Here is a 230,686-nt window from a genome sequence, read left to right on the forward strand (position 1 = left end):
AACAATGAGAATAATGAAGAAATATAGTAGAAATATGTGTTTCCAAAACCGATATATAATTATATATTTAGGTATAACGCTTTCCTCATATTTAATAAATGATTGAAAAAGAAAGAGAGAGTGATCCCCACTCATGAACAAAAAAGTACGTATGTCTATCCGTACGAAATTAATTCTTACATATCTGCTCGTATTGCTTGTACCCAGCTTCATCATCGGCACCCAGACGTATCAATCGGCCAGCAATGAAATGGAAGAGCAGTTACTGAACAGTGCTACCGAAAGTGTGGTAGCTGTTAACGAAATTATAGACTCCAACGTTTCTTCCAAAATAAATGATATTAACTATTTTGCTGCGCAGCTGTCATCCGATGCTGTTAACAGTGAGGTTAATGGGGAGACTTCGGCGGGTGTACTGACGAGATTGAGGGAATATGCGGCGCTGCATCCCGATGTGCTGGATATCTATGTGGGGACCGGAAGAGGGAAGTCTATTCATGCAACGGATCAAAAGCTACCGGACGGGTACGACCCTCGAAAGGATAATTCCTATGTAAATGCACTTAAGCATGGGAAAGGGATTGTTATATCACCAGCTTTTACAACCATCAATAATGAGACAGCTATTGCCATATCAGCAGTGTTGGAAGGCGGAAACGGAGTCATCGCTCTGAATCTTAATTTGAAAGAGCTGGCAAGTTTGACCAACCTTAAGGTAGGTAAGGATGGTTACATATTTATCGTTGACAACAGTAAAAAATTCTTGGTTCATCCTACCGAAGCTATCGGCAAGGAATCGACTTTGGACTTCGTAAAGAAAATGTTCGAGAACGAAGCGGCATTATTTGATTATTCCTTCAAGGATACGAATAAGAAAATGACTTATGTGACGAATGAGCTTACCGGCTGGAGAGTTGCCGGTACGATCAGCAAGGATGAGATCACAGCTGCAACAAAGGATATACGAACAAGAGCAATTATTGTTATCGCCATCTCTGTTTTACTGGCTTTGGTGCTTATTTATTTCAACGTCCGTTCCATTCTTGCACCGCTGCTCCGTCTACGGAAAGCGACAGAGGTGATAAGCCGAGGGGATCTAACCATAGACATTGGTTCCTTCCGGCGTGATGAGATTGGGATGTTGGCTGAGAACTTCGGAATTATGGTGCTCAATCTGCGTGAGATGATTACAAGTGTGCAGGAGATGACCGACAACGTATCCTCCTCGGCGGAGGAACTGATGGCTGGTGCTGAGCAAACCACCAAGGCGATCGAGCATGTCACCATTGCCATACAAGAGGTGGCAGTAGGCAGTGAGCAGCAGGTTAAAAGTGTGCAAAAAGGTATGGAGAGTACCGCGGCAACAACCAGTGAAGTAGCCAATATTGCTGAATATATGGTGCAGGTATCAGAAATGATGGGCAAAACCTCGCACTCTGCCGCAGAAGGTAATGATTCCGTTATCAGTGTTGTAGATAAGATTAATAGTATTCAAATCACGGTGGAGGAGCTTGGCGGTGTAATCGATAAGCTCAACGACCGTACCGGGCAAATTATCGGGATCGTCGGCGTCATTACCGGCATCGCACGTCAGACGAACCTGCTGGCGCTTAACGCTTCTATTGAAGCAGCCAGAGCCGGTGAGCAGGGACGCGGCTTCGCTGTTGTGGCTTCGGAAGTTCGCAAGCTGGCGGAGGAATCCGAGAAATCAGCACGCCTGATCTCCGATCAGATCAGTTCGATTTACGGTGAGATGAAATTAGCAGCAGAAACGATGGAGCAAGCCAAAGAACGGGTAACTGAAGGTATCATGGCTGTAGATACTACCGGACGTTCATTCTCCCGGATTCGCAGAGCCGTTAAGGGAGCTGCGGAGAAGATTGAGGCAATGAACGAAGCGGTACGTAAGCTTTCTATAGAAGCGGGCAGTATGGAGCAAGCGATTGGAGATATCAAGGGTATCTCTGAGGAAGCTGCTGGAAATACAGAAACAATCTCAGCTGCTGCACAGGAGCAGTTGGCCTCCGTGGAGGAAATTGCTTCCTCGTCCGCAGATCTCAGTCATTTGGCAGAGGAGCTGCAAAAGCTTGTCGGGCGCTTCAAATTGCAATAGTAATATATACTTTCCCTTTGCCTTCCTTTGCAAGTATACTGATAAACAACAATAACGGTATACAAAGGAGAGAGTCACCATGGCAGAGCAATTGAAAGGCATCATCGTCGCATTGGCCGGTCCGCGCAAGTCGGAGGAGATGGCCAAGCTGGTGCACAATATGGGCGGTACTGCATTTCACCGGCCTGCACAGGGTACCGTATTTCTCGATGATGAAGGGCTACGCAAAGGGCTGGATTCATGGATACAGAATCCCCCGGATTGGGCGATTCTGACGACAGGTATGGGTCTGGATGCCTTGTTTGAGAAGGCAGAGGGAGCAGGGGACGCTGAGCGTTTTCTGGAGGTATTATCTCGTTCCCAAATTGCGGCACGCGGCTATAAGACCGTAAATGCTCTAAAGAAACGAGGACTAGTCCCTGTGGTTCGTGACGATGACGGCAGTACAACTGGACTTATTCGCGGTCTGCAGTCTTTTGATCTGAAGGGTAAAGAGGTTGTTCTTCAGCTGCATGGTGATCCCTCTCCTCGATTGGTCTCTTGGCTGGATGAAGTAGGGGCTGCCACACGACAGATTCTTCCCTACCGACATACGCCTCCACAGCCCGGGGAGCTGGAAAGATTGCTTACAGAAATTCTGGAGGGCAGTATAGATGTAGTAGCCTTCACCAGCGCACCGCAGTTCCGTTTTTTGGTTGAGTATGCACGGAGTCAAGGGAATTTAGCGGAGATGCTGGAGGCTTTTGAAGAAAAAGTTATCGCGCTTTCTGTAGGCCGTATTACTTCTCAGGCTCTGAAGGAAGAAGGAATTCAGCGGATTGTTACACCGGAGCATGAGCGGATGGGCAGCATGTTTGTGGAGCTGGGCCGCTATTTAGCTGCCAAAGAGTAAAGAAAGAGCTGCAAGAACGATATTCAGGGGACTAATAGAAGCATTCCCGCAGCGTTATGGGCGGGAATGCTTTTTTCGTTGAATATATCCGCTATATAAGCTGATCAAAAAAATAACAAAAGCGAAAAGGAACGAAGTTTGGAACTGTAGGAGCGATAGCGACCGCCCGAAAGCTGTCCGTAGGAAAGCTCGCTTCGAAAGCATAAGCTGTATCCGGATTTCAACCGCTAAAAGCGGGTTAAATCAAAGAAATCTGGATACAACAGCGGCCGGAAGTCCAAATCTTCACGGTAGTGACGCCTGAGCCTTAAGTTAATATCTTAGGTTCATCTTATATAAGGTCGATAACCCGTTTCTTCTTGCATGAATGGACAATAGGGGTAGTTTTCCTTAAAATATAGGCAACATGTAACTTAAATTAACAAAGTTATACGAAGGAGGATCTTATGGACAAGAGAAAATGCTTATTACTGGGTGATTATACTCATCCCCGGTTTCATCCTTTACAGGGTGTAGACAAACAAATCAGTGTGATCTTGAATGATCTGATGACCGTACAGTGCTCGGAGAATAAAAAGCTGCTCCTAGGGGAGCATTTGAGCGGATATGATCTATGTATTGCATATAATGAACTATGGAACGAGACCGTTTCTCCACAGCAGACTGCAGGCTTGCTATCTTATGTAAGCGGCGGTGGAGGCCTCATTGTACTTCATACGGGAGTTTCGCTTGCCAAGCGTTATGAATTGGCTCAATTAATTGGCGGTAGATTTACAGGTCATCCTCCATATGGCCCGTTGAATTTTCGAATTCTTGAGCATGATATAACAGAGGGAATACAAAACTTTCAGTTGGATGAGGAGCCATATCGGTTCGAATTCGATCCATTTACTGAAAAAAAGCTGCTGCTTGAATATGAAGTGGATGGAGAATGGCTTCCGGCGGCATGGTGCCACAGTTACGGCCTTGGAAGAGTTGTCTATCTAATGCCGGGGCATCACGAACCTTCGTTTCATAACGAAGCCGTACGCGAGTTGATTTATAAGTCAGCCAAGTGGGCTGCCCGAATTCCGAGATAAGAAGCTGATTGGCTAAAAGAGTGACAGGATTTTGGAAATTTTCAGCTAGTGGGGTATACTTTAACCATTAACTCCGGTTCTCATCTAACGGAATCTTTGGGAGGAAAAGTGCCATGAGTGATTTGTTTAAAAAAGCGATCTCTTTAGGAGTGGGCCTCACCATTGTCAGCAAGGAAAAAGTGGAAAAAGCCGTGGAAGATCTGGTTAAGCGCGGAGAACTTGCTCCGTCAGAGTCGAAAGCACTGATTGCCCGTTTGGTTGAGCGCGGAGATGAAGAACGAGGGATGTTCAAATCGGCCGTTCAAGAGCAGGTTCAGCGTGTGCTTAAGGAATTAAAAGTTCCGGTTCAAAGTGATATGGCAGCACTTGAATTACGTATTGCCGTATTGGAGAGCCGTTTGGCCGAACTGGAGGGAGTTTCCCAATCGGAGGGAACACTGCCGGAAACGCGTACCGACTAAATGGCGGTCCGTATAAGATATGCCGGACGTTACCGGACCATTGCCATGGCGCTTATGCGTCATGGCTTCGGCTATATGGTGGAGGAGCTTGGTTTGAATCACCTTTTATCGCTTCCGCGCCGTTTGGTGACGCAGGAGGCCTATGAAGGAGTAACGCTCGGAGAGCGGATTCGCAGGGTGTTGGAGGATTTGGGGCCGACGTTTATCAAGTTAGGTCAGCTTGCCAGTACCCGCTCAGACATGCTTCCCGATTCCATCATTCATGAACTAGTAAAACTTCAGGATAATGTGCCTCCCTTTTCAGCGGGCACCGTACGCGATATTGTGGAACAGGAGCTTGACCTGCCCCTGGATGAAATATTTCATTCCTTTGAGAATGTACCTCTTGCAGCCGCCTCAATCGGTCAGGTACATCGTGCTGTACTGTTAAACGGACAAACCGTGGCTGTGAAGGTCCAACGTCCGGGTGTTTTACGGATGATGAGCCGTGATTTGGAGATTCTTAAGGATCTAACCGCTCTTGCGGAGAGAAGGTTAGACTGGGCGAAGCAATACGGGCTATCCCGAATGACAGAAGAGTTCTCCAGATCGCTAATCGCGGAGCTGGATTACAGCCACGAAGGACGGAATGCAGAGAAGATCGCGCTGCAACTGGCAGACCATCCAGACGTTTATATACCGGAAATACATTGGGATTATACCTCCGCCCGTGTTCTGACGATGGAGTATGTAGAGGGAATTACGCTTAACCGTCGCCAGGAAATGATGGATAAGGGAGTGAATCTGCAGAAGCTTGCGGAGCAGCTAGTGGAGATTATGCTGAAGCAAATCTTTATAGACGGGTTCTTTCATGCGGATCCCCATCCGGGTAATGTGATGTTAATGGAAGACAGCAGATTGGCCTTAATTGACTTTGGTATGGTCGGAAGACTTAGCGAAGAGATGAAGGATCATCTGGCCGGGCTGATTATCGCGCTCATGCGAAAGAATACGGATGCTATGGTAAGATCTATTATGCGCCTGGGGATACTGGACGAGGAAGCAGACCGGGTGGCCCTTCATGACGATATGGATATGCTCCGGGAGGAGTATTATGATGTTCCCTTCAGCAGGGTAAGCATCGGTAAAGTGCTGAATGATCTGTTCAGAATTGCGCGCAGGCACCATCTGGTCATTCCCCCGGATTTGGCAATGCTGGGTAAAACCATGCTGACGCTGGAAGGTGTGGTCAGCAATCTCGACCCTTCCTTCAGCATTATCCAGATGGCGGAGCCGTTTGGAAGGCAACTCTTGAAGCAGCGCTTCAGCAGCCATCGTTTGCAGCGCAAGCTGTGGGGAGGGGTGGCAGAGCTGGCTGAGAGTCTGGTGGAGTTACCCGGACAGGCCAGACAGCTTACTTCGCTGATCAGTAAAGGCAAGCTGAAAGTAGAGGTAGGCATGCCGGAGCTGCAAAGTTTGCAGCGCAAGTTTGACCGAATCGGCAACCGCTTGTCCTTCAGTATAGTATTGCTTGCTTTCAGCATTATCATGGTGGGTCTGATTATCGGCTCATCACTGCGGGGAGAGCCCTCCCTGCTGTGGGATTTCCCTACTGTAGAAATCGGCTCGGTCGTGGCACTGCTGATGTTTGTTTGGCTGCTGTTCTCCATTTTTAAATCGGGGAGATTTTAGAAGGCGGCGGCAGTGTGATAAATATTCTTTCAGGCGATGCACACAAAAGGCGTTCTATAAAGTACAATGGAAGTGATGCTTTCAGAGGAACGGCCTTTACTTCTTATTGATCAATTGCACTTGTATGTGCGAATTCTCCGTACAGGGATAAAATGGGACGGAAGAACTCGGTGGTGAGTTTCTTCCGCTTTTGTTTGAATATAAGGTATGCCATTGTTCTTGGAATGAGCCTTTTCTAAAGGGCTGAAAGTGTAGGAATAGATTTAAAACCAATTTTCAGGAAAAAAGTGAGGTGGAGAAATTGCCGAGTTTTAAAGAATTAGGAGTTTCGGAAGTATTAAATACACTGCTGCAGGGTCAAGGGATTGTGAAACCTACGCCTGTACAGGAAGAAGCGATTCCGCCATTGGTTCAGGGCCTCGATGTTATTGCCCGGGCGAAGACTGGAACAGGGAAGACGCTGGCTTTTTTGCTCCCGATTATGGACAAGATCCAGGTCGAACGTGCATTTCCACAAGCATTGATCTTGGCCCCGACACGCGAGCTGGCACTTCAGATTACTGAAGAAGCACGCAAGCTAGCCCGTCATACGGGTGTTAAAATCTTGGCTGTTTACGGTGGACAAGATGTCGAGAAGCAGCTGCGTAAGCTGGAAGGCGGCCGACATCTTATTATTGGAACGCCGGGACGTCTGCTAGATCATATGCGTCGCGGCACACTCGATTTGAACGGTGTCAAAATGCTCGTTCTGGATGAGGCAGATCAAATGCTGCATATGGGTTTCCTTGAGGATGTAGAGACAATTATTACGGCGGTTCCATATCGCCGGCAGACGATGCTGTTCTCTGCTACGATGCCTGATCCGGTCAAACGTCTGGCTGCCAACTATATGAAGGAACCACTGGATATCGTTATTAAGAGCGGTTCCCCGATTCCGCTTGATAATATCCGTCAGCAGGTCGTGGAATGCTCGGATCGTAATAAGGAAGAAGCATTGAAGCAGTTAATTGAACGGGATCGACCGTACTTGGCTATTATTTTTTGCCGGACGAAGCGCCGGGTATCCAAGCTGAACGAAGCCATGCAAGCTGCGGGCTATGACTGTGATGAGCTGCACGGTGATTTATCGCAAGGTAAGCGCGAAGCCGTAATGAAGCGATTCCGGGATGCGAAGCTCCAATTGCTCGTAGCAACGGATGTAGCTGCGCGTGGTCTTGACGTAGAAGGCATAACACATATATTTAACTACGATATGCCGCTTGACGGAGATAGCTACATTCACCGTATTGGCCGGACAGGCCGTGCGGGAGGCAAAGGACTTGCAATTACCTTTGCTTCACCGCGTGAAAGTCAAGGTCTGGAGATGATTGAACATGCCATTTCGCAGCGTCTGGATCGTCGACGTTACGAGAAGGATGAATTCGGCATAGGTGAATTCACGGCTATCCAGACGGGCGGACGCCAGCTCGGTAAACGTCAAGGCGGAACTCCTGAAGCGGCACGGACAGGTCATGGGCCTAAGACGGGCGGACGCGGTCAAGGGCGCAGCGGCGGAGCTCCGCGGGCGGAAGGTTCATCCCGCCGTGAAAGCGGCGGCCGGGGTCGCGGCAGAGAAGCAGACGCAGGTAGAGGCAGCGCCCGCAGCGGATATAGCGCAGGTCCTTCCAAAGGCAGAAGCGAAGAAAGTGCACCAGCCAAGACAAGAGTTGGCGGCGGTTATGGAACTTTTGCAAGAGGAGAAAACCAACCTCCGGCAAGCAGTTCAGCCGGAGCAAGAGGCGGCAGTCCTCGTGGTGACTTCCGAGGCGCTTCCAAGGGTAATCCGAGCAGCGGCTATAGCACTAATGTAGCTAGAGGCGGAGAAAGCGGTTATAGTGTAGGCGCATCAAAGGGCAGCGGTTCAGGGAGCGGTTATAATCCCGGAGGATCTAAAGGCAGCCCTAAATATAGAGCAAACTTGCCTCGCGGTGAAGCTGACGGCTACAGCGCCGGTGCTTCAAAAGGCGGAAGTCCAAGAAGCGGCGGCTATAGCACGGGTAGATCTAACTCAGGAGGATCCGCTTCTGGAGGATCCAGAGGGGGTCAAGGCGGCTTCGGTTCAGGAAGTCGCAGTGGCGGATTTGGCTCTGGTAGCCGCAGCGGCGGTAGCGGCGGCGGTGCTCCATCACGCGGTGGACGCGGCAATGGTCCTGGCCGTACAGGCGGCCGGGGTAAGTAAAGGCGTAACCAATTTATAGAGGTATCTTATTACCATAGGCATTCGTTAGCATTTTGCTAATAGCCTATGGTAATAATTGTTTTATGGGAAAGTGAAACCTTTAGGAGCAAAAGCTTGTCTAGTAGATAAATAGAGCTTTGATATGTAAGAGGAGTGTGGCCAGTTATGTCCAAAAAATTGTGGATTATTATCCTATTTATAGTTGTAATTGTTGCAGGTTGGGGTATTGGGAAGTATACAACCCCGTCCCCGTCTGCTTCTCAGACAGATGGAACTGAGATCTCCCAGCAGCCTGATCTTCAGGGGCAGCCCGCTGAATCTGAGCCATCAGCAGTTGTAGGGGATGCTGACAATAGCCCAGATCCAACCGAAGGTTCTGCCTCAGGAAATACCAATGTGGACGGTGAAAATGCGGCATCACCCTCTCCGTCACCAACTGTTGAGAATGAGGACGAGGATGTAGCACCGGAGCCGACGGATACTCCCGTCACTTCCCGGCCTACAACCAAACCGACGGATACTCCCGCCACTTCCCGGCCCACGGCCAAACCGACAGATGCCGCAGAGGGAGGGACGTCCGGCAGTGACAATTCTATAGAAACTGCTGCAGAGCCGGAAAGTCTTGCTGTGCTTGTGAATAAACAGTACAAGCTGCCTAATAATTACAAGCCGAATGATCTTGTATATCCGGATGTTCCTTTTCTGTTCAGTGATAAGATTGAGAAACGGATGATGCGCAAGACTGCAGCTGCGGCGCTAGAGGAGTTATTTGCCGCTGCCCGGAAGGATGGTGTGCATTTGGCCGGTGTGTCTGCATACCGCTCCCAATCCACGCAGACCCGATTGTTCAACAATTACGTGGCGCGTGACGGTGAAGCGAAAGCACGCACATACAGTGCTGTACCGGGGCATAGCGAGCATCAGACCGGACTGGCCATTGATGTCTCTGGAAGTAACGGGAAGTGTGCAGCAGAGAGCTGTTTTGCCGGAACCAAGGAAGCAAACTGGCTGGATAAACATGCAGCAGAGTACGGATATATTATTCGCTTCCCCGAAGGCAAACAATCGATTACCGGCTATAAGTATGAGCCTTGGCACATACGGTATGTAGGGACAGATATCGCCCGTTCGGTTGCGAAGAGGGATATCACACTTGAGGAATACTATGATGCCGTTCCGGTGTCCCGATAGCATATAGTTTAGCAGTCCTGATCCTTGGGGCTGCTTTTTTTAAATATCAGAAAGTATAAGTTTTCAGTATACTTTGCTTATATTTCTACGAGAAACGGATACCGTCCCATTAAGGACGGCAAAGCCGTTTCTTCTTGGCGCTGTCATAGGTTGATTCACTCTTTGCCATCCCGGTTAAGTAGAAGACAACACTAGGGATTCTATAAGGAGGCGACAGATGTGTCTGAACATAATCATGTGGTCAGTAAAGACGGAAGCGTAGCTATGCAGAGGGTGGATGAAGCGTTGGACCGGATTGGCCCGGGGCAGAAAGAAGCGATTCTGGAGCATTTTCATTCCTTTCAGACCTATTTAGGTAAGCGCATACAACTAGCGCAAAAGATTGGACTGAGCGAGGAGCAATTAGCGCTTGCAGCAGAGAAGGTAGCTGATTATCTGGCGAAGCATGAGGAACCTCGAAATAGTGAGGAAAAGCTGCTCCTGGAATTATGGCGGGTCGGCAGCAAGGAAGAACGGCATCAGCTGGCGCATATGTTGGTAAAACTGGCTCAAGAGCTGAAATAATAGGTTGGTAAGGTGAAAATGCCTTCTCTGATTAGCGGAGAGGGCATTTTGTTGTGTATACTAAAGGGATTAAATGGCAAACGCCATACCCTTTCTAATTGGAGAGCTGAGTATGATAAAAAAACTTAGTGTGCTGGATCAATCCCCAGTGTCAGAAGGAAGTACTCCTGCCGAGGCTTTGGTTCAGACCGTCTTATTGGCACAGGAAGCTGAACGTCTGGGTTATCACCGTTTTTGGGTATCTGAGCATCATGCAGCACCTGGTCTGGCCGGGTCTAGTCCTGAGATTCTAATTGCTCATCTTGCAGCAGTCACATCATCCATACGTATCGGCTCCGGCGGGGTACTGCTGACTCATTATAGTGCTTATAAAGTAGCTGAGAATTTCCGGGTTTTGGAGGGGCTCAGTCCCGGGCGGATTGATCTTGGAATCGGCCGTGCTCCAGGCGGAGCCGCACTGGCCACACGTGCACTGCAGGAGAATCAGCTTCGTGATTTAGATCGTTATGAGGAACAAATTCAGGATCTGATTTCCTATTTGTATAACCGGTTCGATCCCGCCCACCGCTTTGCGGGACTCCACGTTACACCTGCTGTACCTACCGCTCCGGAAATTTGGTTGCTTGGTTCAAGCATAGGCAGCTCCTCACTCTCAGCCAAGCTGGGTACAGGCTTTGCCTTTGCTCAATTCATTAATGGTGACGGTGGCAGTGCGGCCGTTAAGGAATATAAGAAAAATTTCCGATCCTCTGAGGTAATAGGAAGTCCGCGCTGTATTGTAGCTGTATTTGTGGTTTGCGCCGAGACCTCGGAGGAAGCGGACAGGCTGGCGTCCAGCATGGATCTTTCCCTTATTTTATTGGAGAAGGGGCATGTATCTACGGGGACACCCACTGTGGAACAGGCGTTGGCTTATAAATACACTCCTTATGACATGTTCCGCATACACGATAACCGCAAGAGGATGGTAGTGGGCTCACCGGAGAGCGTGAGGGAACAGCTTGAAGCGCTCGCAGAGCTGTATCAATGTGAGGAGATCATGATTGCGAATCTGATACATAGCTTTCCAGACAAATTGAAATCACTCCAATTAGTGGCTAAGGCTTGTGGTTTACAATCGTCCGTTAATTTGCTTTCCGATGGGGATAGGTTAAGATAATAAAGTCGTGGACGAATTAAACTCAAGGTGAAAGGAAGGGGGATTATTCATGTCGATTTACAGTTTTGCCGGAGTTACTCCTGCGGGAAAAGAAGTACCGTTTACGGAGTATGAGGGTAAGGTTCTGCTGATTGCCAATACAGCGAGTAAATGTGGACTTACACCACAGTACGGAGATCTTCAGAAGTTGTACGAGCAGTATGAAGACCAGGGACTTGTAGTACTGGGTTTCCCTTGCAATCAGTTTGCCGGTCAAGAGCCGGGTACAAGTGAGGAAGCCGAGGAATTCTGCCAAATTAATTATGGAGTTACGTTTCCCATATTCGCCAAAGTGGATGTGAATGGCCCGGAAGCCAGTCTCCTTTTCGGATATTTGAAGGGCCAGCAACCGGGCTCTGCGGACAGCAGTGATATTCAGTGGAATTTCACCAAGTTCCTTGTGGACCGCGGCGGAAATGTAGTGGCCCGTTTTGAGCCGAAAGAAGCCCCGGAAACGATGAAAGAACGTATTGAGTCTTTGCTGTAGTCACCATTTTGGTTGCTGTAATATAAGTTTGGACCATCCTTTCTTGCAGGCGATAGACCGCTGCTTGAAGGGATGTTTTTGTTTTATAAAATATGAAAGTATAAGTTTCCAGTATGTTAATATTTCTACGAGAAACGGGTGCCATCCCTTAAAGGATGGCGTAGCCGGTTCTTCTTGCTTGAAAATAATGCTTGACGGTTTTCAAAGAACTTGTATCCTTTGAATAGGAAACATTGCATATAGCATTACTGCATAATGTACGGAATGGTCAGGATAATAACGGCAGGAGGTTTTTATACAAGCATGAAGTTAATTACAGAGGTAGCATCGGAAGCGGGTATTGACGAGAGACATCTAGAGCTTTACGGCAAGTATAAAAGTAAGCTCTCACCATCCCTTTGGGAGGATATTAAGGCTAAGCCGGATGGCAAGTTAGTACTGGTTACCGCTATTAACCCTACCCCGGCAGGTGAAGGGAAAACCTTAACGACAATCGGCCTGGCGCAGGCGCTGAATGCTGCCGGAGTTCGAACGGTAGCCGCTTTGCGGGAGCCCTCATTAGGTCCCTGTCTGGGGATGAAGGGCGGAGCTACGGGCGGAGGAAAGTCTCAGATCGTTCCGGCAGATGATATTAATCTGCACTTTACAGGCGATATTCATGCGGTTACGTCCGCACATAATTTATTGTCCGCGATGATCGACAATCATATATTTCAAGGGAATGAATTAGATCTGAATCCGCAGCGAATCGTCTGGAAACGGGTTATGGATATGAATGACCGCAGCCTGCGCAGCATTGTGACAGGACTGGGTGACGGGAACGGCCCCGTCCGCGAGAGCGGCTTCCAGATTACAACGGCTTCCGAGATTATGGCTGTACTGTGTTTATGCAGTGATTTATCCGACTTGAAGAAACGCCTCGGTCGTATGCTTATAGGCTATGACCAACAAGGTCAGCCTGTAACTGCAAAAGCACTGGGAGCGGTAGAAGCGATGACAGCGCTCCTTAAGGAAGCGGTCAAACCCAACCTTGTTCAGACTCTGGAAGGAACACCGGTTATTGTCCACGGTGGGCCATTTGCTAATATTGCTCACGGCTGCAGCAGTATCATCGGTACCCGTTATGCCCTGAAGCTGGGTGAAGTTGTAGTCACTGAGGCTGGATTTGGAGCTGATCTCGGTGCTGAGAAATTCATGGATATCAAATGCCGTCAGGCGGGACTTGCACCTTCAGCAGCGGTGCTTGTCGTCACGGTGAAGTCATTGAAATATAATGGCGGAGTCCCTAAGGAAGAGCTCTATAACGGAAACAGGGTAGCACTTCTCTCGGGATTGTCGAACATGGAGCGGCATATTGAGAACCTCGGTAAATTTGGCGTACCTGTGCTTGTAGCCATTAATCACTTTGAAGGTGACAGTTCTTCGGAAATTAATGAAGTGGTGGTAGCTTGCCGCCGCTTGAATGTGCCTACTGCAGTTTCCAAGGTGTGGGCCGAGGGCGGAGCCGGAGGTCTTGAATTGGCTGAGGAGCTGATAAAACTGCTGAACCGCGAAGATCAACCGAAATTTGCGCCTTTATATGAGGCAAGCTTGGATATTCCAGCCAAAATCAGTAAAATTGTACGCGAAATTTATCATGGAGCGGATGTAGCCTTTTCTCCTGCCGCCAAACGGAGCTTAGCGGTTATCGATCGTCTGGGTCTGCATCATCTTCAGGTATGCATGGCCAAAACACCGTATTCCTTCTCCGACCAACCACGTTTACTTGGGGCGCCGGAGGGCTTTACGATGGGAGTTCGTGACATTACCTTATCGTTGGGTGCCGGATTTGCTGTGGTGATTACCGGTAATATTGTGACCATGCCCGGACTTCCTGCAAGACCGGCCGCAGAGCAGCTTCGGATTGACGATGAGGGCCAGCTTCAGGGACTCGTGTAATTATAATTTCGGTTTAGGGCTTTGCCGTGTTGTATGACGGTAAAGCCCTTTTTGCTATGGATGGATTCTCCAAATGCCTGCTGCTGTATTCAGACATAATGTGCTAACCGCATGGAAAAGATAATAGAGGACTCTTTTAGGGATACTTAAAATTGTGAACAATTTGGGAATATCGAGAAAAAGGCTTGCAATGTGATAAATATCACAATGTAATTTAGTTACAAAGTGAAATTAATCACATACAAATCGAAAAACGTAAATAAAGAGCTTTTCAACTTGGAGGAGGAAGAAATCATGAAAGTAGCAGTCATTGGATGTACCCATGCCGGAACCGCCGCAATTGTTAACACCGCCCAGCTTTACCCAGATGCAGAAATAACCGTATATGAGCGGAACGATAATATATCCTTTCTGTCGTGTGGTATTGCCTTGTACGTAGGCGGAGTTATCAAAGATCCCCAAGGCCTCTTTTATTCTTCACCCGATAAGCTTAGAGAACTTGGTGCAAATGTGAAAATGCGCCATGAGGTCACTGCAGTGGATACGAATCGCAAAACCTTGCGGGCCCGTAATCTAGACAATGGTCAGGAATTTGACGAATCGTATGACAAGCTAATCATGACCACCGGTTCTTGGCCGATTATACCAAAGCTCGAGGGAATGGATTTAGAAGGTATCTTGCTCTCCAAGAACTATTCTCACTCCAACACCATTATTGAAAAAGCTCAGCAGGTGGACAGAATTACCGTTGTAGGTGCCGGATATATCGGTGTCGAGCTGGTAGAAGCTTTTCAAATGAACGGGAAACAGGTAACTTTGATTGATGGAGAAGATCGCATCCTCAGCAAATATCTGGACGAGGAATTTACCGATCCTATTCAAAAGTCACTGGAGAATCACGGAATCAAACTGGCATTAGGTGAAAAGGTTAGCTCTTTTGTGGGGGAAGGCGGAAAGGTAACCAAGGTTGTAACCAGTAAAGGAGAGCATGAGACCGATCTCGTCATTCTCTGCATCGGCTTCCGTCCTAACACAGAGCTCCTAAAGGGTCAGGTGGATATGCTTCCTAATGGTGCAATTATAGTAAATGACTATATGCAGACAAGTATTTCGGATGTTTTTGCGGCCGGTGACAGCTGTGCGATCCACTATAATCCAACAGGCAAGAACGCATATATCCCATTAGCTACGAACGCTGTAAGGATGGGAACATTAGTAGCCCGTAACCTCGTATCCAATCTGATTCCATATATGGGCACGCAGGGAACATCAGGTATCAAAATATACGAGGACAACATTGCAGGCACCGGACTTACCGAAGATGCTGCCAAGGCCGAAGGAATGGATATCGAGAGCGTGATTATTACAGATAACTACCGCCCAGAGTTCATGCCTACTTTCGAGCAGGTTCAGGTAAAAGTGGTATTTGACCGTGAAACCCGCCGGATTCTAGGGGCTCAGATCATGTCGAAAATGGATCTTACCCAATCGATCAACACGGTGTCGGTATGCATTCAGAATAAAATGACCATTGATCAGCTTGCCTTTATCGACTTCTTCTTCCAGCCTCACTATAATAAGCCTTGGAATTTCCTGAATACCGCAGGACTTCAAGCGCTTCCCAAAACAATCGAACGTAAAGAGCCAGTGACTGTTTAATAAAAAAAGGGCTGGTGAACTAACAAACGGCAAACGGCAAGTCTCCTAAGGATTGGGGGCTTGCCGTTTGGCGTTTACACGGATTGAATCAGTAGCGAAGAACCCGCTGTTCTCTAGGATAGCTGTATTTGAGAAGACCCATGCGATTTGACGCATGGGTCTTCTTAAGCTAACATCAAATTTGACATGTCAGTGAAAATTTTCACTTACCTTTTCCAGTAGTGATAATTATCACGTTAATGTGTTTTGACTCGCGTTACAATGGCATAAAGGAACAAATTTAAAGTAAATAGATACAAAAGGAGATAGGAATCATGGCTTATAATAAACCGCAGCAAATTGCTGAAGTCACGGTGGAGAATGGAATTAAAAAAGCGCATAATCCACTGAGCACTGTGCTTATCCTAGGTTTTCTTGGAGGGGCGTTCATCTCGCTCGGATTTCTGCTTGATATTCGTGTAATTGCCAGCGCACCGGCGGCATGGGGATCTTTTGCCGGATTTATCGGCGCCTCGATTTTCCCCTTGGGACTGATCCTAGTATTGCTCGCAGGCGGCGAACTGTTGACAGGAAATATGATGGCTGTGCCTTTAGCATTCATCGCTAGAAAAATTACATTGTGGGAAACTATAAAAAATCTTATTCTAATAACCATTAGCAACTTGGCCGGTGCTCTCTTTGTCGCTTATTTCTTCGGTCATATCGTTGGATTAACCGCTGACGGTGTGTATCTGGACAAATTGGTTGCCATAGCAGAACACAAGCTGGACGATACCTTCCTTCAAGCCTTTATTTCAGGTATCGGCTGTAACTGGCTCGTAGCCCTTGCCGTATGGCTTTCTTACGGAGCAGATAATTTCAGCGGTAAAGTTCTGGGTATTTGGTTTCCGACCATGGCCTTCGTAGCCATCGGCTTCCAGCACGTTGTAGCTAATATGTTCCTTATTCCTGCCGCTATCTTTGAAGGCCACTTTACTTGGTCCCAGTACATGATGAACTTCATTCCGGTTTGGCTAGGCAATCTCGTGGGTGGTGCAGTATTTGTAGGTGCAGCTTATTGGGCAGCGTACCTGCGCAAAGAGCCGTCTGCTGCTCAAACGATGGAGAACAGAGTGGCTGCCGGGGTTAAAAAACACGCATAACAACTATTACAGTCCGATTTTATAAAACATGTAAATAATACAGAAGAGCAGCGATTCACCAGCAGTAACGGGTGAATCGCTGCTCTTCGTTTTTAGTCATTAACTTCAGGAAATTTTCATGACTTTCCATTTACGTCACTGTGCTGGGAACGACTTCGATCTAACTTTGCTTGATGGTTCACCGGGTTTGGGGGCATCTACCCCTTACAGGTAGCCGAATACAGGTTACGAACCAGTCTTTCGGTGAATTAGAGGGAAAAATGCCCTCTATTACTGACCAAAACGCCATAAATTTGAGATTAAAGGGAAAATATCCTCATAATTTTAACCCATACCGCCCCAAGAAGGTATATCCTCAAAATTAGTAGGCGAAATTGCCTCTAATTGCCCAAACGGGGTGTTGGGTGAGGAAATAGAGGGAGAAAACCCCTCTATCACCAGCGTCCATGCTAACCAGCTCCACACAAAGGAGTGTCCCATAAAGCCATGCAATGGCTTATTGGGACACTCCTTTTACGTATGAACACAATAAAATTCGCCGTGTAATGCCGACTCGGGGGAACGAAATCGGATTCACGGCGAACAAAGTAGGGAGTGTTTCATATGATCTATTACCCGGGCATTGAGGGAACGAATCAGTTTTTTCAGGTACTTCTTTACGGAGTTCTCCAGCAACTATAAAATATAATACAGGAATAGATAACTGGGGGGAATGCGGTCATGAATGATAGTGGGGAAGGTATATTCCCGGCGGTGTGTCCGCTGGATTGCCCGGATACATGCGGACTTTTAGTCCACAAGAAGAACGGTAAGATTGTAAAAGTAGAAGGGGACCCGGAACATCCCGTTACCCGTGGAGCGATTTGCAATAAAGTAAGGCATATGGCAGAGCGGCTGCACCATCCGGAGCGGCTGATGCAGCCGCTGAGACGGGTGGGCCGTAAAGGGGAAGGGAAGTTTGAAGAGATAAGCTGGGAGGAAGCAATCGGCGAAATCACCGATAAGTATAGAGAATTGACTGCGGAATACGGCTCGGAGAGTATCCTACCCTACAGCTTTTATGGGAATATGGGTGTACTAAGCGTAGAGGGGATGGATAGACGATTCTTTAATGCCCTTGGTTCAAGTCTCCTGGATCAGACAATTTGCAACTCTGCGGGCACTACCGGCTGGAGGGCTACTATGGGCTTCAATGGTGGGACAAGTCCTGAGGACACGGTGAATGCGGATGTAATCATCGTTTGGGGCGGTAACATCGTTAGTACAAATATGCATCAGGTCGTACTGGCAGAACAAGCTCGCAAGCGTGGAGCACAGGTAATCGTCATTGATGTGCACCGGAATCGAACCGCACAATGGGCGGATTGGTTTCTACCGCTGTATCCCGGGACGGATGCGGCGCTGGCGCTGGGTATGATGCATATACTTTTCCGGGATGGGCTTACCGATACGAATTTCATGGACAAGTATACAGTTGGTTACGATGAATTACGTCAGCAAGCAGCCTCCTATACGCCTGAGCTGGTATCTTCTATTACGGGTATTTCTGCAGGGGATATAGAGAAGCTTGCCAAGCTGTACGGCGAGGCCCATACCTCATACATTCATATTGGCAACGGACTTCAGCATCATGATAACGGCGGTATGAATGTGCGAAGCATCACTTGCCTTCCGGCTCTGACGGGACAGTGGCTAAAGACTGGAGGCGGTGCGTCTAGATCTAACGGCGGCTATGCCGCTATGAATTCACGGGCCTTGGAGCGCCCGGATTTGCGTCCCAATCCGCGGGCTCGCCGGATTAATATGAACCGAATCGGAGAAGCACTGGAAATGACCGAACAGCCGATCAAAAGTCTGTTCGTCTATTGCAGCAATCCGCTTGTCGTAGCCCCTGATGCGGAACGGGTCCGTGCAGGCTTCGAACGCGAGGATTTATTTACGGTTGTACATGACCTATTCATGACCGATACGGCTCGTTATGCCGATATTATACTGCCTGCTACCGCAACCTTAGAGAATACGGACCTGTACAGCTCCTACTGGCATCATTACATTGCACTGCAGGAGCCTATACTGTCTGCACCGGGACAATGCAAGAGTAATGTAGAGGTGTTCTCGTTGCTCGGACAAGCGATGGAATTTGATGTTGAGGCATTCAGTCAGACGGAGGAGGATATGATTCGGGAAGCTCTGAATTACCCCCGTAATCCTTATCTGAACGGCGTTTCACTGGAACGCCTTCAGCAGGAACGGTATGTGAAGCTGGATATGACGCCTAAGCAGGCGTTTCTCGACTCTCTGCCTACGCCGTCAGGTAAAATCGAACTGTATTCCAAATCCATGGAATTAGCCGGTTTGCCGCCACTGCCAACCTATACTCCATTGATAGAGGGGTATGACGGGATTCGGCGGCCGGAGCCCGCAGATGCGTATCCGCTGATGTTCATATCTCCACCGAATCACAACTTCCTTAACTCCACATTCTCAAATGTTGAGAAACATCAAGGCTTGGAAAAGGAGCCTGTACTGCAGATTCACCCCGATGATGCTGCCGTACGCGGAATTACGGACGGAGACGATGTAACGGTATTCAACGGACGCGGGAGAGTAGAGATCAGAGCTAAGGTAGTGGATAAAATGCTGCCTGGCACCGTGATCAGTCAGGGATTATGGTGGGAAGGCAAAGACCGGCCTCAACGAAGCAATGTTTTGACACCGGACCGCCTGAGTGATATGGGCAACGGCGCCACCTTTTTCTCGTCTACAGTAGAGGTTAAGCGGCGATAAGTGTACTGTAGGTATTTTTTTTGTGAATAAAAAAGGAATTAACAATATGTTATGGTGCTGCGATAAAGCGTTAGCGTGAATGCTTGCTCTAACCCCTGTTTTAGGATGATACTGGATGGAATAATGACACATATATTACAGGGGATGTATATTAATCATGAGGTTTTTAGACGCTTATCCTAAGGAAGTAAAAGTATTTTTAATCGCCAGTCTCATAAATGCAACGGGTAGTGCCCTGATGTGGCCGCTGGTTACGATGTATGTCTTTGATGAACTGGGACGCAGTTTGCAGGATGCAGGGCTAGTGATTCTCGTTCAGTCGCTCGGCGGAATTTTCGGACAAATACTGGGCGGATCGCTCTATCATAAGGTGGGTGTTAACCGGCTTATAGTCGGGGCACTGGTGATGAATGCTTTGGCCTTGTTTGCTTTACCGGCGGCAAGTCATAGCTGGATGCTATTTATGGTGACGATGGGACTGGTGGGATTGTTTAACTCCCTATCTCTGCCGGCTATACAGGCATTTATCGGTTTCCGATTCGCGAAGCAGCGCGGTGAGCTGTTTAATGTTATCTATGTCGCCAATAATATTGGAGTAGCACTCGGTACATCCCTGAGTGGTTACCTGGCTGATTTATCTTATATGCTGAGTTTTGTATTGAACGGTGTGACCTCGGCTGTATTTGCTGTTTTTTTCTTTCTCTATCTTAAAAAGGTGGGCGAGAGCCCGCAAGATGAAGCAATTAATTATAAAAAGATGCCGCCGCGCCACGCTTCGAATTGGAAGCTGATGGGCAATACGCGGATCTATCTGTATATGGCTATCGGCTCTATGTTTCTACTCATCGGTAACTCTATATGGAATACAGGCGTGTCGCCCTTTGTTTTCTCGGAGGGGTGGGGGAATAAATTCTACGGCTTTCTCTGGACGCTGAACGGGATTCTAATATTTGTAGCTCAGCCCTTAGTAAGCTTGATTAAACGTTGGTTCGCAAGAACGTCAACCGCCCAAATGACTGCCAGCGCCGTCTTTTATCTGAGCGGTTATGCCGTAATTCTGCTGCTTCCAAGTTACCCGGGTCTGCTGTTTGCGATGGTGCTGGCTACACTCGGGGAGATGCTGATTTCACCGGCAATACCATCATTTATATCTGATCATGCGGAACGCAGCGCCCCTTTTTATCTTGGACTCAGCGGAGGTATCGGAGCGGTCGGCAGGCTGATTGGACCCTTTTGCATTGGGAGCTTATATGATAGCGGAGGGCTACTGCCTACGGCCTGGCTGGCTTGCGGCATGGCGCTGCTGTCGATTGGATTCTTTGGGATTCATGCGTATATTAATCGTCAGGGAGTCCTTAAGAAAAGGTCTGAGGCTTTGATTCTTGTGGATGGAAAAGTGGTATGATAGAGGCTCGATAATGAAGGGTAAGGGAGGCCTAAGGTTATGCGGCATATTAAAGGAGATCAGCTTGTGATCCGTCTGTCGGAGATTCGTGATGCCCGCGAATTAATTATTCTGGACAACATGATCTGGACCGAAGATACCACTCCGGGCCGTCTAACCTGGTGCTCACGTGAGGATTATCTACTGCATGCCCCCCCCGGCTCACAGCTGGTAGCTGTGGAAGAAGGTCTTTTATGCGGATATGTGGGCTTTGGCCACCCTACGGGTATGGAGAGCAATCGTCATGTCCTCGAGATTAATATCGCTGTGCATCCGCGCTGCCAACGCTCAGGTATAGGGCATAGACTTATGGAGACCATGAAGAAGATGGCAGCGGATAAGGGAATCCGTAAGCTTCGGTTACGGGTGTTATCCTGCAACCAAGCCGCGCTCTCTTTCTATACCAAGTGTGGCTTTCAGGAGGAGGGACGGTTGAGAGATGAATTTTATCTAGGCGGCCGATATGTAGATGAGGTATTCATGAGCTTCCTGCTAACCCGGAACAACCCTAATGACGAGCGGAGGGTAAATCAATGAAAGTTGAGTCGCTTAATATAGGCAGACCTATTACGGTTGACTATCACGGCAAGCCGTTGGAGACAGGGATATATAAACGTCCTGCCGGAGGGCCGGTGCATCTGTCGGTTAACGGTCTGGAAGGGGATGGACAAGCTGATCTAGTAAATCACGGAGGTCCGGACAAGGCCCTGTGTGTTTATCCGCTTGAGCATTATGCTTATTGGGAAGAACAGCTTGATAAGAAACTGGAGTATGCTGCATTTGGAGAAAATATAACGACTACCGGCTTGTTGGAGACAGAGGTATGCATCGGTGATATCTATGAAATCGGAACCGCACTTCTTCAGGTTAGCCAGCCGCGTTACCCCTGCTTCAAGCTCTCACACAAGCATGGGGAGTCTGATATGTCCGTAAAGTTGTTGACTAGCGGATATAGCGGTTTTTATCTCCGGGTTCTGCGTGAAGGTGAAATTTCAGCGGACGACATCATTGTTAAAAAGCAGAGCGGATCGGGTGCTGTGCCTGTGTCCAAAGTTCTGCATTTGATGGAGGTCGGACGTAAAGACAAGACAGGTCTGGCGGATGTAATTGAGCTGGACAGCCTTGCAGAAGGAATCCGCAGTAGGTTCCGGGATTGGCTGGGTTCCTCTGAAGATTGATTTAAGATATTAACTTAAGGCTCAGGCGTCACTACCGTGAAGATTTGGACTTCCGGCCGCTGTTGTATCCAGATTTCTTTGATTTAACTCGCTTTTAGCGGTTGAAATCCGGATACAGCTTATGCTTTCGAAGCGAGCTTTCCTACGGAAAGCTTTCGGGCGGTCGCTATAGCTCCTTACAGTTCCAAATTTCGTTCCTTTTCGCTTTTTGTTATTTTTTTTGTTCAGCTTATATAGACCGCTTATGATTAAAAAAGGAAGCTGAAGGCACCGGGCCTTCAGCTTCCTTTTTTTTTGAAATATAAGAATTTATATGTGCCACAATATAAATTATCCATCCTTCTATTTTTAGCGTACCTGGCGGGTTTAGCTAAGCAGTCGCCATTCACTGCGCAATAAACCGTACACGGCATGGTTGACGTAACCGGAGGGCAGCTTTTCGACTTGCCGAATCACACCTTCGAGTACAAATCCAAGCCGCTCTGGAATTCCCCTGCTGGGTGTATTCCCTGTGGCACAGCGGATTTCAACCCGTTCAAGCTCCATTTCAAGCAGGGCATAATCAACGAAGACCCGGCAGGCGCTGGTCATGTAGCCTTTACCTTCAAAGCCCTGACCCAGCCAATAGCCAATGCCCACAGAACGGTTGCGCCAGTCAATCTCGTGGTATCCGATGATGCCGGCAAGCTCTCCGCGAACCCATAAGCCGGCGGTAAAACCGCCATTATCCGTGGCTTGCTTGATGGCATTTTTGACAAAACTGACGATGTGATCCTGTTCGGTAACGGCATCCACCCAAGGCAGCCAATGTCGCAATCGTTCACGGGAACGTTCTACTAACAAGTATAAAGGGCGTGAGTGCTCTGGTGCCAGCGGCTTCAGCATCAGCTCATCGTCGATGACATAGTTGAACATGCGGTCCCTCTCCTCCCGTACATAGCTGTATTAATCCAATGCTACTCTATCGCCGGGAAGGAAGTCAAAAGGTTCTAAGCATTTCCTGAGTGTTTTGCGGTATGCCTGCTTTTATTGAACAATCCACGGTTAACGGGTATATTAGTAGGAAACATATTTGTGCCCATGAAGTGGTACTAATACAGAATGAAAGGTTGATATCTGTGGAGAACCGTAGCACCCCCTCCAATTTCATTAAGAATATTATTACCGAAGATATCCGTTCGGGCAAAGTAAAGGAAGTCATTACCCGCTTTCCGCCGGAACCTAACGGTTATTTACATATCGGGCATGCGAAAGCGATCTGGATTAACTTTACCTTGGCGGATGAGTTTGGCGGCAAAACCAACCTTCGCTTCGATGACACAAATCCGGTTAAAGAGGATACGGAATATGTGCAATCGATCCAAGAAGATGTGAAATGGCTCGGCTATGAATGGGATAATCTTCGATTTGCCTCTGATTACTTTGATGAAATGTACGCACGGGCTGAACTTTTAATTACCAAGGGTAAAGCGTATGTGGATGATCTCAGTGCTGATCAAATCCGTGAACTTCGCGGTACATTGACGCAGCCGGGACAGAACAGCCCATACCGTGAGCGGAGTATAGACGAAAGCTTGGATCTTTTCCGGCGGATGCGTGCTGGAGAATTCAAGGACGGCGAGAAGGTGCTGCGCGCCAAAATCGACATGACTTCACCTAACATTAACCTGCGTGATCCGGTTATTTATCGTATTTCCCATTCCCACCACCATAATACAGGCGATAAATGGTGCATTTACCCGATGTATACCTTCGCTCATCCACTGGAAGATGCGATTGAGGGCATTACGCATTCTCTCTGTTCCTTAGAATTCGAGGACCAACGTCCATTCTATGACTGGTTGATTACGGAAGCGGAAATGCCATCTGTACCTCATCAATATGAGTTCGGCCGTCTCAATGTGGCTCAGACGATGACCAGCAAGCGCAAGCTGAAGCTGCTCGTGGATGAAGGCCATGTCGATGGCTGGGATGATCCGCGTATGCCTACGATTTCTGGACTCCGTCGCCGCGGGTATACACCGGAAGCGATTCGCAGCTTTGTATACGAAGCGGGGATTTCGAAGAGCCAAGGTCTGGTGGAACTGCAGATGCTGGAGCATTTCATCCGCGAGGATCTCAAGCTGAAGGTTGCTCGTACGATGGCTGTTCTGCGTCCGCTTAAGGTTGTAATCACTAATTACCCTGAAGGCCAAACGGAATGGTTAGAAGCCGAGAATAATACCGAGAATGAGGAAATGGGCAACCGTCAAATTCCATTTTCCCGTGAGATATATATTGAACGTGATGACTTTATGGAGAACCCGCCGAATAAATATTTCCGCCTCTTCCCTGGGAATGAAGTACGCCTTAAGAACGCTTATTTCATTAAGTGCAATGACTTCATTAAGGACGAGAACGGTGAAGTGGTTGAATTGCATTGTACCTATGATGTTGAAACCAAGAGTGGCAGCGGCTTTACCGGCCGTAAGGTTAAAGGAACTATTCACTGGATTGAAGCCAGCCAAGCGGTTCCGGCAGAATTCCGTCTGCTCGAGCCACTGATCTCTGCTGAAGAGCCTGAGTCTGACCCAGAGGTAGAAGGACTAGAAGTCTCCACGGATAAGCCTGAACCAAGTTTTCTGGATCATCTTAACCCGAAATCTATTGAAATCCTGCATGGATTTGTGGAACCCGGCCTTAAGGACGTGGTAGCACAGGATAAATTCCAATTCTTCCGTCATGGATACTTTAATGTAGACAGCAAATACTCTACGCCGGGTCATCCGGTATTCAATCTCATCGTTTCATTGAAGAGTTCCTTTCAGCCGCCTAAACAAGGGTAATGAGCCTTCTGGCGTTACTCAAACCTCAAGGTAAGGACAGGTGTATTCGATGAATGAACGGCAGCGAAAAGTGTTACTCCGTTGTCTAAAGCAGGAGACCGGCCCCTTGTCCGCCGGGGTTATAGCAGGAGAGCTGGAGGTCTCGGAGAAGACGATTCGTAATGATTTCAAGGTAATAGATCAATGGTTGTCCCGGAACGGCTTCGGACAGATTGTCCGCAAGCCGAACCAGGGCATCGTAGTTATGATGAGTGATGAGCAAAGAAGTGATATTGCGGAGATGCTGAACGATCCCGGCACGGGATTATCTGAAGCAGAGCGCCGTTTGTTGGAGGCGCTGAAACTGCTTATCCTCGATGCCCGAAAGGTAACGGTAGAGGAGCTCAGGGATCGGCTCTATACGAACAAAAATGTTATTTATGATGATATGGAAGCGTTGCAAAAACGGTTGGATGTCTTCGGCTTGAAGCTTGAAAACTCGCGTAAGGACGGTATTCAAATCCTTGGCGATGAAGAGAAGCTGCGGGACTTTTTCCTGACAACCGTTATGGGCATGCATTCCAACTGGATACCCGGACCCATTCTTAAAGAGCTGTTCCCGCATACGGATGCGGATAAAGCAAGGCATATCGTGAGACTGGCCGAACATAAGTTAGGTGTGGAATTCTCCGGTGAAGCTTTTCACTACTTGACCTATGCGCTGCTGCTGGGGACGTCTCGCGTTAAACTTAAGTATATTCTTGGAGTAAAGCTTGCAGTACCGAGTTCTAAGTACCGTGATGCTGCAGAGGAAATGGCTAAAGAAATCGAACGATCCTTCGTGCTTCGGCTTCCCGAAGCAGAGAAGGATTATTTGGCCTGGCTTGTTGGCGGGGCTAAGCGCCATGTCAGCTTCTCTCGGTTAGGGAGCACGGACATTTCGGAGGATGCTTCCCGTATGGGGCAACAGTTAATTGCCCTTGTATCCCGCCGGACCGGCCTGCCCTTTGATAACGATATAGAATTGGAGCGCGGCCTTACCTTTCATTTCGAGGCTTGTCTAAGTCGATTAGCCGGGGGGATATCTTATCCGAATCCTTTGCTTAAGGATATTAAGCGAAGTTATTATTATATTTTTGATACGGTGGCGGAGGTTGTGCATGGAGATAGTGTTCTTGCGGCCTATCTGTTCACCGATGATGAAATTTCTTACACAGCTCTCCATTTTCAGGCTGCTTTTGAGCGGCTGTCCAGACATGACGGCGCAGGAAACCGTGTCCTAATTGTATGCTCTATGGGTGTCGGGATCAGTATGCTCCTAAAGACAAAGATCTCACGCAAGTTCGTCTCCCTTACCGTTGTAGACGTGATCAGCGAGGAAAACTTACGGAGTGCCCATCAGGAAACACTGAAAGATATTGATTTTCTAATAAGCGTTATTCCTCTTAAAGGAGCGCCGTTGCCTGTAATAGTGGTATCCCCCTTATTCTCTTCAGGTGATGAGGAAAGGGTGGACAGCTTTATCGAACGCCATATGCGCAGACGATCCTATCCTTTGTTAGCCAGTCTGCTGAATCCGGAACGGGTGATTCTCGATCTACCCATTGACCATCCGTTTGAGGCCATGATTGATCTTTGCAAGCTGCTTGAGACGGAGGGAAGCGTGAGCAGTGACTACGCCGACACGGTTATGATCCGGGAAAAGCGATCGCCCACAACGGTAGGCGGCGGTCTGCTCCTGCCGCACGGGGAGTTATCACACATTAACCGTTCCTCTGCCGCATTAGCCCGTCTGAAGACTCCTGTCCAATGGGGAGACAGCTCCATTGAATGGATATTGCTTCTGGCTTATATTCCTTCGTCCAGAGATGAGCATCAGGCATTGTTTCGTGAGATTGCTGATATTATTGAGGACAATAATCTGCTTAACCGCCTGAAACTTGCTACTCCAGAAGAGATCGTACCGTTGCTGGCTGGAGAGGTCAGGGAGTAGCAGTTGTCTTTTTACCGGAAGTTGCGGAACTATTTCTGCCTCAAAGTGGCTTCCTTGCAGTTATGATATCTACATAACCCGTTCATGCTAAGTAATGAAGGAATGTAGATAAGATACACAAGGAGGAGAAAGCAATGAAGTTATTGGGAGTAACAGCGTGTCCTACCGGCATAGCCCATACGTATATCGCTGCTGAGAAGTTAAGCAAGGCCGCCAAGGAACTTGGCGTTGAAATGAAGGTGGAGACACAGGGCTCCGTAGGTACGGAGAATGAGCTTACGGCTCAGGAAATCGCTGAAGCAGACGGCATTATTATCGCTGCGGATAAGGGTGTAGATTTATCCCGATTTGCCGGCAAGCCTGTTTACGAATGCGGAACTAAGGATGCGGTCAAAGACCCTAAACGACTAATACAGCTATTTGTGGATGGAAAGATTGCTGTACCGGTAGGAAACAAGAAATTAAAATCGGTGGATGAAGCTAAGGCTGAAATTCGCGGGAAGCAAAATCCAATCTATCGTCACTTGATGAACGGTGTTTCCTACATGATTCCGTTTGTGGTGGTTGGCGGCTTGCTGATTGCCTTGGCATTAGCCCTTGGCGGTGAGCCGACTGCTAACGGACTGGCTATTCCAGAGGGTTCCTTCTGGACGAAAATCAGTGCCATCGGCGGAGCGGCCTTTACATTCATGGTACCGATTCTCGCCGGATTTATTGCTTACAGTATTGCGGACCGACCAGGTCTGGCACCAGGTATGGTCGCGGGTTTCATTGCTGCGAACGGCAGCTTTTATGACAGCAGCGCGGGCGCAGGTTTTATCGGGGGGATCGTTGCAGGTTTTATCGCAGGGTATCTGGCCCTTTGGATCAAGAAGTGGAAAGTACACCGTATGATTCAGCCTATTATGCCGATCCTCGTAATTCCGATTATTGCATCCGTTGTTACAGGCGCTGTATTCATATTCGTTATTGGTAAGCCTATAGCGTCCCTGATGACTGGATTGACAGACTTCTTGAACGGGATGCAGGGAAGCAGCTCTATCCTGCTTGCTCTAATACTAGGAGCCATGATTGCCTTTGATATGGGCGGACCTGTGAACAAGGTAGCATTTCTGTTCGGTTCCTCGATGATCGGTGAAGGTAATATCTTCATTATGGGCGCAATTGCCGCAGCTATTTGTACACCGCCGCTAGGTATGGGTCTGGCTACACTGTTCCGCAAGAACTTGTATAACAAAGAAGAGAAGGAAGCCGGTAAAGCGGCTTTGGCGATGGGACTTTGCGGTATAACCGAAGGTGCAATTCCTTTTGCAGCAGGTGATCCACTCCGTGTTATTCCAAGCTTAATGATCGGTGGTATGTCTGGTGCGGTTATCGCCATGTTAGCCGGAGTGGGAGACAGTGTTCCCCACGGAGGACCTATCGTAGCACTGCTTGGAGCTATAGATCATGTATTCATGTTCATCATCGCGATTATTGTCGGCTCTCTAGTAACAGCGTTATGTGTTAACTTCCTAAAGGGCATGAAAGTGCGCAAGTCGGAGACTATCGCTAACGATCATAAGCAGGCCGCAGGACAATAAATAAAAATACAGATAAAAGAAGAGAGTGAGCCGTCCAAGATGCCTAGAACCGGCGGAAGGACGGCTTCATCCTCTATCTGGATAAGGAGTGTAAGACAAATGCTGATTACAGAACTATTGGATAAGAATTATATCGAATTAAACCTGAAGGGAAGTACTAAGCAGGCGGTTATTTCTGAACTGGGGGATCTCTTAATGAACGGCGGTGCTCTAACCGATCAGGCTAAGTATGAGAATGCTGTTCTGGCCCGCGAGGAAGAGGCATCCACAGGTATCGGCTTTGGGATTGCTATTCCACACGGCAAATCCGAAGGTGTTGCCAAACCAGCCATTGCCCTTGGCATTAAGCGTGAAGGTCTGGATTGGGAAAGTATCGATGATGAGGATGCTACGATTATCTTCATGCTCGCTATTCCCCAGCACCAAGCCGGTAATGAGCATCTGAAGGTGCTTCAACAACTATCCCGCAAATTGGTTGACGACGATTTCCGTGCTGCTCTTGCAGCTGCCGCTGATAAGGACGAGATCTATTCCTTACTCTCGCAGATCGCGGTTTAACATCGATCTAAGTAGTTATAAAGACACACCAACGGACGGTTGGAACGTGCAACTGAGGCTGAATGAAGTGTAGAAATACACTTGATTAGGTGAAAACGAGCTACTGAGGCTGAATGAAGTGTACAAGTACAACTGATTTCGGAGAACAATAATAAAAAAGCAGGCTTGGCCCTCCTTACGGATGCCAAGCCTGCTTTTTTACATAAAATCATAATAGTTCTATATCGAAAAACTCCTCTTCAACATCTACAACTGGCCGATAGCCGCCCCTGAAAACAAAAAACCACATAAAGGCGAAGCCTAAAGAACCGATCAGAGCCAAAAACAGACCGAATTGGTACATGCTCTGGGCACCGAGATACTGGAATAGAAAGCCGCCCAATATTCCCCCGATAATACCTGATAAACCGCTCCAGGTTAATGTATACAGAGCTTGTCCGGCTGATCGGTATGGACGGGGAACAAGAAGCATAGTTAGTTGTGTACCGACATAGAAATAACCGCCAAAGGTTACACTGTGCAGAATCTGGATAAAAGCCACCTCAAGCGGAGAAGTAGCACCGGCCATCAGCCACCAACGCAATGCAAACAATGCGCTTACTAGTGCCAGCCATCCCAGAAGGATAGAAATGTTACGCTTCAAAAATCGTTCGCAAAGGACGAAAACCACGATTTCCAGAATAGAGGACAGAAATACGGCGAGGCCCACCATCCCCTTGGAGCCGCCCATGTCTGTAATATACAATGACATAAACGTATTATTCATCGTATTAGGTATCGACACCAGAATACCGAAGAAAATAAAACATAGAAAAAACGGATTGTGAAACAGTCTACCAAACCCTTTAAAAGGCAGCGGGGCAATCCCGATGGAATGGTTGGTCTTCGGCAAAGCAACTAATGCGAGCATTGATGCCCCTATTAAGGCTGCGAATAGATAGGACAATACCGAGATGCCCATCCACTGGATAATCGGTCCGGCTAAAATAGCGGTCAGCGCCCACCCAAGTGAGCCCCAAAGTCTGAAAGAGCCGAAACGGCGATTGGTACCGTCAATATAGCTTAAAATCATAGTATTACTCTGAGCGAACAGTGGAGTCTGAAAGAAATAGAACAAGATCATGGAAATATAGACCATCTCATATGTATTTGCCTGAAAAGCTAGCTGGGACAGGACCAGTGTTCCCGTCAGCATTAGAAGGACGATCCGCCGTATATTTTGATAACGGTCCGTCCATATTCCCCAAAACGGATTGGCAAAGATCGAGACGAACGGACCCAGCGACATAAGGGCTCCGATCTCCAGCTTGTTCATTCCGACATCTTGCAGGTATAGTTGAAAGAAGCTGGTGAACAGCACCATAGTTCCGTATAGAAAAAAGTTGAACCACTTCAAAGACGTGAAAGAAGGTTGCTTGTCAAAGTTCTCCCGCAAATTGGGCACTCCTTTCCCGCAAAATGCCTTGCATTTCATGAGCGGCAATCAAGACCGCTTCTACCACTGTAACATGTGTTGAAAGGGGATACAAGATAAGAGCGCTTACAAAGTTGTGTATAGGAAATGGAGTGGATAATGTGGAAATTAGTGGAATACTCTTAGCGGGCGGCGCTTCTCGGCGTATGGGGGTCAATAAAGCATTACTGGAGATTGGCGGAGTTCCCCTAATTTCGAACATCTCCTCTGAACTGTCGGCTGTGGCGCATACGGTTATGATTTCTTGCAGCGAAAAAGACAAGGACAGCGATACCTACCGCTTTCTTGGTTTGCCTATTATAACCGACACATATGCAGGTCTGGGCCCTCTGGGAGGTTTGCATGCTGGCTTAAGCCACTCTCAAACGGAATGGAATGCCGTGGTAGCTTGTGATCTCCCTTTTGTGACAAAAGAGCTATTGCAGCACATATTTAATCGGGCCGGCAACGCCGAGTCAAATGTCCAAGCTATCGTTCCGGTTGCCGCCAACGGTAAAGTTCAGCCTCTGCTTGCAATGTATCACATCAATGTTCTACCCAGTCTGGAAGCAGCGCTGGAAAATCGGCATTCAAGGGTAATGGAGTGGCTCCAAGGGCTGAATGTACTCTACATTCCAGAGGATGAATTCCCGGACAGCTTCATGAATCAACGTGATGTACTCCTCAATATGAATACACCGGACGACTATCAAACGGTTGTGCAGCAAGCATCTGCCAAGCAGGACGGGAACTCTGAGACCTAATCTATAGCATCTAGGGATTCGTTTAACTTCAGTTTACACAGAAGAGTTATTGTAGTCTTATTGAAGAAAGGGGGGAGCATTCATGAATATGAATCTTTCCAAACGTCAGCGAAATACGACAATCAAGCCGTTCCTGACTCTGCTTAAAGAAACCAAACCTTCTTACGGATTATTGGCTCTGGCGATTTCCCTTAGTATGATATCGACGTTGGTAGGATTGGTTATTCCCATGTTCACCAAAAGTCTGGTGGACGGCTTCTCGATCGCTTCTATAAGTGGCATACAAATTGCTGAGATTGCCGGTGCTTTTATCGCCCAGACTATTGCCGGTGGGATCTCCATCTATTTACTGAACTATGTAGGTCAAAAAATGGTTGCAGGACTGCGTGATCGGCTCTGGCGCAAGTTTTTGGTTCTGCCGGTGTCGTACTATAATGATAACCGCACAGGTGAGAGTGTCAGCCGCATGACGAACGATACCGGTGTCTTAAAGTCATTGGTGTCAGAGCATATTGCCAGCCTTTTTACCGGAGTGATTTCTATAATAGGTTCTATTTCGGTACTGCTGTATCTGAATTGGAAAATGACACTGGTGCTCTTCACGGTGCTTCCACTTTCTGCACTGATTCTGGTGCCGCTGGGGCGCCAGATGTACAAAATATCTAAGGGAATGCAGGATGAAACGGCATCCTTTACAGCAACACTGAGCGGAGTGCTGTCGGAAATAAGACTCGTGAAGTCTTCCGGAGCAGAAGAAAGCGAATATGAAGCCGGAAAATCCGGGATTATGAATTTATTGTCCTTCGGAATCCGCGAGGGCAAAATTAATGCGATGATCAGTCCGCTTGTTTCGTTTGTATTTATGATGCTGTTGGTTGTTATTATCGGCTATGGCGGCATGCAGGTATCGGCGGGGGTTTTAACGGCTGGGGAATTGGTTGCTTTCATTCTCTACCTGATCAATATTGTGATGCCGCTAACCCAGCTAACGACATTCTTTACTCAGTTGCAAAAGGCAAAGGGGGCTTCGGAACGTATTATTGAAACCCTGGCAGCTGAAGAGGAAAAGTATGAAGGAGAAGACAAGGTAGACGGCATAGAGAATGCTATAAGTGTAGAGGGAGTCACCTTCGGATATAAGAACGGTGAGAATGTTCTGATCGATGTGAGCTTTAAAATGCTGCCTGGTGGAGTTACTGCGATCGTAGGTCCCAGCGGAGGCGGTAAAACTACGTTATTCTCTCTGCTCGAACGGTTCTATGAGCCGGTATCCGGTGAGATTAAATTGGGGGAACACCCGATCTCAACCCTCTCCCTGAAATCCTGGCGCAGGCAAATCGGTTATGTATCGCAGGAAAGTCCGCTGCTTGCAGGTACCATCGCAGAGAACTTGGGATACGGGCTTGAACGGGAAGTCAGCCGGGATGAAATACGCAATGCTGCAAAGATGGCCTATGCGGATGGCTTTATTGAGGAGCTCCCGGAAGGCTACAATACCGATGTGGGCGAACGTGGAGTGAAGCTGTCTGGTGGTCAGCGGCAGCGCATTGCCATTGCCAGAGCACTGCTGCGCAATCCTGCTATTCTAATGCTGGATGAAGCTACCTCTAGTCTGGACAGCCAGTCCGAGGCCGTTGTGCAAAAGGCGCTTTCCAATCTGATGGAGGGACGGACGACAGTGGTTATCGCCCATCGGCTGTCTACTGTGGTCAATGCCGACCAGATTATTTTTATGGAAAAGGGTCGGATTACTGGGATGGGCAGGCATGAGGAGCTGCTAGAGAGTCATGAGCTTTATCGTAAGTTTGCAACCCAGCAGTTGCAGATGTCAGCACCGGAGGTGAATAGCAGTTCCGAAGGAGAGGGGGATAGAAAGGTTTATGACAACAATACTGGTGGTGGACGACGACCCGCATATCCGCGAATTGGTGGAAGTGTTCCTGAAAGCTGAGGGTATTGATGAAATATATGGGGCTTCCGATGGACAGGAGGCCCTTCTTTTCCTTGAAAATCAAGCTGTAGATATGGTCATTCTTGATGTGATGATGCCGAATATGGATGGCTGGGAGCTGTGCCTTGAACTCAGGAAGCTGTATGACATTCCGCTCCTAATGCTGACGGCCAAGGGCGAAACCGCGCAAATTGTAAAGGGCTTTGAGCTCGGTACGGATGATTATATTGTAAAACCTTTTGAACCGCTTGTACTGGTCGCACGGGTTAAAGCACTGTTGAAGCGGTATCAGATTTCCGCTGCTCAGAGTGTGACCATTGGCCGCCTCCGCATGAACCGCAAGACCTATGAGGTCATTTCGGGAGACGAAGAATTTAATCTTCCGTTGAAGGAATATGAGCTCTTGTTCAAGTTGGGCAGTTATCTAGGGCAGACGTTGACAAGAGACCGATTGATTGAAGAAATATGGGGCTATGATTTTGAAGGGAATGAACGAACGCTTGATGTCCATATCAACCGACTGCGGGAACGTTTTGGGGGGGATAAGTACGGGTTCTTTATTCGTACGATCCGGGGGCTTGGTTACCGACTGGAGGTACAGGTAGGATGACGCGGGTCAAAGAGGTTGGTTTCTTTCTATTGAACATAGTTTTATTTTGTGTGGCCCTTGTTGCGGCAATGACGGGTGGATTTTTCTTATCCGGACTGATTTACGATCACTTTGGGACACCGTCTTCGGTCTATGTTGCAGAGATTCTAAGAATGGTGATTAGTTTAATCATTCTATTTCTCTTGATGGCGATCATAGGTTACGCTACTCGTGGACAAGAGAGGAACTTCTATAATCCGATTATTAACGCCATCCGACAAATTACTAAAGGTGACTTCAAGGTGGTGTTGGAGAACAACAAACATTTTGGACAGTTTGGAGTCATTGTCGAGGGAATTAATGAAATGGCCGTTGAACTGAACCGGATGGAGAGTATGAGGCAGGATTTCATCTCTAATGTATCCCATGAAATTCAATCGCCTTTAACCTCTATTCGCGGTTTTGCTAAAGCCCTGCGTGATGAGAACATCAGCGCTGCCAGCCGCAAGCATTACCTAGATATCATTGAAGCGGAGAGCAGCAGGCTGTCGGGCCTAAGTGACAATCTGCTGAAGCTGTCGGCACTTGAAGAAGGAAGCTTCCCCTTTGAGCGCAAATCGTATCGACTAGATAAGCAGCTACGGGACATGATAGTGGCCTGTGAACCGCAGTGGCTAGAGAAAGAGCTGGAAGTAGAGGCTGATCTGGAAGAGGTTACAGTAACCGCCTCCCAGGATTTAATGAGCCAGGTGTGGAGTAATCTGCTGCACAACAGCATCAAATTTACTCCTGCGGGTGGAAGTATAAAGGTAGAGTTAAAGGCTAGTGGGCAAGAGGTGGAAGTCGAAATCAGAGATAGCGGAATGGGGATTGCGGATCATCACCTGTCGCGCGTCTTTGAGCGGTTTTTCAAGGCAGACCAAGCCAGAAGCAGTAATGTTGGCGGGAGTGGATTGGGGCTGTCCTTAGTTAAAAAAATCGTCGATATTCACGGCGGTACTATAAGCGTAACAAGCCGTCCCGGTGAAGGGACGGCCTTTACAATCGTTTTAAACTGCCAAACCCTGTTCAATCAACAACCATAGATTATTAAAATCTTCCAGGGTGCGGGGGGGTTGCCACTCATAGGCATGGGCGGGATGATGAAACCGAGCGGTAGCCTGTAGGATCGAGCGGGCCATCGTTTCCGGTTCACTGATTCTTCGAATGTTCTTCACGTCTAGGCCTCTAGAAATAATTAGGGCCATGTGCTTCACAATACGCTCAATATGCGTTTCGATGAGATCCACAGCATCGGCAGTGACCGAGGCATACATCTTGAACATCTCACGATCCTCTTCGGCGTAGCTTTGTTTAAGTTCAATCAGCTTTAATATATATTGACGGACCTGTTGAAGAGGCATTTCCGATTCGGATTCGTTGCTTGCAATTACTATGAGAGGAGCAATAATCTTCTCCTCCAGCCATCTTTCAGTGACGGCTTCTCTTAGAGCTGCCTTGCTTGGAAAGTGTCGGTAAAGGGTGCCATGACTCACGCCTAGAAGCTTGGCTACGTCGGTTACGGAAGTCTTATCAGGCCCAAAACGCCGTAAGGTTTGTTCCGCAGCATCCAGAATTTCAGTCTTGCTTAAGAATGAGCTTTGTTTATTCATGGGCAACAACGGTGACGTTGTTTTTTCACCTCCTGTAAGAAAAGTATATCAGAGCAAATACCAAGTGACAAATTATATCATTTGTCACTTGGTATTTTTAGAATGAGGATACAAGCTCAGCCAGCCGTTTAATTCCGATCTCCAGCTCTGTAAGGGACGCATAAGCATAGGACAGTCGAAGATGTCTGGCATCACTGCGGTTATATAAATCCCCGGTATTAAGCAGCAACCCTACTTCCAGTGCAGCTTTGAACAGCTTCGTCAGCGGCAACGGCTTATTAAGGGATAACCAAATATAGAAACCTCCTGTCGGTCTGTTCCAAGAGGCTAGATGTCCAAAGTGTGTACTGAGCATATCCAACACGGCGTCACGCCTTCGTCTTAGCTCCATACGCAGAACCTCGCAATGCCGGGCATGATAACCCTCCTCCAACCATTTGGCGGCTAGAAGTTGTGACAATGAGCTTGAGCCGTAGTCACTCTGCATCTTGATGTCGGCTAACCTTCTGATCACCGGTTCAGGCCCCACGGCCCAGCCGATCCGCAGACCCGGACTAACCGTCTTGGATAAAGTGCCGAGATGAAGCACCCTTCCTTCTCGATCCATTGCTTTCAGTGAAGGAGGCGGAGGATTGTCCAGCCACAGATCTTGATAAGCGCCATCTTCCAGAATAGGCAACCCTAGTGCCCTTGTAGTATTCATTAATAAATGGCGTCTTTCCTCAGTCATTAGAATGCCTGTTGGGTTATGGTAGGTAGGGATCGTATAGAGCAGAGATGCTTTCGTGCGGTGAACCTCAGCTTCTATCCCCTGGGTCATCAAACCTTCGGAATCCATAGGCAACCCGTACAATTTTACACCCACTGACTGGAACGAATGGATGGAATATAGATAAGAGGGCTTCTCCAGCAGAAGGGTTGAGCCGCGCGGAAGAAGCCCTTGACCGATAAGTTGAAGACCTTGAAGTGCACCGGACAGGATCAGAATAGAGGATGGAGCTGCGTGTATCCCTATGTTGGACAATTCCTTACTAATGGCGGTCCGAAGTTGAAGACTGCCAAGCGGTTCCTCATAGGATAAAGGCAGAGATTGCCGAGAGAGGTCGGCAAGGATAGACTTCATGGTCTCATTGGGTAGCAGTTCCGGGGAGAGCTCACCCGTACCCAGACGAATAAGTCCCTTTGTAAATTCCAATCGGTTAATGGCTTGTATCGTCGGCAGATTCGGATAATGAATACCCTCCTCTACGTAATCGTTCCAATTTCCTGCCCGGTTGGAGTGGGCGTCATTGGACAGAGCAACCCTCGTTCCGCCGCCCCGGCGTCCTTCAATTAATCCAAGTGCTGTTAATTGTCCCAACGCAGAAACAAGCGTGCTGCGATTCACACCCAGCTGCCGCGCTAAATCCCGTTGCGCAGCCAGACGCATGCCTGCAGGCCAGGCACCGCTTCTAATCTTTGCCTGAATATAATTGGAGATTTGTATATGTAAGGGCAGTGCCAATGAAGAGTCGGGTTTCCATCCATCTGTAACGAGTTCCTGAATGGAAGCCACATGATTTGCTGGGTTAGACTTCATGCAACAAGCTCCTTTTTGCCTAAGAGTATATCATGTATTGAATGTCCCATTACATTTGGTTGGGTACTGCAGATGAGATTTGGATGGTTACGAATCGGATCTGTAGAGATAAGCTTGTGTAAGGGGGAATGAACAGATGTGGGAAGCTATTATCCATGGCATTATTATAGCGTTTGGACTTATTTTGCCGCTGGGGGTCCAGAATATATTCGTATTTAATCAGGGGGCGCTCCATCCCAAGCTTCGCCATGCGCTTCCGGTTATTATTACCGCCTCTGTATGTGACACGCTGCTCATTGCTGCTGCAGTAGGCGGTGTCTCGATGATTGTAACGTCGATAGAGTGGATGACACCTGTGTTATATGGAGCCGGTGCGTTTTTTTTAGCATTTATGGGCTGGAAAACATGGACGGGGATTCCGGAGGCTGGAGAAATCAAGGTGCTTTCAATGAAAGGGCAGATCGGGTATGCACTATCGGTATCCCTACTGAATCCTCATGCAATCATGGATACTATAGGGGTTATCGGTACGAATTCCCTGCAATACGACAGCGGGGAACGCTGGGCGTTCGCCGCTGCCACAGCAGGCGTCTCGTGGTTGTGGTTTATTGGACTTGCCGGTGCCGGCAGATGGCTGGGCAGAGTAGATTCCTCAGGTAAAATCATACGGCTGATGAACATCATCTCTGCACTGCTTATATGGGGAATGGCCATTTACATGGGCATTCAGCTAACCGCCAATCTGTGACATGCGCCGAACTGTAGGCGTATGACTTTGGGCTTTCTGTTCCAGAGCAAGCGCCATTTCATGGTTAGCCGGCTTATTGCCAAGGGCCTTGCGGAATAAGGCCTGCATGGCTTCAGGATCCCCTGTCAGCGGACGCACGTGATATTCATCCGACCAGTAAAGACAGGCCTTAATGTGCCCATCTGCAGTGAGGCGGAGACGATTGCAATTATCGCAGAAATGATCACTAACCGGATGAATCAACCCAAAGGTTCCTTGAGCCCCGATAACACGGCGGTTCTGGGAGGGACCGTTGCCTGCAATCATATGCGCTTCCTCCGTCTCCCATCCGGCTTCATGGCAGGCTTCTAACACCGTCTCTAGCGGTAGGTAGGATTTACGCCAGCTGTCACTAGCACTGCCAATCGGCATATATTCAATAAAGCGCACATTAAGCGGGCTGTTAAGGGTAAGGGAGATGAAATCCTTGATCTCATCGTCATTAATACCCTTCATCAGAACTACATTCAGCTTGATTGGATGCAGTCCGGCAGCATCGGCTGCTTCAATCCCTTGTAGTACTTTATGGACATCGCCACCGCGTGTAATCATGGAGAAGCGTTCCTGTCGTAAAGAATCGAGACTGATGTTCACCCGAGATAATCCGGCTTCTTTCAGGAGCTGGGCTTTAGCGGGCAGCATCAGTCCGTTTGTCGTTAACGCGATATCGTCAATGCCGGGGATAGCGGCCAGCATGGCAACCAGCTTCTCTAAATCCTTCCGGACGAGAGGTTCTCCGCCCGTTAAGCGGATCTTTCGCAGTCCAAGCGGCGCAAGAGCTTTGACCACCGCGGTAATTTCCTCATAACTCATAATCTCATCCTGAGGCTGGAATTGCATTCCCTCGGCAGGCATACAATAAATACAGCGCAGGTTGCAGCGATCTGTAACCGAGATGCGGAGGTAATCATGAATTCGTCCAAATGGATCCGTTAACGGCTGCATGGCGTTGCTCCCTTCATCAGTAAATGTTTTATTTTAAATTTTAAAGACTATGCTGTTCTGCGTCAATGTGTGAAGTTATAAAGATTCATTATACATCAATAATTAAGCAGAGGATGATAGCAGTTTTCAATCCCGATGATAGACACACTTTATTGTGAGTGTGACTGCACAAGTATCATAAATTTGACAGTAATACGACAATTGCGGGGAAACGACATAAAATGCTCACGAAAAGCGTTTTCAATGTCCGATATAATCTATGTACAGAGTTATTCACTTTTGCGAAAACAACCATGTACATCGGATCCTAATGGCGGTGAATGCAAACGTCAGGGGAGACCGGGTAAACCTATTAGAGGAGGATTTGCAAAATGACTTTACAAACTGTTCCATCCCTTAACGTGCCGGAAGCTTTTAGCCGCTGGTTAGAGAGCCGTGGACTAATATATCAGTTGTTAACAGACTTTTTTGGAAGAAAACCTGCGCTTTCACTTGTAGCACAATGGAGCCGCAATGCACAGATTGGTGTTGCAGCTGAGATGACAGAGGGCGGCCGTGAGCTCAAGCGCTACCTGTGCAGTCAGGAACCGAAGGAGCTTCCGTCCATTTGCGAGCAGGAGAACAAAGAGTACAAGCGTCTGATGACTGAAGGGGCTATGAATACTTTTGTACCGCGTGAAGCTGCACATATCGGCCGTACGAAAGAGTTCTGCAACGTAATTTCCGATGTGTATGCTTCTGCAGGTATTGTATTCAACAAGTGCAATGGAGAAGCCGACGATCATATCGCCATTGAACTGGAGTTTATGGCAGTGCTGCATGAAAGAATGCTGTACAACAGCTTTTCCGTTCGTAGCGCAATGGAGCTCTTGGACATTCAGGTTGCCTTTCTGGAGGAACATTTGCTGCGTTGGACACCTCAATTCTGCCACAAACTAAATGCTGCGACCAATAGTCCGCTCTATCTTGGACTTAGCCACATGCTTGAAGAGTTTCTGCCAAAGGACCTGGAAATGCTTCGCGGCTGGAAAGCAACATTGGAAAATGGCGCAACCGCGGTAATATAATTTGTATTTGCAAGTTTAAGGCCCGGATTAGGGCCTTTTTTGTTTGCCTTTTGAATCAAGCAAAAAGGAGGCCTCCCTTTGTCGGGAAGGCCTCCTTTTAGAATCTGAATAGGGTTATTCGTACACCCGTTTGCTGCGGAATTTCATCAAGAATTCATATACGACGGGTACTACCACTAGAGTCAGCAGCGTAGAACTAATTAAGCCGCCGATAACAGTTACGCCTAATCCCTTTGAGATGATCCCCGCACTGTTTTCTAGTCCGGAGACAAGTGGGAGCAAAGCACCAATCGTAGCCAGTGCCGTCATAAGGATCGGACGAAGACGGGTACCCCCAGCTTCAAGCAGAGCTTGGCGGGTGGACAGTCCTTCCTTTTCTTTATGAATAACACGGTCAATTAGCACGATCGCATTGGTAACTACAATTCCGATCAGCATGAGTGCACCCATTAGTACGGATACGTTCAGCGTTTCACCTGCAATCAGGAGAGCAATCAGAGCTCCGATTACGGTAAAGGGAAGCGAGAACAGGATGGCGAAAGGTGCAAGACCGCCGCCAAAAGTAACTACAAGCACGAAGTATACAATGGCTATAGCAGCTGCCATTGCAATTCCCAACTGGCTAAAGGTTTCATTGATTTGCTCCGTAACACCTCCGAAGGTAATGGTTACACCATCCGGCAGATCCAAAGCATCAATCTTTTCCTTTACGGCGTTGGAAGCACTGTTAACGTCATTCGAGATAATCTCGGCGGTAACATCCACTTTCATTTTGCCATCCATACGGGTAATGGAGTCTGGTGAGGAACCCTTTTTAATGCTGGCAACATCGCTAACGGGTACAGTAATACCTAACGGCGAAGTAAGTGTAGCATCCAGCATTTCATTTATACTGCCGTACGTATCTTTATCTGTCTCGATATAAACATTATAATTATTTCCATCCAGCTCGACTTCAGTAAGAACAGGCCGTGCACTTACCGGGCTTAGCTTCATTGCAATTTGTCCGGCTGTTAGGCCGAGTGCGCTGAGCTTCTCCTGATTCGCAATGATCGTGTACTGTTCATAGGACTCCGATAGACTAGTCTCTCCATCCATGAAGTTAGCCGTGTCTGCTTGAACGATCCCTGCAATTTGATCTGCCAACGGTTTGAGCTGCTTCAGAGTATCCCCGAATATATTCACGGTCAAAGTACTGCCGCCCAGTCCACCGCCAGCCATCCCGGATAGATCACCCCAAACACCATTCGGAATTTCTTTGGTGAGTCCTTCAATCAGCTGTCCCTTAACTTTATCAAAGTCAGGAGTGTCGCTGTTGTAAGCGACGTAGAACAACCCGGACTTTCCACCTGCACCTAATCCGAACGGGCTGCTGCCTCCGATGGAATACTGCATTTTATCAACATGCTTCTGAGCTAAGATATACTTCTCTGCTTTCAGTGCTTGTTCCTTTATATCTTCTAGGCGTTGGCCGGCACCCGGTGAGAAGGTTAAGGTAATATTCTTCTCTTCCTGAGAGGGCAGGAAGCTAACACCTATAGGTTTGATAAGGAATAGACTTCCTATCAACAAGGCTACCGCTACTCCGAAAGTAATCAACTTATGAGATAGGCACCAGTTCAGAATTTTCTGATAACCAGCGGCCATTCGATCCGGTTTGTCTTCATGGTTATGTTTCTTCTTCAGGCCATTACGGAACAACGTATGTGCCAATGCGGGAACTAGAGTAATAGCCACCAGCAGGGAAGCGAGCAGTGCGAATACCATGGTAAGTGCGAACGGCAGGAAGAGCTCACCCACCATCCCGCTGACAAAAGCGAGCGGAAGGAATACCGCAATCGTTACAATTGTAGAAGACATGATAGGTACGAACATTTCCCGGGTGGCTGCACTAATCAATTCACGGCCCCGCAGCTTTTCCCCGGACAGCGATAGTCGTCTGAATATATTCTCGATAACAACAATCGAGTCATCCACAACCCGTCCTATCGCTACCGTCATTGCTCCTAACGTCATCATATTGAGTGTGATGTCCATCTGGCGCAGACAAAGAACCGCAATCAGCAATGACAATGGAATGGAGATAATAGAGATAATGGTTGAGCGGATATTCCGCAGGAAAATCAGGATGATAAAGACGGCGAACAAGGCACCAAATGCAGCCTTGGAGAGCATCGTGTTGACGGAATCCTCTATAGGCTTTCCTTGATCCAGAAGAACCGTCAGTTCGAGTCCTTTATACTGCTTCTTAAGGTCCTCGATCTTATCCTTGACGTTGTTTACCACATCAACGGTATTGGCATCATTGGCTTTAACGATTTGGATCCCGATGGATTCTTTACCATTGGTACGTGAGATGGAATCTGACTTGCCGATAACCTCAATGGCTGCAAGCTCTCCCAATTGGACGGTCGGAAGTCCGAAGCTGCCTGTAACACCACCTGGTTGTGCCAAAACAGCTCCGGGATCAGCAGTAAGGCCGGTAACAGCCCCGGCATTCGAAGCCTCAGCACCGTTCGAACTCGCAGCGCCTGCGGGAATGATTGGAATGCTAACCTTTTTAAGATCATCTATAGTAGTGATATTCCCATCTACAACGACTGCTTTTTCAGAATTCTCCATTTCGAACAATCCGAGAGGAGCATAAACGGAGGAGCCTAGGACAATAGCTTTTACAGTGTCTTCAGTTAGTCCGTACTGTTGAAGCTTGTCTTGATGGAACTTCAGGGACACCTCTTTCACGTATTGCCCGGCAATCTGTACGGAGGCGACACCTTCTAAATCCTCTAATGCTGGGCGGATATCATTCTCCGCAATAGTCGTCAGACCCTCTAAATCCTGAGTATCGTCACCGGTTAAGCTAAGTGAGATTACCGGAAGCGAACTCAAGCTGAAGCGGGAGATTTTCGGTTTCTGCACCTCGTCCGGCAGAGTCACTTCATTAAGGGCTTCCCGAACTGCGGCCGTCGCATTATCGAGGTTGGTACTATATTCGAACTCAATAGTAATACTGGAGGCATTCTCCAGAGATGTAGAGGTCAGAGTTTTGACACCGTCCACATTACGAAGCCGCTGCTCCAGCGGTTTGCTGACCTCATTCACAACACCCTCCGGTGCAGCGCCGGGATAAATAGTAGTAATACTTAGATAGGGAATACTGATATTAGGCAATGTTTCTTGCTTCATGGTCAGGCCGCTGTAAAGACCGGCAAGCACAACGATGATGGTTAGGAGCCACACGGCAAATTTGTTGCGGAGTGAGAAATTAATTAGACTTTTCATAGGTTACGGTTCGGCTCCTCTCGGTTATATACATGATCCATATTCGGGGGATACAAGTTTCTTTAGATCTCTCAAGTTCTCTGTTAGTTCAGTACATGATTCCAAATTAGACATCATTCCTTGCACGATGGCTCTTCGGGGGTGGGTTACAAGGATTTCCTTCTCTAAAATAATAAGGGACTCCAGAGTGTCCTCCAGCTGCCGTGGATCCATAGTTGTGGTAATACTGAGCTTCTGCTTCATTTCCTTGATGAGCTGCAGCGGATTTTTACGCAGACAACCTTCGCCATCTTCCATCCAACTGGTAATTATAGGATCAGGGATAAGAGGTTGGGGCTTTCCGGCAAGCAGACCGGCTGCAACGATATCCACTAAATTCACGAGATGTTCTGCCATCCGGGTAGTAGATACAGGATTATCCGGTTGAAAAATAACGCGCACATACGAGCTGATCATCCCGTGAACCAGCAGTATTAAATCCCCGGTGTATGGAAGGACTTCTTTGCCGTACAACGTTTCTAGCTTAGCCTGAAACCATTGCATAACAGGAATACTGCTTTTGCGCATCCATTCCGGCACATCTTTTTGACCACTTCCCGCAAAGTCCTGAATTTGCCGCTGCAAGAACTCCCGAAGCTCGTATACATGGTCTAGTAGAATTTCGATTTGTTTCTGCAGTTTCTCCTGAGGGCTTGTGAAAATTTCCTCTTCTGTCTGCAACAGGGGATCGCGGATCATCTGGAAGCAATATATGTAAATGCTGCGCACCAGCTCTTCCTTTGATTTGAACACTAAATACAAGCTGCCTTTGGAAATGCCGCATAGTTCAGCAATCTCTTGCATGGAGGTAGCTATGGATCCTTTGACAGCAAACAGCTGCATAGCCGTTTTAATAATCTTCTCTTTTTTATCAACGCTGATGTCGGCCATTACGTTCTGGACTCCTTTCTGACTTGCTGGTTCTTATTTTGACTACCCAGTCAAAACTGATTATATTATAAAGGCTTATGGATTTCAAATTTCCGAAAAAAGAGGATGCAGTTTTGATATTATTCCTTTTGGGTAGGATTCAGGTAGGAAGAATGAACAACTTCATGTAATATATAATTGTGTCAATTCCGTGATGCTTGTTATAGAAAAGAAGGTAGGTTGTCTATGAGAAGAGGATTACAGACTATAGTCATCATTTTGGCATTATTAGCATTTTATTATTTTGGCTTCGGTATATTCGGTAGTACAGGCGGAACCATCATCAGTATTTTTTCAACATTGACCGTCATTTCCATTAGTTTGGCTATATTCATGGAGAATCGTAATCCATCTACCACGATGGCTTGGATCTTATTGCTTGCGCTTATCCCGGTTGTAGGGTTGGTCTTTTATTTCTTATTCGGACAAAACGTATTTAAGCGTCGTAAATATGATAAAAAAGCTCAGCTTGACCAAATGGCCTATGAGCGAATTGAGAATGACATCTTCCGCATGAATCAGGATTGGTCCATCTTTGACCCTTCCCGCCAGAAACTGCTTGGACTAGCCCAACGTCTGGCTCGAACACCCATATCCTTTGCCTCAGAGACGCGTATTCTGACCAATGGGGAAGAAACGTTCGGGACGCTGCTGTTGGAGCTGCGGCAGGCGGAGCACCATATTCATATGGAGTATTATATTTTTCGCTCCGATCATATCGGCACGCGAATTCAGCAAATCTTGATCAAGAAAGCCCGTGAGGGCGTTATGGTAAGATTTATGTATGATGCGGTAGGCAGCCTTGGATTGTCCAAGTCCTTTGTGAAGGAAATGACGGATGCCGGCGTGCTGGTGGCTGCATACGGGAAGTCTACGTCCTTCTTTTCAAGCCGCGTGAATTACCGGAATCACCGCAAAATCGTCGTTATTGACGGGGACGTGGGTTTTATGGGCGGGCTGAATGTAGGGGATGAATATTTAAGCCGGAACAAGACTTACGGATTTTGGCGGGATACGCACATGTTGATCAGAGGTGAGGCGGTCCGGACGATGCAGATCATCTTCCTTCAGGACTGGATGCATACCACAGGCGAGAAAATCATGGAACAGGATTATCTTTCGCCGAAGCTGCGTTATGTAGCGGGGGATGGAGCTGTGCAGATTATTGCCAGCGGACCGGATAATGAGCGCCGTTCACTCAAAAACATTTTCTTCTCCATGATCACCTCAGCGAAGAAGTCTGTATGGATTGCCAGCCCTTATTTCATACCCGATGAGGATATTCTTACAGCGATCCGGGTAGCAGCCATGTCCGGGCTGGATGTGCGCTTGTTATTTCCGGCCAAACCGGACAAATGGCTGCCGTTCCTGGCTTCGCACTCTTATTTTCCAGCGTTGCTGGATTCGGGAGTGAAAATTTTTGAATATGAAAAAGGATTTATCCATTCCAAGCTCCTGATTGTAGATGGAGAGATTGCCACAATCGGTACTGCTAATATGGACATGAGAAGCTTCCATCTGAATTTCGAAGTGAATGCGCTGCTGCTGCAGACGGACAGCGTCAAACGAATCGTGGCCGATTTTGAACGGGATCTATTGTCTACCCGGCAGATTGTGGAGGAGACCTTTATGGACAAACGCCTGCATGAGCGGCTCTTGGAATCAGCCGCCCGGTTAATGTCCCCGTTGCTGTAAGTCACCCAGTAGCTATATAGACTGAACTAAATAACAACCTCGGGGTGGTAGTAACGAAAGGGAATTTTGGAACTGGAAGAGCGTCAGCGACCGCCTTTGTCTCCGGATTTCATCCGCGGATAGCGGTACAAATCAAAGAAATCTGGAGACAACAGCGGCTGGAAGTCCAAACATTCACTGTAGTAACTACCAAACTCCCAACGAGTAAGTCTTTAGTACAATCTACATCGTCTAAAATGTGGTGAATCCTAATAACTTTTGTGCCTGGAATATAATATATTTCAGCCGAGTAATCTCACCCTGATAGTCATCGAGTGGCAGGCTGAATTCAGCCCCCTCATTATTCCATATCCGGTTGAAATAGCCTTCTAATTCTCCGTAGAGCGGCTGCTCGGAATTCATGGATACCCATAGGTTGTTCTCCAGGTTGTAATTATCCAGATTGCGTGCAGTAAAGTTACTGGAACCGCTAAGTACGGTGGAGTCCCCCTCTTTTTTGGAGATAAAGAGAAGCTTGGGGTGGTATTGTTCCTTGGTGGTGTTGTACCAGCGAATAGCGATCTTGCCATCGGAGCGCCGATTCAAATCCATGGCTACCGGCCGGTTCGGGATGCCGATCTTATCACGGCCAAACGCGTTTTGATTAGGATCAAGCAGCAGCCGCACCTCGGCGCCGCGTTCTGATGCTTCCACTAGCGCCTGGATAATCGAATCATCAGCCAAATAAAACATGCCTAACCATACGGTATCTCCCTGCGCTGCAGCCTTAATATTCTGCAGCGCATATTTGTATACTTTACCTTCAGTCAAATAGCGTACCTGCAGCCCGCCTACGGATTCTGAAGGCTTACGCTCACTCTCTTCTTCGAAACGAGGCTCTTTACTCAACAGCGGGCCGGCGTTCGAAAGATCCGCTGCCGCTTGTTCTGTCCGCAGGATATCGGCAAGAATCGGACCTTGAACCTCTAGGGCGACGTTGGAGTTATAGGCACTGGCATCATGTATATTGCCGGAAGAGATTAGTGCTGACTTTTCGCTAAGGACCACTTTTCGGTGATTTGCTTTCACATTTAGCAGCTTGAGGTATGAGCGGGCCGTAATGTCGGGTCCGTCATTAGCCATCAGATTGGGTATCCAGCCTTTCCCTGACTGTCCAAACCATTGGATAAAGGTACGCCATACAGCTGAATAGGCAGGAGTAGAATCCCGCAGACTATTTACATCAGTTAGAATAACGCGGACTCCCGCTGCCTTCAATTGTTCTAGTAGAGGGTTGGGAGCTGAATTGTAATTGGTGTTAACCTCATCGGTAATAAAGACAATATCCATATCAGGGTAAGCTAGCTTTTGAGCAAGAATCTTATAAGTAAGCGCCTGACTCACAGGTGGGAATTGTTGATCACGATGGGTATAGTCATTAAAAAGGAATAGGTCGATCACAAGAAACTGCCGCGATTCTTCTATAATCTCCAGCATTCGGGGCAATATCTGAGCCTCCTGCTTCCCTAAGGCACTACCATCCGGATAAGTTAAATCCTGCAGGAAGGTGACGTGGTTAACGTTGTACACCGGACTTTCGTAGGAAATCCCCGGCGGCAAGGGTTTGTGAGTCTGGTACACCATTACACCGGTGAGCCAGAATGCTAGAAAAATGGTTGCTCGTAATACCCAGACGCGCAGACGGGAAGGAGCCCTATGATTTTGGCGTACAATGGATTTGGATGAGGCCTGATGGTCTGAGTTCATGGAGTTCCTCCTGTACGAGTTATGGAGTACTGTTACCAGTATCCTACCCACTTATTAACTCCCGGAAGCAAATAGTGAAGCATATCTATTGTGCTGTAACCTAAATTAGAGTTGGATGACATAATACATAAGCTTATGTATAATGAGTGTAAATGATTTGTATAAGGTTTATACATTCAAATATAAGCAGCAGCAACAAGCGAAAGTGAGTGAGGTGAAACGTGTACTCCATTAAACAGGTCGTCGAAATGCTGGATATCCCTTCAGTTACACTGAGAGCCTGGGAGAACAGGTATAAAGCTGTAACTCCTGAACGGACCGAATCGGGCTACAGGCTGTACAGCCAAGATAATATCGAGGATCTGCGCTGGCTGAAAAACCAGACCGAGCAACAGGGAATAAGTATTTCGCACGCCGTTCGATTGTTGAAGGCCCGGAAGGAAAAGGAATTGAAGGAGAGTGTTTCTTCCATTAGCGGAAGTCCTCAAGATGCCTTCGAGAAAATGAAACGTCAAATATACAATACGCTGTATGAATTCCAAGGAGAGCGGGCAAATGCGTTAATCGATTTCGGGTTCTCTTTGTACGGATATGATTCGATGTTTCATCAGGTCCTCATTCCGGTTTTGATCGAGGTAGGGACAGCGTGGGAAGAAGGTACAGCTACTGTAGCGCAGGAGCATTATATGACCCACATGATTTCCAATCGCATCTATCAGTTCTTTCATGTCTTTCCTGTATATTCACAGCTGCCGAAGGTATTGGCTTTTTGTCCGGCGGGCGAGCAACATCAAGTCGGGCTGCTGCTGTTTTCACTTTTTTTGCGCAAGAACGGAGTGGAGGTCGTTTACCTCGGAGCCAATACACCAGAGGAAGGGATTCTGTCGATGCTGGAACAGCAGCACAGTATTCGGGTGATTTGCCTTTCGGTTACTGATAAAGGGCTGATCCCATACTGCGAAGGACTGATTCAGCGGCTGAAAGAGGCTTTTCCTGGAATGGAATGTATTGCGGGGGGCAAGGGCTACGAAGCTTCTCCCGATTCCGCGGGTCCAGACTTTGTCATGAATGAGCCTTCAGAGCATTGGCAGGTCTGGTTCGATAACGTGTTTACGGGCTTAAAAAGCAGAGCCTAAGCGGATAAAGTAAATTAAAAAATGTTACAACATACAACCTTCGTGATCACCTTCGAGTGATGCGGAGGTTTTTTTGTATAAGGTTATTTACATAAACACATAAAAAATGTATGATGTCTGTATCGACCTTGTATAAGGTTTAAAGATTTTTGTATAAGCTGATAGACCGAGGTGAGGTAAGGAGGAATGAACTTGGGTAGTAGAAAAGATGCTGCAAAGGTGGCTGTTGTAGGAGCAGGGCCTGGAGGCCTGGCCGCTGCTATGCTGCTGGCTGCAGAAGGATATGATGTCGAGGTTTATGAGAAGCAGGCGGTTGTCGGAGGACGTTCAGGTCAGCTTGAGCTTGGAAAGTACCGGTTTGACCGGGGAGCTACATTTTTAATGATGCCGCATCTATTAGAGGAGCTGTTTACTTCTGCAGGTCGCTCTTTAGAGGACTATATTACTTTAAAAGAGCTTGATCCACTGTATTCTCTGCATTTTGGTGATACCGTGTTTACCCCTTCGACGGATCAGGATCGCACCGCGGCCGAGATCGAGAAGCTGTTTCCCGGGAACGGAAACGGCTACCGGCGTTTCATGGACGATGAGGCGGCTAAATTTGACAGAGTGATGCCGCTGTTGCAGCGCCCTTTTCAATCCGTAGGGGATTATGTCAAAAAAGATGTGCTGCGTGCGTTGCCCAAGCTGCATGCCACAGATACCGTATACAATAGGCTGTCCAAGTATTTTAATGACGAACGTCTTCGATATGCCTTTACCTTTCAAGCGAAATATTTAGGAATGTCCCCTTGGGAATGTCCGGGTACGTTTACGATTCTCTCCTATTTGGAGCACAGATACGGATTGTATCACCCGATAGGCGGAGTCAACCAGATCTTTCAGGCAATGGCAAAGGTGATCTCTGAGCATGGTGGGGTTGTGCATACCTCTTGTGGTGTGAAGCGAGTCCTAGTCCATAATGGTCATACTACTGGGCTGCTGCTGGAGAACGGTGAAAAGGTTGAGGCCGATTATGTAATTATTGGTGCGGACTTCGGTTCAGTAATGACCCAACTGTTCGAGCCTGATGTGTTGAAACGGTATACGCCGGAAAAAGTCGACCGTAAACGGTACTCCTGCTCAACTGCGATGCTGTATCTGGGCGTAGACGGGGCCGTTGACTTGGCTCATCACTCCGTTCACTTTGCAGAGGATTACCGGCTTAATGTAGATGAAATAACCCGTCTGGGCACGTTGTCGGCAGACGCCTCTATGTATATTCATAATCCTTCTGTCATTGATCCAACGCTTGCCCCTCCGGGGAAATCCTCTATATACATGTTAATGCCTGTTCCCAACCTGAAAGCGGATATCGATTGGGATCAGGTAGGCCCCAGTGTACAGGAAGAAATGTTGGAGCGGCTGCAGCACACAGCGGGAATAGATAATTTAACACAGCGGATAGAGGAGAGCTTGTTCTTCTCCCCATTAGACTGGCGCGATCAGCTGAATGTGTATAACGGCGCAACGTTTAATTTGGCCCACAATTTGGGTCAGATGATGTATCTCCGTCCCCACAACACCTTTCAGGAGGTTAAGGGTATTTGGTTAGTTGGTGGGGGTACGCATCCCGGCAGTGGTTTGCCGACGATATTTGAATCCGCGAAGATCAGCGCCCGACTGCTTACCGAGCATGATCGTGCTGCCCGTTCTCGAATGATCGCAGCCGGAATTACATGGAAAGGAGCGACGCTATGAGCCGGGTTGCCATTGTGGGCAGCGGAATCGGGGGTCTGACGGCTGCGTTGCTACTTAGTAAACAGGGACAAGAGGTTACTGTGTTCGAGCGTGCTTCGCAGGTTGGTGGGCGAGTAGCCTTTGAAGAGAATGGGCCCTATCGGATAGATCGGGGGCCGACCATTGTTCTCCTACCTGAGATGCTGCTGAGTACTCTGGAGGAAGGCGGACTGCCTGCCGGAAGCATAGAGTTGCTCCGCTGTAACCCCCTCTACCGTGTCCATTTCAAGAGCGGACGGACGTTGACTAAAGTAGACGGAGTTCAGGAGCAGGCAGCGGAAATCGAGAAATCTTTCCCCGGTGAGGGTGAGGGATTTATACGATTTATGAAGGATATGTCGGGTTTGTTTCCGCTGGGCAAGGCGGCTTTTCTGGAGCGGGATTTCAAGAACCGTAAAGCGTTCTTCAGCCTAAAGAACCTATCGCTGATGGCTCGCCTGCAAGCCTTTAAAAGTCTGAGATCCGCGGTGGGGCAGTACTTCCATAGTGAGGAATTGAAGGACGCCTATTCACTGCAAAGTCTATACATTGGTGGAGCTCCCTTCCGTACACCAGGCATTTATACCATGCTTCCCTATGCGGAGCAGGCCTTCGGAATCTGGATGCTAAAGGGCGGATATGGAGAGCTCCCAAGATTGATGGTGAAGGAGCTGGAGCGTCGCGGCGTCCGAATTCAGACTCGTACGGAAGTTGAGTCCATACTCGTGAGCGGCGGACGCTGCCGTGGAGTTTTTGTTAAAGGGGAAGAACTTCCGTTTGATGCGGTACTGTATAACGGAGATTTCCCTCACCTGGAAGGCTTACTGCCGCAAGGGGTGCTCAAGAAAGGACTCACCCTGCGGGCCGCTCTGCATCAAAAACCTTCTCCGAGCGGGACTACTCAGAAGGAGGAGAAGAATCAATCTAGAGTGAAATTTAAGCCATCCTCAGGTTGTCTGCTCATCTATATAGGAGCTAATAAAAGATGGGACGACTCGCTTACCCATCAGTTTTTTTTGCCGGATAGTCTGAATGACAGCCTTAAGGATCTGTTTGATCATCACTCCATTCCCGATAAGCCTTCTTATTATGTTTTTAACCCGGTTGCATTGGATGACAGCGCGGCCCCCGCAGGGGAGAGTGTATTGTATTTTCTTATACCTGTTCCTAACAAGGGTTTGATCGACTGGGATGCTGTCGCAAATCCACTTGCTGACAAAGTGCTTGCAGACGCAGAAGCCCGTGGTTTTCCAGGTCTTGCGGGCAGTACAATATGGCGGAAAGTACGCACCCCGGTAGATGCGGAGAGAGAGGGCATGTACGGTGGAGGAAGCTTTGGTATCGCACCGGTGCTATCCCAATCCGGTGTATTCCGACCTCAACCGAAGCCATACAACATTGGTGGGTTATATGCTGCCGGTGCTTCAGTTCATCCAGGTGGCGGAGTACCGATTGTCATGCAGGGAGCAAGGCTGGCAGTTCATGAACTAATGAAGGAGATGCGTACACATGATAGAACAGACGTTGTTGAAATGTGAGGAAATGATCCAAAGAGGATCATCTTCGTTTTATAAGGCATTTGCCGGTCTGCCTAGCCCTCGTCGGGAAGCCGTTCATGTCATTTATGCTTTTTGCCGCATGATCGACGATAGCGTAGATGAACCGGAGGAGTCACCCTACAGTATTTTTGAACTTCGTAGTCATTTTCAGAATTTGGACCACGCGGAAGGACACTTTATATGGCCTGCTCTTCGTTGGTTGTTCGAGAACTTCCCACAATCCAGCAAGGACCAGTTCATGCTGCAAATGCAAGGGCAGGTAAGGGATCTATCCTTTACCCATTACGAAACGATGGACCAGTTGGAGTCCTATTGTTACCTCGTTGCCGGTACTGTCGGAGAGATGCTCCTACCTGTTCTGAGAGACGACAGCAATGAAGAAGCGCAGTCCGCAGGTATAGCCCTAGGGATGGGGATGCAGATTGTGAATATCATTCGGGATGTAGGGGAGGATCTGACAAGGGGGAGGAGATATCTACCGCTTGAGGTTATGGAGAAGCATGGGTATACCCAGCAGGAGCTGGAACGAAACGTAGTTAATGACAGATTCATTGCTGTTTTACAGGAATTAAAGGGGGCTGCACTGGACTGGTTTAAGGAAGGTCTGGATAATGTTCATACCTATCCGCCGGAAAGCGGTATGGCTGTTGAGCTGGCAGCGGCTTTTTATGCAGGAATTCTGGATGATGTGGCTGCCAGCGGCTATGATGTATTCCGCAGACGTGCCTATGTTAGTGATGAAGCGAAACTCCTGATGTTTCGAAGAACGGCTGCTCGCTATCCTTCCCCCTTTGGCGGCAAGGGTGCTGCGGCGGTACATTAATGATCAGGGTCTTGTTCTGGGGATGGTATTTTATAGGCGCACTGTTATTGATCATATTTAGCCTTCCGGAAAGTCTGCAATTTTCCAATGGATTATTTCTTGTATTTTATGCTGTATATGCTATGAAATTGATTAAGGACGGTCTTGAGCTGCATATTATGTCCGACCAGTCAGTCATTATCTCGAGTCACGCCCCCCTGGGGTTGTCTGCTGTCCTAGTATGGACGGGCGGAATGAGCGTTGAATGGATCGGTGTCCATTCCGGAAGACTGTTCGGCGTTTATGAATATTCGGATATATTAGGGCCGCTGCTGTTCGGTGTACCTGTCACGTTGGGTTTTGCTTGGATTGCAGTTGTAAGCAGTGCTGTTCTTATCAGTCGTGAATTTGGCCTTTCTGGACATTTACTGTCTTTAGCTCGGGCACTTCAGGTCGGATTGTGGACGGTGATCATGGATTTGGTGCTCGATCCCGTGGCCCATGCCAAAGGTTACTGGCATTGGAGTGCCGGGGGCGGATTATATGGTGTCCCATGGCAAAATTTCATTGGATGGTTCATCGTAGGAGCGATCCTGTCTTTGTTATTCTGGGGTGTTAAAGTAACCCGGTCTGCCGCACGCCGCGGAACACGATTATATCAGGCGATTCTAATTTTGTTCGGATTGCTGGGTCTGCGCGAGGGATTGCCAATATGTACGGTTATCGCCGCTCTGGGCGCCATATTGGCGGAAGGGAGCCTGCGTAATGCTAGAAGCCACCAAACACAGAAGCTTTGATAAGCTGTTCTATCGCTATAATTCTCTGTATTTGATTCGCAGACATTTCCGGTATTTCGGGGCTGCAGGTGAGTTGAAGCCTAAGTCCGCAGAGGGACGGCCGCTGCTGTACATTATGAACCACAGTTCCTGGTGGGATGGACTGTTGGCATATCACGCAGCGCGCACCCTTACGAATAGTGAACATTATTTCATGATGGAGGAGGAACAGCTTAGTAAGTATATGTTTTTCCGCAAGCTTGGAGTTTATTCGATTAATCGTAGCCGTACGGGAGATATCAGTGCGTCCTTACGTTATACGGCAAGGGTACTGCGTGAGGGCGGAAGCGTATGGATGTATCCCGAAGGTGAAATCCAACCTCTGGAGCATCGTCCTTTGACGCTCAAGCCGGGGGTTGCCCTTGTACTGCGTCTTTGCCCGGAAGCTGTCGTTGTGCCGGTAACACTGTATCACGGCTTGTTCAGGCATTCCAAGCCGGAGGCTACGCTGCTTGCAGGCGATCCGCTTATTCATTCTTGGAAAGAGATGGACCGAGGCAGCATCGCAAAGTTATTGCAATGTGCTCTTGGAGAACAAGTGAATGTTCATCGCGAAATGATGGTTAATAACGGGGGATATATACCGGAGCCTTTTCTTCCATTAATCAAGCAGGGGAAATCTACGAATGAGTGGTTTGATGCTCTGCTGGGGAGGGGAAAACCATAATTTTACTTCTGCAGTTAATTGCCGCAGGTCTCCTTCTTCAACTGCTATTTGTCCTCTGGAATTCAGCCAAACTGCCGAAGCTGGGTGAGGTGCAGACGAATCCGCCGATTCCTGCAAGTTCTGCTAACCAAGGAACAACTCCATATTTGTCAGTGCTGATTCCAGCACGGGATGAGGCCAATAATATTGTCCCATGTCTCTCCTCTGTGCTGGCTTGCAGCAGTGAGGGATGGGACTTCGAGGTTCTGGTTCTGGATGATCGCTCCAATGATCAGACTGGAGAACTTGCATCCGCCACCGGTGATCACCGTGTCCATGTACTGGCTGGCCGAGAGCTGCCGCAGGGCTGGTTGGGGAAGTCCCATGCTTGTGCCCAACTGGCGCAAGCAGCCAAAGGTCAATGGCTACTATTCCTGGATGCCGATATCCGACTTCGGCCGAAGGCACTTGCGGCAGCGTTAATTACTGCTGCTGATCAGCAAAGCGGGTTGGTTACCGGTTTCCCCTGCCAGCAGACTGGAACTTGGCTTGAGAAGCTGATTGTACCTTTAATGAACTTCTCTATTCTCTGTCATTTGCCCATTCCTTTGGTTCGGGATAGCTTGGATTCCCGTTTTGTTGCCGCACACGGAGGGTTTATGCTGATTCATCGGGATAGCTATACCCGCTGCGGAGGCCATGTTGGCATTCGTTCCGAGCTGGTGGATGATATGGCCTTGGCTCGTGCAGTTAAACGTTCGGGAGACCCAGTGTCCCTAGTGAATATAGTGGATCATACAGTAATGAGAATGTATCATAACGCAGGAGAAGTCTGGAATGGCTATCGTAAGAACATTTATGACGGGCTGGGGCGGCGTCCCCTATTGCTGTTATCTTTATTAATTATCTATTCAATGTTATATGTACTTCCCTTGACGCTATTCATTTCCGCCTCTCTTACGGGTCAGGGGACAGCGGCGGCTTGGGCTATGTTTGCTGTCTTAGTTGGCATAGGTATCAAACGTATCAGTGACGCGTCTGGTAAACAGGAGGTCTGGTTATGTGTTCTGATCCCTGCAAGCATAATCTGCCTAATCGCAATAGCCATTAGTTCTTGGTGGGGCAGTCTTCCGGGACAAGGCTATGAATGGAAAGGGAGGCATTACCGATGAAATCAAAGGCTGTTATTATCGGAGCAGGGTTTGGCGGATTGTCTTGTGCAGTTACTCTTGCGTCAAAAGGGTGGGATGTTACGGTGCTGGAACGCCAGCATCACCCTGGGGGTAAGCTTCAACGTATTGTATCCGGCGGTTATTCTTTTGACCGGGGACCCAGTACGATTACCATGCCCCATGTTTTCCGTACACTTTATGAGATGGCCGGTGTCTCTATGGAGGATTATGTCCAGCTTTATGAGCTGGAGCCTCGGACACGTAATATTTTCTCTGACGGCATCCGCGTCGATTTGTCCCGAAACACTGAATTTATGAGAGATCAAATCGCCGCCTACAGCATTTCCGATGCCGCCCGATATACGGACTTCATGACAGAATCCGCTGTACTGTATCGCCTAAGCGAGAAACAATTCCTGAATAGACTTATGCTCTCCTGGCGTGACAAGATTTCACCAACTCTCGTACGTGATCTCCTTCGCGTACGACCATTCCTCAGCCTGCACTCCCTCCTGTCACGTTATTTCAGTCACCCTCACACCCTTGCTATGTTTGGACGTTATGCGACCTATGTGGGATCCTCCCCCTATACTTCTCCTTCTATATTTGCCATGCTTGGCCACTTGGAGAGCGAAGAGGGGGTATATGGTGTTCAAGGCGGTACATACAAACTGGTGGAGGGGCTTGTGACTCTGGCTAAACAACTGGATGTGCAGATTATAACGGACACCCAGGTAAACGAGATCTCCGTTGTGAACGGGTCGGTACAGGGGGTGGATACGGCAAAAGGGTTCTATCCGGCTAAAACGGTTATTGCCGGAGGTGATGTGCTTAGCATTAACCGGATGCTGCTACCCGAACATCTTCGTCCCGGCATGAGCGATCGCCATATTGCCCAATATGAGCCGTCCCTATCCGGTTTTGTTACACTCGCAGGTGTTCCGCAACAGTATGATGCGCTCCTGCATCATACTGTTTTTTTCCCGGAGCAGTATGAAGCTGAATTCACAGATATTTTTGAACGGAAGCGATCTCCGCAGCATCCCGCCATTTACATCTGCCATTCGGGGTACTCGGAGCCCGATATGGCTCCGAAGGGTGGAAGTAACTTATTCATTTTAGCTAACGCGCCGTATATCAATGACAGCTGCGATTGGCGTAAAGAATCCAATTCTTATGGACGCAACATCTCCTCAACACTTGCAGGATATGGAATTACGGGTATAAATAAAGCCGATGTCATGCAGCATTACACGCCGCAGGACATCGCAGAGGATACCCTTTCACATAAGGGAGCTATTTATGGAATTTCCTCGAACTCGGTTAGGCAGACATTTTTCAGACCCGGCAACCGTTCCAAAGATGTAAAAGGGCTTTGGTATGTGGGTGGCACTACACATCCCGGAGGAGGGACGCCTGTCGTATCTCTATCGGGAAGACTTGTAGGAGAGTATATTGCAAGTCATACTTAATAAAGCTTGACAATATCCTCTTATTGTAAATTCGTGCACGGGGATGTGTTATAATGAATAGTATTGTGAAAAGGAACAGTATGCTGAAGGGACAAGGTCTATCAGACATCTGTGAAATAGAGGGACGTGAACGGGAGGAAGACATCATGAATCATACGCCACAGGATGCCGTAACGCAGAAGGACAAGGGAAGGTCTGATGCGGATCGTGGCGGAGAATCGCAGACAGAAGAAGGTTCTAACCCCATGTCCCTGCTTCCGTCATCGAGAACGGGAGAACGGAAAATCGAGCATGTCCGACTGTGCCTGAACGAGGAAGTGGGGGGGAGCGGCATTACGACCGGGTTTGAACACTATCGATTTCGGCATAATGCTCTCCCTGAGCTTAATTTCGAGGACATTTCACTGCGTACTGTTTTTCTGGAACGCCAGTTGCGTACCCCATTCCTGATCAGTTCCATGACGGGAGGAAGTGCAGCTACTGGTGCGATAAATGCCAGACTGGCGGAGGCTGCGGAGCGCCGCGGCTGGGCACTGGGAGTAGGCTCAGTCCGAGCCGCGGTGGAGCGTTCGGAGCTGGCTTTCTCCTTCCATGTTCGTGACAAGGCACCCGGGATTCCGATCATTGCCAATATCGGAGCTGTGCAGTTGTCTTACGGATTCGGGATAGAAGAATGCCGCCGTGCTGTGGAGATTGCCGGAGCGGACTTTTTGGTCCTTCACCTAAACGGACTTCAGGAAGTATTCCAACCGGAAGGTAACACTGGATTTGCTGCTCTGCTGCCGCAGATTGAGAGGGTATGCCGGATGCTTGAAGTCCCTGTCGGCATCAAAGAGGTTGGCTGGGGAATTGACGGTGATACTGCAGCCCGTTTGTATAATGCAGGAGTAGCCTTTATCGATGTGGCGGGAGCGGGCGGAACCTCGTGGAGCCAAGTTGAGAAGTTCCGCAACTCGGACCCTATCCGCCGTGCTGCTGCTGAAGCTTTCGCGGATTGGGGTATCCCTACCGCTGATTGCATCACTGAGGTTAGAACGGCTTTGCCACAGGTTGCTCTCATTGGCAGCGGCGGATTAAAGAACGGCGTTGACGCCGCGAAGGCGTTAGCCCTCGGAGCAGATTTGGCCGGCTTCGGGCGAAGTCTGCTCGGTCCGGCTGTTGAATCGGAAGAGGCACTCGATCGTGCGTTGGCTCAAGTCGAGCTTGAACTGCGGACAGCTATGTTCGGCATCGGGGCTTCTGATTTCAAGGCTTTGCGGGGGACTCCGCGATTGATTCGACGTTAGACGGCAAGACTAGAATACAGAAGTAGGGAAGTGCTAATCATAATGATCAAACTGGTTCATATGGACGAATCAACCTATCAATTCTTTTTAAGTCAATCCATTCGTGATTATGCACAAGATAAGGTAAAGGCCGGAGCATGGGATGCTAAGAACGCCATTAAGCAATCCGAGGAAGAGATGACGCGCTTTCTGCCAAAGGGCCTGCATACGGAAGGTGCTTATTTATATTCAATAGTAGAGGCAGCGAGCGAGACCCAAGCCGGCTATATCTGGTTCAATGTTACCGAGGGCAGAAGCGGATTGGAAGCATTCATCTATGACTTTTATGTATTCGAACCCTTTCAGGGTAAAGGATATGGCAAGCAGGCCATGTTGGCGCTTGATGAAGAGGCTCGGGCGATGAAGATTACGAAGATCGGACTGCATGTCTTCGGACAGAACAACCGTGCTTACGAACTTTACAAAAAGATGGGTTATATTACAACTGACATTACAATGTCTAAGGAGCTGTAATAATCCTGACGTGTGGCCCATGCGATACTCTAGAGCGGCCTTTCTGGACGCTCTTTTTTGGTTTCTTATTGCGTATTCGGCCTTTATCTAGAATGCCAACGTGCTTACAACTCAGCGAGGGGACTGTTACGAACTATCGAACCTGCTGCTATGTGCGGACGCGTTATACTGCATTATTGAATTGTAGTTGTACAATGTGCAACTAAAGCAAAAGAAGCTCCTCTAAATGGCGTTCTAGGTGTACTCAATACAACTAAAACACGGATATATTGCGGGATCAGCGGTTTGGGGCATAAATAAGTGTAAGGAATACAACTAAAGTCACAGAGAGGCCGTTTACGCTTCGAATAGTTGTAAAACCTACAATTAAACTTACAACCGCTTGACATCCGGTGTTGCTGGACCCTAGCTTCTAATATATAATGGGTTAGATCGCGTGGTTTTTCGGATGATCAATTAACTGAAAATAGGAGTTGTCATATAAATGGCTTTGAAAGCTGGTATTGTCGGACTTCCCAACGTAGGGAAATCCACATTGTTTAACGCAATTACGCAAGCGGGAGCAGAAGCTGCGAACTATCCTTTTTGTACTATTGACCCTAACGTAGGTGTTGTAGAAGTTCCGGACGAACGTCTGGACAAATTGACAGAACTGGTACAACCGAACAAAACCGTACCCACTGCTTTTGAATTTGTCGATATTGCCGGGCTTGTGCGCGGTGCTAGTAAAGGCGAAGGTCTGGGAAATAAATTTCTGGCTCACATTCGAGAAGTTGATGCGATTGTACATGTTGTGCGCTGCTTCGAAGACGAGAACGTTACGCATGTTGATGGTAAGGTAAACCCGGTCAGCGATATTCAGACGATTAATCTGGAGCTCATCCTTGCTGATTTGGAAAGCGTAGAGAAACGAATCGATCGATCCCGCAAAAATATCAAGGGCGGCGACAAGAAATACGCCCAAGAGGTAGAATTGCTGGAACGCATCAAGGAATCCCTATACAATGATATGCCTGTGCGCAGTGTGGAGTTGTCTGAGGATGAACGTATTATCGTACGTGATCTTCACTTGCTGACTTTGAAGCCGGTGCTGTACGCGGCCAATGTAGGTGAGGATGAAGTGGCGACTGCGGAAGACAATCCTTATGTACAGCAGGTGCGTAAATTTGCCGCTGAAGAGAATTCCGAAGTGGTGCCGATCAGTGCGAAAGTAGAAGCTGAAATTGCTGAACTAGAAGGCGAAGATAAAGCGATGTTCCTGGAAGAGCTTGGACTGCAGGAATCCGGTCTGAACCGTCTGATCAAAGCGGCTTATAAGCTGCTTGGACTATATACGTATTTTACCGCAGGTGTACAAGAGGTTCGTGCTTGGACCATCCGCCGCGGAACCAAAGCACCTGGAGCAGCCGGTGTCATTCATACGGACTTCGAACGTGGATTCATCCGTGCGGAAGTTGTAGCTTACGCGGATCTGGTTGCCGCAGGTTCCATGAACGGTGCCAAAGAACGGGGTCAGCTTCGTTTGGAAGGTAAAGAATATTTGGTGCAGGACGGCGACGTGATGCATTTCCGTTTCAACGTTTAAGCTGTAATATAGAATCTAAATACATCGGGATCCTCCGCGAAGGTAGACTTATCTACTGAAGGAAGGTCCCGTTTTTGCTTTTCTTATATGGTTAATTTGACAAGATGCGGCGGAAAGTGTAGCCATTTCACTAAGTTGGTGCTATAATATAAAGTCGTGTATCCATGTTAATTGTAATGTGGTTTTGACCCTTTTTTAAAATATTAGAAAGTATAAGTTTTCAGTATACTTTGCTTATATTTCTACGAGAAACAGATACCTGAAAGCGATACAGAGTATCGCTGCTTCGGAAGCGTAGGCTCCCGTAGAGGACGCAAAGCCGTTTCTTCTTGTTAAGTTAAATTGAATCAGGAGAGGTGAATTCCCTTGTTGTTGGACCGATTGCAAGCCCTGGCGGACCGCTATGAGAAACTCAGTGAACTGCTTTGTGACCCGGACGTTGCAAACGACAGTAAGAAATTGAGGGACTATTCTAAAGAACAATCCGATTTGCAGCCCGCCTTCGAGGCGTATGCCGAATATAAAAATGTTATGGAAGAACTCGAAGCTGCGAAAATGATGCAGGGCGAGAAGCTTGACGATGAAATGAAGGAAATGGTCAAGATGGAAATTGACGACCTATCTGGTCGCCAAGTAGAGCTGGAAGAGAGAATTCGTATGCTTCTGCTGCCTAAAGACCCTAATGATGATAAGAATGTAATTGTAGAAATCCGCGGAGCTGCTGGTGGAGATGAAGCAGCATTGTTCGCATCGGATTTGTACCGTATGTACACACGTTATGCAGATACACAAGGCTGGCGAGTGGAACTTATGGATGTGAATGCCAATGACCTAGGCGGATTCAAAGAGGTAATCTTCCTCATTAATGGCCGTGGCGCATATAGCAAAATGAAATTCGAAAGCGGTGCACATCGTGTGCAACGTATTCCTACGACCGAATCAGGCGGACGGATTCATACATCTACTTCAACGGTATCCGTGATGCCGGAAGCGGAAGAATTTGAAATTGAAATTCACGATAGAGATATTCGTGTAGATACATTCTGTTCGAGTGGTGCAGGCGGCCAGTCCGTTAATACGACTAAATCCGCTGTACGCGTAACGCATATACCTACTGGAATCATGGCTACTTGTCAGGATGGTAAATCACAGAACTCCAATAAAGAAAAGGCACTGCAAGTTCTGCGCGCTCGTATCTCGGATCTGAAACGCCAAGAGGAAGAAGCGAAATATGCCGGAGAACGTAAGAGCAAAGTGGGTACGGGTGACCGTAGTGAGCGTATTCGTACGTACAATTTCCCGCAAAGCCGCGTAACCGATCATCGTATTGGTCTAACGCTTCACCGTCTGGAGCAGATTATGAACGGGGATATTACGGAAATCATTTCAGCTTTGTCGATTGCAGAACAAACCGAATTGATGGAAAAAGGAGAATAATGCTTTGAAATATGACGCTTTTGTCATGTCGGAAGTGCAAAGCATCCGGGAAGCCTTTGCGGAGGCTTCTTCTTTTTTGAGCCAGTGCGGATGCAACGAACCGCAGCGCAGCGCCCAATTACTGCTCGAGCATGCGCTTGGCTTGTCCGGGGCGGCTTATTACATGGCATTTGCCGATCCCTTTCCGGCGGAGCTGCGCTCCGCTTGGGAGGAATCGGTTACCCGCCGCGGCACGGGAGAACCCGTGCAGTATATTATAGGGGAACAGGAATTTTACGGGCGGAGCTTTGAAGTGACGCCCGATGTGCTTATTCCCCGGCCCGAAACGGAGCTGCTCGTTGAGGCGGTCTTGAAGTACGGCGCGGAGCTATGGCCGGATGGACGGGCCTGCGGTCAGGCCGCGGATGATACTCCAGCCGCGCGCTCACTGACCGCTGTGGACATCGGCGCCGGCAGCGGCGCGATCTCCGTCACGCTGGCTGCCGAAGCGCCGGCGTGGCGGGTCTCCGCCGGCGACATCTCGCCGGCGGCACTGGCCGTAGCCGCGCGCAATGCCTTGCGCCACGGCGCGGCTGTGGATTTCCGGCTCGGCGACCTGCTCGAGCCGTTTGCGGGTATGGAGACGGATATCCTCGTCTCCAACCCGCCGTACATTCCCGGCGGTGACATCGCCGGGTTGCAGCGCGAGGTGCGCGAGCATGAGCCGCGCACGGCACTGGACGGCGGCGAGGACGGGCTGGACCCGTACCGCCGCATGATGGAGCAGCTCACGCTGCTCCCGGCTCCGCCGCGGCTGGTCGGCTTCGAGCTCGGCCTCGGCCAGGCGGAGCAGGTAGCCGGCCTGCTTGCGGCGGCCGGTCACTGGAGTGAGATCGTTACGATTAACGATCTCGCTGGAATTCCACGGCATGTGCTTGGAATATCACGCTAATTCTTACAGAATCAGTGGAATTGTATTCTTGCTTCCCCTTCCCTTACAATGAAAACAACGGCTTTAGGTACAAATATGTGCCGAAAAGGCCAATACAGAGAGCAAGGAGGCAGAGCATGCTCCAAAAAATTAAAAAAGTAGACGGCGTGATTGTCGTTATTCTCGTATTGTTAATGGCCGTCAGCATCTTTGCCATTTATAGTGTTACTCATGGCAGGGACAAGCTGGACGGCTTCCAGATTCGGATGATCAAGTTTTATGTGCTCGGATTTGTTGCCTTTCTGGGATTGACCTTTGTCGACTACCGCATCCTAGTGAAATACGGCTTATATGCCTATATATCAGGTGTTGCCTTGCTGATCCTTGTCAGCTTTATCGGAACAGAACAAAACGGGGCCCAGGGCTGGATAAAATTCGGTTCCATTGGTCTTCAGCCCGCAGAATTGTTTAAGCTGGTTCTGATTCTTTTCTTGGCGGCGGTCCTTTATCGTAAAAATAAACATAAGTTGTCCTTTTGGGGTGACATAATACCGCTGGGGTTAATCACTCTACTACCCTTTTTGGTGGTCATTTCTCAGAATGACTTGGGTAACGCGTTATCCTACATTGTGATTCTAATTGGGCTACTATGGATTGGGAACATTAAATTTTCGCATGCGCTTATCGGCTTGCTGGTCATGGCGAGTGCGGCTACTGCTGGAATTATGAGCTATATTCATTTTCATGATGACATTAAGACGTTTCTTACAGATATCAACCGATCTCACTGGATAGAGCGCTTTGATCCATGGCTTGTACCGGATAAGGCCACTGCCAAAGCCAGCTATCATACTAAAAATGCTAAACTGGCTATTGCTTCAGGAGGGATGAGCGGGGAAGGTTATATGGAGGGTACTTCCGTGCAAACGGATCGAGTGCCATACACTTACTCTGACTCTATCTTTGTGCAGATTGCCGAAGAGTTCGGCTTTGTCGGATCGGCGGCGGTGCTGCTGCTGTATTTTATATTGATTCACCGAATGATTCTAATTGCCCTTGAATGCAGGGATCGAAGTGGGCCTTTTTTGATCGTCGGCGTTGTCGCGATGATGCTTTATCAAATCTTTGAGAATATCGGCGCATTTATTGGCCTGATGCCGTTAACGGGAATCACTTTACCCTTCATCAGTTACGGAGGGACCTCGCTGCTTATTAATATGGCCAGCATCGGCCTGGTGATGAGCGTCAAGCTTCATGGTCAAGAGGTGGAAGAGGACCTTCCTAAGAAGTCTGTTTACTCGGCTCCAGGCAAGCAGATGTAACTTATGACCCATATTTGAATCTAAAACCGTCAGACAATCCATAGGGTTGCACTGGCGGTTTTTTTTGCACAAATAAGAAACTACTTTCCTTGGCAGGTATTTATTGTATTCCCGTCTTCCAATCATTTACAATAGAACTACAGCTCACCCGTGCGATGATTTGCATGCAAGCTAGTCGAGGTCAAGGAGACACATAACCATGCTTGAGAAGATCAAAAAAGTGGATGGGGTTATCGTGGTAATCCTTGTTTTACTTATGGCAGTGAGTATTACCTCTATTTATAGTGTGACTGCTGGAACGGAGTTAAACGGTTCTCATATTCAAATGTTGAAATATTATGGATTGGGCTTTATCGCTTTTATTGGATTGTCGTTCGTAGATTATAGGCTGCTATTAAAAAATGCATTTTATATCTATATGTTTGGAATAGGATTATTGGTGCTGGTCAGCTTTACCGAAAGTAAAAACGGCGCCAAGGGCTGGTTGGAATTGCCCGTGGTTCATCTGAGTCTTCAACCTGCGGAGCTATTCAAGCTCATATTAATTCTTTTATTAGCCTCACTGCTGATTTGGAAAAACAAAGATAAGCTTACCTTTTGGCGGGATATTGTCCCCCTTACCTTAATTACACTTGTTCCCTTTGGGATCGTAATTTTACAAAATGATCTGGGTAACGCCTTGAGCTATGCTGTTATTTTGATGGGAGTGCTGTGGATCGGCAATATTAAGTTTTCGCATGCCTTAATCGGATTGGTGCTTATCGGAGGTTCTGCTTTTGCGGGAATCACCAGCTATATTCAATATCATGATCAGGCAGTTAGCTTCTTAGAGGATAAGATCGGCCGTGATCATTTGGTGAAACGCTTTGATCCGTGGCTGGTTCCTGAATTGGCCTCAAAGGATGCCAGCTACCATACTAAAAATGCCCAACTGGCTATTGCTTCAGGTGGAATGGTCGGAGAGGGATATATGGAAGGAACGTCCGTACAGGCTGGCAAAGTTCCTTATACATATTCGGATGCTATCTTTGTGCAGATTGCCGAGGAATTTGGGTTTCTGGGTTCTGCGGGAGTGCTGCTACTATTTTTTATCCTAATCCATCGGATGGTTCTAATTGCGCTAGAGTGCAAGCAGCGAGGAGGGCCCTTTATTATTGTGGGGGTTGTGGCTATGCTGCTGTACCAGATCCTTGAAAATATCGGTGCCTTTATCGGTCTGATGCCGCTGACAGGTATTACTTTGCCTTTTATAAGTTTCGGCGGTACGTCTATATTAATCAATATGTCCAGTATGGGTATCGTCATGAGCGTTCATTTGTACGGAGGGGAAGAAGAGGATGATTTACCGGTGTACCCTCGCTATTCACCTCCTCCCAAACTTCTCTAATTTCAAAATTTAATAGATTGCTAGGTTTGCAGTCTCTCTCTCCCGGGCATACTACTCACATGAGAGTGTTGAGGGAGAGGGGTTATTCAGATGAACTTTGAGGAACGTAGTGTAGGGGATTCCCTGCGTGTAACTGTAAAGTATACTGCCATTTTAATTTGTTTTTTTATGATTCTTATGATGGCCTGGGAAGGGCAAAAGACAGATGCTGCCGTTGCGGAGGTTTCGATTCCGCAGGAATCCATCCGGTTGCGTATTTTGGCAAATTCTGACGGTGCACAGGACCAATTAGTTAAACGTCAAATTCGTAATGCTGTTGTAGAACAGATGAATCAATGGGTATCTGAATTGGAGGATCCACAAAGCCTGGAGCAGGCGCGTACTCTAATTAGAGGGCATTTGCCTGAATTAAACGCACTCGTGGGTACGGAGTTGAAATCGCGTGGTATAAATTATTCCTACAACGTTGAGCTTGGAGTGGTTCCTTTTCCAACTAAAATGTACGGTGGCACCGTCTACCCAGCGGGTGATTATGAGGCTGTAAGAGTTACCTTAGGGGCAGGAAAAGGGCAAAATTGGTGGTGCGTGCTGTTTCCGCCGCTATGCTTTATTGATGCCGGTTCAGGAGATGCAGCTGCTGCGAAGGATAGCAAGAAGGTTTCCGCATCGGCCTCTGAAGGGTCGAATGGAAAATCGGTCGCAGGGAAGGTAGTCAAAACGGGAGGGGCGGTCAGTGATGCAGACGCTCAAACGTCTGAGGAGCCTGAGGTGCGCTTCTTCGTCTGGGAGCTGCTGCAAAAAATCGGGAGATGGTTCAGCAGTTTATGGGGATAAATGAATGCCTTATCCTCTGAAAAGGCATGTTGTTTTGACCCTTTCTATGATACTATTTCAGAAGCGGATTAACGCGGCTCCACGTGGTGGGGCCGTTTCTTCTTGTCCAAAACAACGACCTTGCAGAAAGTTAGTGATATTTATGGATAACAATCATGAAGAATCTCTGTTCGCTGTTCAGCGCCGGAGTGGAGATATAAGAACAACAGTCTATTGGGAGCTAAGCTCCACGAAGGATATAGCGGAGACTTCTGCTGATATTCAACGGGTGGATCAAAGGGACATTGCTGAGGCTGCAGCTATGCTTCGTAATGGCGGCACAGTAGCCTTTCCTACGGAGACCGTCTATGGTCTCGGGGCCGATGCCCGGAATACAGGGGCTGTAGAAGCGGTTTTTGCTGCCAAAGGACGTCCATCTGATAATCCTCTTATCGTGCATATTGCGGACCTCGATGCACTGGATGAATTAGTGACAGAGGTGCATCCGGTTGCTGTAGCATTGATGGAAGCATACTGGCCCGGACCGCTGACGCTGGTGCTTCCGCTCCGGCCGGGCGTATTGTCCCCGCTGGTAAGTGCGGGCTTAGATACGGTTGGTGTGCGGATACCCGATCATCCGGTTGCTCGGGCGCTGATCCGTGCATCCGGCTGTCCTGTAGCTGCGCCGAGTGCCAATCGCTCCGGCCGGCCAAGCCCGACTCTTGCATCCCATGTATTGGAAGACCTTTCCGGATATATCGGAGGTGTTCTGGACGGCGGTGCCGCAGGTGTCGGCTTAGAATCGACAGTAGTGCAGGTTCAGCCTGACGGCTCCGTTTCAATTCTTCGCCCCGGCGGGATAACCGCTGAGCAATTGTCTGCGGTCAGCGGTGCAGGCACGGTCGACAATACATCTGCGGAAGCCTTGGACTTCACGCCAAAGTCTGCTGCCCCGGTCTCACCGGGGACAGCAGACTTAAATGCCGCAGACGGGGAGTTCCCGGCCTCCGCTGCTACAGACAAGAACCCGGCGCCGCGCGCGCCGGGCATGAAGTACACGCACTACGCCCCGCGCGGCTGGCTTGGCGTAGTGGACGGCTCTTCGCCGCTTCGCGTAGCGGAAAGAGCCGCAAGCCTGCTGCAGGCTGCGCAGCTGAACGGCGAGATCACGGGCCTGCTCCTCTTCGATGAGCATATCGCCCTGTATCCCGCCGCTCCCGCAGCCTGCGTCACTTCCCTCGGCTCGTTAGACTCGCCGGAGGAAGCTGCCCGCTCCCTATATGCCGCGTTGCGGCGCTTCGATGAAGCGGGAGCGACTTACATTCTGGCCGAGGCCTGTCCGGTTACCGGCCTCGGTGCAGCCATTATGAACCGGCTGATGAAAGCCGCCGGTGGTACCCTAATCGACGCAGGTTGACATCTGCGTCCGCTGCAAATCTACCTTTAGTGTTCCCATAATATTGTCCTCGGCGTTTCCTGAGTTTCCCTTAGTCTTCCACTATCGAAATCAGACATTCATTCCAATCCCACCGAACGACTTTTCCAATCTGGCATGATTGCACCCTTGTCCGCATATCGTGGTTGTACAGGATATATGGGACATGGGGGTATGGGCATGGGTGTGGTGGAAGTATATGCCGGGTCGGGGCAGATCATAACAATTGCTATTATGGCGGTTGCTCTGGGGCTGGACGCTTTTTCGCTGGGCGTTGGTATCGGGATGAAGGGCATCCGTCTTCTGCATGTGCTGCAATTGAGCCTGTTCGTTGCCTTTTTTCACGTATTAATGCCTCTTTTTGGGTTGGTTACGGGGGATTACGTAGGACAATTATTGGGACAGGTAACACAATATGCAGCTGGAGGGCTCTTGCTTTTACTTGGAGGGCATATGATATTTAATTCCTTTCGTCCCGGTGACTCGGGGGGTCTGCAGGCTGTGGATCACCGCTCGCTTTGGGGGATGCTTCTGATTTCACTGAGTGTTAGTGTGGATTCCTTTTCCGTGGGGGTGTCATTGGGGATGTTCGTACAACATATCCTTTTGACAGTGCTGACCTTTGGGGCCTGCGGGGGATTGATGTCTATGGTGGGCTTGCTACTGGGGCGGCGTGTCAGTCGGGGTCTTGGAGATTATGGAGAAGCGATCGGCGGAGCGATCCTGCTGGGGTTTGGTTTGCTGTTCATCTTTTGATACAATAACTACATATTATATAAATCAGGAGGTGGATAAGCATGCTGCATATTTTATTCGTCTGCACCGGGAATACTTGCCGTAGTCCTATGGCTGAAGGCCTGTTGCGCAAACTCGCGCGGGAGCGGGGGGTTGACCTGGAAGTGCGGTCTGCGGGTGTATCCGCCATTACAGGAACCTCCGTTTCCAGACATGCCGCTGCTATATTGCGTGATGAAGGAATTAATGACGTTTCAACGTCTTCGCAGCTCAGCGAAGCTTTGGTCTCATGGGCTGATCTGGTGCTTACGCTTACCGGTGGACATAAACGGCATGTGCTACAGCATTTTCCCGGTACAGTATCCAAGACGCATACATTGAAGGAATATGTTGGAGATGAAGATGTCGTGGGCAAAGACCTACAGGAGCTGGATAGCTTGTATGCTCAAGCTGAACTGGAGATCTCATTGGGCGGTGATCCGGACCCGGTTGATTTACAGCGAATTATTGAAATACGTCAGCGGATACCGAGCTTTGATATCTCGGACCCTTTTGGCGGCTCGCTTGATGATTATGAGATCACTGCTGCTGAGATTCGTACAGCGCTGCATCAGTTGCTCGATAAGCTGGAAGTCCCGCGTTTATAATTGCCATCCGGTAGGTGGTTGCTTTTCACTTAGCTTTGTTTTAAGATAAGATTACAAATATCGGTTCCGATGTAACTGGCGACAACTGTGGATCAAACCACGATGGAGCATCGGAATAAACGGCCGGTCGCCTGGGCAAAAGAGCAAATCCGCAGCTACCTGCGGACTGCTCTTTTTTGTTTAAAATCTATAGATAACTAAGCTTTAACTCGTAAGGAGGAAAGGCGATGAATGAAGTCGTAAGGAAAGAATTGTCACTGTTTGAGGAAACCCTCTCTGTACTTAGAGAGCTAGCAGCTGTTGGGAAATTAGGTCATGGTAAGGTTGTTGTCGTCGGTGTGAGTACCAGTGAGGTCGCAGGTGTCCGTATTGGCACGGGCGGTGCACTCGAGGTGGCGGAGCAGTTGCTTAAGGGTGTGCGTCAGGCTTCGGAGGAATTTGGCTTTCATCCGGTATACCAGTGCTGTGAGCATTTGAACCGCGCACTCGTGATGGAACGTTCCTTGCTTGTCTCGCTCGGATTAAATGAAGTAACAGCCGTTCCCATACCTGGGGCAGGAGGTTCAATGGCTGCAGCAGCTTATAGTTCCATGGATGATCCGGTGCTTGCAGAAACGGTACAAGCCCATGCAGGAGTAGATATCGGTGAGACACTGATCGGTATGCATCTACGCCGAGTGGCAGTGCCCTTTAGACCCTCTTTGCGTTATATAGGAGAGGCGCGAGTGAATGCTGCTTGGAGCAGACCCCCGCTGGTTGGCGGAGAACGGGCTGTTTACCGCATCCCCAATGAAAGTGATTCGCAGCTTTGCGATTGACTGATAGAATTACATCAAACACACACCTAGGGAGGAAATAAGAATCATGGAACAATTGCGTAAGAGTGACCCGGCAGTATTGGAAGCAATGGGATTGGAACTGAAGCGTCAGCGTGCGAACATTGAGCTTATTGCCTCGGAGAATATCGTTAGTGAAGCGGTAATCGAAGCGATGGGATCTGTCCTCACGAACAAATATGCGGAAGGATACCCAGGTAAACGTTACTATGGCGGATGTGAAGATGTAGATATCGTTGAGAATCTTGCTCGTGATCGTGCCAAAGAATTGTTTGGTGCAGAACATGCCAATGTGCAGCCGCACTCCGGTGCGCAGGCGAATATGGCGGTATATCTCGCGGCCCTTAACCCTGGAGATACTGTACTGGGTATGAACCTGGCTCATGGCGGTCATTTAACACATGGCAGCCCTGTGAATGCTTCTGGCTTGCTTTATAACTTCGTAGCTTACGGAGTGCAGGAAGATACATTCCTTATTGATTATAATGAAGTTCGCAAATTAGCCTTCAAGCATCGTCCCCGTATGATTGTTGCTGGAGCAAGTGCATATCCGCGTACGATTGATTTTGAAGCTATGGCGTCTATTGCCAATGATGTTGGGGCGCTACTCTTTGTCGACATGGCGCATATTGCGGGTCTGGTAGCCGCAGGTCTTCATCCGAGTCCGATTCCACATGCTCATTTTGTTACCACAACTACCCACAAAACTCTTCGCGGTCCACGCGGCGGTCTGATTCTGTGCAAGCAAGCATGGGCGGCGGCTATTGATAAAGCCGTATTCCCGGGCTCCCAAGGCGGTCCGTTGATGCATGTTATTGCTTCCAAGGCAGTAGCCTTGGGTGAAGCTTTGCAACCGTCATTCAAAATCTACGCTCAGAATGTGGTGAATAATGCCAAAGTTTTGGCAGACACACTTGTAAATGAAGGTGTAAATATTGTTTCCGGAGGAACGGATAACCACCTAATGCTGCTGGATACTCGTAATCTCAACATTACAGGTAAAGATGCAGAGAAAGTATTAGATTCTATCGGAATTACTGTGAACAAAAACGCGATTCCTTTTGATCCTACAAGTCCGTTTGTAACTAGCGGTATTCGTATCGGTACACCTGCGGTTACTTCCCGAGGTATGGATGAGCAAGCCATGGTTGAAATCGGAGTGATCATTGCCAAAGTTCTGAAGCAACCTAAGGATGAAGCGACTCTGGCCGAAGCGGCTCGTAACGTTGCTAAGATTACTGAGAGATTCCCAATCTATCCTAATCTGCAATATTAAGTTCTGACTCGTAATCTTTTTACCTATAGGCTTCTGTAAGGTCCAGTTTTTCGGACTTTGCAGAAGTTTTTTTAAAATATAAGAATCTAAAATGAAAGTTCATGAAACTTTCAATAAAATGAGTGAAATAAATGTGAAAAGTATGAAAGTGCATGAATTCACACAAACTAATACGAATTTATCCGCTTCAGAGAAGATACATATCTGCCGATGAGTAAGCAAATCTTCCATAGATTAAATCTTCACTCGAAAATCGGTTCCTCGGTAGGTGAAAAGCAGAGCCGAGGGTGATATAATAGACAAGATTTATCTGCAGGAGCATTTCAACTTGCTGTTGTACAACAGACATACAAGTACCGGAGGGACAAGTTAATGGGAAAATTGGTGATTTGCGATCATCCTTTGATTCAGCACAAACTTACATTTATTCGCGATGTGCGAACCAACACGAAGGAGTTTAGGGAGCATGTCGATGAAGTTGCGACACTAATGGCTTATGAGATTACGCGTAATATTCCACTTGAGACGATTACGGTGCAAACACCTGTCGCTGAAACGGAAAGTAAGGTTATTTCAGGCAGAATGCTGGGTCTCATTCCTATTCTGCGCGCTGGATTAGGTATGTTGGAGGGCGTTCTCAAGCTGCTTCCGGCAGCAAAAGTAGGACATGTAGGATTGTTCCGTGATCCGGATACGCTTCAACCGGTAGAATACTACATAAAACTACCTACAGATGTACAAGAACGCGAATTGATTGTTATTGATCCGATGTTGGCTACAGGCGGCTCTGCCATTGCAGCTATTACATCCTTGAAGAACCGCGGCTGTACCCAGATTAAGATGATGAACCTGATTGCTGCGCCTGAAGGAGTTGCGGCTGTACAAGCTGCTCATCCAGATGTGGACATTTATGTAGCTGCCCTTGACGACCACCTGAATGAACACGGTTATATTGTTCCGGGACTAGGTGATGCAGGAGACCGTTTATACGGTACTAAGTAATACCAAAGAAGAGAAGGCTATAATGAGAGGGTAGGGGTTATGACCAAAATTAAAGTGATGACAATTTTCGGCGTGCGCCCCGAGGCGATCAAAATGGCGCCGCTGGTCCTAGAGCTGAACAAGCATTCGGAGCATATAGAGTCAATTGTATGTGTAACAGCGCAGCATAGGGAACTTCTTGATCAAGTATTAGAAGTATTCAAAATTACGCCGGATTACGATCTGGACGTTATGAAGAATCAACAAACCTTGAATGAGATCACCATTCGTGTTCTAGAAGGGCTTGAGCCCGTGCTTCGGGAAGTAAAGCCTGACCTAGTATTAGTACACGGTGATACCCTGACCACATTCCTGGCCAGCTACGCTTCATTTCTTCAACAAATTCAGGTTGGGCATGTGGAAGCAGGTCTTCGGACCTGGAACAAGCTTTCCCCGTATCCAGAGGAAATGAACCGACAATTGACAGGGGTTTTGGCGGATTTACACTTTGCTCCAACCGATTGGTCAGCGGGTAATCTGAGACAAGAGAATAAAAAAGAGTCAAGTATTTATATCACAGGCAATACCGTGACCGATGTGTTTCAATATACCGTACAGTCGGACTACCGACATCCTGTATTGGATTTTGCATCAGGAAAAAGACTTATTTTGATGACGGCGCACCGCAGAGAATCACAAGGCGAACCGCACCGTCATATTTTCCGTGCTGTCAAAAGAATCGCTGATGAATTTGAAGATGTCGCTATCGTATATCCCGTGCATCCGAGTCCTGCAGTGAAGGGACCGGCACATGAGATTTTAGGCGGACATCCGAGAATTAAGCTGATTGATCCATTGGATGTCGTTGACCTGCACAATTTTTATCCGCATACCCACTTAATTCTTACCGATTCCGGCGGTTTGCAAGAAGAAGCGCCATCCTTTGGAGTGCCGGTGCTTGTACTGCGTGATACGACGGAACGCCCGGAAGGAATTGAGGCTGGAACACTCGAGCTAGTGGGAACGGACGAGGAGAAGGTGTATCAACGGACACATGCTCTATTGACTGATAACGATCTATATCAGTCCATGAGTCGGGCCGCCAACCCGTACGGAGATGGAAAAGCTTCGGAAAGAATTGTCAATGCGATTTTACACCATTTTGGTGTGAAAGAAGAGCGTCCAGAGGAATTTCACAGAATGTTCACACAAAATAGCTAAAAAGTTTAAAACTAATATTCTGTAGCGATTGAATTTAACATACAGTGAAACTGTACGGTTTATATGGTTTTGGAACAGTTTGCTGTGATTATTTTCATGTTTTCAGGGCTTTTTGGGTAATGTTCAATGAATTGACAAAGAGTCTAGAAATTCAGTAAAATTAGTTGGGATTGTAGCCTATGAATGAACCGAAAGAGAATGACAGTCTTGTACGCACTGGACTTGTTATTGGCAGTGCAGGCACATTACTCGCCGCTTACATTATTATAGGTTTTTTTGTAGCGAGATGGCTGAAGGATTATCTTGAAGGACCCAGTTACTGGTTGGCTATAGGGACTATAACGGGAATGGTTCTTGGGATTGTTAACGTCGTCATGTTAATCAAAAAATTTTTGGGGGAGCAGAATGGATAATATGACTCCCATGATTAATGTTGTTACCAGAATAACTCTTGTTCTAATGGGGGGCTTGCTGGTGGGCTGGGTGTTTCATTATGATACCCGGACGATTACATTGGGTTTGACATTGGGTTTGATGGCAGGATTGGCTAACTTTCGTTATTTGGCAATGAAGATCCGCCTGGTAACGGAGACAGCAGCAACTAATGAACGTAAGACTTTCAGCCTCGGCTTTGCCACACGGATTTGTTTTGCAATTTTGGTCACGATGTTCTCGATCAAGATGGAGCATTTCTCGTTGGGAGCGACAATTGCCGGTCTGTTCATCCCCCAGCTTCTCGCTCTTCCTGCGGGGATATATCTGAGTATGAAGAATAAGCTTTAAGTCAGATTAATGGGAAAGGGGGGGAAATGATACTATGCATGATATGCCGTTAATTTATCTTGGAGGAATTCCTATAGACTTGTCTGCTGTACTGATGCTGGTGATCAGTTCATTAGTGGTTTTCATTATGGTGATGTTGTCGGTCCGCAATCTATCGGTCGAGAATCCGTCCAAGCTGCAGAATTTTATGGAGTGGGTTGTAGAATTTGTACAAGGTGTTATTGGCAGCGCTATGGACCTTAAGAAAGGGAAGCCTTACATATCTTTAGGGCTGACACTGATTCTGTTCATCTTTGTTTCCAATCTGCTCGGGTTGCCTTTCTCGGTCGTTACTGAAGCACATGAACCAGTTACAGTATTTGGGCACGTAATTGAGGCGACGAGAAACTTGGCCCACGGAGAGCACGTTGAGCTTCTGTGGTACAAGTCACCTACTGCCGACATTAACGTTACAGCAGGACTGGCCATTGTTGTGTTTGTATTAATGAATTATCTGGGCATCAAGCTTAATGGTAAACATTATTTCAAACACTATTTAGAGCCGTTTCCGGTCTTTCTGCCGCTCAATATTATTGAGAATCTGGCAAAACCGGTGGCACTGGCCATTCGTCTATTCGCTAACATTTTTGCAGGTGAAGTACTGATTACCGTTATCTTGAAACTGGGTATATTCAGTATTCCGTTTCTTGCAGTATGGCAGGGCTTCAGTATTTTTGTTGGAGCACTCCAAGCCTTCATCTTTACGATTCTGACGATGGTGTACATCGCACAGATGACGATTCACGAGGAAGACGCAGCACATTAATGAACTGCTGTGAATAAGACGGCATAGCCGCCGACTTACATTCGCAGGAGATATCTTATATCATTAAAATAATATGAACAGAAATTAAAGGAGGATATTTACAAATGGATTATTTAGCAGCAGCAATAGCAGTTGGTTTGGGCGCACTGGGTGCAGGTCTTGGTAACGGTATGATCGTTAGTAGAACAGTAGAATCCATCGCTCGTCAGCCGGAAGCTCGTAACGCTTTGCAGACAACAATGTTTATCGGTGTAGGTATCGTCGAAGTTATTCCTTTGGCAGCAACAGTTATTGCCTTCTTGATCATGTTCGCTTAGTATACAAGAAATTATTTGCAATAAATGATCCTTGTATTTCTCGCAGGAACGGGGTATAACCGTTTCTGCTTGATAAGCCGTATTTGTAGTTTGGCGGGGACGGCAAGGTGCCATCCGCGCCTTACTTTTGTATAGGTCCGCATGTCGCGGTAACGGAAGGGAGTGACCTCAGTGGAAATTGTTTGGACAAATATCATTTTCTCAATTGCAGCATTTGGGATTCTATATTTTGCGCTTAATAAATTTGCGTTCAGTAAGCTGTTTGCGGTAATGGAAACACGCCGTGAGTTAGTTATGCAGCAATTGGACGAAGCCGCAAAGACCAGAGAACAGGCGGTCGCCTACGTAGAGGAGCAGAAAAAGGCTCTGAATAGTGCACGTCAAGAAGCTCAGTCCATAATTCAACAATCCCAGATTACCAGCAATCAGCAGGTAGACCGGATTCTAGAACAGGCCAAAGCGGATGCATCTCGCGTTAAAGATGAAGCCGTACGTGATATTGAGAACGAGAAGACCAAAGCCGTTGAAGCGCTTCGCAGCGAAATCGGCATAGCTTCAGTACGCATTGCATCGAAGCTCCTTCAAAAAGAAGTTAGTGTGAACGCTGAACAAGAGCAGCTTGTGAACCAATACCTCAAAGAGGTGGGAGGCAGATCATGAGCCGGAATACGGTAATTGCCAAACGCTACGCCAAGGCATTGTACTCAGCAGCAGTGGAACAGGGAATTACGCTTGAAGTAGAAGAGCAGCTTAAGGCAATTGTCGAAACGCTGCATCTTGATGCCGAGGTAAAACGGTTCATTATCGCCCCGCGCATATCCCAGTCCGATAAACTGGCTGTGCTGCGAACAGTCCTTCAAGACAAGCTTTCTCCAATGGTGATGAACACAGTGGAGCTTCTTGTAGAGCGGGGCAGAACCGATATTTTTCCAGATCTGCTAGCCACGTATATCAAAATTGAGGGTGACGCTCTCGGCATTGGTGATGCGACAGTATACTCTACCTACGAGCTAAGCGAAACAGAACAAGCGGCAGTAGCTGCAGAATTTGGGCAATTGGTAAACCGTACAATTCGTGTCACGAATGTGGTTGACAAGAGCCTTCTGGGTGGACTAAAAGTCTATATTGGCGACACGCTATATGACGGCAGTCTGTCCGGTAAATTGGAACGTCTCGAGAAATCCTTTAATGATAAGCATAGAAGATAGGGGTGAGGGTATTGGGCATCAGACCTGAAGAGATCAGCACTTTGATCAAAAGTCAAATTGAGCAATATAAAGCCGATATCGAAGTTGCCGAAATCGGCACCGTCATTCAAGTCGGCGACGGTATCGCCCGTGTCTACGGATTGGAAAATGCAATGTCCGGCGAGCTGCTGGAGTTCTCTAATGGCGTAGTGGGTATGGCACTCAACCTGGAAGAAAGCAACGTTGGTGTTGTTATTCTGGGTGAGTACACGGAAATTCGTGAAGGCGACCAAGTGAAGCGCACGGGCAAGATTATGCAGGTTCCAGTGGGTGAGGCCATGCTGGGTCGTGTTGTTAATGCATTGGGACAGCCACTTGACGGCAAAGGTCCAATCGATACCACTGAATTCCGTCCGGTAGAGAGTAATGCACCAGGTGTTATCGACCGTAAATCAGTTCATGAGCCTATGCAAACAGGACTTAAAGCGATCGATGCCATGGTGCCAATCGGACGCGGACAGCGCGAATTGATTATCGGTGACCGTCAAACGGGTAAAACAGCGATTGCTATCGATGCGATCATTAACCAAAAGGGCAACGGCATGAAATGTATCTACGTTGCGATTGGTCAAAAACAATCCACAGTAGCACAGGTTGTAGAAACCCTCCGTCGTCATGGCGCTTTGGAATATACAATTGTTGTCACTGCATCAGCATCCGAGCCGTCTCCACTGTTGTTCCTTGCTCCATACGCAGGCTGCGCAATGGGCGAGTACTTCATGTACAAAGGCGAGCACGTCTTGATCATTTATGATGACCTTTCGAAGCAAGCATCTGCATACCGCGAATTGTCCTTGCTGCTTCGTCGTCCACCGGGTCGTGAAGCGTTCCCTGGTGACGTCTTCTACTTGCACTCCCGTCTTTTGGAGCGTGCCGCTAAGCTTAGTGATGCCCTTGGTGGTGGTTCATTAACCGCTCTACCATTCATCGAAACACAAGCCTCTGACGTATCGGCTTACATTCCAACAAACGTAATCTCGATTACAGATGGACAAATATTCCTTGAATCCGACCTTTTCTACTCCGGTCAACGTCCTGCGATTAACGTAGGTATCTCCGTATCGCGTGTAGGTGGCTCGGCGCAGATTAAAGCTATGAAGAAGGTTGCCGGCTCCCTCCGTTTGGATCTTGCCCAATACCGTGAGCTTCAGGCATTCTCCCAGTTTGGATCTGATCTCGATAAATCTACGCAGGCCCGTCTTAACCGCGGTGCTCGTATGATGGAGATTCTGAAGCAAGGCGTTAACCAACCGTTGTCTGTTGAGCATCAAGTAGTCAGCTTGTACACTGCGGTTAAAGGACATTTGGATGATATCCCTGTGAAAGATGTAAGACGCTTCGAAAAGGAATTTCTGGCGTTTGTTGAAAGCAGCGCATCTGAAGTTTTCCAATCGATCACAGATACAAAGGATTTAACAGCTGATAACGAAACTGCACTGAAAGCCGCCATTGAGAAGTTTAAAAGAGGCTTTGCTACTAGCTAATATAGATAACGTACGAACAAAGCTTTGACTTCGTCAAAGCTTAAGAGAATGCTTACGAAGTTAGCTTTGACTTCGTCAAAGCTCAAGAGAATGCTTACGAAGTTAGCTTTGACTTCGTCAAAGCCCAAGAGAATGCTTACGAAGTTAGCTTTGACTTCGTCAAAGCTTTAAGGTGGTGAAATCATGGCAAGAAGCATGCGTGATATTAAACGTCAAATCAAGAGCGTTCAAAACACCAGACAGATCACAAAAGCGATGGAGATGGTAGCTGCCTCTAAGTTGAGAAAGGCGCAGGAGAAAGCAGAAGCCGCCCGCCCTTACTCATTAAAGCTTAAAGAAGTGGTATCAAATATTGCTGCTGGTTCAGTTGATGGCATCGAGCATCCCATGTTGGTTAGTAGACCTGTGAAAAAGACAGCTTATCTGCTCGTAACCTCGGATAGAGGACTTGCGGGTGGTTACAATGCTAATATTTTACGCAAAGTGACCATGCTTATCGCAGAACGGCACACATCGAAGGATGAGTATGCGTTGTTCGTTATCGGTCGTAAGGGCCGTGACTTTTTACGTCGCCGTGAATACCCGATTGTAGAGGAAATCACCGAGCTTTCCGACACACCAAAGTTTGCTGACATTAAGTCGATTGCCTACTCTGCGGTACAGCAGTTCGAAGAAGGCGTATACGATGAGTTGTACATCTGTTACAACCGCTTCGTTAATGCGATTACCCAAGAGCCGACGGTTGATAGACTATTGCCGATGGACGGAGTTGGAAAAGCGAAGTCACATGAAGCAAATGCAAACTACGAATACGAGCCTTCACCGCAAGGTGTATTGGATGTACTTCTTCCAAAGTACGCCGAAACTTTAATCTACAGTGCAATTCTGGACGGAAAAGCCAGTGAACTGGGTGCGAAGATGACGGCGATGGGTAGTGCAACGAAGAATGCGTCCAAAATGATCGGAGAACTTACACTTACGTATAACCGTGCTCGTCAGGCGGCAATTACGCAGGAAATTACCGAGATCGTGGCCGGAGCTAACGCGCAGTCTTGATGTATAGGCAAGTTAAGCTGATCGCTTAACTTTGCCTGATTATTATAAAGAAACGGGTGTCGTAGAGCGTGTGGTAGTATCGCTCGCCACGGGAGCGTATGTTTCCCATTGGACGGCATAGGCGTTTCTTCTTATGTAACAGCTTTCGAGGAGGGAAACAAAGATGAACAAAGGACGCGTTGTAAGCATTATGGGTGCGATTGTTGATATTGAATTTGAACGCGGTCAGCTGCCCGAGATATTCAACGCTATCAAAATTGAAACCAGCTTGGAAAATGGCCGCAAGATAGATTTAACACTTGAGGTTTCCAATCATCTGGGAGATAACCAGGTGCGTTGTATCGCCATGTCTACCACAGATGGATTGGTTCGTGGATTAGATGCAATTGACCTTGGAGGACCTATTTCGGTTCCTGTTGGGGAAGCTACTCTGGGCCGTATATTTAACGTACTTGGTAACCCTATTGATAACGCTGGTGAAGTAATTGCTACGCAAAGAAACCCAATTCATCGCCTTGCACCAACTTTTGATGAATTGTCCACACAAGCAGAGATTTTGGAAACTGGAATTAAAGTTATCGATTTGCTTGCACCTTACGCTAAAGGCGGTAAAGTTGGATTGTTCGGCGGTGCCGGCGTTGGTAAAACAGTAACTATTCAAGAGTTGATCAATAACATCGCCCAAGAACACGGCGGTATTTCCGTATTCGCAGGTGTGGGTGAGCGGACTCGTGAAGGTAATGACTTGTACCATGAAATGACCGATTCCGGCGTTATCAAGAAAACAGCGATGGTATTCGGACAAATGAATGAGCCGCCGGGTGCACGCTTGCGTGTAGCTCTGACGGGTCTGACCATGGCGGAATATTTCCGTGATGTTGAAGGCCGCGATACGCTGCTCTTTATCGATAACATATTCCGCTTTACCCAAGCGGGTTCTGAAGTATCTGCATTGCTTGGTCGTATGCCTTCTGCGGTAGGTTATCAGCCAACGCTAGCTACTGAAATGGGTCAGCTGCAGGAACGCATTACTTCCACCAAAAAGGGTTCGGTTACTTCTATTCAAGCGATCTACGTACCAGCGGATGACTATACTGACCCCGCTCCAGCAACGGCATTTGCCCACTTGGACGCAACAACCAACTTGGAGCGTAAAATCTCCGAGAAGGGTATCTTCCCGGCCGTAGATCCGCTGGCATCAAGCTCACGCTTGCTGGCTCCGGAAATTGTTGGTGAAGAGCATTACAATGTGGCGCAAGGCGTTAAACAGCTGCTGCAGCGTTATACCGAGCTTCAAGACATCATTGCCATTCTTGGTATGGATGAGCTGAGTGAGGAAGATAAGGTTATTGTAGCCCGCGCCCGTAAGGTGGAACGCTTCTTGTCGCAGCCTTTCCACGTGGCAGAGCAGTTCACCGGATTTAAAGGCAAATATGTGCCGATTAAAGAAACGGTTCGCAGCTTCAAGGAGATTCTGGATGGCAAACATGATGATCTTCCGGAAGTAGCCTTCCTGTTTGTGGGCACGATTGAAGAAGCGGTTGAAAAAGCGAAATCGCTGTAAACCAAGCTTCAGATGATGCTTTCGATGCCAGCTTTACTTCGTAAAGCTTTGAGGAGGAATGGAAGTGAATACCTTTTTATTGGAAATTGTCACGCCGGAACGCCTCGTATATTCCAAGCAGGTTAATAGCTTGACGGTACGTGGTATAGAAGGTGCGCTGGGCATTTTGCCGGGACACATTCCGTTTGTAACTCCGCTTCAGGTTGCTCCGTTATCCGTCAAATCGGACGGTGTTACGATCTCAATAGCCGTTCATGGCGGTTTTGTTGAAGTGCATAAAGATAAAGTTACAGTACTGGCTGAAAGTGCAGAGCTTCCTGTAGATATTGATCTGGAACGTGCCGAAGCAGCTAGAGAGCGGGCTGAGCGTCGTCTTCAGACTCGGAACAAGCAGGAAGATATTGATCTTGGCCGTGCGGAGCTTGCGCTCCAACGTGCGGTTACACGGATTAAGGTGTCCACAGGAAAAGGACAACAATAGTGGTGAAAAGCGGTCAAGCCCATGGCTTGACCGCTTTTTTTAACCAATCTGATCCTTAAGAACTACCTAATTCAGAACTTATGTACGGTATGAAAATTAGAACCTATGAATTTTACAAAAGTACTGGATTCTTTTCCCCTTGACAAGTATGATATAAGAGTCGATTTCCGAGTAAGCTACATACGGAGGTTTAAGATGGATGAAATGTTGTCCGATGCGTTAACTAATGCAGCTGGAACCAGTGGATTAGTGTCAATGATAGTATCTTTACTCTGTGTTGTGTTATCTTGGTGGGCATTGCAGAACCTTAAGCTCGATTTGTTCATAAGATATCCCAAGAGCCCACAAGGGCGTCTACTGCATTTGTTGTTAGCCATAGTCTTAGGTCATTTCGTCGCAGGATTCTTTTTGGACTATCTGAATTGGAGTGGCCAAATCCGCTTTATGTTTTAACAACGGACGGTTCGGTTATAAATGTCATAGGTCTTTCGCGAAAAACCGCAGAATAATAACAATTTATTATGTCAACACTGAAATTTAAGGATTCTTCTCGGTAAACGAGACGAATTGCAATGAAATGACAACTTGTAGCATATGACTTTTTTATTTATTTTAAACAAGAAATAATGGGCGCGGAGGGAACCAAAATGAGTAAATTTATCGTCCGCGGTGGCATCAGATTGACCGGGAGCGTGAAAGTAAGCGGCGCAAAAAATTCCGTACTACCGATCATAGCCGCCTCACTATTGGCAGAAGAAGGAGTAAGCGTGATTGTTGACGCACCTCCACTCGATGATGTTATGACAATTAGCAAGGTCTTGGAATCTCTGGGTGCAGAGGTTACATACAAGAACGATATCATTCAGGTGGATGCCAGAAACTTATCTTCTTGTGAAGCACCTTACGAATGGGTGCGCAAAATGCGGGCTTCATTTTTGGTAATGGGTCCTCTTTTATCTAGATATGGCCGCACAAGAATATCCTTACCGGGTGGTTGTGCGATTGGAACACGTCCCATTGATCAGCATCTAAAAGGTTTTGAGGCACTTGGTGCAGAAATTAGTCTCGGCCAAGGGTACATTGAAGCGAAAAGCAACGGTCGATTACGCGGCGCCAAGATATACTTGGATGTAGCAAGTGTAGGTGCGACCGAAAATATAATGATGGCGGCTACTCTGGCAGAAGGCGTGACCGTTATCGAAAATGCAGCAAAAGAGCCGGAAATTGTCGATTTGGCGAACTACCTGAACGGCATGGGCGGTATTGTGCGCGGTGCTGGAACAGGTGTTATCCGTATTGAAGGCGTTGAACGGCTCCATGGTGTCAAACATCATGTAATTCCAGATCGTATCGAAGCTGGAACATACATGGTAGCAGCAGCAATTACAGGCGGAGACGTGTATGTAGAGGGTGCCATTGCGGATCATCTAGGGCCGGTTATTTCCAAGATGGAAGAAATGGGAGTTACCATTATTCCTGACGAGAACGGGATACGGGTAATCAGCGATAAGCCGTTAAAAGCTGTCGATTTGAAAACTCTGCCGTATCCAGGCTTCCCGACAGATATGCAATCGCAAATGATGGCTTTGCTTCTGCATTCGGAAGGTACGAGTGTCGTAACCGAAACTGTATTTGAGAATCGCTTTATGCATGTTGACGAGTTCCACAATATGAATGCTGAGATCAAGATCGAAGGACGTTCCGCGATTGTTACAGGGAATGCCCGTCTGGTTGGAGCAAAAGTATGTGCTACGGATCTTCGTGCAGGCGCAGCAATGATCCTTGCAGGTCTTGTAGCTGAGGGCACTACAGAAGTAAGCGGCACACATCATATCGACCGCGGCTACGTTCATTTGGCGGAGAAGCTGTCAGGTCTAGGCGCGGATATCTGGCGGATTACGATGGATGAGCCAGCGGTACAGACAGCGAAGGAAGAAGCTGTAAAGGCCGAATCGCACAAAAGCGAAGAGGTCAAGCAACGGTTCCAAATTCAACCTACTTGGGTGTAACATTACCCTATCTAAAAGCCCCCCTGCAGTTTATTGCAGAAGGGGCTTTTTTTGCATTTGGTCGATACCTTAGCTCATCTTTATCTTAAGAAAAGATCGCAATTGATAGGTGCAGAATCATGCACTTTATACAACAATTTGTCGTATGGAGCGCTTGTACCAGTAAATTCCTGCACTCTGTACAACAATTTGGCCTACGTGGTATCTGAAGAGAGTGGATTCCTGCACTTTGTACAACAATCACGCGCATGGAGCGCTTGTACCAGTAGATTCCTGCACTCTGTACAACAATTTGGCCTACGTGGTATCTGAAGAGAGTGGATTCCTGCACTTTGTACAACAATCACGTGCATGGAGCGCTTGTACCAGCAGAATCCTGCACTCTGTGCAATAATTTGGCCTAAGTGGCATCTGAAGAGAGTGCATTCCTGCACTTTGTACAACAATCACGTGCATGGAGCGCTTGTACCAGCAGAATCCTGCACTCTGTGCAATAATTTGGCCTAAGTGGCATCTGAAGAGAGTGCATTCCTGCACTTTGTACAACAATTAGGTGTCTGGCCCTTACTATGACGTTTTTTTCTATTTGCGTATTCTCCCCATCTTTAAGCCCCCCGATTCATCTCTATCCCTATGTGTGTATTTCGATTTGATTTAGAAAGAGCTCATACTGGAAATTAGTTATAAAATCAACTCTGCATCAACTCTCTTTCTCTCATTTGGCGTTCTATCACTTGTCTGATTTTCATATCTATAAGAAATCAGGAGTGACATTGAAAGGAGCCATAGAGATGAAAGATTTCCGTGATTGGCGGCGACGCAAAATGACACCGCGGTGGTTCCGTCCACGGCGCGGCACCTTACGGAGCGGCAACACGCGGCTCCGGCGTCTGGCCCCCGCCGCCTGGCTTGCAGCCCCGCTGCTGGCGGCGCTGCTTCTGCCGCTGGCTGTGATCCCTCTAGAGCGGGATCACACGGCACCCCCGGCCGTGCCGGAGGCTACGGCCCAGCCGGCTGGGCCGGAACTCCCAGTGGCTGCGGTAGATGCCCCGCAGCCGGAGGTCTCCGTCTATTTGTCGCGGAGCGGACAAATCGAAAGCCTGCCGCTGGAGGACTACGTCACCGGCGTCATTGCGGCCGAAATGCCGGCGGACTTTGAGCTTGAAGCGCTCAAAGCCCAGGCCGTCGCGGCCCGCACCTTTATCTTGCGTCGCCTTGTGGCCGGCGACGTCAGCGGTGTGCCCGTTCCGGGCGCGAATGTAACCGATACGGTCAGCCACCAGGCTTACGTATCGAAGGACACGCTGGAACAGCAGTGGGAGCGCGGCGGCAAGAGCGCCGCACTGGCCAAGCTTCGCCGCGCGGTCAAAGAGACGCGCGGCGTGATCATGACCTACAAAGGCAAGCCGATTACGGCGTCCTTTTTCGCCTCCAGCGGAGGATATACTGAGAACTCGGAGGACTACTGGAGTGCGGCTGTTCCTTATCTGCGCAGTGTGGCAAGTCCTTGGGAGAAAGAAATCACACCCAATTATAAAGTTACCTATACGTTCAGCGCTGCAGAACTGCTGTCCAAACTGGGAGTCAACATATCATCTACCAAAGATTCTATTCCGGTATCCGGAGAGTCTTCTGAACGGTTGAAAACACAATCTTTGTCTACTTCCTCCGGTGGATCTCCACTTATAAAAGTAATATCCCGAACTACCGGGCATCATATTAAAGAGATTTCAATCGGTGGCGTAGTATTTACGGGGAGGGAAGTACGAGAGAAGCTTGAATTGAGATCTACCCAGTTTACCTGGAGTATTCATGGCACCCAAATCGAGATAACCACTTACGGTAATGGACATGGTGTCGGCATGAGTCAGTGGGGAGCGAACGGAATGGCGAGAGAAGGAAAGACGGCTACTCAAATTCTCAAACACTACTATAGTGGAGTTTCCTTCAACCAAGTCTCAACTCTTCTGAAAAAATAACTTAGAAGATACGTATAAAACTCAATAGCTCGGTAACACTGGTTATTGAGGTGATAGATTATGAATGAACAAAACAAAAACAAACCAAACCATGAAGAGTCTCTCAAAAAATCACAGGGAGAATCGGGCGCAAAGCCTTCTTCATGGAACAGACTGTTATCTAAACGGTGGGTATTCCCGGCAGTCTACACAGCGGCAGCGGCAATTATACTAACCTTGGTGTGGTTCTATCAGGATGCAGGCCAAAAGCCGCTGACTGGGGACACCGCCGCCGTTGTATCACAACAGGAGGCAGGCACATCTGCTGGCACTAGTGATGCTGTGAGCGGGGGTCCTGAAGCCGTAGAGGTTGTTGCCAATACCGAAGATATGGTCTGGCCGGTTAGTAATCCAACGGAAGTGAAAGTCGTTAAGCCGTTTTATGATGTGAACGGAACGGAACAGAATCACGAAGAGGCCATGGTGCAGTTTAATAACACCTTTGTGCCGAATGTCGGAATCGATATTGCCCGTGAGGATAAACAGGTCTTTGATGTCAAAGCTGCGCTTAGCGGTGAAGTTACAAGAGTAGAGGATGTTCCTGTGATGGGTACAATCATTGAAATCACCCACCCGGGTAATCTCAAGACTGTATATCAAAGCGTGGGAGATACTAAAGTTAAGCAAGGCGACGATGTGAAGCAGGGGGATTTGCTAGCAACAGCAGGCCGTAACGAGATTGAGAAAAGTCTCGGCAATCATGTGCACTTTGAAGTGTACGAAGATGGCGCGGTTATGAATCCTTCGGAAATACTTCCGCAACAATAAATGCGTACTAAAGACAGGGGACAGGGGACTATAGTCCCCTGTCTTTTTTAATTATTTAAAAACTGCAAAATGCTTGTGGTTAGCCCTTTTAAGAGTTGTCCACCAAATAAAATGAGCCCCCCTAAGCTTGTCATGTCCTGAAAGCGCGAATATATAGGCCCGCCCCTCATATAATGTACCAAACTATCCACAGTTGGGAGGCGGGAGCGTGCACGATTACATCAAGGAACGTACGATCAAAATCGGACGCTGCATCGTGGAAACCAGGCACACGGTCCGGACCATAGCCAAGGAATTTGGCGTTTCAAAGAGTACAGTGCATAAAGACTTGACCGAGCGTTTGCCGGAGATTAACCCTGATCTGGCTGATCAAGTGAAGCACATTCTCGAATATCACAAATCGATTCGTCATCTGCGGGGGGGAGAAGCAACAAAAATAAAATATAAAAAAACAACAGGAAAAAAGCGTGAAGTTTCTGTAGCGTCAAAGTCATAACATTTTCGCATTTATAAGGAATAATTCAGTTATAATACATTGTGCCTATCCCCTAAAGTATGGTATTTTTAAATTTAGTACTACCTACCTTTATTTCTGTCGAAAATAACACTTTGGGGGCTCTTTCACTATGTTTAGCAAGGATATCGGAATCGATCTCGGCACGGCCAATGTGCTTATTCATGTCAAAGGGAGGGGAGTCGTTCTGGATGAACCCTCCGTGGTCACGCTTGAATGTGATACGAAGAGAGTTCTTGCGGTGGGAGAGCAGGCACGTCGTATGGTTGGACGCACACCTGGGAATATCGTAACGATCCGTCCACTTCGGGATGGCGTTATCGCTGATTTTGAAATTACTGAAATGATGTTGAAATATTTCATCGATCGAGTAGGTGGCCGGACCTGGTATTCACGTCCCCGCATTCTGATCTGCGCTCCTACGAATATTACATCCGTAGAACAGAAATCTATCCGTGAAGCCGCGGAGCGCAGCGGGGCGAAGGAAGTATTCATGGAGGAAGAGCCCAAAGCCGCTGCTATCGGAGCGGGTATGGATATTTATCAACCTAGCGGGAATATGGTCGTCGATATTGGCGGCGGAACGACGGATGTGGCCGTGCTTTCTATGGGCGACGTCGTTACCGCCTCTTCGATTAAAGTTGCAGGGGACAAGTTCGACGAAGCCATTTTAAAATATATTAAGCAAAAATACAAATTATTGATCGGGGAACGCACGGCAGAGGATGTAAAGCTATCCATTGGTACGGTGCACCCTAGCGGAATGAAAGGTGAGATGGATATTCGCGGCCGCGATATGGTAAGCGGGCTGCCCCGAACCCTCACTATCTCATCCAGTGAAGTAAAAGAAGCGTTATGGGATCCGGTCTCATCCATAGTGGCTGCGGCTAAATCTGTATTGGAAAGAACCCCGCCTGAACTCTCAGCCGATATCATTGATCGGGGTGTTATTTTAACTGGCGGCGGTGCACTGCTGAATGGATTGGACGAGCTGCTAGCCCACGAGTTGCGTGTTCCGGTGTGGGTGGCTGAAGACCCGATGCATTGTGTGGTTAAAGGTACAGGCATAATGCTGGATCATTTGGACAAAGTCATTAAGAAAAAATTCTAAGCGGCCGATATATAAGTTAGAAGCTTAGGAAGGGGACTGCCTTCATGTTAAGAGGACTTTATACAGCAGCTGCAGGAATGATTACGCAGCAGCGCAGACATGATACAGCTACACAAAATATTGCCAATTTAAATACAACAGGCTACAAGCAGGTAGATAGTGTCAGTCATGCTTTTCCGGATGTTCTGATTGCAGCCATGCAGAACGGTACCACCAAGAATATCGGACGTTTAAATACAGGTGTGTTTGCCGAGCAATCGGTATCCCAGTTTCTACAGGGAGATCTTATTGAAAGCGGTAAAACCGTTGATTTTGCATTATCTACGGATTTACAGATCGTGGATCCGGCCACCAATATGCCTATGATTTTTGACGGCTCGGGTAAGCATATCAGTGCTGAAGGGGAAGTTACGTATAAACCGCAGGCCTTTTTTACAGTGCAGGATAATGAGGGTAATAAATTATTTACTCGTAACGGTAAATTTTCAGTAAGTCCGACTGGCGAGGTACTTAGCGTTGGAGGTTTCAAAGTACTTGACGGAAATGGTCAGCCATTGATGCTTAACGGCCCTGAGGATCGACTCAAGGTGGACGGGCAGGGCTATTTAATAGATAATAATACTGGGCAAAGATCGAATAGCAAAATCGGCATCAGTGTCGTTACCAAGCCAATGGATTTGGTTCGTGACGGGAACGGTGTATTCCATGTAGAGGATCCCGAGGCTGCACAGATTCGTTTCACTGATGCCAATGATAATATGCAAGTGCGTCAGGGGTATCTAGAGAATTCCAACGTAGATGCTACTCAGGTAACGGTGGATATGAATGCTGCATTCCGAGCGTATGAAGCTAACCAGAAGGTTATCCAATATTATGACTCAAGCCTGCAGAAGGCTGTAAATGAAGTTGGCAGAGTATAGGAGGTTAACCCATGAACAACTCGACAATCGGCGCATCCGTCTCTTTGTCCAGTCTGCAACAGCGACTGGATATTATTGCCGATAACATCGCCAATCTTAATACCAACGGCTATAAGAGTAAGGAAGGTTCCTTCGAGGATGTACTAACTCGGGTGCAGCAGCAATCCGATGACTACAAATTGCCTGGACGAAGTATGCCCTTGGGTTTTAATATCGGGTTTGGCGTTCGTGTACCTTCGATTACGAATAACTGGGAAGAGGGTACGCTCAAACAAACGGGTATTCCTACGGATTTGTCGCTGCAAGGCAACGGTTTGTTCGGTGTTCAAGTCAATGGCGGTATAGCTTATACACGCCAGGGGGATTTTCATTTTACTCCAGACCCCGCTAACGCTGATAATATGCTTTTGGTTGATAATACCGGAAACACTGTACTGAATACGGACAAAAAACCAGTTACAGTCCCAGTTGGTATGAACGTGGCTATCGATGAGACAGGTCAGATCTTGATGAAGAAAAATGAGAATGATCCTGCTGTATCAGCGGGGAGAATATTGATTGTTGAACCGTCCAGCAGGGATTCCCTGCAAGCGGTAGACGGGAACTTCTATGTGTTGGCGGATGGTGTGACGGAGCAGCAAGCTTTTGTCCAAAGAGCCGCAGGTGAAGCAACCGATGTTGGGGTACGGTCGGGGTGGCTGGAGCAATCAAACGTTGACTTAAGCAAGGAAATGACGGAAATGATGCAGATTCAGCGCACCTATCAGCTGGCAGCCAAGGCGTTATCCTCCAGCGACCAGATGCAAGGCCTGGCTAATAACATGCGCGGGTAGGTGAAGCAATTGAATAAGGAAGAGACCGGCCAAGAAGAACCTAAACAGCCGGTACAGCGCAGGATTCCAGTATGGGGAATCATTCAGGTGTTTCTGATTCCTATACTGCTTATAGCTGCACTTGGTGGCGGATTGGCTGTAGGATACGTAATATTGGGTAAGAAGGAACTGGCAGATGTGTTCGAGTGGAGCACATGGAAGCATGTATATGATCTGGTTTTTGCTCCATAAATATAGTTTTAGGACTCCCTTGTTATACAGGGGAGTTTTCTTTTTTATGCGGAAATATGTATAATAAGGTGGGTCTAACGAATGTAAAAAAAGGGCCCTCTCCGCCATGCTGCACTTAAGCGGTGGAGAAAGCCCCTTATCTGAACCTCCACTTCTGCAGGGGGGTGAAGGATAGATATAGTTTTTGCCGAAGGTGCCTAAATTTATGCATCCCGCCAAAGAATAATTAAGATACTAGCTGATTCCAAGGAGGAGTCTTATCACTATGCTGAATGTTAATCAAATTCAAGAAATTATTCCCCACCGGCCTCCATTTCTGTTGGTGGACAAAATCACTGAGATTGAAATGGGAAAAAGAGCAGTAGGTATTAAGAATGTTACAGTTAATGAACCGTTCTTTGTGGGCCATTTTCCCGGATATCCGGTGATGCCAGGCGTTCTGATTACAGAGGCGCTGGCACAGGTCGGAGCGGTCGCAATTTTGGGACTTGAAGCTAACCGCGGCAAGATAGGTTTTCTGGCAGGACTGGACGGTTTCCGCTTTCGGGGCCAGGTCGTTCCGGGAGATACCTTGCATCTAGAAGTCGAGATTACACGCCTTAAGGGAAGCATCGGAAAAGGTCAGGCTACCGCGTCCGTGGACGGTAAGGTTGTGGCTTCCGGGGAAATTATGTTTGCGCTTAGTTAATTCATAAACACAACATATATGGAGAAGGAGAGATTCATATGACTCAGTTAAGCCCACAAGCCTTAGAAACCTTGGAACGTTGGCTCCAGGACCCTTTAGTCGATGAAGCTACGAAGGGAGAGCTCCGCGCCTTAGAGAACGACCCGAAGGAACTTGAGGAACGCTTTTACAGAGATTTGGAATTTGGTACAGGGGGTCTGCGCGGTGTGATTGGTGCGGGCAGCAACCGGATTAACCGTTATACTGTTGGGAGAGCAACTCAAGGCTTCGCTAAATATATACTAGAACAATATAATGGTGAGGGTAGCCCCTCTGTTGTTATTGCCCATGACTCGCGCCGCTTCTCCCCTGAATTCACACTGGAGGCAGCTCTTGTGCTTGCGGGTAACGGGATTAAGACGCATTTGTTCCCATCCCTGCGTTCTACACCGCAGCTCTCATTCAGTGTTCGCGACTTGAAGGCAACAGGCGGAATTGTTATTACGGCTAGCCACAATCCACCTGAATATAATGGCTACAAAGTGTATAATGCCGATGGTGGACAATTAATTCCGGATGAAGCTGAGAAAGTCATTTCCTACATACAACAGGTTGATTCCTTTGATGCAGTGAAACGCATCTCACGGGAAGAGGCGGAGAGCCAAGGCTTGCTGCATTGGCTTGGTGAGCAGGAGGACGAGGCCTTTACGGATACAGTAGCCAGTGTTAGTGTAGCCCGGGAAGAGATTACATCCTCTCTAGGTCGTAATTTTAAGATCGTATATACTCCTTTGCATGGTACCGGCAATATTCCGGTTCGTTCAGTTCTTTCCAAAATTGGTTTTACTGAGGTATTCGTTGTACCGCAGCAGGAAGAGCCGGATTCCGAATTCTCTACAGTAAAGTCGCCTAACCCTGAAGAGCGGGAAGCTTTTACTTTAGCTATGGAGCTTGGTGAGGAACTGAATGCTGATCTATTGATTGGTACAGACCCGGATGCTGACCGTATGGGTGCAGTGGTGCGGGACAAGGATGGCAAGTTTGTGGTTCTATCCGGCAATCAATCCGGCGCCTTGATGATCCATTATTATTTGAGCCGTTTGCAGGAGCAGGGAAAACTGCCGGCAAATGGAGCAGTGGTGAAGACGATAGTAACCAGTGAGATGGGGGCCGCTGTAGCGAGCCATTATGGAGCAACAGTGTTCAACACCCTTACCGGATTCAAATATATCGGTGAAAAAATGACACAGTTCGAAGCATCCGGTGAATACACGTATCTTTTCGGTTATGAGGAAAGCTACGGCTATCTTGCAGGAACTTATGCCCGTGATAAAGATGCTGTATTAGCGGCTATGTTAATCGCTGAAGCAGGTGCTTATTATAAAGCTCAGGGTAAAACTCTTTATGATGTACTGCAGGAACTGTACGAAAAATTCGGTTATTTCCTGGAGAGCCTAGAATCACGGACACTCAAGGGAAAAGACGGCGTGGCACAGATTCAGGGGATTATGAACGATTGGCGCAGCAACCCTCCGCAGGAAATTGCGGGTACGGCTGTTAGCGAAATTCAGGATTACTCCTTGGGAATTAACGGACTGCCAAAGGAAAACGTATTGAAATATTTGCTCGCTGACGGCTCATGGTTCTGCTTGCGTCCTTCTGGAACAGAACCGAAGATCAAGGTTTATTTTGCAGTACGGGGTGAATCACTGCAGAATGCCAAGGACAAAGTGGCTGCGCTCACTGTGCAGGTCATGGGACGTGTTGACGGTAACAACTAATATAGAATAGAGATTATGTAATTTTTAAAATATCTTTCGAAGAAACGGATGCCTCTGTATATAGGACGGCAAAGCCGTTTCTTCTTGAAATATAAGAAGTTTAAGTTTCAATTTATACTTTTTTTCTTATATTTTTACGAGAAACGGGTACCGTCCCTTTTAGGACGGCAAAGCCGTTTCTTCTTAAAATATAAGGAAGTATAAGTTTTCAGTATACTTTTCTTATATTTCTACGAGAAACGGATACCGCCTCGTTGAGGACGGCAAAGCCGTTTCTTCTCGTGTGAGAAGGGTTGTTAAGTTGAAAGAGGAGGGTACCTGGGGTGCAGCAAAAATGGCAACGTTGGAATATATCTTCCCGGAAGTGGCTTTGGATTATGGTTATAGTTGGACTGGTAGCAGCTCTGGCCGTAGCCTACGATCGCCTGCAGACGGAAAGATCCTCCAAGACAGTTGAGATTGTATTTGATTATCGGGATTTGGTCGATGTAGCCAGTTATAGGGCTAAACCGCAGGATTATATAGCAGAACAGCTTGATCGCTTAAAAGGTGCTGGTGTGCAAAGCATGGCCGTCTCTGAGAGCACGCTTGATGATCTGCGCAAGGCACGGCGTATAATGATCTGGGGCTCTACAGAAGCGGCAGCGCTGACAGAGGGCGTTGTTCAGGAGAATGAGAACTATACGTATGTACTCTTTACCAGTGGTGATAATTATAAGGCACTGGAGCCGAGCATCCGTCAGACTTTTAGTGACACAGGGATTGCTACAAGGAACTGGAGTTTCCGTGGACAGCAGGGTCTCATCATTGAGACACCGCTAGAGGAAGCAACGCTTAAGCCGATGCAGCCTGATCCGCTTACGATCGATATGCTGCATGCCAAGGGCTTCAATATTGTTCCGCGGCTACTGGACTCGTTGAGCTATAATCAGGAATCTGTAGCAAAACTGCTGCAGTATTATGAGAGTGTCAACGTAACACGTATTATCTTTGAAGGGGAATCTGTCAAAGGTTTCAATGATGATGAGGGCTTGAACAGCTTGAACGCCTTCTCAGACCTCCTTAAGGAGCATGGAATGGGGATTGCGGTCATAGAGAACCTGAAGACTCAGCAAAAGGGTTTCAATAAACTTGCGTATAACCTGGATTACAATGTAGCCCGGTTGTATTCACTCAGTGAGACAGATTCAGGTCTTGATCCTGTTGTCATTGCTGACCGTTTCGCATTGGCCACCAAAGACCGCAACATTCGGATGTTGTATCTGAATGCGGCTCCGGCGCGCGACATGACCAAAGCTATGATCACCGACACGCTGGATAACTTGATTACAAGTCTTAGTGATTCAGAGGGTGCTGTTCAAAAAATTCAAAACAACGGCTTTACACTGGGACAGGCTACCGCCGCAGAGGTTGTAGACTCACCTTACCAGCGCTATTTCAAGCTTATTGCGGTGATTGGAGCTGTAGCGCTCGTAGCGCTCATGATATCCTACTTCATTCCATGGTTGACACTCCCCGCCTTGGTCTTTGGTCTGGTAGGTAGTGCAGGACTTTTGGTGCTGAAGCCTGTTCTTTTCGAACAAGCGCTGGCTCTTGCTGTAGCGATCAGTGCTCCAACTCTGGGTATGGTGCTGGCTATCCGTAAAATTAACGTTTTGGGTCCTCCTTTAAGGGACGGTAATAAAGTAACTGCGAATGTTAAGAAGAGTACCACACGCACCGTGTATTCTGTTATGAGTCCGCAGCGCCGGTTTGTTCACAGTCTTGTGTTATATATTAAGACTGCCTTGATCTCTCTAAGTGCAGTGCCTTTTGTGGTGGCTTTGCTTAACAATGTGACTTACAGTCTCGTTCTGGAACAATTCCGTGGAGTTAGTCTCCTGCACATCGCTCCTATCGGTCTGGTTGCGTTGTATGTGCTGTTATATCGCGGAGAGTTTACCTTTATTAAAACCGGGAAACTGCTGCGTATGCCAGTTACAGTGGCTATGGTTATTTTAGCAGGTGTATTGGGTGTCCTAGGTCTGTACTACATTAGCCGTACTGGTAATAGCGGTAGTGTAAGTTCGCTTGAAATGTCTTTCCGTACGTTCCTGGAAAATACGGTCCATGTTCGTCCGCGTAACAAAGAGTTTTTATTGGCTCATCCATTCTTCATTCTAGGAGCATTTCTGGCCTTGAAATATCGGAACGCGGCCTTCCTTATGATTGTGGCTGTCATCGGTCAATTGTCGATGGTAGATACGTTCGCACACATTCATTCACCGCTTCTGATTTCTCTCGTTCGTGGACTGCTGGGACTGGGTCTGGGAGCTATTATCGGTATCGTTGCTGTATTGGCATGGCAAATTGCAGAAAGGTGTTGGAAACGATGGTCGCCGCTCCTCAAAAGATAGTTATTTCCGGGTATTACGGCTTTCGCAACAGCGGAGATGAAGCGGTACTGCAGTCCATCCTTATTGCACTGAAGCGGCAGGCAGATTCCGCCGGAATAGCGATTGAACCCATAGTGTTATCTATAGATCCGGAATGGACAATCGCAACTTATGGTGTGAAATCTGTACACCGAATGAAGCTTGGTGAAGTCCGAAGAGCTCTTTCAGAGAGCTCTGGTCTAATCAGCGGTGGGGGCAGTCTTCTGCAGGATGTAACCAGTAGTAAAAGCATTCCGTACTACTTAGGCATTATCAAGCTTGCTCAATGGATGGGGAAGCCCACCTTTATTTATGCTCAGGGAATCGGACCTCTGAATCGCAAATTGTTCCATCCTTTTATTAAATCGGTATTCCGTAAATGTAAGTATGTATCGGTAAGGGACGAGCAATCTCGCAAACTGCTTCAGAAGATTGGACTTGCGGCTGAGAAAATTGAAGTCGTACCTGATCCTGTTATGGGCTTGTCCTTACCTGAGGGTGAAGCTGAAGCAATCACAGAATCTTCCTCTCTTCCGGTCATTGGTATATCCGTTCGTTTTTGGGAAGCGGACCGACGCGAGCTAAACGCTATTGCTGAAGGTTTAAGGCAAGCTAGTGTTGCTCAGCCGCTGCATCTGCGGTTCTTACCCTTTCATTTACCCTCTGATAATGAAGCCTCACGATATATCATGGAGTTATTGGGTAAAGATATTGAGGGGAATGGCGGGAGGGTCAGCATTTGTGAAAATGCAGTACATCCTCAGCACATGCTTCGTGAGGTGGAACAGTGCGATGTACTAATCGGTATGAGGCTCCATAGCTTGATTTATGCCGCAGGACGGAGAGTTCCTCTGATTGGGATATCCTACGATCCGAAAATTGATCATTTTCTGGATCGAATACAATGTGATCCGGTCGGATCGACAGACGCTTTGGAGAGTAAGAGGCTCGCATCGGAGATCCTTCATTTGTTGCGTGAAGGAGCTACATGGCAGCAGGAGCGGGAATCCTTGATCTCCATGCTCGTTCAAGAGGCGGAAGCGCCTGCGAAGAAAATCGCCCAATATTTAAGCCATAAAGGATGATATAGAGTGAAAGATACGAAAATCCTACCTACGGTGCCCATTTACGGGATTCCGGTGAGCAAGCTAGATATGAAAGAGACTGTTTCTTATTTGGTTCAGGCGGTTTCTGCGCGTGCACCGCATCAGATTATTACAGCGAATCCGATTATGGTAATGAGTGCCTTGGAGAACCCTGAATACATGAACATTATGACTTCTGCCGAGCTGGTTGTACCGGACGGGACAGGTGTTGTTTGGGCGGCTGAACGCTGTGGTAATCCCGTGAAGGAACGTGTGGCAGGCTTTGATTTGCTACATGAATTATTGAAGACTGGTGAAAGCTATCACTGGAGAGTTTACCTCCTTGGCTCTACACAGGAAGTGATTCAGGAGACTGCCAGAAGGTTACAAATGCAGTATCCTGCAATTATCATTGCTGGCTTCCGTGATGGTTACTTTGGACCGGCTGAGGATCAAGAGGTTGTAGCTGAGATTGTGAGTACTAAGCCTGACCTGTTGTTTGTCGCTCGGGGCGCAGATAGCCAGGAGCCTTGGATTGCTAAATACAAGTCACAACTTGCAATTCCGATTATGATGGGTGTCGGTGGAAGCTTTGATGTGATCTCGGGTAAGAGCCGCAGGGCCCCCAAAGCATTCCAAAAACTTCGGTTAGAGTGGTTATACCGACTCCTTAAAGAGCCAACACGTTATCGCAGAATGCTTGCGCTGCCGAAATTCGCATTAAAAGTGCTGCGTGACAAAGAGAAAGTGACAAAAGCTTGAGTATATGACGGTATTCCCCGTAAATATGAAATAAATCGCCCAATTTCAGAATTGGAATTTGTTTTCATAACAGCGTATAATTCAATGCGGTAGAGAAATGGGGGTCGACTGATCAAATGTTAATTATATACATCGCCGGATTTATCGTGTGTATGGGCCTCGCGCTGTGCTTGACACCGTTGGTGAAGAAGTTCGCCATTAAGATTGGTGCCACGGATGTGCCTAATGCCCGTAAAGTGCATACGAAGATTATGCCCCGCCTTGGCGGACTAGGTATTTTTCTGGCGTTTGTGTTAGGCCTGCTTGCCGTATTGCCGATTATTCCTTATGATTTTACTCCGCGTGAGGCCAACTTCATCAAAGCGCTGCTATGTGGCGGCGGACTGATTGTTTTGATTGGCGGTCTTGATGATCGTTTTGAACTGTCAGCCAAGGTGAAGCTGCTGGGCCAAATTGCCGCAGCATGTATCGTCGTATTCGGTTTTGGAATTACTGTGGACTTTGTAAATATTCCTTTTAACAATACGTATTCATCACTAGAAAGCTGGATATCCATTCCACTTACAATCTTCTGGATTGTCGGGGTCACCAATGCTGTTAATCTGATTGACGGTCTGGATGGACTAGCTGCAGGGGTATCGGGGATTGCTATCGCTACAATTGCCGTCATGGCTTTGTTGATGGGCAATGTAATGGTTGCGTTGCTATGTCTGTTGCTGCTTGGCAGTATCGTAGGATTCCTGTTCTTTAACTTTCATCCTGCGAAGATCTTTATGGGTGATACCGGCTCGTTGTTCCTTGGCTTTTGCTTAGCTCTGCTGGCGCTGCTAGGGTTTAAACAAATTGCCGTGGTATCCTTTATTACACCTTTGTTGATTATTGGGGTTCCTCTATCGGATACGTTCTTTGCAATTGTGCGCCGCAAGCTGCAGAAGAAGCCGATTTTTGCACCTGACAAAGGTCATTTGCATCATTGCTTACGCGAGCTTGGCTTTAGCCATCGTCAGACTGTACTCATAATATATGGTATAGCCTCTTTCTTTGGCATACTGGCTATTATCCAATCTTCAGCTGCTTTGAAAGAAGCGAACTGGGTTACCTTCGTAGTCATCTGTGTTATGCTCTTCTTCCTGCAGATTGGCGCTGAGATTACTGGGCTTATCGGTAAAACTAAACGTCCTGTAATTGACCTCATTTTAAGATTACGATTAAAGCTTGATCCAGAAAGAAGCTCCAAATCATAATCTCACAGGTATCATTTTGTAATATATTCCTTAAATAACAAAACTCATCCTATTTAGGATGAGTTTTTTTGTATTTATTCCTAAATATACGGCTTCCCGTAACCGATAGAAAACTAAGAGGGTAACAAGAATATGAATCTAAAGGAGAGATATACAATATGCAACGCATCAAGAGACCTTTCTTGTGGCTGCTAATGGCAGCTATGGTCGTCTCGCTTATTCCAGCGGGCTGGGCCAAGCCCGTTTCGGCTGCTATCACATCGACACAATATTTCAGCCCGGACGACAATGAACTTCGGAATACAATTGCACTTGATCAGAATACTATCACTCGAAATAATGTATATAAAACCAGCAACAGTATGATGACAGTTACAGGGACCTTTTCTCAGGTAACTTCTTCTACGATGAAGGTAACTGTTGAACAGCTCAGCCAGGTTGGCGGCAAGTGGGTAACAGATAATGCACATGTGATTCTTGGTGCAGTGAACGTAGATACAAACAATGGACTTAGCAATCGTTTCTCAACAAGTGGACTAACTTTGTTCTCCGGATATAATAAGATTACCTTTTCGGGTATGCAAGGTCTGTTAGAACGTTCAGAGTCTTTTTATGTCCTGTATGATCAGGTTCCATTCATCCAAACGCTACAGGTCATCGGTGGAGGACCAGCGCCTATAAATCTTAATGAAGGATCACAGGTTGTAGTTCCAAATCAAACAGTGACCTTGAAAGGTGTAGTTGCTAATGCAACAAAAGTGACTGTTTCATTAAACGGTGGTACTGCTCTACAGACAACACTGCTAGAGGATGGAACTTTTTTCACACCTGGTCTATCTTTAATATCGGGAAGTAATAACCTGGATATTGTGGTGAAGAATGCTTCAGACTCTATAACGATTAAGAGATCTTTATATTATTTTGATGTATCAAAGCCTTTTACTGATCTAAAAATTGTCCAGTCAACGGCTACCACCAAGGATGTATACAACCTAATGAATAATACTCCAACGGTGACTCAAAGCACATATAATAGCGCAAGTTATAAAGATTATATAGTAGGACAGGTTTTAGTACCGTATAACGACTTGTCCTTTAAGGATAATGCTGTAGTTAAGATTGATGGTAATGTCGTCTCGAATTTTCAAATTCTGAAATCATACGGTTATGATGATAGTCATGTATGGACTGAGATCGCTGGAGACGCGACCAATGAAATTATAATTCCTAGCTCCGATGGAGTAACTCCAGCGTATCGTCTAGTGTCCTTCCGCGCAGATTATTACGTGAACAATACGAATAAATTTGTACTCAATGTTCAATATGCACCGAGTAATTTTCAAGCCTCAAAACTGGGTAACTATAAATATCTACCTGGCGAAACAGTTATCTCTAATCTGTATTATCTTAAGGATTATAATGGAACCAGTGCAATAACAGCTGCTACTTCTAAAATTCCATTGAACAATGCTCAGGTTGATGTTGGCGATTTTTATATTATGGTAGACAGTAAGAGTAGTCTGGCAACACAACAACTGTTGGCTACCTATTTGCCGATAAGTCCTAATACGGTAACAATGACTTTGGTCTCTGCTACGACTACTGGTACTGCAGCAAATGAACAGGTATACAAAATCACTGGCTTTTCAAGCGGGAAACAGTCTGTTCAGTTTCAATTTAAGAATTCAAAATCCACAACAGATGTAACTATTACTTATGTAACTAAAAGCTATATTTATGTAGATAGTCTTTATGATGGACAGACCTATTCATTCAGTTCCGATGACGATCCATCTATGAAAATTTCCGGCCAATATATCGGATTTGAAAATATCGTAACAGCACAGCTCTTTGTAAATGGTATTTCAGATAGTACGATGTCACTGGGCGTTACAAGCACACAAAAGAATTTTAACTTAAGTTTGAAGATTACACGTTCAGGGCCTCTAGTATATGGTGAGAACATTATTGTATTAACTGGTGTTTCTAAGGATTCCCTCGGGAACAAACGGGAGATTCGTAAGGAATTACGTATCTATGTCATTGATACTAACGGTTCTACATTGAAGTCATTCCATCCTGTACTTAAGAACGGAACCGGGCTTACATCTGCGGACCTTACTTCTTATTCCGCCGATACCTTGGGTAAAATCCTTAATCTGACTACGGATTTTGTTTATAAGAATGAGAAATATGTCACCAACCAACAGGAATATGACCTCGTGCTAAGAGGTGGGGGGGCATCAACACTTAATATTTATGATGGTTCACAGCTCCTATTTAGCACATCAAACAATTCAACTTTACTAACGGATAGTAATGCATTGGTACCTATAGGGATATTTACTTACAATACCAAGAGTTACTCATATGCTTACGCAGGAAGTAATAAAGATTTCATTCTTCGCCTAAGCGGCTTTAAGTTTGACGCTCCAGGTAGCCATGTTTATAATCTGGAATTAATTAATAGTACGGGCGCACGTACTACACAACGGCTTGAGGTACAACGTGAGGTAACTCCTTACCGTATTCTTTCTCCAGCCGCAACAGTTGGTGATCAGATCGTAGTCAACAAAAACTTCGTGCGTTTTGATATCGAGGCCGAAGGTGCAACAAAAGTAATGATCGACAAGTTTGAAGCAACAGAACGTGCAGATATTCCAGACAGATTTGTTTATGACTTTGTAGGGCTTAAGCCAGATAAGGCGACTACTGTTAAAATCCAGATTGTACGAGCTAGCTCTACGCTGAACACTACAGTAACAGTGTATTATGCGAGTGCTATTCAAGTGGATACGCAATACATGGCAGAGAAAGTAGCTTCAAAGTACAGTGTTTTTAATAAGGCACTGGAATTAAGTTTCCCTAAGGGTACTTTGATGAAGGGTTATACTACAACAGGTGCTGCCAAGTATTATCCCGATACGAAGCTGCTATTCGGTATTGCCGATCCAAAAGATGGTGTAGTAGAGCGGAAAAATGATTATGGTAATACAATAAATGTAGACTTAGATGCCAGAACACCTCTCGGAGCAACCGGAATTGACATTCCTGATGAGCTTACCCAGTACTTCACTTCTAACGCCACAACTATTAATTTCTCACGTGTATCTGATATTTACTGGATAAGTGGTGGTTTAGGGGAACGGGGAAACAAAGGGGTTACGGGCTATCTTGCCGGAACAAATGGAATAGCGCCTTATTCTACTCAGGGTTATTACACTCGCTATGACTATGAACGTAAAATTGTTCCTTCTCAACGTGGAGATCTGACACTTTCGTTTGGCTCCAACATTGTGGATGAAGTGGGGTCGACGATAACCGTATTCCGATATACAGATACAGGAACATGGGTGAATATCGGTGGTGAGGTGGATACCAAGAAACACACCGTTACCGTTCCGTTCGATGAATTCGGTTATTATACGGTTATGAAGCTGCGCCGCGGCTATAACGACATCACCAATCATCCTTGGGCCAGAAACATATTGAATGGTTTATATTCCAAAGGAATTATGGAGAATCTCCGTGCGGATCAATTTGGTGCAGACGATACAACTACACGCGGAGAATTTGCTACATTATTGGTCAAAGGACTTAATATTCCTTTGGACTACAATGAAAGTCAACAAACTTTTTTCGATATCGTACCGGAGTCAAGTTCAGCGACCTGGGATTTCGAACATATCGAGACTGCTGCAAGAGCCGGTATTGTTACTGGACTTAGTGACGGATTCTTCGGAGCTACTATACCGTTGACTCGTGAACAAGCTGCAGTGATGATCGCCAGGGCCTTGAAGCTGAAAATGTCTTTAAATAACGATAAGCTATTGACCAGCCTAAGCAAATCCTTCGTAGATACGGGCAGTATGGAGTTCTACTCACGCCCTTCCATTGAAGCTGTATCCAGAGCTAAGATAATGGAAGGTAGCCCGATAACGGTTACTGGACAGAAAAAGCCTGTATATAATTTCAATCCAAAGGGCAAGCTGACAAGAGCAGAAGCTGGTAAAATTGCTGTAGCTCTCCTACAAAAGAGTACAGTGATCTTCCCAAAGAACTTTAACTAACGGGATAACATAAACAGCCGGTCTGCGAGAACCCTTCGTAGACCGGTATTTTTGTAATATAATGTACTTAGTATACACATTAAACTTTGTAATCTGTTCCGGGATACGGTACAATAACGAAGACAATAATATGTTCTGAAAGGTGAAAGCCATCGATGAAACCGATTTTAGCCAAAGCACAACTAGACTACATGCGTGCAAAGAATAAGTTTGAGAATAGAGCTAAAGAGCTAGAGAAAGATATTACTGCTAAGCGAGCGCTCCAGGAAATTACGCAGGAGGTCATGGAAGGCCTTGTACAAGAAACTGGCTTTCATGATGCATATAATGAGCTTATTGTTGCCGAGAATGCATTGATAGATTGGTCTCACTCCACTATTAAGCATGAGAAGAGCTACCGTGACAACCGTGAGGCTATAGATGCTCTATACAACAATGTGAATTCAAGCCCAGAGAAACGTCAGGAGCTAATCCTGCTGTCTATGAAGATTCGTTAGTATATATGTTATAGAAGAAAGCGCCGATCCCGGCGCTTTTTTTAATTGTATGTTTTCGGGGTCCTCGCAAAGTACCTGAGTAAGATTCAAGCCCAGGCCCAACTGTTAAGGGTTGTGTTTTATGTGTGAACGGGTTTTAAGGAAGAAAATTATGGGTATTAACTTAACAGATAATGTATGATGACGCTTTGAATAAGTCATGCTATACTGATTTCCGTAGCCGCCCATTAATAGAAAAAGTTTGAATTACATACACATTTACCTTTCTCTTGGGTGGTACGGAGTCTCCAAAGAAAAAGAACGTAAAATTTATTTTGCAATAAACGCAACTTTTAGAAACCATCTGCGTTTAAGATGTAGAGTCAACGAGAAGCTGATTAACCAATTGGGAAGATTTAGCTTTACGTGACTGAAGGCACATTGTATAATGCTAAGGTGGAATTAGGAATCTAGCATTGTCATGCCTTGAACTCGTTTACCAGTTTCTGTGATACCCGTCACAGACATTATTTATACTTAATATGCTCAACTCGGGAAAGGGGGTGCATCGGCTAATGAGTGACATGAGCTACACAACTAAAGAAAATACTAAGTTCATGATTGTCCAAGGAGGAGAAAAAAAGTTTATGAAGAAAATTTTATCCGTAGCATTATCTACAGCAATGGCATTCTCGATGTTTGCCTCTGTGGCGTTCGCTGATACAGCAACAACTCCAGAAGCACAATTCTCAGCTCTGGCAGCTAAAGGTATCCTTAATGGATTCCCAGACGGTCAAGCACATCTTGAAAAAGACTTGACTCGCGCTGAATTCGCAAAAATCATCGCTAAACTGTTTGACCTTAGCGAAATCACAACTACATTGTCTTACAAAGACAAAAACTACAATGCAAACCACTGGGCACGCGGCTACATTGAAGCTGTAACTAAAGCTGGTTTGATGAATGGTAGAACTGCAACAACTTTCGACCCATCCGGTAAAGTAACTGTTCAAGAAGTTGCTACTGTATTGGCTCGTGCGTTGAAGCTTGGAACACCTACTGTAATCAACAACACAGCATCGGCATGGGCTAAAACTTATGTTCAAGCTGTAATCGACAAAGGTCTGATCGCAAGCTCAACTAACTTCCAAGGTAACGCTAACCGTGCTTTGGTAGTAAGCGCAGCTTACGCTGTTGATGTTATGAGATCCGCTCCAGTTGTTACTTCCGCTGAGGCTACAAGCCCAACAAGCGTAGTAGTAACTTTTGCTGACAAAACTACAGCAACTGTAACTCCAGCTACTGCTTTGGTAGAAGGCGTTGAAACAACTGTAGCATTCAAAAACAATGGCTTCGACTATAGTGTTAAAGTAACATTGGCATCCGCTAAGGTACTTTCTTTCACTCCAGTTAACGCTACTCAAGTAGAAGTTAAGTTCAACAGATCTGTTGACGAAACAGCTGCTAAGACTCTAGCTAACTACAAAATTGGTACTACTAGTCCTACTTCCGTTTCATTGAGTGGAAACACTGCTACATTGACATTTGCACTTGCTGCAGACGTTGAAGTAACTAATGCTGTTGCTGTTGTTGAGCCAATTACTTTGGCTGACAATGCTGACAAGAAAACAGCAAAATTCACAACTGTTCTGACTTATGAAGATACTGTGAAACCTGTAATTAGTTCTGTGTCAGCTAAGACTAATACAACAGCTGCAACAAAACTTACAGTAACAGTTTCTGAGCCAATCCAAAGTGCTACTGCAAAAGTAGATGGTACTTACTATTCAGTAGTATTTGGTGGTACTAACACTGGTACAATCACTGGGTTGAACCTGTCTTCGACTGCTAACCACACACTGGAATTGGTAAACCTTACTGATAAGAGTGGAAATGTTACAGTAACAACTTCCCAAGCTTTCTCCGTAACTGTTGATACTGTTGCTCCAACAGCAACATTGAGCGCTTACAGCGACAGAGCAATCTTGGTTACATTTAGCAAAGATATGGATGAAGCTACTGTAGCTACTGCACTTGCAACATCTAGTGCTGTTAAAGATGAGTTGCTTGCACCAGTACCTTATACTTATTCCAAAATTGACAACAAAAAATACTTGTTGACAGTTAATACAGCACTTTTCGCATCCAAAACATCCCGCACATTGTCTGTTGTAATTGCTGGATCAGTTAAGGATGATCTCGGTAACGCTTATGTTGCTGGTTCCCAAGCAGTAACTTTGTCCAAAGATACTGTTAAACCAGTAGCAACTGGCTTCAAAGTAGTTAAAAATTCCGACGGTAAAGTAACTGATGTCGTTATTACTTTCAGTGAAGCATTGAAAGCTAACGCTACTCCTGCTAAGCCTGTTATCGTTAACATGAATGGCGTTATCGTAACTGGTTCATTGCTTGGTGGTTTCACTGCAGATCCAATCGTTGCAGGCGACAAACAAGTAACTTACTCTGTAGTTACTGCTGCTGCACAAACTGGTAGCTTTGCATTCTCGTTCCCATCCAGTTTGGTAACTGACATGTCTGAAGCTGCTAATACATCTGATGTATTTAACTACACAGTTGATTTCGGTGGAGGTTCTACAACTTTCAGTCTGACATCTGCTGCTGCTTCTGCTAACGTAATCACAGTTAACTTTGGTACTGCTGTAAAAGGTGGAGCTGTAGCAAACTCTGCAACTGACGTTGCAAACTACACATTGGCTGGCAAGCCACTTCCAGCTGGCACAACTATCTACCTTGATGGTGACCAAAAGATTGCTACAATCACTCTTCCTTCTGGAACGATCGCAGCTACTGATCCAACTTCCGTACTTACAGTGGCAAACGTAGCAGCTACTAATGGTGCTACATTGAACACTTACACAGGTACAGTTGCTGTTGTTGATAATATGAAGCCGGTTCTTACTACTGCGGCTCTTACATCTGACAACAAATTGGTTCTTGGATTCGACGAAAAACTTACAGTTGGAACTGCTGTATATCAAGATTTCGTTGTAAAAATCAATGGCAATGAAGTAACTGGATTGTCTGTTGCTACTATTGGAGATGGTTCTGGTTCCGACTCCGGTAAAGTAGTTCTTAATCTTGGCGGTCTGGTTAAATACAATGGAACTGTAACTTATATCGACCTTAACAATGATGGTTCGTTGAATGGTTCTGATATCAAAGTAGCTGATGGTGATATTACTGCCACCTTCACTTACAGCAGTTCTGCATATATCTCCGGTGTAACAGTAACAACTGCTGCTACTACTGCAGGTAAAGATGCTCAAAACAACACAATTAAAACTGGTGTGACTGTAACAGCTAAATAATTTTACTCAACGAAGTAGAATTATCTTTTTGGGAAAGACTCTGCGAAGCTTAAGCTTCGCAGAGTCTTTCTATATTTAGAGCACTTAGCATACAAAGGAGGCAAAAGATGAAACCGATATATAAAGTCACCGCAGCAACGCTTCTCATGTCCATCGGTATTTGGGCTGGATCTATTTTAAATATCACAGCCGACGGAGCTAGTGTAGGTACTCAGCCAGGAACCGCGGACGATCCAGTGGTTACGAAAAGCTATGTTGACCAGCAGATTCAAAAGGCTATACAAGGTGGAGCAATATCTACGCCAACACCTACTGTTACTCCAACTCCTACTCAAGCACCGGGATCGGGCTCAACTACTTCAGATGCGGTCGTCATAGTAGATGTGAAGCCTGGGCAGACGTTAATAGCATCCGCGGGAGCTGAATTTATCGTTCGTGCCGGTAAGGCCATCATTTACTCTAATGATGCAAACGGTGTGGCTGATTTAACAGATGGCAAGGATCTGACGAATGGACAAGTCGCTCCATCGAATCATTTACTATCCTATCCAAGGGATGGCCGTGGAATCTCCGTTCAAAACGGACAAACCTTGGGACTTACCGTGATGGTTCGCGGCGGATATACACTGCAATAAACCCTTCTATATAAATAATGCCCTTATCCGGTCTGAATCATACTTGAGTATTTCTTTTTCCATAGCTCCCAAACATTGATAAGATTGAACAAAGTCCATAGCGCACACAATACTCTTGTATTCTTAATTGATCAGGAGGTGCAGCACATGGCACGTAATAATCGCAAGATCGTACCTGAAAGCCGGACGATGCTGAAACAAATGCAATATGAAATTGCTTCTGAATTCGGGTTGTATGGAGCTGGCTATGGTGGAGGAGCAGACACAGAGTTTGCTTCGGAATTAGGGGCAACAGGCGGGTATTCGCAGACAAGTACTCCTTATTTAGGACAACTTACCTCTCGCGAAAATGGTTCAGTAGGCGGAGAAATTACGAAGAGGCTCGTGAAGCAAGCGGAGCAATCGCTTTTCCGATAAGAAACAGAATTCTGCGAGCTGTGACAGAACGCACAGACTTCAATTGACACCCCTTCTCAAATAAGTTAATATGACTTTTGAGGAAAGCCAACAACCTTTTCCATATGGAGAAGGTTCGTTTTTTTTTTAACAACTTAAATGGGGGGTTGAATTCATGTCGATTAAAGGACGCCATCTGTTTACTTCCGAGTCCGTTACGGAGGGACATCCAGATAAAATTTGTGACCAGATTTCTGATGCAGTACTGGATGCATTTTTGGCTAATGATCCAAATGCTCGTGTTGCTTGCGAGGTAGCTGTGGCTACCGGCTTGGTTTTAGTTATAGGGGAGATTAGCACCAAATCCGAGTATGTGGATATACCTGCTATTGTTCGGAATACCATTAAGGAAATTGGATATACCCGAGCCAAATTTGGCTTTGATTATAATACGTGTGCGGTACTGACATCGCTTAACGAGCAGTCCGCGGATATTGCACAAGGTGTGAATGCTGCACTTGAGGGTCGTGACCCTGCACAGGTTGATGAAGAAACAGCGAATATTGGAGCAGGGGATCAAGGGCTAATGTTTGGTTTTGCTACCAATGAGACACCTGAACTCATGCCTCTTCCGATTGCCTTATCTCACCGTATCGCTCGTCGATTAGCTGAAGTGCGGAAGAATGGTACTTTGGAATATTTACGTCCTGATGGCAAGACACAGGTAACGATTGAATACCTGGATGATAAACCTGTGCGTGTGGACACCATTGTTGTATCTACTCAGCATGCTGAAGAGATCTCTTTGGAGCAGATTCAAGCTGACATTAAAGAGCATGTGATCCTACCTGTTGTGCCTGCTGAACTGTTGGATGGAGAGACTAAATATTTCATCAACCCAACTGGACGTTTTGTTATTGGCGGACCTCAGGGAGATGCAGGATTAACTGGACGGAAAATTATCGTAGATACATACGGTGGATATGCTCGTCACGGCGGGGGAGCCTTCTCCGGTAAGGATCCTACTAAAGTAGACCGTTCCGCTGCCTACGCGGCGCGTTATGTAGCCAAGAACCTCGTAGCTGCAGGACTTGCTGATAAATGCGAAATTCAATTAGCTTACGCCATTGGTGTGGCTAATCCGGTATCGATTAACGTGGATACTTATGGAACGGGGAAAGTCAGTGAAGAGAAGTTGGTCGAACTGATCAGCAATAACTTTGATCTTCGTCCGGCGGGCATTATTGCTATGCTTGATTTGCGCAAACCTATCTATAAACACACCGCTGCTTATGGTCATTTCGGTCGTACAGATATTGATCTTCCTTGGGAACGTTTAGACAAGGCTGATTTATTGAAATCACAAGCTGAATTGTAATCAGAGCGCTATTATTATAAGTGACTCGTGGCTGGACCCTTCAATGGAAGGGTTTTGCTTACGGGTCTTTTTTTATGTGGTGAAGAAGCGTCCGCAGACTCTACTATAATACTTAAAAAGCTGCTAAACTTTGGAAGACCTTTTACCGAAATATAAATATACATATTGATGAGCTTGAGAGGAGTATTTGACCGCATGAAAAGAAAAATTTCAACATGGACAGCGTTCTTTCTAGCCGGAAGCCTGCTAGTAGGAAATGGAATACCTTATTTAGGGATGGATGCAACGGCTGTATACGCTGCGGCTGATTTTACTATGTCTACAACTCCTGCAGCTGGAGCTAATTATGTAAGTGCAACGGCTTCTCTTAGACTAAATTTTGATCGGACGGTTACGCCGCAAACTGGAAATATCACCATTACTAAACAGAGTACGGGTGGAGTTTTTGTAACGGTTCCTTTGGATACAGGCCTTATTGGAAGTTCTACATTTTATGATATTAAATGGGCACCAAGTCTACAGTTCGAGCCTAATACAATGTATACCGTCAGTATTCCTGCCGGATCATTCAAGGATAACACAGGAGCGAGTTCCCTCGTGACCACCTGGTCTTTCACCACTGCACCCGCGGTTAACCCGGCTATTACTGCAGGAAATTTCATTCCGGTTAACAATGCCAGAGTAGATGTTGGAACTGTGAGTGAACTGAGTTTTAAACTGAATAAGGGTAACCTGATCAAAGGCACGGGTTCTATTAACCTGATATCTTCGGCAAATAATTCGGTTGTTTACAGCTATAATGTCGCTACCGATTCCAAAGTACAGGTAGATGTAGCAAGCGATCCGACCGGCACTCTTGTCAAACTGAGCTTAAGCGGAATAACACTATCGGCTGGCAGCAGCTATTATATTCTAATCGATTCGTACGCGTTCAGAGATACAGACAATAAGACTTATAGCGGTATATCGAGCGGGAATGACTGGACCTTTGCTACAAAAGGGGCTGCGGCAATACCAGTAACGGTCTCTCCTATAAATGGAGCAGTAAATATATCACCAACAGGAGCATTGCAGCTGGCTTTTGATCGTCCTATGTATCCTGCAGGTGGTGAGATTACTGTATCGCCAGGGACTATAAATGATCCTAGAGCTAGAAAAATCAATGTAACCTCCACAGCCGTAACGGGTGGGGGAAGTAAAACCATAAACGTGACTCCGGCAACAAGCGCTACTCCGCTGCTTAACAGTACAACCTATACCGTTACGATCCCGCAGGGATCTTTTTATGATCAGGATGGTCATTTGTTCCCGGCTTCAGGCTCCCATACCTGGACGTACTCAACGGCGTCTTCCTTACAGCCACTTGCACCGGCAACGCTATCACCGGCAGATCGCAGTGAATCTGTAGCTATTAGCAGAACCTTCGGTATTACCTTTAATAGAGATGTGATCTATAATGCCTCCATTGTGGATGGAATTGCACTCTATAAAAATAACGGGGGCAAAGTGCCGATTTTGGTGACACCAGGGTCGACCGCTAGAGATTTTGTAATCACGCTGGCACCTTCAACCGTACTCGATAACGCTTCTACCTACTACTTCGATATTGCGGCTGGTGTCTTTACGGATGCTGCTGACTCACTATCCGTGTATAACGGTCTAAGCGGGAAAAACTATTGGAGTTTCACAACATCTGTTTTGGACAGGACTGCCCCAGTTCTAGCGGCTGCGGTGCTCGATAACAATCGAACGATAAGACTTAAGTATAATGAGGCTCTAGATCCGTCCACAGCGCTGCTGTCTTCGAGTTTCCCAGTAACTGTGAATGATGAGTACCGCCGAATAGATAGTGTTACCCTACTAAATGACAGTGTATACATTACCCTTAGTACAGGGGTTGCAGTAGGACAAGTTGTAAAAGTGGGTTATTCCGGTGGGCTTCGTACCATTCATGATTTGAGCGGCAATATTGCTAGTTCATTTTCACTGCGGCAGGTGGATAACAACATTGAATCCTCACTTCCTGTCCCAAAAGAAGGCATACTCACAGGTAATTTGGTGAGTTTGAATTTTAATGATTCGCTTAAAGCGGTGTCCCCCTACGCATATAGTCAGTTCTCAGTAACGTCAGATGGTTCTGCACTTGGAGTAAGCTCAATTACTTCTAGCGGAAGCAACGTATATTTGGTTTTGAATAATGCTCCAACCAATAGCGGGGTCATTCGGGTATCATACTCTGGCAGTTCTTATCCTTTGCAGGATCTGCTTGGGCAGAATATAGCTGCATTTTCTAACTTTTATATTCGAAATAGCAACGATACAACGGTACCTCAGTTCCAAAGCGCTGCAGGGAGCGGGAATAAAATAATACTCACCTACAATGAAGGACTATCTACGAATAATCCTCCTACAAACAGTCAATTTTCCGTATTGGCAGGTGGGATAGCGGTGTATGTAACAGATGTTGCTGTAAGCGGCAATCAGGTCACCTTAACCCTGCAAACCGCCCTGACGGCAAACCAGAGGGTCACAATCTCCTATGTGCCTGGCTCAACAGGTCTAAGCGACTCTAATGGTAACCGTGCGGGATATATCAACTTACAGACTGTGACTGTGTCGACAGCAAGTGCTGTACCTGAGATTGGTTCGGCGGTCGTTACAGGAGATGTGCTTAGTGTTACTTTTAACAAAAGTATGGTCTCTACTTCATCTCTCAATGCAAGTCAATTCGGGGTTAGAGCAGATGGAAGCAATCTAGGCGTACAATCGGTATATGTATCCGGCAACCTTCTAAACATCACCTTGAGCTCTATTGTAAAAGGGGGACAGGTAGTCGATCTGTCTTATATGGCTGGAAATGGATCAATTAAGGATCTGGCCGGCACTACCTTGGCTTCATTTACTGGGCTCAATGTACAGAATTTATCGGGCGCATCCTCAGGGAACAACCCTTCCTATTTGACAACGCTCGCCAGTAATGAATTCGGAGTAGCATTTCCGTTACTGAGAAGTGACTCCGCCAAAATTTCGGATGACTATTCCAAGTACAATCAATCGATCAAAAAATATACGCTTAGCGCAGAACGTTTGACGGGAAGTTACGAGTATTTGGCAAAGGTAGGGACCGCTTCACTTGCATTTGAAGTTCCGCAAACCGAACGTGCCGCCTATGTAAGTGTTCCGCTGGCTCCTCTGGTTGCGGCAGTAAACCGGAATAAAAAGGCGGAGTTTGCAATCCGTTATGGCGAGCATCTATACAATATACCTTTGGATAAGATTGACATGTCTAGCCTTGTTCGTAATTTAAATACAGACAGCGGCAGTATCTCACTTGTCCTCCGTTTGGAAAAAGTTCCAACAGGCACTTACAGCTCCTTGGAGCAGAAGCTTCAGAATAACGGACTGCAGATTGTTACTAGTCTTATAGATGCTCGTATATTAGCAGTGGCTAATGAGAACTCCTCGAAGCAAGTAGAATTAAGTGTGCTTGGAGAATACAGCGTGCGGACTACAGCAACGCTTAACGAGCCTCAAGTCTCCATTGCCAGACTCGAGACCACGTATGGTGATGCAGCTTACCTCCCTACCAGCTTTAATAAGGTAGGCAATTATACGGTGCTGAGAGCGAAGACGGAAGGGAACCAGGCTATGGGTACCTATCTGTCGCTGCGTACTTTTAACGATATGGGTACACATTGGAGTCGTAGTGCTGTCACCGAACTTATGACCAAAAATATTATCGACAGCAGCTATGGTACAAGCTTCAAGCCTGAGCAAAAGATAACTCGTGCGGAATTTGCAGTTATGCTCAGTCGGGGCTTAGGTCTGCAGGGTAATCGTGAAGCGGCCCAGCGCTTCCGCGATGTACAGCCTTCTACACAAACTGGGGATTATATCGGGGCGGCAGCCAAAGCCGGTATTATTACCGGCAACACTGACGCGACCTTCCGTCCAAATGCTTATATTACCCGTGAACAAATGGCTATTATGATGATTCGCGCTATGGAATATACTAACCACCCTATAACTCTAAAGGGAACCTCTGCATCTACCTTGGCAACCTTTAAAGACAAGAACAAAATCCAGAGTGACGAATTCGTAGCAAAGGCAGTCCAGGCTGGAATCGTTCTGGGCGTATCAGCCGGTATATTCCAGCCGCAAGGCAATGCCACCCGAGCCCAAGCTGCAGTTATGCTTCAGCGGATGCTGAATAAGGCGGATTATTTGTAAGTTCGGAACTCAGACTTTTGAATTTAGACTTTTGAACTCACTTAGTTGCACTTTATACAATTAAAAGGTGGTGTTTGCTCCCGAAGGTCACTTTAAGTGTATTTTGTGCAACTATATGATGGGGAATGAGCCGAAATTGGCAATTTCTCGGATTTTAAGTGTATTTTATACACTTATCCGCAGTATGCTGGCAATCTGTGTTGAAATAGTTGTATGAAATGCAATTACATTATGCCACCCATAAAAAGCTCGGACTCCAATGTTGTGGAGTCCGAGCTTTCTTTTTGCCCTGTCCCCCCTAGTGAATAGCTGAGCGGTCACTATAGCCTTGTTTGCTGGTTCATCTACTAATCTCTTATTCCTCGCAACTTTTCTTCTAAAATTCAGTCTATTAAAAGTGTACTGGGAAAATAGATACTAAATTCCAGACTCTGAAGAACACCTCCAGAGGAAAGTAATAGGATGGGAGAGTTACGCTTAAATGAATAAAATTTCCACCAAAAAGATGTCCGGAACCAAGAAGTGGATTGCTGCTTCGTTAGCGGGAGTGCTATGGATCATGCCTGTAGTCGGTAGTGATGGAATACTGCAAATTGGACAAGGCTCCTCATCGATTGCAGAGGCGGCGGATTCTGCTTTTTCAGTGACTAAGCTGGGTGAGGAAGTGATTACTTCCGGTGCCATTATGATGAAATATAAATTCACGGCTGCACGGGCAGGGAAGAATGTTTCCGGTTTGGCGGACGTAATTCGTGTCGATTTAAATAATCCATATGTTTCTTTGGATGTCATGACAGGCAAAGGCGGTACACTGACTACTCGTCAGAGTACGGGCGGGATGGCTAAAGAGACCGGAGCCGTAGCTGCAGTAAATGGGGATTACTTCAATACAAGTGCTGAAGGAGCGCCAATTGGCGGACAAGTATCGTCTGGAATAGTGATGTCCACGCCTTCACAGCTGAACGGAATGTATGCTTTTACTGTGACGAAGGATAGAAAGCCAGTCATTGATGAGTTTTCCTTTGAAGGGATGGCAACGGCTTTGGACGGTGCTCAGTATCCTTTAGCCGGCATCAACAAGAGCGCGTACAATCCGGAGGGCGGAAGTTCTACGTACAGTCATGCCCATGCCTTATACATCTATACAGATGCGTGGACGGCACTTCAACGGCCTAAAAACAGCTCAACTACGCCGACAGAGGTTCTAGTAGAAAACGGTATCATCACACAGATCTCGGCGAACGCAGCACTGCCTATGGCGGTGCCTAAGGGTGCTTATATTTTGCGGGCACACGGGTTGGCTGCGCAGTATGTCATCGCTCATATGGTAGTGGGCCAGGCTCTAGAAACTTCATACTCTTTAGTCTCCAAAACTACACAGCAATCGATAGACCCTGCCAGTCTGCAAATGATGATCGGGGGTCATACTATTCTTGTGAATAATGGCCAAGCCGCTACGTTCTCCCGTTCAATCACAAGCATTGGAGGGTACCGTGCGCGGACGGCATTAGGTTATTCCCAAGACGGACGTTACGTCTATGTTATTGCTGCAGAGAAGAATAGCAACAGCTCAGGGTTATCACTGACTGAACTGCAGTCTTTCATGACGAATATCGGTGTCTGGAAAGGGTTGAATCTGGATGGTGGCGGTTCTACAACAATGGTTGATCGGCCACTTGCAGAAATGTCTACAAGACTTACCTTTAATACGGAGTACGGAACTGAGCAGCGGAGCGTCGTAAATGGCTTAGGGATTTATACGACTGCACCGCAAGGTGAAGTGAAAGGAATTAAAATAAGCGGCAGTTCAGTTCTTCTGATCGGACAACAGGCTGCTTATTCTTTAAAAGGCTATGATACCTACTATAATCCGATAGATGTAGCTGCGGGAAATCCTGCTTGGTCATCGAGCGGGGGAAGCGTAACTGTAAAGGCTGGGCAAGCGACAGCAGTGAAGCCGGGTACAGCCACACTGAAGGCTGTCAGCGGAGCCGCGAGTGCTTCTACTACTGTAACTGTTCTTGGAGGAAATGATATCACCAGCCTGACATTAGGCACAGCTACGGGTCCCTTGACAGTCGGGAGTTCCATTTCTGTTCCGGTTACAGCCGTTACAAAGAGCGGAATCAACATACCTGTACCGAATTCTTCCTTAAAATGGGAGTTTGTTGGGTTTAAAGGAAGCGTGCAGGACGGCAAGCTTACAGTTGACTCTATCAATTCAGGGGTGACGACAGGCTATGCTATTGCCCGTTATGACGGATTTAGCACAGGCGTTGTTCTCTCTACAGGTGCGGCTACTCCTTGGGAGAATTTTGAGAATGTAACCTATCCGCTTGCATTTACAACGAATGCTGCCGGAGTAACAGGTACAGCGGCTGTGACTGCAGGCAGCGCTGAACGTGCAGGCTCCAAGGTATTGAGTCTGAATTATGACATGACAGCAGGCAGTGGGAAAATGTACGCCTACGCTCAGCTTAATGGAACGACAGGCAAAGCGATTCCGGCGGCAGCCACCTCCATGTCGGTAGACGTAATGGGTGACATGAGTTTGAACTGGCTGCGGGCTGAGTTGGTAGATAATACAGGGGCAACAGTTTACGTAGATCTGGCCAAAGTCATTGACTGGAATGGTTGGAAGAAACTAAATATTGATTTATCAGGTTATAACATTAAGTTCCCGGCTTCGCTGAAACGTTTGTACGTAGTGAACGTGGAAGAGGGACAGGATGAACGTGCTAAGACGGGGGTGGTATCCTTTGACAACCTCTCTTTTACAATGCCATCACTTTCTAGTGACGCAGGGCTTCCTACAGCATCGGTTTCTATGACCATCGGACAAAAATCTATAATGGTGAGCGGCACGAAGAAAGCAATTGAAGTGGCTCCTATCATGATGAATGGCACTACTTACGTACCTATAAAATATGTGTTGGATGCCTTTGGTGGAAGTGCTTCCTGGGATGCTGTCACCAAGAAAATAATGATTCTGCGTGGTTCCAAGGTGCTTGATCTAACTTTGGGCAAGAAAGATTTCCTGCTAAACGGCATGCGGAAAAGTGCTGAAGTAGCACCTTTATTAATGCAAGGTAGGACTTTAGTGCCACTTCGATTAGTCTCGGAACAGCTAGGATTGAACGTAAAATGGGAACAAAAAACTAAGACCGTAACTATCGAATCATGATATGTTAATATAAAGGCAAGCCTTTAATTAGATTGGATAGAAATGAGGCAATCATCCGTGGAATTTCAAGCTGATGCGATTGATCGCGTCATAAAAAACACCATAGAGGTAATGGAGAGCAGCAAATATCAGATTTTTGAAATTTTGCAGGTCGCTCGTGATGAGCTTGCTGCGCTTACCAGGGAACTGAAGCGGGTGATGGAAGAAACGGAAGAAACATTGAAAAAGGTAGACAAACTGGAGCTTAATTATCATCGCTCCCGGATTCGGCTGACGGAAGTTAGCCGTGATTTTGTCCGCTATTCCGAAAAGGATATTCGAATTGCTTATGAAAAAGCGACAGAACTTCAACTGGAGTTGATGATGACCCGAGAGAGGGAAGCGTATCTCCGTAGTCGGCGGGATGAACTGCAAATGCGTGTACGCAGTGTGGAAAACTCCGTGGAGCGTGCAGAATCTATAGGGTCACAAATGAGTGTAGTCGTGGAATATTTGTCTGGAGAATTGGGACAAGTGACCCGTATTGTCGAATCCGCAAAGAACAGACAGATGATTGGACTAAAAATTATTCTGGCTCAGGAAGAGGAACGTAAGCGAATCGCCCGGGAAATTCACGATGGTCCCGCCCAAATGCTCGCAAATCTAGTCCTTAGGACGGAAATTGTGGAAAGAATGCTGTTAAAGCAGGAATTTGGACTAGTGCAGCACGAAATAGTAGATTTGAAGGGTCAGGTTCGTTTCAGCCTCGAAGAAATGCGCAAGGTTATTTTTAATTTGCGTCCAATGGCTCTCGACGACTTGGGACTAATTCCGACATTGCGAAAGTATGTGCATGACTATGAAGACAAGACAAAGATTCGGACCGCTTTTGAGACAAGAGGTAAGGAGCATCGGCTCTCATCAGCGATGGAGGCTGCCGTATTCCGCCTAGTCCAAGAAGCATTGTCTAACGCAGCGAAACATGCGTACCCTAGTTATGTGTTAGTAGAGATTACATTTCAAGCACAGTTAATCAAAATCGTTGTCAAGGATAATGGTTTGGGCTTTAATGTACAGAAAGTCAAAACAGAACAAAGCAGCCGTGAAAGCTTCGGTCTGGTAGGGATGCGCGAGCGCGTAGAACTTCTAGAAGGAAGAATGGAAATCGAATCAGCAGAGAATCAAGGCACATCAGTTGTAATCCATATTCCAACGAATGTGGATAAGGGAAAGGAGTAATGTAATGGAGAATCAAAGCTCTGGAAAGACATTCATTAAAGTACTTTTAGCGGATGATCATCAGCTTTTTCGTGAAGGACTTAAACGCATTTTGAATATGGAGGACGATATTGAGGTCATCGGTGAATGCGGAGATGGCATTCAGGTTCTTGAGTTCTGTAATGTAACTAAACCGGACATTGTTCTTATGGATATCAATATGCCGATCGAGAACGGCGTGGAAGCCACGCAAAAGCTCCGGGAAATGTTCCCGGACATCAAGGTTATTATTCTATCGATTCATGATGATGAGAGTTATGTATTTGAGACACTGCGTAAAGGGGCCAACGGATATTTGCTGAAAGATATGGAAGCCGAGTCGCTCATTAATGCGATCCGTTCCGTTTGCCAAGGACATGCCTTTATTCATCCCAAAGTAACAGGGAAGCTGATTAACCAGCTTCGCAGAATGACCTATCTGAATGAGACTGGCGCTATGGCCGAGACCGTTGTGAAAGAAGCCGGTGTGAAGTTTGTCGCTGGTGACAATAACCCTCTTACACGGCGGGAAGCAGAAGTCCTTCGGTTAATGGCTGAGGGTAAAAGTAACAAGATGATTGGTGAATATCTGTTCATCAGTGAAAAAACGGTCAAAAACCATGTGAGCAGCATTCTGCAAAAAATGGAAGTAGATGATCGTACACAAGCCGTAATCAACTCCATAAAGTTTGGTTGGGTAACGTTGTAAAACACAACTAGAAACTGTACATATACTGAGGGTTCTTTCAAGCCGAAGGACTGGGCAGTCACCGACCTTTTGTCACCGGCATATATTGTCGGTATACAAGGAGGTGCATCTCCATGGCAGCCCAGTTAATATGGATTATAGTCGTGTATGCTTCAGCGGTCGTTTTTGTAAACCTACTGCACATCCGGGAGAAAATGCGTCAATCCCCAAGATCCGGGGAGTGGATTCATTATATTCTCATTACCCGGAACCATGAGACTGTAATTGAATGGTACGTTCGTGCACTCACTTTGCATTCCTTCCTTACAGGAAAGCGGTTGCGTGTGACCTGTATGGATGATAACTCCGATGACGATACACTACTTCTTGTCATGAAAATGAAGCAGAGTGGATGCTCCCTTGAAGTAGAGGCGCTCGAACACTTGGAAGAGCGGAGTACAGCACAGAGGGACGGTAACCTTGGGTTAGAGCAAGAGATTATTATTGATTTGCGACTATTCGAGGGGCTGTTCCCGCTGCCATTTATTCAGGATCTGGGAAGTAGGGGATACGGATCAAAGCCTGGTGGAATGTAAAAACATATGTAAGCAACGGGTGAAGCACACTCTCCAGTGAAGGAGAAGTGTGCTTTTTTGCGTTGTCGGAAGGTTAGCGGGAAATAGTTCATTAATTTAAAAACAGGCGACGGTTGCCGACTTTACTATACTCGCGTGGGATTAAAATGTTTAGCTAAGGCACTAACCCGCTGATGAATAGTGTATTTTTTACAACATTGTAACAGGAAAGAGTGAAATTCAGTGGCATTGTTGCACTAAATGCAGGAATTTATCCAGATATTACAGTAACACGGACTAAAAGCTGCATTCTGTACAGTAAAGATTGGTTTTAGCGTGGTAACGGTGAATAAAGCTGTATTTTATACAATATTGCTCGAAGCTTCAGCGATCAAATGATTTGAGTAAGTTTGTATTCAAGAAGGAGGACAAGCATGAAAGCAGCTGTGTATGCAGTAAACCCTAAGGGAGTTTGGAGTGTACGTATCTCGCTGGATTTACAGGTAGACATCGAGTGGTGGAACGGGAAGCACAACCAAGGTAAAGAAGATGAGGTTTCCAAAACTGGAGAAATGGTTATTCTGTCAACCTCCATGCCGCTAGGATGGGCGGTAAAGCTGCGCGATAGCTGGGTGCATCCTAACGAAATGCAGCATTGGGGGACTGATTTTTGGGACCGGTATGTAAATGAAATACTTAAAGAAGAACGGGACTTGGAAGGGGAGACGAGGCATGAAAAAACGGTAGTAGCTCCAATAGGGATAAAAAATAATCTTAACGAAATTAACGTAAGGAAGAAAGATCCACTCGGAGTGAATAACGAAGTTTACTTCGAGAGAGGTTCGGCAGATGTTGGAACTGGAGCTTATGAATTATTCGGTTGGGCTAGAGGAGAGGAGTTGGAATATGAGGCTGATATGCTGACAGAGTTGGTAACTGGACGTTCCTTACTGGAAACGGAATGGATGGCACTGCTGAGCGAGCATTATCCGTTGCTGACAAAGCATTGGCGCAGCGCGGTCCAGCTCGCGCATTTGAAGGGGCGGCTGAAGCTAGAAGCCGCCGTTATCACGGAGCCGCCGCGCCCTCAAGCAGCGGCGGCCCGCCGGGGAGACCGCCAGCTGCGTTTCGCTGCTGGCGGTCTGGTGTGGGCAAGCGCCGCGGCCCGGCGCTTGGGCTGGCGCGGCGCTGCTCGCCGCCGCGCGCTCCCGCGCTGCCAGCGCTGCGGCAGCGCCGTAACCGCCCGCACGGCCTGCGCCGCGTGCGGGCTTTCGGCTTGCGCCTATTGCGAGGCCTGCCTCGCACTCGGGCGCAGCCGTGCTTGTGCGCTGCTGCTGCGCAGCGCAGCGCTTCCATCGGCCCTGCTGCGCGGGGCCGTAGCCGACCCCACCGCGGCGGCACGCCGGTGGGGACTTAGCGCGGCGCAGGCGGAGGCCGCCGGCGCTGCGCTGGGCTTCATGGCGGAGCCGCGCAAGCGCTCCGCCGACCCTTGCCCAGAGCGGTTCCTGCTCTGGGCGGTGACGGGAGCCGGGAAGACGGAAATAGTCTTCCCGCTCCTAGAGGCAGTGCTCGCCGCCGGAGGCCGCGCTCTGGTAGCGACACCGCGGCGCGATGTCGTACTGGAGCTGGCGCCGAGGCTCGCAAAGGCTTTCCCGGCGGAGACTCTCGCCGTGTTGTATGGGGGCAGCCCCGACCGGTGGACCGGGGGGCGGCTGGCCTTGGCAACCACACATCAGCTGGTTCGTTTCTATCAGAGTTTCGATCTCGTGATTATTGATGAGCTGGATGCTTACCCGTACCATAATGATCCCATGCTGGCACATGCCGCTGAGCAAGCTTGTAAAAGGGACGGAACCTTCATCTTCCTCTCGGCGACACCACCGAAGGATCTGCAGCAACAAGTAAGAAAAAACCAATTAGCCCACGCCAAAGTTCCTGTCCGCTTCCATGGGCATCCCCTGCCCGTGCCGATACATCTTACTATTCCTTCCCTACTTGACTGCCTAAAGCAGCGTGTTTTACCAAAAAGGCTGCTTCAGGCGCTAAGGAGATCACTGGCGAGGGGTGCACAGGTTTTTATGTTTGTATGTAGAATTGCCCACATCGAGCCGTTGCTCTCTATTCTTCGCCGGAATCTCCCCGGTATTATAATTGCAGGGACATCCTCGCAAGACCCTGCAAGGGCTGATAAAGTGAGCGCCTTCCGCAACCGGGAGATTACATTATTAGTGACTACAACGATTCTGGAACGGGGGGTTACCATTCCGCGAAGTGATGTTTTTATTATGGATGCAGACAGCAGCCTTTTTGATGAGGCTTCTTTGGTTCAGATGGCGGGCCGGGCCGGGCGTTCAAAGGATGACCCTGCGGGTATAGTCATATTTGCGTCTCCCCACTGGAGTCGTCCCCAACGCGGTGCGATTTCCCAGATAAGCTCCATGAATAGAATGGCTAAGCGGAAAGGATACCTGAGGAAGGAGCCTACCCAATGACTTCAACACCTGAATGGCTTAAATTCGTTCTTTCGCTGTTATCTTCCTCTTCTTCAGAGTGCCTAGCCTGCGGGAATCAAGGGAAGGGGTCATCACTTTCACCTGCATTATGTGTGAAGTGTGCGGTGCTCATTCCATGGATTAAGTCTCCACGCTGTCCAAAATGCGGAAGACATGTGGGCTGTCCAGACTGTTCTCGTGGAGGAGAACCTTCACCCCTCCTATGTAACAGGAGCGCAGTGGCTTACAACAGTGTGATGCGTGAATGGTTGGGTCAGTATAAATACCGCGGTAATGAGCGATATGCTCCCATATTAGGGTTAATGCTTGAAAAAGCGTACCAAATGCTAAAAGTACAACATGAAGACGTTGTATATCAAAATACATTCATTCGTCCGCGTTCAGCCTTTCCTTTTCGCCGATCTCCATCCATTGTTTCATGGAAAGCAGACCTGCTAGTTCCTGTTCCGGTAAGTGAGCCGCGTTTGATTGAAAGGGGGTTCAATCAGGCCGAACGGCTTGCAGCCGAGCTGTCTTGGCGGACGGGAATTCCGCTTCTCCCTCTGCTGGTACGTACACATCACACCGATAAGCAAAGCTTCAAGGGCCGTGCGGAGCGCCTAACCAATATGAAGCATGCCTTTGGGCCAAACTCTTCAATATCTGAGGATTATTTCAACTGGTTAATGGGAATTACAGCTTTTCACGATACCAACTACCCACGTCCTGTACGTATTATCATTGTGGATGATATTTATACCACTGGGAGTACGATCAGAGCCTGTGCTGAATCGGTTCGACAGATGACTGAGGCTTGCGGTTTTAGATCTGATATATATAGCCTGACTTGGGCACGTTCCTAAGCGGAAAATATAGTCCCATAGACGAATACTCGACAATCATGTAATCTAGGAGCATAAGATGTCTATTCGCTGTACAATATGTTATGGAAGGAGCGGCTGCTTAAAATGAATCTAGACAATTGTCCAAGGTGCGGCCGGTTGTATCTGAAAAATATTATGGATATGTGCCAGGTCTGTGTTAAGGATCTGGAGCATCAGTATGAAATTTGCGTAAAATATCTCCGTGAGAACAAAGGAACCAACATACAGGAACTGTCTGATGCTACGGATATATCCATAAAGGAAATCACCCGTTTTATTAGAGAAGGGCGGATTTCTATTGCAGGTGCACCGAATATGATGTATCCATGTGAAGTGTGCGGAACTCTCATTAGAGACGGGCATATGTGTGAAAACTGCCGAACTCGATTACGCAAGGATTTCTCAACGGCCATTAAGGAAAGTGCATCCGCTAAAGAGGTTAAAAAGGATAATGCAGGCGCTTATAGAGCTATAGATAAGCTTAGGGACTGATAAATTCTGCAAAAAAACACTTGCAGCTATAAAGAATGTTTCAACACACGCCGATAAACTTAGTAATGATTATCGGCTTTTTTATATTAAAAGGAAGGTGGAAGTTATGAAAATTAACGAGACCGGACGTATTAACGCGATTAATCCTTATCAACGCAACGCGGAATCGCAAAGGCAGGAACAAATGAAGAAGAGTACACGTAAGGATGAGGTTTCGATCTCTACAGAAGCCATGAAGCTTCTCGAGGCACAGAACAGCGGTAAGGTTGATGCTGAACGTGCACTCAAGATTGAGAACTTGAAGCAGCAGGTTTCTGCCGGCACTTACCAAGTTGACGCATCCAAGCTCGCAGAGAAACTCGCCCCTTATTTTAAGCAATCCTCCGAGAATTAGGTGAATCCATCTATGGCACTGACAAAATTGATTGAACTATTGGAGCGGCTGGACGAGGCCCATCAACAAATGCTGGATCTGGCCGCTACCAAGAAAGAAGCTATTATGGATAATAAAGTTGAGGGGATCATAGAAATCCTTAACCGTGAATCCAAGCTTATGAAGCTGACTCGACAACTCGAGGAGCAGCGTGCAGAGGCGGCTTATGCCTTTCTGCAAGGAGTTGGTATTCGTTCCAACCTCAACCTGAACCTCACCGAGTTGTCCAGGCTTGTATTTGACCCAGATGACAAGTCGCGACTTCTGCATGTTCAGCTTAAGCTTTCAGACACTTTGAAAAGTCTGAAGCAAGCTAACGAGCTTAATCAGAAACTGATTGAGCAGTCGCTTACCTTTATAGATTATACCTTGGACTTATTAGTTGGCAGACCCAATCAGGACATTACTTATCATCATCCATCTGACAAGGGTGCCGCAGTTAACCGGTCGGGACTTTTTGACGCTCGGGGATAGAACATAACTTTATAGGATAGTTTGCATTAGCCATACGCAAAGCTTTTAAGGGGGAGCAAGAAGCATGACATCTACTTTTCACTCGATCGAGACGGCGAGACGCAGTTTGTTCACACAGACGGCAGCTTTAAATACAACCGGACATAATATCGCCAATGCCAATACAGAGGGTTACAGCCGTCAGACCGTTAAGATGACTGCCTCCCGTCCCATTGAAGCTTATGGACTTACCAAATCTACGGTTCCAGGTCAGTTAGGCACAGGCGTAGAATTCGGATCTATTGAACGTGTCCGAGAGTCCTTTTTGGATAATCAATTCCGTGATGAGAACTCAGCTCTCGGCAACTGGACTATCCAGTCGAATACACTAGACAAGCTGGAAGCTATCTTTCAAGAGCCTTCCGATACCGGAATCAGTACCGTGATGAATAACTTTTGGAAGTCCTGGTCTGACCTCAGTAAGAATCCTGCAGACAGTACAGCTCGTAAGATTGTAGTTCAAACTACACAATCCATGACGGACGCTATGAACTATTTGAGCAGACAGCTTGATAATCTGAACACGGATTTAGCATCCAATATTGCTGTTAAAGGCACCGAAATACAGACGTATCTTTCTTCAGTAGCTGAACTTAACAAATCTATCTTCAGAATTGAGAGCTTGGGTGACAAAGCAAATGACCTGCGTGATCAACGTGATCTATTCGTAGACAAGCTTTCAAAGATTATTAATATCAATGTAGTTGAAACGGAGAGTGGGTTTAACGTTTCATTAGGAAGTCAACCGCTGGTTCAAGGTTTCGCGGTTTCAGCTACTACCGATAGTGCTTTTTTGAACTCAGCTTATGGCGATGGTTTATCGGGTGATATGAAATCTGGCGAGGTCTATGGAATGATTGCTTCCAGCAAGAACTATGTGGCTGATTACAAGAAACAGCTCGATAATATAGCTAATACCATTGCTACTGGTGATATAGTAGTAACTCTTCCTAAAGGCTCTGTACTTCCAGAAGGAACTATCCTTACCAATGATGTCACTGTAACCAAGGCGGATGGATCTACTGCTACTATTACCGCGGGATCGCTGTTTCCTATAGGTGCTACCTTGAATTCAGATGTAAAAACAACGGTTCAAGGGCTAAACGGGCTTCATCAACTAGGTTATACAATGGATGGTACTCTCAATCCAGGCAAACCTCTGTTCACAATTACAGGTGATGGAACGGCCATTACGGCCGGGAATATTACCCTTAACGCTGAAATTGCTGCGGACAGCAACCTCTTGGCAACCTCCCTTCGAACTACTGGAACGGGAACTGCCGAAGCAGTAGTAAAAGGCAATAATACATTAGCACTCTTGTTAGCTACTCAGCAGACGGGTTCTTTTAAATCTCCATCATCGGGGATTACAGCAACAGCAGACACCTTTTACAAATCACTGGTAGGACAACTTGGTATTCAATCACAGGAAGCTACACGCCAAACCGAAAACTCCAATTATCTGGTGGAGCAAGTAAATGCGCGTCGTCAATCCGTCAGTGGAGTTTCCCTGGACGAGGAAATGGCCAACATGCTAGTGTTTCAACACGCTTACAGCGCGGCGGCACGGTTCATGACCACTTATGATCAATTACTAGATAAATTAATTAATTCTACCGGCGTCGTAGGCAGATAAGATAGGGAGGAGGATAACACCATGTTAAGAGTTACCTCGAATATGATGAATTCACAGCTGTTGCTTAACTTGAACCGCAATGCTCGTACTATGAATGATACACAACTTCAGTTAGCAACAGGCCGTAAGCTTAATAAACCTTCGGATGATCCGGTCGGAATTACTTATTCCCTCCGTTATCGTGCGGAGCTTTCATCGAATGAACAGTACCAGAAAAATGTAGATAGCGCGATATCTTGGCTTGATTACAATGATACTGTAATGACTCAAGCAGGGGATGTAATTCAACGGTTGCGGGAGATTTCTGTGCAAGGTTCTAATGGTACTAATCCACAAACAGCTTTGGACAGTATTAATGCTGAGGTAAAACAACTTAAAGCACAACTGGTTGATATAGCAAACAGCCAATTAAATGGGAAATATATTTTCAATGGCCAACAATATGATGCGAAACCTTTCGACTTCCCTACTGGAGCAGATGGGATGCCTGATACTTCAGGAGCCGCACTTATTACAACGGATAGTGGGAATGTCAATTATTCGGTAGGTGAAAGTGTACAGCTTCCTATTAATGTAACAGGCAGCGAAGTTTTTGGAGGAGTAGAAATTGATAATATTTTCTCCATAATAGATAGGATCTCTAACGCATTGGCCTCGGGAAACATAACTGGTGTATCAGCTGAGTTGAATAATATAGATACACGTAACAATAAAATGTTATCTTTGCAGGCTGATATAGGTGCAAAGACCAACCGGATCGAATTAATGCAGAGCCGATTGAGTGATTTAGAAGTTAACCTTACCGACCTTCAATCAAAGACAGAGGATGGAGACTATGCAGAATTGCTGATGAAATCCAAGGTTCAGGAGAATATCTATAATGCCTCCCTGTCAGTTGGTTCCAAGATCATTCAATCAACCCTAGTTGATTTTATTAGATAGAGGGAGGTGTGACCCTTGCTTCAATCAATACTGCAAATCCGCCAAACCCCTGCTTTAATTGGTATTGATGCTGATCCAGGAACATACTCCATATCTCAACCCAAAGCTGATGTTAACATAACGACTACTCCGGGAGAGTGGGATATCCAACAGTTTAAGCCTGAGTTGACCATTGATCAATCTCGTGCATGGGCAGCCTATAATGGCGGAAATATGCTAGAAATGAACAAGCGTATTTATTCCGGTATTCAACAGTTGTATCTTCAGGGTATCGCGAAGAGGGTAGAGCAGGGTAACCGTATGATGGAGTTTTTTAAGCCTGGTAACACAATTGCGGAGATCTACGGAACAGATACTGAGCCGAATTCATTCCCGGAGATGCGTGGACCAGCCTCATATGACAATGTAGATATTCATTTTGAGACACGATCGCCTACGATAAATTTTCGACCCGCTGAGGTTAATATTCAAGTGGAGAGACATCGTCCTGAAATTGAATATACCCGTGGCAAGTTAGATATATATATGCAGCAGTATGCTTCTGTGCAGTTTATTCCACCAGAATTGAATGTTTAACATAGCCTCTAGCTATAGAAGTGCCAGAATGCACCTCTGTAGCTTTTCTGCTATATATGTGGAGTTACAAAATTTCTAATGAGGAGTGAATCACTTGATTATAGAGACACTATCATGGGGTAAACTTGAACTGAAGGATGAACAAATGTATCATTTCGCTAAAGGAATACCTGGTTTTGAGGAAGAAACTGATTTTGCACTGTTAATAATGGAGACGGCCCCCTTTTGGTATCTGCAGTCTATTAAGGATATGGAACTGTCCTTTGTGCTTGTTGATCCTTTTTTATTCTACCCATCATATGAGTTTGAACTGCCAGATGAAGAGGCTGAAGAATTAGGTATTAGTGCTGATGTGGTTATTCGCTGCATTATTACATTAAAAGAGCAGGTTGAGCATTCAACTATTAACTTGCTAGCTCCTATTGTTTTTAATCCTAATGAACATACAGGTAAACAAATCGTTCTGCACAGATCACCCTATCATACGAAGCATAAATTGATTAATGAACAGTCGACTATAGATGGAAAGGATGGTGGGTGATATGCTCGTTCTTTCACGCAAAAAAGGAGAATCTATCGTGATTGGGGACCAGATTGAAGTGGTAGTCCTTAGTGTGGAGGGGGATACGATAAAATTAGGTATTTCGGCACCGAAGCATGTTGATATATTCCGTAAAGAAGTATATCTATCTATACAGGAAACCAACCGTGAATCTGCTGCCCCGCTACAGGTGGACCTTCATATGCTAATAGATAGGCTTCGAGAACATAATTGACTATATCTGGTGCTTTAAATCGTATACAAAGACTACTGAACCCGAGAATTCTGCATTTGCAGACTCGGGTTTTTTGATATTAAGCAAATATATTTAAGATTTATTAAAAAAAGTTCAAAATGCTCTAATCAGTTGGGGACATGCTGTCGATATATGTATTAGACGCTGATCCGGCAGGGCGGCCGACCTTAATGGTTTGGCGTTTACCACATGGATGTGGAACTAACTTAATTTCAGGGAGGAAATATCAAATGATTATCAACCACAATATTACTGCTCTTAACACACACCGTCAACTGGCAACTAACACGCAAGCAACTAGTAAAAATATCGAAAAATTGTCTTCTGGTCTTCGTATCAACCGTGCAGGTGACGACGCCGCAGGCTTGGCAATTTCCGAAAAAATGCGTGGTCAAATTCGCGGATTAGATCAAGCTTCACGTAACTCCCAAGATGCAATTTCGATGATTCAGACTGCTGAAGGCGCATTGAATGAAACTCACTCCATCCTGCAACGTATGCGTGAACTTGGAGTTCAATCTGCCAATGATACAAATACTTCCGCTGACCGTACTAACGTTCAGGATGAAATGGATCAATTAGGTAAAGAAATTGACCGTATCCGTAGTACTACTCAGTTCAATACCAAAAATCTATTGGATGGTTCAATGGAAAAAGGTGTTGCTGCAGCTGTAGCTAACATTAACACCAACACAGCTGTGAAAACAGCTACTGTGAGTGTTGCTACTGATGCACTGACAACTTTGACCGATGCTAATGGCAACAACTTGGGAATTACTGCAACAGATAAAATCGAAGTTTCTTACGTGAAAGACGGTACGACAGTTACTAACTCTTTCACTGTAGGCGCTTTGACAACTGCGGCTCTTGGAACAACTAATGGTGCTGCGGACGATACAGATACTGCTTTGACTGTAGATGCTACTGGCAATTTGTTGATGACTGCTTCTAACACTGGCTTTGGTGGTGCTGTTAACGGTCTGACTGTAACAGTTAAGGATTCCAATGGTAATGTACGTACAGGAGCAACAAATGCTTTGTCTAGCTTCACAGAAACAACAGCTGCTGCTAACATTCAAACTGACGGTCAAGCAACATTCCAAATCGGTGCCAACACTGGTCAAAACATCCAATTGGCAATCAAAGATATGGGTACTGCTGCACTTGGAGTTAAAGACCTTAAAGTTGGTAACCAAGGTCAAGCTAACGTTGCTATCAAAGTTATTGACAGCGCAATGTCAAAAGTTTCAACAGAGCGCTCTAAACTTGGTGCTACACAAAACCGTTTGGAACACACAATTAACAACTTGAACACATCTTCTGAAAACCTGACTGCTGCTGAATCCCGTATTCGTGACGTAGATATGGCGAAAGAAATGATGAGCCAAACTAAGAACAGCATCCTTGCACAAGCTGCACAAGCTATGTTGGCTCAAGCTAACCAACAACCACAAGGCGTTCTGCAATTGCTTCGTTAATATTAAAGTAACGCTTCAACGTTTTACACAGAAAGGCCTTGGAATTATTCAAGGCCTTTTCTTTATAATATGCCTCCAAATAGCTAAGAAGGGAGGGCGAACATGAGAATTAACCATAACGTAGCTGCTCTTAATACGAGCAGACAGCTAGCTACCAATACGTTTGAGACTAACAAATCAATTGAAAAGCTATCTTCTGGATTACGGATTAACCGGGCTGGCGACGATGCCGCAGGGTTGTCCATTTCCGAGAAAATGCGTGGACAAATCAGAGGGTTGGCACAAGCACAGCGTAATATCCAAGATGGGATTTCCCTTATCCAGACTAGTGAAGGTGCACTGACTGAAGTACACAGTATTCTCCAACGCAGCAGAGAATTAGCAGTTCAAGCTGGGAATGACACAAACACCAATGAGGATAAACAAAATATCCAGAATGAGATCGATCAACTGCGGAATGAAGTTGACAAGATTGCTAACTATACTGAATTTAACACCATCAAGCTGTTAAATAAGCCAGCATCCACGGGAACTGCAATTCTGGACAACCTGCAAAAGGGATGGCTTGCAGCCAGTGAGAAGCTTGTGCAGGATACGTTTGGTATCGGGGGTAAAAATTCAAACTTTTCCATTATTCTCGATACTACGATTGATGGTCCAGGAAATACTTTGGCTATGGTTCAATATAGTTTTACACCTGGGGTGCCGGGACCTGGAGGCAATCTGCAGCTTCATTTGGATATGGCAGACTTTACAAATAGTACTTATCCAAATGGCGGCGGCTTCATTGCTAATGACCGGATCATTGCCCACGAGATGACCCATGCAGCTATGGCTGCTTCAATTAATATTTCCACGGGTATGCATTCTTGGTTTATGGAAGGTACCGCTGAAGCTGTGCAAGGGGCTGATGAAAGGCTTTCATTCTCAATGGGAGGCATGACGTCTCAGCAATTGGCAGATCGAATTGGAACAGGGTCTTCGGCTTGGGGTGGTACGAGTGATGACTATTCTATGGGTTACGCTGCAGTTCGGTATTTAGATTACTTAATTTCCAATAATGGTGGGAGTGGAGTCAAGGATATCATCACTAATATGGCTTCCAATACAACATTAGAGCTTGAAGATGCGATTAACGCAAATGTTCAATTAAACGGTTTGGGGATTAACACACTCGCAGATTTTGCGACCCAATTTAGATCGGCAGCAGCTGGCGGCGGTGTTCATTATATTAATACTGTCCTGATCCCGGCTTTAGCCAATTCTGATACTGGGTCTATCCTCGGTTCAGATCGGGCTTCTTCTATAGGCGGCGGAGCTGCCGTGAAAAATAATTCAGATGTTGTAGATGAATCGGGCTATGGAACAATTACCAGCGACCCCTTGACCAGTTATGTTGAGATATGGCCGTCTAACACTACTGCGGACAGTATTCATATTCAAGTAGGGGCAAACTCTGATCAACATATGGATATTCAATCAACAGATGTTCGTTCATCTAGCTTAGGCATTTCTGCAGCAGATGTTATCACAAATGCAGGTGCGGCAATAACAATCTTTGATAGTGCAATTAAAAACGTTTCAATGTTCCGTTCAAGCTTGGGAGCTCTTCAAAACCGCTTAGAGCATTCGCTTTTAATTGCCCATAACAGTGAAGAGAATCTAACTGCCGCAGAATCCCGCATCCGAGACGTTGATATGGCTAAAGAAATGATGTCACAAACCAAGAGTAATATTCTTGCCCAAGCTGCCCAAGCAATGTTGGCTCAAGCCAACCAGCAACCGCAAGGAGTATTGCAATTACTCCGTTAAATTTCTTTCCTTTTCAGATGCCCCGGAGAATTCCGGGGCATCTTCTATTTTATATTAGAGAAGTCCTAAATTATCCCTGAAACTAACCGATATATAATATAAAATGAGCGTTGGTGGAGGTCGGGGTTTATGAATTTACAGTTTTCAATTTCTGCTAATCCTATTACGGGACAGAGCAGAACTGAAGTAGCGACTAGTGACAGAGCGGCAGCACCTGATAAGGAAGTGGCTTCTATCCGCAATGCCAAGGATATGAGTCTGAAGGAGAAACAGGGCGTTAACGTATCTGTTGCTGAAGAGCAGCTTATCCGAACTATAGAGCGGGCCGTAAAGTCTCTACAGGGACCCCAGACCACGCTGGATATCAGCATCCATGAGAAAACGCATGATATTATGGTAAAGGTTATTAATAAAGATACGGGTGAACTTATCCGTGAAGTCCCAGCAGAGAAAACTCTAGATTTATTAGCTAATATGATGGAAATTGCAGGTATATTGGTCGATGAGAAAATATAAGATTGTGAGGTGAGTGATGTATGGTAACAAGAATTAATGGCTTTTCTGGAATGGATGTCGATTCAATGGTTAAGAACTTGATGACTGCGAAGCGTATTCCAATGGATAAATTATCCCAGCAGAAGCAAACCATGCAATGGACAAGAGATAGCTACCGTGAAATGAATAGTAAGTTTGTTGATTTCCAAACAAATAAGCTCAACAGGACCTATGGTCTTTCCGCAGCTATGAATTCACAAAAAGCTGTGACATCCGGTAATACAGATGCCCTTAAAGCAGTAGCTAGTGCTAATGCGAACGGTGTTGATATGACAGTGAGTATTACTCAATTAGCTTTAAAGGGTATGCTTGAAACTAACGGTAAAGGTTCTACATTTACGGCATCATCGACCCTGACGGAACTGGGAGCCGCCTCACCTGGTACTTATAATCTTAATGTGAATGGTCAGGCTTTCAGCTTCACCTCAGAAACACCAATTTCTACGATTATATCTAAAATAAACTCTAATGCTGATGCCAAAGTAAGTGCGAGCTTCGATGAAATTAAGGGGAAACTAATAGTTACCTCTAATACACTGGGTGCAACTGGTGAAGTTAAGCTTGGGGTAGGTGCAACTGATAACACTCTACTAGATGTTTTTGGCGGGGTTAAGCAGAATACATTTGGAAAAGATGCTATTGTATTTATAAATAATACCAAGATGATTAAGAATAATAATACCTTCACGGTTAATGGAGTATCGCTTACTTTATTAGCTACAACTGTAAACTCTATTGACCCTACTATAGATCCATTTGATTCAGGAGAGGCAAATAATCCAACTAAAATTACTATACAATCCGATCCAACAAAAGCGATAGATACGATTAAATCTTTCGTTGCAGACTATAACAACTTGTTAAGTGCAATGAATAGTAAAATTTCTGAAGAGAAATATCGTGATTTCCCTCCATTAACAGATGAACAAAAAGTTGATATGAAAGAAGATGACATCACAAAGTGGACGGAAAAGGCAAAGAGTGGCGTACTGAAGAATGATGATATTTTAAGATCCACTATCTCAAATATGAGAACCCTTATTTCTGAGAAAATTGGAAGCCTTAGCTCAATAGGGATTACTACTGGTCAATATTATGAGGGGGGGAAACTTTACTTAGATGAAGAGAAGCTAACCAAAGCATTAAATGCTAACTCTCAAACGGTAGCAGAACTATTTCAAGGATCGGAAAGTGCCCCTAAAGATGGGATATTTGATAAGTTAGCTGCCAAAATAGATAATAGCTTAGATAGCTTAGCGAAAAGAGTAGGAACTAATAAATTCTCTACAGATATAACTAGTGCCTATAATGAACAAAGTGTAATGGGGAAAAGACTCAAGGAGTATAACTCTCGTATAAGCGATATGTTAACTAATCTGAGTAATGCTGAGACTCGATACTACAAACAATTTTCCGCTATGGAAACCGCAATGAATAAATTAACAGCCCAGTCCTCGTCTCTTTTATCCAGTATGGGACAATCTTAAACTAGAAGGTGACATAAATGATTACATCTCCATATGAGAAATATCGCCAGTCTTCTATACAAACATCAACTCCTGCACAGTTGGTAATTATGTTATACGATGGTGCAATACGTTTTGTTCGAACAGGTTTGGATGGACTGAAACAGCAAGATGTTGAGAAGACAAACCTTAATTTTGGAAAAGCTCAGGCAATTGTCAGCGAATTAATGAGTACCTTGGATCAATCTTATGAAATCTCCAAAAGTCTCTCTTCTCTATATGAGTATACAAACTTTCTTTTAATTGAAGCCAATATCCGTAAAAACCCGGAAAAAGCAGAAGAAGCCATAGGCTATTTAACAGACCTCCGGGAAACTTGGCTTCAAGCTTCGAAACTTGCCTCAGGGCAGACACAGGCTGAAGGCGCTAATGGATGAACTCATTCAGCAACTTGATCAGCTAACCAATGATATTTTAGACCGCCTTCACGAAGCTCCTTACGAGCAACTAGAATTTTTCGTAGAAGATCGTCAGAATCTTGTCGACTCGATTGCAGCTATGGTCTCATCCTGCCAACCGACATTTGCACAAAAGCTAGCTATTCGTCGAATCATGGAACAGGATTCTGCGATTCTCGCTCGAATGAATGCTTTACGTCTTGAGGCTCAAGACTGGCTACAGAAGCGTAATCAGGCCAAAGCCCAGCGCAATGCGTATGAGTCAGGCTATGCTCCGGAGAGTATTTTAATGGATCGAAAAAAATAATATATTAAGATGTTTCAGAATAGGGGCATGCGGGTATTAATACTCGTCTGCCCCTATTCTATTCTTATAACACTACAAAACTTTCTGAATATTTAGTCGATTTATGTCTGGTAAATTATTGAATGTAAACATTTACTTTTCCAATTGACAATAAAGAAGTAGCGGTGTTATAGTCAGAATTGTGAGCAAGACTCACATTCATTTGATGACGAAGGGAATGTTTGAACAATGGAAGGTAAAGTAAAATGGTTTAACGCAGAAAAGGGATATGGCTTTATCGAGACTTCTGAAGGTGGCGATGTATTCGTACATTTCTCCGCAATCCAAACCGACGGTTTCAAAACTTTGGATGAAGGCCAATCTGTTGAGTTCGACATCGTTGAAGGCGCACGCGGACCACAAGCAGCTAACGTAATCAAGTTATAATCATCCGGCGAAGCCGACCTACATATATGGTAGATGGTTAGCAAACTGAGACGAATAGCACAAGACTCTGGAAGAAATTCCGGGGTCTTTTTTATTTTCCTGGGTTGTATTAGAAATGCTTTTTACTTAGCGCTAACAATTTGGTATAATGGAGGAGCAAAGGAGGAGTGCTTATGCAATTCAGCATTCGAGGTCAACAATTTGAAGTGACTGAGGCATTGAAAGAGTATGTTGATAAGAAGCTCAACAGACTAGAGAAGTATTTCGATGCACCCCCTACCTCTGAAGGAAATGTAACGCTTAGCGTTGTTCATGGCCTTCATACGGTGGAAGTGACCATTCCGCTAGCAGGTGTAACTCTTCGTGCGGAAGATCGCAGCGACGATATGTATGCGTCCACTGACGCTGTATTGGACAAGCTGGAACGTCAAATTCGTAAACACAAAACCAAACTCAATCGTAAGTTCCGTCAGGAAGGAAGCCTGAAGACACTCTTTGTGGAAGGAGCCAACGGCGCAGTTGCTGTTGAAGATCAGGATATCGATGAATTGGAGGTTGTACGGAATAAGCGTTTCACTCTGAAACCAATGGATGTGGAAGAAGCAATCCTGCAAATGAACATGGTCGGCCACAATTTCTTTGTATTCTCCAATATTGACACCTCAGACGTGAGTGTCGTATACAAACGCAATGACGGCAAGTATGGACTAATCGAACAGGATTAATCAAGTGCGCTGTGAGCTTGTGCCAGAGTACTACAATCGCCTTATAGCTTCTTTAAAATGAAAATAATTAATCGAGTCCCTATTCGTGTGAAGCGAATAGGGCTCTTGTGCGTATATAATAGATAATGTTGCAAGAAAATGGGGTTATGGTCGCTTGTATTGCGGCATCTCTTACAAACTGTTACAATTTATGAAGCAGCGGAATCGACTTTTTAAATGCGGCCCTTTCAATCTCGTAAGGATGGGCTCGATTCCACCATCTGTGTTGCATGAAAGGGGTTAACCATGCTAGGACTTGTTAAAAAAATATTTGGTGACACTAATGAACGTGACGTAAAACGTCTCATGAAGACGGTAGAAGTAATTAATGGATTGGAGCCAACCTTTAAGGCACTTTCCGATGAAGAATTGAGCGCCAAGACAAGCGAATTCCGTGCGCGGATAGAAAAGGGTGAGACACTGGAGGAAATTCTTCCTGAGGCCTTTGCTACCGTACGTGAAGCATCTGTCCGGACTCTAGGCATGCGCCACTTTGATGTGCAGTTGGTCGGAGGTATGGCTCTGCATGAAGGTAGAATCTCAGAGATGAAGACCGGTGAAGGTAAAACGTTGGTGGGTACATTACCCGTGTACTTGAATGCCCTGCTTGGTAAAGGTGTACACGTAGTTACGGTCAATGATTATTTGGCTCAACGTGACAGTGCTCAAATGGGACAAATCTATAACTTCCTGGGCATGACGGTCGGGGTTAACCTGACAGGCATGGACCATGCTGATAAACAGGATGCCTACGCATGCGACGTTACGTACGGCACGAACAATGAATTTGGTTTCGATTATCTGCGTGACAACATGGTGCTCTATAAGGAGCAAATGGTACAACGCCCATTATATTTCTGTATTATTGATGAAGTGGACTCTATTCTTATTGATGAAGCGCGGACACCGCTTATTATTTCAGGACAAGCAGAGAAGTCAAACGAACTGTATTATGCGGCTGATCGTTTTGTGAAGAAATTAACCATTGAGGAAGACTACACGGTAGATATCAAAGTAAAATCTGTTGCCTTGACTGAAAAGGGTGTAGCTACAGCAGAGCGTGCTTTTGGAGTGGAGAATTTGTATGACCAAGCTCATGTAACCCTCAACCATCATATTGTTCAAGCGCTCAAAGCAAATGTTATTATGCGCCGCGACGTGGATTATGTGGTTACTGAAGATGAGGTTGTTATTGTTGATGAATTTACAGGCCGTCTAATGGCTGGTCGCCGTTACAGCGATGGGCTGCATCAGGCGATTGAAGCGAAGGAAGAGATTGAAGTACAGAATGAGAGCATGACGCTCGCAACAATCACCTTCCAGAACTATTTCCGGATGTACCGCAAGCTGGGTGGCATGACAGGTACAGCGAAGACAGAAGAAGAAGAATTTAAGAAAATTTATGGCCTTGAAGTGCTTCAAGTGCCTACGAATAAAGTCAATCAACGTGCAGATGCACCTGATGTTGTGTATAAAAGTGAGAATGGCAAGTTCAATGCAGTTGTAGAGGAAATTGTGGAACGCCACAAGAAAAATCAACCTGTATTGGTAGGTACAGTATCTATCGAGAATTCCGAACGTCTGTCGGAAATGCTTAAGCGTAAGGGTGTAAGACACCAAGTACTGAATGCCAAGCATCACCAAGCCGAAGCGGAGATTATTTCACATGCAGGGCAACCGGGCACTGTTACAATTGCGACAAACATGGCTGGACGCGGAACAGACATTATTCTGGGTGAAGGTGTAGCGGATCTCGGAGGTCTGCATATTATTGGTACGGAGCGTCATGAATCACGTCGTATCGATAATCAGCTGCGTGGTCGTGCGGGCCGTCAGGGTGACCCTGGTTCAACCCAATTCTATTTATCGCTTGGCGATGAACTCATGAAACGTTTTGGTGCAGATAATGTACTGAACATGATGGACCGTCTTGGCTTTGAAGAAGATCAACCTATTGAGAGTCGGATGATTACCCGTGCTGTTGAATCTGCCCAGAAGCGGGTAGAGGGAAACAACTTTGATATCCGTAAGGTTGTCCTGCAGTATGATGACGTTATGAACCAACAGCGTGAGATTATCTATAAACAACGCCGTGAAATTCTGGAGTCTGACAACATTAAAGACACCGTAGTTGAGATGATCAAGCCTGTTATTGAACGTGTTGTAGAAGCACATTGCAGCGATGATATTCCTGAGAACTGGGAACTTCAAGAAGTAGCGGACTATGTCAACAGTAAGCTGTTGGATGAAGGTGCTTTGACTCGTGATGATCTCTGGGGTAAGGAATCTGATGAAATCATCGAGTACATTTTTGCGCGTGTTCTTGAGAAATACGCTGCCCGTGAAGAACGTCTTGGTGCTGAATTGGTACGTGAATTCGAAAAGGTTATCGTACTGCGTTCCGTGGATAGCAAATGGATGGATCATATCGATGCGATGGATCAGCTTCGTCAAGGGATTCACCTTCGTGCCTACGGCGGTACCGACCCGCTTCGTGAGTATCAGTTCGAGGGCTTCCAAATGTTCAATGAGATGAGCGCTAATATTCAGGAAGAAGTTGCGACTTATATTATGAAGGCGCATATCGAGACGAATCAGGAGCGTCAATCTGTTATAGAAGAGGACAAAATCTCTACCAATGCCGAACCCGCTGAAAAACGTCCGGTACACGTAGAATCGGCCATTGGCCGTAACGATCCTTGTCCTTGCGGCAGCGGCAAGAAGTATAAGAATTGCCATGGACAGAACGCATAAGTTTAGCAGAAACTGCTTTCATGCCCTTTGGGCAATATAACAACAAAGAGCGGCCTGGGCCCGGGGGATCCCCCCGTTTGCGGCCCGGCCGCTTTTTTGGACTTTTGTCTTTCCGGTGATAGTTAGCGAAGCAGGCGGAATTGTTCTGGAGAAGCGTAGCGTTTGCCTTTGTCTCCGGAAAATTACCTTTTAAAAGTTTTATCAAAGTTTCTGGGGACAACAGCAATCGGAAGAATAATCCGCCAGCGAAGCGCCAAATATCACCTCGAATTCAACAAGTCCAACAGCGCAAGACGCAAACTTACTTTTGAAAGGTGAAGTGAACCATATGATAGATCCTACTGTGAAACAGGACCTGCGTGAAATAGGCAAGAAACTAACCAACCTTAGGGGGTCACTTTGACTTAGATCTCAAGCAGGAGATGATTGCCAACTTTGAAGAGAAGATGGCTGCTCCAGGTTTCTGGGATGATCCTGACAAGGCGCAAGGTGTCATCGCTGAAATGAATGCCGTGAAGTCATCCGTAGATCAATACGAGAAGCTTCAAGTGGAATATGATGATACGAGTATGATGACGGAGCTTGCGGATGAAGAAGGCGATGATGAATTGGCGGCTGAAACCGCAGCGTCTATTCGTTCTCTTTTGGCAAAGGTGGATGAGTTTGAATTACAGTTGCTGCTTAATCAGCCTTATGACAAGCTAAATGCTATTCTGGAGCTGCACCCTGGAGCCGGGGGTACGGAGTCGCAAGACTGGGGCCAAATGCTGCTACGTATGTATACCCGTTGGTCGGAGAAACACGGATTCAAGGTGGAAGTTCTTGATTATCTGCCGGGCGATGAGGCAGGAATCAAGAGTGTAACTCTCCTTATCAAAGGCTTCAATGCCTACGGATACCTGAAAGCCGAAAAAGGCGTACACCGTTTAGTGCGTATTTCTCCATTTGACTCCTCGGGACGACGCCACACTTCATTCGTGTCCTGTGATGTTGTACCTGAAATTAAAGAGGATATCGAAGTAGAAATTCGTACAGAGGATTTGAAAATCGATACGTACCGTGCTACTGGAGCCGGTGGACAGCACATTAACACGACTGACTCTGCTGTGCGGATTACTCACTTACCCTCTGGGGTTGTAGTAACCTGCCAGAACGAGCGCTCCCAGATCAAGAACCGGGAACAAGCCATGACGATGCTGCGTTCCAAGCTCTATGAGCGTAAGCTGCAAGAGCAGCAGCAGCAATTGGATGAGATTCGTGGCGATCAATCGGATATTGCCTGGGGTAGTCAGATTCGCTCCTATGTATTCCATCCCTATAGTATGGTAAAGGATCACCGTACCTCCGTGGAAACCGGTAATACAGGAGCGGTTATGGACGGCGATTTGGATGCTTTTATTGATGGTTATTTACGCAGCCAAATTAAGACTGAGGCTGAATAAAGATCGTATGATTCCTGCGTACCCTTGGGTCATCTTTCACACCTGAAGGAGATTTATCATGCAAAAAATAAATTCACGCAGCAAGCCCCCGCTTATTCCGCTCAACGGGCCGGTGCGACATACAGTTGATATCATTATGATTGTGATAGGTTCACTTATTACAGCGATTGCATTTAATATCTTTATGCTGCCCAATCGAATTGCTTCAGGCGGAGTATCGGGTTTGTCCGTACTAGCACAGTCATGGTTGGGAGCGGAGCCTGCTTTTACTCAATGGGCGCTTAATATCCCGTTATTTGTACTTGGAGTGCTATTTCTGGGTAAGCAATATGGAGTGCGTTCTTTGCTGGGCAGCTTTGTGTTACCGTTATTTATCTATTTCACCAGGGATTTTCCTGTTCCCACGCATAATCCTTTGTTGGCTTCTATATACAGTGGAATCGGTGTAGGTCTGGGTCTGGGGCTGGTGTTCCGGGGACGGGGTTCAACGGGGGGCCTCACCATTCTGGCTCAGATTATTCAAAAAGTATCCGGCCTGAGCTTTTCAATGTCTGTAGTCTTGCTGGATGGCACGGTGATTACATTGGCCGCTTTTGTACTCGGAATGGAGCAGGCACTTTATGCTCTAATCGGGCTTTTCGTAACGGGCAGGGTAATCAATACACTCGAAGTAGGCTTCAGCAATACAAAAGTTGCATATATTATATCGGATCAAACGGAGGAGATCTCTCAGGCTATTTTACATGACTTGGACCGTGGGCTGACGAAGCTGAACGCTCAAGGCGGTTATACCGGAGATCATCGTACCGTACTGATGGTAGTGGTTGGACAGAATGAAATTACGAGGCTTAAGGCTATAGTTCGCTCTGTAGACCCAGGGGCATTTGTAATTATTACGGAGGCTCATGAGGTGCTGGGCGAAGGTTTTAAAAGAGAAGCGTAAATCCCTGATCAGGAGAGGCAGCGCTTCTCTTTTTTTATTTTAATAAATGACAAAGCGTTGTATTTATATTAATCCGGTTGTATAATAATACATATTTGCATAACGGCTGATTTATCATTGGATAACTATTGAAGAGAATATATATAGATACAGAAAGCGGGGATGACAATGAATGGCAAGCTAAGAGCGGCGATAGTAGGATCAACGGGATACGGAGGCGTGGAGTTGATTCGACTGCTGCAAAGCCATCCCAACGTGGAGATCACATCGGTCATTTCCTCATCCAGTGCAGGGGTACCGATTGAAGAAGGCTTTCCGCATTTAACGGGAGTCTTTGAACGGAGTCTGGATGGTGTGGAGGCGGCTGAAATCGCGAGTCGCGCGGATGTTGTTTTTACGGCTACGCCGTCGGGGGTAAGTGCCAAGCTTGTACCGCAGCTGCTGGAGGCTGGACTGAAGGTCGTGGATTTATCCGGTGACTTCCGGCTCCGGGACGGTGCAGAGTATGAACAATGGTATAAGCACCCGGCTCCGGACGATGTCTATTTGCAGCAGGCGGTGTACGGACTATCTGAGGTGTATGGAGAGCGTGTGGCAGGTGTGGATTTCATTTCTAACCCAGGCTGCTATCCCACAGCGACCCTGCTTGGTCTTATCCCGGCCATTGAAGCAGGTTGGATAAAGCCTGAAAGTATCATTGTAGATGCCAAATCGGGAGTGTCCGGTGCAGGTCGCGGAACTAGTCTGATGGTCCATTATGCAGAGATTAATGAGAATTTTAAGGCATATAAAATAAATAAACATCAGCATATTCCGGAAATTGAGCAGGTACTCAGCGATATCGCCGGGGAAAAAGTAACCATAACCTTCACCACGCATCTCGTGCCGATGACTCGGGGCATTATGACGACGATCTATGCAGGGATGAATGATAAATACAGCGAGCAGGATTTTGTGGACTTATATCGTAAGTATTATACTGGGAGACCCTATGTCCGTGTAAGAAATGCAGGGATTGTTCCGGCTACCAAAGAGGTAAGCGGTTCGAACTATTGTGATATCGGATTTGCGACGGATGCCCGAACAGGGCGGGTTACCATTGTGTCGGTCATTGATAATATTGTAAAAGGTGCAGCAGGGCAGGCGATTCAAAACCTCAATTTAATGATGGGATGGGAGGAAACCCTTGGACTTGGCTACACACCAGTGTATCCATAAGAACCAGCGGTAACTATACAATGAGCGAGCACTTATTCACCGTCGTTGAAGGCGGGAGCATTACTACACCTAAAGGTTTTAAATCGGGGGGGCTGCACTGCGGTCTGAAAAAAACCGAGCGTAACGATCTCGCAGTCATTGTGTGTGATGTTCCGGCTACGGCTGCAGCAGTGTATACAATGAATGTATTCCAGGCGGCGCCGCTTAAAGTGACTCGTGAGAGTCTGGCGAATGGCATACTGCAGGCTGTGGTGGTCAACAGCGGCAACGCCAATGCTTGTACCGGTGAACAGGGTGAATCGGATGCTTATGAAATGCGCGCTGCTACAGCACGTCATCTAGGCATAGATGAGAATAATGTGGGAGTAGCCTCCACTGGCGTTATTGGTGAGCTTTTGAAAATGAACTGCGTTCGGACGGGAATCGCTGAGTTACCGGAGAAGCTGAATGACGGAGCAGTCGGTGCGGAGGAGTTCTGCCAAGCGATTTTGACAACGGATCTGGTGAAAAAAGAATGCTGCGTTAAGGTTCTGATAGGCGGAGTTGAAGTTACAATCGCAGGAGCGGCTAAAGGCTCGGGGATGATTCATCCCAATATGGCGACTATGCTGGGTTTTATGACTACAGATGCTGACATTCATCAGGAAGATCTGCACAGTCTGCTGCGTGAGGCGACCGATGTCACTTTTAATATGATTACAGTGGATGGCGATACGAGCACTAACGATATGTTGATCACGATGGCAAGCGGTTTTGCCGGAAATGACACACTGAATAGACTCCACCCGGATTGGGATGCTTTTGCTGCTGCATTCACTTATGTGTGCCAGACTCTTGCCAAATCAATCGCCCGTGATGGCGAGGGTGCCGCTCATTTGATCGAAGTGATTGTCCAAGGAGCGGTGAACGAGCATGCTGCGCGTGCGATCGCGAAGACGGTGGTAGGCTCCAGTCTGGTGAAATCTGCGGTATTCGGTGCGGATGCGAACTGGGGACGAATTATTGCGGCGGTAGGCCGTGCAGGTGTTCCGGTATCTCCGGAACGGGTGGATATTTCACTTGGGAGTATCAAGGTGCTGACACAGTCGATGCCGGTTGCTTTTGATGAAGAAGAGGCTTTGGCCTACTTGCAAGGAGATACGGTGCTTATTACGGTAATTCTGCAGGACGGAGACGGTTCCGCAACAGCGTGGGGCTGCGACCTTACTTACGACTATGTGCGCATTAATGCGGCTTATCGTACCTAACATCTGTGACTGATAAAGCCAAGTAGGAAGGACCGATAACTAACATGACACAGAGCGGAACTCTTAATCCTAATAAAAAAGAAGACTTTAAAGGTTTGTTCGTCATGAAATGTGGGGGCAGTACATTGGCGGCGCTCCCGGATTCATTTTTTGAGGATCTGCGGGAGTTGCAGGAGACGGGGTTTCAGCCTGTCATCGTCCACGGGGGCGGTCCTGCCATATCAGATAACCTAGCCAAGCTGGGCATTGAGAGCCGCTTCGTAAATGGCCTGCGGGTGACGACCGAGGAAGTGCTGGATGTAGTAGAGATGACGCTTGCCGGAAGTATTAACAAAGCCATTGTGCGGCGTATCCAAGGCAGTGGGGGGCAGGCCCTTGGCTTGTCAGGTGAAGATGGGAACTTGATCCTAGCACGTCCTGTGGCCAATAGCGCCGAGGTAGGTCTTGTCGGGGAGGTAACGGGGGTAAAGGCTGAGATTGTGACAGGTATCCTGTCTATGGGATATATTCCTGTAATTGCACCCATTGGTGTCGATGCTGAGGGCCAGCGCTATAACATTAATGCAGATACAGCGGCTGGAGCTGTGGCCTCCTATGTGAACTCACCCAAAATGATTGTAGTCACGGATGTTCCGGGAATTATGAGTACAGTAGAGGGTAAGAAGATTGTTCTTCCCTCTGTGACTGTTCAGGATATAGAGGACTTGATTGAGAGCGGAGAGATTTACGGGGGCATGATCCCTAAAGTGCGTGCCGCTATGGATTGTATACAAGGCAGTGTGTCGGAGGTAGTCATCGTAGATGGTAAAGAACCTAGAGTGCTTAGCCGGGTGCTGCAAGGTGAAGAACTGGGTACACGCATAATACGGTCAAACTAAATTTGCTGCCAGCCGGGCAACCGCAGAAGCAGGGTGGGAGAGTGACTTAGAATGAATAAGCTTACGCAAGCAGAATCTGCTGGAACAGGTACTCAGGATGCATCGACACCTACACATAAACAAAGTGCTATTTTTCCTTCTTACGGCAGATATGATATTAGCTTGGTAAAAGGCAAAGGCAGCTGGGTTTGGGATGATAAGGGTAATAAATATCTGGATTTCACTTGCGGATTGGCGGTTACCAGTCTGGGTCACGCTCCGGAAAAAGTAGGTGCGAAGCTAAAAGAGCAAATTGATACCCTTTGGCATGTCTCGAACTTGTTCCATATTCCCGCACAGGAAAAGGTCGCCACACTACTTACGGATAATAGCTGTGCAGATCAAGTATTTTTCTGCAATAGTGGGGCTGAAGCGAATGAAGCAGCCATCAAGCTGGCCCGCCGTTACCATCAGAAGGTGAAAGGTACAGGCCGCTATGAAGTGATTACCTTTGAGCAGTCCTTCCACGGACGTACACTGGCTACCTTGACGGCTACTGGACAGCAGAAGGTTAAAGAAGGCTTCCTGCCGCTCCCTGCAGGCTTCAAAACGGTACCTCTGCATGATCTCCCTGCACTTGAAGCGGCTATTAGTGAGAATACCGCTGCGATCATGCTTGAAATGGTTTTGGCTGAAGGCGGCGTGCTGGAGGTTGAGCCTGAGTTCCTGAATGCTGTGTCTGAATTATGTAAAAAGCACGGACTGCTTCTGATCGTAGACGAAGTTCAGACCGGTATGGGACGTACGGGTAAGTTATTCGCCTATCAGCATTACGGCATTGAGCCTGATATTTTCACGCTGGCCAAAGGGATTGCAAGTGGATTTCCTGCTGGAGCGATGCTGGGCAAGGGTTATCTCCGTGAAGCGTTCACGGCTGGCAGCCACGCTACAACTTTTGGGGGAACACCACTAGCAACAGCGGTGATGGCTGCGACGATTGAGACGATGCTTGAGGATGAGCTGCCGCAGCGTGCGGCGGTAATGGGTGAATACTTGACGGGGCTTCTAAAAGAGAAGTTGGCGGATTTATCTTTTGTCCTGGATATTCGAGGTAAAGGACTGCTCATCGGGATCGAATGTCAGTCTCCGGTCGGTGATATTGTGTTGGCTGGACAAAAGCAGGGGTTGTTGTTCGTAACCGCCGGACCTAATGTTATTCGTCTGCTGCCGAACCTCTATGTTAGCAAAGAAGAGGTAGACCAGGCTGTGGACATCCTTTCCGAACTCATTCATACTTATGCTAAAAAAGAAAGCGGGGAAGCCAGTTCATGAGCCAAGGCGTGCAGAACGATACACAAGATATTGCCCAGAAGCTGAAGGGTCGCGATCTTCTGGAGTTGAACGATTACAGCGCAGAAGAAATCACATATCTTATCGAGTCAGCGATAGAGTTGAAGCGTAAGCAGAAGAACGGTGAGGTTTATCAGCCGCTGAAGGGAAAGACCATTGGTCTTATTTTTGAGAAATCATCCACACGTACACGCGTTTCGTTCGAAGTCGGTATGTTTCAACTTGGCGGACACGCGCTTTTCCTCAGCAAAAATGATATCCAGCTGGGACGCGGAGAAACCGTAGGAGACACGGCACAGGTAATGTCCCGTTATCTTGACGGTATAATGATCCGCACCTTTGGACATGACAAAGTTGAAGATCTGGCGCGTAATGCCTCTATTCCTGTAATCAACGGACTAAGCGATCAGGCACATCCGTGTCAGGTGCTGGCAGACTATCAGACGGTGTATGAGCATAAGGGGAAACTCAAGGGCCTGAAGCTTGCTTATATCGGAGACGGTAACAACATGGCCCATTCGCTTATGATTGGCGGCGCCAAGTTGGGCGTCCATGTATCTGTGGCAGGACCGGAAGGCTATGAGCCTGATGAAGCTGTTGTAGCAGAAGCACGCAAGATCGCCGAAGAGACCGGAGCAGAGATCGTAGTCACACGCAGTCCACAGGATGCAGTGAAGGATGCAGATGTAATCTACACTGACGTGTGGGCGAGCATGGGCTTCGAAGCGGAGCAGTTGGCGCGTGAGGCAGCTTTCAAGGACTATCAGGTCAACGAGGAGCTTGTAAAAGGCGCAAAGAGTGACTACTTATTCCTTCACTGCCTGCCGGCCCACCGCGAGGAAGAGGTCAGCACAGGCGTGATTGACGGACCGAACTCGGTTATTTTTGATCAGGCGGAGAACCGGCTGCATGCGCAAAAAGCGCTTATGGCTGCGTTGATGGGCTAACCTTGATGATAGGTTAACCCGCTCTGGTGGGCTAACCTGCGCTAAAAGGATCACCTAAAGGGATAAAGTGATATAGGGTCAGCCGATTGCCGAATAAAAAGTAACTTATAGGACTACCAAACACCAAGTAACTTATAGGACTACTAAACACCAAACACCCAAGTAACTGACTATAAAAATACCAAATCACAAATATCAGTCGACGAACTACCTAGTAACCACCAACTAACCAGTAAACACCAACTAAACACCAACTAAACACCAACTAACCAGCTGCTAACCAGCAACTAACCAGTAACCAATCACTAACTAACCAGTAACCATCAACTAACCGGCGGTCAATTTCAGTTAATTGTACTTTGTGCAACTAAGTTTGAGTGGTAGGGACTTTCCCGGGCTATAAGTGTACTTTGTACAATTAAAAACAGTCAAAAAGGTCTTTTGCAGTTAAATTACATGAAATAGTTGTAAAAAGTGCAATTAAACTGCCTTTTTGAGCTAACATGATCATTTTAGTTGCATATTGTGCAGTTAAATGGTCATGCGCTAACCCAATAATAGAACTGTTCAACGAAAGGAAGTTGCTTCTTCATGGCTAAAGAGAAAATTGTACTCGCCTATTCTGGCGGACTGGATACATCGGTCATACTGAAATGGTTGAAAGAAACCTATGATGCGGAGATTATTGCTTTCACTGCCGATATCGGACAGAAGGAAGAATTGGACGGCTTGGAGGAAAAAGCACTCGCTACCGGCGCATCAAAAGTGTATATCGATGACCTGCGCGACGAGTTCGCTAACGACTTCATCTACCCGATGTTCCAATCGGGTGCTTTGTATGAAGGCCAATACCTGCTCGGCACGAGTATCGCACGTCCGCTGATTGCGAAGCGGATGGTTGATATCGCTATTGCCGAAGGCGCAACAGCCATCGCGCACGGCGCGACAGGCAAAGGCAATGACCAAGTGCGGTTTGAGCTTTGCGCAGCAGCGCTGGCACCTGGCATCAAGGTTATTGCACCTTGGCGGCTGGAGGAGTTCCGTAATCAATTTCCGGGTCGTGCGGAAATGATCGCTTACGCGGAAGCCAATGGTATTCCGGTTCAGGCCTCTGCGGCTAAGCCGTATTCCATGGACCGGAACTTGCTGCACATCAGCTATGAGAGCGGTGTGCTGGAGGACCCTTGGTTCGATCCTAGCTCCGATGAGAACAAAGCCATGTTCCTGCTCAGCAACTCGCCTGAGGATGCTCCTGATCAATCCGAATATGTGGAGCTGGAGTTCCTGAAGGGTGACTGCGTGGGCTTGAACGGTGAATCTCTAACCCCGCTTCAGGTGATGGAGAAGTTGAATGAACTGGGCGGCAAACACGGTATCGGACGCGTGGATATGGTTGAGAACCGTTTTGTCGGCATGAAGAGCCGCGGCGTATATGAAACTCCGGGTGGTACGATTCTGTTCACCGCTCATCGCAAAATGGAGTCCATTACGATGGACCGCGAAGTAATGAATCTGCGCGACAGCCTGATCACTCGTTACAGCACATTGGTGTATAATGGCTTCTGGTTTGCTCCAGAACGTCTGGCGCTCCAAGCCCTTGTGACGGAAAGTCAGCAAAATGTCACCGGGACCGTACGCCTTAAACTTTACAAGGGCAACATCATCGGCGCTGGCGTAAAAAGTCCGGTCAGCTTGTACAATCCGGAGATTGCAACGATGGAAGCTGATCCTACCCAAGCGTATGACCAAGGTGATGCTACAGGTTTTATCCGTCTGAACGCACTGCGTCTTAAGGTTTCCGCCGGAGTCGCTGAATCTGCGAAATAAACGATAGTAGCTGGCTTAGGCGCCATTCAGAGGTACAAATACCTTTGAATGGCGCCTATCGAGCGGATAAGCTCCGTTCAGTTACTTGTATACCAATAATAAACAAACGGATATCCGAGAAGGCCGTTCCTCCCGTCAGGACAGGAGCGGCCCTCTGGCGTCCAAGAGGAGGAAGCAACAGGTGAGCAAGCTATGGGGCGGACGTTTTACCAAAGGGACTAATAAGTTGGTGGAGGAGTATACAGCTTCCATCGGATTCGATAAGGCTTTGGCCGAAGAGGATGTGCAGGGAAGCCTGGCGCATGTTACCATGCTGGGCAAGTGTGGAATTCTGCCACAGGATGATGTAGAGACTATCAAGGCCGGTTTGAACAAGGTACTGGAGAAGGTTCGAGCGGGAGAGGTTGTATTTTCCGTAGCGGATGAAGATATTCATATGAATATTGAAAAGCAGCTCATTGAAGAAATCGGACCGGTCGGGGGCAAATTGCATACGGGTCGCAGCCGGAATGACCAGGTGGCAACAGATATGCATCTTTATCTACGTGGCCGTGTGGTGGAACTGGTGAGTTTGCTGCATGAGCTGCAGGAATCTTTGATTGTGCAGGCTAAAGACAATCTAGATACCATAATCCCCGGTTATACACATTTGCAGCGGGCGCAGCCGATTCTATTCGCACATCATCTGCTCGCCTATGTGTCCATGTTCCGCCGCGATGCGGAGCGTCTGACCGATAGCTACAAGCGCATTAACGTGCTTCCTTTGGGAGCTGGAGCGCTTGCGGGTACTACTTTTCCGATTGATCGACATTTCGTAGCTGAACAGCTTGGTTTTGATAGTGTATACGAGAACAGCTTGGATGCCGTAAGTGACCGCGATTTCATTGTGGAGTTTCTGGCAAATGCAGCTCTTATTATGACTCATCTATCCCGGTTGAGCGAGGAACTTGTCTTGTGGAGCAGTACAGAATTCAGCTTTGTAGAGCTTGATGATGCGTTCTGCACAGGCAGCAGTATCATGCCGCAGAAGAAAAACCCGGATGTACCCGAGCTGGTTCGAGGCAAAACAGGGCGCGTGTTCGGTAATCTAATCGGCCTGCTTACGGTATTGAAGTCCCTGCCACTGGCATACAACAAAGACATGCAGGAAGATAAAGAAGGAATGTTCGATACCGTAGCCACATTGACGGGTGCGCTTCAGCTATATGCGCCAATGATCGCGACAATGAAAGTGAACAAGGGACGTATGCGTGAGGCAGTGAATACAGACTTTTCCAATGCAACAGATATTGCGGACTTCCTTGTGGGTAAAGGTCTACCGTTCCGTCAGGCACATGAGGTTATCGGTAAAACGGTGCTTTATTGTATCAACGAGGGCAAGTTCCTGCTTGACCTAACGCTGGAAGAGTTCAAGCAATTCTCACCGCTGTTCGATGAGAATATCTACGCTGTTCTGCAGCCGGAAGCGGTAGTGAACGCACGCAACGTCTATGGCGGTACCGCAACGGTTCAGGTTGAAGCCGCTATTGAGCGGGCTGAGACTGCTTTGCTTGAGGCTAACAAATGGGTGACGAACCATGTTGGGGCTGTACTTTAAGCACCTTCTCCATAAAATACAAAGACTGCTGTTCCACCACATCTTGATGATGAGGTGAACGACAGTCTTTTTTTCTAATGAAGTCAATTTTATAATGTGTAAATTCGCATAACTTCACATTGAAATTGTAATCAACAACACTGACTCCAAAGTACAACAATACTGCTCCTGAAGCGTCGTCTGCGCTGGAAATCCTGCACATAGTACAACAATTCCGGCCCTAGTTATCCATTGCGCTCGAAATCATGCTCAACCACGGATAATGTTCAGAAATCAGCAGGTTTTACACTAACTACTCACATGCACAAATTTTATACGTTTTTTATCTGTTAAAAAATGTTTATGAAACTGACTCAATCAAGAGTATTAGAGTTCGAGCTCCTGAGTTGGGTTTAATACAGCAGCAGCCATTTTCTCACCTTTAGGTAGCGGCAGCCAAGCCAGCACATCACGGATTTTGGTGTCCCAATAGCCCCATTCATGCTCCCCCGGTCCTTCTTCATAGGTCAAGGATAATGAGGTCTTACGGCAGGCATCACGGAAGGCGATGTTATCCGCATACAGGAAATCCTCTGTGCCGCAGCATTGATACAGCGCCGTTTTGGGGCCTTTTGAGACATGGTGCTGTTCCAGTAGCCATAATAAATCATCCTCTGTTCCAGCAATGTCCTCTGTACCGAAGATCATCTCATACTCTTTAGTTTTTTCCTTCGGATCATCCCAGTTCATGAAATGATGGGCCATATCAAGCGCTCCCGACAGACTTGCAGCCGCACAAAAAGCCTCCGGTTTACGCAAACCTAACTTCATCGCCCCGTAACCGCCCATCGACAACCCTGCAACGAAGTTATCCTCACGTTTTGGTGATAGCGGAAAAAAGGATTGAGCCAGCTTCGGCAGTTCCTCGCTGATAAAGGTCCAGTAATTGCCTCCAACACTCATATCCGTATAAAAGCTTCGGTGAACCTGAGGCATCACTACAGCAATTCCCATCTCAGCAACATACCGCTCTATGGAAGTACGGCGCAGCCATATTGAATCATCATCGGATAAACCATGGAGCAAATACAGCGTAGGATGAAGCCCACCTTTATTTACATTGTTCATCCCTATTTGCGTAGTGGTGGTTTGCGGCAAAATAACGGTCATTGAAGTGCTAAGTCCAAGTACTTCTGAGTAAAAACGACACTCTATCAAAGCCATTGATTAATCCCCCTCTCAGCCCAAATGATAGCACAGGCTAAAACCGATATAAATTGTATATATCTACAGATTAATATGTCAAAGAGGATTGCTGGTGGAACTAACGAAGGAATATAATGGAATGGGGACAAAGTCTCTTTATTGTGCAAATGTGAATGTATTAAATGATAGAGAGGCGGAATTGGGTTGCATTCGAATCAGAAGCAGGAACAAGGATTTACTTTAATCGAAGTACTTGCGTCTATAGTCATATTATCTGTTGTTTCGCTGGTTCTTACGGCCTTTTTTACCCAAGCCATGACTTATTCAAAATCTAACCAAAATAAGACAATCATGGTCAATATCGCGCGCAATGCGCTGTTCTATATGGAGAAACAGGATTTTGAGAAGATGGAAACATTTTTTAACGCCAAATCAGAACTGTCTGCTGCCGAATGTACCTTGACTAATTGCAATGATTCAGCCTATCTCGCTGCTTTCTCCGATGGGACTGCCCTAGCCTATGTACTGCATCCAACCGTAAACAATATTGAATACACTATAGATATAAAATACCAGTCTAAATTAGTAGAAAATAAGCCACAGCCTACAGGAACAACCGTCAATCAAATTGATCGATTAACAATCAAAAAGTATCTATTACCGGTTAAGGTGGCAGTCAAACGCGCGCAAAGCGATGGACAACCTGCGTATACCGTGGAAGTGGAGGGTTACATAAATGATGAGGAAATTCGTTGAGCGGGGCAAATCCGAGCAAGGTTTTACTTTAATTGAACTCATTGCAGCATTGACTCTTTTCACTATGGTAGCGGGTCTAATCTCTGGAGTGACGATGTTCGGTTTTCGCAGCTATCATAAAATCACAGTAGAGAATGCCTTGCGGGATGAAGCTGATATTATTATGTCCTCAATAATAACGGAATTGTATACGTATGGTCCTGAACAGGTGAGAATTACCAGTGGGGGGATTGAACTTCTCAAGACAGGCAGCCCTTCTCATAGTATTGAAGTTTTAGGAGAGGACATTATAGTTAACGGGAAGAGTACGGGAGCTGCGGCTGGGTCAGCACTTGCTCTTCGTTCAACAATGACCGGCTCACGAATTTCAGCTACACGGTCAGATGGCAGAGCTTCCAGTGTGAACGCTGTGTTTGATTCGGGATTGATCCAGATTGAACTGGTATTAGCTTATGACGGTAATAACGAAGACAAGATGGAACTGGAAAGCCAATTCGGATTTTAGGGGGCCACCAGCATATGCTGCGCCGGATAAACAACAGGAGACCAGATAGCAAAACAGGTCGACAACACAAATATTTTCACTCAGAGGAAGGTTCTGCACTCGTACTGGTCATGTTTATTGTTCTTTTGCTTACTATACTTGGTGTAGCAGTACTTAGTGCTGCAATAGGCGGAGCGGAGCGTACCGAAACTAGAGAGAATGATGTGCAAAGTCTACACTTGGCTGAGAAAGGTTTGAATGAAGCCACTGCCTATATTCAGTCTCAGTTGGAAGGACTAACCGATCTTGATCCTAACAAACTGGATGAGGTATTAACGAAACTTAATCAACAGGGTTTAGGTGTCACTACCGAAATGGGTACGAACAGCAGCGGTACGATTGAAGAAATTAAGTATAGCGGTAAGCAGCCGGAGAATCCCAACAAGCTCACAAGAGAGTACTATATTAATGTTACGGCCTCGGCAATGGTAAATGGAGTCAAAAGAACGCTGAAGCAGCAGATTGTCATCGACAGTTATCCTGAATATCTAAAATATGCTTTTGGATCCAATAAAACTTTGACATTAAATGGCGCCCCTCACCTCATGGGAAATATATATGCCGGTGAGAAGTTGATCGTTAGCAATACGGCAAAGTATACCTATAAGGGAAATCCTAATCTGTCGAAACTCACACAGTTTCCTAAAGTTATGGTGAATGAGTCAGCAACCGGAAGTGCATTAGACATCGGCTCCGGGGAGGTACATGTGCAGTCTTTAGATAGCATTGTTTACTCGAAGGATGGGCAGAAGGAAGAGAATGTTGCAACCAGCTCGGATGTGGAGCAGACCTTAAAGGACATCCTTGGAATTGAGATGGAGAAGGTAAAGATCAAGGAACAGAAAAAGTTTGTACAGATTAATGTAGAAGAATCTTTTTTCGAAAAAATGGTCCAAGGCTTCAGTACCTCATCTGTAACTACCAGCTTCATTCGTAGTGAATATAGTAATAATCATCTGGGTGACTGGCTGAAAACACTAACTGCTAAGACTTTAATACGAACGCTTTCACAAAGCACACCGCCGGTTAAGCCCGAACAGCAGACCAATGAGGCATCAGATGACTACTTGCAAAGGTTGGACCAGTACAAAATCGATCTCTTGAGCTACCATAATACATTTATAAATCTCACAGATTCTGTTATGGTGGAAGGCAACCTCCTAATAGATGGTCTTGACTACCGGGGCATCATGTACAACGAATTAGCTAAAAAGGGAACAGACGTGTTGGCTCCTAAATGGCTCATCATCAATGGGGACTTAGTCATCGATAATAATAAAACGGATTTTCTACCGGTTTCCGGAAATATCCTTGTATTGGGAAATGTTAAGATTAAAGGTAATGTAGCCTTTGACTCCACCATGTTTGTGCTTCGTGAAACAACCGTGGAGGATGCTGTAATTAAGGGGCTTGGAGAGAGTGGAAATACCAAAGAATTGGTATTGATCTCCAAGGGGCATGTTCTGATTAACCGGATTGACGCTTTCACTAATGCAGACCCGAGCGAAATGGAAGCTTTCTTCTATACAGACAGCAGCGGAGATTTATATGGTGTGGGATCTATCTTCTGGCTTAATGGCGGGTTCTTTGCTAAAGGGGATCTTACGTTAAATGCAGCTCTAGGAAATGTAACCGAGCCGGATGCAGCTGGATTTCCTTTGAATTTCAGTGATCAGCAGCAGCAAGGAGTGAGAGAAAGGTTCAAGATTACCTACAATCATCAGATCTACAGTCATCAGCAGTCCAGCTTACCTCGTGTGAAGAAAGTGAATATCTCCGTGGGGCCTTTGGAATTAGTAAGTTCGACACCATAATAAATCCGACAAAAAAAGGGATCCCATCAGCCATGAAAAGTGGCTGGTGGGATCCTTTTTATTAATATCGGTCTCCATTAGAGGTAGTAGGTGGTAACACTCTTACATCAATCTGAGCAGTAATAGCAGTGCTCTGTCCAGGCGGAGAATAGGAGACGGTAACTGTTGTAGTTCCGGGCTTATTACCGACAATTACTCCCCGATTGAGTATAGTTACTGGACTGGTAAATGAAGCGATGGTTGAGTTAGTAGCGCTCCAAAGTAATTCATTTCGAATTTGCTCTAAGCTTACTGCTCTTGGATTCGGCCAAAGCAAGGTTATCAAGCTGTAAGACTGACCAACATGGATATCCAGGCGTTCAATCGAGAACTCTAGACCAGTTAAGCCTGTAATCTCTACATCATGATAGTTACTTGAGATTTCAAGAGACGGTGCCGTAACCCTAACCTTCAATCCACTAGTCGGCAATTGGTTCGCACGCAGAGTGTATCCCGTTCCACCAGTAACTGGGGTCAACGTTGCATACTGGTTGTTGGTATTTCCAACAAGGCTCCATACCAGCTCTGTAGTATCAGCATCTGTAGGCGAGATCAAGACGTTCAGATTCAATTCGCCTCCAACAATTACGGAGTGGTCCCCGATAATGGTCAGCGACTGAAGTGGATTGCTTACAATAATCTCCTTGCTTGCTGGAAGATCTTTGACTTTATTGCTTGTCACCTTAACCGTCACAGTATACGTGCCTGAGTCAGGAGAATTGAATACAGCCTCCCCCTGATTGGATGTAATGAGCTCAGGGAAGAGATTCCCCTTATCGTCTTGTACTTCCCAGGTATAGGTGATACCCGTTTCGTTGGTCGTATCATAGATAGCTCTTAAAGGAACCGTAGTAGAAGGTTTGGATGTGCCTGATCCTTCAATCCGTAAAGATCTCCCTACTACTGTGACTTTAGCTACTCCGAACTTTTTGCTTCCATCGGTTGCTGTAGCCGTTATATCTGAGGATCCGAGCTTAAGACCCGTAACTTCTCCTGTGGATGGATTCACACTGACGAAATCAGGCTTGCTTGATGTCCAATACAGCAGCGGATCGGTCGCATCAACTGGGGTAATCTCAGCAATCAGCTTTGTCGGTATTATGTCATTCAGTAGTATCGTTGTAGGTTCCAATGAAATATTCGTTATCTTAACGACGGCATGAAACGTTAAGGGTGTTGGTGAAAATTGTACTGAACCCGAAAGCAAGGGTGGAGCCGGAAGCGTAATACTTCCCTTGAACGGCAGGAAATTTATAGTTGAAGAATGTGTTATAGAGCGCCCGATAATTTGACCGGTAATTTGGGCGTTATCAAAGGTTATCTGTGCTTTGGGTGCGAGAATGGTACCTTTAATTGTATTTCTTAAAGTTAGATGGGTTGCCTGGGTGAAGTTATAGATCACATGGCTGGCATCTACTCCGGTCAAATTAGTATCGAGATGCATTTGATCGGAGTCACCGTCGATATTGACCAGAACTGTCGAACCAGATGGAACATTAATATCAATGCTCGAGGATGTGGAGATATTACTTCCTGAGACATTGAAAACATATAGTTGTGTTCCTTCTCCATCGTTGGCACTTAGTGTTGTTTTGCCGTAGTAGGGTTCAGCTACAGTTCTGTTCTGGTTCAGAGTTCCAAGAGTCGTGGAAAGGGTAATTAGGTTCTCTTTGACTACTGCGAAGTTTATTGGCGTGCCTTTACCCACAGTTCCCTTGATCGAATTCTTATTGGAACCTGCATCTAAATTGAAATTGCCTCCATACACTGCATTGCCATAGATGGTTGTATTTTGGTTGTAATATAAGTCCCTTCCGGCCACTACGGCATCCTTTATAGGAGTCACACCATTGCCCAAAGGATTTATAGACGCTCCACCATATCGCAAATCAACGTTTCCGCTGGCCGCGATACGCCCTTCAACCTGCAAGTTGCCGATACTTAGGTCTCCATCGGTAAGGAATAAATTATAATCTGCCGCGTCTTGGAGTAGTGCACCTGGCAGAGCGTGAATGTCGTTATAGTTAAGGGTCGAGGTTCCTAAGTTGTAAGAGCCTGTAACTTTTGGTATTACGCTTACTCTGAAGGTAGCAGCCTGTCCTGGTTCTGGAACAAAGGTCTTAACGCCATTATCCGACTGTAATGTGTAGGTAATATCGCTAAGTGTCTTAGTCAAGGAGTAACCGCTTTGTAGAGTTCCGCTCTTGGTGACATCGGAAGAAGTCTCATCAACTTCCAGATTAGGGGGAAGCTGCTCCGTAAATACAATATTTGAAATGGCCTGCTTTCCACTAATATCAATAATCGACTTTGCATCAGTAAAAGCTATGGGCTTAGGAACAACGGAATACGTAATGGTAATAGGTTTATCCCGCTCCACAACACCGTTCAGAATATCACTAGGCAATGAACGCGTGGCTTCCAAATTTGCTGTAGCTTTGATGATGGATAGAGTAATAGTTTTGGTAGCCATAGCCCCGTGTGTATCCCATGCCTTAATTTCAATTTCAAGTTTACCGCCTTGAGGCAAAGGATTTGTAAAATACTTGTGGATATTGTTTCCAGATTGCACAGCGGTTTCACCTATATCCATACTCGATAGGTCTTTGCCCAAGGATTTGAAGCGGATGCTGGTTTTGAGGTTGCGGTCATTTAAATCCCAATCCTGAACATTATAATCGACAAGCAATTCATTCATATAGGAAGGAATTACGCTGTTATCAATTGGAGCGTTCACCGTAATCTCAGGCAAATGATTCGCCCCCGTAAAGGCACGGTACATCGTATTCACGAACAGCTTTTGCTCCCAATCCGGGAAGGTCTCTGTAGAAATACCAAAGATATGGCCGGTACCTGAATACGTTACATTACCTTTGGAATACGTGTAGTAATGGTTCCAGCTGTCATTGATATCCCGCTTACTCCCTTCTATATTGTACCAAGGGATAATCGTAGGATCTTCCAAATTCAAAGTGTAATACTGATTATGCGTAGTCGCCACCTGTGGCGTTAATAGACTATATTGTTCGTTATTGGTATTCAAAGCACTCAGATAAAAAGGATACTGAGTAAGCAAACCGTCATTTACAGGCTTAACCGACTTCGAGGTGTTCGGAGCGTTCAGACCTAAATTTGTTAATGGCTCTATCTGACCGGTTGTGTCTTTGAAGTATTTCACCCAATCACTATCTTTGTTATATACCGTATCGTGGGTGAACATAACGCTTTGTTTCGTTACATTAGCGAAATTGAAAACGGCCTCGGAGGTCAGAGGTTTAATCGTAGCCTTCGCATTATACTCATCCCTGAATCCAAAGATCAGCATGTCATATACGCCGTTGAGTCCGTAAGATCCGTCTGCTGCATATTTTGTTTCTACATAATTATTAAAATTTGTCATGGATATGGGCGTAATATTTAACTGGTAATCAGTGGTATTGAGATATTCTTGCTTCATGTTGCTTTGGATACGTAAACTGCTGCCATCACCTGTGTTAGGGAGGATCTGCAGTATATTAACAATCGGCTTTTTACCGTGGAAGCGGATTGTTCCCGTGTCAAAGTCTTTTAATTTATTAGAATTTAAGTAATCGGATATTTCGAGCTTCCAATAGAGAAGCCCCGAGTACGTATTTGGTAGCCTATAAGTAATTGTCCCGTTGGCCCGATTCAGGGTGGATACAGCAACAACCTGTGTTTCCGTCATCGGAATGGATTTATCAACACTAACATAGAGCTTGGCGAGAATAGGGTGGGTTTGAAAATCGCTGACATTCGCTACATTAAAGTTGAAAGTCAAGGTGTTCCCCGGAGTATACATATAGTTCTGATCTGTGCTGTAATCTGTGATCGTACTCTTGTTGGTTAGGTGTAGCCGCGGACGTTGCTTCAGCCCTGGGAGATACGTTGAATTAGCATTGTTAATAAGACTGGTTATCATGGTATCCATCTCTTTATCATCTTTAAAAAGGACATTCGGTTTGGATGTTGCTTTCACACGGTATTTGTTAAAGGTATTGTACAGGATTCCTTGCTCTGCTGCCTTCTGATTATCAAATGGAGCCTTATTGAAAATAACGTAGAGGCCCTTATTTATAAAATTATCTGTGATTTCCTTAGCCTTTAGCGCTGTAATGTCATTCATGACTGTTTTGGTATCATGTGCTGTTGCTCTAACACTTGCGGTATCTGTTGATTTACTCGTTACACCGCTTTTATTGTAAGCTCCCTTACCGATGTATACCGCATCATATTTGCCATCCCAATCATCACGCAACGCCACAAAACGCTTCATGCTCATTGTATCGATAGTTATATTGGACATACCTGACTTCAGTTTAGACAACTCGGTGACTCCGCTGTCAGTTATTTCTAGCATGCGAATCTGGTAAATATCCCCGGTGGCATTTACGTTCATAATAAGATATCTAATCGGAAAAACAAGCAGTAGTATCAACAAAATCATGCCTGAAAAAAGATACAATACTTTATTGCGGGCTATCTTCATTGCAATCTCTCCCCGATCGATATGTAATGGCATTTTTAGTCATTAGTACCTAATTTATGATTAATCCTGACAGACAAGGAACGACATGTCGTTGTAAAAAAAATCAATCTATGCTATATATCATTCTAAGACATCTTCCAATGATAGGCAATTATTTAATGAGAGAATATACCTAATAAGAGGGACTTTTGACCCTCGCACAAACAAACTTTCCAATTTCGCCATACTTTATATGACTTTAGGACTTATTGTTCATATATCGGTTATGATCAGGTTTGAATTTAGCGAATTCCTATATTTTTCTTCTAAAAATTTCTAGTAATGAAGCCGATATGAAATAATAAACCAAGCGTGGAGTTGAATTGATTTGGCCATTGTGAAAAAGAGATTGGGAGACTTGCTGGTAGAGAACAACATAATTTCACAGGAGCAACTGATTGAAGCTCTAGCTGAACAACGAAAGACCAAACGCAAGCTCGGTGATCTGCTCATCTCTCAAGGTTATATCACGGAGCAGCAACTGATTGAAGTTCTAGAATTTCAATTAGGCATCCCGCATGTGAGCTTATTTAAATATCAGATTGACCCGGCCATTACCCAGATTATTCCGGAGAGTATGGCTAAACGCTATCAGGTACTTCCTTTCATGAAAGAGGGCGGCAAGCTGATGGTAGCCATGGCTGATCCTCTTGATTATTTTGCGATAGAAGATTTACGTATGAGCACTGGCTTCAAGATTGAACCTGCCATTTCTACGAGGGATGAACTTCAGCGTGCGATAGCGCGTCATTACGGCATGCGGGATTCTATGAGCCAGATGATGGTGGAATTGCCGACACAGGAAGAAATAGAAGAAACAGAAATTACCGATGAAGATTCTCCGATTGTACGGCTAGTGAATCAGATGATTCAGCAGGCGGTAGCCCTACGGGCTTCAGATATCCATGTAGATCCGGGTGAGAATAATCTCTCGATCCGTTACAGAATTGACGGTGTACTGAGAACAGAACGGATTATTCCTAAGCAGATGCAGGGCTTCATTACCGCTCGATTAAAAATTATGGCCCGATTGAACATAGCGGAACGAAGATTGCCGCAGGATGGGCGGATCAAGATGCAATTTGATTATAAGATGGTCGATATCCGTGTGTCCTCATTACCTACTATGCATGGTGAGAAGATAGTTCTACGTCTGCTCGATTTGAGCACCGGTGTGAAATCAGTAGACACCCTCGGATTCAGCGATAGCAATACAGAGGCTTTTAAGGATATGATTGCCCGTCCTTACGGGATTCTGTTGATTACAGGTCCCACAGGTAGCGGCAAGACTACAACCTTATACTCCGCCCTTAATCAGCTTAATGTAGAGAGTGCCAATATCATTACAGTTGAAGATCCCGTGGAGTATCAGTTGGAAGGTGTTAATCAGGTACATGTTAACCCTGCTATCGGACTAACCTTTGCCGCAGGACTTCGATCCATACTTCGTCAGGATCCCAACATTGTAATGGTTGGGGAGATCCGGGATACAGAGACTGCTGAGATTGCGGTTCGTGCATCACTGACTGGCCATCTAGTCTTGTCTACATTGCATACCAATGATGCCATTAGCACCATTTCGCGTCTGCGGGACATGGGGGTGGAACCCTATCTTATTGCGTCCTCTTTAATCGGAATTGTAGCCCAGCGACTTGTTCGCAGAATATGCCCGGAATGCAAGGAGAAGTATAAGCCTTCCGAGCAAGAAGCGATAATGCTCCGTAATAATGGCCTTTCGGCTGAGACACTTCAACGTGGACGTGGTTGTGGTAGTTGTAACACAACAGGCTATCGGGGAAGAATTGCCATTCACGAAGTTTTGACTATTGATGATCATTTGCGCCAGTTAATAACTAATGCTGCTTCTGTAGAGGAATTGAGAAACGCTGCTAAAGCGCGGGGAATGGTACAGCTGATGGATGATGGTTTCCTTAAGGTGGGTCAAGGTTTAACAACGCTGCAGGAAGTGATAAGAGAGACCGTTTCTCACTAATATCATGATTAGTAATATGAGTTGAAGCTTAAGGGAGCGAGAATAAGATGCCATCAATCATAAGGGAAATCACACAGCTGCTGCATATGGCTATTTCCTCCAAAGCCTCTGATTTGCATATTTCTGTCGGTTCCCCGCCAGTTATGCGTATAGATGGCAGTCTTCACAAGCTGGAAGGTGGCCCTGTCACCCCGGAAGAGGCCGGACTAATGGCTTCTGCCCTCATGGGGAGTGAACGTAGTACAGCTTTTGAGGGTCAGGGAGAGATAGACTTCTCTTATCCGTTAGATAACGGTGTGCGTTTTCGGGTAAATGTCTACCGGCAGCGGGGTGGAATAAGTATTGCAGCCCGAGCTATTCCGGCAGAGATTCCAAGTATGGAGCAACTGTCATTACCACCGATTTTATCAGTCTTGTCGAAGAAACCGCAGGGTTTGATTCTAGTCACTGGACCGACAGGCAGCGGTAAATCCTCAACACTGGCGGCTATGATTCAGTATATAAACCAAACGGAGAGCAAGCATATAATTACGCTTGAGGATCCAATTGAATTTCTGCATAGTCATGGTACTTGTCTGGTAGATCAGAGAGAAGTAGGAAGTGATACGGCCAGCTTCGCAAATGGATTAAGAGCAGCATTGCGACAGGACCCCGATGTCATTCTTGTCGGTGAAATGCGTGATTTAGAAACGATATCGGCGGCAGTAACGGCTGCCGAGACCGGACATTTGGTTATGGCTACGCTACATACTTCAGATGCTCCACAGACTATTGATCGGATTGTGGATACTTTCCCAGGGCATCAGCAAGGACAGATTCGCTCTCAGCTGGCTTCCGTGCTGCTGGCAGTGGTAAGTCAGAGGTTGTTCCCTAGAGCGGGTGGACGAGGGCGTTTATGTGCGACAGAAATTTTGGTGAATACACCAGCTGTCGCCAATCTAATTCGAACGGACAAAACACATCAGATCAAGAATGTAATGCAGACCAGCCGTTCACTTGGCATGCATACGTTGGAAATGAGCATCCGGGAATCTTTATCCCACGGACTCATCCAACCGGAAGCAGCTAAGGCTTATATGACGGAGGTGACCCCATAATGCCTCTTTTTGAATATCAGGTCAAAACGTCTGCAGGCAAATCGATCAAAGGTACGTTGACTGCGACCAATAAGCCTACGGCTATGGAGGAACTGCGCAAGCGGGGACTCACGGTGTTCTCATTAGTGGAACGGAAGACAACCTTTCTTTCTATGGAGATATATATTGGAAAGCCGGTCAAGACGATTCACTTCATCATTTATTGCCGGCAGTTTGCTACATTAATGCGTGCCGGTGTTTCCATCGTTGACGCCACACGCATTCTGGCGGAGCAGACGGAGAGCAAACCACTGCGAAAAGCGCTTCAGGATGTCAATTCCAATCTTATACGAGGAATCTCATTCTCACAGGCTGTTCAGGATCACAAGAAGATATTTCCGCAATTATTTGTCAGCATGATCCGTGCCGGTGAAGAATCGGGGGATATGGTAGGGACGCTTGACCGACTCGCCGTATTCTTTGAGAAGCAGCATACCACGACGGAGAAAATAAAGTCCGCACTCACCTACCCTATAACAGTAGGAATTATGGCTATTGGAGCAGTAATCTACCTGTTATGGGCGATTGTGCCCCAGTTCGTAACTATGTTTGAATCTATGAATGCAGAACTTCCGATGATCACAAAAATGGTGCTGGCGCTCAGTAAAAGCATCCAGGGACAATGGTATATCTGGATCCTGGCCGTTCTGCTGGTTGTAGTTGCTTACCAGATCGTCAAACGAACGGAAAAGGGTGCTTATGCCCTGGATTATGCCAAGCTAAAGGTTCCTGTATTCGGTAAACTGAACCAAAAAGGCTCCATTGCTCAATTTACACGTACTTTTTCCTCTCTTTACGCCAGTTCAGTTCCTATTCTGCAGTCCTTGGCGATCGTCGAGGAGGTAGCTGGAAATAAAGTTATAGGTGGATTCATCCGCAGTGCCGGAGACTCTCTCCGTCAGGGTAATCCGCTCTCCGAACCGCTCAAGAAGGCGTGGGTATTTCCTCCGCTGGTCACACAGATGATTGCGATTGGTGAAGAGACTGGAGCGCTCGATACCATGCTCTCCAAAGTGGCTGATTTCTATGAAATGGACGTAGAGAATACAGTTGACCGTCTGAAGTCACTGCTTGAGCCGTTGCTCATCGCCTTTCTAGCAGGTGTTGTAGGTTTAATTGTGGCGGCAATCATGCTGCCGATGTTTAGTCTCTATGGAAATATGGGTTGATTTTTATCCTTGAACCTATTGAGAGGGGTTGACGCCGGGAAGGCGCCGCGGAAGTAGATCAGGTCTTTCGCAAGGGCTGGACGATGGAACGAGCTATTTCTATATCAGGTAAGACATCAGGAGAGGCGTAAATGTAGGATATGACTTCTATCGAAACAGAATCTAATACTAATTTTAGGGGGAAATTGAAATGTTAGCACAAGCCATTAAGAGAAGATTGGGCAAGGAAGAGAATCAGAAAGGTTTTACACTGATAGAGTTACTGGCCGTTATCGTTATATTGGGGATTATTGCTGTAATTGCGGTTCCGATGATTAGCGGTATTATCAATAATTCAAAAAAAGATGCAGACTTAGCAACTGCACGCCAAGTATATGAAGCTGCGAGATTATATGTGATCGCTGAAAAAGAGAGTACTTTCGCCGTTACGGGAGGTTTTAATGTGACAGTAGCGGATTTGAAAACTAAAGGTTATTTGGAGGATGGGATTGTTCTTCCAAGTAAAAAAGCGGCACTCACTGGTGGTGCAGTGTACTTCGCTGCAGATGGTACTTTAGTCAATGATATAGCAGTAACTCTCAAGACTACAGATGCTACTGTAACAGCAAATGACAAGAGTTTCACTGAAGTTGAGATTAATACAACTAAAAGAAACTAAAATATTCAATCTCTTTAGCAAAAAAAGGAATCGGAATTCCCGATTCCTTTTTTAAAATTCCAGAAAGCGAACCCAACCTACCATGACGATATTTATCGCAATATACATCACTTTGCTAGGCATTATACTAGGCTCCTTTTATAATGTGGTAGCATTGCGAGTGCCGGTGCAGGAGTCCTTGATTCACCCTCCATCGCATTGCCCCGGCTGTAATACCCGATTGAAGAGACGTGACTTGATCCCGGTGTTTAGCTATCTCATCTCCGGAGGCAAGTGCCGGTATTGCGGAAGTAAGGTGTCGCCTTTGTATCCGCTTGGAGAAACGGTGACAGGTCTTTTATTCCTGTGGGTGTATTTGGAATTTGGCCTTACCGGACAAGGGCTGCTTGGTTTTCTACTGGTTAGTCTGAGTATTATTATTACGGTTGCCGATCTGAAGTATATGCTGATTCCGAATAAAGTGCTTCTGTTTTTTCTGCCGATCTTTTTGATAGTTGTGCCTTTTATGGGAGAGTTTTCTCTATGGCAGCACTTACTTGGAGCAGTAGTCGGCGGTGGCGTTACTTTATTACTTGCCCTATTTGGTGGAATGGGACTTGGGGATGTTAAGCTATTCGCATTGCTGGGTTGGGTCATCGGGTTCCCAAATGTGATTTTGGCGTTTATGCTGGCCTGTCTGCTTGGAACGGTAGTAGGTGGATTATTAATAGTATTTAGAATTGTACACAAAAAACAGCCCTTTCCATTTGGACCCTCTCTGGCAGCGGGTGCACTTATCACCTATGGTTACGGTTCAGCATTGATCAGCACGTATTTCTCGCTCATCGGTTAGGAGGATCACAATAACATGCTTGGATTAGGACAGAAGGCGGATGGTCTTTCTATTGAAGAATCCGGAATCCGCTACATCAGCTTGAAAAAAAGTAAGGCATGGGAAGTCCGTAAAAAGCGGTTTCTTCCTCTGCAGCCAGGCATGATCATTGAAAATGAGGTTGCGGATAGCGAAGCGTTGCTGGAGGTAGTCAAGGCCTGGGTTAAAAAAGAGGGGCTGCGCAACACAAAGGTCTCATTAACTATCCCTCCCTCACAAATCATAATCCGCAAGATGACGATTCCGACCACTAATGATAAACAGTTGGAGCAGTTGGTGAAGCTTGAGGTGGAGACGGGGCTTCATTTACCCTTCGATAACCCTATCTATGATTATGTGATTACCGGAACGGACGAGGAACAGAGTCATTTACTTGTATTCGCAGCACCCCGTAAGCCGATTCAGGATTACATTGATATTATGGAAAAAGCGGGAATCCATATAAGTAGTGTAGAGACATCTGCAACTGCACTTGCCCGAAGCATATCGCTAGGACTGAACAAGAGTTTTGAAGAAACCATGCTTATTCATTTGGAACATTCCGTGATGGATATCTATATGCTGCGCAGCGGCAATCCCGTATTTATTCGCACACTGAGCTTATATGATCTGCATCAGGAAAAGCTGGTTCTAAGCATGCTTCCTAGTGATGCTGAATATGTGGCAGAAGCAGCGGCTTCAGCTGTAGTAGAAGAGGAGTCGCTATCTCCAGAACAAATCGTGGAGATCACGGCAGAGATTTCGCGGATGCTGAATTTCTATCAATACAGTCTGCACGATGGAACTACGAGAATTAGAGAAGTGTTAATTACCGGTTCTCCGTCGCTTCGGAGACAGCTTGAACAGGTGCTAAGGCAATCGCTTTCCGAAATTGAGATTACTCCGATCAGCTTGGACCAGCTTGGAGAGGGAGCAGTCCACGACCCGGAGCTGAACAGCTACCGAATTGCAGCTGGTGCAGCACTTGGAAGTCAAGAAAGTCATATCGACTTGTTGCCCCGTGAAGATCGTGAAGCTATAATATTCCCCTACATTGCCATAGCCCTTGTCGGGATCTGGTTATTGGGAGTTATCGGTACGGGGATCTACTTTGCTGTGAATAAAGGAACGATATCCGATCAGGAGCAGCAACTTCAGGGTCTGCAGGACCGAAGGGGCGCGATACAGTTGGAACTCGGTAAGTTGACTAACAGCGGAGCTGGACAGCTTGACCGAAAAGCAGCAATTGATGAGATATTGAAATACAAGCTGAGCGCTGTGGCTGTCTTGAGTGAACTGGTTAAAGGGCTTCCTCCAGGTAGTAAGCTGCGAGATATTGTATATACGTATCGTACTTCAATTGATTTAACTACAAGTATGCCAAACATGGAGGCAGCTTCAATCTATCTTGGTCAACTACGCGCTATGTCCTTTACAACGGATGTTACGATTCAGAAGTTGTCTGAAGGAGGGGGCGACTCCGGTTCGGGGATTGTTGCCGGCAACTCTTCTGCAGGATCTTACACAGTGGTATACAAAGTGAATATGTCGGCAGTGAACCAGCAGGCTAACGCAACCGAAGCCATACAGGAGGGGGTGGACAGCGATGGAACAAATCAATAAATACCGTTCTCCTATCGTGCTTGGGGTGCTGATATTGTTCCTGCTGTTGTTTGCTTTTTACATGCTGGGAATACAGCCTGACAATAAGAAGATAGCTGCCACAAAGTCTGAGATCTCTCAGCTGAGCTTAGAGAACGGAATGCTTCAGACCAAAATCGATAAGTTGAAAACCAGTGAGGTCAAGGATGCAACGCAGGAAGCAGTGATGATCGCATTACCCCGTGGGGATGGAAGCGAGCAATTGATCCTTGATTTGCGAAATATTGAAGCCAAAAGCTATGCGAGAATAAAGGATATTACCTTCAATGTAGATGATGTCAATCCTATTCAGGAAATGACAGGGTCAGCGGATGTTATGTTTCCAACTGTGAAGCAGATTAAGATGACGGCTGTTATCGAAGGGGGTTATACGGAGATTTACAATTGGATTACGAGGCTCCAACTTCTTCCCCGGATTGTTAATGTGGATTCCTTCAGCTTTCAGCAGCCAGAGAATCAGCAGGTACAGAGTTCAGGCGGCATTTTGACAGCGAATATATCCTTTACTGCCTATTATGAAGAAATCCCTACAGAGCAAAAGTAAAATACAAAGTACAATCTAATGCACAACCTGAACAAATAAACTCCGGTTCCTTTCTATAGGAAGAATCGGAGTTTTTGTGCTTTCTGATGTAACAGTGGATGTAATCTAATTCAACGAAGTAGATCTGACACATACAACACACCAACAAACTTTCCACTTCGACTCACCACAACACAATCATTCCTATACATTTCAAGGCGGTTCATAGCATCATTTCGGAGGGATTCTAGGGGGGTTGAGATATCGGCGATTAACGGCAATCGGTTCATGTAATTTACCACCGTCTCTCGGTAAAAAAGGCCTATCCCGAGACGTCCGGTAGCGATTAAAAAGAAACGTTCGCTCATTAGAAGCCCAAGCGGCTCGTTCTCTGGATTACAGACGACGATGCATTTCGATTCTGGATGCTGGAACATGACCCACAGAGCTTCGCGGCAGGTGCCGGAGGCGGCGATAACCGGGGCGCTGCGGACCCTGCTAATCAGTTCTTTTTCAAGGGCTGTTGTCATTAAGCGGTCATCCTTTCTAAGAGGTCTAGTTTCTACTTTACCCTTCAATCGTTAACTTTATTAGGATGTAGAGTCAATCGCAGGTAAAATAGACCTTTTCCTTAAAAACAGCCTATTCACTGCTTACCCCATCCTCTAGAAGCGGTCTTTGCGTAACTTCTGGTGAGACGGAATTGCTGGCTCCTGCTTTATTCACAACTATAATTCGTTTCTGAGCCCGGTAGACATCACGCGATAGTTTCTTCTTCTCTACCGGCTGTCCATCCATCAATCGGGTAATATAGGTCTCTACAACATACCCGGCTTTGCCGCTCTCTAGAACCCGTGACGTGCCGGGGGGCAAGGAGAGATCATTTACGATGCTATCGGCAGGAGTTAAAATATCGATAATTTTCGATTCTACTTTGTAGCTGACATTCTTAGGGAAGGTTCCGAACAGCTTCACGGTTAGTCGGCGGTTTTCTACAGTGGATTTTATAATCAGGTATTTGCCGGTGTTATTCCGGAACCGAAAGTTAATATACCCTTCTGCGAACGTTGCATCCTGACCTTTAGGCAAATAGCTGACCGGAAGGGAATGATTGTGCCGCTCCACAATTTCAAGTCCTGAACGAAGGGCCGCATTGTATAAGGTACTTGATACTTGGCAGATCCCTCCGCCAGTCCCTGGCTGAAGCTTACCGTTCACGATGACGGGGGCTTCTCTGAAGCCGTATTCTTTCTTGGCCTTTTGAATGGCTTTGCCATAATCGAAGATGCCTCCAGGCGGCAATAGGGTATCGTTCACAGACTTGGCAGCAGCCTCCACGTTATAACTGCGTCCCGGACCACTGGCGCCTAGGGAGGTGCTGAATTCCGTGATTTTACGCTCAATGCCTTCTTTCTCTAAGGACTTTAAGGTCACAGGCGGCTGCAAAATAACTAAAGGTACTTTGATTGTGATTACCTTGCTTCCCAGTTGCTCCAGTTGACTTAAGTCCTTAGGTATCGCCGCAAGAAGAGATTGTTCCATAACCGTCCAGTCCACCTGACGGGATGATACTTCGGGTGTATATACTATGCGGTCATTCGCTGTAATTCGACGGGTAGCATTGATAGGTGCGCCGAAAGTTTTCTTTTCCCAATCCGGATTTAAAAGATTCTGCAGTTTATGGATATCCAGATGTGCATTAAGATCCCAGCTAGGGGAGAAATCTCTGCGTGCTTTAACACGTTCTATCAGTGATCCTTGATCCAGGCTTTGTAATCCTTGCAGGAAGGGTTCCGCTTCATAAGTGATTCCGGCGTCCTTCATCTTAAGCTTAAGCTCCACATTGTTCTCTGCCATCAGTACGAGGGTAATAGAATGTAGGGTTGCAAGATATTTGTCCAGTTGTGAACGAACTTCATTCCGGTCCAATCCGCCAACTTCCCAGCTGGCCAGTTGTGTTCCTTTGGGCAGAGTAGATTGTCCGCTATATAAATTAAGGGCTCCGAATACGAGTGAGAGAATCAGGAGCAGGGCGGCGGCAGCTATAAGGACAGCGTGTATTTTTTTCAAAAAAAGTCACCTCCGGGGTTCTGAATTCTGGATTGATTCCGATAAATAGGTATAGGCATAATTGAAGGGAAGTTGTCTTTCTTATGTATATGTCAGATCTAGGCAAAACTTTCGGGTACTCAATCAGTTACAGATTTGTTACAATAGATACGTTGCGATAATATTGCAGTTTATGGAAGCTTGCGCTAGACGCTGTCGAATGCCAAGTGGATTATGTCATAACTTAGGAAGCGATAAAATGATAGAAATGCAGGATGTGTGGAAGACCTATCCTAACGGAACTCATGCCTTGCAAGGCGTCTCGGTAAAAATCGACCGAAATGAATTTGTGTATATCGTGGGCCCGTCCGGTGCAGGTAAATCAACATTTATGAAATTGATCTATAGAGAAGAAGTGCCGACCAAGGGGCAAATTTCTGTGGGTGGCTTTAATATAGGGAAGCTGAAGCCGCGTAAAATCCCTTACGTCCGCCGCAATATTGGGGTCGTATTTCAGGATTTTCGTCTATTGCCGAGAATGACAGCCTTCGAGAACGTCGCTTTTGCGATGGAGGTTATTGAAGCACCCAAGAAAGTAATCAAGAAACGGGTGAACGAGGTTCTCGATCTCGTAGGACTTCGGAACAAAGCCAACCGTGAGCCCTCACAGCTCTCCGGCGGTGAACAGCAGCGGATTGCGATTGCCCGTGCCATTGTCAACAGCCCTTCTGTTATTATTGCGGATGAGCCTACAGGTAATTTAGACCCGGAGACCTCATGGGGAATTATGCAGCTGCTGGATGAGATTAATTTTCGCGGAACAACGATCGTCATGGCGACACATAACAGAGATATTGTGAACAAAATGCGTAAGCGTGTACTTGCTATTGAGAACGGGAACATCGTAAGAGACCAGGCGAGAGGGGAATACGGGTATGAATTTTAAAACCTTCTTGCGGCATGTGCGGGAAGGCTTCAGAAATGTATTCCGCAACGGCTGGATGTCGGTGGCTTCCATCACGTCCATTGTCGTCTCTCTATTCGTGCTAGGTGTATTTATTTTGCTTGTTCTGAATGTGAATGCTATAGCCGATAAAGCGGACAGTCAGGTACAGATTAATGTGCATCTGACCCTTAATACGGAACAGAAGCTGCGTGAAGCACTGCAGAATGAAATCGGCAGTATGCTGGAGGTCAGCAAGATTGAATTTATCTCTAAGGACCAAGGTCTTCAGGAATTCCGGGACAGCTTGGGCGAAGAAGCCGCAGATCTATTAGATGGATTCGATAAAGACAACAATCCTCTACCGGATACCTTAAGGGTGGAAGTCGTTCAGCCTACTACCGTTCCGTTTGTCGCCGAGAAAATTCTAGCGCTCAACGAGACGCATGCTGAGAAACCCATCTATAAAGTGAAATACGGTAAGGGTTCGATAGAGACCTTGTTCAAAATCACCAAAGCAGTCCGCAACATCGGTTTTATTTTTGTAGCAGGACTTGGACTGATGTCGATGTTCCTCATCTCTAATACGATCCGGGTAACCATTCTTGCAAGGCGTAAGGAGATCGGTATTATGAAGCTGGTGGGAGCGACTAATTATTTTATTCGCTGGCCCTTCTTTATAGAAGGGGCACTTATCGGTTTTATCGGTTCCATGGTCACTGTGATTGCATTGTATATCGGCTACAGCAGTTTGGTAGCTTCGGTCCAAGGTGATCCTATGCTGGGGATTCAACTGATCGCTTTTGAAGATATTTGGCTTCAAATATGCGGGTTACTGGTTGGCCTTGGGGTAACGATCGGCGTATGGGGAAGTACCGTTTCTATTCGCAAGTTCTTGAAAGTATAACGAATCAATTGGATTTATTAGAAATCATTCATTTATTAGGATAAAGGACGGGGAGTGCGAGTTGAAAAAAATTGCTGCCGGTTTAGCTGTAATGTTGCTGGCTGTCACCATATACCAGCCCTCTGACGGATATGCCAAGAAGACTAGTGTGGCTCAAATCGACAAGCAGTTGAAACAGCTGCAAAAGGAAGTACAAGAAGCCAAGGCGCAGCAGGAAAAGGCGGATTCCCGCAACCAGGAAGCCAAACACTATAAGAATAAAACCACTCTTAATCTGCAATACGTGCTGGATCAAATTAACTCTGTTAAAGGGGATATGACGGAAACTTCGAACAAGCTTGCCGCAACAGAGGACTCACTGAAGGCAACCACACTTGAGCTTGAGGCTGCGGAGGAGCGTGTAGCTTCCCGCGAGAAGCTGCTTGAATCCCGTGTTCGGTTGATGTATATCGATGGAGGAGTATCTTACCTTGACGTACTGATGGCTTCTACGAGCTTCACTGACTTTCTGGATCGGGCCGATTCGCTGAAAAGCATTGTGGACCAGGATCAGGATTTGCTGGTTCAGCATAAGACGGACAAGCTTACGGTCATTGGCAAAAAGCAGGAACTTGAAGGCCAATATGCTCAGGCTAAACAGCTATATACAGATTTGGAGTCACAGCGGAGCTTGCTGAAAGAGAAGGAAGATGAGAAACAGGAACTTATCGCTTTTTACGATGAGGAAATCCATCAAACCGATGATATCAGCGAAGAGCAAAATGCGAAGCTTGTAGAGTTGGCTAGTGTTCGTTCTACGCTGGAACAGAAGAAGGACAAGCTGAAGGCTGAAGAAGCAGCGCGTAGAGCGGCTGCGGCAAAAGCAAAAGCTGCCCGCAAAGCAGCTGCAAGGAAGGCGGCATCGGCATCATCATCCTCTTCAAAGACTGCTGCCGCGTATTCCGGGGGGGATGGGCCGCTGTTGCTGCCAGTAGGGTCAGCCAGAATATCTTCTCCTTTTGGGCCTCGAACGCATCCGGTTACGGGTGAGGTAGGCAAGGTACACACTGGTGTTGACTTTGCAGTCGGACAAGGGACTGACATTCATGCGGCTGATTCCGGTACCGTTCTAGTCGCCGAATGGTGGAGCGGGTATGGTTACTGTGTCATTATCGATCACGGCGGCGGCATGTGGACGTTGTATGGGCATATTCGTGAGGGCGGTCTTAAAGTTAAGGCTGGAGACAGCGTAGCCCGCGGTGAAGTCATCGCCGAGTCGGGATCTACAGGCCGTTCGACAGGGCCTCACCTTCATTTTGAAGTACGTATTGATGGTAAAGCAGTAGACCCAATGCCTTATCTGTAATTTAAGGACTCATAAATATTAATTAAGCGTACGGCATATACTGGAAGAGATACCGTTCCTGACTGGACGGACTTAGATGAATTTACTAGATGGACAAGAAGGGACGGTGGGGATCTCATGTTAAAAAAAAGCACAGCGGCGTTTATGGTTATCGCCGCCCTGCTATGCGGAAGCTTGCTGACGCTGGGAGTAACCAATGGTTACAGCCTTTTTTCCGGACAGGCAGCAGGAGAAGGCCTGATATCGTCCGTTAAGAGCAATGGTCTTCAGCAGAAAGAATCCCAGAAGTTAGGAACCGCCCTGAGTTTGATTGAGGGTAATTACTATGAGACCGTAGACCGGGACAAGCTGATCGACGGTGCTGTCAACGGTATGATGGAGGCACTGGGTGATCCTTATTCCAACTATATGGGTAAGGAGACCGCGAAACAGTTCGAAGAAAGCATTGAAGGCTCTTTCTCGGGCATTGGAGCAGAAGTTTCCTCTGATAACGGTAAGGTAGTGGTTGTATCGCCCATTAAAGGCTCGCCGGCAGAAAAGGCTGGAGTACAACCGAAGGATATTATTATATCCGTAAATGGTGAATCACTGGATGGTTTAGAGCTGAATGCGGCTGTAGCCAAAATTCGGGGACCCAAGGGCAGCAAGGCAACACTGAAAATTGTGCGTTCCGGCTCGGCAGAACCGCTTGAGCTAATCATCACCCGTGATGATGTGAAGCTAGAGACCGTCTATGCCAAGATGGAGAAGGACGGGGTCGGCGTTATCGAAGTGACCCAGTTCTCACTGAATACGGGAGACCGCTTCAAGGAAGAACTTAGCAAGCTGGAGAAGCAGGGCCTCAAGGGACTTGTCATTGACGTTCGTAACGATCCAGGCGGCGTATTGCCGATTGTAATCGAGATGGCTGAACAATTTGTACCTTCCGGCAAAGCTATTGTTATGGTTGAAGATAAAGATAAACAACGTGAAGTCAGTACCTCCAAGGGATCTGGAAAAGCCTATCCTGTGGTAGTGCTTATGAATAAAGGCAGTGCGAGCGCTTCGGAAATTCTGGCGGGTGCGTTACAGCAATCGGCAGGAGCTAAGCTCATCGGCGATAATTCCTTTGGTAAGGGAACGGTACAGACCAGCTTCGACAAGCAGTTAGGTGATGGAAGCTTATTGAAGATTACCATAGCGAAATGGTTAACACCGAATGGAACATGGATTCACGGTAAAGGGATTAAGCCGGATATCGCCGTAGCTCAGCCGGAGTATTTCTCGGTGGCGCCTATTAACAAGAGCGCGACGCTGCAATATAACATGAACAGCGCGGATGTGAAGAGTGCTCAGGTGATGCTGGACGGATTAGGTTATAAACCTGGCCGTAAAGATGGGTATTTTGATACCGGCACGAAAAATGCGGTGAAGAAATTCCAAGCCGCAGCCAAGCTGGATTCTACAGGTATTATTAACGCCAAGACCGCAGAGGCACTGGAGCTGGCGTTGATCAAAATCATTCAAGACCCAGTTAATGACAATCAACGGAACAAGGGAATTGAAGAGATTCGGAAGGAAATTAAGGCCGCAACGTCGAAAAAATAAGATAGCTTAAAAGAAGGCTGAAGTCAGCCTTCTTTTTTTCTAGTAAGATAACTGCAAACGTCTACTTAACAAATGTCATCAGAGGACATTGATTATACTAGGAAATCTGCGGGTTCACGCGATGGTAGGGAGTCGGGGTAAAAGGAGAAGGGAGCTGCTATCTCAGCTTCAATTTAGAGCTCATCCTAGAGCATAGCTAAGAGCACAAGTTAGAGCACAGCCTAGAACGCAACCTCAATTCTAGCCTCAACCGTAGCCGCAGCCTTAATTTAATTGCACTTTATACACTTATTTGGCTCGAAAATGGCCGGAATGAAGCTTTAGTTGCACTTTATACACTTAAATAACCACCGAATAGGGTTTTCGGCCCTATTTGGGAGAAATAGCTGCACAGAGTACAATTAGACTACCGTGTGCGTTAGAATGGCTGCTTTTAGTTGTATGAAGTGCAATTAAATCAATATAAATATGTGTTAAGACCGCGGTTTAGTGATTAGCGAGAGGTTTGATTAGCTACTGAAAAATTGTGGTGTTACTTAGGATTAAAGTTTAAGCCTAATTAATCAACAGGAGCGAGCACTTAATATAAGGAGCGTGACGAAAGTTTTGAATGTGAATGTTATTCCAGAACTGCTCGGAAGCTTGGGCAATGCCGTCTTACAACTGCTTACACAGCCTTATTATTATATTGCGCTTATATTTATTGCCCTTTATTATCGCAGACAGGTAGTACTTGAACGTAAGCTGGTGCATGTTAAGCTGCACAGTTGGGGGAAAGAAACGTGGCGTACGGTATGGACGGGTCTTGTTATGGGACTTGTGGTATCCGTTGCTGCGGTGCTGCTGGGAGTATCTCTGTCGAGTACGGCCGTAGTAATTATTTGGGTAGTGACGCTCTTATTGCTGCTAGTGCGAGTCCGCTATTTATGCTTTGCCTACTCTATCGGTCTGATAGGCATTATTCAATTTATAGTCTCATTTGTTCCAAAAGGTCAATCCAGTGGATGGCTGGGCGGTTTGGTGAATGCTGTTAGGGAGATCGATGTGCCGGCTCTGCTGGTGCTGACTGCTCTGCTTCACCTTGCGGAGGCGCTTCTGGTGCGGAGGCAGGGGGCCAAGCTGGCATCGCCGCTCTTCCTGGAAGGGAAGCGCGGGAAGGTTGTCGGCGGCTACCAGCTGCAGGCATTCTGGCCGCTGCCGCTGTTCCTGCTGATTCCCGCCGGAGCGGGAATCGGAGAGCTGCCATGGCACCCGCTGCTGGGCGGCGGCCTTGGCCTGGTGTCCTTGCCCGTCATCATCGGCTTCGGCGAGATGACGCAGGGCATGCTCCCGCGGCACAAGGCCGCCCGCACCTCAGGACGATTGCTGCTATACAGCATCGTCCTGCTGGGCTTAAGCCTGCTTGCCGCGTGGTGGAGCCCGCTGACGCTGCTCGCAGCGCTTGCAGCGGTAACCCTGCACGAAGGGCTGATCTGGTGGAGCGCTCTGGAGGAGCGCACCACCAGCCCCATCTTCGTGCATCCACAGCACGGCCTCAAGATCTTGGCCGTGCTGCCTGAGAGTCCGGCGCAGGAGCTTGGCATCCTGCCCGGCGAGGTCCTGCTTAAGGTCAACGGGACCCTGTTGACCCGCAAAGCGCAGCTGCATGAGGCGCTGCGCATGAACCCGGCATTTTGCAAGCTTGAGGTGCAAAATGCCGAGGGGGAAAGCAAGTATATGCAACGGCCCATCTACGATGGTGATCACCATCAGCTTGGAATCATACTGGCGCCAGAGACGGATGAAGATATAACCATACACGCCTACCCTTCAAGTATATATGGGATAGTAGGCATGAATACGGGTGCAACAAGCAAGCGTGAACAATCATTGGCTGCTTCATCATCATCAGTACCCTTACGCAATAAGGATACTGAATCGGCGAAAGGGTAACCTATATTTGGCCTATTTCAGGGAAGAAAGAGCAGCTTAACTATTCCAAAGTGAACGAACCCACAAGTTTCTGCTCTTCAAGAGGCCCATGCTACATATAGCATGGGCCTCTTTTTCATTAACTAACACTGCGGCATAAGTGTTAATTCTGCTCCACAGCTACCCATCAACGTTGATTCTTCAGGTAGAATATCGCAATTTGTGTACGATCACGCAGGCCGAGTTTGCTTAATATATCGGTGATATAGTTTTTGATGGTCCCCTCACTTAGAAAAAGCTTACCGGCAATTTCCTTATTGGAATGTCCATCGGCGATGGAAGCGACCACCGCTTGCTCGGCTTTGGTTAATCCGTAGGAATCCAGCGATGAAGGTTTTACAGCTTCGATGGATGGAGCAAGTTGCAGGAATGTGGCCAACTTACGTGCGATATCCGGGTGAATGAGCATATTGCCCTCATGTACGGTTTTGATACCTTGAATGATGCGGTCTGGCGGTATATTCTTGAGCAGGTATCCGCTGGCTCCGTTCCGGAGGGCCTCAATAATATATTCGTCATCATCAAAGGTTGTCAGCATAAGCACCGATATCTGTGGAAAAGCCTCCTTAATCATTCGGGTTCCTTCGACTCCGCCGCATACGGGCATCCTGATATCCATGAGGACAACATCGGCTTCAATACCGCTCTTCAGCAGTTCTAAAGCTTCGCTCCCATTGCATGCAGCCCCCGTAACTTCAATGTTTGGATCTAGTCCGATCAACACCCTCAAGCTTTCCCGAATAAAAGAATCGTCATCTGCAATCAATACCTGAATCATATTAAGCTAGTCACCTCTACCATCTCATCTATTCTCTAATCTCATGTCCTTATCTAATCTCACTTTGCTTAACCACAGGAAGTCTTGTTATTACTGTAAAATAGGGTTCCAACCGCAGATCTAGAACCCCGTTAATAAGCCGGGTTCTTTCGGTCATCCCCTTTAGCCCCATGCCGCCGGAGCGTTGGAGCTTGCTTAGTTCTTCACCATGGGGCAGGACACCGTTGTTGCTGACCTCCATCGTAATTTCCAACTCGCTATAGCGTACCTTTATTCGAATTTCTGTTGCTCCTCCATGCCGCAGACCGTTCGTGATGGCTTCCCGTGCATTTTTGTACAAGACCACCTGAATGCTTGGGTAGAGCTGGAAAGGTACCCCCTCCGCAGTGTAGGAAGTGACTATACCGGTATCCCGTCCTGTTTCCTCCAGCAGCCGATCTAAAGCGTAGGCGCCCTCCAGTTGAGGGGCGTAATTAATACGCTTAACTGCTGAACGCATGTCATCCATGCTGGCAGACACCTGATCGCGGATCTGACCCATCAGGGCCATGCCTGTGTCGGGTGAGCTGGGAAGGGTATGTATCGCTGCCTCCATCATCATCTTTACACGGATCAGCCGATGCCCGATATCATCGTGCAGCTGGCGAGATATGCGTACTCTTTCCTCGGATTGAGCGGCGTTCTCCACCTGAGCAGCATATTGCAGCAGTCTATTGCGGGTCTCATCCAGTTCGAAATGTCGTTTGCGGAGCTCATCATACAGGAGCAGTGTTTCTTCACGACCGCGCGCCGCCCGGTTAAGTTGGGCCGTAAGAATAGCTGCGAGAAGAAAGGTGATGTTGATGTAAGCTAGCAAGAGCGGGGTAGCGCCCATAAATGCAACATTTATTAAGATCAAATGAATACTGGTCAGCAAATTAGGTATGTACCGAGGCCCCAGCTGTGAATAAAAAAGCAGTGCAGAAACCGCCGGGAAGAGCATTAAGCTGCCGTATTCATGGCATAGCCAAGCTGTAAATAACAACTCCATAGAGCCAGTAAGCGCTGAGTATATCCCGGGAAGCTTAAGTCCCAGCGACACTAACAGCAACAGGAGCAAAAAGTGCAGCGTAAACATTCCATCATCCACGTATTCAAGGACGTAAGAAGTAATAAATGAAGGTACAATAATAAGTCCGTATCGCAAAATACTCAGCTCTCGGGTCACACCGCGTCATCCTTTTTTATTTATTTAAAACGGTTTTCATTTCCATCTTAGCATATTTCCGCTTGGCAGCAGGAGATGACTTTTGTCACCCGCAGAAGATGACCTTATGTACCTACATTTGCAGAGAAGAGGCGTTACAATGAGTGTATAGAAGTTCAAGAGAGACAGGAGAGATGGGCAATGGCACTTGTAGTCGTGAATGATGCAGTGAAACGGTATGACGGTAAATTAACGGTGGATCATGTCAATCTCAGCATTCAGCAAGGTGAGATTTTTGGATTACTCGGCCCGAATGGCGCGGGGAAAAGTACTACGATCAGCATGATTTGTGGACTGCTCAAAATCGACGGCGGTGATATTCTCATCGATGGGGTTTCCGTTATTACCCATCCCTTAGAGGTTAAGAGAAGAATTGGGTTGGTTCCTCAGGAGCTGGCGCTTTATGATACGCTGACTGCCACTGAGAACGTTACCTTTTTCGGGAAATTATACGGTTTACGCGGAAAGTTATTGAAGGAGAGGGTAGCGGAAGCCTTGGAGTTTACGGGCCTCAGTGACCGGGCCAAGGAGAAACCTTCTACCTTCTCAGGTGGGATGAAAAGAAGACTCAATATCGCGTGTGCCATTATGCACCGGCCGAAGCTGATTATTATGGATGAACCCACCGTCGGTATTGATCCCCAATCGCGGAATCATATCCTTGAATCGGTCAAGGCACTTAATAAAATGGGTTCTACTGTGATCTACACCAGTCACTATATGGAAGAGGTTGCCGCAATTTGTGACCGTGTAGCCATTATGGATAAAGGACATATTATCGCCTGCGGAACGGAAAAAGAGCTCCGCGAAAGGGTTGCCCAGGAGGAAAAAATCGTTATTAAAGCAACGAATATCAGTTCGGCATTGAAGGATGAATTAAGGCTCCATCCACGAATCAGTCGTGTTGAGGTGAACGGTGACTTGGTCGAGCTCTATTTACCCTCTTCCCAATCCGAACTTCAGGATATTTTATTTATTTTTGCCAAACATGAAGGGGTTATTGGTTCTTTGCACATTGAGGAGCCTGATCTGGAGACCCTTTTTCTAAGCTTGACCGGACGGACATTGCGGGACTAAAGGAGGAAGATGAATAGATATGAACATATGGACGATTATGATTTATGAGCTGCGGCGATTGTTTCGTTCCCGCTCTATGCTGCTGAACCAGTTTTTACTGCCCTTAGTCTTAATCTTTCTCCTTGGTTCTGCACTTTCCGGGGTAGTTGGGATCGAAGAGACCCAGAAGATTGAACCCGTAAGGGTTGGAGTAGTGAATCTCTCTGAAGGAGATGCAGAATCTTCGAATATGATTAAAAGCTTCCTCAGCACACCGGAGATAAAAGAAATCATTATCCCTTTTGAGGTAGACGGACGAGAAAACGTTGAAAGCGGCCTGCGCTCCGGTAAGTATGGATATGCAGTAGTCGTTCCGCCTGACTTTGATACAAATGTGCTAAGTGGAAAAACAGCTGGGCTCGAATTTATTTTGGGCAAGGAGAGTTCAGAGAATGTGATTGCGGGTACGGTTTTTGATAATTTTTTGAACAGGATTAACTATAATCAAGCTGCAGCGGTTACCCTTGGACCTGACGTGTTGTTAGCCACCGCTCCTTCCGCAGACTCGAAGCCTTCCGTAAGGTTAGGGAAGTTGAGTGAGGAAGGGAGTACCTATACAGCTTCTCAATTTTACGCAGCCTCCATGCTCCTCATGTTTCTGCTGTATTCAGGAATGACGGTATGCACTTCACTTTTTAATGAAAGAGAAAGCCGTACTTTGTTCCGCATCAACTCCATGCCAGTCAAAGGGTCACAGCTATTCATAGGTAAGATCCTGGGAATCGGGTTAGTGACCATTCTTCAAGGTGCTGTAATCATTCTTATCACTCATTGGTTGTTTGGGGTAGACTGGGGGAACCGTCCGGGGCTGTTGGCACTTACCTGTATCCTGATGATTATTGCAGCAATGACATTATCTATTATAGTAGCTATGTTTCTCAAAACAGCAGCAAGCGCAAGAAGCCTGATTGCTACGTTGACGGTGATAATGACCTTTAGTAGTGGGGGGATGTTCCCATTGCCGGATTCATGGGTGAATTCTGTCGGTGCCTTTACGATTAATCACTGGGGATTGCAAGCTATTCTGAGGATGATCCTGCATTCCGAGCTGTCGCAAATTATCCCTAAGTTGCTAATGCTGGCTCTGATCAGTTTTGTGTTGTTCCTTGCTGCGTTTATTTCGTACCGGAAGGTGGGTTACCATGAATAATATCTTTACGATTACCTGGAATATGGTGAAGAGGACCATAGGCTCACGCAAAGGTTTCATTAGTTATATTATACTCCCGGGCCTTGTACTTGCGGGGCTCATATCCTTAACCGGCGGTTCGAGTGAATACCAGTCTGTAATCATGTATACCAATATAGATCAGGGCAGAGCAGGAGAGCATATTCTCTCGGAGCTTACCCGAATAAGAGAATATAAGTTAGTGGAACAGGCGGATGAAGCTGCGTTAAAAAACGCTGTGATTGAGCAAAAGGGAATATCGGCCCTTTTGATTCCCGCTAATTACAGCGAAGGATTATTGGCTGGAGAGGAACCTCAAATCAGTGTATACGAACTTAAAGCTACAGAGGGAAGTATCTTGTTCAAAATGAAAGTGTCTGAAATTGCTGATCGGCTGGAAGAGACCGCTGCAATGGTGGGATCCTCCAGTGCAATGGCAGGGGAGAAAGAATCACAATTTAGTGCGGTGCTGCAAAAAGTAGAAGAGCACAAGGTAGGGAGCGTAAGGACAGATTATAATCTGTATTCCAAGATGGGACTTACCACTATTACAGGTTTTACACTGATGTTCCTTATGGGGCTTGTAACCACTTCCGTTACTCTGATTATGGATGACCGGAGACAGCGCACCATGCTGCGGATGTTCAGTGCTCCGGTACGTTCTTTTGAGATTGCAATCGGTAACTTTCTGGGCAGCTTTACGGTGGGCACCCTTCAGATCGTTGTGATGCTTATATTTGGTAAATGGATTCTACGCTATGACTATGGGCTGCCGATCTTCACGTATTTCTTGATTCTCTCCGCATTTATGCTGGTTTCCATGGGGATAGCGAGCACAGTAGCAGGGTTGATCCGTAACCCCAATAATGCAGGAATGCTAAATATGCTTATCCTAACCCCGACCTGTATGTTGGGCGGCTGCTTCTGGCCGATATCAATTATGCCGGATTATATGAAGAAGGCCGCTAACTTCGTGCCTCAGAAGTGGGCTATACAAGCCGTCGATATTGCCTCCACTGGAGGAAGTTGGAATGAGCTGTGGCTCCCCTTCGCCATTCTTGGGCTTATGGCTGCGGTTCTTCTTACCATCGGGTCCACGATTCTTCAGCCAGGCGAGGCGGGAGTGAAGGCTTAATCTACGGTGCCGGAATAGATACCTAGGAGTCGCCTCAGTTTTACAATAATTTTAAATATGTGTATAATTAATTAATAACATTTAATTGAATAGTTATTCGTTTTTTGGAGGAGCCTGTCAACAAGGGCTCCTCTTTGTCTTTTTTTTGGTATGGGGAGATTCTTTGTTGATGGAGCTACCATACAGAGAAAAGGAGTGGAAACGATGGAATTTATTTTTTATCTTGTACTGATTCTTCTGTTCACCAAGCTGGCAGGAGATGTATCATTACGGCTGGGACAGCCGGCGGTGTTGGGGAAGTTAATTGTAGGTATTATTTTGGGGCCCGCGGTACTCGGATGGGTTCATGATAGTGAGTTTATTCATTATATCTCGGAGATTGGTGTATTGATGTTGATGTTCATTGCGGGCCTGGAAACAGACCTGGATCAGCTCCGCAAAAATTGGAAGTCGGCCTTCGCAGTAGCTGTAGGGGGAATTATTTTACCCTTTGTGGGCGGCTATTTTATAGGGGATTGGTTCGGTTTCTCCTATTACAATTCCTTATTCATGGGTGTTATTCTCAGTGCTACATCTGTTAGTATTTCAGTGCAGGTGTTGAAGGATATGAACAAGCTGAATTCACGAGAAGGCTCTACTATTTTGGGGGCTGCTGTGGTGGATGATATATTGGTAGTCGTTCTGTTGGCGGTACTTATGAGCTTTTCCGGAACAGAAGCGGATATGTCACTGGGGCTTCTCATTGGTAAAAAGGTGCTCTTTTTTATAGTTGCCATACTTGCTGGCGGGTTCCTGGTGCCTTGGGTTATGAAATGGCTCGCTCCGTTAAGAGTTACAGAAGCGACCATTACAGCTGCTCTGGTGGTTTGCTTCGGCTACGCCTATTTCGCTGAGTTGATGGGCATGGCTGGGATTATCGGTGCTTTTGCCGCCGGGATCGCTATTTCCCAGACACCGTTCAAGCATACCGTAGAAGAGAAGCTAGAACCGATCGCTTATTCGATCTTTGTACCGGTCTTTTTTGTAAGTATTGGGTTAAGTGTTTCCTTTACAGGTGTCGGAGGGCAATTGGGATTTGTTATCGCAGTGACTCTGGTGGCAATATTGAGCAAATTGTTGGGTGGAGGATTAGGCGCCCGGTTTACCGGGTTTAACAACCGTTCTTCCCTAATTATTGGTTCAGGAATGATATCGCGGGGGGAAGTCGCTTTAATTATAGCTGCTGCAGGTCTGGAAAGCGGCCTACTGCTGCAACAATACTTCACCTCTGTGATTATTGTGGTGATTGTAACCACGCTTGTAACCCCACCTTTGCTAAAATATATGTTCCGTGAGCCCAAGTAGTATCTACCGAAAATCCGTCCCTTTGGGGCGGATTTTTTATTTCTAAATCCTCAGAAGGGGATAAAACCCAGTCTTAGGTCTGAGTACTAAACCCGTCGCCGGGCGGTTTTGAAATCTGCCAAAAACGTCTAAACTAGATCAAGAAGCTTGTGAAATATACATAAACTAACAGTCATACAGTTATACAGAAATTTAAAGGGTGGAAGGGGAAAAGAGAAATGACATGGTTAACAAAATGGTCGTTCAATAACAAGGGTGCGTTGGGGCTCTTGGTTATTATGGCGCTTGTAGTGGGAATTTTAAGTTACACTACATTGCCAATGGAGTTTATGCCGGAGGCGGATAATCCTCAGGTTACAGTCACGGTACTTGGGCCTGGACAGGATGCACATTCGATGGAGGCTAACGTTACGAAGCCTATAGAAGCGGTGGCCTCTTTGATTAAAGGAAAGAAGGAGCTGCTGTCTACTTCTGGGGATGGTTATGCGAAGGTAGATATTTATTTTGATTCTAAAATCAATATGAAGGATGCCGCTCAGGAGGTTCAGCAGGCAGTAGACTCACTACAATTTCCTCAAGGTGTTATGGATCCGTTTGTCCTTCAGTTGAACACCTCCATGATTCCCGTATCTGAGCTTACTCTTTCATTCGATGAAGGGTTGACGAAAGAAAATCTTAAGCTGGCGGAAGAAACGATAATCCCGGAGTTCCAAAAAATTGAAGGAGTATCCAATGTCGCCTTATACGGCAAAGTATCTCCTCAGGTGAAGGTTAAGCTGGATCCGCAGTTAATGGCTGCGAAGGGTGTGGCTACCCAGCAGGTCCTTGGTCTGCTTCAGGGTCGTAACGTATCGGCCTCCATCGGGGAACAGACCATCGGCGGCCAAACAGGTAATATCAATCTGGTCTCCAGCATCGATAGTCTGGATACCTTGAAAAAACTGCCTGTCTCGCAAGGAGTAACCCTGCAAGATATTGCTTCAGTTAAAATGAATGAAGACCAAGAAAGTATCAGCCGTTCGAACGGCAAAGACGTTTTGTTCGCCATAATTACCAAAGAAGCCAATGCAAATGCAGTGGATGTCGGCAATGGGGTCAAGGAAACCGTCAAAACCATTAATACAACGGTAAAGAATGCAGAGACAGCCGTAATATTCAGCACCTCAGATATGGTGGTGACATCGGTTAACAGTATGATGCGCGAGGTTCTGTTGGGTGCTCTATTCGCAACAATTGTTATCCTGATATTCCTTCGTAATGTAAAAGCCACGCTTATAACGGCGGTATCCATCCCGTTGTCATTAGCCGTAACGTTATATTTACTTAGCATATCCGGTATAACCTTGAACATTATTACCCTCGGAGGCGTTGCGGTTGCAGTGGGTCGTCTGGTTGACGACAGCATCGTGGTTATAGAGAATATTTATCGTAGAATGCAGAAAGAGACTTTCTCGCGCGATATGATTATCAGTGCGACCAAAGAAGTAGCAAGAGCAATAACTACCTCAACGATTGCAACAGTTGCTGTATTCTTGCCTATGGGACTGCTGCGCGGAGGATTACAAGCCTTCCTGCTGCCATTCGCCTTAACGGTAACCTACTCCTTGTTGACTTCATTAGTGGTAGCGTTAACCGTTGTGCCTTTGTTAAGTTCATGGATGCTACGCAGCACAACTATGAAAGAACATGCACCCTCTAAGCGCTTCACAAAATTCTTGGAATGGAATCTGTATCATAAGTGGGTAACCTTGTCACTGGGACTGATCCTTCTTGTGGGCTCCATTGCTGCCTACATCTCGATGCCAAAAGCTGCACTGGATGCATCGGATGCCAGCAATGTATCGATTCAATTGAAATATCCAAATGATGTTCCAGTTACAGAAGTAATGGAGAAGGGTAAGCAGTTGGAACAGGATTTGATGAAGCAGCCGCAAGCAGAAACGGTCATAATGCAATCCGGTAACAGTGCGGATTCAGCGAAATGGGGCAATGTATCGGCACTGACTCAAGTAGATTTTATCGTTATGATGAAAGAAGGCGAAGATGCTCAGGCATTCATTGACTATGTCCGCGAGGCTGGATCTTCTTATACTGGAGCCACGCTAACGGCTAATGCAGGTAGCCTAATGGGCTCAACTTCAACAAGTGAGTATATTGATATCGTGGGCAATGATCTAACTGCAATTACAAAGGTTGCTGAAGAAGTGGCCGCCAAAGTAAAAACCGTAGATGGCATTCAAAAAATAAGCAGCAACATGGAAGATACGAAGCCCGTGTTCTCCTTCAAGGTTGATCCGGCACAGGTCAACGCACAAGAGATTTCCATGCAGCTAGGGGCGATGCTGAACCCGATTCCGCTTGGACAGATAGATCTGGACGGTTCTCCAGCCGGAGTAGTATTGGAACCTGTTGTCCAACCGAAAACTCAGCAGGACTTAAAGAATATGATCATTATGACCGCAGGCGGACCGCAACCATTGTCTAAGTTGGCAACACTTGAGGTACGGAATGAACCTGCAATGCTCTTTCACAAAGACGGAAAGCCCTATGTACGCATCACTGCTGAAGTAGATCCGAAGAAAGTATCCAAGATTGGTGCAGATATTAAAAAAGAAGCGGATAGTGTTAAACTTCCAGAGGGAGTTACTCTATTTGCAGGTGGAGCTTCTGTGGATCAGTCCGGTGATTTCAGCGACCTAGGAATGACAGCTCTTATCTCCATTGGTCTAGTTTACTTGATTATGGTGTTGACCTTTAAGACTCTTCGCGCTCCACTTGCCATTATGTTCTCCTTGCCGCTTGCTGCTATCGGAGCGATCCTTGGGCTTATCGTGTCTGGTGTGACCCCGGATTTCACAGCGATGTTCGGAGCGCTCATGCTTATTGGGATTGTAGTCACGAATGCTATTGTGCTCATTGATCGAATTAAGCAGAACGAGGAGCATATGAGTATCCGCGAAGCCATACTTGAAGCAGCTGGAACTCGGATGCGTCCAATTCTGATGACGGCCATTGCAACCATTTGTGCCATGCTCCCGTTACTCTTCGGAGATCCAGAGCAGGGCAGTATTGTCTCGCAAAGTTTGGCGATCGTAGTGATCGGCGGTTTAACCGTCGCGACGGCACTGACGTTAATTGTAGTCCCTGCCATCTATGAATTGTTTTACTTCCGTAAATCGGCTAAAGAGCGCAGAGAGGTCAAAAAGATCTCTGCCCAAGCTCCAACCCAAGTTCTATAAGGGATAATGAAAAAAAGGCGAATTCCTTCCATTCGGAATGAGAATTCGCCAGTGCTTGAAATGAAAGGTGATGGGAAGGACAGAAAGCCGTTACGCCCTAATCGAGGGATTTCCTCCCTCTAATTCTGCACCCGGCACCCGTTTGGGCAATTAGCGGGCATTTTCCCTGCTAATTTGCCGAAGGCCTGGTTCGTAAGGGTAGCGTCAAGAAGTTTGGGTATGAGGTAGAAGTATCTCCTCGGGTATCCCCGACAAATGCGACAAATCGTTTACCTACATTACATGGATTTCAACATATAGTTGCACAACGTACATTTATTGTTCTCCCTTATCACACTTTAGGGTGTTTAATTGCACTTTATACACTTATTGTTGGGTATTCCGGGGTTTAATCGGCATAATCGGGTTTATAGTTGTACAAAGTACATCTATCCACACATCCGAGCGCCAAAAGCTAGAAATAGGTGTATAAAATACATCTATTTCACTGACTACCTCCGAGTTTTCGGTAGGGTCAAGTTTGTGTAAGAGAGTAGAAATTTCTCGTAGCCTATTATCTTTAGGCACTACGATATCGTAATGGCCAATAAAACAGAACACCCTTCCTCGAAAAAATCGAGGAAGGGTGTCTTTAATTGATTATTCGCTCCACAATTTCACACGATCTTGCACATATTGGGTATATCCTTTTTCCATTTTTTCTACGCCCGCTTTTTCCAGATCGGCCATATAAGCATCCCAGATCTTATCGAAATCAGCCGGTTTAGCCAGAATTGCCTCAGGAATACGTTTCCAGGTAATATCCTTCATTTTGTTACCCAGAATGGAGACTTCATCTTCACCAGGAATGGAGATATTCCATGCAGCGCCATAAGCTTTTTCTTTAAATTCTTCTTCTTTCGGGAAGAGATCCTTCCAGATTGTAGCGTTGTATGCTGCAAGTGTTTCTTTTTCAGCATCGCTGTAACCCACTACAAGCTGTTCAGGGAAGTTCTTAGTATAGTAATTGCCTGTTGCATCTTTAGCGCCATCACCATAATGCACCATCATATTCCAGTAGAAGCCAACACCTGATTCTTTCGTAAAGGCAGTATTATCGGTATTGATACGTTCTTGCACATCTTCCGGGACAACACGTTTGCCATCAACAACGTTGTAATGTTTACCTTCAACGCCCCAGTTACTCAGAATTTGACCTTCATCCGAAGCGAGGAAATCAAGGAATTTGATCGTACGAACCGGATCTGGATTGGTACTGGAGATCGCGATTCCGTAACCGCCCATGAAGCCGGTTGGCCAGAAGCTTGCTTCCTTAATATCTTTGGACATGGTAACAGGGTAGTGACCATAAGTTTGATCAAATTTACCTGCAGTTTTCAGAACCTGTTGACCGTCATTATAATCCCAATCCTGATCAATAAGTCCGAGTACTCGGCCTGTAGCTACTTTTGCTTTGTATTGATCATATTTTTGCACAAAGCTTTCTTTATCGAGCAAACCGATATCGTTCATATGATTCAACCAACGGAAGTATTCTTTCTCCTCAGGACGACGGAAGTGGTACGTAGCTTCATGAGTTTCTTGATTAATGAAATATTCTCCATCATCAGATCCGCCTGTTGTTGCAACTGCCGGGTTCGTTACAGAGATATACATGTGCCAGTCATCTGCGTTCAAGGAAACGCCGATATTTTTATTTCCGTTTTCATCGGTAGGATGTTTTTCCAAATAGGCTTTGATTACCTTCTCATAGTCTTGCACAGTGCGGATTTCTGGGTAACCAGCTTCTTTAACCACACGGTGTTGTAATTCGAAGCCTCCGCCTGCAACGAACTTTTGCTCATCTACAGCTGCCCAAGTAGGGATAGCGTAGATGGACGGATCTTCATTGGTATATTTGGCACGTGCCAGATTTTCACCAAGCACTTTTTTAATGTTGGGAGCATGCTTATCAATTAAATCTGTAAGATCAATTACTGCACCGGCATCCACCAGTTTACCAATATCGCCCTTTGCAGAGATCATATCGGGATACTCGCCGCTCGCTGCAATCAAGGCAACCTTTTGTGCCGGATCGCCGACAGCAAATTCAGCATTGAGTGTTATGCCGGTCTTCTCAGTAATGACTTTACTGACATCATCCTTCATATTATTCCAGTTCGGATTAGGGTCCTCAGCGAAGAAGGAAAGCGTAAGGGGAGACAAGTCTTCTGCCTCAGTGGTTGCTTCCGGTGCATTCGTGGCCGTATTCTTGCTGTCGTTGGCCTTGCCTTCATTATTCTTCGCATTGTTGGAGCCGCCGCCACAACCTGCCAGCAAGCTTAGAACCAGAGTCAACACAAGAAGAACGACGTACGATTTGGACTTCTTTCTCATCATTATTATAAACCCTCCCTTTATTTAACAAGCATATATTGTACAAACAGGAAACCCTGCAGATACCGGATACTGAATTAGCTCTTTACTGCTCCAAGTGTCATGCCTTTGATGAAGTAACGTTGCAGGAATGGATACACCACCAGGATAGGAACGGTTACGACGATCGTAATGGCCATTTTTACGGACTCTGGAGAAATTTGCGCCATCACTTGGGTCATATTCCGCCCACGGAAGTTGTCTGCATTAGTGGTTGTACTTTGGATGACCTTCATCAATTCGAATTGCAAGGTGGTTAGATAATCCTTAGAGCCGTTGAACAAGTAGGTGTCAAACCATGCGTTCCATTGTCCAACCGCCAAGAAAAGGGCAATCGTAGCCAAAGCCGGCTTCGTAAGAGGCAGGATCACCCGCCAATAAATTGTGAAGTCATTCGCACCGTCCAGTTTGGCTGATTCCTGTAGAGCGTAAGGAAGGCCATCAATGAAGGAACGGATAATAAATACATTGAAGGCACTAACTAGACTGGGGAGAACATATACCCCGAAGGTTCCGATCATATCCAGGTTTTTGATCAAGATATAGAAGGGAATCAGGCCTCCTGAGACGTACATCGTAAGTGCAAGGAAGGTGGATACAAATTTTCTGGCCTGAAAGTCAACCCGGCTTAAGGTAAATGCGAGCATGGAAGCACTTAGCAGTCCGAGTAGCGTACCAATGATCGTACGTAGAACAGAGATTTTAAGTCCTGTCATCAAGCCGGAATAGGCGAAGATAGTTTCGTAGTTTTTAAGGGTAAAGACACGGGGGAAGATAGTAATTCCGCCCTTTACACTGTCCGTGGAATCATTAAATGAGATCGCAAGCACATTCAGAAAGGGATACAGAGTCGCAATAGTCACTACGGTAATGGCGAAATAGACAACAATATCAAAAACGTGGTCCGACCAAGGTGTGTCGGAAAACTTTTTAGTAAACATAGAGACACTCCTTATATGATACTTTCTTTAGTTATTTTCTTGAAAATACCATTGGCAACGAACAGTAGAATAACACTGACCACAGAATTGAAGATATTGATGGCAGTACCATAGGAGAACCGTCCCATACCTAATCCATAATTAAGTGCATATAGATCCAAAGTTTGAGAATAGTCACGCACCAGGTTATTGCCTAACAAGAATTGTTTCTCGAAGCCTATACTAATCAAATGCCCTATAGATATTATTAATAGAATGACTATCGTGGTTCGTATGCCCGGCAGTGTAATATTACGCACCTGCTGCAAGCGACTTGCACCGTCTACTTTAGCGGCCTCATACAGCTCAGGCCCAATTCCTGATATAGCAGCTAAGTAAATGATGGTATTCCATCCGGTTTCCTTCCAGACATCTGAGGCCGTTACAATTCCCCAGAATAAATGCCCCTTTGCCATGAATTGTATAGGCTCGCTAATGAGATGAAGACCCATTAACAAATCATTGACGGCACCATTATCCGTAGACAACATCTTAGTGATAATACCGGCTGCAACCACCCATGATACAAAGTGAGGCAGGTAAGATACAGTCTGCACAAAACGTTTCAGGAACTGCAGTCTGACCTCATTCAGAAGAATAGCGAATACAATAGGGACAACAAATCCGGCTAGCAGACCCATTAAGCTCATGCCTAACGTATTGCGAAGGGCATTGTAAAATTGATCATCATGGAAAAGTTCTTTGAAGTATTTCAAGCCTACCCACTTTTGGTCCAAAAACGATTTACCCGGCTGGAATTTCTGGAAAGCCATGGTCCAACCCCACAAAGGCAAATAACTAAAAACAAAGGCCCAGGCTACGAATGGAAGTGCCATCATATAGAGGTACTTCTGCTGCGTGAAGATCGTCCAAAATTGGGCTTTCTTTACTTTAGGTTCAAGCTGAACCTTATTAGTAATCGCTTTCATTACTTCTCGCCTCCTATATAAAACAATCATAAAATAAAAAGGTTGGTGATAACACCCGAGGATTTTCTATAAAAAACAGGGTAAAATACGCCATTTACGTAAGCGCTTTCAGAAACAAACTAAAAAAATGCACCATTTTAAAGGTGCACTTTTTCAAAAGCCTATTTATTTTTTCGATACACCGAGGGAGATATTCCTTCGTACTTTTTAAACTTCTCGCGGAAATAATCTACGTCACAAAAACCTACTTCCTTAGCAGCTTGGTGGATCTTAACCCCCATATCAAGCTTTTCCTTCGCTTTGTTCATCCGCACTTTATCCAAATAGGTATTGAAGGAATCCCCTGTAATGTTTTTGAACAGCTTTCCTAAATAAGCGCTGTTGTAATTGAACACGTCCGCCAAGACCTCGAGCTTTAGATTCTCAAAATAGTTTCTGTGTATCAAGTCGGTCATTTTCTGAATCAGCTGTTCCATGTCATCATGGATAAGATCTCTTGCATAATAATGTAGGATCTGAGTTACATATCTCTGTAATACGGGAAGGGAAGTATGCTCATAGAATCGCTGCATCTGCTCCCCCAGAATGGACTGGTTCATCTCGATCTTCGGATATTGATTAGACAACTTTGTTAATACATAAGCAACGATCCTTGAAAAACGTGTACGGATCGCCATTTCAGAGAATTCAGCGGAGACCATAATTTGCCCTGTTTCGTGAATAAGCGAATCCATCAAATCCAGATTTCCAATATCTATGGCCAGATAAATTCGATCTGAGATTGAATCTAAGGCGTTCTCCACTTCACTGTGTAATGTTTTAGGGACCATACCTTTTAGGTTTTTGGATTCCGAGCTGATGATTTGTGACTCATCATAGAAGAAATGATCCTTGATTCTCATCAGGGCGGTAGTATAGGAAGTAGAGAGTTTATTGAAACTATCTACCCGATCACCTACAGCTATAATGAATTGGAGTCCATGCACTTGAACAGCTTCCGCTACATTTTGATACAGTGTTTTCCGGGATAACTCCATCTGATACGTTGGTTTGATTAATACTCCTATATATGAATCTATTGAAAAGATAAACCCGCTGTTTGTTTCTTCTAATTGTTTGCCGAGTCGTTCTTTAATGCCTGCAGTGTGTCCATTATCTATGAGCTCAGGAGGGGTTAGCCGAATCAATACAACTTCATAAGACTTCCAGTGCAGACCGGCTTCTATAACCTCCTGCTCCAAGTCAGACTGATCCTGCTGATTCATGTCCAATAGTACGGAATGGATTAACCGCTCCTTGCTCCATTCCAGAACTTCGGCATTTTTTTGACGGGAGCTTATTCTTTCCTCCAGATCTTCAAACAGCTTAACCAGATACCCCTGCAGTTCATCCTCGTCAACAGGCTTTAATAAATAGCCGTCCGTACCCAAGGTCAGCGCTCGTTTGGCATAACTGAAGTCGGCATATCCGCTTAAAATAATAATGTGAATGTCCGAACCCTCAGCACGCAGCTCTTCAATCAATTCCAGACCGTTTTTACCGGGCATCCGGATATCAATGATCATTAAGTCAGGAGAGTATTGTTCATATTTCTGCTTGGCTTCAATAGCATTCGCTGCTGTATCGACAACCTGAAAACCATATAAGCTCCAATCAATCAAGGTCGCAAGTCCCTGACGGATAGCCAACTCATCATCAACAATAAGTACACTATACAAATGACTCACTCCTTAAGGGAATCACAAAGCTTATTTGCGTTCCAAATCCGATTTTACTTACGATGGTAAGTCCAGAGTCCGGACCATAAGTTAACTGAAGCCTAGAATGGATATTTTTGAGTCCGATATGCTGATTCCCTTCATCATTCCTATTCTCAAGCATCCTGTATAACTCAACAATACTGTCTTCAGACATACCCTCTCCATTATCAGTGACCTGTATCTTCACCTGATCTTCCTCGACTTGAACATCTACCCGAATAATCCCCCCGGGAATCCGGTTCTCCAGACCATGAATGACGGAGTTTTCGACAAGAGGCTGAATAATTAAAGGAGGGATCATCACAAAATTAGCTTTTGGATCTATATTAAGCTCATAAGTTAGTCGGTCATCATAACGGAACTTTTGAATGAATAGGTAGCAGCGCACCGTCTCCAATTCACTTTGCAGCTCGATCTTCCCATTGCCAACTTCTAGGTTCTTGCGCATCAACTTCCCTAGTAAACGTACAACCTGGGCAATCTCGGACTGCCCTCTTAAGTGGGCCCTCATACGTATAGACTCTAGAGCATTGAACAGAAAATGCGGATTGATCTGGCTCGCCATCATCTTGAACTTAATTTCATTCTGTCTTAGCTCAAGCTCACTTTTCTGGTGATTGGATTCCTGAACTTCTGTCATTAAATCACTAATGTTCCGAACCATATGGTTAAACTGCCTGGCGAGCTGGCCGATCTCATCCCTACCGTCAATTCGAAGAGTCGCATCCAGGTTCCCAGAGGCTACCTTGGTGATGTGCTTGCTTAACCGAAGCATTCGTCCAGTCAGCAGCCGCGAGAAATGGTAGATCAGCAGGACAGCCATAATAAGAGCCGAAATAATGACGGATACGGCAACCCTGATGATTGTATTGGCATCCTTAACGATACTATCCACGGAAAAAACGGAGATGATTCTCAGGTTATTTAAGCTTGAACCGGGGTTCCAGTCATCAATCAGCATTTTAGATTTCTTGCCGTCTACCGTCACATCATAGGTACCCTGTTTATTTGAAGTTGAAGCCTGCTCGAAATGGATGTCACGTAGTGTTTTACCCAGACGATCGTTACGATTGGAGGCAATGATGTTGTTATTTTCATCCACAATCATAGTCTCGAACAGTTCCTGATTTAGAATCGAATTCAGCATCTCTGTATTAACGTTAATAACAAGAACACCGGTTGTTCTTTCATTAAGAAAATCAATTTTACGAATCAGACTCAAATAATACTGTTGATTTCGGCTATCCTTGATATAATTCCAGGAAATTAATCCGTTATGGGCGAGCGCTGTTTTGAACCAGTTTTCTTCTTTTAATGCCTGATCGGGCTGAAGAAACTCCCAATTATCTAGCATCGTTGGATTGTCTATATACAAGCGGACACTAGATACTTCTTTGTATAATCGAACATATTCCCGAAAGTCCGGGTACCTCCAGTAGGCCTGAACCACATCATAGACAGACTCATAGGGTTGGTTCGCAGCTTCTTCTAGTCTTTTATCATTGGATATACGATAGGAGATATCATAGGGGACATTGAGCATTTCTCCCGTTCTTTTCTTTACCCGGTCTACGTTTGCCGAGATTTGTTCCAGTGCATTATTAAGCACGACCTGCCGCAGCTCACTTGTCAAAAATACCCCGACGATTAATACCGGAACAAACACCACGCAACCAAAAGATAAAAAAAGCTTGGTGCTGAGCTTAAGATCATTAATCATTTCTATTATCTTGGTATACACGGTATGACCACCCTTAACGAATGGGATAGGGGAATTCATAATTGATAGCGCTTTCATGTATTATATCTTAAAAAGAGCACTTATTAAATGATGACAATTATGCACTTATTGTCTTCATTTATGTTATTTCGATAAATATATAAAAAAAAGAGCTGACGCTCAGGTCTGAAACAGACTCTGGTGTCAACTCTTAATGCTATTAGTGTAGTATCGAATACATCCATTCTCCGATATCTTTCCCCGCCATATAAATCAGAAGTGTAAAGGAGGTAGCAGCTGCAATCATAATTATTAGTCCTATTAATGGCTTATCGTTTACTAATAAACTTAGATTGCTGAAGTATCTCCTTATATAATTATTCATGTAAACACTCCTTGTATTACAATTTATCGGTCTTGATCACAATATCTGCTTCAACTAGCCATTTACCTTCTTTTGTCTTTTTTAGGATAATGACCTCCACAGAGCGGTTATCCGGAAAATCAGGACCTTTTATTTTTTTTGCGGTTTGAATTGTATAGACTACGGCTTCATTCTCACTGTAGTTTATAATTTTGGAAGATTCCATCGTAATTAACAAATCATAAGTACTGAAAGTGTTGTTAAAAGCTTTTTTGGTTTGCTCAAATAGAGGTGAAGTACTATCCAAGGTTGATAACATACCATTCAAGTTTTCCTCATTTAAACTTTTAATTTGAGTTTGGAGAACAGCCAATATGGCATCTTCCTCAGCTTTCGGAACGGTGACCGTAGCTTTTAACATCTCATCAGGAACAATATATTGTATGTCGTTAACTTTCAAGTTACTGATTTTCCAATCTTTTGATCCTTCCTGTTTGGTAAGTGTATACACACAATCTGTCTTTGAATCCAGACTGAAGGGACCGCTAATTTTATGAGTGGATTCAATCGTATGAATCGCTGCTTCATTCGGTTTCAAATCAACGATATCTAGTTGATCAATGGAATATGCCAGATCATACAACTCCATTTGACTTTTTAACACAGGCCCACCCTGTGCCATTGGAGAGTTAGGATCAATGAGACTCATTAATTCGTCGAGGCTCTCTTTATTGTAGTAGTCTACATATTTTTCGAAGAATGCGGCAATTTCCTTAGGATCACCAGCTGGTTGCTTGGATTCGATCACAACAGTGCTGTTTTTGGCATCCCATTTCACGCTGCTGCCTGTTGCTTCGCCCACAAAGCGCAGGGGAACATAAGTTACATTGTTAATCACCTTTGGAGCGGAAGTCAGCAACTTAACGTTACCGTTTACAGTGGCTTGCTTACTTCCAACCTTAAGTTTGACAACAAGCCCTTCTTTTGTACCTGTAATGGAGCCTGTTTTTACATCCCACTCGATTTTCAATCCCAGATTTTCAAAAATGGTCCGCAAGGGCAGAAGAATCGTTCCGTGATCATTAACAGGTGCTGAACTGCTGTTCAACTTCTTCTGATCTAACTGTACCGAAATCGGTTTTTCAGCAGCAAATGCAGGCAGGCCGATCATGCTTGATAATAAGAGGGAGGCTAAAAGACTGGGAATTAATTTCATTGTTGAATAATCTCCTTTTTTTGTAATAATTAATGTGCTAAGTGTAGACTTAAAATGAGGGGGTTGATCAAGTAATCTTCCTAATTTTAGTACAATAAACGGAAGATTAATATATGTAGTGTTGGGTATTTACATAAGGGAAATATTATGATTCTGATTAAAAAATTGAAAGATCTATTGAGCGATGATATACTATATTTAGGAATTAATGGAATATGTAATGTGATTCATGGAAGTAACTAGAAAGTCTTAGTAAATGTTTTATTTAAGTAACTATAAGTGAAAATTTTCACAAGTTTTCTATTTGGTTTCAGGGGGCGTATTCATATTGAAATTAATCTTTAATAAGACAAATGCCTGGTGTTCACCTGACGATTTGAAAGAGGAGCAGTTAATCACCTTTCAACGGAACGTCGCTTTACATACAGGTATACATAATAACACTTCAAAAATGGTATCTTCCGCTAAAAATGATATGAAATCTCTTTATGATAGAGCTTTGATTTCGTCTGTTCGCAGAGAAATGGTCAAAATAAGCGAGTTTATCACCATTTCATTTGTGGTTTTTTTAACAGATGAAGAAGGTAATATTATTGATCTGGTATGCTCTTCCCCAGACCTTCAGGATGATGTGGATCGGGTCGGATTAGGTGTAGGGATATGTTTATCCAAAGCTTGTTCCGGTATGAATGCTGTATCTCTTGCCATGGAAATGAACAGTATTGGAGTAGTGAGAGGGAAAGAGCATTTAGACTCCAACTTTGATGATTGGAACTGTGTGTGTGCCCCTTTACAGTTGGAAGGTACTATTCGTGGATATGTAGATATATCTTTTAACAGAGGGCAGCAAATCGAATTTGCCATTCCTTTTATCAAGCAGATTGCAGAGAATGTTACTCAGAAATGGATGGATAACAACTCAGAGGTGCAGCAATCAAGATTGGAAGCTGTTTTCCACGATTATAAGCTGACTGCGAGAGAGAAAGATGTTGCTCATTTGTGGTTACAGGAAAAAAGCGCATTGCACATCTCTAATACGCTTGGCATCAGCGAAGGGACTGTACGAAATATAGTGAAGAATATCTATACCAAGATGAATGTGAATGAGAGGCGGCAGTTTTCTAGGAAACTTGCACAATGCTCTATTATGACAGCGTGCAGTAGTTGATATTATTACATAAATTACTAATAAGGAATACTAAAGAAACAAATTCGCAACAATATATACCCTAAATATTAAAGACGACTCCTGTTTAAAAAAGAGTCGTCTTTTTGTTATATTATTTAACGTACTTCATTAGAAATGCTCTTTACATTTGAGGCGAATCAAAATTTGAAACTATAGGTGATATTAGTATTGTTTTTTACCACCATTTAACAGGTCCTGGTGCTATGTCTGGAGAGGTAGGGAAAACTGGGGTTACTGGTAGGATAAAGGAAAACCAACCTCCACCATCAATTGATAATAATTCTTCGTTATTTAATCCTTCAAACATATTTCGATCTAAGGGAATCTCGTGTGACATTTTTATTTCCTCCTTATTATATTTTTTGAGTTTTATTTCTCTAAACAACGTCTTGTTGAGAGATTTATTTATATATCAATTGAATTTATTATCATTAGCTAGCATAATGCTGATAAATTCAATTAATAACCAATGAAATGAGGGGAATAACGTTAAAGGATTACACCTTTAACAGCTAAATTTACTTTCTCCAGAAAAGTGAAGTAATCAAATTTTAGGTTGTTCATCTCTCGATTCAATTGAATCAGCTGCAGTTGGTTTTTATCAATCTCAGAGAGAGTAATTAACCCTTTCCCATATAAAGTTTTACTGTCCTCTAAGGATTGTATTAGCTGAATGTAATCTTCTTCCAGGTGTAAGTATTTAGTATAGAATTCCTTAGCCTCAGATTTATAACCAGCCCACTTTTCCTCAAGCTGCTGTTGTACGATATTTTTGTGACCAATTTGGCTGGACCAAATTACAGAGTAATAGGATTTAAGCTCAGAATTTGATGCTGTAACAGCATCATAATTGGATTTAGCCAATGCTATTTTTGCATCTTCTTCTTTTAAATCAAAATTATTATCCATATCAACGATTGTGCTCAAAGCTTCTGTTTTTGGATACTCGGTTTTCGCTTCAGCTAAAGTGATATCTTTGTATGAAGATAAGCCCAATTCCAGCTTAAACATATCCATTTGGGATTTATAGATGTTTTGATCACGTTCCAATATTGCCTTTTGTTGGCGAACTTTATTGGTAGCATCCTCAAGACTTTTCCTTGATAAAACCCCGTGCCTGAACAATATAAGAGCGTCATCAGCTTGCGTGATCCAATATTGATTTTCTTGTTTATCAAATTCAATATTGGCTTTCTGGGAGGATAGCTGGGCATATTTCTGAATTGCGTAGTAGCGAATCAGAGCTTCGGACTTTTGCAGTTCTAACCTAGCCAACACTTTATCGGTGTTTAATGATCGCAATTTATCACTAAACTCCTTAAGCTGACTAGTTTTCTGTTGCTGGTTGTAAATATTTTGGCTGTCGGTCTGGGCGCTTATCTGTTGATTTAAGGATGCATTTATCATGATTTGGATGGCAATAGATTGATTAAGGCCGGCCTTTTCTTCATCGCTTAACTGATTATAGTTCGGAATATTTTTCATGAAATACTCTGTTGAAACAGGAAGCGTACCACTAGTTATGGCAACATTCTTTTGCTCTAAATTTTTCTGTTCTGCGTTTACATAGGAATATTGAGCATCACTTGTGGCTACATTCCATTGCGAAAGCTTTATATTTGCATAGTTTGCGAGTGCCAACTGAACAGTTTCCTCTATGGTTAAGGTTTTGGTGCTTTGAGATTCCATAGAATCGGCAAACACTGTACTTATCTGTGGAGACGCCAGGATAAAACAAGAAAATGAAATGAGAATTAATTTTTTAATCATATCGCTTTGTTCATCCTTTACTCTTTCAAATTGATCTTTTCGAGAATAAAATCAATAATTTTTTTGGAATCCGTGATAACAGAGGCGGTTGCGGTCATACCTACACGAAGTTCCCCGCGTTCTCCACGACGGTTCGTCAGGGGAGTATTAGGAATAGTGGCTTCGACCACATAATAGCTTAAGCCGTTTTGCTGGACAACTGAATCGGTACTGATAGAGGTTATGGTCCCTCTAAGTGAACCGAAGCTTTGTTTGGGAAATGCCGCAAAGTTTAAATCTACTTTATTGCCTACCGATATTTTTTCAGCTTCAGAATTGGGTACGGCGATACTCATTTTATATTTGGACTCATTGGATGGAATGATTACCATTAAAGATTCTCCAGGTTGTACGATATCACCGGAATTGGTTTCTTTTAGAATGTTAACCGTTCCTGTGATAGGGGCAACAAGAATTTTCTTCTCTATTTCGAGCTTTATTTGTTTAATATTCGTTTCTGCCTCTATAGCGGAATGAATTTGTACAATACGATCCATTTTCAACTTTTCCAGAGAAGTTTTTTCGGATGTAATTCCAGCTTCTTTCTGGTCGAGCAAAATATTTTGTTTTTCGGATAGTAATTTTTGCTGCAGTTCCAGAGATTTTCTCTCTGTAGTAGAGGGATCTTTACCTTGTTCAAGTAAATCTAAACGGGTCTGTAATTCTTCTAATTGAAGATTGTAGTTGGTTATATTGCTTGCTGTGCTTAATAAAGCTTCGTGTTGAAATTGACTGGTCTGTAGAAGAACAGACTCATATTGGCTTTGTTCCTCTTCCATTTGTGATTTGGATACTAGACGATCCCCCAAGCTTACTGATCGATCGAATATCGTCTTTTTTTCCTTAGCTAGGTTAGTCAGTTGTGTATATTTAGTTTCATATGTTTTATACTGTTGTACTCGTTTGGTATCTAAGGGAGGAATTAGATCCTGGTTGGTATGGATTGATTGTGCAAGCTTCTTCTCATTTACTAACTCAGTAAGTAGTAGATTCTTTTTTCTTATTAAATCATTCTTGTCCTGCAGGGCTTTGTTTTCACTTGAATCCAAGTTCACGACAATGGTTTCTTGTGATCCAGTATTCTCTTGAATGGCTGCAAGGAGTTGATCTTTGGAGGTTTGAAAGCTTTGTTGTTGTTGGGTGAATTCTAGCAGAAATTGCTCTACCATGTCGAAATAATAGGCTTCACCCGGTTGATTTTGTGAAAATAAATTTTTCTGTTCCTCTATGCTTTGCTTATAACGTTTAAGATACTCAAGCTTCTGATTCAATTTATTCAATTCAGATTGCTGATTGGAGAGTTCAATATCCAGTTCTTTGTGATCAAAACTAATCAGGTTCTCTCCGCGCTGCACTAATAGTCCTTCGTGGATATAGACACTTTCTACTTTGCCAATCAAAGAAGATTGGATGGTGCTGACCTTTTCATTCGGCCTAACTACAGCAGAGGCTTTAGCTACTTCATCCATTTGTCCAAAGAAAGACCAGGTAAAAGCTGTTGCCAACAAAATAAATAAAATAAAGATGAATATAGAAATCACAGGACTAGTCCTTGATTCCATAATTTCTCTGCTATCCGACATTTCCGAGAGGTCACGAATCATTCCGTTCATGTTGTTATACCTCGCCTATTCCTACAGCGTACTGTAGCTGATGTTCTCGCTTATTTTCGATTCCAGGAAGCTGGTCTTTCCATAGACTGTAATACTTTCCTCTATTGCTTAGAAGCTGTTCGTGTGTTCCATGCTCAATAATTCGGCCCTGTTCCATAACATAGATCCGATCACAACGCATGATGGTACTTAACCGATGAGCAATTATAATAGTCGTCATATCCTCAAAAGCATTTATTGTTTCCGATACGGCCTTTTCGGTAGTGGAATCCAGATTACTCGTTGCTTCATCCATGATGAGAATATCAGGTTGTCTAAGAACTGCTCTTGCGATAGCTAAACGCTGCTTCTGCCCTCCGGAAATGTTGGTGGCATTCTCTTCAAGCATGGTGTTATAACGGAGTGGAAGCTGATTTATGAACTCATGGGCTTGAGCAGTCTGACATGCCTGAACGACATGCTCCAAATCCATATTATCTTCTACACCCAAACAAAGGTTCTCACGAATAGTTCCACTAAAAAAGAAGGTATCCTGAGATATGTAAGCAATTCTTTCTCTTAATCTATCAAGATGGATATCCTTAATATTATAGTCATTGATGAGAATATCGCCATTTTCATGTCGATAAAACTGCATTATCAGCTTAATGAGCGTTGTTTTACCTGAGCCGCTTTCACCTACAAAGGCAATTTTTTCTCCCTGTCTGAGAGTAAGACTGATATCTTGAAGAACAAGAGAGCGGGTTCCGTAACGGAAGCTGACACTATTAAATTCGATATCACCTTTTAAGGAAGCTGGTTGAATCTTCTTGTCTTCATCCTCATGCTTCTCCGCTTCTAAATCGAGAATTTCACCCAATCGGTCAGCTGCAACCACTGCCGTCTGCAAAGTTGGCTGTAGGTTGATTAGATTCTGTATCGGTTCCAGAAAGTATGCAAGCAACGAGTTATAAGTGATTAATTGTCCCATAGTCATGTTGCCCTTTATTACTTGGTTTGCTCCGACCCACAGGATAGCTACTCCTCCAACTAGTTGGACAAATCCTTTGAGGGAAGCCTGAACGTTGTTGAAAAGACCAAAACTGAATACTGACTTCAGGAATGAGATAAATTTTTGTTCGGTTTCAAATCCAACCTTTGTTTCAGCACCATAGGCTTTTACTGTTTCAATACCATCTATAGACTCGACGATATAAGAAGTAAGCTGGGCATTCTTCTCCATTTGTTCCCTGTTCAACCGGTCAAAAGGTTTGTGGAATCCCCACACTAAAGCTAAATATAAAGGAATCATAAGAATAGTAACCCCAAACAGAAGTGAGCTTTGAGTATACAGAATTATCCCCCCAGCTATAACCATAATAATATCAATCATAATGGTTAATGTGGCGCTGGATATTGCATCACGTACTTTAGAGGCATCCATAAGTCTTGAGATAATCTCACCTGTCTTGCGTGTACCAAAAAAGTTCATTGGCAGTTTTAATACATGGTGATAATAGCCAAGAATGAGTGATATATCGAGTTTTTGGCTTAAGGTTAACAGAATATGGCTACGAAATGCGTTTAGCAATATTTTGAAAATATAAAGGAGAATGACACCGGCTGATATAATATTGAGTGTTTTTTTTAATCCGAAGGGTAGAATCTCATCCAGCAGAAACTGAAAATAAAAAGCTGAAAGGATGCCCAAAACTGTATATAGCATAGATGTCAAAAAAATTCCCAGAAGCATTCTTTTTTGAGGAATAAGCAATCCAAAGAAACGAGCAAATAAACCCTTAGTCTGGTCACCTTTTTTAAATTGGGGGGTAGGTACCATTAGGATAAGAACACCGGTCCAGATTTTGAAAAAGTCCTCTGGTGTATATTTTATTAATCCTTTGCCTGGATCTGCTATAGTGACTTCTTTTTTTGTAATTTTATGGATCACAACATAATGCAGTAAGGTTTGGTCTATCACGACATGGGCGATGGCAGGGGTGGGAAACTTTTCGAAAAAAGCTTCATGGTTTCCTTTGACTGCTTTTGCGGTGAAACCTAATTTTTCTGCAGCCTTTAATAATCCGAATGCACTAGTTCCATGATGATCAGTTCCGGCAATTTCGCGAATTTTAGAGATAGGATATTTCAAGCCATAATGTTTGGAAATTGTAGCAAGGCAAGCTGCACCGCAGTCTTTCAGATCGTGTTGCTTGATACAGACATACTTTTTAATCAGTGTAACCTCCACCTAATATCTCATATTTTATTTTTAATTCCATTTATGGAAGACTATTTTTTTTTGATGGAAATAGAATAGATGTAAAAGAGTAATACAATAAATAATATTAAAAAAGAAAATATATCGACTTTATGGCTTTTTAAAAATACATATACTAAATTGATAAAATGAGAAAAGAATATAATAGTGATAAGAATTCCGGATATTTTTTTTTTCATTGCCCAACTTCTCCTTTACCATTTCCTTCATTGAATATGTATTAAAAAGTACACATCTTTACCTAGTGAAATATATTAATTGTGTTCCAAATTACATGAATAAATATCCCCGGTAGTAAAGATTTGGTTCTATGGTTTGCCCAACAGAGAATAATTCCAAATACAGATGTTGTGAAAAAAAGATCTTCATGTAAAATCCCAAATATTAATGAAGATGATAACATAGCGATTAAAAAATTTTTTCTCTCCAAAAAAAAATTAAATATAAAACCTCGAAAAATAAATTCTTCAAACAAAGGGAGGAGTAATGAAATGCTTAGGAAAAATATTCCTTTACTGATCCGTTCATTGTTGGTTGTTATACTCTGTATAAGAGTTGTTTGTTGATCATATGTTTGATCAAATTTTAAAATATTAATGAATAAAATAGCTGTCAATAAAAACAATAATAATGAAATTAAAATAATCAGATAAATTTTCATTTGTTTCAGCACTACTATATTTAATGATTTACGAATACTTAATCTCATTCTGCTGGAAAATGAAAACAGGATTAAATTTGTTATAAGCTGTGGAAAGATAGTGATGTATACATCACTAGTTAAATTTAGGAGAATAGTAATGAATATATTAGAAAATAAATAGAAAATAGAAAATTTAATAAAATCAATATTTCTGAAATGATAGTTAGTTTCTTTTTTAATCATGTAGTATTCTCCATTAGCCTATATAATCTCCCAATATATAGAACAGATATATTGGGAGATTAATTTATTTAATTATAAGAATCCCATCCAGCTTTTATACCTTTTAAAAAGTCATATGCAGGTCCCGCGACACCAACGACACCAACGACTTTACCTAACGGAGTACTAGTGAATGATTTTGCTATAGCTACAGCTTTATCAAGCCAATCTCCTCCATCAACTAACATAACATCATCCTGTGAGAGTTCATGGAAATTAAATGTATTCATAATTGAAAGCTCCTTTATAAATTGTTTTTATTTAATAGAAATCATAACCGTTGCTATTAAAGATTAGCTACTTAGATTGACTAATCAAGGTTGTAACCCTGGATAAAAATGGTTAACATAGTTCCAAGGATTTACTGCTTCTTTAGTGGCAGATACAATTGTTTTTGCTCCTTCATAGGCCCCATGTAATCCATAGCCAACAGCATATCCTAAATCACTCCATATGGATTCGCCTTGAATTTGTTCTAAATCTTCTGAATTCAGAACATTAAAATTTGTTGATAGTACTAATTCCATAATCATTCTCCTCCTTCAAAAATTTTATATTATAAATACTCTTCTCTTTCATAAGTAATTATATTTTGATTTCTTATTATCAACATGTCCAACAGGGTATATATAAAATAAATTAATTATATGATAAATTTAAAAGTTGAGAAAAGTTCAGGCTCAAAGCTGTAACAGTGCTTCGAGAAGTTAACCGAAGGCTAAACATGGAAAAACATCTGCTAATCCTGTAATGTTGTAATTGTAGTTCTACCCAACTGAGAGGCGCCAGTTTGCCCTAAAAGACTTACTCAATAGCACAAAAAATGACCCCAAAGCTTCAGCTTTAGGGTCATTTTTAATTATTATATCTAATAGTTCTTTTGATATTGTCTAACGAAACCTTTGATTAGAAAACCTAGTAATGAGGGCAGCATTAATTGTACTTCTAATCTCCAATCCACCGAGTACAAATCAATAACGTCTGCTTTTTTTAATATGATGTAAATTATGTTGTATAACAGAAATGAGATGGTGATAGTAAGCAAAGGAATAATATCCACATTTGTTTTTATAAATCTGTACCCCACAGAAATCAAGATGGAATATGTCAGTATGATGAAGAAGGCAAAGTTAGCACCAAATAGCATTAAAGATATCAAAGCCATAAGAATGCCTAGAATCAAGGTCACATTTCGGAGGCGAATCACCATGTTGTTACTCCTTTCATTTTTGGTAATCTAGCTGAGAATGTTCTCTATTAAAGATCCTAAGCTATAACCCAGTTGATAAGAATGTTCTACGAGATTAGTAGCGCCGATAATGAGATAGGTAATGCCTTTAGCCATTATAATGAAAAGCGCTATATAAAATATCGGACCTAACCTAGTTGCCAGTTTATCCAAATCCTCTTTTTTGATCACAGTTTCATCTCTCCCCGAAAAGGTGTAATCTCAATTCCCCGTACTTTCATACCGTAATAGTCCAAGACGAAAAATACCATAGGCTGCTGCCGCACTTCCAATAGCCGCTACGGGAGCCAGCATCCACCAGCCGGACCACTCGCTTTTTCCGAAGATATAGGTCGCCGGATAATAGCTGATAAAGGCATAAGGCAGGGCCGTAGAGATAAAAATGCGTATAGCCTGGGGGAACAAAGTAATCGGATATTTAGCCAGATCAGCAAGATTATGCACCATTAACGGGAAGGCATTACGTGCATTACGAATCCAGAATGCAGCGGAGTTGCCGGCCAAATTAATGGATACACGGATAATTACTGCTGTGATGAGAAGCAACAGAATAATAGCGATTTTAGCCAATGACCATTCCAAATTACTGTGTACAAGAGACTGCCAGACGATAACCCCACCGATAAGTAAATTACCCAAGCCGTTAATTCCAATTCCCGTACAAAAAATCTGAAGAACAACAGGAACAGGACGAAGCAGATACCGGTCCAACTCTCCCTGGTTTACCAATCTGCTCATTCTCCAAGTCCCTTCAAAAAACAGAGAGGCAATCCCCTCCGTAAGAAAGATCATCGCGTACATAAAAGTTACTTCCCAGAACTTCCAGCCGTTGATGTCGGGAATCCGGTCATAAATAACCCAGAGAAAGACAAATCCTAGAACCTGTGTCAATGCGGCGGAAAACATGAGGATGTAGAAATCCTTATTATATTCAAGGATGGCTTTTAGCTGCTGTGAATACATTTTTTTGTACAAGTAGAACATCCGTGACAAAGACATCACCCCCATGAATGGTGACCTGGCGAACGGCCCAGTTCCACATGAATTTTCCCGCAATCCATAAAGCGACTCCCCAGAAACATTGAATACCAATTAGCTTCAAGGCTTCCCATGATTCCGCCTGTTGCAGAAAAATCATAGTAGGGGTGTGAATAATACTCTGAAAGGGCAGCCATAAAGCCAGCTTTTCCAGCCAACCCGGGAAAAAAGCTAAAGGCACCAAAGCGCCGGACAATAAATTCGTGAGCGCGATGCGCGTCCAGACAATCCCGAGGGAACCTGTTGACCAGAAGCATAGCAAGGCTGCCAGATAAACAACACCAAATTTCACGAGCATAGCTGCCAGTAGACTCACGGCAAATAACCCGTATACAAGAGGGGAATGGGGGATGCTGACTCCTGAAGTAAACAATATGAACACACCGATTAGAACGGTGCTTAGTGCCCCTTCTAACAGACTTGAGCCTAAGGTCTCAGCGAAGCGGGCGGTCTGAAAATCAATAGGTTTCAGCAGGTCGGCGGCGACACTTCCGTCCAGTATTTTTCCGGAAATCGAAGTTTCAGAGTACCAGGATAATGCTGCATTGGCTAAGAAGGTAACAAGCAAATAGGTTTTCATCTGATCCCAAGTATACCCGCCCAATGACTCGCGACCGCTGTAAATACCATGCCATAAAAAGTAGATCGCCATCAGATTCAAGAAGTTAGCCAGGAAGGAAATTACGTAAGAAATCCGGTACGCCAGAATATTTTGCAGTGAACGGTTTGCAATGCTGCTGTATTTCTTAAGGTTGATTACAGACATGACACAAGTTCTCCTTCGCTATTCCTGCTTGAATTCAGGTTCAGCTTGCCGTCATATACGGATTTGATAACTTGCTCGATACTCGCATCCTCCATACGGAAATCCACCACTTCACCATGCTCCATCACTCGGCTTACCACCTCGCTTGCGGTATATTCATACCGGTCAAAGGATACGGAAAACTCCAGCTCGCTTTGGATGTCCAGCTTCATCCCGTCACTTTGCTTCAGCTTTCGAAACAGATCTGGCAGGGGTGAGCTCACTTGGAAGAAAATCACTCGTTCGGTAGCAAACCGTGATTTGACTTCCTGTAAGCTGCCGTCATAAATAATGGAGCCGTGGTCTATAATGATCAGCCGTTTGCATAAGTCCTCAATGTCGCCAAGATCATGGGTGGTGAGCATAACCGTGGTCTGCTGTTCCAGATTAATCTTCTTGATGAATTCACGGATTTTTTGTTTGACGGATACATCGAGGCCGATAGTGGGTTCATCCAGATATAAAATCGGTGGATTATGTAATAATGAAGCGGCTAAGTCCGCACGCATGCGTTGACCCAGGGACAGCTTTCTTGCAGACAAATGAATAAATTCGTTCATACCCAGAAGTTCGATAAACTGCTCCAGGTTTGTTTTATACACTGAATCCGGTATTTGATAAATATCCTTCAATAAAGAAAAAGACTCCGTAATAGGGATATCCCACCACAGCTGTGTGCGCTGTCCGAAGACAGCTCCGATCTGCGCGGCATTCTGCATCCTATTCTTATGGGGACTGATGCCGTTAACGGTCACGGTGCCCGAAGAAGGTACCAATATTCCCGTCAACATTTTGAGCGTGGTAGATTTACCTGCACCATTCGGCCCCACATAAGCGACCGTCTCACCAGCTTCAACGGTAAGGTCCAGCGGCTGCACAGCTATCTTCTCTATGTGTTTAGGAATAAATAAATGTTTGACTGCACCTTTCAGTCCGGGATCCTTCACAGCCTGCATGAACGACTTGGACAACTGCCTTGCTTCAATAATACTCAAAGGAAAACCTCCTCAGTAATAGCGCTTCCAAAATAATCATTCAAAAAATATAGCATAGACATCATGTCGAAAACTATCAGATTATAGCGAAAGAATTAAGTCTTTTCGGTGATGTTCCGGGTATCTTTATAGATAAGCGCGTCCCAGTCCGCATAGCTGCAAAATGAGTGGATATGGAGCAAATAGCGGCTTCTGAGTCCGTATGATTAGGTTGGCTTCAAATAGAGCAGACATAGATAAAAGCAGCTAATCCACATGTCTTAATGGAGACCGGGATTAGCCGCTTACCAAACCATATTCATTCTTAATCATTGATACGATGCCTGTTCTATCCATGTTCATTACTTCCTTTGAGACCTTGAGTATGAAAAGTTGAGGGTATTATAGACAATTACATAAAAGAGTAAAAAGATCGTTATATCGAAAAATAATTTGAAAAAATCAAATTTCTCATCAAATAACTGGTAATCGAAACTAATTATTCTCGAAAATACTTTCGAAAATATGTAGGCTAAAACAATAGATGTCATTAATAATTTGTTTTTTTTCATAAAACGGTTCCTCCATACTAGTCATTAGAGCTGTGTGATCTATATATTTTATACAAATGAACGATCATATAAATATCCTCTGCTGTATATTTTCAAAATCTGAAAAGTATGATATGGCGATTCATTGAATGTCCTAATATTAAAAAAGCGGCTAATCCCTAAAGTCTAATTAAGACTTCTGAATTAGCCGCTTAAATTATTTCACCTATTTATAATCTACGGAGTTCATCCGCAAGAACAATTCAACACAGGCTTTCGCGCCGCCTGCGTCTCATCCAGACGGCTGATCTCCGTTGTATGAGGTGCGTTGATTACGACTTCCGGCGTTTCTTGTGCTTCCTTCACAATCTGGATCATCGTCTCGATGAAACCGTCGAGAGTTTCCTTGCTTTCGGTCTCCGTCGGCTCAATCATCATGCATTCTTCCACGGTCAGCGGAAAATACACGGTTGGCGGGTGGTAGCCGAAATCGAGCAGGCGCTTGGCGACATCCAGCGTGCGGACGCCATATTGCTTGAGGTTTTTGCCGGACATAACGAACTCATGCTTACATACACCCGGATAAGGAATCTCAAAGTATGGCGCTAAACGGTGCATCATATAGTTGGCGTTCAGCACAGCGTTCTCTGATACTTCACGAAGACCATCCGGTCCATAGGTGCGAATATAGGCGTAAGCACGGACTAGAATACCAAAGTTACCGTAAAAAGCCTTCACGCGACCAATCGATTCAGGGCCGCCGAAGTCGAGAGAGAAGCTGCCATCTTGCGTTTTAGCTACTGTAGGCTGTGGAAGGAAGGGAATTAGCCGTGACTTCACGCCGACGGGTCCAGCACCCGGACCACCGCCGCCATGCGGTGTACTCATCGTCTTGTGTAGATTCAAATGGACTACGTCAAAGCCCATGTCACCGGGACGGGTGATGCCCATAATTGCGTTGGAATTGGCTCCATCATAATAGAGTAAGCCGCCAGCTTCGTGCACAATAGCCGCAATCTCTACGATTTGCGTCTCGAACAACCCTAATGTACTTGGGTTAGTTAGCATAAGGGCTGCCGTATCGCTGCCAACTGCTGCTTTCAATGCTTCCAGGTCAACCATGCCTTTATTATTAGAAGGAATAGTTACCGTATCGAGCCCGGCTGCAGCTGCACTGGCAGGGTTGGTGCCGTGTGAGGAATCGGGCACAATGACTTTGGTACGGGTCTCGCCGCGACTTTCATGGTAAGCACGGATCATCATCAATCCGGTCCATTCGCCATGAGCACCTGCGGCAGGCTGGAGGGAGACGGCATCCATACCCGTCAACGATGCTAGATCATTTTGCAGGGTGTGCATCAGCTCAAGCGCTCCTTGGATGCTTTCTTCCGGTTGATACGGATGAATCTTAGCCAGACCGGGGAAGCGGGCAACATCCTCATTGATCTTCGGATTATATTTCATCGTACAGGAACCAAGCGGATAAAAACCGTTGTCTACACCAAAGTTGCGGCGTGAAAGAGCGGTGTAGTGGCGAATCACATCAACTTCAGACACTTCAGGGAGTACTACTGGCTGACTGCGCAGGAGTCCTGTTGGAATTAAGGATTCGATACTTTCGTCTTGCGGTACATCGCACTGTGGCAGGGAATAGGCCGAACGGCCGGGACGGCTTAATTCAAAAATCAGAGTTTGTTCCGGTTTCATACACAGCCCTCCAATGCGTTTGCGAATTGGTCAATTTCGGTCTTGCTTCTCTTTTCAGTTACGGCAATCAGCATATGTCCGGCCAGTTCAGGATAATCTCGACCGAGATCGTAGCCGCCGAGATAGCCTTCCTTAAGCAGCTTGGAATTAATGGACTTCACATTGCTTCCTTCAGGAAGCTTCAATACAAATTCATTGAAGAAAGGAGAAGAGAAGGTGCGTTCAGCACCACTTAACTCGCTTAGCTTCTCTGCGGCATAATGACTTTTACGTATATTTAGCTCACCAACCTCGCGCATGCCTTCCTTGCCCATAACGGATAAGTAGACAGAAGCGCAAAGCGCCAGCAGCGCCTGATTGGAACAAATGTTGGAAGTCGCTTTCTCACGGCGGATATGCTGCTCCCGCGCTTGTAGAGTCAGAACGAAGCCGCGCTTGCCATTACGGTCAACGGTCTGACCTACGATACGTCCCGGCATACGGCGCATCAGCGGTTCGGCTACGGCGAAGAAACCGCAGGTTGGGCCGCCGAGTGAAGCCGGGATGCCGAGCGGTTGCGCATCACCAACAACGATGTCGGCTCCCAGCTTGCCCGGGGTTTCCAGAACACCGAGGGCAATCGGATTCGCGCTGACGACAAGCAAACCTTTCACCGCATGAATTAAGGGCTCGATCGCGCTCAAATCCTCTATGCTGCCGAAGAAATTCGGTGATTGCATCAGCACGGCCGCTGTATCGCCATCTATAGCTTCAGCCAATTTTGCCAGATCGGTAACTCCGTCTTTATAGTCAATCTCTATGACATCCAATCCCCAGGCATTGGCTGAAGTGCGTAATACCTGCCGTGCTTCCGGATGGACTGTGCGTGAGACAATTAGTTTTTTGCGTTTCGTGGCACCAGCCGCAAGAACTGCTGCTTCAGAGAAGGCAGTGGCCCCATCATACATACTGGCGTTGGCTACCTTCATGCCGGTCAGCTCACAGATATAGGATTGGAATTCAAAAATCGCCTGCAGCTCCCCTTGGCTAATCTCCGGCTGGTAGGGAGTATAGGCCGTATAGAATTCGGAGCGGGAAATCACATGGTTAATGACAACCGGAATGTGGTGATCATAGAGCCCGGCACCCAGAAAGCTTGCGTGGGTGTCAAAGTTCGCATTTGCATCAGCCAGCTTTTTCATATGGCGCAGCAGCGCGTATTCATCAAGGGCTTCCGACATCGGCATTGTTCCTTGATAGCGGACGGCTTGAGGGATATCCGTGAATAGCTCTTCCATGGATTGAATCCCGACGGTTTCCATCATCTCTTTGCGGTCTTGTTCAGTCATCGGCAGATAACGGTGCTTCATTGCGGATTCACTCCTTGGCTTTTTTTATAAAAAGGGGCCTTAATCACGACAGCCTTCAACTGCTTACCTCTAATTTCCACATAAACCTCTGTGCCTAGTTCACTGTAAGCTGAATCCAGCAATGCCAGCCCTAAATTGCGTTTAAGCGTGGGGGACTGGGTTCCTGTAGTGACTTCTCCAACTTTCACTCCATCGGCGTATACGGGATAATGCGAGCGCGGAATGCCACGGTCAATCATTTCCAGACCCACGAGGCGGCGGGGGAGACCTGCTTCTTTTTGCTGCAAAAGAGCGTCACGCCCGATGAAATCGGCATTGTCCAGCTTCACAAAGAACTGAACTCCAGCTTCGAGGGGCGTGATATCGGCGGAAAGTTCCTGTCCGTACAAAGGGAGTTTTGCTTCAAAACGCAGCGTGTCGCGCGCGCCCAGACCGGCAGGCGTAAGGCCATGCGGAGCACCAGCAGCCAGCAGACCGTTCCACAACGTTTCGGCAGTATCAAGAGGCGCATAGATTTCAAAACCGTCCTCGCCGGTATATCCAGTACGGGATAGGAGAACCTCTACTCCGCAGACGCTGGCTTTTTCGATGAAATGGAATGGTCTGAGCTCAGCCAAGGAAACATCGGTTACTGAAGCGAGAATTTTTTCAGCCAAGGGTCCTTGCAATGCCAGCAGCAGCGTCTCGTCAGAGACATTGGTAAGTGTTACATCACCGAAGTCGGCGGTTAGGTGTTCCTGCAGCCATTGAAAATCCTTGTCGATGTTGGAAGCATTCACAACAAGCATGTAACGGCCTTCTCCCAAACGATACACGAGCAGATCGTCAACCACACCACCATCCGGATAACAAAGAAGCGTATACTGTGCACCTCCATCGAGGAGACGGGTAACATCGTTGGTCGTCATTTTTTGAATAAAAGATTCCGCTCCTGCCCCTGACACCATGAACTCGCCCATATGCGATACATCGAACAGGCCGGCCTTTTGCCGAACCGCCTCATGTTCCTTCACGATACCTGTAAACTGCACCGGCAGCTCCCAGCCTCCGAAATCAATACATCTGGACTCCGGAAAAGCGGAGTAGAGGTCATAAAAAGGCGTTCTTTTCAAAGTATCCATGTCGTCACTCCTCTTGGTCTGATTCCATACAAAAAAGGACAGGCAGAAGAGAGATATGCAAAACTCGCATATGATCATCTTCCGCTCTGTCCTTTGTACCTGAGAGTTACCCTGTTCCACTTGAGTGGGCAGGTTTCCCCGTTGGTGATCGGCGTGTTAGTAACACCCAATGCTCTCCAGAGATGCGTCCGGCAAAGGTCCTTTTGCCTGAGAGATTCACCCATCCCGGGCTTACTCCTTCGGCGCCGTCTTCAAGAGACAGTCTCTCCCTATGCCATCATTCGCAACAACGTTTATATTCTACTGACTCCATTAAAACGGGTAGACTCCTCTGCTGTCAACAAAAAAACGTCAAAAAGATGACATATTTAAAATTCCTGTCAGCTATATTGACATTGAGAGGCGCGATAACTTAGGCTATAACTAATTTTACAACTCCAATTTCGGAAAAGAGGCGGCTAGGGAATGAGTGAAGTCTTAGACAATCTACTATACAGTGATGAACATGAATGGGCACAGCAAGCAGAAGGACGCGTAGTGCGGATAGGGATCACGGATCATGCTCAGCATTTGCTCGGTGACATCGTGTTTGTGGAGTTTCCTGAGGTAGGGGCTAGTATAACTGCAGGCGACAGCGTAGGCAGCATCGAGTCCGTGAAGACGGTATCTGAATTATATTCCCCGATAACGGGAACGGTGACCAAGATTAACGAAACCTTGGAGACCAGTCCGGAGCTTATTAATGATCAGCCTTACGGCGGCGGATGGATTTTTGAAGTGGAAATTGAGGGCGAATTGGCGGACGTGGCGGGTCATTTGCTAGATGCTGCTGCTTATCGGGCTTTGGTTGGAGAGTAACTATTTGTTGTAGTAATAAGAAAAATCAGGACTAAACAGGACTAAACAGGACTCTACATGACTAAACAGGACTCTACATGACTAAACAGGACTCTACATGACTAAACAGGACTATACATGACTAAACAGGACACTAGGAGGGATTTCCTCTTAAAGTCCTGTTTTTTTAATTCTGGAGAGAGCTGAAATCCTGCACAGCGTACAACAATTCAGCGTCTGGGACCCCGGCGTAGGCTGAAATCCTGCACAACGTACAACAATTCAGCGTCTGGGACCCCGGCGTAGGCTGAAATCCTGCACAACGTACAACAATTCAGCGTCTGAGACCCCGGCGTAGGCTGAAATCCTGCACAACGTACACATTTCAGTGTCTGAGACCCCGGCGCAGGCTGAAATCCTGCACAACGTACAACATTTCAGCGTCTGAAACCCCGGTGTAGGCTGAAATCCTGCACAACGTACAACAATTCAGCGTCTGGGACCCTGGCGTAGGCTGAAATCCTGCACAACGTACAACAATTCAGCGTCTGGGACCCCGGCGCAGGCTGAAATCCTGCACAACGTACAACAATTCAGCGCCTGGGACCCCGGCGTAGGCTGAAATCCTGCACAACGTACAACAATTCAGCGTCTGGGACCCCGGCGCAGGCTGAAATCCTGCACAACGTACAAAAATCCGCAGCCGTATGCCCCTCATTTTCCAGAGCTGCAATTTACTCTACCTCTTGCAATTGCCGCAGCACAATAATCTCTACACGGCGGTTTTTTTGGCGTCCGGCTTCAGTTGTATTACTTGAGGCTGGGCGTGTATCTGCATATCCTGCATATTGGAATTCATCTGGATTTAGATTCTGTTTTTCCAGGAAAAAGCGCAATACGGACAGCGCACGGGCACCGGACAGCTCCCAGTTATCCTTATATTCAGACGAGGATAATACAGACGTATTATCCGTATGACCTTCAATGCTGACTACCGCACCAATTCCATTGAATAAGCCGGACAGTTTCTGAAGCGCAGGGAGGGAAGGAGACTTCAGCGCGGCATCACCGACGTCGAACAGGAAGCGGTCACTGAGTGTTATCGCGATACCTTGAGGCTTATCTTCTACAAATATTTGATCTTCCAAGTTATTATCCTGTACATATTTCGTGATGACTCCGACCAATTCGGCAAGCTGAGTTTCCTGCTCTTTAAAAGCAAGCTCGCGAGCCGTAGGCTCAGCAATCTCTTCAGGATCTTCAGCAGCAGCACCGCTCCCCGCAGGACTCTGCCCACTGATCCCAGGACCTTCACCAGTCCCCGTAGGACTCTGCTCACTCCCCGCAGAACCACCAGTCACACTCCCTGAATGATTTCCAGTACTCCCACCAGATGCATTACCCGATGACTGCCCTACTGCAGCTCCCGAATTGCTTGCCGGAGTCTGCCCTTGTGCAGGGTCAAGGATGCCTGTTCCCCCGTCCAGCGCAGGATTTCCGGATCCGAAGGTTTGGGATAACGAATCCGTTACGATCCCGTATTTGTTGCCGTCCAAGCTGCTCATCGCGTATAGAATGACGAAAAAAATCAATAGCAATGTAATCAGATCCGCGTAGGTAATCATCCAACGATCTCTGACTTCCTGTACAGGACCCCGTGTATTTCTGCGTCCCCGCTGTCTCATAGGAACCCTCTTTTTACGTCGTCAAGTTCCTCGGACCGGGAGTCAGATAGAAACGAACCCAGCTTTTTTCGGATGAGCATTGGATGTTCTCCATTTTGTAGGGCAAGGATGCCGACGAGCAGCATTTCCAGTACATGTATATTGCTCTGACCACGCAATTTAATTTTGGAAGCAATGGGTAAAAAAATAAGATTAGCACTAGCTACACCATATAGGGTTGCGGTAAAAGCAACAGCGATAGCGGGGCCGAGATGGGAGGGATCCGTTAGATTGCCCAAGACACGAATAAGGCCCATAACGGTACCGATAATGCCCATAGTGGGTGCGTATCCACCAGCGGCTTCGAAAATTTTGCTGTAGCCCTCATATTTCAACTCTATAGCGTCCATTTCTAGCTCAAGAATCTGCCGAACCTGATCCGGATCAGTCCCGTCCACGACCAGTTGCAGTCCTTCCCGTGTAAAATAATGGGGATGCTCTTCAGCCTTCTGCTCCAGTGCCAAAACACCGCCACGACGCGTCATAGCAGCCAAAGCAATGATTTCTTCTACCTTCTCTGATCTGTCTTCCTTATGACGTCCAAAGGCCAACCGAAGAGCAGCGGGGATCGAACGTAGCTTGGAGGCGGGGAAACTGATCAAAATCGCGGCAAGCGTACCGCCAAATACAATTAATGCGGCATTGGGCTGAAACAATCCGGAGAGACTCCCTCCTTCCCAAAAAAAGCCGCCAATTAGAGCCGCCAGTCCGGCCAAAATGCCGATTACTGAGGTAATATCCATTTTTATTACTCCTATTCTGATCTATATTATGGTTTGCAACGTTCTAGGCAACAATGTATAATGAACGGGAACAAGTATTCTTATATTGTATATTTTTCACTATCGTATGGAGATCAATAATTAAGACAACAATTGAATAAGATACCTTAGGAATCCTAAGGGGATCTTTCATAACGATTAGGATTGGAAACTATTGTCTAGCAGGAGATTTTCCTGTTATATTTATATATTACTATATTTTAGATGTTTAAGGGGAGACGGGCAAATGAGCGATATTGTCATCAGTAAGCAGACTTTTGAACTGGAGTCCGAGTACACACCCCAGGGCGATCAGCCGCATGCCATAGAGGAATTGCTAGAGGGCATCCGTTCGGGCAAAAAGGAACAGACGCTGCTGGGAGCGACGGGTACAGGTAAGACTTTTACTATCGCGCAAGTAATTTCCAAGCTGAATCGTCCTACGCTTGTAATTGCGCACAACAAAACCTTGGCAGCGCAGCTTGCAAGTGAGTTCAAGGATTTCTTTCCTAAAAATTCGGTGGATTATTTTGTGAGTTACTATGATTACTATCAGCCGGAAGCCTATATCCCTTCCTCTGATACTTATATTGAGAAAGACTCCAGCATTAATGAGGAGATTGATAAGCTGCGTCACTCGGCGACCAGTTCACTGTTTGAGCGGCGAGATATTATTATTGTAGCGAGTGTATCTTGTATTTACGGCCTCGGCTCACCACAGGAGTACGGCAGTCTTTTACTGTCGCTTCGTGTAGGCATGGAGAAGCCCCGCAGCCAGATTCTAAGTCGCTTGGTGGATATTCAGTATCAGCGCAATGACATCAACTTTGTGCGCGGAACTTTTCGTGTGCGCGGGGATGTGGTCGAGATCTTCCCGGCATCCCAGGGGGAGCATGCGATTCGTGTAGAGCTGTTTGGGGATGAGATTGAGCGAATTACGGAGATTGATGTACTTACAGGAGAATTGATAGGGGAACGCGATCATGTTGCTATTTTTCCGGCGTCACACTTTGTAACGAAGGAAGAGACCATGAAGGTCGCACTTGTTAATATTGAACGGGAATTGGAAGAACGATTGGCTGTACTTAAAGATTCAGGTAAGCTGCTGGAGGCCCAGCGGTTAGAGCAGCGGACACGTTATGATATTGAAATGATGAAGGAAGTCGGCTTTTGTTCAGGGATTGAGAATTACTCCGGTCCGCTGACTTTCCGTGAGCCTGGTGCAACGCCTTATACTTTGATGGACTATTTTCCGGAAGATATGCTTATCGTCGTCGATGAATCACATGTGACGCTCCCGCAGATTCGAGGGATGTACAACGGTGACCGGGCGCGTAAGACGGTTCTGGTGGAGCACGGCTTCCGCTTGCCTTCCGCACTTGATAATCGACCGCTGCAGTTTGAGGAATTCGAAGATAAGGTAAGACAGATCGTCTATGTATCGGCTACGCCTGGGCCTTATGAGATGGAGCATTGCGAGACTATGGTTCAGCAAATCATCCGCCCAACCGGTCTGTTAGACCCTATTATTGAAGTTCGTCCGACCGAAGGGCAGATCGATGACCTTATTGCGGAAATTCACCTGCGGATTGAGCGCGATGAGCGTGTACTGATTACTACGCTGACTAAGAAGATGTCTGAGGACCTTACAGATTATTTGAAGGAAATCGGTATTAAGGTTCGCTATTTACACTCTGACATTAAGACGTTGGAACGTATGTCTATTCTCCGGGATTTACGTCTGGGAACCTTCCACGTCCTGATCGGCATTAACTTGCTCCGGGAAGGACTGGATTTGCCTGAAGTATCCCTTGTAGCCATTCTCGATGCTGATAAGGAAGGGTTCCTCCGTTCGGAGCGGTCACTAATTCAAACGATTGGCCGGGCGGCCCGTAACTCTGAGGGCAGAGTATTGCTCTACGGCAACAAGATTACAGACTCAATGGCAAAAGCCATGAGTGAAACGGCCCGTCGGCGTGAGCTGCAGATTGCGTATAATGAGAAGCACGGGATTACACCTACGACAATTAATAAAAAAGTCCGTGAGATCATCGAAGCAACGAAGGTTGCGGAATCCAAAGCGGATTACCTTACAGGTGTGGGCGGCAAGCTGAATAAGAAAGAGCGTCAGAGTCTGATGCAGCGTTTGGAAGCCGAGATGAAGGATGCAGCCAAGAACCTGCAATTCGAACGTGCTGCCGAGCTTCGTGATGCTCTCCTGGAGCTTCGGGCTGAGTAGAAGGTGGATTCAACGTATTAAAGTATTAAGTAACGTTGCTGTTCCAGGCCGTTCTTTTTAAATAAATCAGAGTGCCCGTGTTGTACGCGGGATCGAAATGTAGAGGAGATGTTATACCGTTGGCGATCGAAAATATAGTAATTAAAGGCGCTAGAGCGCACAATCTAAAGAACATTGACGTAACGATACCCCGTGACCGCTTCGTCGTGCTGACGGGGCTTAGTGGTTCCGGTAAGTCCTCGCTTGCATTCGATACTATTTATGCGGAAGGTCAGCGGCGGTATGTAGAGTCACTATCAGCCTATGCGCGCCAGTTCTTGGGCCAAATGGAAAAGCCGGATGTTGATTCTATCGAAGGCTTATCCCCGGCGATTTCCATTGATCAAAAAACAACGAGCCGCAATCCGCGGTCTACCGTGGGAACAGTTACTGAAATTTATGACTACCTGCGTCTGCTCTTTGCCCGTGTAGGTCATCCCCACTGTCCAGAGCATGGCATTGAAATCACCTCCCAGACTGTAGAGCAAATGGTAGACCGTATTATGCAGTATCCTCAGAAGACCCGGCTGCAAATTCTTGCTCCGATTATCTCGGGACGCAAAGGCGAGCATAAGGGACTCTTTTCTGATATTTCCAAGCAAGGTTTTGTACGCGTACGTGTAGACGGTGAACAGCGGGATCTGTCTGAAGATATTGAACTTGAGAAAAACAAGAAACATACGATTGAAGTGGTGGTTGACCGGATTGTCATCAAGGATGAGGTAGAGACTCGATTGACGGATTCTTTAGAGACAGCCCTCAAGCTCTCCGGAGGACAAATCATCGTAGATATTATAGATCAGGAAGAACTGTTATTCAGCGCCAGCTTTGCTTGTCCAGTCTGTGGATTCAGTATTGAAGAGCTTGCCCCGCGTATGTTCTCATTTAACAGCCCATTTGGTGCCTGTACAGAGTGCGACGGTCTTGGAGTGAAAATGGTGGTCGATCCTGATCTTCTTATACCGGATCCCGACAAATCCATTGAAGATGGTGCCTTTTTGGCTTGGACAGGCAGTACATCGAATTATTATCCGCAGTTTCTCAAATCAGTCTGTGAGCACTTTAAGATTCCTCGGGATATTCCGGTAAGTTCGTTGACACCTGAGCATATGAACAAACTGCTGAACGGTACCGGGAGTGAGAAGATCCGTTTCCGTTATGAGAATGATTTCGGGCAGAAGAAGGATGCGATGGTGGCCTTTGAAGGGATCATTCCGAATCTGGAACGCCGGTATCGTGAGACAGCCTCTGATGGGATTCGAGAATTTATAGAAGGCTTCATGAGCGCCAAACCTTGTCATGTATGTAAAGGCAAACGTCTTAAGAAAGAAATATTGGCGGTGACGATTAACACACAGAATATTGCTGATGTTACGGATCTTTCGATAGGCGATTGTCAGGAGTTCTTTTCAAAGATTGTACTCAGTGAAAAGGAGACAGCGATTGCTAATCTGATCCTTAAGGAAATTTCCAGCCGTCTAGGGTTTCTAGTAAATGTAGGTTTGGACTATTTGACGCTTAGCCGTGCAGCGGGCTCCTTGTCCGGCGGTGAAGCACAGCGGATTCGATTGGCGACACAAATTGGCTCCAGTCTGATGGGCGTACTGTACATTCTGGACGAGCCTAGTATAGGCCTGCATCAGCGCGATAATGACCGGCTAATCTCTACATTGGCTCATATGCGCGATCTGGGTAATACCCTAATTGTGGTTGAGCATGACGAGGATACGATGATGGCAGCGGATTATATCATTGATATCGGTCCAGGGGCAGGGATACACGGAGGGCAGGTTATCGCCCAAGGTACCCCAGAGGAGATTATGAAAGATCCGAACTCTTTAACTGGCGAGTATTTAAGTGGACGGAAGTTTATCCCTGTAACCTCTAAACGCCGTTCTACAGATGACCGGTGGCTGGAAATCCGCGGTGCCAAGGAGAATAATCTCAAGAACGTCAACGTTAAGATTCCAATGGGTGTCTTCACCGCAGTAACTGGTGTGTCTGGCTCTGGGAAGTCCTCTCTAATCAACGAGATCTTGTACAAGAGTCTTGCTCGTCAATTGAACAAAGCCGTTAAGATGCGCCCCGGTCTCCATAAGGAGATTCGCGGTCTGGAGCATTTGGATAAGGTTATTGATATCGACCAGTCGCCGATTGGCCGCACACCACGTTCCAATCCGGCAACCTACACCGGCGTGTTCGACGATGTGCGCGATCTCTTCTCCAAGACGAATGAAGCGAAGGTTCGCGGGTTCCAAAAGGGCCGCTTCAGCTTCAATGTGAAGGGCGGACGCTGTGAGGCGTGCCGCGGAGACGGCATCATCAAGATCGAAATGCACTTTTTGCCGGACGTTTATGTTCCATGCGAGGTTTGCAAGGGCAAACGATATAATCGTGAGACGCTTGAAGTTAGGTATAAAGGCAAAAACATATCCGACGTATTGGGAATGACTGTGGAGGATGCGACTGAATTCTTCAAAAACATTCCAAAAATCCACCGTAAAATGCAGACGTTGATGGATGTAGGCCTGGGTTATATTAACCTGGGGCAACCGGGCACGACCCTATCCGGCGGCGAAGCCCAGCGTGTGAAGCTCGCCTCAGAGCTGTATCGCCGAAGCACAGGCAAGACGCTTTATATTTTGGATGAGCCTACAACCGGCCTGCATGTGGATGATATCGGACGCTTGCTGGAAGTGCTGCACCGTTTGGTCGATTCGGGAGAATCCGTACTCGTTATTGAACATAATCTGGATGTGATTAAGACAGCGGATTACATTATCGATATGGGACCGGAAGGCGGAAGTGGCGGGGGCACCGTGCTCGCTACGGGTACACCTGAGCAGTTAATCAAAGTAGAGGCGTCATATACAGGGAAATATCTGAAGCCGGTTCTGATCCGCGATACCGAGCGCACGCAGGCGCTTGAACTTCAGACCGTTTCAGTGCATGATGCTTAAATTCTGTAACAGAAAAGGGTCCCGGCAGCCATTCGCATGGCTTTTGGGACCCTTTTTTAATGGAGTATGACGTGCCTTACCTTACCTTAGAGTGTGAAAGGGAGAGTGCGTTGCTCACTGCTGCTGAGTTGTACGCATTCGATGACAGCAATGACATTCAAGGCCTCTTCTGCACTAACAGGGGAGGGGGCACCAGACACAATAGAATTATATATGCCTTTATAATAATCTTGGTAACGGCCCGGCAGAGTTCGGACATTTTCTCTAACCGTCAGCCCGCTTTTGTTCTCCCAGACAAGCATTCCGAAGTTTTCCTCGGGATCTTCTCCGTAGAAAGGACTGCCGGGTCGGCCTCCACCTTTTAAGGTCTCCTCTTGGGAGTCAAGACCATATTTGCTGAAGCTTCCTTTATCGCCATGAACCAGGAAATGGGGTCCTGGTTCTTTCACTAGCATGCTAGAGTGTAGAATAACGCGCAGCCTCCCATATTTCAAGGTGATATGGAAATAATCATCCGCTTGAGCACCTTCCCGCTGTGAGAGAATATCCCCTGTGACATACTGGGGGATCCCGAACAGAACTAGAGCCTGATCAATCAAATGTGCTCCTAGGTCATACAGCAGGCCTGCTCCGGGAATCCCGCGTTCTCTCCAACGGTCACGAACTTCACGCCGATACCGGTCAAAGTGTGCCTCATATGTAAAGACTCTGCCTAATCTGCCTGAGCCTATGATCTCCTGCAGGGTAAGAAAATCATTATCCCAGCGACGGTTATGATATACGCTAAGTAGGACTCCTTTACTGCGAGCGAGGTTAATTAATTGTTTGCCCTCCGCATAAGTTAAGACAAAAGGCTTCTCAACCACAACGTGTTTACCTGCTTCAAGGGCTTCCTTGGCAAGAGGGAAATGAGCCTCGTTGGGGGCGGTGATAATAACAAGATCCACATCCTTGCGGTGGATAAGAACAGATGGGTCGGATTCCACAACTGCCTCAGGCAAGTCCTTTTTCACCAGTTCGGGTTTGGAGGAGGATACCGCAGTGATCCGGAAGCCGTTAATAGTACCGAGTAGAGGGGCGTGGAATGTGGACGCGGAGAAACCGTATCCAATCAGACCGATACGAACGTTGTGCATACCTTTCAGCTCCTTAATTGTGTTGGGAAATTAGTGGTGAAATCGGCATAAGTCAAGCATGTCCGTCGTAAGATTCAAAGAGAGCCCCTTTCGTTGATATATAAGTAAAGAAATATAGCGGTAATTCCGCTTACTTGTACCTTGATAATTTAATGTATACTCATGCGGTCAATGATTTATATCATCCTACTTTGGGTTTTTGGGTGGTTTTTAAAATATTTTTGCGACAAATACATAATTTTTAAGAGTTTTCTATTGCGCGACCCAAACGCTAACGATAACATAGAAGGTAATAAGGGAACAAGAGGACTAGTGGATTTCACAAGCGAGCTTGCCTGACAAAACTTTTTATAGGAGGTAACGCCATGCTGCTTGCAGAAGCCGTTGCAACAGGAGCATCCAAGTTCCATACGTTTGATGTATTCATGATTTTGTTCACCATTCTTATTCTGGTAGGATTGGTTCGGTTGCTTAAGGCTCCGCAGAAAAACAAATTCGCTATCGGTTTTGGAGCAGTGAGTCTGCTCGTGTTTCTCATTTCCGACTATGCAATGGTTTTGAACTGGTTAAGTTAAGTGAAATGATCTCTTAATAACTGTATTCTGCACTAATTGCAAAGATTTACACCCAAAAGACACCTTTACCGCTTCGGGCGAATGAAGGCGTCTTTTTTTACAATGAAGGATAAAGAGAGGGTCCGGTGAAGGGTATGGAGTTGGGCACAAAAAAAATGGGAGAAAAGAGTGCTGTTCTACTCCTATGCGGATGGCTGTTCTGTACAGTTTGGACGGGGAGTGCTGCTGCAGAACCCTTGGTAGTCAATAAGAAGGCTATGGCGCATGTGAGCCCGGCTCAGTTGGTGATCCGTGAAGTAAGCGGTATGGCAGTTAACACGAAGAAACCCTCCACAGCAGTGGATCTAATCCCGCAGATTATCAAGGACGTAACTCCGTCAGTAGTCGGCATTATCGGCAAGTCCTCCGGGGAGCGTTATGTCGGTGTGGATGAGCGTTACAATCTGATGCATGGCTCCGGTATTATCGTAAAAAGCAACGGTTGGATCATAACCAATGCCCATGTGGTTAAGGATCTGCAGAACACGGTGGTGGTCACTTCTGACGGAAAGACCTACAAGATCATAAAAACCTATATGGATGAGGTCAGTGATTTGGCGTTGATCAAAATTAATGCAGCGGCCCTAAAGCCTGCCAAGCTGGCTAAGTCTTCATCGAATGCCCGGGTAGGGGAGAAGGTTATTGCCATTGGAACACCTATCTCTTTTGCATTGCGTAGTTCGGCCACGACTGGAGTCATTGAGTCATTAGCGGACTTAATCGTACAGTAGATGCCTCCTATCGTCTGATCCAGAGTGATACGGCAATTAACCCCGGCAATAGCGGAGGGCCTCTCATCAATATGAAAGGCGAAGTGCTGGGCGTTAACAGCTTGAAATATTCCGCCATAGGCGTAGAAAATATGGGTTTTGCGATTCCCTCAGAAACCGTTCAGTACATTATGAACCAACTGTTCAAATATGGGGAGGTCAAACGTCCAAGCCTGGGGTTGGAGCTGGAAGGAAGCTGGTCCAGTCTGGTGGGTCTGCCTACGGAAGATCCGTTAACTGTGACGAAGGTAATCTCTTCAGGAGCACGAAAAGCTGGGATCCTCGAAGGAGATGTTCTGTACAGCATAGACGGTCACCGGGTGACCTCGAATGTGGATATCAATGAACTGTTTAAGGGATATGCACCGGGCGGTGTGGTCCGGCTGGTGATGCAGAGTGAGGGAGACATCGTGGTCCGCAAGCTGGTGCTGGGTGAAGGAGACCCTGTAGTCAGAGGAGAAGAGACTGAGGCGGAAGAGGATTGATTACGACAAGAACGGTGATCTAACAGGGGGAAATAAAGGATGAGGAAATTAAGCTTAACCCGGGGACTGCATACAGTGCTGGCGATGCTGCTTCTGTTGGCACTTATACCGATCACCACTGTTCAAGCAGCGGCGAAGGATAACTTGGAGCTGCTTCTAAAGGTGGGTAGTACGAACGCAACCGTGAACGGAAAGACGATCAAGATTGTGAAGCCTTTCACCGAAAAGGGTGCGGTAATGGTACCTCTGGGTGTATTTAAAAAGACTTTCGGCAGCACAGTCACTCTTGAACTAAATGATGTGGTTAAAGTTATGTTCGGTCCGCATACCGGTGCAATGACGATTGGCAGCCAAACCGCATGGAAGGACGGCGTGAAGGTAAAACTCGATGCGCCTCCTCGGATGGTTTCCGGTGTGCTGATGGTCCCCCTGCGTTTTGTAGCGGGAGTAATTGGGGCGGGTATTTCCTCGGGCAGCAAGGGTACGATTGTGGTGAGTATGGCAGCGCCTTTAGCGGATAGCCGGAGTCCTAAAAATGATGGGATAGATAGTGGTGTGGGTAAAACCAAGGTTGGCAACAGCTACTACGAGTGGAGCATGAATTACCCATCCGGTCTTATTGTAGGGGACAGCGGCGGGGATGAGAATGTAGCCACGTTCATGAGCTCGGAGAACCTCTACTATCTGGAGATACATGCTACCCTTCTTGAGGTTAAGGCGGATGTGGATGAAATGCTGGATCAGTTGGTTCGCAGCTCAGAAGAAAGCGGTGAGACCATACTTGACCGTGGGACCTTTCCGGAGGCAATGATTCCTTATGCGCGAGTAGTGAGCAAGGATTCCAGCGGAGCCTTGTGGGAAGGTCGTCAATATTATGCGAACGGCAGATTATATGAACTCTATTTGACGGATGATAATGCGATGAATTATAAGGATTTTGCCAAATATGCTGGACTGTTGAATTCATTTCAGCCGTCCTTTAATGCTAAAGACCGATCGATCAGGGACCTCTCCACAGTAAAAGAGGGCTCCCGAACTGCTCTCAATAGGGATTATGGCATTTCTCTACAGATTCCGGCCGATTGGAGCAAGGATGACCAGCATCTTTATTATGAAAGTAAGGATGGGAGTTATTTTCAGCTAAAAGTAAGCTCGGCACCCTCAGGTTCTTCACTGGCAAGCTGGGGGGAGGAACTGAAAAGCCAGGCTGCAGACAGCTTTGTGCCGGATGCCTATTTGAACAAAGGTAGCTTCTTCATAAACATATCCGGTGTTCAGGCGCAAATTAATGAAGTGCAGTACAACTATGGAAATGGCTGGACGACGGAATATCAAATGCTTCTTCTCAAAAACGGCTATCGCTATTATGGGAAGTTTGTAGCATCCGCGGGACATGAAGACGAGAAAGCCAAGTTTAATGCCATGGTTTCTTCTATGAAGATTGATTTTGAGACCATCAAGGAGAACTTTGGGCGGTTAGCGGAGGACTCTTATCTATCGCTTAAGAATAAGGCTGTGACCAAAATATCCAAAACCTTCGGCTATGTAATCGACATCCCGCTGCTGTGGGCGCCATATCAGGATATTTTTGAGACGCAAAATGTAGAGTACCGATTCACTGGCGGCCGTTTCCAGCTTTCTTTAAGTCCTGAGGGATTCATGGAGTTTACTGTTAACCAGCTTAAGGATTATTATCAGAACAAAAATAATGATCCCAAAGGCCCGATCATCGAGAGTGTTGAGGAAACGACATTCGCGGGTGGGCCGGCAACAGTAATCACCGTGCATCAGACGAAGGGCGCTATTCCTTATGTAATTAAAACTACAGTTTTCAGTAAAAAAGATGTGGTCTATACACTCACTGTAACGCTAAATGATGCTAATGCCACACCTGTGCAGCAGCAGCTTCTGGAGCAAACGCTGCAGTCGTTCCGGTTTACGGGTACAAAGTAAGACTATTTAAGACATAAGACTATTGCTCTAATTCATGCAATGTTATAATTGTTTTTGACGAAGAACGTCCTTTATGCCAGTCGGCAGAGGACGTTCTTTTTTTTATGTAAAAACACCTCCGCCGCCATGTTGATTAGCTGGTATTAGGCTCCATACGCCTCGGATTCATGGTACTTAGGACACTCTAAGCACTTAAACGATCCATGTGCTGTCTCGAGTGCTGAATTGTTGCAGAAAGTGCAGGAAATGGGGTGTGAGTGGGGCCAGGTGAGGTGAATTGTTGCAGAAAGTGCAGGAATTGGGGTGTATGTGCGGTCTAGAGTGCTGGATTGTTGTACAAAGTGCAGGAATTGGTGTGTGTGCGGGGCCTAGTGAGCTGAATTGTTGCAGAAAGTACAGGAATTGGTGTGTGTGCGGGGCCTCGGGTGCTGAGTTGTTGTAGAAAGTGCAGGAATTGGTGTGTGAGCGGGGCCTAGTGAGCTGAATTGTTGCAGAAAGTGCAGGAAATGGTGTGTTAGCGGGGCCTAGTGATCTGAATTGTTGCAGAAAGTGCAGGAATTGGGGTGTGTGGGGGGCCTAGTGAGCTGATTGTTGTATAAATTGCAGGAAATGGGGGGTATGTGCGGTCTAGAGTGCTGGATTATTGTACAAAGTGCAGGAATTGGGGTGTGAGTGGGGCCTAGTGAGGTGGATTGTTGTACAAAGTGCAGGAATTGCTGCACACCTAAAGTAACTTTAGTCTTTTTTTAGAAGAAAACCAAAACATGAAAAGGATGATACTCATGGACTTCGAGCAACAGCATCTATTATGGATGGAGCGCCACTTAAACGATAGATCGGGAGAGAGAAAAGGACGGTTGCTTAGAGGGCATCAGCATGCGGAAAACCTGCTGCTTAAGAATGTATGGTGGCCGCTGTTCGGGAACCTGGATCATTTGCATCCGGAATACGAGGTGTATGATTGGAACCGCAAGTCGCAATTTCTTGATTTTGCTTATATCACGCCCTATGGTCGTTTCGGACTGGAGTGTGACGGTTTTCAAAGCCACATAAAGGATATGGACCGGGAAAGATTTAGTTACTCATTGAATCGGGATACTTTTTTGACTGGAATGGGATGGAAGATTATTCACTTTTCATTTGATGATGTGCAGAAGCGTCCTGAGATTTGCCGCATGCTTTTGCAGATGGTTATTGGTCCCTCGTACTTAAGAATCCTCTCAGCAGAATCGACCTCTCCTTTAGAGAAAGAGGTTATACGTTTAGCTTGGAATTTGGGGAAGCCGATCCGAACCAAAGATATTATGGTTCATTATAGGGTTAATTTTCGAACTGCCCGCAAATGGTTGCAGGGCTTGGTACATAAGGGAATGCTGCAGCCTTTAATCAAAAATAAATACACTTGTTACTACGAGCCTGTTGAGGGGCTAGCGGAGAGATTATTCTGAGAAAGTAAAATAATAAAGCAGTAAAGCAGGGGTTCTATTGGGAAATATCTGTGGGCTCCTGCTGTGAAATTAACACAATTCCGTTGTTCCAAGTAAGTAAGTAGTACCCTATAGTCTGGGAATCCGGTTAAAACATACTTTGTATCTGCGTATATCGACTTTTTCTATATAAATGTTGGTAAACACATGGCGTACAGATGTGATATTTGATACAATAGATAAGTTAAAGACGATGAAAAGATCCGCTATTGCAGCGGTTTGGGAGGATATAGATGACAGAGCAAGACATACGCAGAGAAGACGTGGAGCTGTTAGCTCCGGCAGGCGATTGGGACTGTATGCGTGCGGCGGTAGCGAATGGAGCAGACGCGGTCTTTTTTGGCGTGGAGAAGTTTAATGCACGGGCCAGAGCGAATAATTTTCGCATGGACGAGCTGCCGGAAATCATGGCGTTTTTGCACAGTTATGGAGTAAAAGGGTTTTTAACCTTTAATATATTAGTGTTCGAGAATGAGTTGACAGAGGCTAAGGAGCTAATCGATGCTTGTGTGGATGCCGGAGTTGATGCGGTTATTGTGCAGGACTTGGGTCTGGTGAAGATGATTCGCGAGATTTCCCCGGATTTTCCGATTCATGGTTCAACACAAATGACGATTACTTCCCCGGAGGCGGTAGAATTTACGAAACCTTTCGGATTAGAACGTGTAGTTCTCGGACGTGAAAATAACCTAAAACAAATCAAGACGATTGGCGAACAAGCCCGCCTGCCGATGGAAGTATTCGTGCATGGGGCTTTGTGTGTTTCTTATTCGGGTCAATGTCTGACCTCGGAAATGTGGGGCGGACGTTCTGCTAACCGTGGTGAATGCGCTCAAGCCTGCCGCCTCCCTTATGACCTAATGGTGGACGGAGTCGTTAAGCCGATGGGGGATGTAACTTATTTGCTGTCTCCTAAGGATTTGGCTGCCATTGATCTGATGCCCGAGCTGATTGAGGCAGGGGTCACTTCTTTTAAAATCGAGGGGCGTCTTAAGAGCCCGGAATATGTAGCTAATGTAGTGGGGAAATATCGGAAGGCGATTGACCGTTATTTTGACGGTGTTTGGTCGGAGCCGTCCAAGGAAGAAGTGCGAGAGCTGCAGCAGAGTTTTTCTCGGGGATTTACACATGGATTCCTGGGTGGAACGAATCACAAGAAGCTCGTGGACGGTACATTCCCGAAAAGCCGGGGCGTCTATCTGGGTACGGTGGAGCAAATCCTTCGAGACGGCGTAGTCTGCCGCATTCATGCACCGCTTAAGCGTGGGGATGGTATTGTTTTTGATGCTGGCGATCCTACGAAAAAAGAAGAAGGCGGACGTGTCTACGATTTGCGCCGTAAAGGTGTAAAGCTGGAGGGTGAGGCTGGTGAAGGCTGGATTATCGATATCGTTGCAGGCCGTAACGATGTGGATCTGCGCCGTCTTCATGTCGGAGACCGTATCTGGAAGACTAATGATCCGGCGCTCGACAAAGCGCTGCGTCAAACCTACGAGACGGAGAAGCCGTACCGGGTATTCCCGGTTAACATTAAGGTCGAGGGCCGCGTTGGTGAGCCGCTCTCGACCTGGTGGACGGACACGCAAAAGGGCGTAACCGTCCGTGTAGACTCGGAGCTTCCGCTGGAAACCGCGCAGAAGCGCCCGATGGATGCTGCGCTGCTGGAAGAACAATTCGGCCGCCTCGGCGGGACCGTCTTCCAGCTTGGCGCTATGGAGTCGCACCTGGAAGGCGACGTGATTGTGCCCATGCGCGAGCTCAACAGCATCCGCCGCCGCGCGGTGGAGCTGCTTGCGGGCGAGCGCCCGAAACCGCCCGTGTACGTGAAACGGGCGGTCGAGGTCTACAGCGACGCCGCCCCGAGGGGCGCCGCTGGGGTTGCCGTCCCTGCGAAGCGGGACGGCGCAGGTGTGCGCGGTGAAGCGGAGCTTACCGCGCTGTGCCGCAGCCTGCCGCAGGTGCAGGCTGCTCTTGACGCCGGCGTGACGAACATCTACGCCGACTTCGAGTTTATCAAGCAGTTCCCGGCAGCGGTGGACGCTGTACGGGCGGCTGGCGCCAGCATTACGCTGGCAACGCCGCGTATCCATATGCCGGGCGAGAATGGCTATCACGCTAATATTCTGCGTCTGCAGCCGGATGCTGTGCTGGTGCGTAATACCGGAGCATTGTATTACTACCTTCGCCGCCGGATGGAACAGCCGGATGCCGTTCATCCGCGAATCATTGGCGATTTCTCCTTGAATATCGCTAACCACAAAGCAGTAGCATTGTTCCTAGAGGCAGGCTGTGACCTTGTAACACCTTCCTACGATCTGAACATTCAGCAGATGGTGGATCTGTTAGACCATAGTGACACGTCGCGTATGGAGATTGTAATCCACCAGCATCTGCCGATGTTCCATACGGAGCATTGTGTATACTGCACATTCTTAAGTGAAGGAACTGACTTTACCAACTGCGGCCGTCCTTGTGAAGATCAGCGGGTTTCGCTTCAAGATCGCATCGGGATGTCCCATCCCGTCCGTGTGGATGAAGGCTGCCGTAACACGGTTTACAATGCCGTTGAACAGTCAGGCGCTGAATATCTTAATAACTTCCGTGAACTGGGAGTGACTTCCTTCCGTGTCGAGTTTCTGGAGGAGACACCGGAGCAGGTAGCAGAAGTTCTCAGCCTCTACAGCCGTGCGCTTCGCGGTGAGATTTCCGGCACTCAAGTATGGAAAAGCTTGAAGGCTACCAACCAACTCGGCGTTACACGCGGCCAATTGGTAAACGCCAAGTAGACAGCAACTTTAATATTTCCATTATTAGATTAACGGGCAGGGCAAAGGGAGCAATCCCTTTCCTTGCCCGTTTTTTATCAATGGGTATAACCCATTCAACTATTTCCCAAATACCATCAGAAACTGCTATAATTAAGGCTATTATTCCCCTTTTCATAGATAAGGTGTGGAACCGGAACAAATACATAAAAAGGAGCATATGCCATGAAAATTCGCAAAGCTATTATTCCTGCTGCAGGATTGGGTACTCGCTTTCTACCTGCAACCAAAGCAATGCCCAAAGAAATGCTGCCAATCGTAGATAAGCCGACGATTCAGTATATTGTAGAGGAAGCCGTTGCTTCAGGCATCGAAGATATTATTATCGTTACAGGAAAAGGAAAGCGGGCTATCGAAGACCACTTTGATACTTCCTTTGAGCTGGAGTTCGGTCTGGCGGAGAAGCAAAAGTGGGAGCTGCTGGACTCTGTACGCAAGTCATCTGAAATGGCGGACATTCACTACATCCGGCAAAAAGAACCGAAGGGCTTGGGACATGCCATTTGGTGCGCACGTAAATTCATAGGTAATGAACCCTTTGCTGTTTTGCTTGGAGATGACATTGTTGAAGCGGATACGCCCTGCCTGAAACAAATGATAGATGTATATGACGAATATAAATCTTCAATTGTTGGTGTTCAACCTGTTCCGTGGGAAGAAGTATCCCGTTATGGTGTGGTAGACGGTACTGAATTGGCGGAACGTGTCTATAAAGCCAATCGTCTCGTAGAAAAGCCGAAAAGAGAGGATGCACCATCCAATCTGGCGATACTCGGACGCTACATCTTAACACCGCGTATTTTCGATATGCTTGGTGAACAGCAGGTAGGTGTAGGCGGAGAAATTCAGCTTACCGATGCCATTGCCCGTCTTAGTGAGGTAGAGCGGATTATCGCCTATAACTTTGAGGGTAAGCGTCATGATGTAGGAGAGAAAATGGGCTTCATTCGAACTACTATCCACTATGCACTCCAACGTGGGGAGCTTAAAGAAGACCTGTTGCGCTACCTGAAAGAGATTGTAGAGAGTGAAATGGAAAAAAGCAGCCTACTAGAACAGTAACGAACTTATTTTATATGTGGGAAAACCATTAGCATTATAAAAAGAGCGATCCCCAATTACTTGCTGGGAGTCGCTCTTTAAGTTGTTCTATTAGCCTCAGCTAATTCTTAGAACTGCATTGCTATGATTTCATCGATTTTTGTTGTTGCTGTTGGATCAGCCGCAATAAGCCGGTTATAAACGGCTTGATCTTGTACCGTATTGCTCTTTATCAGTGAAGCTAAGTACCAGCGTGCAATTTCCTGATTAGTAGCATCTGAATAATCTTCGGTTAAGCCACTATGCAGCGTAGCTGTTGCCGCTGAAAGTTGTTTAGACAAGTACTGTATCTTGCCAGCGTTCAACGCTATCCCTGGAGTAACGGTGAGTGAGCGTCCTTTTAATTCCTCAGCAGATAGAGTTTTCATATATTCTATATCCATCAGAACATGGCTGTACGCTTGGAGTCCGATAGTAAGGCTTGGTTGCATATTACCAGCTCGCAGGGTTACATCCGGAGTTTGTGTGTAAGCTGCTTGAGCCAGATCGTAGGAGCGACTGATAATAGTGCCATACCAATCTACCTCCCAGAGGTTATTACTGTTTATTATATCTGCATAATTATCATTGAAACCAAGTTTTAAGGTAGCCTTGGCTGCCTCGGGGTCTCCTGATATCATCTGAATTTTACCGATATTTAATGCAATGTTAGGCGTAATCGAGAAAGGACGTCCCTGCATTTGTTCAGTCGGGAGTGTCTTTAAATGTTCCACGCCAGCAACGACATGGTTATAGGCGTCAAGTGCTGTTTTGAAGTATTCCTTCTGCTTCACTTCGTCCTTTTGAACAAAAGCTTCATGACCTAAAGCATAGGAACGGCTAATCAAATCCTCATACCATTGAATATCCCAATTGAACTTATCCGTATTATCTCGGAATATCTCATAAGCTTTGTCACTTTGACCCTTCAAATCATAATTGCTAACCAATTGTTTTAAGAGATTTTTGTTATACGGTTCATCCTCTAATGCTCTTGTCAGCACACTTTCAGCTTCAGTAAGGAACTGTTCATCCTTGTTTTGGCTAAATACCTGCTGGTCCAGAGACGATAGATAAATGGCGGCTTCAGGATGGTTAGGACGGGTCTTCAATACTTCCATCAAGGGTGCCTTGATCTCTTCATAAGATTGACTTACTGGAAGCAACTGTTTGGCCTTAACAGCGGAATTGCTCGATCCGATGTAAGTAATCGACAGGAACAGTATGAATACAGTACAGGCTGCAAGTACACCTAAATACCCCAGGCGAACTCCGGCTTTATTCCAACCTTTGCGTAAAGGCTTGCTTTCCATGACAGCCGCCATTCCGGCGAGGCCCAGGAAAACCAATATACCCATAAACGCGTAGCTCATATTGAAATCCAGTAAACTATGAACAAGAATAGATAAGGCGATGATGAGATAAAAGAAGCCATTCTGATATTCATCCTTGTCCCGCTTGATGTAAGCACGAATGTATTTATAGAAAATATATAGAATGAAACTCATAAATACGATAAATCCCAAAATCCCAACTTCAACTAAATACTGAAGGAAGAAGTTATGAACTTGGCGGCTGGTATACGGATTGTTCTGATAATGCTCATAGAGTGAGGACCAACCGCCGCCCCCTGCTCCCAGAACAGGATAATCCTTTACAACCTTCAGTGCATCTTTGTAGAAAGTAAATCGTTCTAATACGCTGTGCTGTTTGAAATTGATATTTTCTAAGCGTGTTTCCATGTTGGCTGGTAAGATCGCCCGGGCACTAGTGCCCACGAACAGAAAAGCTACCAATCCTATCAAAACAACAGAACCGAGTGGAATCCATAGTCCTGTTAATTTGCGGGATTCCCAACTGCCAAGTTTCTTTTCCAGCCAAGGTGCAGCATAACGCTGAATAACCCAGCCCAGACCGGCCACAATCAGTGAGGCTCCCAATAAGAAACCCCAGCCCTTAAATGCAGCAGAAGAGGTGAATTTGGTATTCAGCTCTATTCCTAGAGTAGTTATTGGATTTGTAATTAGAAGAGACGTAATACCTGCGATAGCGAGATGCACAATCCATAGGATTTGCTGTGCCGGCTTCAGGAATAACAACAGCAGTATAAATACCACTGGGAGTAACACGAGTCCACCACGGGATAACGTTAATAAAATCGATACTATAATAGGTACAAGCATAAAACCATGTGTAAGTGTTCCGTACCATTTACGAGAGCGAATCAGTGCGAAAACAGCAACAAACAGAAAAGCCATTAGAAAAGCGGCATATGTATTCGCATATTGAAAGATGGAAGTGAGCCTTAAACCATTAGAGTCGGTCATCACAGCGTCCAAATACTTGCCATTCTGCACAGTATTAGAGAACCAACCCACCAAACCGCCAGCC

183 protein-coding genes, 1 pseudogene and 3 riboswitches (1 of these 187 only partly in view) are annotated in these 230,686 nt (G+C 46.1%); of the genes and pseudogenes, 145 read left to right on the forward strand and 39 right to left on the reverse strand.

The features are described from left to right. Positions 1–133: 133 nt before the first annotated feature. The 17 genes from PWYN_RS13490 to PWYN_RS13570 all read left to right on the forward strand — a co-directional run bounded on the left by PWYN_RS13490 (position 134) and on the right by PWYN_RS13570 (position 22,022). Positions 134–2,113 carry a methyl-accepting chemotaxis protein gene (locus PWYN_RS13490; protein ID WP_036652446.1) on the forward strand — a complete coding sequence of 660 codons (1,980 nt, stop codon included), beginning with the start codon at positions 134–136 and terminating at the stop codon, positions 2,111–2,113. A 79-nt stretch (positions 2,114–2,192) separates the two neighbouring features. Next, a complete protein-coding gene (locus tag PWYN_RS13495; protein WP_036652448.1) occupies positions 2,193–3,005 on the forward strand; it encodes a uroporphyrinogen-III synthase in 813 nt (270 codons plus the stop codon). A 446-nt stretch (positions 3,006–3,451) separates the two neighbouring features. Then, positions 3,452–4,084 (forward strand): ThuA domain-containing protein, encoded by a 633-nt coding sequence (locus PWYN_RS13500; protein ID WP_036652450.1) that lies wholly within the window; start codon positions 3,452–3,454, stop codon positions 4,082–4,084. 113 nt (positions 4,085–4,197) lie between these two features. After that, complete coding sequence (locus tag PWYN_RS13505; RefSeq protein ID WP_036652452.1) at positions 4,198–4,545, forward strand: phasin family protein; 348 nt, start codon at positions 4,198–4,200, stop codon at positions 4,543–4,545. Then, positions 4,546–6,216 carry an ABC1 kinase family protein gene (locus PWYN_RS13510; protein WP_036652454.1) on the forward strand — a complete coding sequence of 557 codons (1,671 nt, stop codon included), beginning with the start codon at positions 4,546–4,548 and terminating at the stop codon, positions 6,214–6,216. It abuts the gene before it with no gap. Positions 6,217–6,517: 301 nt separating this feature from the next. Continuing rightward, positions 6,518–8,434 (forward strand): DEAD/DEAH box helicase, encoded by a 1,917-nt coding sequence (locus tag PWYN_RS13515; protein WP_052088011.1) that lies wholly within the window; start codon positions 6,518–6,520, stop codon positions 8,432–8,434. 165 nt (positions 8,435–8,599) lie between these two features. Beyond that, positions 8,600–9,625, forward strand: coding sequence for a D-alanyl-D-alanine carboxypeptidase family protein (locus PWYN_RS13520; RefSeq protein WP_036652457.1), 1,026 nt, complete (start codon positions 8,600–8,602; stop codon positions 9,623–9,625). 219 nt (positions 9,626–9,844) lie between these two features. Then, positions 9,845–10,189: a DUF3243 domain-containing protein gene (locus PWYN_RS13525; protein ID WP_036652459.1), complete on the forward strand. Its 345-nt coding sequence runs from the start codon at positions 9,845–9,847 to the stop codon at positions 10,187–10,189. Between the two features lie 112 nt (positions 10,190–10,301). Next, complete coding sequence (locus tag PWYN_RS13530) at positions 10,302–11,348, forward strand: LLM class flavin-dependent oxidoreductase (protein WP_052087939.1); 1,047 nt, start codon at positions 10,302–10,304, stop codon at positions 11,346–11,348. Between the two features lie 49 nt (positions 11,349–11,397). Then, complete coding sequence (locus tag PWYN_RS13535; protein ID WP_036652462.1) at positions 11,398–11,874, forward strand: glutathione peroxidase; 477 nt, start codon at positions 11,398–11,400, stop codon at positions 11,872–11,874. 303 nt (positions 11,875–12,177) lie between these two features. Continuing rightward, positions 12,178–13,812: a formate--tetrahydrofolate ligase gene (locus PWYN_RS13540; protein WP_036652464.1), complete on the forward strand. Its 1,635-nt coding sequence runs from the start codon at positions 12,178–12,180 to the stop codon at positions 13,810–13,812. Positions 13,813–14,106: 294 nt separating this feature from the next. Further along, a complete protein-coding gene (locus PWYN_RS13545; protein WP_036652466.1) occupies positions 14,107–15,471 on the forward strand; it encodes an FAD-dependent oxidoreductase in 1,365 nt (454 codons plus the stop codon). Positions 15,472–15,785: 314 nt separating this feature from the next. Then, the gene (locus PWYN_RS13550; protein ID WP_036652468.1) at positions 15,786–16,613 is read left to right on the forward strand and encodes a formate/nitrite transporter family protein; all 828 of its coding nucleotides are present in this window, start codon (positions 15,786–15,788) and stop codon (positions 16,611–16,613) included. Positions 16,614–17,333: 720 nt separating this feature from the next. Further along, positions 17,334–19,400 (forward strand): molybdopterin-containing oxidoreductase family protein, encoded by a 2,067-nt coding sequence (locus PWYN_RS13555; RefSeq protein WP_036652471.1) that lies wholly within the window; start codon positions 17,334–17,336, stop codon positions 19,398–19,400. Positions 19,401–19,557: 157 nt separating this feature from the next. Next, positions 19,558–20,805, forward strand: coding sequence for an MFS transporter (locus PWYN_RS13560; RefSeq protein ID WP_036652473.1), 1,248 nt, complete (start codon positions 19,558–19,560; stop codon positions 20,803–20,805). 39 nt (positions 20,806–20,844) lie between these two features. Continuing rightward, entirely contained in the window at positions 20,845–21,381 is a 537-nt protein-coding gene (locus PWYN_RS13565; protein WP_052087941.1) for a GNAT family N-acetyltransferase, read from the forward strand. Beyond that, positions 21,378–22,022, forward strand: coding sequence for an MOSC domain-containing protein (locus PWYN_RS13570; RefSeq protein WP_036652476.1), 645 nt, complete (start codon positions 21,378–21,380; stop codon positions 22,020–22,022). Before PWYN_RS13565 ends, PWYN_RS13570 begins: the two co-directional genes overlap by 4 nt. 366 nt (positions 22,023–22,388) lie before the next feature. On the opposite strand, the gene PWYN_RS13575 is transcribed toward PWYN_RS13570, so the two are convergent. Continuing rightward, the gene (locus PWYN_RS13575) at positions 22,389–22,937 is read right to left on the reverse strand and encodes a GNAT family N-acetyltransferase (RefSeq protein WP_036652478.1); all 549 of its coding nucleotides are present in this window, start codon (positions 22,935–22,937) and stop codon (positions 22,389–22,391) included. 203 nt (positions 22,938–23,140) lie between these two features. On the opposite strand from PWYN_RS13575, the gene PWYN_RS13580 reads away from it, so the two are divergent. From PWYN_RS13580 to PWYN_RS13590, 3 genes and pseudogenes are all read left to right on the forward strand, one after another. Next, positions 23,141–24,847 (forward strand): glutamine--tRNA ligase/YqeY domain fusion protein, encoded by a 1,707-nt coding sequence (locus PWYN_RS13580; RefSeq protein WP_036653845.1) that lies wholly within the window; start codon positions 23,141–23,143, stop codon positions 24,845–24,847. Between the two features lie 49 nt (positions 24,848–24,896). After that, a complete protein-coding gene (locus tag PWYN_RS13585; RefSeq protein WP_084146711.1) occupies positions 24,897–26,819 on the forward strand; it encodes a BglG family transcription antiterminator in 1,923 nt (640 codons plus the stop codon). 134 nt (positions 26,820–26,953) lie between these two features. Continuing rightward, positions 26,954–28,960: pseudogene (locus PWYN_RS13590) on the forward strand (fructose-specific PTS transporter subunit EIIC). A gap of 208 nt (positions 28,961–29,168) precedes the next feature. Here PWYN_RS13590 and PWYN_RS13600 read toward each other — a convergent pair. Then, positions 29,169–30,395 carry an MFS transporter gene (locus tag PWYN_RS13600; RefSeq protein WP_036652484.1) on the reverse strand — a complete coding sequence of 409 codons (1,227 nt, stop codon included), beginning with the start codon at positions 30,393–30,395 and terminating at the stop codon, positions 29,169–29,171. A gap of 140 nt (positions 30,396–30,535) precedes the next feature. Here PWYN_RS13600 and mobA point away from each other — a divergent pair, with 140 nt between their 5' ends. From mobA to PWYN_RS13620, 4 genes are all read left to right on the forward strand, one after another. Beyond that, positions 30,536–31,177 (forward strand): molybdenum cofactor guanylyltransferase, encoded by a 642-nt coding sequence (gene mobA, locus PWYN_RS13605; protein ID WP_036652486.1) that lies wholly within the window; start codon positions 30,536–30,538, stop codon positions 31,175–31,177. Positions 31,178–31,259: 82 nt separating this feature from the next. After that, positions 31,260–33,128, forward strand: coding sequence for an ABC transporter ATP-binding protein (locus tag PWYN_RS13610; RefSeq protein WP_036652488.1), 1,869 nt, complete (start codon positions 31,260–31,262; stop codon positions 33,126–33,128). After that, positions 33,058–33,738 carry a response regulator transcription factor gene (locus PWYN_RS13615; RefSeq protein ID WP_036652490.1) on the forward strand — a complete coding sequence of 227 codons (681 nt, stop codon included), beginning with the start codon at positions 33,058–33,060 and terminating at the stop codon, positions 33,736–33,738. The genes PWYN_RS13610 and PWYN_RS13615 overlap by 71 nt, the downstream gene beginning before the upstream one ends. Continuing rightward, positions 33,735–34,802 (forward strand): sensor histidine kinase, encoded by a 1,068-nt coding sequence (locus tag PWYN_RS13620; RefSeq protein WP_036652492.1) that lies wholly within the window; start codon positions 33,735–33,737, stop codon positions 34,800–34,802. The genes PWYN_RS13615 and PWYN_RS13620 overlap by 4 nt, the downstream gene beginning before the upstream one ends. On the opposite strand, the gene PWYN_RS13625 is transcribed toward PWYN_RS13620, so the two are convergent. Then, positions 34,767–35,369 (reverse strand): TetR/AcrR family transcriptional regulator, encoded by a 603-nt coding sequence (locus PWYN_RS13625; protein ID WP_036652494.1) that lies wholly within the window; start codon positions 35,367–35,369, stop codon positions 34,767–34,769. The two genes, PWYN_RS13620 and PWYN_RS13625, sit on opposite strands and share 36 nt — an antisense overlap. Positions 35,370–35,466: 97 nt before the next feature. Next, positions 35,467–36,948, reverse strand: coding sequence for an aminotransferase-like domain-containing protein (locus PWYN_RS13630; RefSeq protein WP_052087942.1), 1,482 nt, complete (start codon positions 36,946–36,948; stop codon positions 35,467–35,469). A gap of 136 nt (positions 36,949–37,084) precedes the next feature. Here PWYN_RS13630 and PWYN_RS13635 point away from each other — a divergent pair, with 136 nt between their 5' ends. Then, a complete protein-coding gene (locus PWYN_RS13635) occupies positions 37,085–37,696 on the forward strand; it encodes a LysE/ArgO family amino acid transporter (protein ID WP_036652497.1) in 612 nt (203 codons plus the stop codon). Here PWYN_RS13635 and moaA read toward each other — a convergent pair. Then, the gene (gene moaA / locus PWYN_RS13640) at positions 37,679–38,680 is read right to left on the reverse strand and encodes a GTP 3',8-cyclase MoaA (RefSeq protein ID WP_036652499.1); all 1,002 of its coding nucleotides are present in this window, start codon (positions 38,678–38,680) and stop codon (positions 37,679–37,681) included. The genes PWYN_RS13635 and moaA overlap by 18 nt on opposite strands. 371 nt (positions 38,681–39,051) lie before the next feature. Between moaA and PWYN_RS13645 the strand changes: the two genes are divergently transcribed. Continuing rightward, the gene (locus tag PWYN_RS13645; protein ID WP_036652501.1) at positions 39,052–39,747 is read left to right on the forward strand and encodes a TorD/DmsD family molecular chaperone; all 696 of its coding nucleotides are present in this window, start codon (positions 39,052–39,054) and stop codon (positions 39,745–39,747) included. A 114-nt stretch (positions 39,748–39,861) separates the two neighbouring features. Here PWYN_RS13645 and PWYN_RS13650 read toward each other — a convergent pair whose 3' ends face one another. Both PWYN_RS13650 and PWYN_RS13655 read right to left on the reverse strand, forming a co-directional pair. Further along, on the reverse strand, positions 39,862–43,029 hold the full coding sequence (locus PWYN_RS13650; RefSeq protein WP_036652503.1) for an efflux RND transporter permease subunit: 3,168 nt from the start codon (positions 43,027–43,029) through the stop codon (positions 39,862–39,864). A gap of 24 nt (positions 43,030–43,053) precedes the next feature. Next, positions 43,054–43,959: a TetR/AcrR family transcriptional regulator gene (locus PWYN_RS13655; protein ID WP_036652505.1), complete on the reverse strand. Its 906-nt coding sequence runs from the start codon at positions 43,957–43,959 to the stop codon at positions 43,054–43,056. Between the two features lie 225 nt (positions 43,960–44,184). On the opposite strand from PWYN_RS13655, the gene cls reads away from it, so the two are divergent. Next, positions 44,185–45,693: a cardiolipin synthase gene (gene cls, locus PWYN_RS13660; RefSeq protein WP_036652508.1), complete on the forward strand. Its 1,509-nt coding sequence runs from the start codon at positions 44,185–44,187 to the stop codon at positions 45,691–45,693. 231 nt (positions 45,694–45,924) lie between these two features. Here the strand turns inward: cls and PWYN_RS13665 are convergent, their stop codons facing one another. Continuing rightward, positions 45,925–47,439, reverse strand: coding sequence for a phospholipase D family protein (locus tag PWYN_RS13665; protein WP_157261155.1), 1,515 nt, complete (start codon positions 47,437–47,439; stop codon positions 45,925–45,927). A 221-nt stretch (positions 47,440–47,660) separates the two neighbouring features. Here PWYN_RS13665 and PWYN_RS13670 point away from each other — a divergent pair, with 221 nt between their 5' ends. From PWYN_RS13670 to argH, 87 genes are all read left to right on the forward strand, one after another. Beyond that, positions 47,661–48,575 (forward strand): MerR family transcriptional regulator, encoded by a 915-nt coding sequence (locus PWYN_RS13670; RefSeq protein WP_036652509.1) that lies wholly within the window; start codon positions 47,661–47,663, stop codon positions 48,573–48,575. Between the two features lie 261 nt (positions 48,576–48,836). Then, the gene (locus tag PWYN_RS13675; protein WP_240479775.1) at positions 48,837–50,315 is read left to right on the forward strand and encodes a phytoene desaturase family protein; all 1,479 of its coding nucleotides are present in this window, start codon (positions 48,837–48,839) and stop codon (positions 50,313–50,315) included. Continuing rightward, positions 50,312–51,871, forward strand: coding sequence for a phytoene desaturase family protein (locus tag PWYN_RS13680; RefSeq protein ID WP_036652514.1), 1,560 nt, complete (start codon positions 50,312–50,314; stop codon positions 51,869–51,871). Before PWYN_RS13675 ends, PWYN_RS13680 begins: the two co-directional genes overlap by 4 nt. Then, positions 51,843–52,715, forward strand: coding sequence for a phytoene/squalene synthase family protein (locus PWYN_RS13685; RefSeq protein WP_036652517.1), 873 nt, complete (start codon positions 51,843–51,845; stop codon positions 52,713–52,715). The genes PWYN_RS13680 and PWYN_RS13685 overlap by 29 nt, the downstream gene beginning before the upstream one ends. After that, positions 52,715–53,491 carry a carotenoid biosynthesis protein gene (locus PWYN_RS13690; protein ID WP_036652520.1) on the forward strand — a complete coding sequence of 259 codons (777 nt, stop codon included), beginning with the start codon at positions 52,715–52,717 and terminating at the stop codon, positions 53,489–53,491. Before PWYN_RS13685 ends, PWYN_RS13690 begins: the two co-directional genes overlap by 1 nt. Continuing rightward, positions 53,460–54,197: a lysophospholipid acyltransferase family protein gene (locus PWYN_RS13695; RefSeq protein WP_036652522.1), complete on the forward strand. Its 738-nt coding sequence runs from the start codon at positions 53,460–53,462 to the stop codon at positions 54,195–54,197. Before PWYN_RS13690 ends, PWYN_RS13695 begins: the two co-directional genes overlap by 32 nt. A gap of 89 nt (positions 54,198–54,286) precedes the next feature. Then, on the forward strand, positions 54,287–55,348 hold the full coding sequence (locus PWYN_RS13700; protein ID WP_240479736.1) for a glycosyltransferase family 2 protein: 1,062 nt from the start codon (positions 54,287–54,289) through the stop codon (positions 55,346–55,348). Further along, positions 55,345–56,820: a phytoene desaturase family protein gene (locus tag PWYN_RS13705; protein WP_084146712.1), complete on the forward strand. Its 1,476-nt coding sequence runs from the start codon at positions 55,345–55,347 to the stop codon at positions 56,818–56,820. The genes PWYN_RS13700 and PWYN_RS13705 overlap by 4 nt, the downstream gene beginning before the upstream one ends. A gap of 245 nt (positions 56,821–57,065) precedes the next feature. Beyond that, a complete protein-coding gene (gene fni / locus PWYN_RS13710; protein ID WP_052088012.1) occupies positions 57,066–58,106 on the forward strand; it encodes a type 2 isopentenyl-diphosphate Delta-isomerase in 1,041 nt (346 codons plus the stop codon). A gap of 42 nt (positions 58,107–58,148) precedes the next feature. Then, positions 58,149–58,619 carry a GNAT family N-acetyltransferase gene (locus PWYN_RS13715; protein WP_036652527.1) on the forward strand — a complete coding sequence of 157 codons (471 nt, stop codon included), beginning with the start codon at positions 58,149–58,151 and terminating at the stop codon, positions 58,617–58,619. A 484-nt stretch (positions 58,620–59,103) separates the two neighbouring features. Next, positions 59,104–60,204 carry a redox-regulated ATPase YchF gene (gene ychF / locus PWYN_RS13720; protein ID WP_036652529.1) on the forward strand — a complete coding sequence of 367 codons (1,101 nt, stop codon included), beginning with the start codon at positions 59,104–59,106 and terminating at the stop codon, positions 60,202–60,204. Positions 60,205–60,573: 369 nt separating this feature from the next. Next, positions 60,574–61,641: a peptide chain release factor 1 gene (gene prfA, locus PWYN_RS13725; protein ID WP_036653853.1), complete on the forward strand. Its 1,068-nt coding sequence runs from the start codon at positions 60,574–60,576 to the stop codon at positions 61,639–61,641. Between the two features lie 25 nt (positions 61,642–61,666). Further along, entirely contained in the window at positions 61,667–62,572 is a 906-nt protein-coding gene (gene prmC / locus PWYN_RS13730) for a peptide chain release factor N(5)-glutamine methyltransferase (protein WP_205622766.1), read from the forward strand. Positions 62,573–62,688: 116 nt separating this feature from the next. Further along, on the forward strand, positions 62,689–63,873 hold the full coding sequence (locus PWYN_RS13735) for an FtsW/RodA/SpoVE family cell cycle protein (protein WP_036652534.1): 1,185 nt from the start codon (positions 62,689–62,691) through the stop codon (positions 63,871–63,873). A gap of 199 nt (positions 63,874–64,072) precedes the next feature. Continuing rightward, positions 64,073–65,260: an FtsW/RodA/SpoVE family cell cycle protein gene (locus PWYN_RS13740; RefSeq protein ID WP_036652536.1), complete on the forward strand. Its 1,188-nt coding sequence runs from the start codon at positions 64,073–64,075 to the stop codon at positions 65,258–65,260. Between the two features lie 90 nt (positions 65,261–65,350). After that, positions 65,351–66,094, forward strand: coding sequence for a stage II sporulation protein R (gene spoIIR, locus PWYN_RS13745; RefSeq protein ID WP_420805748.1), 744 nt, complete (start codon positions 65,351–65,353; stop codon positions 66,092–66,094). Between the two features lie 142 nt (positions 66,095–66,236). Then, positions 66,237–67,490, forward strand: coding sequence for an L-threonylcarbamoyladenylate synthase (locus PWYN_RS13750; RefSeq protein WP_036653855.1), 1,254 nt, complete (start codon positions 66,237–66,239; stop codon positions 67,488–67,490). Positions 67,491–67,688: 198 nt separating this feature from the next. Then, positions 67,689–68,264, forward strand: coding sequence for a manganese efflux pump MntP (locus PWYN_RS13755; RefSeq protein WP_036652537.1), 576 nt, complete (start codon positions 67,689–67,691; stop codon positions 68,262–68,264). Positions 68,265–68,305: 41 nt separating this feature from the next. Beyond that, positions 68,306–68,890, forward strand: a complete 585-nt coding sequence (locus PWYN_RS13760) for a low molecular weight protein arginine phosphatase (protein WP_036652538.1) — start codon at positions 68,306–68,308, stop codon at positions 68,888–68,890. Positions 68,891–68,951: 61 nt separating this feature from the next. Further along, positions 68,952–69,034, forward strand: a riboswitch (ZMP/ZTP riboswitch). 83 nt (positions 69,035–69,117) lie between these two features. Further along, complete coding sequence (locus PWYN_RS13765) at positions 69,118–69,708, forward strand: TIGR01440 family protein (RefSeq protein WP_036652540.1); 591 nt, start codon at positions 69,118–69,120, stop codon at positions 69,706–69,708. Positions 69,709–69,751: 43 nt separating this feature from the next. Beyond that, the gene (locus PWYN_RS13770; protein WP_036652542.1) at positions 69,752–71,002 is read left to right on the forward strand and encodes a serine hydroxymethyltransferase; all 1,251 of its coding nucleotides are present in this window, start codon (positions 69,752–69,754) and stop codon (positions 71,000–71,002) included. Positions 71,003–71,374: 372 nt separating this feature from the next. Then, complete coding sequence (gene upp / locus PWYN_RS13775) at positions 71,375–72,004, forward strand: uracil phosphoribosyltransferase (RefSeq protein WP_036652544.1); 630 nt, start codon at positions 71,375–71,377, stop codon at positions 72,002–72,004. Positions 72,005–72,043: 39 nt separating this feature from the next. After that, positions 72,044–73,204, forward strand: a complete 1,161-nt coding sequence (gene wecB, locus PWYN_RS13780) for a non-hydrolyzing UDP-N-acetylglucosamine 2-epimerase (protein WP_036652546.1) — start codon at positions 72,044–72,046, stop codon at positions 73,202–73,204. A 179-nt stretch (positions 73,205–73,383) separates the two neighbouring features. Further along, positions 73,384–73,617, forward strand: coding sequence for an AtpZ/AtpI family protein (locus tag PWYN_RS13785; protein WP_036652548.1), 234 nt, complete (start codon positions 73,384–73,386; stop codon positions 73,615–73,617). Continuing rightward, a complete protein-coding gene (locus PWYN_RS13790; RefSeq protein ID WP_036652550.1) occupies positions 73,610–73,987 on the forward strand; it encodes an ATP synthase subunit I in 378 nt (125 codons plus the stop codon). The genes PWYN_RS13785 and PWYN_RS13790 overlap by 8 nt, the downstream gene beginning before the upstream one ends. Before the next feature lie 34 nt (positions 73,988–74,021). Further along, on the forward strand, positions 74,022–74,792 hold the full coding sequence (gene atpB, locus PWYN_RS13795; RefSeq protein ID WP_036652552.1) for a F0F1 ATP synthase subunit A: 771 nt from the start codon (positions 74,022–74,024) through the stop codon (positions 74,790–74,792). 104 nt (positions 74,793–74,896) lie between these two features. Then, entirely contained in the window at positions 74,897–75,109 is a 213-nt protein-coding gene (gene atpE / locus PWYN_RS13800; RefSeq protein WP_036652555.1) for a F0F1 ATP synthase subunit C, read from the forward strand. A gap of 171 nt (positions 75,110–75,280) precedes the next feature. Further along, complete coding sequence (atpF, locus tag PWYN_RS13805) at positions 75,281–75,769, forward strand: F0F1 ATP synthase subunit B (protein ID WP_036652557.1); 489 nt, start codon at positions 75,281–75,283, stop codon at positions 75,767–75,769. Beyond that, positions 75,766–76,317: a F0F1 ATP synthase subunit delta gene (locus PWYN_RS13810; RefSeq protein WP_036652560.1), complete on the forward strand. Its 552-nt coding sequence runs from the start codon at positions 75,766–75,768 to the stop codon at positions 76,315–76,317. Before atpF ends, PWYN_RS13810 begins: the two co-directional genes overlap by 4 nt. 11 nt (positions 76,318–76,328) lie before the next feature. After that, positions 76,329–77,840: a F0F1 ATP synthase subunit alpha gene (gene atpA, locus PWYN_RS13815; RefSeq protein ID WP_036652562.1), complete on the forward strand. Its 1,512-nt coding sequence runs from the start codon at positions 76,329–76,331 to the stop codon at positions 77,838–77,840. Positions 77,841–78,023: 183 nt separating this feature from the next. Further along, the gene (gene atpG, locus PWYN_RS13820; protein WP_036652563.1) at positions 78,024–78,896 is read left to right on the forward strand and encodes an ATP synthase F1 subunit gamma; all 873 of its coding nucleotides are present in this window, start codon (positions 78,024–78,026) and stop codon (positions 78,894–78,896) included. 163 nt (positions 78,897–79,059) lie between these two features. Beyond that, a complete protein-coding gene (gene atpD / locus PWYN_RS13825; RefSeq protein WP_036652564.1) occupies positions 79,060–80,460 on the forward strand; it encodes a F0F1 ATP synthase subunit beta in 1,401 nt (466 codons plus the stop codon). Positions 80,461–80,524: 64 nt separating this feature from the next. Beyond that, positions 80,525–80,941 (forward strand): F0F1 ATP synthase subunit epsilon, encoded by a 417-nt coding sequence (locus PWYN_RS13830; protein WP_036652565.1) that lies wholly within the window; start codon positions 80,525–80,527, stop codon positions 80,939–80,941. 195 nt (positions 80,942–81,136) lie between these two features. Beyond that, positions 81,137–81,394: a DUF1146 family protein gene (locus PWYN_RS13835; protein WP_036652567.1), complete on the forward strand. Its 258-nt coding sequence runs from the start codon at positions 81,137–81,139 to the stop codon at positions 81,392–81,394. A gap of 194 nt (positions 81,395–81,588) precedes the next feature. Next, the gene (gene murA, locus PWYN_RS13840; RefSeq protein WP_036652569.1) at positions 81,589–82,950 is read left to right on the forward strand and encodes a UDP-N-acetylglucosamine 1-carboxyvinyltransferase; all 1,362 of its coding nucleotides are present in this window, start codon (positions 81,589–81,591) and stop codon (positions 82,948–82,950) included. A 791-nt stretch (positions 82,951–83,741) separates the two neighbouring features. Beyond that, the gene (spoIID, locus tag PWYN_RS13845; RefSeq protein ID WP_036652571.1) at positions 83,742–84,929 is read left to right on the forward strand and encodes a stage II sporulation protein D; all 1,188 of its coding nucleotides are present in this window, start codon (positions 83,742–83,744) and stop codon (positions 84,927–84,929) included. 60 nt (positions 84,930–84,989) lie between these two features. Next, complete coding sequence (locus PWYN_RS13850) at positions 84,990–85,736, forward strand: M23 family metallopeptidase (RefSeq protein WP_036652574.1); 747 nt, start codon at positions 84,990–84,992, stop codon at positions 85,734–85,736. A gap of 208 nt (positions 85,737–85,944) precedes the next feature. After that, positions 85,945–86,232 carry a sporulation transcriptional regulator SpoIIID gene (spoIIID, locus tag PWYN_RS13855; RefSeq protein ID WP_036652576.1) on the forward strand — a complete coding sequence of 96 codons (288 nt, stop codon included), beginning with the start codon at positions 85,945–85,947 and terminating at the stop codon, positions 86,230–86,232. Positions 86,233–86,362: 130 nt separating this feature from the next. Then, positions 86,363–87,361, forward strand: a complete 999-nt coding sequence (mreB, locus tag PWYN_RS13860) for a rod shape-determining protein (protein ID WP_036652577.1) — start codon at positions 86,363–86,365, stop codon at positions 87,359–87,361. Between the two features lie 44 nt (positions 87,362–87,405). Beyond that, positions 87,406–88,281: a flagellar hook-basal body protein gene (locus PWYN_RS13865; RefSeq protein ID WP_036652578.1), complete on the forward strand. Its 876-nt coding sequence runs from the start codon at positions 87,406–87,408 to the stop codon at positions 88,279–88,281. An 11-nt stretch (positions 88,282–88,292) separates the two neighbouring features. Next, positions 88,293–89,114 carry a flagellar hook-basal body protein gene (locus PWYN_RS13870; protein ID WP_036652579.1) on the forward strand — a complete coding sequence of 274 codons (822 nt, stop codon included), beginning with the start codon at positions 88,293–88,295 and terminating at the stop codon, positions 89,112–89,114. Positions 89,115–89,123: 9 nt separating this feature from the next. Beyond that, positions 89,124–89,345, forward strand: a complete 222-nt coding sequence (locus tag PWYN_RS13875) for a DNA-directed RNA polymerase subunit beta (protein WP_036652582.1) — start codon at positions 89,124–89,126, stop codon at positions 89,343–89,345. A gap of 265 nt (positions 89,346–89,610) precedes the next feature. Then, a complete protein-coding gene (fabZ, locus tag PWYN_RS13880) occupies positions 89,611–90,033 on the forward strand; it encodes a 3-hydroxyacyl-ACP dehydratase FabZ (RefSeq protein WP_036652584.1) in 423 nt (140 codons plus the stop codon). 38 nt (positions 90,034–90,071) lie between these two features. Next, a complete protein-coding gene (locus PWYN_RS13885) occupies positions 90,072–91,793 on the forward strand; it encodes a phospho-sugar mutase (RefSeq protein ID WP_036652586.1) in 1,722 nt (573 codons plus the stop codon). A gap of 323 nt (positions 91,794–92,116) precedes the next feature. Further along, the gene (locus PWYN_RS13890) at positions 92,117–94,189 is read left to right on the forward strand and encodes a DUF5693 family protein (RefSeq protein ID WP_036652588.1); all 2,073 of its coding nucleotides are present in this window, start codon (positions 92,117–92,119) and stop codon (positions 94,187–94,189) included. After that, complete coding sequence (gene csaB, locus PWYN_RS13895; RefSeq protein WP_036652591.1) at positions 94,165–95,292, forward strand: polysaccharide pyruvyl transferase CsaB; 1,128 nt, start codon at positions 94,165–94,167, stop codon at positions 95,290–95,292. Before PWYN_RS13890 ends, csaB begins: the two co-directional genes overlap by 25 nt. A gap of 6 nt (positions 95,293–95,298) precedes the next feature. Then, positions 95,299–96,054: a WecB/TagA/CpsF family glycosyltransferase gene (locus PWYN_RS13900; protein WP_036652594.1), complete on the forward strand. Its 756-nt coding sequence runs from the start codon at positions 95,299–95,301 to the stop codon at positions 96,052–96,054. 116 nt (positions 96,055–96,170) lie between these two features. Next, entirely contained in the window at positions 96,171–97,298 is a 1,128-nt protein-coding gene (locus PWYN_RS13905; protein ID WP_036652597.1) for a glycosyltransferase family 4 protein, read from the forward strand. Positions 97,299–97,456: 158 nt separating this feature from the next. Further along, positions 97,457–101,368 (forward strand): S-layer homology domain-containing protein, encoded by a 3,912-nt coding sequence (locus PWYN_RS13910; RefSeq protein WP_036652600.1) that lies wholly within the window; start codon positions 97,457–97,459, stop codon positions 101,366–101,368. A 155-nt stretch (positions 101,369–101,523) separates the two neighbouring features. Then, positions 101,524–101,865: a hypothetical protein gene (locus PWYN_RS13915; RefSeq protein WP_036652602.1), complete on the forward strand. Its 342-nt coding sequence runs from the start codon at positions 101,524–101,526 to the stop codon at positions 101,863–101,865. Between the two features lie 554 nt (positions 101,866–102,419). Further along, on the forward strand, positions 102,420–105,173 hold the full coding sequence (locus PWYN_RS28105; protein ID WP_052087943.1) for an S-layer homology domain-containing protein: 2,754 nt from the start codon (positions 102,420–102,422) through the stop codon (positions 105,171–105,173). A gap of 107 nt (positions 105,174–105,280) precedes the next feature. After that, positions 105,281–105,808 (forward strand): hypothetical protein, encoded by a 528-nt coding sequence (locus tag PWYN_RS13925; RefSeq protein WP_036652604.1) that lies wholly within the window; start codon positions 105,281–105,283, stop codon positions 105,806–105,808. Between the two features lie 147 nt (positions 105,809–105,955). Next, a complete protein-coding gene (locus tag PWYN_RS13930) occupies positions 105,956–106,225 on the forward strand; it encodes an alpha/beta-type small acid-soluble spore protein (protein ID WP_036652606.1) in 270 nt (89 codons plus the stop codon). A 154-nt stretch (positions 106,226–106,379) separates the two neighbouring features. Then, positions 106,380–107,582, forward strand: coding sequence for a methionine adenosyltransferase (metK, locus tag PWYN_RS13935; protein WP_036652608.1), 1,203 nt, complete (start codon positions 106,380–106,382; stop codon positions 107,580–107,582). A 195-nt stretch (positions 107,583–107,777) separates the two neighbouring features. Next, the gene (locus tag PWYN_RS13940) at positions 107,778–111,812 is read left to right on the forward strand and encodes an Ig-like domain-containing protein (protein WP_052087944.1); all 4,035 of its coding nucleotides are present in this window, start codon (positions 107,778–107,780) and stop codon (positions 111,810–111,812) included. A gap of 481 nt (positions 111,813–112,293) precedes the next feature. Beyond that, positions 112,294–114,996: a stalk domain-containing protein gene (locus tag PWYN_RS13945; RefSeq protein ID WP_036652612.1), complete on the forward strand. Its 2,703-nt coding sequence runs from the start codon at positions 112,294–112,296 to the stop codon at positions 114,994–114,996. A gap of 57 nt (positions 114,997–115,053) precedes the next feature. After that, entirely contained in the window at positions 115,054–116,214 is a 1,161-nt protein-coding gene (locus PWYN_RS13950; RefSeq protein ID WP_036652614.1) for a sensor histidine kinase, read from the forward strand. Positions 116,215–116,218: 4 nt separating this feature from the next. Next, positions 116,219–116,941 carry a response regulator gene (locus PWYN_RS13955; RefSeq protein WP_036652617.1) on the forward strand — a complete coding sequence of 241 codons (723 nt, stop codon included), beginning with the start codon at positions 116,219–116,221 and terminating at the stop codon, positions 116,939–116,941. Between the two features lie 113 nt (positions 116,942–117,054). Then, complete coding sequence (locus PWYN_RS28110; RefSeq protein WP_052087945.1) at positions 117,055–117,516, forward strand: hypothetical protein; 462 nt, start codon at positions 117,055–117,057, stop codon at positions 117,514–117,516. Between the two features lie 413 nt (positions 117,517–117,929). Further along, entirely contained in the window at positions 117,930–119,987 is a 2,058-nt protein-coding gene (locus PWYN_RS13965) for an ATP-dependent helicase ComFA (RefSeq protein WP_036652619.1), read from the forward strand. 239 nt (positions 119,988–120,226) lie between these two features. Continuing rightward, a complete protein-coding gene (locus tag PWYN_RS13970) occupies positions 120,227–120,850 on the forward strand; it encodes a ComF family protein (RefSeq protein WP_052087946.1) in 624 nt (207 codons plus the stop codon). A gap of 105 nt (positions 120,851–120,955) precedes the next feature. After that, positions 120,956–121,363, forward strand: a complete 408-nt coding sequence (locus PWYN_RS13975) for a TIGR03826 family flagellar region protein (protein WP_036653859.1) — start codon at positions 120,956–120,958, stop codon at positions 121,361–121,363. Positions 121,364–121,469: 106 nt separating this feature from the next. After that, positions 121,470–121,757, forward strand: coding sequence for a flagellar biosynthesis anti-sigma factor FlgM (gene flgM, locus PWYN_RS13980; protein WP_036652622.1), 288 nt, complete (start codon positions 121,470–121,472; stop codon positions 121,755–121,757). 12 nt (positions 121,758–121,769) lie between these two features. Then, on the forward strand, positions 121,770–122,270 hold the full coding sequence (locus PWYN_RS13985) for a flagellar protein FlgN (RefSeq protein ID WP_036652623.1): 501 nt from the start codon (positions 121,770–121,772) through the stop codon (positions 122,268–122,270). Positions 122,271–122,334: 64 nt separating this feature from the next. Next, positions 122,335–123,945 (forward strand): flagellar hook-associated protein FlgK, encoded by a 1,611-nt coding sequence (gene flgK, locus PWYN_RS13990; RefSeq protein WP_036652624.1) that lies wholly within the window; start codon positions 122,335–122,337, stop codon positions 123,943–123,945. Positions 123,946–123,966: 21 nt separating this feature from the next. Then, on the forward strand, positions 123,967–124,887 hold the full coding sequence (gene flgL / locus PWYN_RS13995) for a flagellar hook-associated protein FlgL (RefSeq protein ID WP_036652625.1): 921 nt from the start codon (positions 123,967–123,969) through the stop codon (positions 124,885–124,887). Between the two features lie 15 nt (positions 124,888–124,902). Beyond that, complete coding sequence (locus PWYN_RS14000) at positions 124,903–125,463, forward strand: DUF6470 family protein (protein ID WP_036652626.1); 561 nt, start codon at positions 124,903–124,905, stop codon at positions 125,461–125,463. 85 nt (positions 125,464–125,548) lie between these two features. After that, positions 125,549–126,004, forward strand: coding sequence for a flagellar assembly protein FliW (gene fliW / locus PWYN_RS14005; protein WP_240479738.1), 456 nt, complete (start codon positions 125,549–125,551; stop codon positions 126,002–126,004). Position 126,005: 1 nt separating this feature from the next. Further along, the gene (csrA, locus tag PWYN_RS14010) at positions 126,006–126,239 is read left to right on the forward strand and encodes a carbon storage regulator CsrA (RefSeq protein ID WP_036652628.1); all 234 of its coding nucleotides are present in this window, start codon (positions 126,006–126,008) and stop codon (positions 126,237–126,239) included. A 251-nt stretch (positions 126,240–126,490) separates the two neighbouring features. Beyond that, positions 126,491–127,738, forward strand: a complete 1,248-nt coding sequence (locus PWYN_RS14015; RefSeq protein WP_036652629.1) for a flagellin N-terminal helical domain-containing protein — start codon at positions 126,491–126,493, stop codon at positions 127,736–127,738. A gap of 102 nt (positions 127,739–127,840) precedes the next feature. Next, a complete protein-coding gene (locus tag PWYN_RS14020) occupies positions 127,841–129,550 on the forward strand; it encodes a flagellinolysin (protein ID WP_036652630.1) in 1,710 nt (569 codons plus the stop codon). A gap of 129 nt (positions 129,551–129,679) precedes the next feature. After that, the gene (locus PWYN_RS14025; RefSeq protein WP_036652632.1) at positions 129,680–130,066 is read left to right on the forward strand and encodes a flagellar protein FlaG; all 387 of its coding nucleotides are present in this window, start codon (positions 129,680–129,682) and stop codon (positions 130,064–130,066) included. 20 nt (positions 130,067–130,086) lie between these two features. After that, positions 130,087–131,592, forward strand: coding sequence for a flagellar filament capping protein FliD (fliD, locus tag PWYN_RS14030; RefSeq protein WP_036652634.1), 1,506 nt, complete (start codon positions 130,087–130,089; stop codon positions 131,590–131,592). 17 nt (positions 131,593–131,609) lie between these two features. Further along, positions 131,610–132,008, forward strand: coding sequence for a flagellar export chaperone FliS (fliS, locus tag PWYN_RS14035; protein ID WP_036652635.1), 399 nt, complete (start codon positions 131,610–131,612; stop codon positions 132,006–132,008). Continuing rightward, positions 132,001–132,336, forward strand: coding sequence for a flagellar protein FliT (gene fliT / locus PWYN_RS14040; RefSeq protein WP_036652636.1), 336 nt, complete (start codon positions 132,001–132,003; stop codon positions 132,334–132,336). Before fliS ends, fliT begins: the two co-directional genes overlap by 8 nt. Positions 132,337–132,564: 228 nt before the next feature. Then, on the forward strand, positions 132,565–132,762 hold the full coding sequence (locus tag PWYN_RS14045) for a cold shock domain-containing protein (protein WP_036652637.1): 198 nt from the start codon (positions 132,565–132,567) through the stop codon (positions 132,760–132,762). A gap of 173 nt (positions 132,763–132,935) precedes the next feature. Continuing rightward, positions 132,936–133,487, forward strand: a complete 552-nt coding sequence (hpf, locus tag PWYN_RS14050; protein WP_036652638.1) for a ribosome hibernation-promoting factor, HPF/YfiA family — start codon at positions 132,936–132,938, stop codon at positions 133,485–133,487. Between the two features lie 285 nt (positions 133,488–133,772). Continuing rightward, complete coding sequence (gene secA, locus PWYN_RS14055) at positions 133,773–136,280, forward strand: preprotein translocase subunit SecA (protein WP_036652639.1); 2,508 nt, start codon at positions 133,773–133,775, stop codon at positions 136,278–136,280. A 328-nt stretch (positions 136,281–136,608) separates the two neighbouring features. Further along, positions 136,609–137,722 (forward strand): peptide chain release factor 2 gene (gene prfB, locus PWYN_RS14060; RefSeq protein WP_157261156.1). Its coding sequence is split into 2 segments (ribosomal slippage): positions 136,609–136,680 and positions 136,682–137,722, totalling 1,113 coding nucleotides; the frame shifts between segments, so codons are not numbered across the junction. A 58-nt stretch (positions 137,723–137,780) separates the two neighbouring features. Beyond that, positions 137,781–138,665, forward strand: a complete 885-nt coding sequence (locus PWYN_RS14065) for a YitT family protein (protein WP_036652640.1) — start codon at positions 137,781–137,783, stop codon at positions 138,663–138,665. A gap of 168 nt (positions 138,666–138,833) precedes the next feature. Continuing rightward, on the forward strand, positions 138,834–139,883 hold the full coding sequence (gene argC / locus PWYN_RS14070; protein WP_036652641.1) for an N-acetyl-gamma-glutamyl-phosphate reductase: 1,050 nt from the start codon (positions 138,834–138,836) through the stop codon (positions 139,881–139,883). A gap of 20 nt (positions 139,884–139,903) precedes the next feature. Next, positions 139,904–141,130, forward strand: coding sequence for a bifunctional ornithine acetyltransferase/N-acetylglutamate synthase (gene argJ, locus PWYN_RS14075; protein WP_036652642.1), 1,227 nt, complete (start codon positions 139,904–139,906; stop codon positions 141,128–141,130). A 44-nt stretch (positions 141,131–141,174) separates the two neighbouring features. Further along, a complete protein-coding gene (gene argB / locus PWYN_RS14080) occupies positions 141,175–142,008 on the forward strand; it encodes an acetylglutamate kinase (RefSeq protein WP_052087948.1) in 834 nt (277 codons plus the stop codon). Positions 142,009–142,059: 51 nt separating this feature from the next. Beyond that, positions 142,060–143,319, forward strand: a complete 1,260-nt coding sequence (locus PWYN_RS14085; RefSeq protein ID WP_036652643.1) for an acetylornithine transaminase — start codon at positions 142,060–142,062, stop codon at positions 143,317–143,319. Next, positions 143,316–144,284 (forward strand): ornithine carbamoyltransferase, encoded by a 969-nt coding sequence (argF, locus tag PWYN_RS14090; RefSeq protein WP_036652645.1) that lies wholly within the window; start codon positions 143,316–143,318, stop codon positions 144,282–144,284. Before PWYN_RS14085 ends, argF begins: the two co-directional genes overlap by 4 nt. Before the next feature lie 591 nt (positions 144,285–144,875). After that, positions 144,876–146,111 carry an argininosuccinate synthase gene (locus PWYN_RS14095; protein ID WP_036652646.1) on the forward strand — a complete coding sequence of 412 codons (1,236 nt, stop codon included), beginning with the start codon at positions 144,876–144,878 and terminating at the stop codon, positions 146,109–146,111. 181 nt (positions 146,112–146,292) lie between these two features. Next, positions 146,293–147,708 (forward strand): argininosuccinate lyase, encoded by a 1,416-nt coding sequence (gene argH / locus PWYN_RS14100; protein WP_036652647.1) that lies wholly within the window; start codon positions 146,293–146,295, stop codon positions 147,706–147,708. Between the two features lie 366 nt (positions 147,709–148,074). Here argH and PWYN_RS14105 read toward each other — a convergent pair whose 3' ends face one another. Further along, positions 148,075–148,911, reverse strand: a complete 837-nt coding sequence (locus tag PWYN_RS14105; RefSeq protein WP_052087949.1) for an alpha/beta hydrolase — start codon at positions 148,909–148,911, stop codon at positions 148,075–148,077. A 186-nt stretch (positions 148,912–149,097) separates the two neighbouring features. Between PWYN_RS14105 and PWYN_RS14110 the strand changes: the two genes are divergently transcribed. From PWYN_RS14110 to PWYN_RS14120, 3 genes are read left to right on the forward strand one after another with little or no spacing between them, the layout of a single operon-like run. Beyond that, a complete protein-coding gene (locus tag PWYN_RS14110; RefSeq protein ID WP_036652649.1) occupies positions 149,098–149,649 on the forward strand; it encodes a prepilin-type N-terminal cleavage/methylation domain-containing protein in 552 nt (183 codons plus the stop codon). Further along, a complete protein-coding gene (locus PWYN_RS28115; protein WP_052087950.1) occupies positions 149,630–150,154 on the forward strand; it encodes a PulJ/GspJ family protein in 525 nt (174 codons plus the stop codon). Before PWYN_RS14110 ends, PWYN_RS28115 begins: the two co-directional genes overlap by 20 nt. Positions 150,155–150,168: 14 nt before the next feature. Continuing rightward, entirely contained in the window at positions 150,169–152,007 is a 1,839-nt protein-coding gene (locus PWYN_RS14120; RefSeq protein WP_036652650.1) for a pilus assembly PilX family protein, read from the forward strand. Positions 152,008–152,068: 61 nt separating this feature from the next. On the opposite strand, the gene PWYN_RS28120 is transcribed toward PWYN_RS14120, so the two are convergent. After that, positions 152,069–156,553 (reverse strand): collagen-binding domain-containing protein, encoded by a 4,485-nt coding sequence (locus PWYN_RS28120; protein ID WP_052087951.1) that lies wholly within the window; start codon positions 156,551–156,553, stop codon positions 152,069–152,071. 367 nt (positions 156,554–156,920) lie between these two features. On the opposite strand from PWYN_RS28120, the gene PWYN_RS14135 reads away from it, so the two are divergent. The 7 genes from PWYN_RS14135 to PWYN_RS14165 all read left to right on the forward strand — a co-directional run bounded on the left by PWYN_RS14135 (position 156,921) and on the right by PWYN_RS14165 (position 164,604). Beyond that, positions 156,921–158,585 carry a GspE/PulE family protein gene (locus tag PWYN_RS14135; protein ID WP_036652651.1) on the forward strand — a complete coding sequence of 555 codons (1,665 nt, stop codon included), beginning with the start codon at positions 156,921–156,923 and terminating at the stop codon, positions 158,583–158,585. Between the two features lie 47 nt (positions 158,586–158,632). Then, complete coding sequence (locus PWYN_RS14140; RefSeq protein WP_036652659.1) at positions 158,633–159,682, forward strand: type IV pilus twitching motility protein PilT; 1,050 nt, start codon at positions 158,633–158,635, stop codon at positions 159,680–159,682. Continuing rightward, positions 159,682–160,890, forward strand: coding sequence for a type II secretion system F family protein (locus PWYN_RS14145; RefSeq protein ID WP_036652660.1), 1,209 nt, complete (start codon positions 159,682–159,684; stop codon positions 160,888–160,890). The genes PWYN_RS14140 and PWYN_RS14145 overlap by 1 nt, the downstream gene beginning before the upstream one ends. Positions 160,891–161,080: 190 nt before the next feature. Then, positions 161,081–161,548 carry a type II secretion system protein gene (locus tag PWYN_RS14150; protein ID WP_052087952.1) on the forward strand — a complete coding sequence of 156 codons (468 nt, stop codon included), beginning with the start codon at positions 161,081–161,083 and terminating at the stop codon, positions 161,546–161,548. 82 nt (positions 161,549–161,630) lie between these two features. Next, positions 161,631–162,380: a prepilin peptidase gene (locus PWYN_RS14155; protein ID WP_036652661.1), complete on the forward strand. Its 750-nt coding sequence runs from the start codon at positions 161,631–161,633 to the stop codon at positions 162,378–162,380. A gap of 15 nt (positions 162,381–162,395) precedes the next feature. Beyond that, entirely contained in the window at positions 162,396–164,021 is a 1,626-nt protein-coding gene (pilM, locus tag PWYN_RS14160; protein WP_036652662.1) for a pilus assembly protein PilM, read from the forward strand. Continuing rightward, positions 164,005–164,604 (forward strand): type 4a pilus biogenesis protein PilO, encoded by a 600-nt coding sequence (locus PWYN_RS14165; RefSeq protein ID WP_036652665.1) that lies wholly within the window; start codon positions 164,005–164,007, stop codon positions 164,602–164,604. Before pilM ends, PWYN_RS14165 begins: the two co-directional genes overlap by 17 nt. Positions 164,605–164,714: 110 nt before the next feature. On the opposite strand, the gene PWYN_RS14170 is transcribed toward PWYN_RS14165, so the two are convergent. Both PWYN_RS14170 and PWYN_RS14175 read right to left on the reverse strand, forming a co-directional pair. Next, entirely contained in the window at positions 164,715–165,113 is a 399-nt protein-coding gene (locus PWYN_RS14170) for a CBS domain-containing protein (RefSeq protein WP_036652667.1), read from the reverse strand. A 112-nt stretch (positions 165,114–165,225) separates the two neighbouring features. Next, positions 165,226–166,653 carry a VanW family protein gene (locus tag PWYN_RS14175; RefSeq protein ID WP_036652669.1) on the reverse strand — a complete coding sequence of 476 codons (1,428 nt, stop codon included), beginning with the start codon at positions 166,651–166,653 and terminating at the stop codon, positions 165,226–165,228. A gap of 238 nt (positions 166,654–166,891) precedes the next feature. Here PWYN_RS14175 and ftsE point away from each other — a divergent pair, with 238 nt between their 5' ends. The 5 genes from ftsE (at position 166,892) to PWYN_RS14200 (ending at position 173,346) form a co-directional block, all read left to right on the forward strand. Next, entirely contained in the window at positions 166,892–167,578 is a 687-nt protein-coding gene (ftsE, locus tag PWYN_RS14180) for a cell division ATP-binding protein FtsE (RefSeq protein ID WP_036652671.1), read from the forward strand. Beyond that, positions 167,568–168,482 (forward strand): permease-like cell division protein FtsX, encoded by a 915-nt coding sequence (ftsX, locus tag PWYN_RS14185; protein WP_036652673.1) that lies wholly within the window; start codon positions 167,568–167,570, stop codon positions 168,480–168,482. The genes ftsE and ftsX overlap by 11 nt, the downstream gene beginning before the upstream one ends. A 61-nt stretch (positions 168,483–168,543) precedes the next feature. Then, positions 168,544–169,827, forward strand: coding sequence for a murein hydrolase activator EnvC family protein (locus PWYN_RS14190; RefSeq protein WP_036652675.1), 1,284 nt, complete (start codon positions 168,544–168,546; stop codon positions 169,825–169,827). A gap of 117 nt (positions 169,828–169,944) precedes the next feature. Then, positions 169,945–171,414, forward strand: coding sequence for a S41 family peptidase (locus tag PWYN_RS14195; protein ID WP_036652682.1), 1,470 nt, complete (start codon positions 169,945–169,947; stop codon positions 171,412–171,414). Positions 171,415–172,026: 612 nt separating this feature from the next. Next, positions 172,027–173,346, forward strand: a complete 1,320-nt coding sequence (locus tag PWYN_RS14200; RefSeq protein WP_036653867.1) for a PDZ domain-containing protein — start codon at positions 172,027–172,029, stop codon at positions 173,344–173,346. Positions 173,347–173,512: 166 nt separating this feature from the next. On the opposite strand, the gene PWYN_RS14205 is transcribed toward PWYN_RS14200, so the two are convergent. Continuing rightward, on the reverse strand, positions 173,513–174,163 hold the full coding sequence (locus tag PWYN_RS14205) for a response regulator (RefSeq protein WP_036652684.1): 651 nt from the start codon (positions 174,161–174,163) through the stop codon (positions 173,513–173,515). Positions 174,164–174,212: 49 nt separating this feature from the next. Further along, complete coding sequence (locus PWYN_RS14210; protein WP_052087953.1) at positions 174,213–175,370, reverse strand: sensor histidine kinase; 1,158 nt, start codon at positions 175,368–175,370, stop codon at positions 174,213–174,215. Positions 175,371–175,550: 180 nt separating this feature from the next. Between PWYN_RS14210 and PWYN_RS14215 the strand changes: the two genes are divergently transcribed. The 5 genes from PWYN_RS14215 (at position 175,551) to PWYN_RS14235 (ending at position 183,411) form a co-directional block, all read left to right on the forward strand. Continuing rightward, a complete protein-coding gene (locus PWYN_RS14215; protein ID WP_036652685.1) occupies positions 175,551–176,486 on the forward strand; it encodes an ABC transporter ATP-binding protein in 936 nt (311 codons plus the stop codon). A gap of 19 nt (positions 176,487–176,505) precedes the next feature. Then, entirely contained in the window at positions 176,506–177,675 is a 1,170-nt protein-coding gene (locus PWYN_RS14220; protein WP_036652687.1) for an ABC transporter permease, read from the forward strand. Then, positions 177,668–178,828, forward strand: coding sequence for an ABC transporter permease (locus PWYN_RS14225; RefSeq protein ID WP_036652689.1), 1,161 nt, complete (start codon positions 177,668–177,670; stop codon positions 178,826–178,828). Before PWYN_RS14220 ends, PWYN_RS14225 begins: the two co-directional genes overlap by 8 nt. A gap of 204 nt (positions 178,829–179,032) precedes the next feature. Then, positions 179,033–180,172, forward strand: a complete 1,140-nt coding sequence (locus PWYN_RS14230; RefSeq protein ID WP_036652691.1) for a cation:proton antiporter — start codon at positions 179,033–179,035, stop codon at positions 180,170–180,172. A 218-nt stretch (positions 180,173–180,390) separates the two neighbouring features. Next, entirely contained in the window at positions 180,391–183,411 is a 3,021-nt protein-coding gene (locus PWYN_RS14235) for an efflux RND transporter permease subunit (protein ID WP_036652693.1), read from the forward strand. A gap of 639 nt (positions 183,412–184,050) precedes the next feature. On the opposite strand, the gene PWYN_RS14240 is transcribed toward PWYN_RS14235, so the two are convergent. The 6 genes from PWYN_RS14240 to PWYN_RS28125 all read right to left on the reverse strand — a co-directional run bounded on the left by PWYN_RS14240 (position 184,051) and on the right by PWYN_RS28125 (position 192,795). After that, entirely contained in the window at positions 184,051–185,787 is a 1,737-nt protein-coding gene (locus PWYN_RS14240; protein WP_036653868.1) for an ABC transporter substrate-binding protein, read from the reverse strand. A 77-nt stretch (positions 185,788–185,864) separates the two neighbouring features. Next, complete coding sequence (locus PWYN_RS14245) at positions 185,865–186,767, reverse strand: carbohydrate ABC transporter permease (RefSeq protein WP_036652696.1); 903 nt, start codon at positions 186,765–186,767, stop codon at positions 185,865–185,867. Between the two features lie 11 nt (positions 186,768–186,778). Then, entirely contained in the window at positions 186,779–187,735 is a 957-nt protein-coding gene (locus PWYN_RS14250) for an ABC transporter permease (RefSeq protein WP_036652698.1), read from the reverse strand. A 161-nt stretch (positions 187,736–187,896) separates the two neighbouring features. Beyond that, positions 187,897–189,453 (reverse strand): response regulator transcription factor, encoded by a 1,557-nt coding sequence (locus PWYN_RS14255; protein WP_036652701.1) that lies wholly within the window; start codon positions 189,451–189,453, stop codon positions 187,897–187,899. After that, positions 189,446–191,236 (reverse strand): sensor histidine kinase, encoded by a 1,791-nt coding sequence (locus PWYN_RS14260; RefSeq protein WP_036652703.1) that lies wholly within the window; start codon positions 191,234–191,236, stop codon positions 189,446–189,448. The genes PWYN_RS14255 and PWYN_RS14260 overlap by 8 nt, the downstream gene beginning before the upstream one ends. Before the next feature lie 380 nt (positions 191,237–191,616). Beyond that, a complete protein-coding gene (locus PWYN_RS28125) occupies positions 191,617–192,795 on the reverse strand; it encodes a copper amine oxidase N-terminal domain-containing protein (RefSeq protein WP_052087954.1) in 1,179 nt (392 codons plus the stop codon). A 328-nt stretch (positions 192,796–193,123) separates the two neighbouring features. Here PWYN_RS28125 and PWYN_RS14270 point away from each other — a divergent pair, with 328 nt between their 5' ends. After that, entirely contained in the window at positions 193,124–193,963 is an 840-nt protein-coding gene (locus tag PWYN_RS14270; RefSeq protein ID WP_036652705.1) for a helix-turn-helix transcriptional regulator, read from the forward strand. A 196-nt stretch (positions 193,964–194,159) separates the two neighbouring features. Here the strand turns inward: PWYN_RS14270 and PWYN_RS29265 are convergent, their stop codons facing one another. The 15 genes from PWYN_RS29265 to gcvT all read right to left on the reverse strand — a co-directional run bounded on the left by PWYN_RS29265 (position 194,160) and on the right by gcvT (position 209,385). After that, positions 194,160–194,321, reverse strand: coding sequence for a hypothetical protein (locus PWYN_RS29265; RefSeq protein WP_157261157.1), 162 nt, complete (start codon positions 194,319–194,321; stop codon positions 194,160–194,162). 152 nt (positions 194,322–194,473) lie between these two features. Next, on the reverse strand, positions 194,474–195,754 hold the full coding sequence (locus PWYN_RS14275) for a hypothetical protein (protein WP_036652707.1): 1,281 nt from the start codon (positions 195,752–195,754) through the stop codon (positions 194,474–194,476). A 17-nt stretch (positions 195,755–195,771) separates the two neighbouring features. Next, positions 195,772–197,406 carry a beta-barrel domain-containing protein gene (locus PWYN_RS14280; RefSeq protein WP_036652709.1) on the reverse strand — a complete coding sequence of 545 codons (1,635 nt, stop codon included), beginning with the start codon at positions 197,404–197,406 and terminating at the stop codon, positions 195,772–195,774. A 4-nt stretch (positions 197,407–197,410) separates the two neighbouring features. Then, positions 197,411–199,636, reverse strand: a complete 2,226-nt coding sequence (locus PWYN_RS14285) for a peptidase domain-containing ABC transporter (RefSeq protein ID WP_036652711.1) — start codon at positions 199,634–199,636, stop codon at positions 197,411–197,413. 271 nt (positions 199,637–199,907) lie between these two features. Continuing rightward, on the reverse strand, positions 199,908–200,552 hold the full coding sequence (locus PWYN_RS14290; RefSeq protein ID WP_036652712.1) for a CPBP family intramembrane glutamic endopeptidase: 645 nt from the start codon (positions 200,550–200,552) through the stop codon (positions 199,908–199,910). 68 nt (positions 200,553–200,620) lie between these two features. Then, positions 200,621–200,821 carry a hypothetical protein gene (locus PWYN_RS14295; protein ID WP_036652715.1) on the reverse strand — a complete coding sequence of 67 codons (201 nt, stop codon included), beginning with the start codon at positions 200,819–200,821 and terminating at the stop codon, positions 200,621–200,623. A gap of 84 nt (positions 200,822–200,905) precedes the next feature. After that, a complete protein-coding gene (locus PWYN_RS14300; protein WP_036652717.1) occupies positions 200,906–201,118 on the reverse strand; it encodes a hypothetical protein in 213 nt (70 codons plus the stop codon). Between the two features lie 341 nt (positions 201,119–201,459). Continuing rightward, positions 201,460–201,801: a hypothetical protein gene (locus PWYN_RS14305; protein ID WP_036652719.1), complete on the reverse strand. Its 342-nt coding sequence runs from the start codon at positions 201,799–201,801 to the stop codon at positions 201,460–201,462. 27 nt (positions 201,802–201,828) lie between these two features. Continuing rightward, positions 201,829–202,011: a hypothetical protein gene (locus PWYN_RS14310; RefSeq protein WP_036652720.1), complete on the reverse strand. Its 183-nt coding sequence runs from the start codon at positions 202,009–202,011 to the stop codon at positions 201,829–201,831. A 30-nt stretch (positions 202,012–202,041) separates the two neighbouring features. Next, on the reverse strand, positions 202,042–202,824 hold the full coding sequence (locus PWYN_RS14315) for an ABC transporter permease (protein WP_240479776.1): 783 nt from the start codon (positions 202,822–202,824) through the stop codon (positions 202,042–202,044). Continuing rightward, positions 202,772–203,644: an ABC transporter permease gene (locus tag PWYN_RS14320; RefSeq protein WP_084146716.1), complete on the reverse strand. Its 873-nt coding sequence runs from the start codon at positions 203,642–203,644 to the stop codon at positions 202,772–202,774. The genes PWYN_RS14315 and PWYN_RS14320 overlap by 53 nt, the downstream gene beginning before the upstream one ends. Further along, on the reverse strand, positions 203,635–204,678 hold the full coding sequence (locus PWYN_RS14325; protein ID WP_036652731.1) for an ABC transporter ATP-binding protein: 1,044 nt from the start codon (positions 204,676–204,678) through the stop codon (positions 203,635–203,637). Before PWYN_RS14325 ends, PWYN_RS14320 begins: the two co-directional genes overlap by 10 nt. A gap of 776 nt (positions 204,679–205,454) precedes the next feature. Then, on the reverse strand, positions 205,455–206,915 hold the full coding sequence (gcvPB, locus tag PWYN_RS14335; RefSeq protein ID WP_036652737.1) for an aminomethyl-transferring glycine dehydrogenase subunit GcvPB: 1,461 nt from the start codon (positions 206,913–206,915) through the stop codon (positions 205,455–205,457). Beyond that, positions 206,912–208,264 (reverse strand): aminomethyl-transferring glycine dehydrogenase subunit GcvPA, encoded by a 1,353-nt coding sequence (gene gcvPA, locus PWYN_RS14340; protein ID WP_036652739.1) that lies wholly within the window; start codon positions 208,262–208,264, stop codon positions 206,912–206,914. Before gcvPA ends, gcvPB begins: the two co-directional genes overlap by 4 nt. Next, positions 208,261–209,385 (reverse strand): glycine cleavage system aminomethyltransferase GcvT, encoded by a 1,125-nt coding sequence (gcvT, locus tag PWYN_RS14345; RefSeq protein ID WP_036652741.1) that lies wholly within the window; start codon positions 209,383–209,385, stop codon positions 208,261–208,263. The genes gcvPA and gcvT overlap by 4 nt, the downstream gene beginning before the upstream one ends. An 84-nt stretch (positions 209,386–209,469) precedes the next feature. Next, positions 209,470–209,567, reverse strand: a riboswitch (glycine riboswitch). Between the two features lie 3 nt (positions 209,568–209,570). Further along, a riboswitch (glycine riboswitch) is annotated at positions 209,571–209,666 on the reverse strand. A gap of 184 nt (positions 209,667–209,850) precedes the next feature. Between gcvT and gcvH the strand changes: the two genes are divergently transcribed. Further along, positions 209,851–210,243 carry a glycine cleavage system protein GcvH gene (gene gcvH / locus PWYN_RS14350; RefSeq protein WP_036652743.1) on the forward strand — a complete coding sequence of 131 codons (393 nt, stop codon included), beginning with the start codon at positions 209,851–209,853 and terminating at the stop codon, positions 210,241–210,243. A gap of 713 nt (positions 210,244–210,956) precedes the next feature. Here the strand turns inward: gcvH and PWYN_RS14355 are convergent. Together PWYN_RS14355 and PWYN_RS14360 are read right to left on the reverse strand one after the other, a co-directional pair. Beyond that, positions 210,957–211,907 (reverse strand): OmpA/MotB family protein, encoded by a 951-nt coding sequence (locus PWYN_RS14355; RefSeq protein ID WP_036652745.1) that lies wholly within the window; start codon positions 211,905–211,907, stop codon positions 210,957–210,959. Next, a complete protein-coding gene (locus PWYN_RS14360) occupies positions 211,904–212,689 on the reverse strand; it encodes a flagellar motor protein (protein WP_036652748.1) in 786 nt (261 codons plus the stop codon). The genes PWYN_RS14355 and PWYN_RS14360 overlap by 4 nt, the downstream gene beginning before the upstream one ends. Positions 212,690–212,954: 265 nt before the next feature. On the opposite strand from PWYN_RS14360, the gene uvrB reads away from it, so the two are divergent. Then, positions 212,955–214,946, forward strand: coding sequence for an excinuclease ABC subunit UvrB (gene uvrB, locus PWYN_RS14365; RefSeq protein WP_036652750.1), 1,992 nt, complete (start codon positions 212,955–212,957; stop codon positions 214,944–214,946). A 119-nt stretch (positions 214,947–215,065) separates the two neighbouring features. Continuing rightward, positions 215,066–217,945: an excinuclease ABC subunit UvrA gene (uvrA, locus tag PWYN_RS14370; RefSeq protein WP_036652751.1), complete on the forward strand. Its 2,880-nt coding sequence runs from the start codon at positions 215,066–215,068 to the stop codon at positions 217,943–217,945. A gap of 86 nt (positions 217,946–218,031) precedes the next feature. On the opposite strand, the gene PWYN_RS14375 is transcribed toward uvrA, so the two are convergent. Further along, the gene (locus tag PWYN_RS14375) at positions 218,032–219,081 is read right to left on the reverse strand and encodes an oxidoreductase (protein ID WP_036652763.1); all 1,050 of its coding nucleotides are present in this window, start codon (positions 219,079–219,081) and stop codon (positions 218,032–218,034) included. Between the two features lie 365 nt (positions 219,082–219,446). On the opposite strand from PWYN_RS14375, the gene PWYN_RS14380 reads away from it, so the two are divergent. The 7 genes from PWYN_RS14380 to galU all read left to right on the forward strand — a co-directional run bounded on the left by PWYN_RS14380 (position 219,447) and on the right by galU (position 228,277). Continuing rightward, entirely contained in the window at positions 219,447–219,656 is a 210-nt protein-coding gene (locus PWYN_RS14380) for a DUF2759 family protein (protein WP_036652766.1), read from the forward strand. A gap of 134 nt (positions 219,657–219,790) precedes the next feature. After that, positions 219,791–220,426, forward strand: coding sequence for a trypsin-like peptidase domain-containing protein (locus PWYN_RS30660; RefSeq protein ID WP_420805765.1), 636 nt, complete (start codon positions 219,791–219,793; stop codon positions 220,424–220,426). Between the two features lie 71 nt (positions 220,427–220,497). Beyond that, on the forward strand, positions 220,498–220,950 hold the full coding sequence (locus PWYN_RS30665) for a S1C family serine protease (RefSeq protein WP_052087956.1): 453 nt from the start codon (positions 220,498–220,500) through the stop codon (positions 220,948–220,950). 39 nt (positions 220,951–220,989) lie between these two features. Continuing rightward, positions 220,990–222,903, forward strand: a complete 1,914-nt coding sequence (locus PWYN_RS14390) for a stalk domain-containing protein (RefSeq protein WP_036652768.1) — start codon at positions 220,990–220,992, stop codon at positions 222,901–222,903. Positions 222,904–223,685: 782 nt separating this feature from the next. After that, complete coding sequence (locus tag PWYN_RS14395; protein ID WP_036652770.1) at positions 223,686–224,351, forward strand: PDDEXK family nuclease; 666 nt, start codon at positions 223,686–223,688, stop codon at positions 224,349–224,351. 272 nt (positions 224,352–224,623) lie between these two features. Beyond that, complete coding sequence (locus PWYN_RS14400) at positions 224,624–227,176, forward strand: U32 family peptidase (protein WP_036652772.1); 2,553 nt, start codon at positions 224,624–224,626, stop codon at positions 227,174–227,176. A gap of 204 nt (positions 227,177–227,380) precedes the next feature. After that, a complete protein-coding gene (gene galU / locus PWYN_RS14405; protein ID WP_036652774.1) occupies positions 227,381–228,277 on the forward strand; it encodes a UTP--glucose-1-phosphate uridylyltransferase GalU in 897 nt (298 codons plus the stop codon). Between the two features lie 107 nt (positions 228,278–228,384). Here galU and PWYN_RS14410 read toward each other — a convergent pair whose 3' ends face one another. Next, on the reverse strand, positions 228,385–230,686 hold the 3' portion of the coding sequence (locus PWYN_RS14410) for an O-antigen ligase family protein (RefSeq protein ID WP_036652776.1). The gene runs 494 nt beyond the window's last position; only the last 2,302 of its 2,796 coding nucleotides appear in the window; the start codon falls outside the window, past its right edge; its stop codon occupies positions 228,385–228,387.

The sequence above is a fragment of the Paenibacillus wynnii genome (assembly GCF_000757885.1).
GTDB lineage: Bacteria > Bacillota > Bacilli > Paenibacillales > Paenibacillaceae > Paenibacillus_AQ > Paenibacillus_AQ wynnii.

What these genes read in the sequence shown, in the direction of transcription:
- PWYN_RS13490 (WP_036652446.1), top strand. Translation starts at nt 134, where the DNA reads ATGAACAAAAAAGTACGTATGTCTATCCGTACGAAATTAATTCTTACA.
- PWYN_RS13495 (WP_036652448.1), top strand. Translation starts at nt 2,193, where the DNA reads ATGGCAGAGCAATTGAAAGGCATCATCGTCGCATTGGCCGGTCCGCGC.
- PWYN_RS13500 (WP_036652450.1), top strand. Translation starts at nt 3,452, where the DNA reads ATGGACAAGAGAAAATGCTTATTACTGGGTGATTATACTCATCCCCGG.
- PWYN_RS13505 (WP_036652452.1), top strand. Translation starts at nt 4,198, where the DNA reads ATGAGTGATTTGTTTAAAAAAGCGATCTCTTTAGGAGTGGGCCTCACC.
- PWYN_RS13510 (WP_036652454.1), top strand. Translation starts at nt 4,546, where the DNA reads ATGGCGGTCCGTATAAGATATGCCGGACGTTACCGGACCATTGCCATG.
- PWYN_RS13520 (WP_036652457.1), top strand. Translation starts at nt 8,600, where the DNA reads ATGTCCAAAAAATTGTGGATTATTATCCTATTTATAGTTGTAATTGTT.
- PWYN_RS13530 (WP_052087939.1), top strand. Translation starts at nt 10,302, where the DNA reads ATGATAAAAAAACTTAGTGTGCTGGATCAATCCCCAGTGTCAGAAGGA.
- PWYN_RS13535 (WP_036652462.1), top strand. Translation starts at nt 11,398, where the DNA reads ATGTCGATTTACAGTTTTGCCGGAGTTACTCCTGCGGGAAAAGAAGTA.
- PWYN_RS13540 (WP_036652464.1), top strand. Translation starts at nt 12,178, where the DNA reads ATGAAGTTAATTACAGAGGTAGCATCGGAAGCGGGTATTGACGAGAGA.
- PWYN_RS13545 (WP_036652466.1), top strand. Translation starts at nt 14,107, where the DNA reads ATGAAAGTAGCAGTCATTGGATGTACCCATGCCGGAACCGCCGCAATT.
- PWYN_RS13550 (WP_036652468.1), top strand. Translation starts at nt 15,786, where the DNA reads ATGGCTTATAATAAACCGCAGCAAATTGCTGAAGTCACGGTGGAGAAT.
- PWYN_RS13555 (WP_036652471.1), top strand. Translation starts at nt 17,334, where the DNA reads ATGAATGATAGTGGGGAAGGTATATTCCCGGCGGTGTGTCCGCTGGAT.
- PWYN_RS13560 (WP_036652473.1), top strand. Translation starts at nt 19,558, where the DNA reads ATGAGGTTTTTAGACGCTTATCCTAAGGAAGTAAAAGTATTTTTAATC.
- PWYN_RS13565 (WP_052087941.1), top strand. Translation starts at nt 20,845, where the DNA reads ATGCGGCATATTAAAGGAGATCAGCTTGTGATCCGTCTGTCGGAGATT.
- PWYN_RS13570 (WP_036652476.1), top strand. Translation starts at nt 21,378, where the DNA reads ATGAAAGTTGAGTCGCTTAATATAGGCAGACCTATTACGGTTGACTAT.
- PWYN_RS13575 (WP_036652478.1), bottom strand. Translation starts at nt 22,937, where the DNA reads ATGTTCAACTATGTCATCGACGATGAGCTGATGCTGAAGCCGCTGGCA.
- PWYN_RS13585 (WP_084146711.1), top strand. Translation starts at nt 24,897, where the DNA reads ATGAATGAACGGCAGCGAAAAGTGTTACTCCGTTGTCTAAAGCAGGAG.
- PWYN_RS13610 (WP_036652488.1), top strand. Translation starts at nt 31,260, where the DNA reads ATGAATATGAATCTTTCCAAACGTCAGCGAAATACGACAATCAAGCCG.
- PWYN_RS13615 (WP_036652490.1), top strand. Translation starts at nt 33,058, where the DNA reads ATGACAACAATACTGGTGGTGGACGACGACCCGCATATCCGCGAATTG.
- PWYN_RS13620 (WP_036652492.1), top strand. Translation starts at nt 33,735, where the DNA reads ATGACGCGGGTCAAAGAGGTTGGTTTCTTTCTATTGAACATAGTTTTA.
- PWYN_RS13625 (WP_036652494.1), bottom strand. Translation starts at nt 35,369, where the DNA reads ATGAATAAACAAAGCTCATTCTTAAGCAAGACTGAAATTCTGGATGCT.
- PWYN_RS13630 (WP_052087942.1), bottom strand. Translation starts at nt 36,948, where the DNA reads ATGAAGTCTAACCCAGCAAATCATGTGGCTTCCATTCAGGAACTCGTT.
- PWYN_RS13635 (WP_036652497.1), top strand. Translation starts at nt 37,085, where the DNA reads ATGTGGGAAGCTATTATCCATGGCATTATTATAGCGTTTGGACTTATT.
- moaA (WP_036652499.1), bottom strand. Translation starts at nt 38,680, where the DNA reads ATGCAGCCGTTAACGGATCCATTTGGACGAATTCATGATTACCTCCGC.
- PWYN_RS13645 (WP_036652501.1), top strand. Translation starts at nt 39,052, where the DNA reads ATGACTTTACAAACTGTTCCATCCCTTAACGTGCCGGAAGCTTTTAGC.
- PWYN_RS13650 (WP_036652503.1), bottom strand. Translation starts at nt 43,029, where the DNA reads ATGAAAAGTCTAATTAATTTCTCACTCCGCAACAAATTTGCCGTGTGG.
- PWYN_RS13655 (WP_036652505.1), bottom strand. Translation starts at nt 43,959, where the DNA reads ATGGCCGACATCAGCGTTGATAAAAAAGAGAAGATTATTAAAACGGCT.
- cls (WP_036652508.1), top strand. Translation starts at nt 44,185, where the DNA reads ATGAGAAGAGGATTACAGACTATAGTCATCATTTTGGCATTATTAGCA.
- PWYN_RS13665 (WP_157261155.1), bottom strand. Translation starts at nt 47,439, where the DNA reads ATGAACTCAGACCATCAGGCCTCATCCAAATCCATTGTACGCCAAAAT.
- PWYN_RS13675 (WP_240479775.1), top strand. Translation starts at nt 48,837, where the DNA reads ATGCTGCTGGCTGCAGAAGGATATGATGTCGAGGTTTATGAGAAGCAG.
- PWYN_RS13680 (WP_036652514.1), top strand. Translation starts at nt 50,312, where the DNA reads ATGAGCCGGGTTGCCATTGTGGGCAGCGGAATCGGGGGTCTGACGGCT.
- PWYN_RS13685 (WP_036652517.1), top strand. Translation starts at nt 51,843, where the DNA reads ATGATAGAACAGACGTTGTTGAAATGTGAGGAAATGATCCAAAGAGGA.
- PWYN_RS13690 (WP_036652520.1), top strand. Translation starts at nt 52,715, where the DNA reads ATGATCAGGGTCTTGTTCTGGGGATGGTATTTTATAGGCGCACTGTTA.
- PWYN_RS13695 (WP_036652522.1), top strand. Translation starts at nt 53,460, where the DNA reads ATGCTAGAAGCCACCAAACACAGAAGCTTTGATAAGCTGTTCTATCGC.
- PWYN_RS13705 (WP_084146712.1), top strand. Translation starts at nt 55,345, where the DNA reads ATGAAATCAAAGGCTGTTATTATCGGAGCAGGGTTTGGCGGATTGTCT.
- fni (WP_052088012.1), top strand. Translation starts at nt 57,066, where the DNA reads ATGTCCCTGCTTCCGTCATCGAGAACGGGAGAACGGAAAATCGAGCAT.
- PWYN_RS13715 (WP_036652527.1), top strand. Translation starts at nt 58,149, where the DNA reads ATGATCAAACTGGTTCATATGGACGAATCAACCTATCAATTCTTTTTA.
- ychF (WP_036652529.1), top strand. Translation starts at nt 59,104, where the DNA reads ATGGCTTTGAAAGCTGGTATTGTCGGACTTCCCAACGTAGGGAAATCC.
- prmC (WP_205622766.1), top strand. Translation starts at nt 61,667, where the DNA reads ATGTCGGAAGTGCAAAGCATCCGGGAAGCCTTTGCGGAGGCTTCTTCT.
- PWYN_RS13735 (WP_036652534.1), top strand. Translation starts at nt 62,689, where the DNA reads ATGCTCCAAAAAATTAAAAAAGTAGACGGCGTGATTGTCGTTATTCTC.
- PWYN_RS13740 (WP_036652536.1), top strand. Translation starts at nt 64,073, where the DNA reads ATGCTTGAGAAGATCAAAAAAGTGGATGGGGTTATCGTGGTAATCCTT.
- spoIIR (WP_420805748.1), top strand. Translation starts at nt 65,351, where the DNA reads ATGAACTTTGAGGAACGTAGTGTAGGGGATTCCCTGCGTGTAACTGTA.
- PWYN_RS13750 (WP_036653855.1), top strand. Translation starts at nt 66,237, where the DNA reads ATGGATAACAATCATGAAGAATCTCTGTTCGCTGTTCAGCGCCGGAGT.
- PWYN_RS13755 (WP_036652537.1), top strand. Translation starts at nt 67,689, where the DNA reads ATGGGTGTGGTGGAAGTATATGCCGGGTCGGGGCAGATCATAACAATT.
- PWYN_RS13760 (WP_036652538.1), top strand. Translation starts at nt 68,306, where the DNA reads ATGCTGCATATTTTATTCGTCTGCACCGGGAATACTTGCCGTAGTCCT.
- PWYN_RS13765 (WP_036652540.1), top strand. Translation starts at nt 69,118, where the DNA reads ATGAATGAAGTCGTAAGGAAAGAATTGTCACTGTTTGAGGAAACCCTC.
- upp (WP_036652544.1), top strand. Translation starts at nt 71,375, where the DNA reads ATGGGAAAATTGGTGATTTGCGATCATCCTTTGATTCAGCACAAACTT.
- wecB (WP_036652546.1), top strand. Translation starts at nt 72,044, where the DNA reads ATGACCAAAATTAAAGTGATGACAATTTTCGGCGTGCGCCCCGAGGCG.
- PWYN_RS13785 (WP_036652548.1), top strand. Translation starts at nt 73,384, where the DNA reads ATGAATGAACCGAAAGAGAATGACAGTCTTGTACGCACTGGACTTGTT.
- PWYN_RS13790 (WP_036652550.1), top strand. Translation starts at nt 73,610, where the DNA reads ATGGATAATATGACTCCCATGATTAATGTTGTTACCAGAATAACTCTT.
- atpB (WP_036652552.1), top strand. Translation starts at nt 74,022, where the DNA reads ATGCATGATATGCCGTTAATTTATCTTGGAGGAATTCCTATAGACTTG.
- atpE (WP_036652555.1), top strand. Translation starts at nt 74,897, where the DNA reads ATGGATTATTTAGCAGCAGCAATAGCAGTTGGTTTGGGCGCACTGGGT.
- PWYN_RS13810 (WP_036652560.1), top strand. Translation starts at nt 75,766, where the DNA reads ATGAGCCGGAATACGGTAATTGCCAAACGCTACGCCAAGGCATTGTAC.
- atpG (WP_036652563.1), top strand. Translation starts at nt 78,024, where the DNA reads ATGGCAAGAAGCATGCGTGATATTAAACGTCAAATCAAGAGCGTTCAA.
- atpD (WP_036652564.1), top strand. Translation starts at nt 79,060, where the DNA reads ATGAACAAAGGACGCGTTGTAAGCATTATGGGTGCGATTGTTGATATT.
- PWYN_RS13835 (WP_036652567.1), top strand. Translation starts at nt 81,137, where the DNA reads ATGGATGAAATGTTGTCCGATGCGTTAACTAATGCAGCTGGAACCAGT.
- murA (WP_036652569.1), top strand. Translation starts at nt 81,589, where the DNA reads ATGAGTAAATTTATCGTCCGCGGTGGCATCAGATTGACCGGGAGCGTG.
- spoIID (WP_036652571.1), top strand. Translation starts at nt 83,742, where the DNA reads ATGAAAGATTTCCGTGATTGGCGGCGACGCAAAATGACACCGCGGTGG.
- PWYN_RS13850 (WP_036652574.1), top strand. Translation starts at nt 84,990, where the DNA reads ATGAATGAACAAAACAAAAACAAACCAAACCATGAAGAGTCTCTCAAA.
- mreB (WP_036652577.1), top strand. Translation starts at nt 86,363, where the DNA reads ATGTTTAGCAAGGATATCGGAATCGATCTCGGCACGGCCAATGTGCTT.
- PWYN_RS13865 (WP_036652578.1), top strand. Translation starts at nt 87,406, where the DNA reads ATGTTAAGAGGACTTTATACAGCAGCTGCAGGAATGATTACGCAGCAG.
- PWYN_RS13870 (WP_036652579.1), top strand. Translation starts at nt 88,293, where the DNA reads ATGAACAACTCGACAATCGGCGCATCCGTCTCTTTGTCCAGTCTGCAA.
- fabZ (WP_036652584.1), top strand. Translation starts at nt 89,611, where the DNA reads ATGCTGAATGTTAATCAAATTCAAGAAATTATTCCCCACCGGCCTCCA.
- PWYN_RS13885 (WP_036652586.1), top strand. Translation starts at nt 90,072, where the DNA reads ATGACTCAGTTAAGCCCACAAGCCTTAGAAACCTTGGAACGTTGGCTC.
- csaB (WP_036652591.1), top strand. Translation starts at nt 94,165, where the DNA reads ATGGTCGCCGCTCCTCAAAAGATAGTTATTTCCGGGTATTACGGCTTT.
- PWYN_RS13905 (WP_036652597.1), top strand. Translation starts at nt 96,171, where the DNA reads ATGTTAATTATATACATCGCCGGATTTATCGTGTGTATGGGCCTCGCG.
- PWYN_RS13910 (WP_036652600.1), top strand. Translation starts at nt 97,457, where the DNA reads ATGCAACGCATCAAGAGACCTTTCTTGTGGCTGCTAATGGCAGCTATG.
- PWYN_RS13915 (WP_036652602.1), top strand. Translation starts at nt 101,524, where the DNA reads ATGAAACCGATTTTAGCCAAAGCACAACTAGACTACATGCGTGCAAAG.
- PWYN_RS28105 (WP_052087943.1), top strand. Translation starts at nt 102,420, where the DNA reads ATGAGTGACATGAGCTACACAACTAAAGAAAATACTAAGTTCATGATT.
- PWYN_RS13925 (WP_036652604.1), top strand. Translation starts at nt 105,281, where the DNA reads ATGAAACCGATATATAAAGTCACCGCAGCAACGCTTCTCATGTCCATC.
- PWYN_RS13930 (WP_036652606.1), top strand. Translation starts at nt 105,956, where the DNA reads ATGGCACGTAATAATCGCAAGATCGTACCTGAAAGCCGGACGATGCTG.
- metK (WP_036652608.1), top strand. Translation starts at nt 106,380, where the DNA reads ATGTCGATTAAAGGACGCCATCTGTTTACTTCCGAGTCCGTTACGGAG.
- PWYN_RS13940 (WP_052087944.1), top strand. Translation starts at nt 107,778, where the DNA reads ATGAAAAGAAAAATTTCAACATGGACAGCGTTCTTTCTAGCCGGAAGC.
- PWYN_RS13945 (WP_036652612.1), top strand. Translation starts at nt 112,294, where the DNA reads ATGAATAAAATTTCCACCAAAAAGATGTCCGGAACCAAGAAGTGGATT.
- PWYN_RS13955 (WP_036652617.1), top strand. Translation starts at nt 116,219, where the DNA reads ATGGAGAATCAAAGCTCTGGAAAGACATTCATTAAAGTACTTTTAGCG.
- PWYN_RS28110 (WP_052087945.1), top strand. Translation starts at nt 117,055, where the DNA reads ATGGCAGCCCAGTTAATATGGATTATAGTCGTGTATGCTTCAGCGGTC.
- PWYN_RS13965 (WP_036652619.1), top strand. Translation starts at nt 117,930, where the DNA reads ATGAAAGCAGCTGTGTATGCAGTAAACCCTAAGGGAGTTTGGAGTGTA.
- PWYN_RS13975 (WP_036653859.1), top strand. Translation starts at nt 120,956, where the DNA reads ATGAATCTAGACAATTGTCCAAGGTGCGGCCGGTTGTATCTGAAAAAT.
- flgM (WP_036652622.1), top strand. Translation starts at nt 121,470, where the DNA reads ATGAAAATTAACGAGACCGGACGTATTAACGCGATTAATCCTTATCAA.
- PWYN_RS13985 (WP_036652623.1), top strand. Translation starts at nt 121,770, where the DNA reads ATGGCACTGACAAAATTGATTGAACTATTGGAGCGGCTGGACGAGGCC.
- flgK (WP_036652624.1), top strand. Translation starts at nt 122,335, where the DNA reads ATGACATCTACTTTTCACTCGATCGAGACGGCGAGACGCAGTTTGTTC.
- flgL (WP_036652625.1), top strand. Translation starts at nt 123,967, where the DNA reads ATGTTAAGAGTTACCTCGAATATGATGAATTCACAGCTGTTGCTTAAC.
- csrA (WP_036652628.1), top strand. Translation starts at nt 126,006, where the DNA reads ATGCTCGTTCTTTCACGCAAAAAAGGAGAATCTATCGTGATTGGGGAC.
- PWYN_RS14015 (WP_036652629.1), top strand. Translation starts at nt 126,491, where the DNA reads ATGATTATCAACCACAATATTACTGCTCTTAACACACACCGTCAACTG.
- PWYN_RS14020 (WP_036652630.1), top strand. Translation starts at nt 127,841, where the DNA reads ATGAGAATTAACCATAACGTAGCTGCTCTTAATACGAGCAGACAGCTA.
- PWYN_RS14025 (WP_036652632.1), top strand. Translation starts at nt 129,680, where the DNA reads ATGAATTTACAGTTTTCAATTTCTGCTAATCCTATTACGGGACAGAGC.
- fliD (WP_036652634.1), top strand. Translation starts at nt 130,087, where the DNA reads ATGGTAACAAGAATTAATGGCTTTTCTGGAATGGATGTCGATTCAATG.
- fliS (WP_036652635.1), top strand. Translation starts at nt 131,610, where the DNA reads ATGATTACATCTCCATATGAGAAATATCGCCAGTCTTCTATACAAACA.
- fliT (WP_036652636.1), top strand. Translation starts at nt 132,001, where the DNA reads ATGGATGAACTCATTCAGCAACTTGATCAGCTAACCAATGATATTTTA.
- PWYN_RS14045 (WP_036652637.1), top strand. Translation starts at nt 132,565, where the DNA reads ATGGAAGGTAAAGTAAAATGGTTTAACGCAGAAAAGGGATATGGCTTT.
- hpf (WP_036652638.1), top strand. Translation starts at nt 132,936, where the DNA reads ATGCAATTCAGCATTCGAGGTCAACAATTTGAAGTGACTGAGGCATTG.
- secA (WP_036652639.1), top strand. Translation starts at nt 133,773, where the DNA reads ATGCTAGGACTTGTTAAAAAAATATTTGGTGACACTAATGAACGTGAC.
- PWYN_RS14065 (WP_036652640.1), top strand. Translation starts at nt 137,781, where the DNA reads ATGCAAAAAATAAATTCACGCAGCAAGCCCCCGCTTATTCCGCTCAAC.
- argC (WP_036652641.1), top strand. Translation starts at nt 138,834, where the DNA reads ATGAATGGCAAGCTAAGAGCGGCGATAGTAGGATCAACGGGATACGGA.
- argJ (WP_036652642.1), top strand. Translation starts at nt 139,904, where the DNA reads ATGAGCGAGCACTTATTCACCGTCGTTGAAGGCGGGAGCATTACTACA.
- argB (WP_052087948.1), top strand. Translation starts at nt 141,175, where the DNA reads ATGACACAGAGCGGAACTCTTAATCCTAATAAAAAAGAAGACTTTAAA.
- PWYN_RS14085 (WP_036652643.1), top strand. Translation starts at nt 142,060, where the DNA reads ATGAATAAGCTTACGCAAGCAGAATCTGCTGGAACAGGTACTCAGGAT.
- argF (WP_036652645.1), top strand. Translation starts at nt 143,316, where the DNA reads ATGAGCCAAGGCGTGCAGAACGATACACAAGATATTGCCCAGAAGCTG.
- PWYN_RS14095 (WP_036652646.1), top strand. Translation starts at nt 144,876, where the DNA reads ATGGCTAAAGAGAAAATTGTACTCGCCTATTCTGGCGGACTGGATACA.
- PWYN_RS14105 (WP_052087949.1), bottom strand. Translation starts at nt 148,911, where the DNA reads ATGGCTTTGATAGAGTGTCGTTTTTACTCAGAAGTACTTGGACTTAGC.
- PWYN_RS28115 (WP_052087950.1), top strand. Translation starts at nt 149,630, where the DNA reads ATGATGAGGAAATTCGTTGAGCGGGGCAAATCCGAGCAAGGTTTTACT.
- PWYN_RS14120 (WP_036652650.1), top strand. Translation starts at nt 150,169, where the DNA reads ATGCTGCGCCGGATAAACAACAGGAGACCAGATAGCAAAACAGGTCGA.
- PWYN_RS28120 (WP_052087951.1), bottom strand. Translation starts at nt 156,553, where the DNA reads ATGAAGATAGCCCGCAATAAAGTATTGTATCTTTTTTCAGGCATGATT.
- PWYN_RS14140 (WP_036652659.1), top strand. Translation starts at nt 158,633, where the DNA reads ATGCCATCAATCATAAGGGAAATCACACAGCTGCTGCATATGGCTATT.
- PWYN_RS14145 (WP_036652660.1), top strand. Translation starts at nt 159,682, where the DNA reads ATGCCTCTTTTTGAATATCAGGTCAAAACGTCTGCAGGCAAATCGATC.
- PWYN_RS14150 (WP_052087952.1), top strand. Translation starts at nt 161,081, where the DNA reads ATGTTAGCACAAGCCATTAAGAGAAGATTGGGCAAGGAAGAGAATCAG.
- PWYN_RS14155 (WP_036652661.1), top strand. Translation starts at nt 161,631, where the DNA reads ATGACGATATTTATCGCAATATACATCACTTTGCTAGGCATTATACTA.
- pilM (WP_036652662.1), top strand. Translation starts at nt 162,396, where the DNA reads ATGCTTGGATTAGGACAGAAGGCGGATGGTCTTTCTATTGAAGAATCC.
- PWYN_RS14165 (WP_036652665.1), top strand. Translation starts at nt 164,005, where the DNA reads ATGGAACAAATCAATAAATACCGTTCTCCTATCGTGCTTGGGGTGCTG.
- PWYN_RS14170 (WP_036652667.1), bottom strand. Translation starts at nt 165,113, where the DNA reads ATGACAACAGCCCTTGAAAAAGAACTGATTAGCAGGGTCCGCAGCGCC.
- ftsE (WP_036652671.1), top strand. Translation starts at nt 166,892, where the DNA reads ATGATAGAAATGCAGGATGTGTGGAAGACCTATCCTAACGGAACTCAT.
- ftsX (WP_036652673.1), top strand. Translation starts at nt 167,568, where the DNA reads ATGAATTTTAAAACCTTCTTGCGGCATGTGCGGGAAGGCTTCAGAAAT.
- PWYN_RS14195 (WP_036652682.1), top strand. Translation starts at nt 169,945, where the DNA reads ATGTTAAAAAAAAGCACAGCGGCGTTTATGGTTATCGCCGCCCTGCTA.
- PWYN_RS14205 (WP_036652684.1), bottom strand. Translation starts at nt 174,163, where the DNA reads ATGATTCAGGTATTGATTGCAGATGACGATTCTTTTATTCGGGAAAGC.
- PWYN_RS14215 (WP_036652685.1), top strand. Translation starts at nt 175,551, where the DNA reads ATGGCACTTGTAGTCGTGAATGATGCAGTGAAACGGTATGACGGTAAA.
- PWYN_RS14220 (WP_036652687.1), top strand. Translation starts at nt 176,506, where the DNA reads ATGAACATATGGACGATTATGATTTATGAGCTGCGGCGATTGTTTCGT.
- PWYN_RS14225 (WP_036652689.1), top strand. Translation starts at nt 177,668, where the DNA reads ATGAATAATATCTTTACGATTACCTGGAATATGGTGAAGAGGACCATA.
- PWYN_RS14230 (WP_036652691.1), top strand. Translation starts at nt 179,033, where the DNA reads ATGGAATTTATTTTTTATCTTGTACTGATTCTTCTGTTCACCAAGCTG.
- PWYN_RS14235 (WP_036652693.1), top strand. Translation starts at nt 180,391, where the DNA reads ATGACATGGTTAACAAAATGGTCGTTCAATAACAAGGGTGCGTTGGGG.
- PWYN_RS14240 (WP_036653868.1), bottom strand. Translation starts at nt 185,787, where the DNA reads ATGAGAAAGAAGTCCAAATCGTACGTCGTTCTTCTTGTGTTGACTCTG.
- PWYN_RS14245 (WP_036652696.1), bottom strand. Translation starts at nt 186,767, where the DNA reads ATGTTTACTAAAAAGTTTTCCGACACACCTTGGTCGGACCACGTTTTT.
- PWYN_RS14250 (WP_036652698.1), bottom strand. Translation starts at nt 187,735, where the DNA reads ATGAAAGCGATTACTAATAAGGTTCAGCTTGAACCTAAAGTAAAGAAA.
- PWYN_RS28125 (WP_052087954.1), bottom strand. Translation starts at nt 192,795, where the DNA reads ATGAAATTAATTCCCAGTCTTTTAGCCTCCCTCTTATTATCAAGCATG.
- PWYN_RS29265 (WP_157261157.1), bottom strand. Translation starts at nt 194,321, where the DNA reads ATGTCACACGAGATTCCCTTAGATCGAAATATGTTTGAAGGATTAAAT.
- PWYN_RS14275 (WP_036652707.1), bottom strand. Translation starts at nt 195,754, where the DNA reads ATGATTAAAAAATTAATTCTCATTTCATTTTCTTGTTTTATCCTGGCG.
- PWYN_RS14280 (WP_036652709.1), bottom strand. Translation starts at nt 197,406, where the DNA reads ATGAACGGAATGATTCGTGACCTCTCGGAAATGTCGGATAGCAGAGAA.
- PWYN_RS14290 (WP_036652712.1), bottom strand. Translation starts at nt 200,552, where the DNA reads ATGATTAAAAAAGAAACTAACTATCATTTCAGAAATATTGATTTTATT.
- PWYN_RS14295 (WP_036652715.1), bottom strand. Translation starts at nt 200,821, where the DNA reads ATGAATACATTTAATTTCCATGAACTCTCACAGGATGATGTTATGTTA.
- PWYN_RS14300 (WP_036652717.1), bottom strand. Translation starts at nt 201,118, where the DNA reads ATGGAATTAGTACTATCAACAAATTTTAATGTTCTGAATTCAGAAGAT.
- PWYN_RS14305 (WP_036652719.1), bottom strand. Translation starts at nt 201,801, where the DNA reads ATGGTGATTCGCCTCCGAAATGTGACCTTGATTCTAGGCATTCTTATG.
- PWYN_RS14315 (WP_240479776.1), bottom strand. Translation starts at nt 202,824, where the DNA reads ATGTTCTACTTGTACAAAAAAATGTATTCACAGCAGCTAAAAGCCATC.
- PWYN_RS14320 (WP_084146716.1), bottom strand. Translation starts at nt 203,644, where the DNA reads ATGTCTGTAATCAACCTTAAGAAATACAGCAGCATTGCAAACCGTTCA.
- gcvPB (WP_036652737.1), bottom strand. Translation starts at nt 206,915, where the DNA reads ATGAAACCGGAACAAACTCTGATTTTTGAATTAAGCCGTCCCGGCCGT.
- gcvPA (WP_036652739.1), bottom strand. Translation starts at nt 208,264, where the DNA reads ATGAAGCACCGTTATCTGCCGATGACTGAACAAGACCGCAAAGAGATG.
- gcvT (WP_036652741.1), bottom strand. Translation starts at nt 209,385, where the DNA reads ATGGATACTTTGAAAAGAACGCCTTTTTATGACCTCTACTCCGCTTTT.
- gcvH (WP_036652743.1), top strand. Translation starts at nt 209,851, where the DNA reads ATGAGTGAAGTCTTAGACAATCTACTATACAGTGATGAACATGAATGG.
- PWYN_RS14355 (WP_036652745.1), bottom strand. Translation starts at nt 211,907, where the DNA reads ATGAGACAGCGGGGACGCAGAAATACACGGGGTCCTGTACAGGAAGTC.
- PWYN_RS14360 (WP_036652748.1), bottom strand. Translation starts at nt 212,689, where the DNA reads ATGGATATTACCTCAGTAATCGGCATTTTGGCCGGACTGGCGGCTCTA.
- uvrB (WP_036652750.1), top strand. Translation starts at nt 212,955, where the DNA reads ATGAGCGATATTGTCATCAGTAAGCAGACTTTTGAACTGGAGTCCGAG.
- PWYN_RS14375 (WP_036652763.1), bottom strand. Translation starts at nt 219,081, where the DNA reads ATGCACAACGTTCGTATCGGTCTGATTGGATACGGTTTCTCCGCGTCC.
- PWYN_RS14380 (WP_036652766.1), top strand. Translation starts at nt 219,447, where the DNA reads ATGCTGCTTGCAGAAGCCGTTGCAACAGGAGCATCCAAGTTCCATACG.
- PWYN_RS30660 (WP_420805765.1), top strand. Translation starts at nt 219,791, where the DNA reads ATGGAGTTGGGCACAAAAAAAATGGGAGAAAAGAGTGCTGTTCTACTC.
- PWYN_RS30665 (WP_052087956.1), top strand. Translation starts at nt 220,498, where the DNA reads ATGAAAGGCGAAGTGCTGGGCGTTAACAGCTTGAAATATTCCGCCATA.
- PWYN_RS14390 (WP_036652768.1), top strand. Translation starts at nt 220,990, where the DNA reads ATGAGGAAATTAAGCTTAACCCGGGGACTGCATACAGTGCTGGCGATG.
- PWYN_RS14395 (WP_036652770.1), top strand. Translation starts at nt 223,686, where the DNA reads ATGGACTTCGAGCAACAGCATCTATTATGGATGGAGCGCCACTTAAAC.
- PWYN_RS14400 (WP_036652772.1), top strand. Translation starts at nt 224,624, where the DNA reads ATGACAGAGCAAGACATACGCAGAGAAGACGTGGAGCTGTTAGCTCCG.
- galU (WP_036652774.1), top strand. Translation starts at nt 227,381, where the DNA reads ATGAAAATTCGCAAAGCTATTATTCCTGCTGCAGGATTGGGTACTCGC.